149 protein-coding genes, 1 tRNA gene, 4 pseudogenes and 1 CRISPR repeat array are annotated in these 213,655 nt (G+C 44.5%); of the genes and pseudogenes, 66 read left to right on the top strand and 88 right to left on the bottom strand.

Features of this window, described 5'->3' with window-relative positions:
* The first annotated feature begins 250 nt into the window (after window positions 1-250).
* The 5 genes from NG821_RS00770 (at window position 251) to NG821_RS00750 (ending at window position 9,161) form a co-directional block, all read left to right on the top strand.
* Complete coding sequence (locus NG821_RS00770) at window positions 251-2,989, top strand: outer membrane beta-barrel protein (RefSeq protein ID WP_252759742.1); 2,739 nt, start codon at window positions 251-253, stop codon at window positions 2,987-2,989.
* Window positions 2,990-3,856: 867 nt separating this feature from the next.
* Window positions 3,857-5,209, top strand: a complete 1,353-nt coding sequence (locus tag NG821_RS00765) for an IS4 family transposase (RefSeq protein WP_252759741.1) — start codon at window positions 3,857-3,859, stop codon at window positions 5,207-5,209.
* Between the two features lie 100 nt (window positions 5,210-5,309).
* Window positions 5,310-5,561 carry a hypothetical protein gene (locus NG821_RS00760; protein WP_252759740.1) on the top strand — a complete coding sequence of 84 codons (252 nt, stop codon included), beginning with the start codon at window positions 5,310-5,312 and terminating at the stop codon, window positions 5,559-5,561.
* Entirely contained in the window at window positions 5,558-5,860 is a 303-nt protein-coding gene (locus NG821_RS00755) for a type II toxin-antitoxin system RelE family toxin (protein ID WP_252759739.1), read from the top strand. Before NG821_RS00760 ends, NG821_RS00755 begins: the two co-directional genes overlap by 4 nt.
* Window positions 5,861-7,103: 1,243 nt before the next feature.
* Complete coding sequence (locus tag NG821_RS00750) at window positions 7,104-9,161, top strand: TonB-dependent receptor (RefSeq protein ID WP_252759738.1); 2,058 nt, start codon at window positions 7,104-7,106, stop codon at window positions 9,159-9,161.
* A 298-nt stretch (window positions 9,162-9,459) separates the two neighbouring features.
* Here the strand turns inward: NG821_RS00750 and NG821_RS00745 are convergent, their stop codons facing one another.
* From NG821_RS00745 to NG821_RS00685, 13 genes are all read right to left on the bottom strand, one after another.
* Window positions 9,460-10,542, bottom strand: coding sequence for an acyltransferase (locus tag NG821_RS00745; protein ID WP_252759737.1), 1,083 nt, complete (start codon window positions 10,540-10,542; stop codon window positions 9,460-9,462).
* Window positions 10,543-10,676: 134 nt separating this feature from the next.
* Window positions 10,677-11,624: a tRNA epoxyqueuosine(34) reductase QueG gene (gene queG, locus NG821_RS00740; RefSeq protein ID WP_252759736.1), complete on the bottom strand. Its 948-nt coding sequence runs from the start codon at window positions 11,622-11,624 to the stop codon at window positions 10,677-10,679.
* Between the two features lie 91 nt (window positions 11,625-11,715).
* Complete coding sequence (locus NG821_RS00735; protein WP_252759735.1) at window positions 11,716-12,327, bottom strand: polysaccharide deacetylase family protein; 612 nt, start codon at window positions 12,325-12,327, stop codon at window positions 11,716-11,718.
* A gap of 17 nt (window positions 12,328-12,344) precedes the next feature.
* Window positions 12,345-15,695, bottom strand: coding sequence for a protein O-mannosyl-transferase family (locus NG821_RS00730; protein WP_252759734.1), 3,351 nt, complete (start codon window positions 15,693-15,695; stop codon window positions 12,345-12,347).
* Window positions 15,696-16,079: 384 nt separating this feature from the next.
* Window positions 16,080-16,784 carry a metal ABC transporter ATP-binding protein gene (locus NG821_RS00725; RefSeq protein WP_252759754.1) on the bottom strand — a complete coding sequence of 235 codons (705 nt, stop codon included), beginning with the start codon at window positions 16,782-16,784 and terminating at the stop codon, window positions 16,080-16,082.
* A gap of 27 nt (window positions 16,785-16,811) precedes the next feature.
* On the bottom strand, window positions 16,812-17,651 hold the full coding sequence (locus tag NG821_RS00720; protein WP_252759733.1) for a metal ABC transporter solute-binding protein, Zn/Mn family: 840 nt from the start codon (window positions 17,649-17,651) through the stop codon (window positions 16,812-16,814).
* Between the two features lie 79 nt (window positions 17,652-17,730).
* On the bottom strand, window positions 17,731-18,189 hold the full coding sequence (locus NG821_RS00715; protein WP_252759732.1) for a YqaA family protein: 459 nt from the start codon (window positions 18,187-18,189) through the stop codon (window positions 17,731-17,733).
* Complete coding sequence (locus tag NG821_RS00710; RefSeq protein ID WP_252759731.1) at window positions 18,165-19,109, bottom strand: hypothetical protein; 945 nt, start codon at window positions 19,107-19,109, stop codon at window positions 18,165-18,167. Before NG821_RS00710 ends, NG821_RS00715 begins: the two co-directional genes overlap by 25 nt.
* Before the next feature lie 64 nt (window positions 19,110-19,173).
* Complete coding sequence (gene purD / locus NG821_RS00705) at window positions 19,174-20,442, bottom strand: phosphoribosylamine--glycine ligase (protein ID WP_252759730.1); 1,269 nt, start codon at window positions 20,440-20,442, stop codon at window positions 19,174-19,176.
* A gap of 49 nt (window positions 20,443-20,491) precedes the next feature.
* A complete protein-coding gene (locus NG821_RS00700; RefSeq protein WP_394802041.1) occupies window positions 20,492-22,726 on the bottom strand; it encodes a S9 family peptidase in 2,235 nt (744 codons plus the stop codon).
* A complete protein-coding gene (locus NG821_RS00695) occupies window positions 22,713-24,329 on the bottom strand; it encodes a THUMP domain-containing class I SAM-dependent RNA methyltransferase (RefSeq protein ID WP_252759729.1) in 1,617 nt (538 codons plus the stop codon). Before NG821_RS00695 ends, NG821_RS00700 begins: the two co-directional genes overlap by 14 nt.
* On the bottom strand, window positions 24,313-25,269 hold the full coding sequence (locus tag NG821_RS00690) for a serine O-acetyltransferase (protein WP_252759728.1): 957 nt from the start codon (window positions 25,267-25,269) through the stop codon (window positions 24,313-24,315). Before NG821_RS00690 ends, NG821_RS00695 begins: the two co-directional genes overlap by 17 nt.
* A gap of 101 nt (window positions 25,270-25,370) precedes the next feature.
* The gene (locus NG821_RS00685) at window positions 25,371-29,669 is read right to left on the bottom strand and encodes an acyl-CoA dehydratase activase-related protein (protein WP_252759727.1); all 4,299 of its coding nucleotides are present in this window, start codon (window positions 29,667-29,669) and stop codon (window positions 25,371-25,373) included.
* Window positions 29,670-30,340: 671 nt separating this feature from the next.
* Between NG821_RS00685 and NG821_RS00680 the strand changes: the two genes are divergently transcribed.
* From NG821_RS00680 to NG821_RS00670, 3 genes are all read left to right on the top strand, one after another.
* A complete protein-coding gene (locus tag NG821_RS00680) occupies window positions 30,341-31,651 on the top strand; it encodes an inositol-3-phosphate synthase (RefSeq protein ID WP_252759726.1) in 1,311 nt (436 codons plus the stop codon).
* A gap of 128 nt (window positions 31,652-31,779) precedes the next feature.
* Complete coding sequence (locus NG821_RS00675; protein WP_252759725.1) at window positions 31,780-32,538, top strand: GIN domain-containing protein; 759 nt, start codon at window positions 31,780-31,782, stop codon at window positions 32,536-32,538.
* 8 nt (window positions 32,539-32,546) lie between these two features.
* Window positions 32,547-33,314 carry a GIN domain-containing protein gene (locus NG821_RS00670; protein ID WP_252759724.1) on the top strand — a complete coding sequence of 256 codons (768 nt, stop codon included), beginning with the start codon at window positions 32,547-32,549 and terminating at the stop codon, window positions 33,312-33,314.
* Between the two features lie 270 nt (window positions 33,315-33,584).
* Here NG821_RS00670 and NG821_RS00665 read toward each other — a convergent pair whose 3' ends face one another.
* The 4 genes from NG821_RS00665 to NG821_RS00650 are packed head-to-tail and all read right to left on the bottom strand — an operon-like array spanning window position 33,585 to window position 36,407.
* Window positions 33,585-34,469: a phosphatase PAP2 family protein gene (locus NG821_RS00665; RefSeq protein ID WP_252759723.1), complete on the bottom strand. Its 885-nt coding sequence runs from the start codon at window positions 34,467-34,469 to the stop codon at window positions 33,585-33,587.
* Window positions 34,470-34,477: 8 nt separating this feature from the next.
* The gene (locus NG821_RS00660) at window positions 34,478-35,278 is read right to left on the bottom strand and encodes a CDP-alcohol phosphatidyltransferase family protein (protein WP_252759722.1); all 801 of its coding nucleotides are present in this window, start codon (window positions 35,276-35,278) and stop codon (window positions 34,478-34,480) included.
* 32 nt (window positions 35,279-35,310) lie between these two features.
* Window positions 35,311-35,856 (bottom strand): GtrA family protein, encoded by a 546-nt coding sequence (locus NG821_RS00655; protein WP_252759721.1) that lies wholly within the window; start codon window positions 35,854-35,856, stop codon window positions 35,311-35,313.
* Window positions 35,844-36,407: a phosphatidylglycerophosphatase A family protein gene (locus NG821_RS00650; RefSeq protein WP_252759720.1), complete on the bottom strand. Its 564-nt coding sequence runs from the start codon at window positions 36,405-36,407 to the stop codon at window positions 35,844-35,846. Before NG821_RS00650 ends, NG821_RS00655 begins: the two co-directional genes overlap by 13 nt.
* Window positions 36,408-36,582: 175 nt before the next feature.
* Between NG821_RS00650 and NG821_RS00645 the strand changes: the two genes are divergently transcribed.
* From NG821_RS00645 to NG821_RS00625, 5 genes are all read left to right on the top strand, one after another.
* Entirely contained in the window at window positions 36,583-39,126 is a 2,544-nt protein-coding gene (locus NG821_RS00645) for a DUF5686 and carboxypeptidase-like regulatory domain-containing protein (protein WP_252759719.1), read from the top strand.
* 103 nt (window positions 39,127-39,229) lie between these two features.
* Window positions 39,230-39,868, top strand: coding sequence for a response regulator transcription factor (locus NG821_RS00640; RefSeq protein WP_252759718.1), 639 nt, complete (start codon window positions 39,230-39,232; stop codon window positions 39,866-39,868).
* 319 nt (window positions 39,869-40,187) lie between these two features.
* Window positions 40,188-41,201: a LacI family DNA-binding transcriptional regulator gene (locus NG821_RS00635; protein WP_252759717.1), complete on the top strand. Its 1,014-nt coding sequence runs from the start codon at window positions 40,188-40,190 to the stop codon at window positions 41,199-41,201.
* Between the two features lie 128 nt (window positions 41,202-41,329).
* Window positions 41,330-44,272, top strand: coding sequence for a TIM-barrel domain-containing protein (locus NG821_RS00630; RefSeq protein ID WP_394802044.1), 2,943 nt, complete (start codon window positions 41,330-41,332; stop codon window positions 44,270-44,272).
* A gap of 83 nt (window positions 44,273-44,355) precedes the next feature.
* Window positions 44,356-46,815: a glycoside hydrolase family 2 TIM barrel-domain containing protein gene (locus NG821_RS00625; RefSeq protein WP_317233065.1), complete on the top strand. Its 2,460-nt coding sequence runs from the start codon at window positions 44,356-44,358 to the stop codon at window positions 46,813-46,815.
* 15 nt (window positions 46,816-46,830) lie between these two features.
* On the opposite strand, the gene NG821_RS00620 is transcribed toward NG821_RS00625, so the two are convergent.
* Together NG821_RS00620 and NG821_RS00615 are read right to left on the bottom strand one after the other, a co-directional pair.
* Window positions 46,831-47,463 carry a DUF4230 domain-containing protein gene (locus NG821_RS00620; RefSeq protein ID WP_252759716.1) on the bottom strand — a complete coding sequence of 211 codons (633 nt, stop codon included), beginning with the start codon at window positions 47,461-47,463 and terminating at the stop codon, window positions 46,831-46,833.
* Window positions 47,450-48,124 carry a DUF4230 domain-containing protein gene (locus tag NG821_RS00615; RefSeq protein ID WP_252759715.1) on the bottom strand — a complete coding sequence of 225 codons (675 nt, stop codon included), beginning with the start codon at window positions 48,122-48,124 and terminating at the stop codon, window positions 47,450-47,452. Before NG821_RS00615 ends, NG821_RS00620 begins: the two co-directional genes overlap by 14 nt.
* 951 nt (window positions 48,125-49,075) lie before the next feature.
* Between NG821_RS00615 and NG821_RS00610 the strand changes: the two genes are divergently transcribed.
* Window positions 49,076-49,648: a DUF4738 domain-containing protein gene (locus NG821_RS00610; RefSeq protein WP_252759714.1), complete on the top strand. Its 573-nt coding sequence runs from the start codon at window positions 49,076-49,078 to the stop codon at window positions 49,646-49,648.
* Window positions 49,649-49,711: 63 nt separating this feature from the next.
* Here the strand turns inward: NG821_RS00610 and ribH are convergent, their stop codons facing one another.
* Together ribH and NG821_RS00600 are read right to left on the bottom strand one after the other, a co-directional pair.
* Window positions 49,712-50,188 carry a 6,7-dimethyl-8-ribityllumazine synthase gene (gene ribH, locus NG821_RS00605; RefSeq protein ID WP_252759713.1) on the bottom strand — a complete coding sequence of 159 codons (477 nt, stop codon included), beginning with the start codon at window positions 50,186-50,188 and terminating at the stop codon, window positions 49,712-49,714.
* Window positions 50,188-50,892, bottom strand: a complete 705-nt coding sequence (locus NG821_RS00600) for a tetratricopeptide repeat protein (protein ID WP_252759712.1) — start codon at window positions 50,890-50,892, stop codon at window positions 50,188-50,190. Before NG821_RS00600 ends, ribH begins: the two co-directional genes overlap by 1 nt.
* 270 nt (window positions 50,893-51,162) lie before the next feature.
* Between NG821_RS00600 and recF the strand changes: the two genes are divergently transcribed.
* Window positions 51,163-52,329: a DNA replication/repair protein RecF gene (gene recF / locus NG821_RS00595; protein WP_252759711.1), complete on the top strand. Its 1,167-nt coding sequence runs from the start codon at window positions 51,163-51,165 to the stop codon at window positions 52,327-52,329.
* Window positions 52,330-52,340: 11 nt separating this feature from the next.
* Window positions 52,341-52,631 carry a DciA family protein gene (locus NG821_RS00590; RefSeq protein ID WP_252759710.1) on the top strand — a complete coding sequence of 97 codons (291 nt, stop codon included), beginning with the start codon at window positions 52,341-52,343 and terminating at the stop codon, window positions 52,629-52,631.
* 32 nt (window positions 52,632-52,663) lie between these two features.
* Here NG821_RS00590 and NG821_RS00585 read toward each other — a convergent pair whose 3' ends face one another.
* The 11 genes from NG821_RS00585 to NG821_RS00535 all read right to left on the bottom strand — a co-directional run bounded on the left by NG821_RS00585 (window position 52,664) and on the right by NG821_RS00535 (window position 68,085).
* Window positions 52,664-53,212 carry a 5-formyltetrahydrofolate cyclo-ligase gene (locus NG821_RS00585; protein WP_252759709.1) on the bottom strand — a complete coding sequence of 183 codons (549 nt, stop codon included), beginning with the start codon at window positions 53,210-53,212 and terminating at the stop codon, window positions 52,664-52,666.
* The gene (locus tag NG821_RS00580) at window positions 53,205-54,977 is read right to left on the bottom strand and encodes a S41 family peptidase (protein WP_252759750.1); all 1,773 of its coding nucleotides are present in this window, start codon (window positions 54,975-54,977) and stop codon (window positions 53,205-53,207) included. Before NG821_RS00580 ends, NG821_RS00585 begins: the two co-directional genes overlap by 8 nt.
* A complete protein-coding gene (locus tag NG821_RS00575; RefSeq protein WP_252759708.1) occupies window positions 54,964-55,467 on the bottom strand; it encodes a dCMP deaminase family protein in 504 nt (167 codons plus the stop codon). Before NG821_RS00575 ends, NG821_RS00580 begins: the two co-directional genes overlap by 14 nt.
* Window positions 55,448-57,562 (bottom strand): M3 family metallopeptidase, encoded by a 2,115-nt coding sequence (locus NG821_RS00570; RefSeq protein WP_252759707.1) that lies wholly within the window; start codon window positions 57,560-57,562, stop codon window positions 55,448-55,450. Before NG821_RS00570 ends, NG821_RS00575 begins: the two co-directional genes overlap by 20 nt.
* A 161-nt stretch (window positions 57,563-57,723) precedes the next feature.
* Window positions 57,724-58,476 (bottom strand): Crp/Fnr family transcriptional regulator, encoded by a 753-nt coding sequence (locus tag NG821_RS00565; RefSeq protein ID WP_252759706.1) that lies wholly within the window; start codon window positions 58,474-58,476, stop codon window positions 57,724-57,726.
* A 10-nt stretch (window positions 58,477-58,486) separates the two neighbouring features.
* The gene (locus NG821_RS00560) at window positions 58,487-59,209 is read right to left on the bottom strand and encodes a DUF6048 family protein (RefSeq protein WP_317233064.1); all 723 of its coding nucleotides are present in this window, start codon (window positions 59,207-59,209) and stop codon (window positions 58,487-58,489) included.
* Window positions 59,160-59,687 (bottom strand): DUF6452 family protein, encoded by a 528-nt coding sequence (locus tag NG821_RS00555; protein WP_252759705.1) that lies wholly within the window; start codon window positions 59,685-59,687, stop codon window positions 59,160-59,162. The genes NG821_RS00560 and NG821_RS00555 overlap by 50 nt, the downstream gene beginning before the upstream one ends.
* Before the next feature lie 87 nt (window positions 59,688-59,774).
* Entirely contained in the window at window positions 59,775-60,743 is a 969-nt protein-coding gene (locus NG821_RS00550; protein WP_252759704.1) for a glycosyltransferase family 2 protein, read from the bottom strand.
* Between the two features lie 19 nt (window positions 60,744-60,762).
* A complete protein-coding gene (locus NG821_RS00545) occupies window positions 60,763-61,326 on the bottom strand; it encodes a DUF4199 domain-containing protein (protein WP_252759703.1) in 564 nt (187 codons plus the stop codon).
* 728 nt (window positions 61,327-62,054) lie between these two features.
* Window positions 62,055-64,631, bottom strand: coding sequence for an endonuclease MutS2 (locus tag NG821_RS00540; protein ID WP_252759702.1), 2,577 nt, complete (start codon window positions 64,629-64,631; stop codon window positions 62,055-62,057).
* Window positions 64,632-64,683: 52 nt separating this feature from the next.
* On the bottom strand, window positions 64,684-68,085 hold the full coding sequence (locus NG821_RS00535; protein ID WP_252759701.1) for a polysaccharide deacetylase family protein: 3,402 nt from the start codon (window positions 68,083-68,085) through the stop codon (window positions 64,684-64,686).
* Between the two features lie 602 nt (window positions 68,086-68,687).
* On the opposite strand from NG821_RS00535, the pseudogene NG821_RS00530 reads away from it, so the two are divergent.
* The 11 genes and pseudogenes from NG821_RS00530 to cas2 all read left to right on the top strand — a co-directional run.
* A pseudogene (locus NG821_RS00530) lies at window positions 68,688-68,798 on the top strand (DNA adenine methylase); the annotation flags it as partial.
* A gap of 47 nt (window positions 68,799-68,845) precedes the next feature.
* Entirely contained in the window at window positions 68,846-69,616 is a 771-nt protein-coding gene (locus tag NG821_RS00525; RefSeq protein WP_252759700.1) for a DpnI domain-containing protein, read from the top strand.
* Between the two features lie 162 nt (window positions 69,617-69,778).
* The gene (locus NG821_RS00520; protein ID WP_252759699.1) at window positions 69,779-70,828 is read left to right on the top strand and encodes a DNA methyltransferase; all 1,050 of its coding nucleotides are present in this window, start codon (window positions 69,779-69,781) and stop codon (window positions 70,826-70,828) included.
* A gap of 445 nt (window positions 70,829-71,273) precedes the next feature.
* Window positions 71,274-72,068 carry a CRISPR-associated endoribonuclease Cas6 gene (gene cas6 / locus NG821_RS00515; RefSeq protein ID WP_252759698.1) on the top strand — a complete coding sequence of 265 codons (795 nt, stop codon included), beginning with the start codon at window positions 71,274-71,276 and terminating at the stop codon, window positions 72,066-72,068.
* 53 nt (window positions 72,069-72,121) lie between these two features.
* Complete coding sequence (gene cas8a1, locus NG821_RS00510) at window positions 72,122-73,513, top strand: type I-B CRISPR-associated protein Cas8b1/Cst1 (protein ID WP_252759697.1); 1,392 nt, start codon at window positions 72,122-72,124, stop codon at window positions 73,511-73,513.
* 15 nt (window positions 73,514-73,528) lie between these two features.
* Window positions 73,529-74,584, top strand: a complete 1,056-nt coding sequence (cas7i, locus tag NG821_RS00505) for a type I-B CRISPR-associated protein Cas7/Cst2/DevR (RefSeq protein ID WP_252759696.1) — start codon at window positions 73,529-73,531, stop codon at window positions 74,582-74,584.
* Window positions 74,581-75,258: a type I-B CRISPR-associated protein Cas5b gene (cas5b, locus tag NG821_RS00500; RefSeq protein ID WP_252759695.1), complete on the top strand. Its 678-nt coding sequence runs from the start codon at window positions 74,581-74,583 to the stop codon at window positions 75,256-75,258. The genes cas7i and cas5b overlap by 4 nt, the downstream gene beginning before the upstream one ends.
* Window positions 75,242-77,509, top strand: a complete 2,268-nt coding sequence (cas3, locus tag NG821_RS00495; protein ID WP_252759694.1) for a CRISPR-associated helicase Cas3' — start codon at window positions 75,242-75,244, stop codon at window positions 77,507-77,509. The genes cas5b and cas3 overlap by 17 nt, the downstream gene beginning before the upstream one ends.
* The gene (gene cas4 / locus NG821_RS00490) at window positions 77,506-78,021 is read left to right on the top strand and encodes a CRISPR-associated protein Cas4 (protein ID WP_252759693.1); all 516 of its coding nucleotides are present in this window, start codon (window positions 77,506-77,508) and stop codon (window positions 78,019-78,021) included. Before cas3 ends, cas4 begins: the two co-directional genes overlap by 4 nt.
* Window positions 78,018-79,031, top strand: coding sequence for a type I-B CRISPR-associated endonuclease Cas1b (gene cas1b, locus NG821_RS00485; protein WP_252759692.1), 1,014 nt, complete (start codon window positions 78,018-78,020; stop codon window positions 79,029-79,031). The genes cas4 and cas1b overlap by 4 nt, the downstream gene beginning before the upstream one ends.
* Window position 79,032: 1 nt before the next feature.
* Complete coding sequence (cas2, locus tag NG821_RS00480; protein ID WP_252759691.1) at window positions 79,033-79,296, top strand: CRISPR-associated endonuclease Cas2; 264 nt, start codon at window positions 79,033-79,035, stop codon at window positions 79,294-79,296.
* A gap of 808 nt (window positions 79,297-80,104) precedes the next feature.
* Window positions 80,105-89,109: direct repeats of the CRISPR family, unit length 30 nt; unit sequence GTTTTACTCGTACCTTTATGGAATTGAAAC.
* A gap of 120 nt (window positions 89,110-89,229) precedes the next feature.
* On the opposite strand, the pseudogene NG821_RS00475 reads toward cas2, so the two are convergent.
* The 5 genes and pseudogenes from NG821_RS00475 to NG821_RS00455 all read right to left on the bottom strand — a co-directional run.
* Window positions 89,230-89,703, bottom strand: a pseudogene (locus NG821_RS00475) (transposase); the annotation flags it as partial.
* Between the two features lie 474 nt (window positions 89,704-90,177).
* The gene (dnaK, locus tag NG821_RS00470; RefSeq protein WP_252759690.1) at window positions 90,178-92,130 is read right to left on the bottom strand and encodes a molecular chaperone DnaK; all 1,953 of its coding nucleotides are present in this window, start codon (window positions 92,128-92,130) and stop codon (window positions 90,178-90,180) included.
* Window positions 92,131-92,416: 286 nt separating this feature from the next.
* Entirely contained in the window at window positions 92,417-93,415 is a 999-nt protein-coding gene (recA, locus tag NG821_RS00465; RefSeq protein WP_252759748.1) for a recombinase RecA, read from the bottom strand.
* 195 nt (window positions 93,416-93,610) lie between these two features.
* A complete protein-coding gene (locus NG821_RS00460) occupies window positions 93,611-94,804 on the bottom strand; it encodes a saccharopine dehydrogenase family protein (protein ID WP_252759689.1) in 1,194 nt (397 codons plus the stop codon).
* A 112-nt stretch (window positions 94,805-94,916) separates the two neighbouring features.
* A complete protein-coding gene (locus NG821_RS00455; RefSeq protein ID WP_252759688.1) occupies window positions 94,917-95,522 on the bottom strand; it encodes a DUF6621 family protein in 606 nt (201 codons plus the stop codon).
* 260 nt (window positions 95,523-95,782) lie between these two features.
* Here NG821_RS00455 and rhaD point away from each other — a divergent pair, with 260 nt between their 5' ends.
* The gene (rhaD, locus tag NG821_RS00450) at window positions 95,783-96,601 is read left to right on the top strand and encodes a rhamnulose-1-phosphate aldolase (protein WP_252759687.1); all 819 of its coding nucleotides are present in this window, start codon (window positions 95,783-95,785) and stop codon (window positions 96,599-96,601) included.
* Window positions 96,602-96,910: 309 nt separating this feature from the next.
* Here rhaD and rhaT read toward each other — a convergent pair whose 3' ends face one another.
* From rhaT to NG821_RS00430, 4 genes are all read right to left on the bottom strand, one after another.
* Window positions 96,911-97,921 (bottom strand): L-rhamnose/proton symporter RhaT, encoded by a 1,011-nt coding sequence (gene rhaT / locus NG821_RS00445; RefSeq protein WP_252759686.1) that lies wholly within the window; start codon window positions 97,919-97,921, stop codon window positions 96,911-96,913.
* Complete coding sequence (locus tag NG821_RS00440; RefSeq protein ID WP_252759685.1) at window positions 97,921-99,174, bottom strand: L-rhamnose isomerase; 1,254 nt, start codon at window positions 99,172-99,174, stop codon at window positions 97,921-97,923. Before NG821_RS00440 ends, rhaT begins: the two co-directional genes overlap by 1 nt.
* 135 nt (window positions 99,175-99,309) lie before the next feature.
* Complete coding sequence (locus tag NG821_RS00435) at window positions 99,310-100,785, bottom strand: rhamnulokinase (protein ID WP_394802043.1); 1,476 nt, start codon at window positions 100,783-100,785, stop codon at window positions 99,310-99,312.
* 241 nt (window positions 100,786-101,026) lie between these two features.
* Window positions 101,027-101,905, bottom strand: coding sequence for an AraC family transcriptional regulator (locus NG821_RS00430; RefSeq protein WP_252759747.1), 879 nt, complete (start codon window positions 101,903-101,905; stop codon window positions 101,027-101,029).
* 220 nt (window positions 101,906-102,125) lie between these two features.
* Between NG821_RS00430 and nhaD the strand changes: the two genes are divergently transcribed.
* Window positions 102,126-103,490, top strand: coding sequence for a sodium:proton antiporter NhaD (gene nhaD, locus NG821_RS00425; RefSeq protein ID WP_252759683.1), 1,365 nt, complete (start codon window positions 102,126-102,128; stop codon window positions 103,488-103,490).
* A 19-nt stretch (window positions 103,491-103,509) separates the two neighbouring features.
* Window positions 103,510-104,925: a DNA recombination protein RmuC gene (rmuC, locus tag NG821_RS00420; protein ID WP_252759682.1), complete on the top strand. Its 1,416-nt coding sequence runs from the start codon at window positions 103,510-103,512 to the stop codon at window positions 104,923-104,925.
* A 267-nt stretch (window positions 104,926-105,192) separates the two neighbouring features.
* Here the strand turns inward: rmuC and cysK are convergent, their stop codons facing one another.
* The 3 genes from cysK to NG821_RS00405 form a co-directional block, all read right to left on the bottom strand.
* Entirely contained in the window at window positions 105,193-106,140 is a 948-nt protein-coding gene (gene cysK, locus NG821_RS00415) for a cysteine synthase A (protein ID WP_252759681.1), read from the bottom strand.
* Between the two features lie 96 nt (window positions 106,141-106,236).
* Entirely contained in the window at window positions 106,237-107,532 is a 1,296-nt protein-coding gene (locus NG821_RS00410) for an O-acetylhomoserine aminocarboxypropyltransferase/cysteine synthase family protein (protein WP_252759680.1), read from the bottom strand.
* 206 nt (window positions 107,533-107,738) lie between these two features.
* The gene (locus tag NG821_RS00405; RefSeq protein WP_252759679.1) at window positions 107,739-108,683 is read right to left on the bottom strand and encodes a DMT family transporter; all 945 of its coding nucleotides are present in this window, start codon (window positions 108,681-108,683) and stop codon (window positions 107,739-107,741) included.
* A 294-nt stretch (window positions 108,684-108,977) separates the two neighbouring features.
* Between NG821_RS00405 and NG821_RS00400 the strand changes: the two genes are divergently transcribed.
* The 3 genes from NG821_RS00400 (at window position 108,978) to NG821_RS00390 (ending at window position 111,653) form a co-directional block, all read left to right on the top strand.
* Window positions 108,978-109,826, top strand: a complete 849-nt coding sequence (locus NG821_RS00400) for an AAA family ATPase (protein WP_252759678.1) — start codon at window positions 108,978-108,980, stop codon at window positions 109,824-109,826.
* Between the two features lie 11 nt (window positions 109,827-109,837).
* Window positions 109,838-110,887: a DUF4435 domain-containing protein gene (locus NG821_RS00395; RefSeq protein WP_252759677.1), complete on the top strand. Its 1,050-nt coding sequence runs from the start codon at window positions 109,838-109,840 to the stop codon at window positions 110,885-110,887.
* Window positions 110,888-111,182: 295 nt separating this feature from the next.
* A complete protein-coding gene (locus NG821_RS00390) occupies window positions 111,183-111,653 on the top strand; it encodes a hypothetical protein (RefSeq protein ID WP_252759676.1) in 471 nt (156 codons plus the stop codon).
* Between the two features lie 143 nt (window positions 111,654-111,796).
* Here the strand turns inward: NG821_RS00390 and NG821_RS00385 are convergent, their stop codons facing one another.
* The 4 genes from NG821_RS00385 to dxs all read right to left on the bottom strand — a co-directional run bounded on the left by NG821_RS00385 (window position 111,797) and on the right by dxs (window position 117,842).
* Window positions 111,797-112,759, bottom strand: coding sequence for a type I phosphomannose isomerase catalytic subunit (locus tag NG821_RS00385; protein ID WP_252759675.1), 963 nt, complete (start codon window positions 112,757-112,759; stop codon window positions 111,797-111,799).
* A gap of 255 nt (window positions 112,760-113,014) precedes the next feature.
* Window positions 113,015-114,472 (bottom strand): TrkH family potassium uptake protein, encoded by a 1,458-nt coding sequence (locus NG821_RS00380; RefSeq protein ID WP_252759674.1) that lies wholly within the window; start codon window positions 114,470-114,472, stop codon window positions 113,015-113,017.
* Window positions 114,473-114,532: 60 nt separating this feature from the next.
* Window positions 114,533-115,873 (bottom strand): Trk system potassium transporter TrkA, encoded by a 1,341-nt coding sequence (gene trkA / locus NG821_RS00375; RefSeq protein ID WP_252759673.1) that lies wholly within the window; start codon window positions 115,871-115,873, stop codon window positions 114,533-114,535.
* A gap of 43 nt (window positions 115,874-115,916) precedes the next feature.
* Window positions 115,917-117,842 (bottom strand): 1-deoxy-D-xylulose-5-phosphate synthase, encoded by a 1,926-nt coding sequence (dxs, locus tag NG821_RS00370; protein ID WP_252759672.1) that lies wholly within the window; start codon window positions 117,840-117,842, stop codon window positions 115,917-115,919.
* Between the two features lie 182 nt (window positions 117,843-118,024).
* Between dxs and ruvA the strand changes: the two genes are divergently transcribed.
* From ruvA to NG821_RS00350, 4 genes are all read left to right on the top strand, one after another.
* Window positions 118,025-118,645: a Holliday junction branch migration protein RuvA gene (ruvA, locus tag NG821_RS00365; protein WP_252759671.1), complete on the top strand. Its 621-nt coding sequence runs from the start codon at window positions 118,025-118,027 to the stop codon at window positions 118,643-118,645.
* A 353-nt stretch (window positions 118,646-118,998) separates the two neighbouring features.
* A complete protein-coding gene (locus NG821_RS00360) occupies window positions 118,999-119,427 on the top strand; it encodes a PH domain-containing protein (RefSeq protein WP_252759670.1) in 429 nt (142 codons plus the stop codon).
* 59 nt (window positions 119,428-119,486) lie between these two features.
* A complete protein-coding gene (gene dacB / locus NG821_RS00355; protein WP_252759746.1) occupies window positions 119,487-120,755 on the top strand; it encodes a D-alanyl-D-alanine carboxypeptidase/D-alanyl-D-alanine endopeptidase in 1,269 nt (422 codons plus the stop codon).
* A gap of 81 nt (window positions 120,756-120,836) precedes the next feature.
* Entirely contained in the window at window positions 120,837-121,952 is a 1,116-nt protein-coding gene (locus tag NG821_RS00350) for a mechanosensitive ion channel family protein (protein ID WP_252759745.1), read from the top strand.
* A gap of 61 nt (window positions 121,953-122,013) precedes the next feature.
* On the opposite strand, the gene NG821_RS00345 is transcribed toward NG821_RS00350, so the two are convergent.
* The 4 genes from NG821_RS00345 to NG821_RS00330 form a co-directional block, all read right to left on the bottom strand.
* Window positions 122,014-122,715: an SDR family NAD(P)-dependent oxidoreductase gene (locus NG821_RS00345; RefSeq protein WP_252759669.1), complete on the bottom strand. Its 702-nt coding sequence runs from the start codon at window positions 122,713-122,715 to the stop codon at window positions 122,014-122,016.
* 721 nt (window positions 122,716-123,436) lie between these two features.
* Entirely contained in the window at window positions 123,437-125,173 is a 1,737-nt protein-coding gene (locus tag NG821_RS00340; protein ID WP_252759668.1) for an acyl-CoA dehydrogenase family protein, read from the bottom strand.
* A 3-nt stretch (window positions 125,174-125,176) separates the two neighbouring features.
* Window positions 125,177-126,199 carry an electron transfer flavoprotein subunit alpha/FixB family protein gene (locus NG821_RS00335; protein ID WP_252759667.1) on the bottom strand — a complete coding sequence of 341 codons (1,023 nt, stop codon included), beginning with the start codon at window positions 126,197-126,199 and terminating at the stop codon, window positions 125,177-125,179.
* Window positions 126,200-126,219: 20 nt separating this feature from the next.
* Window positions 126,220-127,089: an electron transfer flavoprotein subunit beta/FixA family protein gene (locus tag NG821_RS00330; RefSeq protein WP_252759666.1), complete on the bottom strand. Its 870-nt coding sequence runs from the start codon at window positions 127,087-127,089 to the stop codon at window positions 126,220-126,222.
* Window positions 127,090-127,460: 371 nt separating this feature from the next.
* Between NG821_RS00330 and dnaG the strand changes: the two genes are divergently transcribed.
* The 3 genes from dnaG to cls all read left to right on the top strand — a co-directional run bounded on the left by dnaG (window position 127,461) and on the right by cls (window position 132,689).
* The gene (dnaG, locus tag NG821_RS00325) at window positions 127,461-129,401 is read left to right on the top strand and encodes a DNA primase (RefSeq protein WP_252759665.1); all 1,941 of its coding nucleotides are present in this window, start codon (window positions 127,461-127,463) and stop codon (window positions 129,399-129,401) included.
* A 48-nt stretch (window positions 129,402-129,449) separates the two neighbouring features.
* Window positions 129,450-131,162, top strand: coding sequence for a hypothetical protein (locus NG821_RS00320; protein WP_252759664.1), 1,713 nt, complete (start codon window positions 129,450-129,452; stop codon window positions 131,160-131,162).
* A 99-nt stretch (window positions 131,163-131,261) separates the two neighbouring features.
* Complete coding sequence (cls, locus tag NG821_RS00315; RefSeq protein WP_252759663.1) at window positions 131,262-132,689, top strand: cardiolipin synthase; 1,428 nt, start codon at window positions 131,262-131,264, stop codon at window positions 132,687-132,689.
* A 374-nt stretch (window positions 132,690-133,063) separates the two neighbouring features.
* Here the strand turns inward: cls and NG821_RS00310 are convergent, their stop codons facing one another.
* Both NG821_RS00310 and NG821_RS00305 read right to left on the bottom strand, forming a co-directional pair.
* Window positions 133,064-133,594, bottom strand: a complete 531-nt coding sequence (locus NG821_RS00310) for an RsmD family RNA methyltransferase (protein WP_252759662.1) — start codon at window positions 133,592-133,594, stop codon at window positions 133,064-133,066.
* Entirely contained in the window at window positions 133,591-134,412 is an 822-nt protein-coding gene (locus tag NG821_RS00305) for a DUF3822 family protein (RefSeq protein ID WP_252759661.1), read from the bottom strand. The genes NG821_RS00310 and NG821_RS00305 overlap by 4 nt, the downstream gene beginning before the upstream one ends.
* A 146-nt stretch (window positions 134,413-134,558) precedes the next feature.
* On the opposite strand from NG821_RS00305, the gene NG821_RS00300 reads away from it, so the two are divergent.
* Both NG821_RS00300 and NG821_RS00295 read left to right on the top strand, forming a co-directional pair.
* Window positions 134,559-136,127, top strand: coding sequence for an ATP-dependent DNA helicase (locus NG821_RS00300; protein ID WP_252759660.1), 1,569 nt, complete (start codon window positions 134,559-134,561; stop codon window positions 136,125-136,127).
* Between the two features lie 128 nt (window positions 136,128-136,255).
* Complete coding sequence (locus NG821_RS00295) at window positions 136,256-136,930, top strand: SprT-like domain-containing protein (protein WP_252759659.1); 675 nt, start codon at window positions 136,256-136,258, stop codon at window positions 136,928-136,930.
* A gap of 284 nt (window positions 136,931-137,214) precedes the next feature.
* Here NG821_RS00295 and alaS read toward each other — a convergent pair whose 3' ends face one another.
* On the bottom strand, window positions 137,215-139,878 hold the full coding sequence (alaS, locus tag NG821_RS00290) for an alanine--tRNA ligase (RefSeq protein ID WP_252759658.1): 2,664 nt from the start codon (window positions 139,876-139,878) through the stop codon (window positions 137,215-137,217).
* A 109-nt stretch (window positions 139,879-139,987) separates the two neighbouring features.
* Between alaS and NG821_RS00285 the strand changes: the two genes are divergently transcribed.
* Entirely contained in the window at window positions 139,988-140,335 is a 348-nt protein-coding gene (locus tag NG821_RS00285; RefSeq protein ID WP_252759657.1) for a MerR family transcriptional regulator, read from the top strand.
* Between the two features lie 482 nt (window positions 140,336-140,817).
* Here NG821_RS00285 and NG821_RS00280 read toward each other — a convergent pair whose 3' ends face one another.
* The 9 genes and pseudogenes from NG821_RS00280 to NG821_RS00240 form a co-directional block, all read right to left on the bottom strand.
* Window positions 140,818-142,644 (bottom strand): RagB/SusD family nutrient uptake outer membrane protein, encoded by a 1,827-nt coding sequence (locus tag NG821_RS00280; RefSeq protein WP_252759656.1) that lies wholly within the window; start codon window positions 142,642-142,644, stop codon window positions 140,818-140,820.
* A gap of 19 nt (window positions 142,645-142,663) precedes the next feature.
* Window positions 142,664-145,975, bottom strand: a complete 3,312-nt coding sequence (locus tag NG821_RS00275) for a SusC/RagA family TonB-linked outer membrane protein (protein WP_252759655.1) — start codon at window positions 145,973-145,975, stop codon at window positions 142,664-142,666.
* A gap of 478 nt (window positions 145,976-146,453) precedes the next feature.
* Window positions 146,454-147,857: pseudogene (locus tag NG821_RS00270) on the bottom strand (cation:proton antiporter); the annotation flags it as partial.
* A 275-nt stretch (window positions 147,858-148,132) separates the two neighbouring features.
* On the bottom strand, window positions 148,133-149,110 hold the full coding sequence (locus tag NG821_RS00265; RefSeq protein WP_252759654.1) for a pectinesterase family protein: 978 nt from the start codon (window positions 149,108-149,110) through the stop codon (window positions 148,133-148,135).
* 209 nt (window positions 149,111-149,319) lie between these two features.
* Window positions 149,320-151,599, bottom strand: a complete 2,280-nt coding sequence (locus NG821_RS00260; RefSeq protein ID WP_252759653.1) for a RelA/SpoT family protein — start codon at window positions 151,597-151,599, stop codon at window positions 149,320-149,322.
* A gap of 16 nt (window positions 151,600-151,615) precedes the next feature.
* Window positions 151,616-153,052 carry a lytic transglycosylase domain-containing protein gene (locus NG821_RS00255; protein WP_252759652.1) on the bottom strand — a complete coding sequence of 479 codons (1,437 nt, stop codon included), beginning with the start codon at window positions 153,050-153,052 and terminating at the stop codon, window positions 151,616-151,618.
* A 105-nt stretch (window positions 153,053-153,157) separates the two neighbouring features.
* Window positions 153,158-153,784: a DUF5683 domain-containing protein gene (locus tag NG821_RS00250; protein ID WP_262921845.1), complete on the bottom strand. Its 627-nt coding sequence runs from the start codon at window positions 153,782-153,784 to the stop codon at window positions 153,158-153,160.
* 140 nt (window positions 153,785-153,924) lie between these two features.
* Window positions 153,925-154,848, bottom strand: a complete 924-nt coding sequence (locus NG821_RS00245) for a ParB/RepB/Spo0J family partition protein (RefSeq protein WP_252759650.1) — start codon at window positions 154,846-154,848, stop codon at window positions 153,925-153,927.
* A gap of 34 nt (window positions 154,849-154,882) precedes the next feature.
* Window positions 154,883-155,647 carry a ParA family protein gene (locus NG821_RS00240; protein WP_252759649.1) on the bottom strand — a complete coding sequence of 255 codons (765 nt, stop codon included), beginning with the start codon at window positions 155,645-155,647 and terminating at the stop codon, window positions 154,883-154,885.
* Window positions 155,648-155,762: 115 nt separating this feature from the next.
* On the opposite strand from NG821_RS00240, the gene surE reads away from it, so the two are divergent.
* Together surE and lpxB are read left to right on the top strand one after the other, a co-directional pair.
* On the top strand, window positions 155,763-156,533 hold the full coding sequence (gene surE / locus NG821_RS00235) for a 5'/3'-nucleotidase SurE (RefSeq protein ID WP_252759648.1): 771 nt from the start codon (window positions 155,763-155,765) through the stop codon (window positions 156,531-156,533).
* Between the two features lie 20 nt (window positions 156,534-156,553).
* Window positions 156,554-157,684: pseudogene (gene lpxB, locus NG821_RS00230) on the top strand (lipid-A-disaccharide synthase); the annotation flags it as partial.
* 476 nt (window positions 157,685-158,160) lie between these two features.
* Here lpxB and NG821_RS00225 read toward each other — a convergent pair.
* The 3 genes from NG821_RS00225 to rsfS form a co-directional block, all read right to left on the bottom strand.
* Window positions 158,161-159,030, bottom strand: coding sequence for a phosphatidate cytidylyltransferase (locus NG821_RS00225; RefSeq protein ID WP_252759647.1), 870 nt, complete (start codon window positions 159,028-159,030; stop codon window positions 158,161-158,163).
* Window positions 159,031-159,116: 86 nt separating this feature from the next.
* A complete protein-coding gene (gene ftsH / locus NG821_RS00220) occupies window positions 159,117-161,315 on the bottom strand; it encodes an ATP-dependent zinc metalloprotease FtsH (protein WP_252759646.1) in 2,199 nt (732 codons plus the stop codon).
* Window positions 161,316-161,354: 39 nt separating this feature from the next.
* Complete coding sequence (gene rsfS / locus NG821_RS00215) at window positions 161,355-161,735, bottom strand: ribosome silencing factor (RefSeq protein WP_252759645.1); 381 nt, start codon at window positions 161,733-161,735, stop codon at window positions 161,355-161,357.
* Between the two features lie 185 nt (window positions 161,736-161,920).
* On the opposite strand from rsfS, the gene NG821_RS00210 reads away from it, so the two are divergent.
* Window positions 161,921-161,991, top strand: a tRNA-Gln gene (locus NG821_RS00210).
* Window positions 161,992-162,613: 622 nt separating this feature from the next.
* Window positions 162,614-163,465, top strand: a complete 852-nt coding sequence (locus tag NG821_RS00205; RefSeq protein ID WP_252759644.1) for a hypothetical protein — start codon at window positions 162,614-162,616, stop codon at window positions 163,463-163,465.
* A gap of 490 nt (window positions 163,466-163,955) precedes the next feature.
* Here the strand turns inward: NG821_RS00205 and NG821_RS00200 are convergent, their stop codons facing one another.
* Together NG821_RS00200 and NG821_RS00195 are read right to left on the bottom strand one after the other, a co-directional pair.
* The gene (locus NG821_RS00200) at window positions 163,956-164,264 is read right to left on the bottom strand and encodes a helix-turn-helix domain-containing protein (protein WP_252759643.1); all 309 of its coding nucleotides are present in this window, start codon (window positions 164,262-164,264) and stop codon (window positions 163,956-163,958) included.
* Between the two features lie 20 nt (window positions 164,265-164,284).
* The gene (locus NG821_RS00195; protein ID WP_252759642.1) at window positions 164,285-164,833 is read right to left on the bottom strand and encodes a hypothetical protein; all 549 of its coding nucleotides are present in this window, start codon (window positions 164,831-164,833) and stop codon (window positions 164,285-164,287) included.
* A 326-nt stretch (window positions 164,834-165,159) separates the two neighbouring features.
* Between NG821_RS00195 and NG821_RS00190 the strand changes: the two genes are divergently transcribed.
* The 8 genes from NG821_RS00190 to NG821_RS00155 all read left to right on the top strand — a co-directional run bounded on the left by NG821_RS00190 (window position 165,160) and on the right by NG821_RS00155 (window position 172,785).
* Window positions 165,160-165,885, top strand: coding sequence for a hypothetical protein (locus NG821_RS00190; protein WP_252759641.1), 726 nt, complete (start codon window positions 165,160-165,162; stop codon window positions 165,883-165,885).
* A gap of 321 nt (window positions 165,886-166,206) precedes the next feature.
* A complete protein-coding gene (locus tag NG821_RS00185; RefSeq protein WP_252759640.1) occupies window positions 166,207-166,773 on the top strand; it encodes a 4Fe-4S dicluster domain-containing protein in 567 nt (188 codons plus the stop codon).
* Window positions 166,774-166,780: 7 nt separating this feature from the next.
* The gene (locus NG821_RS00180) at window positions 166,781-167,629 is read left to right on the top strand and encodes a CoB--CoM heterodisulfide reductase iron-sulfur subunit B family protein (RefSeq protein WP_252759639.1); all 849 of its coding nucleotides are present in this window, start codon (window positions 166,781-166,783) and stop codon (window positions 167,627-167,629) included.
* Between the two features lie 11 nt (window positions 167,630-167,640).
* Window positions 167,641-169,644 carry a CoB--CoM heterodisulfide reductase iron-sulfur subunit A family protein gene (locus NG821_RS00175; protein WP_252759638.1) on the top strand — a complete coding sequence of 668 codons (2,004 nt, stop codon included), beginning with the start codon at window positions 167,641-167,643 and terminating at the stop codon, window positions 169,642-169,644.
* A 44-nt stretch (window positions 169,645-169,688) separates the two neighbouring features.
* Window positions 169,689-170,150, top strand: a complete 462-nt coding sequence (locus NG821_RS00170) for a hydrogenase iron-sulfur subunit (protein ID WP_252759637.1) — start codon at window positions 169,689-169,691, stop codon at window positions 170,148-170,150.
* Window positions 170,143-170,928, top strand: a complete 786-nt coding sequence (locus NG821_RS00165; protein ID WP_252759636.1) for a 4Fe-4S binding protein — start codon at window positions 170,143-170,145, stop codon at window positions 170,926-170,928. The genes NG821_RS00170 and NG821_RS00165 overlap by 8 nt, the downstream gene beginning before the upstream one ends.
* A 5-nt stretch (window positions 170,929-170,933) precedes the next feature.
* Window positions 170,934-171,959, top strand: coding sequence for a 4Fe-4S dicluster domain-containing protein (locus tag NG821_RS00160; protein ID WP_252759635.1), 1,026 nt, complete (start codon window positions 170,934-170,936; stop codon window positions 171,957-171,959).
* Entirely contained in the window at window positions 171,949-172,785 is an 837-nt protein-coding gene (locus NG821_RS00155; RefSeq protein ID WP_252759634.1) for an FAD/NAD(P)-binding protein, read from the top strand. The genes NG821_RS00160 and NG821_RS00155 overlap by 11 nt, the downstream gene beginning before the upstream one ends.
* A 520-nt stretch (window positions 172,786-173,305) precedes the next feature.
* On the opposite strand, the gene NG821_RS00150 is transcribed toward NG821_RS00155, so the two are convergent.
* The 8 genes from NG821_RS00150 to NG821_RS00115 all read right to left on the bottom strand — a co-directional run bounded on the left by NG821_RS00150 (window position 173,306) and on the right by NG821_RS00115 (window position 185,387).
* Complete coding sequence (locus NG821_RS00150; RefSeq protein ID WP_252759633.1) at window positions 173,306-175,801, bottom strand: TonB-dependent receptor domain-containing protein; 2,496 nt, start codon at window positions 175,799-175,801, stop codon at window positions 173,306-173,308.
* Window positions 175,802-176,240: 439 nt separating this feature from the next.
* Window positions 176,241-177,401, bottom strand: coding sequence for a galactokinase (galK, locus tag NG821_RS00145; RefSeq protein ID WP_252759632.1), 1,161 nt, complete (start codon window positions 177,399-177,401; stop codon window positions 176,241-176,243).
* Between the two features lie 82 nt (window positions 177,402-177,483).
* Entirely contained in the window at window positions 177,484-178,791 is a 1,308-nt protein-coding gene (locus NG821_RS00140) for an MFS transporter (protein ID WP_252759631.1), read from the bottom strand.
* A gap of 43 nt (window positions 178,792-178,834) precedes the next feature.
* Window positions 178,835-179,929, bottom strand: coding sequence for an aldose epimerase family protein (locus NG821_RS00135; protein ID WP_262921844.1), 1,095 nt, complete (start codon window positions 179,927-179,929; stop codon window positions 178,835-178,837).
* Window positions 179,930-180,235: 306 nt separating this feature from the next.
* Complete coding sequence (locus NG821_RS00130; protein ID WP_252759630.1) at window positions 180,236-181,522, bottom strand: bifunctional folylpolyglutamate synthase/dihydrofolate synthase; 1,287 nt, start codon at window positions 181,520-181,522, stop codon at window positions 180,236-180,238.
* Between the two features lie 182 nt (window positions 181,523-181,704).
* A complete protein-coding gene (dnaJ, locus tag NG821_RS00125; protein WP_252759629.1) occupies window positions 181,705-182,868 on the bottom strand; it encodes a molecular chaperone DnaJ in 1,164 nt (387 codons plus the stop codon).
* A gap of 184 nt (window positions 182,869-183,052) precedes the next feature.
* A complete protein-coding gene (locus NG821_RS00120; protein WP_252759628.1) occupies window positions 183,053-183,682 on the bottom strand; it encodes a nucleotide exchange factor GrpE in 630 nt (209 codons plus the stop codon).
* 91 nt (window positions 183,683-183,773) lie between these two features.
* On the bottom strand, window positions 183,774-185,387 hold the full coding sequence (locus NG821_RS00115) for an ABC-F family ATP-binding cassette domain-containing protein (protein WP_252759627.1): 1,614 nt from the start codon (window positions 185,385-185,387) through the stop codon (window positions 183,774-183,776).
* Between the two features lie 220 nt (window positions 185,388-185,607).
* Between NG821_RS00115 and NG821_RS00110 the strand changes: the two genes are divergently transcribed.
* Together NG821_RS00110 and NG821_RS00105 are read left to right on the top strand one after the other, a co-directional pair.
* Complete coding sequence (locus tag NG821_RS00110; RefSeq protein WP_252759626.1) at window positions 185,608-186,270, top strand: HAD family hydrolase; 663 nt, start codon at window positions 185,608-185,610, stop codon at window positions 186,268-186,270.
* Window positions 186,260-187,192, top strand: a complete 933-nt coding sequence (locus tag NG821_RS00105; RefSeq protein WP_394802042.1) for an RluA family pseudouridine synthase — start codon at window positions 186,260-186,262, stop codon at window positions 187,190-187,192. The genes NG821_RS00110 and NG821_RS00105 overlap by 11 nt, the downstream gene beginning before the upstream one ends.
* 19 nt (window positions 187,193-187,211) lie before the next feature.
* Here the strand turns inward: NG821_RS00105 and NG821_RS00100 are convergent, their stop codons facing one another.
* From NG821_RS00100 to NG821_RS00080, 5 genes are all read right to left on the bottom strand, one after another.
* Complete coding sequence (locus tag NG821_RS00100) at window positions 187,212-187,400, bottom strand: hypothetical protein (protein ID WP_252759624.1); 189 nt, start codon at window positions 187,398-187,400, stop codon at window positions 187,212-187,214.
* Window positions 187,401-187,867: 467 nt separating this feature from the next.
* A complete protein-coding gene (thrC, locus tag NG821_RS00095) occupies window positions 187,868-189,193 on the bottom strand; it encodes a threonine synthase (RefSeq protein WP_252759623.1) in 1,326 nt (441 codons plus the stop codon).
* A gap of 59 nt (window positions 189,194-189,252) precedes the next feature.
* Window positions 189,253-190,515, bottom strand: coding sequence for a cofactor-independent phosphoglycerate mutase (locus NG821_RS00090; protein WP_252759622.1), 1,263 nt, complete (start codon window positions 190,513-190,515; stop codon window positions 189,253-189,255).
* Between the two features lie 23 nt (window positions 190,516-190,538).
* Window positions 190,539-192,974: a bifunctional aspartate kinase/homoserine dehydrogenase I gene (gene thrA / locus NG821_RS00085; protein WP_252759621.1), complete on the bottom strand. Its 2,436-nt coding sequence runs from the start codon at window positions 192,972-192,974 to the stop codon at window positions 190,539-190,541.
* A gap of 260 nt (window positions 192,975-193,234) precedes the next feature.
* Window positions 193,235-193,483, bottom strand: coding sequence for a hypothetical protein (locus tag NG821_RS00080; protein ID WP_252759620.1), 249 nt, complete (start codon window positions 193,481-193,483; stop codon window positions 193,235-193,237).
* A gap of 393 nt (window positions 193,484-193,876) precedes the next feature.
* Between NG821_RS00080 and NG821_RS00075 the strand changes: the two genes are divergently transcribed.
* The 5 genes from NG821_RS00075 (at window position 193,877) to NG821_RS00055 (ending at window position 200,045) form a co-directional block, all read left to right on the top strand.
* Window positions 193,877-195,490 (top strand): NAD(P)/FAD-dependent oxidoreductase, encoded by a 1,614-nt coding sequence (locus NG821_RS00075; protein WP_252759619.1) that lies wholly within the window; start codon window positions 193,877-193,879, stop codon window positions 195,488-195,490.
* Window positions 195,491-195,651: 161 nt separating this feature from the next.
* Window positions 195,652-196,290, top strand: coding sequence for a cytidylate kinase-like family protein (locus tag NG821_RS00070; protein ID WP_252759618.1), 639 nt, complete (start codon window positions 195,652-195,654; stop codon window positions 196,288-196,290).
* Between the two features lie 235 nt (window positions 196,291-196,525).
* The gene (pheT, locus tag NG821_RS00065; protein WP_252759617.1) at window positions 196,526-198,994 is read left to right on the top strand and encodes a phenylalanine--tRNA ligase subunit beta; all 2,469 of its coding nucleotides are present in this window, start codon (window positions 196,526-196,528) and stop codon (window positions 198,992-198,994) included.
* Window positions 198,995-199,047: 53 nt separating this feature from the next.
* The gene (locus tag NG821_RS00060) at window positions 199,048-199,794 is read left to right on the top strand and encodes a YebC/PmpR family DNA-binding transcriptional regulator (protein ID WP_252759616.1); all 747 of its coding nucleotides are present in this window, start codon (window positions 199,048-199,050) and stop codon (window positions 199,792-199,794) included.
* Window positions 199,794-200,045 (top strand): TIGR03905 family TSCPD domain-containing protein, encoded by a 252-nt coding sequence (locus NG821_RS00055; RefSeq protein ID WP_252759615.1) that lies wholly within the window; start codon window positions 199,794-199,796, stop codon window positions 200,043-200,045. The genes NG821_RS00060 and NG821_RS00055 overlap by 1 nt, the downstream gene beginning before the upstream one ends.
* A gap of 282 nt (window positions 200,046-200,327) precedes the next feature.
* Here the strand turns inward: NG821_RS00055 and NG821_RS00050 are convergent, their stop codons facing one another.
* A complete protein-coding gene (locus tag NG821_RS00050) occupies window positions 200,328-200,792 on the bottom strand; it encodes a hypothetical protein (RefSeq protein WP_252759614.1) in 465 nt (154 codons plus the stop codon).
* A gap of 86 nt (window positions 200,793-200,878) precedes the next feature.
* Here NG821_RS00050 and lepA point away from each other — a divergent pair, with 86 nt between their 5' ends.
* Window positions 200,879-202,675, top strand: coding sequence for a translation elongation factor 4 (gene lepA, locus NG821_RS00045; protein ID WP_252759613.1), 1,797 nt, complete (start codon window positions 200,879-200,881; stop codon window positions 202,673-202,675).
* 93 nt (window positions 202,676-202,768) lie between these two features.
* Window positions 202,769-203,368 carry a Crp/Fnr family transcriptional regulator gene (locus NG821_RS00040; RefSeq protein ID WP_252759612.1) on the top strand — a complete coding sequence of 200 codons (600 nt, stop codon included), beginning with the start codon at window positions 202,769-202,771 and terminating at the stop codon, window positions 203,366-203,368.
* Window positions 203,369-203,539: 171 nt separating this feature from the next.
* On the opposite strand, the gene NG821_RS00035 is transcribed toward NG821_RS00040, so the two are convergent.
* From NG821_RS00035 to NG821_RS00020, 4 genes are all read right to left on the bottom strand, one after another.
* Entirely contained in the window at window positions 203,540-205,207 is a 1,668-nt protein-coding gene (locus NG821_RS00035; protein WP_252759611.1) for an AMP-binding protein, read from the bottom strand.
* A gap of 51 nt (window positions 205,208-205,258) precedes the next feature.
* A complete protein-coding gene (locus NG821_RS00030; protein WP_252759610.1) occupies window positions 205,259-206,923 on the bottom strand; it encodes an AMP-binding protein in 1,665 nt (554 codons plus the stop codon).
* A 226-nt stretch (window positions 206,924-207,149) separates the two neighbouring features.
* A complete protein-coding gene (locus NG821_RS00025; RefSeq protein WP_252759609.1) occupies window positions 207,150-208,397 on the bottom strand; it encodes an ABC transporter permease in 1,248 nt (415 codons plus the stop codon).
* Between the two features lies 1 nt (window position 208,398).
* On the bottom strand, window positions 208,399-209,610 hold the full coding sequence (locus NG821_RS00020) for a pyridoxal phosphate-dependent aminotransferase (RefSeq protein ID WP_252759608.1): 1,212 nt from the start codon (window positions 209,608-209,610) through the stop codon (window positions 208,399-208,401).
* A 113-nt stretch (window positions 209,611-209,723) separates the two neighbouring features.
* Here NG821_RS00020 and NG821_RS00015 point away from each other — a divergent pair, with 113 nt between their 5' ends.
* Both NG821_RS00015 and NG821_RS00010 read left to right on the top strand, forming a co-directional pair.
* Entirely contained in the window at window positions 209,724-210,266 is a 543-nt protein-coding gene (locus tag NG821_RS00015) for a DUF4494 domain-containing protein (protein ID WP_252759607.1), read from the top strand.
* A 76-nt stretch (window positions 210,267-210,342) separates the two neighbouring features.
* Window positions 210,343-211,014, top strand: coding sequence for a YggS family pyridoxal phosphate-dependent enzyme (locus tag NG821_RS00010; RefSeq protein WP_252759743.1), 672 nt, complete (start codon window positions 210,343-210,345; stop codon window positions 211,012-211,014).
* 425 nt (window positions 211,015-211,439) lie between these two features.
* On the opposite strand, the gene NG821_RS00005 is transcribed toward NG821_RS00010, so the two are convergent.
* On the bottom strand, window positions 211,440-212,825 hold the full coding sequence (locus NG821_RS00005) for a glycoside hydrolase family 27 protein (RefSeq protein ID WP_252759606.1): 1,386 nt from the start codon (window positions 212,823-212,825) through the stop codon (window positions 211,440-211,442).
* Window positions 212,826-213,655: the final 830 nt, after the last annotated feature.

Genomic DNA, 213,655 nt, shown 5'->3' with positions numbered 1-213,655 from the left:
CGGATTTGATGACGGAATCATGTACAAAATTATCTACAAGGCTGATAAGATGAACCGGTTTGTAAACTTCTACGAAAAAATCGCAGTATAGCAGGTTGTTGATAATTCTTACTTCCGAAACTTGAGTTCTATATCTAATTGATTTTGTTTTTCACACTTCAACTTTCGTCCTACTTTTCAGCAGAGAATAATCAGATATGAATATATTCTTGATTTCATTGAACTAAACGTTATGACGTCACACTCCCTAATGAAATATAGAGATATTGGGATAGTCGTATTCCTGATCTTTACCGGTTGTAGTCTTGGATTTGCATCCAATCCTAATCAGTTGGAAAAGAAAAAGAGGACCGTCTTGTTGCTAGGAAATGTCTTTGATGGGTTCATCAAGAACTTGCCGATCAAAGCGAAGGTCACATTGATGTCTGAGGATTCTGCTGTCATCGATACTACGACTTGTCAAATGGAACAGATATTCTCCAGATATTACTTTCATGTGCCGGCTGTTGAGAAAAAATATATAGTAAAATGTTCCAGCCCGGGTTATGAGGATGACTATTTTTCCTTCACTTTAAAACCCCGAAAGTGGGAAGATGAGCATTATGTCACGTCCCATCACATGAAAAAGAGTTTCAGGAAGAATGTCGATCTTGATGAGGTCGTTGTAAAAGCCACTAGAGTTCAGGTGACTTATCGCGGGGATACAATCGTTTATGACGCCTCGGCCTTCAATCTCCCTGAAGGCTCTATGCTTGACGCCTTGGTCAGACAGTTGCCCGGAGCCCGCATCAATGACAAAGGTGAGATTTTTGTTCACGGAGAGAAAATTGACTATCTCACGTTGAATGGAAATGACTTTTTCAAAGGCAAGAATAAAATCGTCTTGGATAATCTTCCTTATTTCACGATCAAGGATCTTAAGGTCTATCATAGGGAAAAGCCTTTGGCCGACCAGAAGGATATGCTGGACAGGAAGGACTATGTGATGGATGTCCGACTTAAAAAGGCGTACATCAACAGTTCTCTACTTAATGGCGAAGCGGGTATGGGAACCAAGAACAGATGGAGTGCCAGACTTTTTGGCCTGATGATGGGTAATGAGACACATGTCGCTGCCTTTAGTAGTCTCAACAACGTCAACGAGGATCGGCGTCCGGGAATGGATGGAGACTGGAATCCGGCATCTTCCCATAAAGGTGTCGAAACGACGCGTCAGGTTGGGGCTACGCTGGAGAGAAATACGGATGAATACAGTAATCGTGAGTATCTTGACGTGCTGGCGAAATGGGATGATGACGATGTCAGGGGGACCGAACGCAAAGAGTCTTTCTCTTCAGACGGTAATCTTCTGAATCATACCACGTCCAATAGCCGTGATAAGAACTTGAGTTTATCATTAACTCAAAGTTACAGTCACCAGGGGGACATTAATTTCAGTACGGAATTTTTCCTTAACTATAATCATAAGAAAGAAAACACTCTGCGTACGGATTCGCTTTTCGAGAACCGCTTGGTTAATATGGAGGACTATCTTGCAAGTAATAAGCATCAGATGTTTGATACCCGGCTTCATCTGAACGTCGGCTTTTATTTACCCTGGCACCATTATCTCAGTTTGGATCTCAATGGCGGTTATACGAACAATAAACCAAGTGAAACGACATCAACCCAGTCTGTTTATTATGTGGAAAATAACAAATACGATAATCTGGGATTTCTTAATGACAACTCCAATCATCAGTACTCTTATTCGACGGAATTGAAATATAATATTAAACTCCGTAAGGGTTGGTCTTTCGGTCCGTCTTTTTCTTTTGGCCAAAGTCAAAATTGTAATGACAATGAATATTTCCCTCAAGACTCTTCAGAACATACGATAGCCCCTAATAGTTACAACTTCCGTTCTACAGTACGGAAATATCAGGCAGCATTGAATGTTGGGATGAGCACTGCTCATGCCATGCTCTTTTTGAAAATACCTATAGAAAGGGACAAGGAGCAGATGTATTATCATCAAACAGTTGTTGATACACTTGCCAGACGCTCCAAAGTGTTGTTCAATCCCGTTTTGTGGTATAGTCATTTTGGAAAGAACAAGTACACTTTCAACTACAATATGAACGTGAAGCAGCCGTCGTTCGCCCTTCTCATGCCTTATACCAACAGTATCAATCCCTTGGCATTAGTCGTCAACAATCCCAATCTGAAAAGTAGGATAACCCACGACTTTCAAGCGAGTACGATTGTCCGTAATGATTCCATCGACTTGACTTGGTGGATAAAAACCGGTGCAACCTACACTCTCCACGAATGGGGTAACCGTATCAATTACGATACACGGACAGGAACTTACACGTATAGAATGGATAATGTCTCGAAGCACAACTGGCGAGGTAGTTTAGAAGCTGGATTGGAGAAATCTCTTGATCAAAAGAAGCGGCTCAGCCTTGACCTTGACGGAAGTCTGACTTATGATCATAATGTCGATTTTGATATCGCGTACGATGATGCCAATACAAATCTGAGTTTGGTAAAAACTTTAGGTGCAGCTCTGAATACTAAATTGACGTATCACGACAGGACGATCTCTGCGGGGATAATCGGGAAAGTTTCAGGGAGGTTTTCGAGAAGTGATCGAACTGGTTTTGCTGCCATCAACGCCTGTGATTATCAATATGGGGGAAACTTCATGTATACGATTCCTCTCGTCAATCTCACTTTGGCGACGGATGTTACGATGTACAGTCGACGGGGATATGATGCCCGACAGATGAATACCAATGATTTCGTGTGGAATGCCCAGTTAACCTATCCTTTTGTTAAAGGCAGGATTGTGGCTAAACTTCAGGCTTTTGACCTCCTTCATCAGTTGAAGACGACCAACTATACCGTTAATGCTCAAGGAAGAACTGAAACATGGTATAATAGTATCCCTCGCTATTTGATGTTCTCGCTATCCTTTAACCTTATAAAAGGTAAGAATAAATAAGATGTTATCATCGTCCCTCTCAACATCAAAGTAGTTCTTGACGACCTCTTCCTTGATTTATTTATCACTATAGGGGTTATGCCGGGTTATCGTGATGTCTGAGGATTGGGGCAATTCTACTACTGATATTGAAAATGATTTTATTTTGTTCTGACAGAGTATGACATTTTTCGTTTCTGTCGGTGCACGTCTTTGCTTCTGAAGCTGCACGTCCATTCATGGTGTTGTCACTTATCCATTCATCGTGTTGCTGTACAACTAGACGTCCTGTTCACCGTTCCATGAGGTTTTATTGATGGGTTTTATGAGATTCTGTTCACGTGCTTTATGAGGTTCTGTTTACGTACGTCCTTACACTGTCAAGACGTACGACATGAGACCCTAATGACGTACGTCCTTGCACCCTAATAACGCACGTCGACAGATTGCCCCAACCGTTTTGTCAACCAAAAGCCCAAATAGGGAACGGGGAGGGAACGTACAGGGAACGAGAAGGGAACGGGAGGGAACGGATTTGTTTTCAACTTGTCCTTGATCTGTCTCTGCGACAGAAAAGCTGAGGAGCTGGTAGTGATTACGTGACTTTACCTGCAAGTGGCAGTATACTACGACTCTCTTCGGAATATTTAATGTCTTGTTTTTTATATTTATTTAAGTTTCGCAAGTGAAGAACCAGTTGCATAAGTTAACGTAAATTTGGAATAAAAGAGGTTTCAAAATTTGTATAACTCATTGGAAATGAGTAACTTTATAATCGCAAAAGAATAAAGCACAAACTTTGAAGCCGTGAACAAAGATACTACAATTCTATCAGATTTGAGAAGTTTTTTCTCAGAAAGTGACAACAATCGTGCAATAAACAGTATAATGAGTGTAAGGGAACATATAAACATACGTCCCGGACAAATAGGAGCAGGAAAGAAAGAAAACTGCCGGTTTACCAGCCTACAGGTGCTCAGCCTGCTCATGTTGTTCCCGTTCTTCGCGGTGAAGAATGCATTCAGGTATTCCTGTTCCTCACTGGGCAGGATGTTTCTGTGTGAGAAGGACATGTTCTATCGTTTTATAAATGATGACAATGTCAAGTGGCGCAGCCTGCTTTATTCGATGAATCTTCAGCTGCTCAGGAAAATCAGCAGGAATACCGTGTCGCCCCATGATAAGCCGGTCTGTCTAATAATAGATGATACTGATCTCCCGAAGACTGGCAGGAAATCCGAGCTAATCGGTCGGATATACTCTCACGGCCGTCATGGGAGTATCCTTGGCTACAAGTGCCTTACCCTGTTGCTCTCTGACGGCATGGGCCGGCTGATGCTCGATTTCTCCCTCCATGGAGAGAACGGAAAGAACCCGGACAGGAAGCAGGGGCTCACCAAAAAGGAGCGTGATGCCCGTTTTAGCGAGAATCATGACGGGCGGGAAGTGACACGGCGCATTATGGAATACAGTATGAAAAAGACAGACAAGGCCATCGAGATGGTGAAGTACGCCATTAGGAGGGGAATCCGGTTCGATTATCTGCTGATGGACAGCTGGTTTACCAATGCCGGTTTCGTCCGTCTGATTACTTCCCGTCATATCAAATGTAACCTTCTGGGCATGGTCAAACTGGGCAAGACCCGTTATCAAACCGAATACGGACTTCTTACGGCCAAGGAAATCATACGAAAGTTCCACGGCAGGAAGCTCTGCAAGTATAATGCTACGCTCAAATGCACTTATCTGACGATCGACGTGAAGTTTGCCCGGACTACGGTCCGCCTGTTCTTCTGTAAGAGAGGACGCAACGGACAATGGAACGGACTGTTGACTACAGACCTGAGTCTCAGTTTCCTAAGGGCATACAGGATTTACTCCATGAGATGGGCCACGGAAGTAGCCTATCACGATGAAAAGTCCCTGTTCGGATTTGGAAAATGCCAGTCCGTTCACTTCTCAGCACAGATAGCCGGTATTACACTGGCCATGATGCAGTACAATATACTGTGTACGGTCAAACGGTTTGAATCGTATGAAACGCTCGGTGAACTCTTTAATGAGACTACCGGGAACACTCTGGAATTGTCCGTAACGGACAAAATATGGGAACTTATCCTGGATGCCGTTCTTGAAGTGGCAGAAATCGTGTCCGCTGATGCCGGTGAACTGCTCTCAGCCTTGATTGAAGAAAATCCCAAGTTCCATAAACTTTTGAATATTTATAAAGTCGCTTCGTAAGTTATTCACTTGCGAAAGTTGAGTAAAATAAAAAATATCTTCTAATATTTGTATATATTGTATATATACTATATATTTGTAACGAATAAAACTTTTTATTATGGAATCATCGATTATAAAAAACAGACGTAAAGTTATTGATATCAAGGGAGATACGTTTCGATCTCTATCAGTCATGGCAGCTAGTAGGGGAACTAATCTCAAGAAGTTTATTGAAAGTATTCTTGATCATGTGGCTGAAACTAATGATGATAACAAACTCTATACCTGGCTCATTAAGAATGTTCCGGAAGGTAAAAAGATGGCTAGTAAAAAGGAGCAGGAAGACTTTGAAAAGTGGCTTGGAGTATGAAAGTAGCCTATTCTAAGCCATTTATCAAAGTCTCTAAAAAGTTATCTGGAAAGATGTTGGAGAGTTTAAAAAACACGATTACAGAAGTCAAGAATGCCCAGAATATAGAGAAAATAACTGATTGTATCAGACTTTCTGACTATAAGAACGTCTATCGTATCAGAATTGGTAGTTATAGGGCTTTTTTCATTTTCCATATAGAGATTGTGGACGATATTGTATTCTTTCAATATCTGATACCTCGGGGACAAGCCTATTCCAAGGGAGTCCTAAAAAATCTCAGAGATAAGGATATATAAAAACAGTTGGCGGAATTAATCCGGAGCGCATTTAACTCTCCCAATCGGTTGGCGATTAATAGAATTGCAAATGCTTTGATTCTTGCAACAATCATGGAAAACAGTTCTGTAGTTAGTTTTGCATCATTACGGAAAATGATTTTATTTTGTTCTGACAGAGTATGACATTTTTCGTTTCTGTCGGTGCACGTCTTTGCTTCTGAAGCTGCACGTCCATTCATGGTGTTGTCACTTATCCATTCATTGTGTTGCTGTATAACTAGACGTTCTGTTCACCGTTCCATGAGGTTTTATTGATGGGTTTTATGAGATTCTGTTGATAAGTTTTATGAGGTTCTGTTCACGTGCTTTATGAGGTTCTGATCACGTACGTCCTTGCACCCTAATAACGCACGTCGACAGATTGCCCCAACCGTTTTGTCAACCAAAAGCCCAAATAGGGAACGAAGAGGGAACGAGGAGGGAACGGAAGGGAACGGATTTGTTTTCAACTTGTTCTTGATCTGTCTCTGCGACAGAAAAGCTGAGGAGCTGGTAGTGATTACGTGACTTTACCTGCAAGTGGCTGTATACTACGACTCTCTTCAGAATATTTAATGTCTTGTTTTTTACATTTATATCTAAAGCATACAAAATTGTCACAAAGAAGTTGTGTATAGGCTGCCACACGGTGAACTGTACGTGGAGGTTTTATCACAATTAGGTTGTTAACAGCCAATGATCTGTGCAACGTCTTATATCACTCTTTCCGTCATTTAATGTTGACAGCGTGGCTTGATATGTGAAAAAATAGTGGGAACCTCTATATGTTTTTCTCTCTGGTATATCTAAATGCTCTTTACAAAATGTGCCAAAAGTTAATTGGAGTTTCAAAACATAGTAAATAGTTATAAAATTAGGAGATAAATTCTAGATGACGTAACTTTGCAGGCACTAAGGCTAAAACTGCGATAGGAGATCGTATCATTCGTATGTGATTGCTATGAATGATAGAAAAGGACTTCTATAACGTTTATTTGATTATATCTGACCGTTCTGAACTGCATACAGTTAACAAAAGTCAGATGTCTGACGTGGTTCCGGACTGTTTTATCGTAAATTAACTCTACAAAACGTTGCAATTGGCAACTCCCATGGGAGAAGTGGTTCTTGTGCCCGTGTTCTTTATCAATAGGGAGACTTTGGTTCTAAACGATCTGTAAGAGAATTGTTGGAATTTGTTGTCTGGACAAAAAGCTAAAATATGAAAATACAGATTTTTGTACTCTTTCTTATAACTAATGTAGCTACGGCGTATGCCCAAAAAGACAGTACGATAACAAAATCGTTACAAGATGTTGTCGTTAAAGGCAAAGGTCAGATAGAAACAGCAGGGAAAGTCATTTATTCTCCTACAACTCGGGAGAAAAAACATGCTGCCAATGGCTTCGATTTAATTAATGTAATGCAGATGGCGGAATTGGATGTGTCACCGCGGACAAAAAGTATTACTACAAAAAGTGGTGGAGAAGTTGTACTTTGCATTAATGGGATGGCGGCTCTTCCTGAAGATGTCGCGACCCTTCGTGCCAACAATATCCTGAGCATTGAATATATACGTACCCCGACTGGAAAATATGCAGGTAAAGCTGGACTTATCAATTTTATTACCAAGCAACTAAAATATGGTGGAAATGTCTATTTATCTGCCAATGAAGGATTCGCTTACAAGAATGGGGATTATCTGGGCTTTACAGATTTTACGATTAATAAACTTACTCTATCTGTGACTGCATCAGGTGATTGGAACCATGACCATAGTTATACAGATGGGCAAGATGTGTTCCAATTTGCGAACAACACAACATTAACACATAATTTTACCAATGAATATTCTCTACATAAAAGCAACCATCAAACCGGTAGAGTCAAACTGACTGCAACCGGAACTAAATACCGATTTGTCTCTTACCTTAATATAACCCGACAAGGAGAACCTTACGTTGGTCTAATGATGAACAATCAATATACGGGACGGTATACTTTCTTGACAAAACGCCAGGTCACGACAAATAGCCAAAATCTTGCTCCGTCATTATATGCAGCCTACACTGTCTGGCTGCCCCACAACCAGAGTCTGGATCTTACTGGCTCTTTCTTATTCGGTCATAATAAATACCATAGCAATTACAATGAAACAGGGCAGTCTGCTATGTCGTCAATGGTAACTGAGAATAATGATGCGTTCAAAGGGATAGCCCAATATTCCAAATCCTGGAAAAGTGGCGTGACCCTGTCCGGCTATCTGACCAATGACCATAACCGTTTTAAAGATATTTATGCCGGATCATCAACCGGTACTCAACGGCTGACAACTGATGTGACAAGGGGGCTAGTGAAAATCAGCGGTTCTAATGAGAAATATTACTATTATGTCACAGCGGGAGTATCTAATTCAGCTATATCTCTGAATGGCACACATTATAATTATTTTGTGCCTGTGGCATTCTATGGCTTCAACTATGCTTTAAATAGAAATCAAGCGTTTTCATTAGACGGATTGTTCACCCATACGTTATTTGATCCGTCGACCAAAAATTCGATGACTGTTCCGACATCGTTTTTTGAGGCGGTACGGGGGAATCCCAATATGACTCCTATAAAAATTTTGGGTAATACGCTTGTTTATAACGGACAATTCGGCAAATCTAAAATTTCTATTTCGTATGACAATAGCATCTATTTTAAAAACGTCGTTCATCAATATACTGCCAGTAATGACACGATCTATAATGCACGGATTAACGATGGAAACTTTTATGGTAATATGCTTACTTCCACCTATACTTATAGCGCTTTTCATGACAAACTCCTTCTCAGTACGACAGTTCTCGACGAGAACAATGTTATAAGGGGGAAAATCTATAAAAAATCAAAGAATGATGTTCGGCTTATTGCATCGGTTACTTATTTGGAGGGTGATTGGATGATGAAGTTCGATTATCATTCTTCCTATACGTCATTGGATATTCGTGAGCCTTATCTGATACGTTGCTGTCCCTGTTATGAATTGACTGTCAGTTGGAATCACAAGGCGTGGGCAGTTGAGGCCTTCATCAATAATCCTTTTTCCAAATATGATGACCGGCATATTACGATGGATTATGGTTGTTACCAGCGGGATACCTGGAGCTACAATGAACCTGATGGATGCAATCTTAATCTCAAATTAACCTATAGTATCGGTTATGGGAAGAAAGAAAAGCGTGATGATCTGGATATCAATAAGAGCATCAATAGCGCAATAATGAGAAATCTCTAGTCTTGAATAGGTAAAGGTGACCTTCATATCTTATGATAGCATAAGATCGGGCTACCAGACAAGAAGTCCTGAAGAAACATACATGGAGGAGAAACCGACATTCAGTTTTTTATAGACAGTTCCTGTTTCCAATACTTTAAAGAACAGTATCTTTCAGATTTTAGATCTTCAGATACAGATGCCTTCTTTTGCGTCATGCGAAATTGACGATGACTGTTCTCCAAATCAGTACTCATTTGCTATTTCGATTCACGTAACTTTTAATTCTAATTTTGAGTCAGTCTTTTTACAAGATCATTCAGCCTATCCAATAATGACTCTTCGGCAAGAATGACAGGAGTGAGATGATGATATAGATGGTAATGAAGGTGCAGAGAGCCAGCATCGGGATTTCTACCCATAAGGAAAGGGACATGCCAGTAAAGAGGTCATGGTAGAAATTCAGTATCATGATATGTGCCAGAAACATCCCATAGGTTTTATTGGAGAGATCTGCTAGGAATGGATGGGTATTCCATCTTTTCTTCCGGGTAATGGACTGGATGAAGGAGAATACGCCGGCCGTCATCATCACTACATTAATGGAACAGAAAGACCAACTTAGTTCCAGGTCTGCCACGTTGACAACTTTATCCGCTCTCAGGCAGAAAATGCTTGCTGTGAACAGGTATCCGATTATGGTCATCGCCAATGAACTGGCGGTGGAAAAGGATCCGTATTTCTTGAAGTAATAACCTAAAATCAAGTATCCTGCAAAACCTGTAAAGTAATACAGCAATGGCGTGGGATTCCAATAACATTCTCCCAAGATTTGAGGAAAAATCAGATGAAAATAGGGGAGGAATGTGGTCAGGAGCCAGATGACTAAATATCCCTGGAGCTCTTTTTTAGAGCATCTTTCCAACCAGGGTGACAGTATCGGGATCAGTAGATACAGTCCCAGTATCATATAGATGTACCATAAGTGCCCTACGTCTGTACCAAAATTGACGGGTATGCTGAAGATGTGCTCCATCATCAGTGTGATGGAATCTCCTCTATAGAACACGTAATAGACGGCATAACCTATGCACCAGAATAGAAAAGGTCCGGCTACACGTATGATGTGCTTCTTGAGAAATGCTGAGGTATGCACTTTCATAGGCAGGAGCAGATACCCTGAAAGCATGACAAACAGTGGTACACAGATCCGGTCCAGACTGGAGAGGATGCCTACATTGAAGGCAATACCGGCATCGGCAACCTTTCCTCCGGCACCAATATAGAAAAATTCACTGGAATGTTGGAACATAACCAAAAAACATGCTAATATGCGCAGTATGTCAAGGGATAACAGACGCTTGTGGGCGACTGAAGTGTTTGTGGTGTTGATCGTATCCATTATTTTTGTTTTGGATGGTTATGATATATACGAAAACTGGATTTTTCATTAATGACCCGGTTTCCTTGTGACGGTATTTTCCAAGATATTATTTCCTATCGTCCGTGGGTATCAACTTTCGGGACTTAGGCTGTCTATTTGTCTTTCTTCTTTTTAGATGAATTTTGGGCAGCCCTGATATTACGCATCAGCCCGGTATATTTTGCCCTTTGGACAGCACTGCCCTTAAAGAGTTTTCGGTATTCCTCGATGGTCAGGTTTTCCCAGTCTTTATTTGTCATTTTCAGGAGTGATTCACGTGGTTGCAGTTCCGGAACCTGATTGGGTGTGGCAAATTGATTCCAAGGGCAAGCTAACTGGCATCGGTCACAACCATAGATGACATTGCCCATTTTATCTCTGGCTTGTTCTGACAGTTCACCGCGGTTTTCAATGAGTTGATAACTCAGGCAGAGTTTGGCATCTATTTCTTGCCCCTGACGCAAAGCATGAGTCGGACAGGCATCTATACACCGATGGCAATTGCCGCAATGGTTTTTCATCGGCTGATCATAGGCGAGTTCCTGATCCAAAAAGAGTTCGCCTAAGAAAAACATACTGCCGGCATGTGGGATGATGAGTTGGTGGTTTCTTCCGGTCCATCCCAAACCCGCTCTCTCTGCCCAGTAACGTTCTAGAACTGGGGCGGAATCACAGAAGGCACGGTAGTGCTCGAAATGGAGACGCTCGGCGAGGCGTCTTAATTTCCCCTTGACAATGTCATGGTAATCTTCTCCCAAGGCATACGCAGACAACTGGAACTGTCCTTTTGGGAGGGCCTTTGCCGGGGTGTAATTGAGGGCTACACTCACAATGCTTTTCAGTCCGTCCATGAGCAATGTCGGGTTGAGGCGTTTGTCGGTATAGTTTCCCATATAGTCCATGTCTGCATTGCCGTGAGTTGCCAGCCAATGCCTGATATGTACAGAGGTATCAGGATCCACCGGTCTTGCTTCGGCTATGCCACAGGCAAAAAAGCCGAGGTCTCTTGCCCCGGCTTTTATCTCCCTGCTCAGGGAAACTGCTTTATCGTGATCTTTCAAATATTCCGGACTATCTTTCAACGCTGCTCAATGGTTTAAAGATCTTTTGTTCCTTCAATAAAGAATCAGATGACGAAGGGAATTTTCCTTTTTATTCGAAAGTCTTGAATTCATAACCTTGCGCCTTCAGCCATTCCAAAGCCTTGGGCAGGGCATAATGAAGTTTGTCAATGCTCTTGAGTGAATCATGGAAAGTGATGATACTGCCGTTCCGCGCATACCTTCTCACATTGTTGAAGATGTCCTGAGCGGTCATCCATTTAGAATAATCACGCGTCAGGAGATCCCACATGACAATCCGGTACTTCCTCCCAATCCACCAATAGACACTCGGTCTCATCCACCCGTAAGGGGGGCGGAATAGGTGGGCATGGATCAGGTCATTGGCCTTTTGGGCATTCTCTCCAAAACTGAGGGCCATGTGCCGGAGCGACCCGATATGGTTGAAAGTGTGGTTGCCCACTTGATGTCCTTCCTCCACGATCTGGTTGTACAGGTCGTGATAGCGGAGGACATTTTCTCCTACCATGAAGAAAGTCGCCTTGGCACCGTATTCGGCAAGTGTCTTCAGAATGAAAGGCGTACTCTCCGGTATCGGGCCATCGTCAAAAGTAAGGTAAACAGCGTGTACATGCTTGTCCATTCTCCAGGTTGCACTGGGATAGATCCAGCGCAACCATTTTGCTGGCTGCTCTATGATCATGCTACTTTCTCTTCACTTTACTGTTGTTGCTCTGCACCTTCCTGTTGGGGAATTCTTCCGCCACGTCCGTGGTAGTAAGTGTAGTACGCATTAACTTTCTGAGACATCTGTCTAGACAAATTCTTGTCTACTATACCTGCAATCTCGGCTGTCTGCTCCATGATCATCAACTGCTGCATGCAGTCTTCCTGACTTTGCAGGAACCGGTCATTGCCCAGCGACAGGTAATAGGTCATATATTGAGAAGCTGTATTGAACACTTTGTTCGCATAACTTCTGGCTTTGGCTTTCTGTCCGCAGAGAGCAAATGCCTGAGCGAAATCGAGTCCGCCGCTGAGATAGTTGATCGGAACATTGTATTCAGGAATCTGCTTTTCTGCATACAGCAGTGCTTTCAGAGCCTTTCCCTTTTCACCTTTCTCAATTAGATGGAGGGCGAGTTGTCCAAACAGTCTTCTGTTCGTATCACACATCCTCATCGTCGTTTCGTCAATGTAGAGTCCCGGGTGAATCAGATTTCCGAACTTGAACCTTGTCATCACATTGTGATAGGTTTTGTCTGCATCAAAGTTGGTTACGCCCTTGCCTTTAGTCGTCAGGAATGGTGTGATGCGGTTTGCCAGACCTTCCTGCATAAAGTTGTCTCCCAAGTTCATGTAATTTTCCTGACCTACCGTGAGGGCGACGTAGACAGGACGAGTCCAATTGCACTGGGAAATGATTTCCAGCATCATCAGGTCGCTCTTGTACAATGCGCTCTTGCCAGTCAGAGAGATCACCATCTTGTCAGGGATGTTCTTGGTAGGCATCAGCATTCCACTCTTTCTCACGGCATTCTTGTCTATGGTGACAAAGACGGTGTCCGTAGGAATGACATGCATATTCGGATTCTTGGAACGAACCCAATACTTCATGATATTCTTGACTTCAAACGGGTTGTCTCCGAACTGGGCCTTTGCTGCTGCAGGGTTCTCCTTATAGAACTTGAGGACCTGTTGTTTCAGTGAAGGTTCTACTTGCACGTATTCATTCGTTCCCGAACAATAGTCAAGTCGGGGCCATTTGATAGGTACTGACGGTGAATCGTATGCAGGACGTTTCATCTGGTCGATATACCAGTCGGTCTGCAGATAACTCAGATTGCAAACTCTCGCATTGGTTCCTACACCTTCTACTTCCTGATTGTACCAGAGTGGGAAGGTGTCATTATCTCCATTTGTGAAGATGATCGGTTTAGTACCTTCCTGCAAGGACATGAGGTAATTCAGTCCGAAATCACGGCAGGTATAACGGTTGCTCCGGTCATGGTCATCCCAGGTCTGACTGACCATCTGGATAGGTACCAGAAGACAGAGTACCGCGACGACTGCCGATACAATGGTGCCGCTGAGATGCAGATGTTTCTTCAATAGTTCTGATATTGCCGCGACACCCATTCCGCACCAGATCGCATAGGCATAGAACGATCCCGCGTATGCGTAATCCCGTTCTCGAGGTTGCATCGGCGTCTGATTCAGATAGACGACAATGGCCAGACCTGTCATGAAGAACAGGAAGAAGACGACCCAGAATTGACGGATGCCCTTCTTGCCTCTATAGGCTTGCCAGAAGAGTCCTACAAGTCCAAGGATCAGAGGCAGGCAATAGAAGACATTGTGCCCTTTGTTGGCCTTGAGCTCATCCGGGAGTTTGCTTTGATTCCCCAGTCGGGCATTATCCAGGAACTGGATACCTGTGATCCAGTTGCCGTGCTCAGGTTCTCCATTTCCCTGAATGTCGTTCTGACGGCCGGCAAAATTCCACATGAAGTATCTCCAGTACATGAAATTGCACTGGTAAGAGAGGAAGAACCTCATGTTTTCCCACATCGTAGGAACTTTCACCATGACGTTCTCACCACATCTGTCATAAGGTACTTGTGTGCCGTCTACACCACCCATCCAGTCTTCGTATGCCTGGGCATGTGCCTGGTCATACATACGAGGGAAGAGCATGTTCTGGGCATAGACGTAAGAGGACTTGCGGCTGACAATGAAGTAACGGTCTTTTTCGGCCTTGGATTTCTTTTCTACACGTTGGTATACAGGTGCACCGGATTTCATGACCGGTGAACACATGTTGCCGTCATTCTTGAGTTTGACCTGTGAGGTATATGCCGGTCCATAGAATAGGGGACGGTCACCATATTGGTCACGACTCAGATAACTGCCTAATGTGAAGATGTCCTCCGGAGAGTTCTCGTCCATTGGCGGATTGGCCATACTGCGGATAGGAATCAAGGCATAACTTGAATAGCCGATCAGCAGCATCAGCATACACAGCAATCCTGTATTCTTGATCCTGGCCGACACCAGGGGTGTGTTCTCTTTTCCCTTTTTGCGGTAGTTGAGGACATACCAGAGTACGATCAAGACGATGATTCCAATGAGTACAGCACTCCAGCCATAACCATAGAAAGGAATACCCAGCATGGCTACGGCAATTACGGCTGCAAGATTCTGACGCTTGAAACTCTTATTGGTATAGGTCTCGTAGATCGCCCAGATCATGGCTGCGATCAGGAGTACGATATAGACGATTTCACCGGTGTTGAACGGACAGCCTAAGACATTGACGAAGAACAGTTCAAACCATCCACCTACGGTGATGATTCCCGGTACGACGCCATAGAGTACAGCTGCTATAAGTATAAAACCGACAAGCAAGGCGATCAAAGAGCCTTTCAGATTGGCATTCTTGAATTTCCGGTAATAGAAGACCAATACAATTGCCGGCAGACACAACAGGTTCAACAGGTGGACACCGATTGAGAGACCTGTCATATAGGTGATCAGTACCAGCCATCTGTCACTGTGAGGTTCGTCGGCATGGTCTTCCCATTTCAGGATCAACCAGAATACAATAGCCGTAAACGCACTCGAAAAGGCATACACCTCTCCTTCGACGGCACTGAACCAGAAAGTATCACTCCACGTATAGATCAATGCACCGACCACACCGGATGCTTCGATGGCAATCCATTTCGGAAGAGTGAGGTCATCCCAACTCTTCAGAATCAGTTTGCGCACCAGATGCGTAATGGTCCAGAAAAGGAACAGAATACAGACAGCACTCAAGAGAGCACTCATCGTATTCACCATTTTTGCGACATGGGAAGTGTCTGAAGCAAGTTGTGTGAACAAATTGGCAACCAATCCAAAGAAAGGTGCCCCAGGTGGGTGACCGATTTCCTGTTTAAAAGCAGTTGCAATAAACTCGGGGCAATCCCAGAAACTGGCTGTTGGTTCAATGGTGGAACAATACGTAAAGGCTGCGATAACAAAAATAACCCAGCCGAGTATGTTGTCCACTAATTTGTACTTTTTCATTAATATAAAAAACGTGTTACTTCAAAATATGCATGCAAAGATAATAAAAAGTAAAGAGAAAAAGTCTTTATAGAAGTTTTTTTAACCATATTATCCTTTTCTGAGCATATCCGTTAACTTGTATCCGATGGATGCCGTCTGATTCAGGTGTGATGAAAAGGGCTTTTGGTCTGCAAGAACAATAAATTGATACGGAAACTCTATCTAAACTTTCTGATTGTACGAGACTTATGAATTCGCATCTCTTGATCCTGAGAAAGACCTAAAGGTGTTGGAGAGGTCAATCTTTTGTTATGGAAGAATTTGGAGAGCGACTTTGGCTGTCTCTCGGATTTCCAGAGAGGCTTTATGGGAAGGTGGTCTTTTTGCAGTTAGAATTTCATCTCAGATATTCAGGAAATGTTCTTCCAGCGTTTCCTTGGGGATATCCGGACTCTCATGATAATGGAGTTTGCGGTTGACGCAGGCCACATGCTTGACATTAGCCAGAGTTTCTGCAATGTCATGGCTGACGATGACGATGGCGCTCTCTTTGTTCAGGTCGGCCAGCATTTGATACATCTGTTCCTGAAAACGCTTGTCGATATACGTATTCGGTTCATCCAGCATGATAACGTCTGGTCTCGAGACCACTGCCCTTGCCAGGAGTACCCGCTGTAATTGCCCGCCACTTAGTGCACCTATCGGCCGTTTCTCGAGTCCTGTCAGTTCCATTCGGTCTATGGTTTCAGCAACTTGCTGCCGCTGCTGTTTCGTATAAGGTCTCAGAAAACGCTTCTGTCGGCTGAGGCCGGAGAGGATAACTTCATCAACGGAGATAGGGAAAGCCTGGTCGATGGAATTGTATTGGGGCAGATACCCCATCATGATTTCCTTGACCTGATGACCGTCCTTGAAATACTCGACAGTTCCGGACATCGGCTTTTTCAATCCCAAAATAACCCGCATCAGCGTTGTCTTGCCACCACCATTGGGGCCTATGATTCCGAGATAGTCGTGGTCGTAGATTGTGAAACTTGCATGTTCCAAAGCGATCTTTTCACCATAACCGGCTGTGATGTCGTGTACTTTTATGAGTGGTTGTTCCATCATACTGTCTTTTATCAAATTCGCATTTTACCGGAATAAACGGGCGATGAGCAGCATCTCCTGATTCCAGTTATAGTTCAGTGGTTCTATGTTTTCCGGTTGCCCTTTTGTCACGAAGGCAATGGCCATGGCGTCCCGGGGACTGAATTGCTGCTGGATGTAAATGGTTTTTACATGGAGTTGTTTGGCTCTCAGGATCAGTTCCTGCATTTCCTTCGTACTCGGCTCTCTTCCCTCTTGTTCCATCGGGAGTTGGATGAGATGGTATTCGTTGGCAAAATAGGTGAGGACAGGATGATAGATGACGAAAGCCTTGGACTTCTTTTCTGAGTTGTGGGCTAAGATCTGTCTTACAGCCTTGTCGGTCTGCCCGATGGTCTTCAATAATTTCTTTAGATTCTTTTGGAATAGTGCCTTGTCCCGAGGGGCTTCCCTGACCAGAGCCTGATAAATGTTCAGGGCTATGATCCTGGCATTCTTACAACTCATCCACGTGTGCGGGTCAGGTATTCCGGGGGCTGAATAAATGCGTCTGATCCCTTTCGAGGTATCGATGATTTTCAACTGCGGTGCTGTTTTCTTGAGCCGGTTCATCCAAGTTTGTTCAAAACCGATATAACCTACCTTTATATATAATAAGGTGTGAGAAAGTTCGACCATTTGCTTGGGTGTCGGTTCATAGTCTTCAGGACTATAACCGGGACGGACCATGGTCTCGACCTTGAATTTGTTCCCGGCAATCTGTTCGGTGAAATAGCGCAGCGGTTCTATCGTCACCATAATCATGCGTTTCCCGCTGATTGCAGGTCCTTTGCAGGAGGCGAGGGATAACAAACCCAAGATTATGAGTGATACGATCTTTTTCATAAGGCTTTCTTTTAGAATAGAGGAGATGACGATCCCTTTGCCAAAGGCTGAGTGAATACCTAAGTGAGACTTTCTCTTTTCAATGCGGAAAGAGCAAGGTGGCCCCTAATATGACGATGCCATAACGTAGGACTTTCCCGATGGTCATGCTGGTGACAGAAACCGCGACATTCGCCCGCATATAACCTAACAGGACGGTGATGGCTGCACCGATGACCGGGAGAAAGGAGAAGAAGCCGATCCACGCCCCATGACCGGACATGAATTTTTGGGCTTTGGTGATATTCTGGGGTTTCATGTGCATGTATTTTGTCGCCCATTCTATTTTGCCTAATCGCCCTATATAGTAGTTGAGCATGGAACCGCCCAGATTTCCCACTGATGCCCAGATCAGGAGTTCCCAAGGTTTGAGCCCGGCGGCAAGGAATGCTATCAGTAGTGTCGTACTGCTGAAAGGGAGAAGACTGCCTGACAGGAACGCTGTCAGGAACATGCCCCAATATCCCCAATTGTTCAGAATGTCAATGATGGTCCCCATAAATTGTAGATGGTAAGTGCGATGGCAATGACCGATATGACACAGAACGTAATATTGGTCGCCTTGGTATGGCTCAGTGCGATAAAGTGTGCAATCAGAGGTGCTGTGTTCACGATGTAGATCGGCAGCAACTGGTCGTACAGGCGTGGCAGGAGGATAATGAACAGCATTGTCAGTATCTCCATCGTGCTGAAGACCTCATAGAGCATACGTGTACGGATCTTGTCCTTATAGGTGCTCCTGGCAAAATGTACGATGCCCAGGATGCCTAACAGGGTGATGAAAATAAAGGTCAGAACCTGATAACTGGACAGCAGTCTCACCTCCAGTAATCCGGAGAAGTTGCCCAATTCCGCAAAGTGCGTGATGAGTTGTCCAAAGGAACCGATATAGAAATAATAGCCCCCATAAAACCAGTAAGGCACGATCAATCCGATTATGGATGCCCAGAATGTCCGCCAACTCAACCCCATGATCTTACTGCCAAAGAGGATCCAGAGGACTGGGATAAAGTAGAGGATCTGTATGAAAAACAGTGAGGCGATGCCTAGGACGAGGAACGAATAGAAAGTCCATCTGCTGGCGCCTTTGTCCTGATATGCATTGAAAAGCAACAGATAGGAGAGGACAGAGCAAATGCCGATGGCCCATACTGCGGGCTGGTCAAATACAAAACTTGCCATGACGGCTAGAGCGAGGAACGAACAGGAGACCATTCTGCTATAGATACGCATCAGGGCATTCCTGTTGTTGAGTTCCATCATGAGATAGGTGTTGATGACCATTAATACAAAGGAAAGCCACAACTGCCGGCTGATCAGTCCGCCGGCGAGCCATATGATGATACCGTAAACAGAGGCTACAGGTAAAGCATAGCGGCTCTCTGCAATTCTGTTTTGTAATCTCTTTCTGTAATACATAATCCTTGAAGTGTTGCCTTTGCAATCCTTTATCTATGAGCAGATATCCTGATAAGTGTGGAAACTATAAGTCCTGACCTATATCCTTGCGATAATACTGGTCCTTCCAATGTATCTTCTGCACTTCTGCGTAAGTCTTCCGCAGCGCTTCATTCTTGTCCTTTCCCAAACTTACTACCGACAGGACTCGTCCTCCGGCAGTGATGACCTTGCCGTCCTTGGCTGTTGTACCGCTGTGGAAGACGATACTGCCTTCGACTTGGCCCAGTCCTGTGATGTGATAACCTTTGGTGTAATCTTGAGGATAGCCTCCGCTGACGAGCATGACACAGGCAGCGCTGCGGGGATCTTGCTCGATATGGTAGGCATCGAGATTTCCATGTGCGACACCTTCAAAGAGATCGACAATGTCCGTTTTCAGACGGAGCATGACGCTTTGTGTCTCCGGGTCTCCCATACGACAGTTGTATTCGATGACCATCGGTTCACCTTCGACATTGATCAGTCCAAAGAAGATGAACCCCTTGTAGTCCAGTTTCTCTTCCTGCAGCCCTTGTATAGTAGGGCGGATGATACGATCTTCGACCTTTTTCATCCATGTCTTATCTGCAAAAGGAACGGGAGAGATACTTCCCATTCCGCCGGTGTTCAGACCGGTATCGTGTTCACCGATGCGCTTATAGTCTTTTGCTTCCGGAAGGATCTGATAGTGAAGGCCGTCAGTCAGGACGAAAACGGAACATTCAATGCCCTTCAAAAATTCTTCTATGACAACCGATGCACTGGCGTTGCCGAATAGGCCATGCAGCATTTCCTGAAATTCTTTCTGAGCCTCTTTCAGGTCATTGACAATGAGGACGCCCTTTCCTGCTGCCAGTCCGTCAGCTTTCAGGACATAAGGGGGACGGATGGTTTCCAGAAAGTGGAGACCTTCCTGAATGTGAGCACCGTCAAAAGTCTGGTATCTGGCTGTAGGAATATGATGTCTGATCATAAAACCTTTGGCAAAGTTCTTGGAACCTTCGAGTTTGGCTCCTGCTGCAGATGGGCCTATGAACATGATATTGCGGGTCTTCGGATCTTTCTTGAACGCGTCAGCGATGCCGTTCACCAAAGGGACTTCAGGACCTACTACAACCATATCGACAGATTTCTCCAAGGCAAAAGTCTTGATGCTGTCAAAGTCGTTTTCATCCAATGCAACATTTTCCCCTAAAGATGCCGTACCTGCATTACCGGGAGCAATATAGAGTTTGCAGGTTTTCTTACTCTGTGAAATCTTCCACGCCAAAGCGTGTTCTCTGCCCCCTCCTCCTAACAATAGTATTTTCATAACTCATCCGTTTTTATGATAGACAATCTTTGTTTTATGGGTATGCCATTCAAGGTTTTACAGTCGGTTTCTGACTATATTCCGGATCAGAGGGAAGGTAATCGAAGAAGTACTGGCTGATTCTTTCGTGCAGGTGTGTGCTTTGGTGCCCACGCATATTATGAGGCTCTCCCGGATAGACGAAGAAATCGGGTTGTGTGCCGGCTGCAATACAGGCTTTCAGGAATGAGAGTTCGTTCTGCGGCAGCACTACAGGGTCATTCGTCCCCATGATGATCTCCAGTTTGCCTTTCAGGTCTTTGGCTTTGTACAGCAAACTTGTTTGTTTATAACCTTCCGGGTTGGTCTGGGGCGTATCCATATAGCGTTCCCCATACATGACCTCATAGAATTTCCAGTCGATCACAGGACCGCCGGCGACTCCAACTTTGAAGACGTCCGGATAATTGGTCATCAGTGAAACGGTCATGAATCCGCCGAAACTCCAGCCGTGGACACCTAATCTGTCAGCGTCTACATAAGGCAGACTCTTCAGAAAGTCCACGCCTTTCATCTGATCTTTCATCTCTTCTTGGCCCAGATGCCGGAACGTCACTTGCTCGAAGGCTTTGCCTCTGTTCTCACTGCCCCGATTGTCGAGGATGAAGAGCAGGTAGCCGTGTTCTGCCATATAGGTCTCCCAACCTCTAGAACAGTAGTGCCACCTAGCGTCAACATTATGAGCGTGAGGTCCGCCATAGACGTAAATGATGGTCGGATATTTCTTTTTCGGATCAAAATGGATCGGTTTGACCATACGGTAGTAGAGATCTGTCACCCCGTCTGCCGCTTTGATCGTGCCACATTCATACGTTGGTACTGTATATCCCTTCCAGGGATCTGCTGCTGTATAATAAGGTGTCTTGTGTCCGTTCTCTGTATCTACAATGGCAATTTTTCTTGGGATAGTAGGGGTGGAGTAGTTGTCGTAGATATATTTTCCACCCGTACTGGCAGAACCGTCATGCCATCCTTTGCCGTCAGCATCCATCAACGTGCGTTTGCCATTGTCAATATTGACCATGAAGATGTTTTTCTGAATGGGATTGCACTCGTTGGATTCTATGATGATAGCGTGTTCTTTCGTATTGAAACCTAGAAAGTTCAGCACTTCCCATTTCCCTGAGGTGACCTGCTTGAGTTGTTTGCCTTGTGTATTGAAGAGGTAGAAATGATTGTAGCCGTCTTTCCTGCTTTGGATGAGGAATTCCTCAGGATTCCAAGGCAGAAACGTGACAGGGTGGAGGGGTTCTACATATTTGTCATCCGTCTCTCTGTAGAGTTCGGCTATCTTATCTCCGGTCTGGGCATTATAACTCACCAGTCTGCAGTCATTCTGGTCACGGTTCAGTTCGAATATATAGATGACTGTGCCTGCAGGATTCCAGGCGATATTTGTGAAATAGCGGTCTGTCGGATCACCGGCTTTCAGATAGACGATGTGTCCGGTCTTGAGGTCATAGACTCCTACAGTGACCTTATGGGAAGTTTCTCCTGCCATAGGGTATTTCTCCGGAGCCAGTGTCGCCATCCTGCTTTGACCCTTCTCGGGAGTCCAGTCCAGTTCAGGGATATTCACCAGAGGATAGTCAGTGACCATGCTCTGGTCCATTCTGTAGAATGCCAGTTTTTGTCCGTCAGGACTCCAGTATGTACCTTTGGATATGCCAAACTCGTCCCGATGTACGCTTTGACCATAGACAATATCTCGGGAGCCGTCCGTCGTCAACTGGTTCACCTTGCCTTTGGCATCAGCGACAAAGAGTTGATTATCCTTGACAAAGGCAACGGCTTTGGATGCCGGGCACCATTCCTGATGAGTTTCACCTGAACTATTCTGGCGCCATGATACTTTACCTGACTTGAAGTTGACCAGGATCCGCTCCTTAGGTGTTTGTACCAGTGCCAGACTTTTATCGGCATAGGGGAACGAGACATAATAGAGGGAGTGCACCTTATTAGAATCGGACGCGCCTATCCAGCGGTTCAGATTTTCCAAAGTAAAGAGTACTTTCTCTTTCCCCGTAGTCGGGTTGACCAAATAGCAGGCTTCCATGTCCTGCCGGACAAGTTGGTCGCCCCACCATGTGGTCCACCGGTTCTTCGGAGTCATGCGAGCATAGTTGTTGCCTCCGAAGTTGAGGTCTTCCAGTGTCAAGGTCTTAAGTGAACCTGAATTTGTTTGTGCGGATGCAGTCAATGCAGTCATGAGAAACACGAACAGAAAAAAACTATTCTTTATCATCTTCTTTCTTGAAATTGTGTGGTGTTCTAAATTTCTTTTCACCATCCTGATCGCCTCTTGCTGAGTCACGTCGGTTGCTCCCGAAGCGTGAAGGTCTTTTATGATCGCCGTAATGGTCGTCACTGAACCTGGATTTGAAGTGACGCTCTCCATAACTTTCCCTGGTGTCTTTATGATCGTCTCCAAAGCCCCTTCTGTCATCCCTACCGTATCTGCGCTCACCGTGTTCGCTATCTCTGCCGAATCTCCGGTCGTCATGATCACGAGACTTCCTGCGTTCCTCGTCCTGGCGCTTTTTCTCGTCAATGATGGAACGGAACTGGAAAGAACGGATATCACCTTCTTCATTCTCTTCCTGGGTGACGTCGATGCCCTGTTTGAATTCCCGGTGAGCCTTGAAGTGCCTTTCAGACATTTCTTCTCTTTCCTGGTCTGTCTTGACGACACCGCCTTCAGATCTGAACTCCTTCATCCTTCCTTCAAAGATACTGTACTTCCGGAATTCACATTCCAAACTTCCGTTGTACAGAGGGATTTTGAGAGAAGGTTTCAGACCGATTTGTTCGAAACACTCCTCGCGGTAACTGACGATCCATGCGTCATTGCCCTGAAAAGCATGTTTGAGTCGCTCTCCGATCATCTTGTAGGTCCCCAACAGATTCGGCGTGGAGATACGCTCACCATAAGGAGGGTTCATGACGATGATGCTCTTTTCGGCAGGGTGCGTGAAATCCTTGAAGTCAGCTTGCTCTACCGTGATGTCCTTGCTCAGGCCTGCGGCACGGATATTGATCTTTGCTGTATTGACAGCTTTCATATCAATATCATACCCGTAGATATGGTGGTTGAATTCTTTTTCCTTGCTGTCGTCGTTGTAGATCTTGTCGAAAAGGTCCTGGTCATAGTCCGGCCATTTCTCGAAGGCATAGCCTTTACGGAAAATTCCGGGTGACATATTATGTGCGATAAGGTCAGCTTCAATGAGGAAGGTACCGGAGCCACACATCGGGTCAATGAAATCGCAGTCTCCCCGCCATCCGGTCATCAGTATCATCCCTGCAGCCAGCACCTCATTGATAGGGGCTTCCACACTCTCTTGGCGATAGCCGCGGCGATGCAGGCTTTCCCCACTAGAGTCCAGAGACAGGGTGGCATCCTCGTCGGATATATGGATATTGAACCGGATGTCAGGATTGCTGACACTGATATTCGGGCGTGATTCCGTCTTCTCTCTGAACCAGTCAGTGATCGCATCCTTGACCCGGTAAGTGACAAAGAGAGAATTGCGGAAATTCTCAGAATAGACGACAGAGTCTATGGCGAAAGTCTTGTGGTTATCCAGATATTGATCCCACTGGATCTTCTTTACTTCATCGTAGACTTCATCGGCGGAATGGGCCTTGAAGTGCTTGATGGGCTTCAGTATACGAATGGCTGTATGCAACTGAAAATTAGCACGGTACATCATCTCCTTGTCACCGGTGAAAGATACCATTCGTCTACCTTGTTGTACATTGTGGGCACCCAGCCCTGTGAGCTCCTGAGCCAAAACCGGTTCAAGTCCCATAAAAGTCTTGGCTATGAGTTCAAATTCCTGTTCCATTATTAAATTCTAAGTCTAAATTGAGATTTTCTTTCTTGTCTTTCCTGTATTTCTTCGTATGGGGAGCCATGTCTTTGGTAACCCATACGTTGGCTCCGATGACACACCCTTTGCCAACGGTGATCCTGCCGAGGAGCGTCGCATTGGCATAGATGATGACGTCATCTTCAATAATCGGATGGCGGGGGATGCCTTTGATCGGATTTCCTTTGGCGTCAAGGGGAAAACTCTTGGCTCCCAAAGTTACACCCTGATAGAGTTTGACATTATTGCCGATCTTACAGGTGGCGCCAATGACAACACCTGTTCCATGGTCAATCGTGAAATAATTTCCTATTGTAGCGGCAGGATGGATATCTATTCCTGTTTCGGAATGTGCCATTTCCGTCATCATGCGAGGGATAAGCGGCACATGCAGCAATACCAGTTGATGGGCTATCCTGTAATTGGTCAACGCCTTGATGACAGGATAGCAGGAGATGACTTCCTCAAAACTGCCTGCTGCGGGGTCTCCGTTGTAGGCTGCTACGATGTCTGTAGCCAGAACCTTTCTGATTTCCGGGAGTTTGGAAATTAAACCGATCGTTATCTCTTCCGCCTTTTCGTGTTTTTCAGAAAGATTCCTAAATGATCTTTCGTCATCCTCCTCTTCCGGCTGCATGAAGCAAAGTCCGGCAAGTATCTGTTCAGACAACAGGTGATGCAGTCTTTCCACATCTACCCCCGTCTGATATCTGATAGTCCTGAAATTCACTTGTGATTTCCCGTAATAACCGGGAAAGAGGATTGAACGTGACAAGGATATAATTTCCTCAAGTGCTCTGCTTGAAGGCAGCGGATTCCCCGTACGCTGCTGATGAAAGAGTCCTTTTAAGGCTTCGGGCTTGGAAAGGGCCTCTATCGTATCCGTTAGTTTATGAGTCCAATCGTTTCTACTCATTAAAGTGGTGTATCAATAATTTCCTGCAAAGGTACAAAAAAATCAATACAACTCATCAAGGGAAACTATAAAAAAGTAACGGGTATTTTACGACTCATCCATCATACAGCTATGGAATCCAGGAAAAGCAGCAAACGGTTGATGACATTGACTGTACTGACTCCGGGATCGAAGTCAAGAGAGACCAAATTGAGATCAGGATAAAGTTTGTGCAGTTTTTTCTCAATTCCCTTGGATACCACCTGATTGGCAATACACCCGAAAGGCTGGAGACTGATGACATTCTTGATGCCGTCACGGATATAACTGACGATGTCTGCAGGCAGGAGCCATCCTTCTCCGAATTGGGCAGCCAAAGAGACGATGCCTTTCACTTGTCTGGCATCATCATAGATATTGCTGAACGGACGGAAATAGCGGAACTTGGAAGCGACCTTATTAAACTTGTTGATATGCTTGCCGATCAGTGCCTGGTAGATGCCGTTGATGACAAAATCCGGTGTGCGGGAGCACGTCAGACGGAGATGCTTTCTGACTTCCACGTTGACAAATTCCTGTAGGAAGAACGGTGTCAGCAGCGGGGGGACAACCTCGATACCTTTGGAAATGATATGTTTCTCGATAAACTCATGTGAGAAAGGATTGAACTTCAGGAAGATTTCCCCGACTATTCCCACTTTCGGCACCTCTTTGGTAACGGCATGACTGTCGAATTCTTCGGCGGCCTTTGCCAGCAGTCTGACAATTCCCTTAGGGTCATTGCTCTCAACGTATTTTCCTGCCGAAGCCATGTATTTCTCCCTTAGTTTCATGGAAATACCAGGTTGGTCTTCACGGACAATGGTAGCGTTGTACATTTCAGAGATCGCATCTCCGAAGAGCAGGCAGTTGACGATGATGGCGGCATATTTGGCCCAATGGATTTCGAATCCTTCTTGCTCGTTTTCTTCCCCTCCGTCTTCATGTGCAGTCACACCGAGTGTAACGAGAGGCACGTCTTTGAACCCATTGGCAATCATAGCCCGCTTGATGAGACCGGCATAGTTGGTCGCCCTGCATTGCCCTCCGGTCTGGCTCATGGCTACTGCTGTATTCCTCAAATCATACTTTCCGCTTTTCAATGCCTTGATGATGTCACCCACGATCAGCGTAGCCGGATAACAGATCTCATTATTGGCATATTTCAACCCGAGGTCAGCACTCTCCTGATTGGACATCGGCAGTACTTCTACATCATAGCCCATGAGTTTCAGTACAGGACGGAGGATAGGGGTGAGGTATTCCGTGAAGTAAGGGGCGAGGATCTTTCTTCGGGCATCTGGTTTTCTGAAAACCCGTGTCGTGACAAACGGTTCATTGTTGGGGCGTTCCACATGGAAGCGGAGACTTTCCACAAGAGATCTGACACGCAACTTCAGACTTCCGATGTTGCTGACATCATCGATCTTCAACAGAGTGTAGGGTTTGCCATGCCTTCTCAGAATATCGCGTATCTCGTCTTGGATGAAGGCATCCGGACCACACCCGAAAGAAGTCATTTGGACGAAGTGGACACGGTCCCCCTGCTCGGCAGCCCATTGACCGCTCTTGATGATGCGGTTCATATAAGCCCATTGCTTCACCAGATAGGTCTCCCCACTGTTGATCTTGTCATTGCCCCTGACGATATCGTCACTGATCACGTCTACACCCAGTGATGCGACCATTTCCGATAGTTTGTGCTGGATGAGAGGGTCTGTATGGTAAGGGCGGCCTGCAAGGACGATAGTCAGATGACCGGCTTGCTGACTTCGGTCAAGAATGTCTTTAACCTCTTGAGTGAGGGCAGTCGTATATTCTTTTTCAGCAGCCAAGGCTGCAGTGAAAGCGCTCTTTGCTCTGCTCTTGGAGACACCCAGCGTCTTGAGGTAAGCAATGATCTCCCTCTCCAGGAGTTTGATGTCTGAAAAATTGATGACCGGGGAGTCTATAGGTATTTGGGGCTCCATAGCTGCGCGGATGACGTCAGAGTAGCCTGAGACAATGGGGCAGTTGTAGGAATTGATCGTCCGTTTGTCATCATTATGCTCATAGACGACATAAGGCATAAATATGCGTTCAAGGCTTTTGTTTCCCTCCAGTTCCGCAATGTGAGAATGGACGAGTTTTGCAGGAAAACAGATGTTGTCTGCCATGACGGTATTCAGGGCTCCTTCATAATGGTAGAAGGTAGAAGGCGACGACAACACAACGGTGAATCCGGCGTTTCTGAGCAAAGCATTCCAGAAAGGATAGTCTTCATACATGTTGAGGATCCGGGGGATGCCTATCTTTCTAGGCGCTGTGCCTGTTGTTTCAGGTACAGGTTCTGTAGGCCGGTCAAAGAGTTGATGATATTTGAAGATGTAGATGTTTTCTCCCTTCTCTTTGCTCTTGCCATGATTGTTGAAAATACGTTCACATTTATTGCCGCTATAGAATTTGTTGCCGCCTTTGAACGTATACATGCTCACGTAGCATTGATTCTCGCAGCCGTGGCAACGCAGTTGACGCGTCTCGTAAGACGATCTTTCTACCAGTTCCGCTATGGCCCTACCCTGTGTCTCCTGTACATTCCGGATTCCCGAAAGGGCATGCAGGGCACACCCGAAAGCTCCCATCAGTTCAGGCATATTGCTGCGGGAAACATTTGCGCCTGTAAGCAACTCGAAAGCCCGGACGACGGCATCATTCCTCATGGTGCCTCCCTGGACGACGATCTCGCCTTCAGGTTTTTCGTTGCCGTGGAGTTTTAATACTTTATAGAGACAGTTCTTCACTACAGAATAGGATATTCCGGCGGAGATGTCTGCGATAGATGCGCCTTCCCGAAGGACCTGTTTGACTTTCGAGTTCATGAATACCGTACAACGTGTGCCGAGGTCACAGGGCGCATCTGCCTGGCAAGCCAGTTGTGCGAAGTCTTGCACAGAATAACCGAGGCTGCTGGCGAAAGTCTGGATAAATGTGCCGCATCCTGAAGAACAGGACTCATTGAGTTCCATTCTGACAACGGCGCCTTTTTCTACGAATATGGCTTTCATGTCCTGACCGCCGATGTCGAGGATGAAAGATACGTCAGGCCTCATTTGCGCAGCAGCGCGATAGTGGGCCATCGTTTCAATGATACCGCTGTCTAGGTTGAATGCCGTCTTGATCAGTTCTTCGCCATATCCGGTAGAGCAACTGCCCATGATCTCGAGTTCCGCTCCGGCAGTCTCTGCCTTTTCCTGAAGGCTCTGCAGCCCTTCAGCTACAGCTTTGATCGGGTCTCCGAGGTTGGGGCGGTAGTCTGTGAACACGATTTCCAAATTCTTGGAGGAATCGGCTGCCTTATCGGAAGGGACTTTGACGGCAACGATCTTAGTTGTCGTAGAACCTGAATCTATGCCGATCACCACTTTCTGTTTGCCCTTGGATAAAGGTCTTATAGGGATGGCATAGCGTCTCTTGGAGTCGAGCCAGTCCTGATGCTCTTTCTCGTTTTTGAAAAGAGGTTGGAGCGTACTCTTCCATTTCGGCATGGTATGTGTATCCATCCTCAGGATCAGTTGGGCCAGCGTTGTCGTCTTGCCCTCGTCTTCTTTCGTATCAGCTTTGCCGGAACGGATGGCGCACCCCAATGCCGGTATGAGTTGTCCGTTTTCCGTAATGATGAAATCCTTTCGGACATCCATATGGAGGTAGTCGGCAAAGGCTTTTTGCAGTGCCGGCAAGAAAGACAAAGGACCGCCGCAAAGCAATATCGGGGAGTTGAAAGAGCACCCGTGTGACAGTGTGACGACAGTCTGTACGGCTACGGAATGGAATATACTTGCGGCAATATCAGTTTTGGGCAGGTCACGGCTCATGAGGTTCTGGATATCCGTCTTGGCGAACACACCGCAGCGGGCAGCCATCGGATAGATATGAGTAGCCTTCAATCCCAGATCACTCATGGTCTTGTTGTCAACGCCCATCAAGACAGACATCTGGTCAAGGAAAGCGCCAGTGCCGCCTGCGCAATTGCCGTTCATGCGCAGTTCCATATTTTTCCCGTTGAAGAAGACTACTTTCGCGTCTTCCCCACCGATGTCAATGAGGGCTTTGGCTTGAGGATAACGCTGTTTGGCAAAGACAGTTGCAGCTACTACTTCCTGAACGAAAGGGATCTGCAATTGCTCTGCTGTGGACATTCCTACAGAACCGGTCACGCAAAGTCTCAAAGGCTGATCGCCGATTTTTTTCTGCAAGTCGACGAAATAAGACCGGACACATTCCCCCACATGCGCGTTATGTCGTTCATAACGCGAATATACGAGTTTGTCATTCTGGTCTAAAACAGCTATCTTTGCAGTTGTTGAACCTACATCAAGGCCTATTCTGTAGAAGTCATTCTTCATATTTCCTGTCCTTATTCTATTGTCTTTTAAAATAAATTCTAGTTCAAAGCTTTTCTGCTTCAGACAGATTCGGTTATTGCCAAACGATATATTTCCCTTCGTTATCCTTTTACCTTCTGACACGGCATAGAGTTTTCTCAGCAAGTCATTCCTGTTTCAAATCAAAAACAAGACAAAACATGCAGGTGAAACTTGTGCGGTAGTCCTGAGAAATCTACCTTAGGAAGGATAGAAAGTCCTTTTGCACAATACCATTTGAATATTTTTACGAAAGGATTTCAGTGTGAACTCTTCTGTCCGGTCTCTTGTAGAAATCAGTTCCGGCAGCATGAAATCTGTCAACTGCAAAGTTAACCAATTTCGTCATATATGCAAAATTTCCAATCGACTTTTTGTAGATAATTTGAGTTCTGATCATGATCTTTGATCCTCTCCTTTTCAATACTTCATCTTCTTGTTTCTCATAGGTTTTATGGTGAGGGGTGATCAAATGACTTGTCCGGAATAGGGGAAATGAATTGAAAACGGATTTGATAGCCGTTTAAGGGATGTCAATTGTTCATTAATTCGCCAAAATACAAATAAAGCTTAAAAAGTTTTTCGAATCGAATTAATTCAATTACATTTGTTCAATTTTTTAATATTTAATAGACTTAATAAAAAGAAAAAACATGAAAAAAGTGACTAATCTGAAACCTGTGACAGGAAAATTAGGTATTTTAGTCGTCGGTTGTGGGGCAGTGTCCACAACCTTTATGACTGGAGTCTTGATGGTACGAAAGGGACTTGCCAAACCGATAGGTTCCATGACCCAGTATGACAAAATACGTGTTGGTAAGGGCCCTGATAAGAAATATCTTCACTATGGAGACATCGTTCCCTTGGTCCGTCTTGACGATATCGTCTTCGGAACATGGGACGTCTATCCTCAAAATGCGTATCAGGCAGCAGTCTACGCAGAAGTGTTGAAAGCAAAGGACATTGAGCCGGTCAGGGATGAATTGGAGAAAATCGTGCCAATGAAAGCTGCTTTCGACAAGAACTACGCCAAGCGTATAGACGGAGACAACGTGAAAGACTGTAAGAGCCGTTGGGAAATGGTGGAGGCTTTGAAGGCTGACATCCGGACGTTCAAGGAGAAAAACAACTGTTCCAGGATCGTGGTGATCTGGGCAGCCTCTACAGAGATCTATGTGCCTTATGACGAAGACGTGCATGGGTCATTGGAAAGTTTGGAACAGGCAATGAAAGCAGATGACCGCGAGCATGTCGCTCCTTCCATGTGCTATGCTTATGCTGCACTGACAGAGGGCGCTCCTTTCATTATGGGCGCTCCTAATACGACGGTGGACATACCAGCAATGTGGGAGTTGGCCGAAAAAGTGAAAATGCCTATCGCAGGCAAAGACTTCAAGACAGGGCAGACGTTGGTGAAATCAGGTTTTGCGCCTATCCTGAAGGTCAGAAATCTTGGGCTGAATGGCTGGTTCTCCACGAATATCCTGGGTAACAGGGACGGACTGGTCCTCGATGAACCTGCTAATTTCAGGACAAAGGAGGTCAGCAAACTTTCGACCTTGGAGACAATCCTGAAAAAGGATGACCAGCCTGACCTCTATGGGCATATCTATCATAAGGTCCGCATCAATTATTATCCGCCACGCAATGACAATAAGGAAGGGTGGGACAATATTGATATCTTCGGTTGGATGGGGTATCCCATGCAGATAAAGATCAACTTCCTGTGCCGGGATTCCATTCTTGCTGCTCCTTTACTTCTGGACCTCACATTGCTCATGGATCTTGCAGCACGTGACGGCCGTTATGGCATACAGCGGTTCCTGGGTTTCTTCTTCAAGAGTCCTATGCATGATTTTACAAAGGGCGAAGATGCTGTCAATAATCTCTTTGACCAGTACGTCATGCTGAAAAATGCCATTCGTGAGATGGGAGGTTATGACCCTGATGAGGAAATAGATTGACCGCTTTACCGCATTTTACGAAGAATATTTAGAGAAAAGACCACAAAAAAATTGTTTGTTGGTCTTTTCTGCAACTTTTGGTCAGGAAGCAGCGTCTAATAGGTAGAAAGTTAATTAACAAGATAAAGATGAAAAAGAATGTATTTTTAATGGCGCTGGCTGTGGTGATCATTGCACTCTGTTCCTGCCGGGGCGTACGAGTGAACGCCGGCAGATCCCAACAGTTCTCGAAGCAACTGTCTGTCAAGGGGTTCAATCGTATTCAGGTAGACGGTTCTATGGATGTGATCTACACCCAGGACAGCACCTGGTCTGTCAAGGTCGTAGGACCGAAAGAGAGTTTGCCACTCGTCAAGGCGGATGTGTCTGACGACGGTACGCTGGAGTTATCGGAAATAGAAGACCATCGTTTGAATATAGACTTTTTTTCCTATAATGAGGGCGTAAAGATTTATGTGTCTTCCCCCGACTTGTTGGGTGTGAGCCTTATTGGATCAGGCGATTTCTATTCGAAGGGAAATATTGATACCGACAACCTGGATGTCGACCTTGTAGGAAGTGGAGACATCCTGTTCGGAAAAGTAGTCTGTGACAGTTGTAAATCCGAACTCTCGGGAAGCGGTGACCTGAAGATGTCCAATCTGACCGCTTCATACCTTTCTGCTGAATGTGATGGCAGCGGGGATGCTATTTATCGGAATGTCCAATCTCTCAAGACTTTGGCATCTCTCTCAGGCAGCGGTGATGTCATACTGGATTTCCTCAAAGGGGATGAAGTTGAGGCCGATTTATCGGGCAGTGGAGACCTGAAGGTCAACGGGACTTTCAATCATCTGTCCCAGGATAAGTCGGGGTCTGGTGATCTGATTATTAATAGAACTAAATAAAACGAGCAATGATGAATATAAAATTTCTTTTATTATTGATCCCTTTGGCATTGGCTGTTACAGCTTGCCAGGGAACGAGGACATCGACATCTGATGACAACGGAACAGCATCGGACGATGAGCAGATAACCAAGAGTTTGAACTTAGGTGATTTCAACAGAATCAGCATTCAGGGTACTGCGGATGTGGTGTACACTACCGGTCAAACTCCTGCTGTGAAGGTCTCCGGCATTAAAAAGTCCGTGGACTTCGTCAAACTGAATGTCTCTAATGGAACTTTGGTCATTTCCGAGCGGAAACACGAAGTCTCATTTTTCAATTTGCGGAAGAGCAAAAGAGTTGTAGTCTATGTGACCTCTCCACAACTGAATGGGGTGGATATAGACGGTACCGGAGATTTTACTGCACGGAATGGAATTCAAGCCAAGAGTTTCCATGTGAGTATCAATGGTACCGGAGATGCCGATTTCAAGGAAGTGAAACTGCAAGGTGACGCTAATGTTGAGATTTCTGGGACAGGTGACGTGGAAGCTACAAAACTCTCGGCTAACCGACTGAAAGTTGAAACTGCCGGTACCGGTGATGTTACATTGAGACAGATTGTAGCGGCCTCTATCAGCGCAGAGACGTCCGGAACGGGTGATATCCTGTTGGATATTCAGAAAGGCGGAGACGTCAACCTCTTGTCCTCCGGTATGGGCAGCATCACGGTCAAAGGGAATTATAAGAATCTCAAGAAAGACCGTTCAGGACTTGGATCTATCCATGTCAAATAAACTCGGATACGGTAGAGATCCCTATCTTGTTGGCATACGTTAAGGGACGCTCAATTGCCTTATACGTGCAAGGGAGAAAAGGTGTCTCTGGCAAAGGTGCAGTGACTTTCCCTTCCCTCTAAGGATGGACCTTTACCATTGATCTGATGTCTCTCAAGGTGCGAGAAAGACACTTATCTTGAAACGAAGAATCGATGAACTTTTCTGTTATCACTGATCACCAGTGCATAATTCATGAAAAGTTCATCGATTCTTTTATGTTGATACTTCCTATTTCGATCTGCTTTGCAGGAATCTCCTGAGTGGGGGAATCCTGTAAATGCCGAGTTCTGTAATGAGCAGTCCCACAATGGCTGTCAGAATACCCAGAATGACATCGATGATATAGTGGTGTCCGGCATAGACTGCTGTGAACCATATACCCATGCAGATGATCGCAAACAGTGTTACGGTGTACCACGGTTTATGACTGCGAATGGCATAATAGGTCGTAATGAGCATATATGCTGCATGCAGACTGGGGACAGCTGCAAATACGTTGGCATTCTCTCCGTAGATCAGATGAAACAGAGGGAGGCCGGTCAGCGTATCCCAACGCCCCAGGCCACCGACATTTCCCGGCGTGTTGAGGAAGGCATGGAAACCATAGTTCATGACATACCAAGGTGGGGTAGCAGGGTGGATATAATATATGATAAATCCTAAAACATTGACGAATAGAAAAGACCACGAGAATTTCAGACACCATTGGTACTGTTTCCTGAAAAACAGATAGAAGGCAAAAGCCAAAGGAACGGGGACCCAACATAGATAGAATAAACCGGAAAGAAAATCCAGACATGCCGTGTGATGGATTGCAAAGTATTCTCCCGGGATAAGGACTCCACTGTCATAGATGGCTTCGGCAGAACCTTTGCAAACTTCTGCGGCTTTGTGGATTTCTTCCATGCCACTGGCAGCTATTCCGAAGAAGGACTTCTCCAGATCATAAAGGTGTCCGACGTCAATGGGACTCACTTTGTAATTCGGGCAGAGTCGCATCATGTCATAACTCACACCGAAGATCGCCCAAGGTAGAAAATAGAGAGCCAGTTTTCTGCTCTTTTTCCAGATGACCAGTGCGATATAGACAATAATGAGATAAATAGAAAGCATATTTGTTGTTATGACTTTTTCCTATGGTCTTTGTTCTTTGATTTCCGGTCCTCTGTATCTTTGTTTGCAGGCTCCGGCATTTGCCCCTCTTCCCGGAGTTCCTTTTCTTTCAGTGCCTTGTGGCTGTAGGCCACTCTCCAGAAAGCCGTAATGTTGGCGAGGAGCGCAATCAGAGCCATTCCTCCTGCTACCCACCAAAGACTCTCTGTGCAACCGGTCAGAATAGCGGTAATGGAAGTGATGACGACACGCTCGGGGCGTTGCAACAGTCCTACCTTGCACTCTATGCCCAAACCCTCAGCGCGGGCGCGGACATAACTGACCATGACTGAACCGACCATTGCGGCAAAGGTGATGACACCCCACCAAAACCCTTCAGAAGGTCCAATGGAAGAAGAAACTTCAAATTCGGAAGGATCAGGTTGGAAGCGGAGGAAAACCAGGCAAATGCCGAACAGAGAAACCAGTTCACTGTACCTGTCTAACGTGGAATCCCACATCGCACCGAAAGTACTTGACAGATGTCCTTTCCTTGCCAGTCTCCCGTCCATTAAGTCGAAAAGGCTCGAGAAGATAAGGACGCCGCCTCCCCAGCCGATCTCATGAAGTCCAATTATTACAGTGTTGGCATCCACAACGACTGCTCCCATGATATAGGCCGCATGTATGAATATCCCCGCTGCAACCAGATTGCCGATGAATCCTACTGTGGTGACCATGTTCGGGGTGATACCCAGTCTGAACATGCCGTTAATCAGAGGATCAATGATCTTATAGATCATTTTTTGAAGGAAATCTCTGTAATTCATATTTTTAATTTTAGATTTCTATTATTGTCCAATCATTGTCTCGTCTCCGTTGATTTCTGATCTGCCGATTCCAACCTCTCATAGGACTTCCCTTGTATGGCCCCTGACTGGGATTGCGCTTCTTCCGGTACAGATGCAGGATTGGCGGAAGCCTTGAGAGGATGCGGTTCTTTGTAAGAGAATACGAATTTCCTCTGTCCGGGATAGTTCCATAGTAAAGCTACGAATATGGAGATGATGCACTTGACGACGATGAAATAGTCCTTTCCGATCAGGTAAGTGACCAGATCTGTACCGCCACCGTTCAGAAACAGACTTCCACTCCATATCATAAAATATCTCAGGGCAATGCTTCTTTTGTTTCTTCTTGTATTCTTGAAAACATAACGGTAATTGATACAGCAGTTGGTAATGCCCCCGCTGATGACCCCAATGAGGTTAGCCCACATATAAGGCAGATATTCTGCCTCTGTGAGTCCGATAGACAGACCGAAGTCGATGATACTTGCAACAGAGGCGCTCATTTCAGCCTTGCTGATCAACCATATCTCGTGTCTGATTTGATTTAAATGACCCATCCGGGAATATTACCTACTATAATTAAGATGATCATAGAATAGATTCCTGCAAGCAGATCATCTGCCATTACCCAGAAAGCACCTACCTTCCGGTCCAGAATTCTTATTCCGAGGGGTTTGAAAATATCGAAGAAACGGAAAAGTATCAGTGCACCCAATGCCATCCATATCCGATTTTCGTATATAAAAGCCGGTGCCGCCAGCAAGGCTGTCCACTGTCCCACCATTTCGTCTACGACGACTCGCTTGGGGTCATTCCCCCAAGATGGCATCAACTTTGCCGTTGCCCATACCCCGGCTATCGTAAATACAATGATCAGGACGAACGTAAAGCATTCCAGTGCGACAGGAAAGGACTCTTTTGCAGGGAGAGGAATGAGTTCCCCTAAAAGAATCCATATCAATAGTGCCAGGACTGCTCCTGCTGTCCCCGGACATAGCGGGAAATAGCCGCTCCCGAATCCTGTACCTATGATCTTGGGTAAGGTGGAGACTGGCTTGAGGGGTCGTAAATGCCTGCTCTTTTCTTTGTCTATTTCTTTTTCTCCCATGAATAAGGGTACTATTCTTTTCTGGTTTGCAAAATTAATAAAAAAACGTAAATAACGAAAAATGTTTTATGTATTTCTCAAATAATACGTATCTTTGTGTGCTGTAATTATTGGTTCATTGGTTATTATTAAGGTAGTGGAGAGTGTTATAAAAAAATCAGTTTGCATCTTTTTTTTGCTGCTGTTGGTTGTTATTCAGGTCCATGCACAGGATCAGAAGGTTACCGGGAAAATTCTGGATGAGTCTGGCAATGCCATCGCTTTCGCCAGTGTTTCTTATAAGGGACACCATATCGCTGTGTCCAGTGACTCCGATGGTCAATTCCAGATAGATCGCCACGTAGGGTGGAATCTCACGATATCTTGTTTGGGATACAAATCTCAAACCGTGAAAGTGACGGCTGATAACAATCCTCTTTCTGTAACTCTGAAAGACGACAGCCGCAGCATTGGCGAAGTGGTGGTCAAGTCGAAAAGGGGGCGCTACCGTAGGAAAGACAATCCGGCTGTAGAACTGATGAGACGTGTCATCGCTGCAAAGAAGCGTACGGATCTGAGGAACCACGATTACTATACCTACGACAAGTATCAGAAGATCACCTTGGCTATCAATGACTTGAAACCGGAGACGCTGAAGAATAAATTCTTCAAGCGACGGAAATATTTGCAAGACCAGGTGGAAACTTCACCTTATAACAATAAACTTGTACTGCCGTTGTCTGTTGATGAAACGGTCAGCCAGCACATCTACCGGAAAAGCCCTCAAAAAGAAAAGGACATCATCAAAGGTCAACAGAGTACGGGTGTCGGCAAACTTTTGCAGACCGGTGCTATTCTGAATACGATGTTGAAGGAAATCTTCACGGATGTGGATATCTATGAAGACCATGTGCGGCTCCTTCAGTTTCCTTTCCCTTCACCTATCGGGAATACGGCTATTTCATTCTACCATTTTTATATAGACGATACAGTCTATGTAGACCGTGACAAGTGTATTCACTTGGATTTCATACCGGCTAATTCCCAGGATTTCGGTTTTCGAGGCGAATTATGGGTATTGGCCGACAGTACGCTGCATGTCAAGAAGTGCAATCTCTATATGCCTCATAATTCCGATATTGACTGGGTCGATGATATGAAGATCGAACAGGAATATACGCGTTTGAGTGACGGGGAATGGGTGCTGACGAAGGATGATATGATCGCGGAGATGCGCCTTACGGACTTTCTGTCCAAAGCGCTCGTCGTCAGGAATACGAGACTGAGCAATTATTCCTTTGATGAACTGCCGAGCCAACTCTTCAAGGGGAGGGCACTCGTCAAGCACGACGTCAACGAAATGAACCAGGGCGAGGATTTCTGGAAGCAATACCGGTCGGTACAGTTGACCAAGGGCGAATCGTCGATGAACACATTCATTGAGCGGATGACCCAGTCGCATGGATGGAAATACATCATTACGGGTGCCAGAATATTTGCTGAGAATTATCTGGAGACAGGCTCCAAGAAGACGCCCAGCAAATTTGATCTTGGACCTCTCAACACGTATGTCTCCAGTAATTATGTGGACGGACTTCGACTGCGCTTTGCAGGACGGACGACGGCTGCATTGAACCCTCATCTGTTTTTCGACGGCTATGGCGCTTATGGCACAAAGAGCGAAAAATGGTATTATGGAGGCAAAGTGTCGTATGCTTTCAATAAGAAGAAGCATTCTTCTTTTGAGTTCCCGCAACGGAACATTGAGTTTGAGACGACCTCTGATGTCATGTCTGATGCCGACCGCAACTTGGTCCACAATAAGGATAATATCTTTATGACCCTCCGTTCTTCCACAGAAGATCAGATGTTTGCCTATAACCGCCAGCGTCTGAGTTCTATCTATGAGACCGACTGGGGATTTAGTGTCAGCGGCGGCATTCAGACAGAGAGCAATCGGACTGCCGGGAACCTGCATTATTACTATATGCCGAAGTCTCCTCAATCGGTCATCGCAGGAGTAGATGCGGAAGCACGCAAAATACGGATGACAGATGCAGACCTGACGCTGCACTACAATCCGGGGGTTACTTTTGTCAATACGAAGCAGCAGCGATTCCCCGTCAATCTGGATTCGCCTGATTTCTATATTTCACAGACATTGGGCTTGAAGCATTTCCTTGGGGGACAGTTCAACAGTTCCATTACGGAAGCCGGTATCTATTATCGCTTCTGGCTGGGAAGTTGGGGAAATATTGACACGCATGCCACTGCTAAGGCACAATGGAAGAAAGTTCCGTTCCCAATGCTGGTGATGCCACCTTACAACATGAGTTATTTCATGCTTGAAAACACGTTCAGTATGATGCGTGACTGGGAATTCATCAATGACCGTCAACTCTTCTGGTCGGCTGCATGGGACATGAACGGAAAGATATTGAACCGCCTTCCGTTGATCAAGAAACTCCATTGGCGGGAATACTTTGCCATCAAAGGGATGATCGGTCATCTTACGGAAAAGAATAACCCGTTCTTAGAGCAAAATCAGGCAGATCCTGATATCTATCTCTTCCCGAAAAATTCTCACGTGATGTCTCACCAACCGTATTGGGAAGCTTCATTCGGTGTTCGCAATATCCTGAACTTCTTTACTGTTGAATTTGTACGGCGGTTGACTTACCTGAACAATCAGAATGTCCATAAATGGGGCGTGCGGTTTAGCTTCGATGCCAGTTTCTGATGGTGTCAAAAGACAATCAGCAATGTCATAATACTTACTTTTTGTCAAAAATACTTTTATTTCTCAATAGAAATTACTATATTTGCGACAAATTGTAATACTAATGAAGATATACCTCGCTGATAAACAAGATATCACTCGTGCAGGATTGATTTATGTCATTGATGGTATAACGGGCACAGAGTACAAGTATACTGAAGATAAAGATGAACTTCTGGAAGCTTTGAAAGTTCAGGAGAAGGCTGTGGTCATCCTTGACTATACGCTTTTTGATATTAATGACATCGAAGAACTTCTGATCCTTAATTCCCGTTTTCCAAAGGTCCATTGGTTGCTTTTCTCAGAAAACCTGAGTTTGGATTTCGTCCGCCGTATCCTTGCCAGCAATAATGATTTCAGTATCCTTCTGAAGGAATCTCCCATGTCTGAGATCCGGGAAGCGATAAGCTTTGCGATCCGTGGCAGGCGGTATATTTGCCAGATGGTCACGGAGATGCTGCTGAAACCGGAAAACAACGATGAGGAAACCGTAAAATTGACTAAGACAGAAACGGAGATCCTGAAAGATATTGCCTTGGGGATGACGACAAAAGAGATTGCTGCCAAACGCTTCTCCAGTTTCCATACCATCAATACCCACCGTAAGAATATCTTTCGTAAGTTGGGTGTCAACAATATCCATGAAGCGACGAGATATGCACTCCGTGCAGGACTTGTGGATTCAGCTGAGTATTATATCTGACTTGAAAAAGCGCAGCGTTTGTCTGTGTTCTTTTTCCAGACCAACCCTAAAGAATGATGAAGGCTTAAAAGTGTCTCCCGACAATTTTAAGCCTTTTTGTTTCCAACTAACTTATTATCTTCATTACACATTCACATGCTTTTCCTGCAAATATAGTATATTTAGACGATCTTTGTATTCAAAAAATGACAAAAACTTACGTAAACGTTAGCGCTTTTTCCATACTTTTGCTATCTTTGTGGAAAATATATGGTTCCGTAAATCCCTCATTATAAGTTGCGGGATTGCTGACGGAACAATACCATTAAAAATGTGATCAATGAAGCAGCATCGTACATCTTTGAAAGACTTGGCCGACAAACTTGGAGTAAGTATCGCTACCGTCTCCAGGGCATTGCGGGACAGTCATGAGGTGGGCGAGGCAATGACGGCGAGGGTCAAGGCTCTTGCCAAACAGATGAATTACCGCCCGAACCCTTTTGCCCAAAGCCTTCGGAAAGAGGCGCCCAAAGTGATAGGCGTGATTGTACCGAATCTTGTGACGCATTATTTCGCCGCTGTCTTGGATGGGGTCGAGGACTATGCTTCCAAAAAAGGTTATTCTGTCATTTCCGCCAACTCCCACGAAAGTCATCTGCGTGAAGACCGCGCTATAGACAATTTCCTGGATATGCACGTGGAGGGTATCATCGCCTGTCTGGCACAGGATACGGTAGATTACAGCCATTATGAGATGCTTCACAAGATGGGAGAACCTTTGGTCTTCTTCGGACGAACCTGTTTGGAGGACAAGTTTTCGACGGTCGTGGCCAATGGCGATGTCGCCGCACAGGAGGCCACACAGCATCTGATAGATAAAGGGTCGAGACGGATTGCTTTCATTGGCGGTCCGAACACGTTGAACATGGTCAGACGCCGTAAACACGGTTATCTGCAGGCTTTAAGGGAAAACAGAATACCCATAGACCGGTCGTTGGTGATCTGTGACAAGATCGATTTTGATATTGCCCGCAGCCATACGGTTGAACTCTTGAAGAGTGAGCATCGGCCTGATGCCATCTTGGCCTTTAACGATATCATCACTTATGCCGCTTTCGATGCCATCAAGAGTTGTGAGTTGCATATTCCTGAAGATGTAGCGATTATCGGTTTTACTGACGGTGATAGTGCCGCTTTTGTAACCCCGAAACTTTCGGCAATTATGGATCAGGCACATGAGACGGGGTGCAAAGCCTGCCAACTCCTCCTTGAGAATATTGCTGGAGAGTCGGGTGTGCGCCAGGAAGTTGTCCCGATGATCCTGAAAATCCGTGAAAGTTCTGAGAAACAATAAATATCTACTTAACAATATAGAGCATGTTCAGCAAATGTCATCATCTCATTCCTTTTTTAGCAACATTATGATCTATGATATTCGGAAAATTGTAGCTATCTTTGCAAAGTAACTATTACTTAATGAACATGAAGATCACTAAATGGATGCTCTCCGCCGTTTTCCTTTTATTTGCTGCCGCAGTTTCAGCAGCAGATTTCGTGCAGAACGGCAATCAAATTATTGTCCGTCTCCAATCTCCTGAACAAGATGGACCTCGATTGGTTTGTCTTCAGGTGGTAGGCGACCAAATCATACGTGTACGTGCTACCGCAGAGGACTCGTTTTCTGTCAAGCAGAGTCTGATTATCGTGCCTCAGACCGTCAGCCCTGATTTTCGGGTTGCCAGAGAGGGGGATATTGTCGTTGTCCGGACTTCCAAGATAAAGGCAGGGGTCAACTTGAAGACAGGCCGTGTCGCATTCTATCATCCTGATAACCGTCTTTACCTTCAGGAGACGGCTCATGGCGGCAAGATGATCCGACCCTATGTTGTGCCGACTCGTGATATAGGCGTGGGACATCTTACGGATGCGCAGCGAAAAGGCTGGTCTTATCGGATTCTCTTTGACAGTCCTTCTGATGAGGCTTTCTATGGGTTAGGACAGCATCAGGCAGGAGAACTGGATATGAAAGGACTCAATGAAGACCTTTTCCAGTATAATACCAAGGTGAGTGTCCCTTTTGTCGTGAGCAACCACAATTATGGGATCTTATGGGACAGTTATTCCTATTGCCGCTTTGGAAATCCCAATCCTTATCAGCAACTTAATCATGCATTCACTTTGTATGACAGGAACGGGAAGGCGGGAGCGTTGACGGGAGTCTATACGGATAAGGCGGGCAAGACTTTGGTCCGGCGGGAAGATTCCCTCTATTTTGAATATGCTTGTCCGCCCCAATCGAAGATAGCGAATGCTACTGACCATGGCGGGATACAGAACTTTCCCCAAGGTTTTTCCCTGAGTGGGGCGAAGGTCGTCTATGAAGGTTACCTGCAGGCACCTGTTGATAATAATTATCATTTTATCCTTTACTATGCCGGTTATATCAAAATGTATCTGGGAGGCAAATTGGTTGTCCCGGAGCGCTGGCGTGCAGCTTGGAATCCAAATGCCTGGAAATTCATTTTCCATTTGAAGAAGGGCCTGAAGGTACCTGTGCGCATAGAGTGGAGTCCTGACGGTGATGTCAGTTATTGTGGTCTGCGGGCTGCAACACCTGAGAGTGATGTCGAGCAGGGCAAACTGAGTATTTGGAGTGAGATGAGCCGGGATATAGATTACTGTTTTGTGGCAGGTGAGAATCTGGATGATGTCATATCCGGTTATCGTACGCTTACAGGAAAAGCACCGGTCTATCCAAAATGGACTTTAGGCTTCTGGCAGAGTCGGGAACGTTATCATAACAGTTTTGAAGTTGAGCAAACCATGGCGGAATTTCGCAAGCGGCATATCCCCGTTGACAATATCGTGCAGGACTGGAATTACTGGAAGATCGATTCATGGGGCGACCATACTTTCGAGGCGGCCCGTTATCCCAATCCCCAGGCCATGCTGGACAGCATCCATCAGTTGCACGGGCGTTTTATGATTTCTGTTTGGCCGAAATTCTATACCACTGTCAAGAACTACAAGGAACTTGATTCACACGGTTGGATCTATCATCAGGCTGTAGAAGATTCCATCAAGGACTGGTTGGGCTATACTGGCTCTTTCTATGATGCCTATGCTCCCGGAGCCCGGCAGATGTTCTGGAATCAATTGAATGACAGTTTGTACAGTAAATACCATTTTGGAATCGATGCCTGGTGGATGGATGCTTCAGAGCCGAATGTTCGGGATTGCACGCCGATGTGGTATCGTAAAGCCCTGTGTGGTCCTACCTATTTGGGTTCGAGTACGGAATATTTCAATGCCTATGCGCTCATGAACGCAGAGGCCATTTACAATGGGCAGCGTCAGGCGAATCCGGATCAGCGGGTCTTTCTTCTGACCCGAAGTGGCTTCGCCGGTCTGCAACGTTATGGTACAGCAACTTGGAGCGGAGATATTGGGACCCGTTGGGAAGACATGAGTGCTCAGATTACGGCCGGACTGAACTATTCCTTGTCCGGACTGCCCTTCTGGGGCATGGATATAGGAGGCTTCTCCGTGGAAAATAGGTATATGGCTGCCCAGGCTCTTTTTGACCGGACTGGGAACGAGAACAAGGATCTCAAGGAATGGCGGGAACTACAGACAAGATGGAACGAATTGGGTTGCTTTGTCCCCCTCTATCGTACACACGGACAATGGCCTTTACGGGAAGTCTGGAACATTGCTCCAGATAATCATCCTGCCTATCAGGCAATTGTTTCCACAGACCGTTTCCGCTATCGGATGATGCCTTATTTGTACAGTTTGGACGGGGCTGTCCACTTCCGGGACTATACCTTGATGAGAGCATTGGTGATGGATTTCAATGGGGATCCGAAAGTGTATGACATCAAGGATCAGTGGATGTTCGGTCCTGCTTTCATGGCTTGTCCTGTGACACGCTACCTGGCACGCTGCCGTCGTGTGTATCTGCCTAAACAACGGGGATGGTATGACCTATGGTCTGGGAAGCATTATGCCGGAGGACAGACGATTGTGGCTGCGGCCCCTTATAGCCGTATCCCTGTCTTTGTTCCGGAGGGGGCGATCATTCCTTTCGGACCTGCTGTAGAGTGGAGTGACGAGACGCCGGCAGAATTGATAGACTTGTATGTCTATCAGGGAACTGATGGAAAATTCATGCTCTATGAGGATGAGGGTGTCAATTATAATTATGAGAAAGGGGAGTATGCCGAGATCCCTCTTTCTTACAGTGAAGCGCATAAAACTTTGACGATCGGCAAGCGTAAGGGCTCTTTTAAAGGGATGTTGCGCAAGCGGCGTTTCCATGTTGTCTTCGTACGTCCCGGTCAGTCTCATCCTTTGGATCTGGAACATTCAGACGGAGTTATGATCGCTTACGACGGGCAGGAAGTGAGCGTCAGGCTTCAGTAAATTCGGGCTTTGCAACATGTGTTAGATGAATTGGAATGAAATCATTTAAGTCATATAATATCAACTTTAGAAACAAATAGACAATGAAAAAATGGGTAATGTCCGTATTTCTTTTATGGATCTGTTCGCTTGGAATTCAGGCAGGGGAGAAAAACTGTTTTGATAATGGATGGTTATTTTTCCTCGGCAATGATGCCCAAATGTCATCAGAGGGTTTTCAGGATGCTAACTGGAGAAAACTCGACCTGCCCCACGACTGGGCTATAGAGGGGGACTTCAGTGATTCCAATCCCAGTGGTGCGGGGGGCGGTGCCCTTCCCGGGGGGATAGGTTGGTATCGCAAGCATTTCACGGTATCCGATCTTCCTGGTCAAGGTAAGGCTGCACATTACTATATCGATTTCGATGGTGTTTATATGAACTCAACGGTTTATCTGAATGGTCATGAATTGGGTAACCGGCCTTATGGATACAGTTCCTTCCGCTATGAACTTACACCTTATTTAAATAAGACGGGTGAGAATGTCCTGGCTGTAAAGGTGGACAACAGTGACCAGCCTAATTCCCGCTGGTATAGTGGTTGCGGCATCTACAGGCATGTGTGGGTCGTGGGTACATCTGACCTCCATATTGCACACTGGGGAATGCACGTGATCTCTCAGGCGAATGGACGTATGAATGTGGATGTCGCTCTGGAAGGCAAAGTCGCCAATGGTCAGTCTCCTGTTTTTCGATATACCGTATTGGATCCTGCGGGACGTGTCGTTGCCAAGAAGGAGAGCAGCCGGCAATCAATACAACTGAAAGTCCGTGCGCCACAGTTATGGTCCATCAGCCATCCTTGTGTCTATCAGGTGACCGCTCAGGTTCTTCTGCACGGCCAAGTAGTCGATACGGAGTCGACGACAACAGGTTTCCGGGCTTTCCGCTTTGACCCTAAAACCGGTTTCTGGTTGAATGGAAAGAACATCAAACTCAATGGGGTTTGCGACCATCATGATTTCGGATGTCTCGGGGCTGCACTGAATGAGGATGCACTCCATCGCCAGTTGCAGATGTTGAAAGATATGGGATGCAACGCCATCCGCTGTTCCCATAATCCTCCAGCACCGGAACTCCTGAATATGTGCGATACCATGGGCTTCATTGTCATGGACGAGGCCTTTGATATGTGGCGGAGAAAGAAGACAAAGAATGACTATGCCCGCTTCTTCGACAAATGGCACGAAAGGGATCTGACCGATATGGTTATCCGGGACCGCAATCATCCTTCCATCTTGATGTGGAGTATCGGCAACGAGGTCCTGGAACAGTGGACGTCTAAAGGAAATGACGAGTTGACTTTGGAACAGGCAAACTTGCTGCTCAACGCCGGCCATGATGCTTCGACACTTGCTCAATCCAGCAAACTCTCCCCGAATTCTTTGCTCACCATTCACTTGGCAGATATTGTGAAGAAATACGACCGGACACGTCCTATTACGGCAGGTTGTAATGAACCTAATCCGAATAATCACCTTTTCAAAAGCGGGGCTTTGGATATCATTGGGTATAACTACCACCATCAGTGGATCAAGGATGTACCTAAGAATTTCCCGAATAAACCTTTCTTGATGACAGAAAGCGTGAGTGCGCTGATGACAAGGGGGTATTACCAGATGCCTTCGGATTCTATATTCGTTGTCCCCAACAGATGGGACCGTTCTTATACCGATCCTTCTATGATGTGCTCAGCTTATGACAATATGCATACGCCATGGAGTAGTACACATGAGGAAACTTGGGACGTCGTGAAACACACGCCTTATTGTTGCGGACAGTTTATCTGGACTGGTTGGGATTACATCGGGGAACCGACACCTTATAGTTTCCCTGCCCGAAGCAGTTATTTCGGTATCATCGACCTCGCAGGATTTCCCAAGGATGTATATTACATGTATCAGAGCGAATGGACCAACCGCGATGTCCTGCATTTGTTCCCACACTGGAACTGGCTGCCGGGTCAGACGATCGATATGTGGTGCTATTACAATCATGCCGATGAGGTGGAATTGTTCGTTAACGGTAAAAGTCAGGGCGTCCGCAAGAAAGCCAATGACCATCAGTATCACGTGATGTGGCGTGTGAAATTTGAACCGGGTACAGTAAAGGTTGTTGCGCGCCGGAATGGAAAAGTTGTCCGTGAACAGGAAATCCATACTGCAGGTGCTCCTGATCATATCCGACTGACGACAGACCGCATGAAACTCCTTGCCAATGGGAAGAGTTTGGCTTTTGTGACGGTTGAGGTCGTGGATAAAGATGGAAATCTCTGTCCTAATGCAGAAAACGAGATCTATTTTGATGTAGACGGTGCAGCTACGATTGCTGGCGTTGATAACGGAAGTGAATTTTCCATGGAACGTTTCAAGGACAATAAGCGGAAAGCTTTCTTCGGGAAATGTCTGGTCGTACTGGAATCTGCAAAGACCCCAGGTCAAGTGACGCTCACTGCCAAAGGTGTGGACTTGAAATCAGATGCCCTGCACCTCGTGTCAGAATAGGCAAGTTATTATTGGTTAGTTTTTCCTTTGACCCTGAGGGTCATCGGCAAATTTGATCTTGACGAACGGGATGCCCATCGACTTGAAGAGATTATAGAAGCGGTCACTTGCATTGAGTCTGGCACTTGCCAGGTTATCAGGTGTAAGACATTGTTTCTTCATGAGATGGACAGCCCGATTATAGAGCGCATCATGGTCGTCTGCATTCCAATGGCCGCTCTCGAAGAAGGTCTTGGTGCGCGCTTCGTCTATAAATTCATTATCCAGGAGTCGTATGGGAGGAAGCAGACAGGTCAGGGTATCATGATCCCTGCTGATCCAGTTCTTTTCCGTATCCTTCATGTCAATTCCCAGTCTGATGGTTCCATAGTAGATGTTCATAAGTTCGTCGTCACCGAAAAAGCCGTGTCGGATGGTGTCGACCAGTTCTTCGTCACTGACAGACAGAAATTCCCATTGACCGATATTCTTTATAGATTCTATTTGGGCAGGCGTGATAAGGGTATTGCCGTTTTGAGAGAAAGAGAAATGGTTGTCTTTGACGATCAGACGGACGACAAAGACTAGAACGATAATACCGATAATCAGCAAACTTATTTTCAGTAAGGTCCCTTTCAAGAAAGATGAAAGGATATTATTCTTTTTCATGTTCTATTCTGTTTGTGTTCAAAAGTTGTTGAATATCACCTGCGGTGAAATCTTTTCTGAAAGTAATCTTGATGTTTTCCTGTGAATACCCCATTGCCTCGGCTAACGGTATCAGTATCTTGGCTGCATTCTGACGTGCCGTTTCAATGATACCCATGTGAGGGATGTCTTCTAATATCGCATTTCTGCCCTGCTGTTCGTATGCTGACAGTTCATCCTCATTGAACCCGCTGCGCAGAAGCGGGACGCTTGAGCGTATCCCCTGGTGGTCAATCTTAGTGCTGGTAATTTCGATCTTGGGGTCAGGAAGAATAATCTCCAATTGACCTGAATGTTTCTTGATATTTCTCTTCGAAAAATCATTGAAATCAATATATGCTTTCAATGTGGCTGTCATGGGAATGGCGATCCTTCGTGTCCCAGCGGGGATATGGATGTCAAAGGACTGGTGCAATAAAGAACCTTTCAATTGCATTTGGTCCTTGTGAGTGACGATTTTCCGGACTTTATATTCTGCCGTATACAACCGTGAGCATTTTTTGATTTGCATCATCAGCATTGACAAAGAATCATAGGATTCATTGTTTTGTGCTGTATGGTTCTTTCCGCATGACATTAATGTCAGGATCAAAACGGATAAGAACAGGATGGATTTCTTCATATGGAGGTCTCTTGTTTTTACAAATATACTGAAAAAAGTTAAATTACTTGACTTTTTTATTATTTTTTGATGTTTGTGTCTTATCTGTCCGTTCTTTTTGCCTGTGGAAATGTGGGGATAGGTGAGTTGAATACCAAGAAATACGTTTATTTAGCGGGCCCCGGACGTCTTCTTATAAGGATCAGTAATTGGATTGACGAATGTTCTGTTGTCCCTCTGGCCGTCTCAATTTAAGATCACAGGAATCTCTTTTTCCCTTTCCGTGAAACTCCCTTTTTTGTCTTCAGTAAAACAAGCCCTTTTACCTTCAGTGAAACAGCGCTTTATGTTTCTCGAAAGTTAGCGCTTTGTTTCTCGAAAGAGACGCCCGCCTTTCGAGAAACTACCATTTCTGCTTTCAGGAAGGGTCAAACCGCTTTTTTCTATTACTGTGACTCAGCCTAAAAAGGGAGATGACTCAACCTGAAATTAGCAGATAATATTCTCTCTTTATAAGTGAGATGCGCAGATGTTTTAGAGTAAGATTCCCGATCCTTTCCTGTATGTCATCTTGGATAAATAGGCACGGCAATTCAAGGCATGCTGATTTCATAGACAAGTGTCCGATTCTGTTTTCCTTTCGAGTATGTGCTAAAGGCTATCAGTCCCTATTACCAAAAGACAATTCTTTTTAAGAAAGTTTTAATGCCCGCCTCATTTCTTCTCAACTCTCTTCGGAGAACGTGTTTCCTTCCTTGGATCATCCAGATCCGGTGGATTGAAAGCCTCTGACAGTCAACCGAAATATCCCTGGCAGAAAATGTAGCTTCTGCGACAGATCCGCCGCTTCTTTCCCTTCTGTATTCCACTCTATGGATAAGTCGGCTCCCACGAGTACCAAACAAATCAATGGGAGGGGAGAATATCTAACTTTTTTTTATTACCTTTGTAAAATACAAAGAGTAAACAATAATGAAAAAGATTGTATACGCAGCAGCAATGCTTGTTTTGTTTGACGGAGTATTTAGCTCCTGTTCCAACAAAAAGAAGAGCAATGACATCATTGTGCCGAAAAGCGTTGTAGCTCCTGCCAAGAAAAAGGCAACTCAGAGTATGAGTACTTCACATGACATCCGTACGACTTCTTGGATGGGGGAGACCTATACCATAGATGTACTCCGGAAGTCAGATACTTCATTGCCTCTGGCACAAGTCGATGAGAGTACGAAATACTATGATAACAGAATAACGGTGAAAGTGTTTCGTAAGGACGGAGGAGTCTTTTTCAACCGTTCGTTCACCAAGTCTGATTTTGCCAGTTATCTTGATGCCGATACAAAAAGCAATGGCGCCTTACTGGGAGTCGTATTCGTGAAAGTCGACGGCGATGCCCTGCAGTTTGCAGTAAGTGTGGGTTCTCCGGACGCTACGAGTGATGAATACATTCCTTTGGACCTGAAGATCTCACATTCAGGTTCGGTCAGCATCAGTGAAGACAGTAGTATGGATACCGGTTCTGATATGCAGTCAGAAGATGAAGATTAAAGAAATAACCCGTAGAAAGATATAAATAAAAAGGCTGGAATCCGATGGATTTCAGCCTTTTTATTAGAATTTTGCCATCTTGATAGCATCAATGGCACATTCATCTCCTTTATTTCCTAATTTGCCCCCACAGCGGTCAAGCGCCTGCTGATGGTCATTTGTCGTGAGAAGGCCGTAGATAATGGGAATTTCCTGAGTGGCATTCAGTCGGGCAATTCCGTTTGTCACGCCTTGGCAAATATAATCAAAGTGAGGTGTATCGCCTCTGATGACGCTTCCCAGGATGATAACAGCGTCATAGCCACCGTTCAATACCATTTGGTGAGCGCCGTAAATCAATTCAAAACTCCCGGGAACCTTCTTGATGTGAATATTTTCAGAAAGACAACCATGCTTTTCCAATGTCTTCACTGCTCCGTCTAGCATAGCGCCTGTAATATCATGATTCCATTCCGCCACTACAATACCGAAGCACATATTGCTGGCATCAGGAACACTGTTAAAATCGTAATCTGAAAGATGATGTAATGCTGTTGCCATTATTTCGTAGAAGCCCTTTCTATATATTTATCGATTTCATGGCTTTGGACGAGAGCAGAGTTGACATATTTCTTCTTGATGTCCTGATAGATCTTCAGGGCGTCGTCTTTCTTGCCTTGACTTTCCAGAATTTCTCCGGCTTTGATCAGGAAGGTAGGAGAGAGACTGTTGTTCCGATGATCCATCGCATGTCTGTCAGCCATTTCTGAAGCTTTCTTGAAGTTGTCAATAGCCTTGTCGAGTTGCCCGTTGTGAGCATAGGCATCGCCTAAAGCCCCTATAGCAGCCGGACTGACCATCTGATCGCCTTTAGCGTCATATTTCTTAAGATATTCCAAGGCATCAGCCCATTTGTTCAGATTGGCATAGCACAGACCTGCGTAAAGGTTAGCCAGATTGCCGGCATCCGTGCTGCCATAGTTGTCAGCAATAGCCAGAAAACCGTTATAGCCTGCTCCATCCCCATTGAGTGCCTTGTCGTACATCTCGTTATCAAAGTATTCCTGACCCCGGCCGAGTTCTGTACTGGCTTTGTTTTCATTAGGAACAGCAATGAGATTATGGTAAGCTATGATGCCGCCGATAATCACGATGATGGCTACGACAACCCATGTGAGGAGTTTTCTGTTTTTTATAAAGGTTGCTTCAGATCTATTGAGGGTATCATCCATGTCTATAGAACCCTGTTTCTTGTTTTTTGCCATTATTGTTAATTAATTTATTGTTTCATCATTGAACTGCAGGTCATCGTCTTTTCACTGTTTCGAGGATTTCATCCCTTGGCACGTGCTTGGCGGCTGCCGGTGAAGTGTTCACTCACAGGTTGTGGTGGCAGCTTATTATCCCACAGTTTTGTCGTGACAAAATTACTTATATTTTCCCAAATATTGAAATATATCGGGCACTTTTTTCGTTTTTCATGACTAAAAGAATTAACTTTGCAAGAAAGTAAAGCATCAGGAAGGTTTTAAGATATGACTCTCAATCGGATTTCCATCGTCAATTTCAAGAATATCGCTGCAGTGGATCTTGATCTGTCGCCGAAGATGAACTGTTTTATCGGCCTTAATGGCGCCGGCAAGACGAATTTTCTGGATGCAGTCTACTATTTGTCATTCTGCCATAGTATTTCCGGAACTCCTGATGTACAGTTGGTCGAGCACGACAAGGATTTCTTTATGATAGAAGGGAAATACGGTTCTGCCGATGACGCCCATGAGGTGATTTCCTGTTCTGTCAAAAAGGGTCATAAGAAGCATTTCAAGCGCAATGGTAAGGATTACAAGCGGTTATCCCAGCATATCGGTTTGATTCCTCTTATCCTGATCTCTCCATCTGATATCTCCTTCGTCATAGGCGGGGGAGAGGAACGGCGAAAATTTATGGATGTGGCAATCTCCCAATATGACCATATTTATCTGGATGCTTTGTTGCGCTATAATAAGGCTTTGCAGCAGCGCAATGCTTCGCTGAAAGGAGAGTCGGAGCCTGATGCCATGCTCATGGATATTCTGGAAGAGGAAATGGCTCAGCAAGGTAACATCCTTTTTGAGAAGCGTCAGGATTTTATCCAGGCGCTCATTCCTGTATTCCAAAGGATCTACTGTGATATTTCCAATCAACAGGAAGAAGTTTCTCTGCGTTATCTCTCGCACGCCAGTGAAGGCAATCTGTTGGAACTCCTTCGCTCCGGCAGAGACAAGGACCGTATCGTCGGTCATTCTCTTCACGGCATTCATCGGGATGACTTGGAGATGCTGATAGGAGGGTATCCCTTGAAGCGCGAGGGCAGCCAGGGACAATTGAAGTCTTTCGTGCTGTCCCTGAAATTGGCCCAGTTTGATTTTCTCAGGCACAGGACCAACGAGTCGATGCCCCTTCTGTTGTTGGATGACATTTTTGACAAGTTGGATGCCTTCCGTGTAAAGAAGATTGTGCAGTTGGTCTCAGGCAATCATTTTGGCCAGATCTTCATTACAGATACGAACAGGGATCATCTGGACAGTATCCTGCGACAAGTGGACGGCGACTATCGCATTTTCTCCGTAAAAGACGGAGAGATTTCCGAGCGTATGGGGAACAGTGTCATCTCTGACGAGAGCAATAGCCGCCCGGTTGTGGAAAATAAGTTGAATGAGTAAAGGGTTTTCAGATGTTCAGAAGGAAAGTGGAATCGGTAGAAGATGTGATTCGTCAGGCGCTCCGCAAGGACGGTCTGGAAACTCCCCTGCAGCAGCGAAGGCTCATCAATGAGTGGGGGAAGACGACCGGGCCCGTCATCGAAAAATATACGGCTCATCTGTTTATCCGAAATCAGGTGCTGTTTGTGAAATTACTCAGTCCGGCTCTATCCGCAGATTTATCAATGATGAAATCTGCACTGGTGGAAAAATTAAATGCGAAGATCGGCAGTAGGGTGATTACCGATATCCATTTTTATTGAAAATAAGACCCAATGTCCTTATCCTTATAGGATTAGGAAAGGGAATAAGTGATGACTTCATCCATCCTTACATCGTTGGGATCGATGGGAATCTGAGGACATTTTTGGAAATCGAAGCAAATGCCGATTTTATAACAGTTCGGCATTTGCCGGAGGAGTCGGTCATAATAGCCTCTGCCTCTACCCAGTCGATTGCCGGTATTGTCGAATGCCATTCCCGGAACAACAGCTGTGTCTATCTGTGCTAAATTCAGGAAAGCTTTTCCCACTGGTTCCTGGATATTGTAGGTACCTTCACGCATCTTTCCAATACCTTCGTACAGTCTCAGTTCGAGTTTGTCCGGACCAATGACGACAGGCAGGAGAACAGTTTTCCCCTCTTCTTCCAATTGGTCAAGGAGCATTTGGGTCTCGACTTCATCAGGCAAAGCCTTATAGAGCAGGATCACTTTTGCTGTTCTGACGTGGGGGTGATGGAGAACAGTTTGGGTAATGGCTTCAGACTGCCTCTCCCTTAGCAGAGGATCAGACAACTTTTTCTGTTCTCTGATCCATTGCCGGAGTTGTCGCTTGTCAAGCATGAGGTTGCTCTTTCCAGGTGTTCATATATTGCGGTCTCAGAATAAGGGGAGCCGAAGCGATCTTCCCCTTATGTCTTGGACGCGCTTGTTTAGCGTTTACTTTAACTTTGGACAAAGGTTTCTTAGCCCGTTTAGGACGAGCGACAGGCCGTTTGGGGAAAGCTGCGTGGTTACGGAACACCTCGAGAGCCTTTCGGATGACTGGGTCATCCTGGTTGATGTATTCATTCCAAGCCTCTTCATCTAGCATGTTGTAGATGATGCGGCTGTTGATGTAGCGCTGGAGGAGTTTGTGCGACTTTTGTATCAGTAAGTTGCGGCGCTTCAGACCGTTGGAGGCTGCATAAGAGGCAAACTTGTCTACCAGTTTTTGTCTATCCAGGTAGTCTGCAAGTTCCTGCATTTCCTTGAAATTATTGAGTTTCGGTCTGTTGTCGTCAGTATAGGTGAAAGCGTACTGCATGATGAGTCCGCTCATGGCAGCTTCTTTGAAATAAGAAGTCATTCCCGTCGTATCCTCAGGTACGAAGATGTCAGGCGTGATACTTCCGCCGCCGTAGACGACACGTCCGATCCTCGTGTGGTAAGCAGGGCCGTGATGCTTGATGCTGTCACGAGAGAAGAATTCGCCATGCTCGTAACGGTTGAGGAGGTCTTCTTCATAATCCTTGTCATCTCCCAAGGAGTAAGGTTTCTGTATGCAGCGTCCTGAAGGCGTATAATAGCGGGCGATTGTCAGTCGGATCATACTGCCGTCAGGGAAGGCAATCTGCTGTTGCACTAAGCCTTTGCCGAAAGTCCTTCTGCCGATGATCGTCGCACGGTCATTATCCTGCATGGCCCCCGAGAAGATCTCTGCTGCTGAAGCCGTGCCTTCGTTGACGAGGACAACCATAGGGATGTTCTGATAACTTCCGTTGCCGTTGCTTCGGTAGTCTTGTCTCGGACTTCTCCTGCCTTCAGTATAAACGATGAGCCTGTTTTTCGGCAGGAACTCATTGGCAATCTGAACGGCGCTTTCGAGGTATCCGCCAGTATTGTCACGCAGATCGATGACCAAGTTCTTGAATCCTTTCTGTGAGAGTTTGGCCAAGGCGATCAACGTCTCCGGATAGGTCGTTTCACCAAAGTCCTTGATGCGGATATAACCGGTCTCATCATTCAACATGTATGTTGTGGTGACACTCTTTTGTGGAATCTCGCCACGAGTGACTGTAAACTGATGGATCTTCTTGCTGCCGAAACGGATGACACCTATTTCAACTTTCGTATCTTTAGGACCCTTCAGGCGGTGCATGGCCTCCTCATTGGTAACGCCTTTTCCGGTGAAGTTCTTGTTGTTGACCTGCACGATCTTGTCTCCTGCGAGAATCCCCGCACGTTCAGCAGGGCCGTTCTTGATGACATTCTCTACGTGTATGGTATCATTCCGGATAGTAAATTCAATGCCGACTCCTGCGAAAGAACCTTTGAGGTCGTCGTTGGCTTCCTGGGCATCCTTGGCACTGATATAGACAGAGTGCGGATCCAATTGGGCAAGGATAGCAGGAATGGCTTTATCGACCAGAGAGTCGATGTTGACCGGATCGACATATTGATCATCAATGATATGGAGCAGGTTATTGAGTCTGTTACTCCCCGAATTGATGATACTGAGTCTGTTTCCTCCGAAGTGATTGGAGAAGAACGAGCCGATGACAATACCGATAATGACGCATACCGCCATAATAATCGGCATGAAACGTTTGGATTTATTTACATTCATCATGAGTAAACAGTTGCTTATTAGATTGTGGAGAGGATTGCTTTTCCTCATCCGGATTCAAGTATTCTACTTTGACGCCTGCACGAGTGAGCAGATTGATGCCATCGTTAAGGCGATATTTTTCAGCATAGACAACCCTTCTTATGCCGGCTTGTATGATCAGTTTGGCACATTCGATACAAGGTGATGCCGTGACATACAGGGTACTCCCGTCACTGTTGTTGGAACTCCTCGCCAGTTTGGTGATCGCATTGGCCTCAGCGTGGAGCACATAGGGTTTGGTCAGACCGTTCGAGTCCTCACAGACATTTTCGAATCCACTGGGAGTACCGTTGTAACCATCGCTGATGATCATCTTGTCCTTGACGACCAGCGCACCGACTTTACGTCTCTCGCAGTAGCTGTTTTCTGCCCAGATACGAGCCATCCGCAGGTACCTCAGGTCCAGGAGGTGTTGTTTCTTCTGATGTCTAATTTCTTCTTGTGTCATTGTCTTGATGCTTAGGACCCTCCTGACGCTTGATGCCATTACGTTCCAAGAGTGCATCAATAGTAGGCTCCTGACCTCTGAAACGTTTGTAGAGGGTCATCGGATGTTCTGTGCCTCCCTTTGACAGGATGCAGTCGCGGAAGCGTTGGGCCGTCGTACGGTCGAAGATCCCGTTTTTCTTGAACACACTGAAGGCGTCTGCATCGAGGACCTCAGCCCATTTATAACTGTAATAGCCGGCGGCATAACCTCCTGACATGATGTGGGAGAACTGTGTCGTCATGCAACCTTCAGGTAACAGGGGCAGAATCCGTGCCTGTTCCTGTGCTTTGTTCTCGAATGCGACGAAATCGCCTTCAAGCGGTTTATTCAGCGTGTAATAGGCCATGTCGAGGAGTCCGAAACTGACCTGTCTCATACAACTGTAAGCGGCCAGGAAGTTCCGGCTTTTTATAATGCGTTGGATGAGTTCGTCAGGGATAGGCTCTCCGGTCTTATAATGAAAGGCGAAAGTTTTCAGAAAATCCTTCTCTACGGCAAAGTTTTCCATGAACTGTGATGGGAGTTCGACGAAGTCCCACCATACATTTGTTCCTGAGAGACTGGAGAAACGGGTGTTGGCGAACATGCCGTGGAGGGCGTGCCCGAATTCATGGAGGAAGGTCTCCACTTCTCCCAACGTCAACAGGGCAGGTTTATCTCCCACAGGTTTTGTGAGGTTCATGACCAAACTGACCTGAGGACGGACATTTGTACCGTCCTTCTTGATCCATTGGCCTTGGAATTCTGTCATCCATGCACCTTCCTTCTTACCTTTCCGAGGGTGGAAGTCGGTATAGAGCACGGCGAGAAAACTGCCGTCCTTGTCGAATACCTCATAGGCTTTCACATCGGGATGGTAGATAGGAATAGCAGTATTTTGCTTGAAGGTAATGCCGTACAGGCGTGTGGCCAGTCCAAAGACGCCCTTTATGACCCTCGATAATTCGAAATAGGGGCGGAGCATCTCTGCATCCAGATTGTATCGCTCCATCTGAAGTTGATGGGAGTAGAAACTGAAATCCCAAGGTTCTAATTTGAAATCAGCGCCTTCTTTCTTGCGTGCGATAGATTCCACCTCCTCCACTTCTTTTAAAGCGGCAGGTTTGTAGGCGGAAATCAGGTCATCGAAAAGCCGATAAACTGTTTTAGTGTCCCCAGCCATACGCTCTTGGAGAACATAGTCAGCATAAGTCTTGTAACCCAGGAGACGGGCCGTCTCCAGTCTGAGATTGACGATTTGGCGGCATATCTCGATGTTGTTCTCCGGATTGTCGTGTGTGCAGACTGTATTCTTGGCGCGGTACATCTTCTCACGGAGTTCGCGGCGTGTCGAGTAAGTCATGAACGGGGAATAACTGGGATAGTCAAGAGTGAATGTCCAGACCTTTTTCCCGTTTTCCGTATGCTCTGCAGCATCCAAGGCAGACTGTGGCAGTCCGTCGAGGTCTTTCTTGTCAGTGATATTGAGGACAAAGGCCTTGTTTTCCTTCAACAGGTTTTTGGAAAATTGGAGGGTCAGGAGGTTGCATTGTTCCGTCAGTTCTCTCAACCGGGCTTTTCCTTTGTCGTCCAGCAAGGCACCGCTGCGTACAAAACCCTCATAACTCTTGTCCAGAAGTGTTTGTTCTTCAGTAGTGAGCGCTTTGTGGTGGTCGTAGACGTATTTTGTCCTTTCGAATAATTTCTGGTTCAGGCTGACGTCATTGGCATGCTTCGTCAATGCAGGACTGAGTTTTTGTGCGAGCGCTTCGAGATCGTCGTTCGTTTCAGCACTCAACATGCATGAAAAGACAGTAGACGCCCTGTCCAGAAGATCATAGTAATGGTCTCCCTTGCTCTTGTCATCCCAGTCGAGGGTATTTTCGAAAGTAGGTGGCTCTGGATTATTTATGATTTGATCGATTTCCTCATTTTCACGACGGATACCTTCTAAAATAGCTTCTTCATAATCTTTTGAAGAAATGAGATTAAAAGGAACGGTCTGATGCGGCGTATTATAAGGAGCGAAAAATGGATTCAGGTGTCTTTTCTTTTCTATATCATCATTCGTCATGCTCGTACTCTATTTTTGTTACAAAGATAGTGAAAATAGTTGCTTGACACGCATTAAATAGATGAATTTAACATCTATTTCATCCCAATTGTACATTCTGTGCGGGAAAATGAATAAACGAGATAAGTCGAAAGAAAAGTTGAATGAATTTGTTGTCAGGATCAGGTTTTGTTGTCGTGTACGGGCATTGGCGGAACAGACTGTCCGACAGGATAATGATGCACGTTGTTCCCCGGATTGTTCAAGGTCAGCAATCTTTCCAGTGCAGGTATAACTATTTTTCCGCGTCCTAGTTCGATGAGGCCCTCGGCATCCAGTTGATTGAGGGCGTGTGACACTTCCAGCCGATTCTCATTGAGTTCTTCCGCCAAGTCGATCATCCGGATATAAATGGTTTTAGGACCTGCCGGACGATTGCAGTGAGATTCGAAGAATCGGATGATGCGGTGTGTCAGGTCATGGGGCGCCTGCTTCCAAGGCCGTCTGGAGAGTTTCTGAGTTTGTGCGCTGATCATATTGAGGAGGTTGAGGCGGAAGATCTCGAATTCCTCAGAAAGTTTCATGACTTCACATTTGTCCAATGTCATCAAACTGACTTCTGTCTTGCTGATGAAGGCTTTCGTGAAGCGCTGGTGCAGTCCGAACAACCGTTCAGGTTGCAAGACATCCGAAGCTGACAGTTCTTCTATGAAGCGGTAGCTGTGATCATCGGCAGTAGTTTCAGTGTACAAACTGCCGTTTAATAAGAAATAGAGTTGGTCGCAGGCGTCATTTTCTTCTATTATCCTTTTTCCCTTATGGTATTTTACGAAGCCAAAAGGCGTATGGGAAATGATCTGCGAGAGGTCTTCACGGCCAAGCCCTAAGAAGAGGGGCAACTTCAGAAGTTGATTATATGCTCTTAGTTCGGCCATGGTATCATTTCTAAAACTGGAATATCAGATTAAAGGTGCCTCCCAATCTGCTGCCTCCCTGTCTCCCGTATCCCGGTACATACCATGTGTTCCCGATATCCCCGTCGTTATGAGTGAGGCGTCGCCTGCATCTGATGCTCCATCCTAAATGGATAGGTCCTGAGATCTTGACATCCACGCCTGCCACTGCCTCTAGCCATTGGTAATTGGCTTTGACATCCTTGGCTTCATAGGGTACGACATTTCCCCAGACCGGGTCCGTCACACCGGTACTTGTCACATCAAATTTGTAGGAAGTCATGCCATACCTGAACCCGCCGTACAACCGATAGATGTCGTGCTTGTTCTTGAGCATATTGAAATCCAGTCCTATGCGGACATACGGAGCACCTGTCTTGTAATGCAGGTTGGTCGAGACATCTTTGGCGTCAGCCTTTCCATAGCCAACTTCTATAATGGGAAAGTATTTGTCTTTGAGGTCCACCCTCACTGCTGCTTCATACTGACCGTAGTCACTGAGCCACATTTGAGCAGCCCCCAGAAGATCCACAGTTACTTCAAAACTTCTGAAGGTAGCTGTCGTGTCGTTTTTCAATCCCGCAGGTGTACGTGACGTGGTCTGCTTTTTAGGCTCCTGAGTCTTCCTCTGAGCATTCAGGGGACAACTGCAGAAGAGCAGCAGGTCAATCGTGATAGCGGAAATAAATATAGAAATGTGGTTGTGAAGCATCATAGTTCACTTGAGCGTTATGGATGACAATAGAGTCAATGGTGTGTTTAGTATAACTCACAGAGGTAAGTGTATGGAAATACGAGGGGTTGCAATCCACAGATTCGAAGTGAGTCTGATTCGTCTTTTTAACTTTTACAGTGTCGGTGAAGGTCTCGCCGTCTGCTCTCTTGATATGGAAGTGGAATTCATCTTGATCTCCCATATAACTGACGGGGAGTTCAAAACTGTCTACACCTATGGCTTGATTCAACAGTATGGTGTCGGAATCGTCGGTGAGGCGACTGGTCGTGACCGTGAGCGTGTCAGCAAGGGTCTTGACATCCCCTTCCAACTGGTATTTGGTGTACACCCTGTTCATGTATGGGCAATCCAAACTGGAGCAACCGGCAAGGACAATGCCTGCCAGTATCATGATCAGGGCAGCGGCTCTGAGCGTCTTCTCCTTGCTTGATTTGCCTTGTCTCTTTTTTGTTTTCATAAATTATTATTCCAAAAGAAAACGACCTTCGCACAATACATCGGCATGATGAACAACCCGGAATATTCTGTAGGATCTATTTCCCTTTTAGTTTTTTTCATTTAAATGAATTTCTTCCTCGATCTGGTAATCGTTCCTTCTCTCGTTTTGCCGGCTGATCAGGTCTCCCAGAAATCCAGCGAGAAAGAGTTGTGTACCCAGCACCATCGTCGTCAGGGCGATGAAGAAATAGGGTGACTCTGTAATCAGGTTCCCGTATATCCCATAGTGGAGGGCAACCAATTTGTCAGCTCCCAGGATAATGAGAGCTATAAAACCGATGAAGAAGACGATTGAACCCAGGAATCCGAAGACATGCATCGGCTTTTTCCCGAAATTGGTCAGGAACCATAGCGTGAGCAAATCGAGGTAACCGTTGAAGAACCTGTTGACCCCGAATTTGGATTTGCCGTATTTCCGTGCGTGATGATGTACGACCCTTTCTCCGATTTTATCAAATCCTGCATTCTTGGCCAGATAGGGGATATAGCGATGCATCTCACCGTACACTTCTATATTCTTGACGACAACTTTCTTATAAGCTTTCAGTCCGCAGTTGAAGTCGTGGAGATTGTGTATGCCACTGATCCACCGTGCCGTCGCATTGAAGAGTTTGGTAGGCAGGGTCTTCGAGAGCGGATCATACCGTTTCTTCTTGTAACCGGAGACCATGTCATAGTTGTCTTCAGTGATCATCTTGTACAGTCCGGGAATTTCGTCAGGAGAGTCCTGAAGATCCGCGTCCATCGTGATGACGACATCTCCCTGGGCAGCCTTGAATCCACAGTATAATGCTGCACTCTTCCCATAATTGCGGCGGAATTTGATCCCTTTCACCCTATCAGACTTCTCAGATAGATTTTGGATGATTTTCCAAGAGTCATCTGTAGATCCGTCATTGATAAAAATGATTTCATAGGTATAGTGATTGGCGTCCATGACCCGTACAATCCAGTTGTAAAGTTCCGGCAGGGATTCTGCTTCGTTGTAAAGAGGTATGATGACTGATATATTCATTTCTTATAAAAAGTAGATTTCAATTATTCTCTGAATTGTCTTTCTGATTCTGGATGTCCTTGCGGGGGATTCGCCGAGCCATGATTGCTGCCACGATAGGACTGACAATCACGGCACCGAACAGTTCAAGGATAAAGAACATCGATGCCCATGCCAGCGGACTCATCATGCCGACGGCATCCTTGAGTTGTTGTGCCTGCGTACCGCTGAGGTTGTAGACTTTTGCAACGACGGAATACGATTCATTCCACTGTTGCAGGAACCCGCTGATGTCTCCGAATCTGAAATAGAGGTATTGTACAACACCCAAGATGAGAGCTGCATGGAAGAATGTTTCTGCCGTATAGAGAAATCCTCTCCTGAAGGATATGACGCCGTCAAGGGCGGTGTCCCGGAATTTTTTCAATCTGAAAGCGACAAAGAATGGAGTAGCCAGGACTGCCAGATCTGCGATAGGGGCCAATATAGGCATCTGAGTCGTCAACATGGTGCAGAGAAAACCTGCGATCCACAACACAGAGAGAAAAACTCCATCTTGCCGTGCAAAAGCTCTTACTTGTGTGATATTTTGAGATGTTATCATGTTCGAATTTATATTCTCTTTTAAAGAGCGATGGAGGTTGGACTCCGCTATGGAAAAGATGTGACTTGCCTTTACAACGAAAAATAGATCTGTTGTTACAGTATCAATACCTCCATCAAAGCCCGTTTATCCTCTGCAAAAATACTTAAAATCCTTCATAAAAAAGAGGGATGAATGGAAAATTTACCTTTTTTGAATAAACACTAGGTTTCCCTCATCGTCCTCTCTGAAAAAGCGGAGAGAAGCATGACAGAAAATAAAAAAGGCAATCTTCCTATTTATCATAGTCTGACTGCCTTCTTCTATTGTGCCTTCTGTCGGAATCGGACCGACAAACCTCCAAGATAAATCTTGTGCTCTTCCTATGAGCTTCAGAAGGCGGGTGGGCAAGCGATTCTTAGCGCGCCGCTACAACCCAGTACCCTTGCTTCGTTCCCAACCTGGGGGATTCGAGGGGAGCTGGCCGTAAGAGACTTGCCCGTATGCTTTTGCAAGCGTCTGCAAAGATAAGAAATTTATTTCAAATGGAAAAGCATTCTGTCGGTTTTTCTCATTTTTAACACTATCACTATGGAATCCTCTTTTCTGTCCGTTTCCCTATAGAAAGGTGAGGGGGTAGGCAACGCCGGAACGCAGAATTTGCCGGTCATTCAATCAGAGATCTCACCGGTTTTCAGAACAGGAGGCCTATCGAAAATCTGAAGGGCAGAAAGTTGTCCGACCCACTTTCAAAGATCGACGACGGTGATACCTGCACCGCCAAACTGAACTTGTTCGTCGGCAAAATGTGTAACGTTCGGTAGGCTTGAAAGGTATTCCCTGATCAGATTTCTCAGAATACCGTTACCTTTTCCGTGGAGTATCCTTACCCGTGGAATATTCATCAGGATGGCATCGTCGATGAAACGTTGGACAGTTTGAAGGGCTTCATCTCCTCTCATGCCCCTGACATCCAAGTCTTGGCGGAATTGGCTTCTATGGGCATCGATCGTATCCTGAGTTGTCTTGCTTATTGCCGCACTCCGCAATCTGTCAACGATAGCGTTCTGTTTCGAGGTGCTTTCGCTTTCGGAAGATGTTGCTTTGACAGGTCCGGAGACCTGTTCGAGTTTGTCCTTGTTGATGCTCGTATGTATTTCCCCGAATATGACACGAGCAGATTTTCCGCTTAAACTTTCGATGCGGCCGACCTGGCTCATGCCTTTCATCCGGACATAGTCGCCGGCTGCCAATTCATGAGGACTTGCAGTTGAGGCTTTTGCTCCTTGGGCATTCGGCTGCCCTTGTACCTTTTCTGTCTTGCGTTTTTCACGACGTTCACGACGTCGTTTAATCTTCTCGATCTTCCGTGCAATCTCATTCTCGTCAGTTGCCGGTTTGGCCTCAATGTCCTGTTTGAAATCAGCCAAGTCTTGACGGGCTTTCTTCGTAATGTCTTTCTGAGCCTGACTCTCCCGGATCGTCTTGATGGCATTTTCTATCCGTTTGTTGCTGTCTGCCAAGAGAGATTTTGCTTCCTCTTTGGCCTTGTTCAGAATGTCCCGGCGTTGTTCCTCGACGTTCTGGAGACCTTCTTCATATTGGGCTGCCATCTTCTCGATTTCCTTTTCTCTTTGATGGATCTGTTGCCGCTTGCTTTCCCAGTAACGTTTGTCCCGGACAATATCCTGAAGGTATTTGTCACTCTGAATATAATCGTTGCCCACGATCTCAGAAGCATTCTTGATGACTTCTTCCGGGAGTCCGATCTTCCGGGCGATGTCGATAGCGAAAGAACTGCCGGGCTGACCTATTGCCAATTGGAAAAGAGGCTGCATCTGATGGCGGTCATACAGCATGGCACCGTTGACGACGTCCTGGTGCGAGTCGGCAAAGTGCTTGAGATTGGAGTAGTGGGTTGTGATGACACCCCACGCTCCCTTTTCCAGAAGTCGGTTGAGGACACATTCAGCTATGGCTCCTCCTATGCGAGGCTCCGTTCCGCTCCCGAATTCATCAATGAGAAAAAGTGTCTGACTGTTAGCTTGCTTCATCATGTTTTTCATATGAAGCAAATGTGACGAATAGGTGCTCAGGTCATTTTCCAGACTTTGCTCATCACCGATATCGATCATGATGTCGTGGAAGATGCCTGCATGGGAGTTTTCTGCAATCGGCACAGGTAGTCCGCATTGCAACATATATTGGAGGAGTCCGACAGTTTTCAGACAAACTGATTTTCCGCCTGCATTAGGACCTGAGATGATTAAGATCCTGGCGTCTTTTTTGAGTGTAATGTCAAGAGGGATCAGTCGATGAGTCCCGTCACCTTTTTTCTCCAAAGACTTTTTCAGAAGCGGATGCCTGGCCTGCACCCAGTCAATGGCGGGGCGGTCTTCCACCGTCGGCTCATTCGCCTGCATGGACTTTCCCAATGCCACTTTCGCATAGATCAAGTCGATGTCCCCCATGAACCGGCAAGCGTCAAGCAACTCACGCGCATAAGGGCGGATGAATTTGGCGACTTCTTTCAGGATGCGGATCTCTTCCTGCCGTTCTTTACCTTCCAGTTCCCTGACCTTATTATTGGCGTCTACCACCTCTTCAGGTTCGATGAAAACGGTTTTTCCGGTAGCTGACTCGTCGTGGACGATGCCCCGGATGCGGCGCTTCAAATTAGGCGCTACTGGGATGACGAGACTTCCATCACGCATGGTCGGTGCCGTATCCTTGTCTACGACACCTTCCTTTTGGGCTGACTTGAGGATGCCATAGAGCGTCTTGGTGATGCTTCCCCGAGCACGCTTCAGTGAACTGCGGATGGTCTGCAATTCGGGTGAGGCATTGTCCCGCAGATGCCCGTTCTCATCGAGGATCTGCTGTATCCTTTGGATCGTTTTCGGGAAATCGGCTACCCCGTCAGCCAATTCATAGAGGGCAGGGTAGAGGGTTTCTGCCTCATGATCCTGATCTTGTATCTTTTCTTCTTGACGGACTCTGACAAACTTTAGGATCTGGCTTTCGGTCTTCAGCATCTTTTCCAAAGCGAAGAGTTCTTCCTCTTCCAAATGGGTGTTCTGGATCCGTATCCTCTGTATTGCTGAACGTAGGTCCAGAAATCCGTCAAGAGGAAACTGGTCTTCTATTTCCAGTAATTGGCGGAGTTCACGAACCTGCTCTAGATTTTCATTGATGTCCTCTACTTGGGTGGAGAAAGAAATAGAACTGGCTTTTTCCTGACCTAACTGACTCAGACAGAGACCGGTTAATTGTTTCCTTATTTCGTCAAATCCGATTTTGGTTTCAAAATTCTTTGGATAAATCATTTCACAAAGATACAGTAAAAATGCAATTCAGCCAAATATTCATAATTTTTTGTCACTCCACTTGCACGTCACCAGTCCGCTTGAGGACGCCCCAAGACTGTAACTCTCCTTTTATCGCTCTGAGGTAGGTCTTGAAGAGTACGAAGTACATGATCCAGCGGTAGAAGAATCTCTGTGGGATAATCCAGAAAAGGGTTGACAACCGTTTATGCTCAAACATGAAAGCGAGGAAGGAGACGCTGCCGTCAATGAGCAGGAACAACAGGTAATAGACGAAGATCTGCCAGAAGTTTCCTGTGAATAGTCCGACGATCATCAGTATATCCGCAATCGGAGAGAATGTAGGGATGATGTACTGAAATATCAGCATGTTCGGCAGAGCCCAAAGTCCTAGACCTTTGTGCTTTGTGGAGAAAAGTTGTGACCGGTGTTTCCAAAAGGACTGTAATACACCGAAGCACCAACGTGTACGTTGCTTGACAAACTGCCGGATAGTCTCCGGAGCTTCGGTCAGCGCAATGGCTTTGTTCTCGTTCTCAATGATGTAGCCGGCGGCAAGGATACGCATCGTCAGATCACAGTCTTCAGCCAGCGTATCTGTGGTCAGTCCGCCTGCATCGATGATGGCCTGTCGCCTGAAGCAACCGATGGCTCCCGGTACAACCGTGATGGCGTTGACGCTGGAATAAGCCATTCTGTCGAAATTCTGGCTTGTCGTATATTCGATGGATTGCCATTTCGTCAGGATATTGCGGACATTGCCCGTCTTGACATTCCCCGCTACGGCACCCACTTTCTTGAGTTTGTCGGCGAGCATGTGCTTCATCATAATGCTGACGGCATCATGAAGGAGACGGGTATCAGCATCGATGCAGACTACATATTCGGCATTGGTGTGTCCGATGCCGTTGTTCAGGGCTGCAGCTTTTCCGGCATTCTCCTGATGCAGGATCAGTAACTTGCCATCATCTCCGAAATTTTCCCGGACACGCTGCAAGGTATGGTCTTTGCTGCCGTCATCGATGAAGACAACATTGAAGTTGGGATAATCTTGTTGCCTGAGATTGCTCAAAGTTGCTATAATGTTGACCTCTTCATTGTATGCAGGGACAATGATCGAGACCAAAGGAGCTGTCTGCGGGTCAATATCCGGAAAATGACGATGCCGTTCAATCCTCTTTTCCCTGATCATCAGGATATACATCACGACCAGTCGTAGAAGACCGAGAACAAGGAAGATGATCAGCAGTGCCGTCACAAAGTCACCTGCCTCATAAATAAGTGTGGCGAGGGCGAGGTTCGACTGCATAGCGTAGTAAGTCTCACCCTTCTTGATAGGCGGCATCAGTTGGTCGCGGGTCTTTCCGAGATATTGCTCGATGGAGATAAAGTGGTATCCCTCTTTCAAGAGTTCCCTGATGATTTGAGGCAGAGCCTGAATCGTATGCTTACGAGTGTCACCTCCAGCGTCGTGCAGCAGAATGATATGTCCGTTGCCCTGGTGGACACCCTTGATGACACGGTCGTAGACCTGTTGTGTCGTAATACCGGGTTGCCAGTCATCAGGATCTATGGATTCACCGACGAAAAGATAATTCTTTCGCGATGCCACGATGATCGGTTCGATCTCGTCACGGGTTGTAGGGTCAGCATCAGCATTGTAAGGCGCTCGGAACAAGATGGTACTTTGGCCAGTGATGCTTTCTATGAGCATACGGGTGAGTTTGAGTTCCGAATAGGCCCTCTGTGTAGAGTTGGTTGCGATGTCCAGGTGCGTGAAGGTGTGGTTGCCTATGGTATGTCCATCTTCATAGACCTTCTTTACCAATGGAAGGTTCTTTTCCATCTGCAATCCGACCATAAAGAAAGCCGCTTTGATGTGGTAGCGCTTAAGTATTCGGAGAATAGTCGGTGTCCACCTGTAATCAGGGCCGTCATCAAACGTCAGGAGGAGTTGTTTGCTCTTGGCATGTCCGATCTTGTCTATCTCGTAAGATTCCGGGATCTGCAGGTATTTTTCATTAGAGATGAGCATATCCTGCCGGTCTATATCCAGTTTTGCCTTTCCGGGTTGAGGCTCGGATTTGACGTTGAGGATTTCACCGGAACCCATATAATTGATGTCGAAAAGTCCGGGGATATTTTCAAGTTTGGAAAATTGGAATTTGGCAGTCTTTGCTTTCGTCATATTCTGGTCGTAGAACTTCCACATGCGCTGGTCCTCTGTTCCCAAACGCCAGAGACAGAAACCTGCTGTCGGATACTCACTGCCGAAGCGCATGAGGTTGAAGAGGGTAGCGGCATCTGTGAAATAGACTTGGTGCAATACGTTGTCATCGTCCTCATAAGAGTAATTCAGGTTGTATGTGTTCCCGTCATAGTTGATGTCAGAACCGGCATCGGAAGCACTGGCCATTGAAGCATTGTACGAAACAGTGGTACCGCCGTCCGCTTTTGTCCAGTCATAGCCATAACCTGCAAGACCCAGCACAATTTTGTCGTTGGGGATAGATCTGGCAGCCTGATCCATGGCATGTTCCACCCATGACTGTGAGCTGATCGCACCCGGAGTACTTTCAGAGTTGTGCTCGTCATAAGCCATGAGGAAGAGATAGTCTTCATATTTGGCGAGGTTCACGACATCATAGTCCTCATTATTGGGAGCAATATCCTGAGTCACAAAGAGATTGTTCTCATGAAATTTATCGGAAATTTCTTTGACGAAAAGGGTCAGATTCGTATTGTCTTTAAGTTGTAATTCCTCTAAGTCAAGATTGATACCTGAGAAATGGAATCTTTGACAAGTCTTGAGAAGGGTGTAAATGAATTGCTTACGGAGTTTGGGACTGTTGATGATTCTGCCAATAGGCTGGGCACGGAAACTCTCACCATAGTTGTTGGTCAGCATCGGCAATATAGGGATACCGGATTTACGGCATAACCGGAGGGCTTTCTTGTCGATCTGAACTTCCAGGGAACCGGTTTTAGGATTGATGAAAAACCATTCCGGAATGATCATATTCAAGTGCTTGAGGTTACGTTTGAGAGATTGGAAAGAGTGTGCATCCCAATTGACGTACCATGCAGCACGTATTCCCAATGCAGGATTGTCCCATTCCTGCAGATATTTGTCAGTAGCTTTATCTGCTTTTACATGAAACCGGTGTTGTTTCATTGCCTCAGCGGTATAGTCACTGTGCATGTTCTTTTCTTTGAAGAAATCGCGGAAAGTCTTATACTGTTTGGACATTTCATTAGATTTCATCAAGGGTTTTTCTGCAGTCAGAGCCCGGCGATATTCCCGAATCAGTGGCATGTGAGGAGAACCCTCCAGTGCGAACATGGTAATGAAGGTGATGACAAGTAAGACAATGATTACGGCTATTACTCTAAGTGTCCATAAAAATCTCGTCCAACGTGATTTGGATTCGGTCTGGAAAATCTGTTTACCCATAAGTTTCTTTTAAGAGCCCAACTTTTCTTTATTCACTTGATTTCTTATTTTGAGAATCTTTATGATTGTTTTTGTCCTCAGTTTGAAATTTGCCGCAAAAATACGCTTTTGTGGACAAAGTGAAGAAAGAATAAGATTAAAAGAACTAAATGAATTCTTAGAAATACTTAAACATCTTTAATAAAGGTATATCAGCCGATTAAGGCGATTGTGAAGTTCAATGCACTTTTCCAAAGTTACAAGAATATTGTCAGTGCATCTTATTGAGGTTATTCAAGCTAAAATACTGGAATATGCCTACTTTGGCATCGTGCGGATCTGTGTGAATGTCATTCATTTGGTCCAATTGCTTCCGGATCGTTATTGCGCTAATTCAATAATAGTGATGAAGATATTTTAACGATTCAAATGGTACTTTTGATAAACTCTGATATCCCTTTGCAGGTGTCATTACTGTTTTCATTGTTAGGAAGGACTTCAATATTGTTATTTGTCAGAACTAAGGCTTTGGATAGCCTTTTCTGCATTTTAAAATCACCATTCTTGAATAAAAATGTTATATTTGCGTTTTAAAGAAGAATATAGTTTTTGGAGGAATATTTATGATAAAGGCAAAACCATTCATCAAATGGGTTGGTGCAAAGGGACAACTCATTGAACAATTGGATGCTCTACCTCCGATTAACTTTGATGATTGGGAGACCGTGGTTTATAGTCGGATTTGCCATTATGAAATTTGAAGCCTATTTTACCTTTAAAAATGAATTTACATTTTGATTTATCATTTGCTGACGGTTATAAGAGCAAGTCACAGATTGCGAGAGTCTTAACTGAAAATTGGCTTGCCGCAAATATGTACTGTCCGATTTGTGGCGAAACTTCGATCAGGCATGCCGAACCGAACGCACCGGTGAAAGATTTCGTCTGTGATCATTGTAAATCACAGTATGAGTTGAAAAGCAAGCAATCTGATTCATCCAGATTTATCCATACGGTAGTAGATGGAGTTTATCAAACCATGATCAGCAGGATAACCTCCTTGGAGAATCCGAGTTTTTTCTTTTTGCACTATGACAGATATGAGGTAAACAATCTCGTGATTGTTCCTAAATGCTTCTTTGTACCTCAAATCATTGTGAGAAGAAGTCCATTACCTTCTACGGCAGAACGCACCGGATGGGTAGGTTGTAACATTCAGTTAAGTGAAATACCAGATGCTGCAAAGATACCGATTATTATTGATGGAACAATAAGAAATCCTCAGGAGGTCGTCTCAGACTACAAGAAGATTTATTCTCTCCAAACAAATAGTTTGGAAGGTAGGAGGTGGCTGGTAGATATTCTCTCTTGTGTCCAGCGCCTCGGACGTAATTTTACCTTACAAGATATTTATGCTTTTGCCGATGAATTAAAGTTAAAGCATCCCGACAATAATCATATCCATGATAAGATCAGACAGCAGTTGCAGTTTCTGAGGAACAAGGGGCTCTTAGAGTTTAAGAGAAGGGGAAATTACAGACGAATCCTATAATTTGAGATCATTTGTTAACATAGCTATTATCGCTATGATTTATCAATTCATTGATTTTCAATAGACTTGATGATTTTACCAATGATCTTCTTTGATCAGAAATGTCAAAGATTGATCATCATGGCTTTATTTGCCGTTTATTTCTGAACTTTGTCTTCAGAAATGAAGTTTGATGTCGAAATAGAAGAAAGGCTTGTACGTTCAGTACAGATTGAGGCAAAGTCTCAAACTGAGGCTTTGTCAGCAGTTCGGCATTCTTATCGTTCACAGCAGATTGTTCTTGATGCAGAGGATTATTTTACAACTGACTTTTCTGTTAAGGAGCACTTTCCTTTTTATATTTCTCCCAAACATGATTTCCTGCTAGCTCATGGCGATTCATTCAAGTTGCTAAAGCAATTTGATTTCAAGTTTGACATGATCTTCGCTGATCCACCATATTTCCTTTCCAATGGTGGAATGTCCTTGCAAAGCGGAAAGGTCGTCTGTGTGGATAAAGGCGCTTGGGATAAAGGTAAAAGCCTGGATGAAATGATGGATTTCAATGAGGAGTGGTTGCGCTTGTGCCGGGATAAATTGAAAGACAATGGAACAATATGGATAAGTGGAACATATCATAACATCTTCTCTGTAGCAAATTGTCTCAATGAACTAGGCTATAAGATTCTGAATGTTATTACGTGGCAGAAGACGAATCCTCCTGCAAATATATCCTGCCGTTTCTTCACCTATTCTACAGAATTTATTATTTGGGCCAGGAAATTTCCTAAAAAGCCACATAAGTTCCATTACCATCTTATGAAACATTTGAATGGGGATAAGCAGATGACAGATGTTTGGCGACTGCCAGCTATAGGTCGATGGGAGAAATCTCAAGGTAAGCATCCGACGCAAAAGCCGCTCAGTCTTCTTACTCGTCTTATTCTGGCTTCTACTGATTCGGGAGATTGGATATTGGATCCATTTAGCGGGAGCAGTACGACCGGTATTGCAGCTAATTTATGTGGCCGCCGATTTGCAGGAATAGAACAGGACGAGGAATTCTGTGACATGTCAAAAGCTAGGCGTGAAGAAATAGAAAATCAGGATGCGAGAAAGAACTTGATTAATCATATTGCTGATTTGAAAATGCTTAAAGCACATGAAGAATTTTGCGAGGAAGCCTCTGTAGTTGAAGGTCAATTACCTTTTGAAGATGGAATTTTAAGATAAACGTGTATATTTAATTAAAGTGTACTTGAAAATGCACGTCAAATTTCTCCTTATGGGGACTGTTCGCCTCCAAACTCCCCGATGTCTTCCAGTATAGATTATTCCGTCTTACCAACACCCAGAAATGGCACTTCTATATTGAACTTGCCGTAGTCTTAACAGATATTCTAATAATTAAAACTTTCAAATGAAAGCAAAAAAAAATAAATTTATTACTGCTTTCTGGGTACTATATTATATTTTTTTTATATTTGTAAGCAATGAAAAGCATTTTGGTAGGAGTATAACTCAGAGCTGTGAAAACAGAATGAATAATAAGTGGAATTCAGATTATCTGTTTAGACGGTTCGTCTTTGGATCTGATAAAATGCATAGTGAAAAGTGGCCGGTGTTGACTGACTAATAATCTGCAAAAAATAATCTATCTGCACTAATTGTAATCGTAATGAGATTTAAATTGACTCTGACCGTAGACCGTGGTCGATATGGTGATTGCTTGCCGATTAATTATCAGTATGAACAATCTGCTGTAATTTACAAACTTTTGGCTAGTGCTGATGAAAGGTATTCATCATGGTTGCATGATAATGGCTTTCAATTGGATAATGGCAAACGGTTTAAGTTGTTTTGCTATTCTCGTTTCGAATTTGAGAAATATCGGATTATCCCTAAGGCAGGATGCATTAATATCATCGGAGATCGGGTGGAATGGTTGATCAGTTTCTTACCAGAAAAGAGTACATCTGAATTTATTGAGGGTTTATTCGCACATCAGGAATTTGTTCTTGGCAATCAGGATTTTCAAGTGGCCTTTTCTGTCAGAAAGGTTGAGGCGCTGACACCTGTGACTTTTCAGAAGGAAATGAAGTTCCTGACCCTTTCACCAGTTTGTATCCGTGAGCGGGAAGGACTCCGGAGACAATATCTCGTGCCGGGAAGTGAGCATTATAATCAGGCTGTCTTGAAAGGTTTATTGTCCCGGTATAAGGCCTATTATCATCGGGATTTCCAAGGTGATCTCTCTGCTTTTTGTCTGGAAATTTTAAGCCAGCCTAAATCTGTGCTTGTCACCATCAAGTCTGGTACGGCTCAGCAGACGCGGGTGAGAGGGTTTATGTATCATTTTAAACTGACAGCTCCTGGAGAACTCCTGCATGTTGCTTTTGAAGGAGGAATAGGTGAAGAATGTTCACAGGGATTTGGATGTATTGGCTTAGAAGATTCGGGTTGTAAAGGTTAAAGTAAAAGATCCTGTTTTGAATGAGAGGAGTCTAAAATTAAATAGATTGAATCATGAAGCGCACTTATGACAAGATTGATGAACAATGGTTGACGAGGCCGACGGGTGACCCGTTTGTGGATGCTGGCGGGTATGCCTTAGAACAAGTCAGTGAATTGTACCCCGATGAGGATATTTTGGAACTGATCATGACGGTGACTGATATTTATGTTGAGCATTGGGGTGGCAAACTGAATTCGTTTTTTCTTGATTCTACCATCACTCAGCCTGCTTTTAAAGGCAATAGGAAAAAAGAAGAGACACGAAAGTACTATTCATCCTTGTTGAATGACCAAGATGGACGAATGGGCTTTTGCCAGATAACCGGACGCAGGACAATGGTGTTTCCGGGAGGACGGAACAATATGGTATTGACAGGTTCAAATACATTTGTCAATTTTCACCATAACTTTCAGAGAGGTATCATGCTTTCCAAGGAAGTTCTTATCAGGGCTTTTTTCTTGCCTTTAGCTTGTATGTCTCTTCAAGGAAAATTGGCTTTGATTTCAAGTAACATTCTGGAAGTTTCCAGATTTTTCAGCCAGAAGATTTGTAAACAAAATCTAATGGCTGTCGTGCAAAATAGTTCTGAGTCTGTGCTTCGTGCGAAGTCCAATGATCCCAGTACTGCACTTTTCCGATATGCCGATCAAGTGATTGAGCAAAAAAAACGGGAATTTGGTCAGGTTCTATGCAGTCTGACTTTATATCATTTCTCTAATTTTGGCGCAAGTCCTGAATTGACGGTTTACCAGTTGCCCTTCCAGATATTGAAATTTTATAGGTTTACTCAAGAAGGGGAAAATAAAGATTGCTGGGATACTTTCATATCACGATATTATAGGAGAAAAGGGGCCTCTTATGATGAACAGGAACATGGTTTTCAAGTAAAGGAGAATCGGAAGATTTCAGTGGCGACCAGTGAGGATTTTCAATATTGGCAGAACTCTATCTATCAGAATTTACTGAAAGGTCAATCCATTTTACCGGAGATGTGTCAGTTTGCCAAAGGACATGAGTTAATCTTCCGGATTGTTAGGGTCTATGTTTTAAATATCTTAAATATGAAAAAGGAGACAGTTGATAAAATTGTACAGATGGCGGATTTTATTATTTCTTCGAATGATGACCGTGGAATTGGTAAAGTCCTGAAAAAGCTGGATGGGGCTACGAACTCATATTTGCTGAGAAGGATTATCCTGAAGGATGTGGTCGCTAAAAATTATGAAGAGGGGAATGAGGATGCGATCGTCAGTGTCCGGGATTATGTGGATTACCTTTTTCCTGATATTGATTCCTGGAAAGAAACAAGGGACGTTTTAGAAATTGCACTCTATGAGAAGTTGCAGGAACAACATCGGAAAGTCGCTGTAGAATCAGTAGAAAATCAAATAATGGAAGAATGATTAAAAATGTAAAATATGGAAAACAATTTAAAGATTCAAGGATTTGTGTTGCTGGATGTGGATGTAGTGGCACTGAATAATGGTGGGGCTGACACTTCATCAAATTATGATAATGCTGTAAAGACGAAGTCGATTTATAAAAATGGAGAGAACTATGTTTATGTTTCCGGTCAAGCATGGAGATACTGGTGGCGGAATACGCTTCAGAAAGATCTCGGTTGGACACTCTCTCCTGTAACGAGGGATAAGAATATCGCTTTTACGAATGCCGATCCGATCCGTTATCCGGATGATGATATTTTTGGATATATGCGTGCTGCCACAGAAGAGTATGAAGAAAAAGGGAAGAAAAAGAGTCGTAATATCACGGTGACTAGGGTTTCTCCCTTGAAAAATTCAGCACTGGTTTCTGTTGCGTCGGTGCATCCTGCTGCCAACTGGTCCAGTATGTCAAGGCAAGACGGTGATTCTGTCCCTTATAAAAGGCAGGAATATAGCGCAGTGATGAAGGGTATGTTTTCTCTGGATGCAGATATGGCGGGTACTTTTTCTGACTATAATCGCAGTGGTTATAAGAATCTGTCAGAGAGTTTGAAAGAATTTGCTATGACAGAAGGGGGGAATGAGATTGTTGATCCGTTTGGAAGCGGAAAATTAATCCGCTTACCTTTGCAAGTAAGACAGCAACGTGTTTCAGATACTATTTTGGCTTTGAAGAATATTTCCGGTGGCGCTATGCAGACTAACAATTTGGGAGATGTCACTCCTAAATTGATTATTTTGGCCACTACTGTGACGGGAAATCATCCTTTTTCTCATATTGTAATGGGTTCGGGTGATCGCAATGAGAAAGCAGTGCTGAACGTAAAAGGGCTTAAAGAAGTAATAGATGATTATAGCTCAACATTCAGAGGAAAGATATTTATCGGAAAGCGAAGTGGCTTTTTTGATGAATATGATCAAGAATTGGCACAACTGGCTTCTGATCATAAGGATATGGTAGAATTGGGTCCGGTTAACCAATCCATTGAGCATTATGTGTTGCAGATTAAACAACAGATGGAATCATGAAAGTATACCGAATAGAAATCAGTTCCTGGACTGCAAGTTTCCGCTATCCTAATTTGATATCAGGTTACCAACCGACTCTTCATGTTCCCCCCTTAAGTACTGTATTGGGACTCATGAATGCCTGTGCGGGAAATTATATTGTCCATGATCATCTGGATATTGGCTATTACTTTGAGTATGGGGCTGAGTCTACGGATCTGGAAACTATCTATCAGGTGGGGCTTACTGGTAAAGGTACTCCGAACAATAAGACGAAATCTAATGTCTTGCAACGGAACTTTCTCTATGACTGTAGATTATTCATTTATTTGAAAGAGAATCAACTGGTAGATTACTTTCGAAAACCTCAGTTTCAGATTTTATTGGGAAGGAGCAATGATCTGGCCAGTGTGGATGGGATTGGGGAGTATGAACTTGAAGAAGTTGATAAAGCCCAAAAAATAAAGGGACAGATTGTCCCTTTTGAGGGGCATTATCTTCCCGGGATTGTTCAGGCCTTACCGGAATATTTTACTGATGAAATCCCAAGGAAGAATCTTGGAACACAGGCTTTTTCTGTGATCCCTTATCAGGCTGAAGACTTTTCTACTAACATCCCCGCATATGAGGATTCCATTGAAGGTCGGAAAATTGATATTTATTTTCATCATCTAAACTTTGGAAGAAGAGATTAAACAACAGAGAACTTTGGTCTTAGCCAAATCTGAACCGGAAATATCTTTAAGACAGCATATTGATGACTGTCTTCATATCATGGAGCAGCTAAAGAATTGTGTTCCCGATGTTCCAGGGGGGCATAAACAGGCTTTTTGGAAAATCCTTAGTGAAGCCATTGTCTTCCATGATATGGGGAAGGTTCATCCTGAGTTCCAAAAGTTGTTGCATAAGCAGCCTAATCATTGGTGTCATCAACGGCACGAGTTGTTCTCTCTCTATTTTATCCGGAATTCTGATTTGGAAGAGGAAGAAAAACAATGGGTGGAGTTCCCAGTTTTGGGACATCATAAACCGTTGGCGGATTTGTTCTGTTTTGTTGATCATAATTATGAACAGGATGACTATGATTTGGAGGGTGATGATAGAATGGATTTTTGCAAAGAATGTGAAAAAATGGACAGTCATTTTGTCTGGTCTTTGCTAAAGAATTATGGAATCCATGGAAATACATCCTTACCCTTCCAACCAGTTGACCTGATCCGTAAGGAATTGCGTAACAATAAAGATATAGAGGATTCTGAAACCTTTTTCCGCCTGTTGCTGACTGGTGCTCTCAAACAATGTGATCATCTGGCTTCCGCAGGGATAAAGCATCTTTTGAAACTTGACATGGAGGATTTTGAATTTTTATATCATTATCCATTTTACCATCATCAGAGAGAAGATGCGAATTGTGCGGGGAATGTCTTGCTTGTGGCTCCGACAGGTTCAGGGAAGACGGAGGCTGCCTTTGCTTGGTTGAAGCAGCAATTGCAAGTGAAAGGGCAGGGGAGAGTATACTATATCCTGCCTTATACTGCTTCCATTAATGCAATGTATGAACGGCTGAATGAGGAGATGCCCTCTCCAGAGAAGAAGGTGGGAATGATTCATGGAAAACTGGCTCAGTATATAGAGACTCGAATGGCGGACCAATCCTATTCCACGGAGGATCTACGTAAATTAGCGGAGGGTTTCAAGTCAATGGTTACCCCAGTTAAAATTGTGACCCCTTTTCAACTTTTGAAATCTTTATATGGTCTGAAAGGTTATGAAAAAGGGTTATTTGAATGGTGTGGAGGATATTTTATTATTGATGAGATCCATGCCTATGATGCAGCCTTATTTGCCCAAATAATCGTACTTCTTCAGTTTGCCGTAAAATTTATGAACGTGAGTGTACATCTCATGACAGCTACACTTCCTTCTTTTATGAAACGTGAGATAGAGATGGTTATCCGGCCTTTTCGGGAAATTAGAGCGGATCCTGAACTTTATCGGTCTTTTAGACGTCATCGGGTCAAGATACTGGAGGGTAAGCTTATGGATCATTTGGAACTGATACAGAAAGATATCAATATGGCTAAGAAGGTGCTGGTCGTATGTAATACGGTAGAAACTTCACAGTATGTTTTCGACCATTTGGATGCGCCTCAGAAAGTTTTGCTCCATGGAAAGTTTAACAGTGAAGACCGTTTTAACCATGAGTCTCTTTTGCAGAATGAACATGTGAGTCTTCTTGTAGGTACTCAAGCTATTGAAATTAGTTTGGATATTGATTTTGACGTACTTTATTCTGAACCTGCTCCAATAGATGCATTACTTCAGCGTTTTGGCCGGGTTAACAGAAAACGGAAAAAGGGGATCTGTACCTGTTATGTCTTTAAGGATAGAAATGAACAGGACCGATTTATTTATAAAGATTCTAAAGTCATTTCACGGACTTTGATTGCTTTACAGGAAATAGAAGAGGATTATGATGGGATTATACAAGAAAAACAATTGCAGAAAGTGATTGACGTGGTTTATCCTGATTGGGCCCCGCAGCAGAAAAAGGAATATGACTTAACCCGGAAAATTCTGATGAATTTCATTACACATGAATTAAGGCCGTTAGATGAGAGTGATAAAAGGGAAGCAGACTTTTACAAGCAGTTTGATGGCATAAAGATTTTACCAGTAGCTTTGTCAGCAGAATACCGGAAACGAGTTTCTGAATACCACTTGATTAAGGCTTCTGAACTCCTGGTTTCTGTCAGCACTGGCCAATTTCATGCATTGGAAGAAGATGGTGCCATTGGCCTACAGTCATTCCCTTACTTTTCAGATGCCCACTCTAAAATTTATACCTCTCGTGTTTATGTGGTGAATCGAAAATATACTCATGAACTTGGACTGCAGATGAATGCTGCAGATGCTCCCTCTGAATATAATGATAATTGTCTATGATGATAACAGGAACTCATTTTAATTATTTTTTAGTCTGTAAGCGGAAGCTATGGCTGTTTTCTCATGGAATCAATATGGAACAAAATTCAGGCTTGGTAGAAGAGGGAAAATTGATTCATGAGTATAGCTATTCGCAGCGTTCATCAAAGTATGAAGAAGTCGCAATTGATGGGATTAAGGTGGATTATTATGATGTTAGAAATAAGGTGATCCATGAAATTAAGAAATCCAATAAAATAGAAAAGGCTCATGAATGGCAATTGAAATATTATTTATATGTCTTTGAACGACATGGTATTGATGGTATTCGTGGAGTATTGGAATATCCTACGTTGCATAAGACTCGTGAGATAGACTTGAGTGATGCGGATAAAGTCAGAATCCAGAAAATGATGCAGTCAATCTCTGCCATTATGGGGCAAGAAACTTGCCCCGAAAAGTGTATCAGAGGAATCTGCAAAAACTGTAGCTATTATGAGTTTTGTTATACACAAGAGGAGGAGACACTATGAAGAGAAGTTTTTATCTTTTTAGCTCTGGAATTATGGAACGTAAGGATAACACCTTGAAGTTTACTCCTATAAGTGAACAAATCGGAGAAGAGCAACTTTTGCCCCCACGTTATCTTCCTGTGGAGGATATTTCAGAATTATATGTTTTTGGTAGTCTGAGGGCAAATAGTGCCCTCTATGGGTTCCTTGGACAAAAGGACATACCTGTTCACTTTTTTGATTATTATAAGAACTATACAGGTAGCTTTATGCCTCGTGACGGGCTGCTTTCCGGCCAGACTTTATTGGCCCAGTCAAAAACCTTTTTGAACAAGAAGAGAAGGGTGGAGATTGCCAGAAAGTTGATTCAGGGTGCAGCTTGGAATATGGTTATGAACTTGAATTACTATCAGCGCAGAGGAAAAGATCTGACGGAAACAATAAAGGATATTCGCCGTCTAAATGATGCTCTTCCTCGATCTGCTAGTGTAGAAGAAGTAATGGGTACGGAAGGAAATATTCGCAAACTCTATTATTCTGCCTTTGATATTATTTTGAATGATTTTACAATGGGACCTCGGACGAAGCGCCCTCCACAGAATGAGGTCAATGCCTTGATCTCATTTGGAAATATGATGTGCTATGTAGAAACTTTAAGGGCCATTCACCTAACCCAGTTGAATCCAACAATTAGTTTTCTCCATACACCCGGGGAAAGGAGATATTCATTGTGCCTGGATATTTCTGAAATTTTTAAACCTATTGTTGTTGATCGGGTAATCTTTAAAGTCTTGAATAAACATGCTTTGCAAGAACAACATTTTGATTTCCGATTAAACCGCTGTCTACTGAATGACAAAGGTTCTAAGATTTTTGTGAAGGCAATGGAAGAGAGGTATGAAGAAACCTTTAGACATCGTTCTTTGGGTCGGAATGTCAGTTATCGGCATCTGATAAAACTTGAATGTTATAAACTCTTAAAGGATATTCTTGGTATTGAAGAATATAAACCTTTTAAAATGTATTGGTAAGATGTATGTGATTTTGGTATATGATATCAGTATAAAAAGAGTTGCCAAGATGCTTAAACTTTGCAGACAGTACCTCTGTTGGATTCAGAATTCCGTATTTGAAGGAGAGATCACTGAAGCAAAATTGAAAGAGTTGATTTTCAGAATGGAATTGATTATTAACAAGAGAGAAGATAGTATCATTATTTTTAGTAATAAGATGGGCTATACAATGAATAAAAAGATACTTGGAAAGGAGAGAATGTCAACAGATAATTTTCTTTGATGGTTTACGGGCTTTCCGGATGCCATTCGGAGATGTTTCAACAGACGGATATCCGGCTTTGCGTCATATATCAGATATGCTACTCGGTAAAGTATGTAGTCAGCAAGTGACAGAAAGAGTTCCTCATGGATCTCAAGCTTGTCTATACGGCTCTGACTGGGAATTTGCCGAAGCGGATTTCGGCAATCCTGAAATGAGGAAAGCCGTATTCTGTCGCCATCAATTCTGGGCTCTACATGAGGGCTCATTCATTCGTTATTTTCAGTAAACCGCAGCCCTCTGGTATACCATTTATTATCATAGAAGGTTACCATCGCCAAATTTGAAAGACCACCAAGATAAAATAAGTATTTTTCAATGAAGTAGCCCTTGAAAAAACGGAGCTATTTGACCTACCAAAATATCAGAACGGATGATGTCATTGGCAAATTAGGGAAGAACAATTAATTCTAAAATTTGGTGAAAGGTTCCTGAATTTGTAACTTTGTGGTGTGGGGAACTGCTTCTCAGATAAGAAATGTGATTGGAAATCGCGCCCCCTGGGTAAAAGTGAGACCGACATTCTTTGGCATAATTCGGTTGGTGTTCCTTATTATTGTTGTCAATGTCCTTATTATTTCATTTCTGTGGTTCCTCTTATGATGCCTAAGTGTTCTTTGACATATTGATATACCTTATAAATAAAGGAGTTGTCGATGACAGGGATAAAATCAATTTTTAAGCATCGCCATTATTTTAAAAGATATTTTTGAATTTTTGTTTCATAAATCCTTTTATTTATCGTATATTTGCAGTCATCTATTTACCTGTTTTACTCGTACCTTTATGGAATTGAAACCCAGCAACGAACTGGTCAACACCTTTGTAGTGTTCGGTTTTACTCGTACCTTTATGGAATTGAAACGCTCCGAACAAAAACGCATAATCCTCTTCTTTTGCAAGTTTTACTCGTACCTTTATGGAATTGAAACACGAAGTCATTACCACGATATGTTTTGCCGCCCAAGGTTTTACTCGTACCTTTATGGAATTGAAACCGATATATTTCACCTCCTAACTTCAACGCACGTTTGGTTTTACTCGTACCTTTATGGAATTGAAACCGCGTTGAAAGATAGAAATGATGCTTCCCAATCATGTTTTACTCGTACCTTTATGGAATTGAAACTCGAATTATACAATCTGTTTAATTCAATAGCTGCCTGTTTTACTCGTACCTTTATGGAATTGAAACCTGGTATCGCTCCAGTCAACGTCTACACGTTCGGCGTTTTACTCGTACCTTTATGGAATTGAAACGAAGCGCAAATATTATGACTCTAAAACGTTAAACAGTTTTACTCGTACCTTTATGGAATTGAAACTCGCTTGCAATTCCGTCACTTGAATTGGCGTCAAGGTTTTACTCGTACCTTTATGGAATTGAAACACATCTGTCAACATCATTTAACAAAAAAGACTAAAAGTTTTACTCGTACCTTTATGGAATTGAAACTACGGGTTTTGAATATCATACGGATAATTACCGTGTTTTACTCGTACCTTTATGGAATTGAAACGAACTGCCTTCCGTTGTCACGCCTCAACCAGACGGTTTTACTCGTACCTTTATGGAATTGAAACTAAATAATGACAAAATCACCTTCTTTGAATTTTTCGGTTTTACTCGTACCTTTATGGAATTGAAACATGGGTCATCAGCCGGCACCGATGTGTCATATATGTTTTACTCGTACCTTTATGGAATTGAAACAAGCGTACTGTGTGCTGTGCGGATTGTGTTTATGGAGTTTTACTCGTACCTTTATGGAATTGAAACTTGAGTTATACAATCTGTTTAATTCAATAGCTGCCTGTTTTACTCGTACCTTTATGGAATTGAAACCGTACATCATTCTGTATTTGTCCCGAGGAGTCAACTGTTTTACTCGTACCTTTATGGAATTGAAACTCGAGTTGTATAACTTATTCAACTTGACAGCTGCTGTTTTACTCGTACCTTTATGGAATTGAAACGAAACGCGAATATCTTGATTCTCAAACGTTAAACATCGTTTTACTCGTACCTTTATGGAATTGAAACATTAGTAATGTGGTCCTGTTCAGTCAATCTCCGCAGTTTTACTCGTACCTTTATGGAATTGAAACTTATTTTTGTCGTTATTTGCCTACATTTGTCGTGTGTTTTACTCGTACCTTTATGGAATTGAAACCGAGGTCGTAGAATGAATAGGTCTTCCTTATCAAAGTTTTACTCGTACCTTTATGGAATTGAAACTGCTTTCGAATTTGAGATAGTATACAAATTAAGCTGTTTTACTCGTACCTTTATGGAATTGAAACATGTCTTTCGTGTGAACCGGTATACCGGAGATGATGTTTTACTCGTACCTTTATGGAATTGAAACTAAGGTCATCCATCGTTTTCAGCTCCGGATACAAGTTTTACTCGTACCTTTATGGAATTGAAACACTATACGACCAGTCCCCCGGACAAACCGCAAAGCGTTTTACTCGTACCTTTATGGAATTGAAACATGTGTCATATATTTGCTAACATCTGTTAACTATTAAGTTTTACTCGTACCTTTATGGAATTGAAACTGATCAATTTCTATATCTCCGAAAAAGAGGCCGAGTTTTACTCGTACCTTTATGGAATTGAAACGATGTCTTTTACATCGTCAACAAATATAGTCAACAGTTTTACTCGTACCTTTATGGAATTGAAACCGGACATTGTTTCTTCGCTTGATAGCGACTTTCTGGTTTTACTCGTACCTTTATGGAATTGAAACCGATAATATTTAGGGCGCCCAGAAAGCGCCTTGTGTTTTACTCGTACCTTTATGGAATTGAAACTCACTTTCGTCACAATCAGAAATTATCTGGTCAATAAGTTTTACTCGTACCTTTATGGAATTGAAACTACAATAATTTCATCCTAATATAAGATGACAATTGTTTTACTCGTACCTTTATGGAATTGAAACGTTAATGACTTAATTAATTGTGTCCCGTTATTGAGTTTTACTCGTACCTTTATGGAATTGAAACATGGGTCATCAGCCGGCACCGATGTGTCATATATGTTTTACTCGTACCTTTATGGAATTGAAACGAAATGGAGTAGTTGACTGTATCGAAAAGGCAGATACGTTTTACTCGTACCTTTATGGAATTGAAACATACTTGCGATATAAGCCCACAAAGGAGCTATACTGGTTTTACTCGTACCTTTATGGAATTGAAACTCGCTTGCAATTCCGTCACTTGAATTGGCGTCAAGGTTTTACTCGTACCTTTATGGAATTGAAACGTAGGAGTTTTCGTTTTTATAACTCTCCCGTCTTTCGTTTTACTCGTACCTTTATGGAATTGAAACGTCGTTGTTGAGTGTAATATATAGTGCACTCTCAGGTTTTACTCGTACCTTTATGGAATTGAAACTTGATTATCTTTCAGATATTCAAATTCAGGCAAAGGTTTTACTCGTACCTTTATGGAATTGAAACCCATGAAACCATCTGCGAGCAATCAAAAGCGCAAGTTTTACTCGTACCTTTATGGAATTGAAACCCATGAAACCATCTGCGAGCAATCAAAAGCGCAAATGTTTTACTCGTACCTTTATGGAATTGAAACAGGCAAAACAGTTAAGACGGCTTACATGAGATTTTGGTTTTACTCGTACCTTTATGGAATTGAAACCCTTGCGACCATCTGCGAGCAATCAAAAGCGCAAAGTTTTACTCGTACCTTTATGGAATTGAAACGTCCCAATCAGGAGATAATCGTTCTTTTAATTCAGGTTTTACTCGTACCTTTATGGAATTGAAACTGACCTATTGAAAAGGACTCGATTACTAATAGGTCGTTTTACTCGTACCTTTATGGAATTGAAACAAATTAAGGCTGCTCGCGCGCGCCTTTGCAAGTTCAGTTTTACTCGTACCTTTATGGAATTGAAACTTGATAGTTCGCGCACAAATATACCCGTGGCAGCTTGTTTTACTCGTACCTTTATGGAATTGAAACGGCAAAAAATGACATGTACGGGAATCCACGCGTAATAGTTTTACTCGTACCTTTATGGAATTGAAACGAGCGATACTGGCAGCGGAACAAATAACATTTAAAGTTTTACTCGTACCTTTATGGAATTGAAACGTGGATGTCCGTGTGATAACGGATGTCTTGACAAGAGTTTTACTCGTACCTTTATGGAATTGAAACCGGAATGGACTGACCCTCCGTATCAAGCAGATAAGGTTTTACTCGTACCTTTATGGAATTGAAACATCATTCCTTTGTCAACCGAATGAACCGGAACACCGTTTTACTCGTACCTTTATGGAATTGAAACGTGCTATTCTGAAAGACAATTAGTAGATAGAATTGTTTTACTCGTACCTTTATGGAATTGAAACCAGTCGAGAATGACATGGCCACCTTCGGTTGTAACGTTTTACTCGTACCTTTATGGAATTGAAACTTGCTTTTCATGACATCAAATAGCTTGTCTTGCTCTTGTTTTACTCGTACCTTTATGGAATTGAAACATTAAAATAGATTCTGAGAGCGGTTCAAAGGGTTTGAGTTTTACTCGTACCTTTATGGAATTGAAACTATTTTTATTAACTGGATAAGTTATCCACCTGATACGTTTTACTCGTACCTTTATGGAATTGAAACTCGTTGGTGACGGTGCAATGACATCAGACGGCGAATAGTTTTACTCGTACCTTTATGGAATTGAAACAAAGTACCAATATTCTGATTCTCAAACGTTAAACAGTTTTACTCGTACCTTTATGGAATTGAAACGAGATTTACACGCAAATAGGTTACTCGTGCGGTTGTTTTACTCGTACCTTTATGGAATTGAAACTTTCCAAACTGGACTACTCCGCGGTCGCCTGCGGAGTTTTACTCGTACCTTTATGGAATTGAAACCTGGTATATTTGTACGTGAACTTGCAAAGGCGCGCGCGAGTTTTACTCGTACCTTTATGGAATTGAAACAAGTCCTTATAAATGCAGATGAAAGTAAACAATAGTTTTACTCGTACCTTTATGGAATTGAAACCATAATCCCTATATTTCGCAATGTTGACGGCGAAAAGTTTTACTCGTACCTTTATGGAATTGAAACTTGCTTTTTGTGCTGCAAGACCTAAACCGCTTCGCCCTGTTTTACTCGTACCTTTATGGAATTGAAACATATGTGGGTCTGATGGATATTATATGCTTGATGGTTTTACTCGTACCTTTATGGAATTGAAACGAGGGAACAAACAAGAAGGAGACTATGTCAACTGGTTTTACTCGTACCTTTATGGAATTGAAACTGCATCTGTTGTATGTGTCCTGGGAGAGGTCATGCAGTTTTACTCGTACCTTTATGGAATTGAAACTGTCCATGATGAACTGAATAGGATTTCCGCCCCTGTTTTACTCGTACCTTTATGGAATTGAAACTTGAACTGACATTCCCTTCTTATCGGGCAGATGATAGTTTTACTCGTACCTTTATGGAATTGAAACTTCATAGATGGCTTCTGCAACAGCAGCTGCATTCAGTTTTACTCGTACCTTTATGGAATTGAAACTAGCCATGAAGATATTGTCGTTATAGGAATCTAACAGTTTTACTCGTACCTTTATGGAATTGAAACAACCAGCTTCGTGGGTGATTCTGTCGGGGCTACCACGTTTTACTCGTACCTTTATGGAATTGAAACTTGAGACACGTTCCTCGGTTTTTCTTCTTTGAGGATGTTTTACTCGTACCTTTATGGAATTGAAACGAACTCTGGTCAGGAGAATTTGAGAAAGACGGAAAGGTTTTACTCGTACCTTTATGGAATTGAAACGGAGCAATCCTCGGTTGCTGCGCACATAGATTGGTCGTTTTACTCGTACCTTTATGGAATTGAAACTTTATGATCTCCTCATCGGTATGACTGTCTTTTTCGTTTTACTCGTACCTTTATGGAATTGAAACGACTGTTGCCGGGAAGTTTAGTACGATGAAAGATTCGGTTTTACTCGTACCTTTATGGAATTGAAACATCAAGATGAGTGAGACAATGCTCAATCAGCTGTGGGTTTTACTCGTACCTTTATGGAATTGAAACGCAGACAGTGCAACACTCCATGACGCGGACTATCCCGTTTTACTCGTACCTTTATGGAATTGAAACGTCATAATCGGGCGAAAATGCCACGATGGCGATTGGTTTTACTCGTACCTTTATGGAATTGAAACTATTCCGAGCAAACGAAGTAACGAAACCTGCGGTGTTTTACTCGTACCTTTATGGAATTGAAACGGAGTACTCTCATGTAAGAAAGAGAGCACGTCTCTAGAGTTTTACTCGTACCTTTATGGAATTGAAACTTTGGGTACTCCTCCTTTTCAAGAGCAATATCTCGTTTTACTCGTACCTTTATGGAATTGAAACGGAGAAACCAACTGGAGATAGACATCACTATCCTGTTTTACTCGTACCTTTATGGAATTGAAACCAAGAGACTGTTTTTCGCGTAGGTCGTACCGAGCAGTTTTACTCGTACCTTTATGGAATTGAAACAGGCATAGCTTAATGATATAGTTCGAGACATCTCCGTGTTTTACTCGTACCTTTATGGAATTGAAACACTACTTTCTGCCTTTCTTCACTTGTCCGCAACATCGTTTTACTCGTACCTTTATGGAATTGAAACACATACTCCGGCTTAATTTTAGCTTTGCCCATTAGTTTTACTCGTACCTTTATGGAATTGAAACGGCACAGACAGGGGTGAACTACGAGAAGAAGGGGCTGTTTTACTCGTACCTTTATGGAATTGAAACAACGTTGCGGTACGATCCGGTGCAAATTCTTCCTGAGTTTTACTCGTACCTTTATGGAATTGAAACATCATCCGCAAAGTCGTATGCAGATACCACGTCTGGTTTTACTCGTACCTTTATGGAATTGAAACTGCATTTTTTGGAGTCAGGAAAATATATCTACAACAGTTTTACTCGTACCTTTATGGAATTGAAACTGCCATGACCTTGTACTTATCTACATACATGTAGTCGTTTTACTCGTACCTTTATGGAATTGAAACACACTTCCTAATCCAACTGCATTCATAAGAACATTGGTTTTACTCGTACCTTTATGGAATTGAAACTAATTGCATCCTTAATGTTAACGCTATGTCCATCTAAGTTTTACTCGTACCTTTATGGAATTGAAACGGTTGTAGCACCGTCAGTCAGAGCTGCCACGCCAAGTTTTACTCGTACCTTTATGGAATTGAAACGACCGACTCCATCATTAAGCCGGTTGGCAATTCGAGTTTTACTCGTACCTTTATGGAATTGAAACAAACGTCATGATGCTATTCATCCCACCCAAAAGCCCGTTTTACTCGTACCTTTATGGAATTGAAACCCTTGTTTGGAGGAGGCATTAATGCAGCGTCTCAGAGTTTTACTCGTACCTTTATGGAATTGAAACTTTGTGATAAGATTGAGCGCAATCGAATAATCAAGTTTTACTCGTACCTTTATGGAATTGAAACATAAATTGGGGGTGAGAGAAGACGAGGTAAAAAAGGTTTTACTCGTACCTTTATGGAATTGAAACCTAATATAGAGTTGTAATATTCAATTTGATTCCAGAGTTTTACTCGTACCTTTATGGAATTGAAACTATAATCATCGAATGATCCCTGTGGTCCGGACCAAGTTTTACTCGTACCTTTATGGAATTGAAACTTCGATACGCTCTTCATAATTCATCCGTTAATGTGTTTTACTCGTACCTTTATGGAATTGAAACTGATTCGGATCTTGTTGTACACCTCGTCGAGAGATAGTTTTACTCGTACCTTTATGGAATTGAAACATGTTTGCGGTTCGGGCAACAGGTGCAACGCCCTGGTTTTACTCGTACCTTTATGGAATTGAAACGTACTACTATCATGCAATTTATTGCACGTTTGGCTGTTTTACTCGTACCTTTATGGAATTGAAACCAAACGGTTTTGCGGTAGCAATTGATGCGACCATTAGTTTTACTCGTACCTTTATGGAATTGAACCCCGTCTGGTATTATTGGATGTACGTATATTGCCGTTGTTTTACTCGTACCTTTATGGAATTGAAACCAAGTGATGCGACAACAAAGGCAAACAACGCTCAGAGTTTTACTCGTACCTTTATGGAATTGAAACCGACATCACAGTCAACTTTCCGCGTGCGTACAAAGTTTTACTCGTACCTTTATGGAATTGAAACTGTACGGTTGTGCAATACTTACCTTCAGTTGTATCGTTTTACTCGTACCTTTATGGAATTGAAACTGACTACAAAAAAGAAAGTGATTCTGCTGGCCGTAAGTTTTACTCGTACCTTTATGGAATTGAAACATAAAAATTTACAACTATGAAAGAGTTCAACATTACAGTTTTACTCGTACCTTTATGGAATTGAAACTGATTGACGTGGAGCACCCGTTGCACAAAAATCTGCAGTTTTACTCGTACCTTTATGGAATTGAAACACGCAACATAATCAGCAGGGTAACCGAGTTTCGCACGTTTTACTCGTACCTTTATGGAATTGAAACTTGACTTCAACCTGGTAGATGTTCTGTGCTAACTTAGTTTTACTCGTACCTTTATGGAATTGAAACTTGTCCTTGATACCGTTGCGGAAGGCGCTCCTATCGTTTTACTCGTACCTTTATGGAATTGAAACACGGATCGGGCTTGGATAAAAACTTTTTGCAATAATGGTTTTACTCGTACCTTTATGGAATTGAAACCGATAATGGTAGGAATCAGTATCTTTGCCCTCCCAGTTTTACTCGTACCTTTATGGAATTGAAACATCAGGACGTATATACCATATAGCTTGGTTTGGCAGTTTTACTCGTACCTTTATGGAATTGAAACAGGTGAATTACTCTCCTAGTTCTATTCGAGTCAAAGTTTTACTCGTACCTTTATGGAATTGAAACTGAAATCATCAAGCAATTCAGGGATTTTCCGCTCGGTTTTACTCGTACCTTTATGGAATTGAAACTAATGAAAATGGGCGTAAGAGGTTTGTTGAAACTCGGTTTTACTCGTACCTTTATGGAATTGAAACCCTCGTAGTGGGCATTTGATCTCCTCGAAATTGAGGTTTTACTCGTACCTTTATGGAATTGAAACGACACGGGAATGCTTTCGTATGTGTCGCAAAAGACGTTTTACTCGTACCTTTATGGAATTGAAACGACTAAGATCGTCGCAAAGAGCACAGATTCGGATAAGTTTTACTCGTACCTTTATGGAATTGAAACGGCTGAACTTATAGTATGAATCAGGGCGGATCAAAGTTTTACTCGTACCTTTATGGAATTGAAACTTGACCTGTACGATGCCAAAGCGTATCGACATCTGGTTTTACTCGTACCTTTATGGAATTGAAACTCCGTTGCGGAGTGGATGATGGTATACGCCAACATGGTTTTACTCGTACCTTTATGGAATTGAAACTGTTATAGAAGGGTGCGAAGAGATAGACCCGTGGGCGGTTTTACTCGTACCTTTATGGAATTGAAACTGGAGTATTGCTTCGGAAAAGTATCCTCGTAAGGTAGTTTTACTCGTACCTTTATGGAATTGAAACATTTTTGCGTTGGCTTTTAATGGTTCTGATGTTACTGTTTTACTCGTACCTTTATGGAATTGAAACTTATGAGGATCTGGACGTCAATGACAAGTTTCTGCCGAGTTTTACTCGTACCTTTATGGAATTGAAACGCAAAAATCGGGATAGTCAGATGAACTGTGTCAAAGCCTTTTTGTTTAGTTGTTAACCTCATCAGAAAGGCACGATTTCCAATCGTGTTTTTCGGATGAGGGACATTACAGTCAGCAAAGTTACATAATCTTGAATCTGTCTCTAAATTTTATAGCCAATTGCTGAGCCGTGAGTCCCCAATTCGGTATCGGCATGGTCCCATTTCCTGCGGATATTGCGGTATGCCAGGTAGACGAGCTTGTAGAGGGCATCATCATTGGGGAACACCCCTTTGTTATTCGTTACCTTACGAACCTGACGGTGATAACCCTCAACGATATTGGTCGTATAGATAATTCTTCGGATATCTGTATTGTACTGGAAATATAGGTTGAGATTGTCCCATTTGTCACGCCATGATCTGAGGACAATCGGATAGATTTCTCCCCATTTTTGCTTCAGGGAGTCCAGCTCCATTTCAGCCTTTTCCTTTGTCGATGCTACATAGACAAGCTTCAGGTCCTTTAGAAAATCTTTCCGGTTCCTGCTGCCTACGTATTTCATGGAACTGCACATCTGATGATAATGCAAAGCTGGACATCCGTATCCGGGAAGCAATTAGAGAGAATCCGTACTTTCTCGAGACTAAGATTTGTGGTATTAGGAAGCTCTGATAATCCTTTTCATAGGCATCCCTTTGGGGTACAAAGGGCTTTTGCCAATGGTTGTTCCTGATATATTTGTCGTTTTCTACATCTTGGAGCACAAGTCTTTATTTTCTTATTGTCTATGAACGGTAATTTGAATTCTCCATCCATATCTGGGGTTATCTTTAAGATCAAAAAGAACTTCAGTGTTCTATGAGTTTATCTTGGATTCATACTGAGGTAAATATCAATATTGTATTGGCGGGTAGGGGAGAGCAAATTTGTTTCACATACCCGTGTGGGAATCAATGGATGTGACTCATCATACTGAGAAAAAGAAATTCAGTTTGCCTCAGTCCATAAGAGTCGTTAGATGTGCAGACACAAAAAAATCCGTGTGACTTTTTGAATCACACGGATTTTCTATACGTTTGTCGTGAATTACTTCACTTCCTCGAAGTCTGCATCCTGAATGTTGTCATCAGAATTCTTCCCACCATTGTTATTATTGTTGGTGTTGTCCTGAGACTGCTGGTTGTTGTTCTGAGTGCCTGCTCCTGCACCAGGACCGGCTTGCTGTTGTGCACCGCCTGCATTCTGATACATTTGTTGACTCATCGTCTGCATCACTGTATTCAGGTTTGCCATTGCCTTGTCGATGCCGGCAACATCCTGTGCCTTATGTGCATCTTTCAATTGCTGCAAAGCCTGTTCTACTTGTGACTTCTTGTCAGCCGGAACTTTATCGCCATTATCTTTCAGGAAACTTTCTGTTGAGAAGATCAAGGAGTCAGCCTGATTGAGCTTGTCTACTTTCTCACGTTGAGCCTTGTCTTGCTCTTCATTCTGTTTAGCTTCAGCCTTCATCTTGTCGATCTCATCCTTGCTCAGACCACTTGAAGCCTCGATGCGGATGCTCTGTTCCTTGCCAGTAGCCTTATCCTTTGCACTAACGTTCAGGATACCGTTGGCATCAATGTCGAAGGTAACTTCGATCTGTGGAACACCACGACGTGCTGGTGGAATACCCGTCAGATTGAACTGACCGATAGATTTGTTGTCTGCTGCCATCGGACGCTCACCTTGAAGAACGTGAATGGTCACTTCTGTCTGGTTATCTGCTGCAGTGGAGAATACCTCACTCTTCTTGCAAGGAATCGTGGTGTTGGCATCAATCAACTTGGTCATTACACCACCCATTGTCTCGATACCCAGAGTCAGCGGCGTTACATCCAACAGGACGATGTCGCCTACACCTTGCTCCTTGTTGAGGATGGCTCCCTGAATAGCTGCACCGACTGCGACGACCTCATCAGGGTTGACGCCCTTGGAAGGCTCTTTGCCGAAATAGTTCTTGACCAATGTCTGAACGGCTGGGATACGACTTGAACCTCCTACGAGGATGACCTGATCAATGTCAGATACCTGCAATTTTGCATCGCGGACAGCGCTTTGGCAAGGAACCAGACATTTCTGGATCAAGTCGTGGGCAAGTTGTTCAAACTGTGCTCTGGACAGTGTCTTTACCAAGTGCTTTGGCACACCACCTGTAGCAGTGATATAAGGTAAGTTGATTTCAGTACTCATAGAAGAACTCAATTCAATCTTAGCCTTTTCAGCTGCTTCCTTCAAGCGTTGCATAGCCATCGGGTCTTTGCTCAGATCAATTCCCTCGTCAGCTTGGAAGCCTTTGACCAACCAGTCTATGATCACTTGGTCGAAATCATCACCTCCTAAGTGGGTATCACCGTTAGTGGAGAGAACCTCGAATACGCCTCCACCGAATTCCAGAATGGAGATATCAAACGTACCACCACCTAAGTCGAATACGGCGATCTTCATCTCCTTGTTGGCCTTATCTACACCATAAGCCAAAGCGGCTGCAGTAGGTTCGTTGACGATACGACGAACTTTCAAACCTGCGATCTCACCGGCTTCCTTGGTAGCCTGGCGCTGAGAGTCAGAGAAATATGCCGGTACTGTGATCACAGCCTCTGTCACTTCCTGACCCAGATAATCCTCAGCAGTTTTCTTCATCTTCTGGAGAACCATTGCTGAAATCTCCTGAGGTGTATATTTGCGACCCTCGATCTCTACACGAGGATAACCGTTCTCGTTTACGACCTTATAAGGAACACGTGCAATCTCTTTAGCGCACTGATCATAGGTCTCACCCATGAAACGCTTGATAGAGTAGACTGTGTTCTGTGGATTGGTGATAGCCTGACGCTTTGCAGGGTCACCGATCTTGCGCTCACCGTCTTTTACAAAACCTATTACGGAAGGAGTTGTCCGTTTACCTTCGCTGTTAGCAATAACCACCGGCTCATTGCCTTCAAATACGGCAACGCAACTGTTAGTTGTTCCTAAGTCAATTCCAATTATCTTTCCCATAATTATCTATTTATTGTTTGTTATTATCTGCTTCATGGACATTGCTGTCCGCTAGGTAATATACAAACGATGTGCCAAGACGACCGCCAAGAGGAAAACTTGACAAATTGGCAGAAATGCGAGTTGTAGACGTCTCTTTTTCTCCAAGGCTTGTACGCCGAGCCTTTTTAAGGCGATATAATAAAAGGTTAAGGACGGACTTTCCGGACCGGAAACTCAGAATGAGGAGGTCATTTGGACGTGACCGATTACTGACAGATTGCCAAGACCGGAAATCCCATTCGTCCTATTCTTCTTTCTTGTTCTCTATTGCCTTTTTGATCAGCCCTTCGAGTTCGTCGCAAAGTTCAGGATTGTCTTGAAGCAGTTTCTTCGTTGCATCGCGGCCCTGTGCCAACTTGGCGCCATTATAACTGAACCAGCTGCCACTTTTCTGGACGATCCCGTACTCTACGCCCAGGTCAACGATCTCACCGACTTTGGAAATGCCCTGGCCGAAAGTGATCTCAAACTCTGCCTTACGGAAAGGAGGAGCCACCTTGTTCTTGACAACTTTGACACGTACCAGATTACCGACCACCTGGTCGCCATCCTTGATGGAACTGACGCGTCTGATGTCCAAACGGACAGAAGAATAGAACTTCAATGCATTGCCACCGGTAGTGGTTTCCGGATTGCCGAACATGACACCGATCTTCTCACGCAACTGATTGATGAAGATGCAGCAGGTATTGGTCTTGGAAATAGTGGCCGTGAGTTTGCGGAGCGCCTGACTCATCAGACGGGCCTGAAGTCCGACCTTGTTGTCTCCCATCTCTCCATCTATTTCAGCCTTGGGGGTAAGGGCTGCTACGGAGTCAATGACGAGGATGTCAATGGCTGAAGAACTGATCAACTGGTCAGCGATCTGAAGCGCCTGTTCACCGTTGTCGGGTTGTGAAATATAGAGGTTGTCGACATCTACGCCCAGATTGCTTGCATAAAAGCGGTCAAAGGCATGCTCGGCATCGATGAAGGCAGCAATACCGCCTTGCTTCTGTGCTTCGGCAATGGCATGAATGGCGAGAGTCGTCTTGCCGGAACTCTCCGGACCGTAGATCTCTACGACCCTGCCCCGAGGGTAGCCCCCCACACCCAAGGCAACATCGAGTCCGATACTGCCAGTGGGTATAACATCTACGTCCTGAATCTTTTCATCACCCATACGCATGATAGATCCCTTGCCGAAGTCTTTTTCTATCTTGGACATAGCCGACTGCAGCGCTTTGAGTTTGCCGTCTTTCATTGCCTGAATCTTGGCATTCTGGGCAGCCTGCTGTTTCTCAGTCTGGGCTGTTTTCTTTGAGTTGTCTGTATCTGTATTCTCAGCGTTTTCTTGTGTCATAGTTTTTTGTATCTATTATTATGGATGTATATAATGGGCTTTGCGAGTCCGTCGGAAAGTGATTAGGACTGATGCCAGTGGGGAAGACGGAGAAGATTACACTTCCAGGTCTTTATCTAAAATCTCGTGCCAAGGCAGTCCCTGCTTGTTCAGTTGTTCCATGAACGGATCCGGATCGAAATCCTCAACGTTCCAAACTCCCGGTTTCTTCCATAGGCCTTTGAGGTACATCATGGCTCCGATCATGGCGGGGACTCCGGTGGTATAACTGACACCTTGCATACCGGTCTCCTTGTAAGCCTCTTGGTGCTTGCAGTTGTTGTAAATATAGCATGTGTGCTCCTGATGGTTTTTCAATCCGCGGATACGACAGCCGATACTCGTCTCTCCGGTATAGTTGGATCCGAGTTTTTGCGGATCGGGGAGAACTGCCTTGAGGAACTGGAGCGGAACGATCATCTGACCATTGTAGTTGATTGGTTTGATACTAGCCATACCGATATCTTGGATCACACGGAGATGAGTCAGGTATTCCTGCCCGAAGGTCATCCAGAAGCGTGCGCGCTTGATCGTCGGATAGTTCTTCACGAGGCTCTCAAGTTCTTCGTGGTGCATCAGATAACTTTCTCGTGCGCCGATGTTGGGATAAGTCAGCGGTTTGTGGATCTCCAGTGGTTTGGTTTCTATCCATTTGCCGTTTTCGTAGTAAAGTCCTTTTTGGGTGATTTCCCTGATGTTGATCTCCGGATTGAAGTTGGTCGCGAAAGCTTTATGATGATTTCCGGCATTGCAGTCGACGATATCGAGATATTGGATTTCATCGAAGATATGTTTTGCAGCATAGGCAGTATAGACCCCAGAGACACCGGGATCAAAACCACATCCGAGAATTGCCGTCAGTCCGGCTTTTTCGAAGCGGTCTTTATAGGCCCACTGCCAACTGTATTCAAAATGAGCCTTGTCCTTCGGTTCATAGTTGGCCGTATCGAGATAGCTGCAGCCGCAGGCCAGGCAGGCATCCATGATCGTCAAGTCCTCATAAGGCAGTACCAGATTGATGACCAGATCAGGGCGGTAACTGTCAAAGAGTTTTTTCAGGGCTTCCACATCATCAGCGTCCACCTGAGCCGTCTTGATATTCGGATTGCCGATAGCCTTGACGAGTTTGTCACATTTCTCTTTATGGCGTGAAGCGATCATCAGGTCAGTGAACACTTCTGGATTCTTGTTGATCTTAAAGGCGCAGACAGTGGCTACACCACCGGCACCCAGTAATAGCACTCTACTCATGTCTTTATATGAATTAATTATTAGAATCTGTAAATGATCAATTGAGCCTTATCGGGAGAACTGTCCTGAGGTCTGAAGAACACCGGTTCCGTTTCTTTCAGTCGGAGACAGTCTATTGGAGTTCGTCAGCATGAATGCCTAAAGCATTCATCAAAGAATAGCCCAGAATTTCCTGCCTGAAATTGCCTCCGGGCACAGGCTCCATGGAAAAGACGGTAACATGCTTGGAGTCATCGTCAATATATTCAAATGTCCGACGGATCCTGTCATATTGGTCTCCGTCTTCAGCGTTTGGGATGATCATGATCCGCCTGACTGTTTTCTGAGACGCGATCTCCTTGACAATCTCCAGGAACAGGTCATTTTTGCTGATGATATTCTCTGTAGAAATCGAGGTCCAGATAAACTCCCCGAGTTTAGGGTCCTTGAAAGCCTTACCGTTCAATTCGCTGTCATAGACTGAAGGCTTGAAATTGTCAAGTTTGGAATGATCCCGATCATGAATGAGGATAATCTGGGTCTCATGGTCCCCTTCGCGCATTCCGCCATCAAGGGCAATGTCTACAGCCCATCGGCTGATGTCTGCCGGTGGAATCCTACGGTCGATCATCCTTTCAAAGTTGACGATGAGATTAAAGGCCACTTTATCAATGTAGTCAGCATCTGCGATGATGACATTTTCAGACCATTTGATGTTGCTTTTATTCAAGTCATTCATGTAGACAAAGGTACAACAATTTTGATAATATCCCAAATACTTTGGAATTTTATTCTCAAGCCCGTCACTGTGGTGCGAGACAGTTTGTCAGGCTTGTCCGGATGAGGCTTTCAGGGCTGCACAAAAGAAAATGACAAGAGGAGAATAGATGCGCCGGATAAATCTCAAAACTTTAAGATTAAAAATCAAATCCTTTAGTTGGAAATACTTAGAAGTTGGTATTTTTGCCAAAACAAATCAATAGAAACAATACAAAAATTATGAATTCGACAAAGAGCATTTTGGAAGGCAGACCGGCCTTGAAAGAAGAGATTGACAAGGTTGCCGAGATTGCGGGATACCTTTGGCAGAATGGCTGGGCAGAACGTAATGGAGGCAATATCACGATCAATATCACTCAATTGGTTGATGACGGAATCAGAAAACTGCCGGCTATTGATGAGGTGAAATCAATAGGGGAGACCCTTCCCCATTTGAAAGGGTGCTATTTCTTCTGCAAAGGCACCGGCAAACGGATGCGCGATCTGGCACGATGGCCTATGAAAAACGGGAGTGTCATCCGTATCCTCGATGACTGTGCCCACTATGAGATCATCGCTGACCAACCAGTGCTGCCTACCAGTGAACTTCCAAGTCATCTTGCCGTTCATAACCGTCTGGTGGGTGAAGGTTCTGCTTATAAGGCGACCATTCATACCCATCCTATAGAACTTGTAGCGCTGAGCCATCACAGACCTTTCTTGAAAAAGGACGTACTGACCCATCTGCTTTGGAGCATGATCCCTGAGACAAAGGCTTTCTGCCCGCTGGGGTTGGGAATCGTGCCTTATCAGTTGCCCGGCAGTGTAGAACTTGCCAAGGGAACAATGAAGGAACTTGAGGAGTACGATGTTGTCCTTTGGGAGAAGCACGGCGTATTTGCCAAGGGACTGGATGTGCTGGATGCTTTTGACCAGATAGACGTTCTTTCGAAGAGTGCCAAGATTTATCTGGAATGCAAGAGTATGGGTTTTGAGCCAGAAGGCATGTCGGATGCCCAAATGAAAGAAATGACCAAAGCTTTTAATTTGCCCAAATAAGAGCGAGTTTTGAAAGATACGATTGATAGAGGCGTTTGGAATGGCTGACATTCCAAACGCCTTTTTGTTTATACCGATTGGCAACAGGAGTTGAGAAACGGTCAATGCTGCGCAGGTGCTCCTGAAGGGATGTCCGGTATAAAGGTCTGTTCCGAAGACCTGCTGCCGAGACTTGTCGGAATACGACCGATTCTCAGCCTTTGTCCCAAATAGTGGTATCTAAGGAATATTACTCGGGTAGCGATATACAAAAAACTCCCGGTCAAGACAATGTCCTGGCCGGGAGTTGAAAGCTATTAACCTAATTCTTTATTTCAAAAGTTGAGGTACAAAGCAAGAGATGATCAGGATGACAATGCCGAGCACCAGGACCGTGATCGTCTTTCTGGAGCAGCCTTTCCATTCCTTCAAGATAATGCCCCAGACATTGGAGAATACCACGTTGAGAGACATCAGAATGCAGAAGGCGAAAGTCATGAGGGCCGGTGAACTTGTCAGGAAGCCTTTGCCCAAAGCCAGACCGAAGAACTGACTGTACCAGAGTGCACCTGCCAAGATGCAGAAGAGGAGGTTGTTGCCCCATACGGACTTCTTGCAGTAATCTCCCCAAGTCTTGTTTCTTGTGTTTTGGAAGAGACAATAAAGCGCATTGGTTACAAAACCGCCTAAAGTGACCAGGAAGGTAGCAGGCAGGGAGGCAACCATGGGATTGACCCCTTCAAATTGCAGGTCTTGACCTTGCGAGAGTCCGATATTGAAACAGGCACTCATAAAACCGGACAACAGTGCGACAACAATGCCTTTGGTAAAGTTGAAGTCTTTGACCGCACTTTTCTTCTCTTCGTCAGACAGGGAAGCACTCTTCATGTTCCCGGCAACGCCTATTACAGCGATTCCTGCGAGCGTCACGATGACTCCGATGATAATGGAAGATGTGATGTCACCGGCTTTCCCCGTAAAGACCGGACCGAGAATCGTTCCCAGACCTGCACACGTCCCCAAAGCGATGCTTTGTCCGAGGGCAACCCCCAGATAACGCATGGAGAGACCGAACGTCAGTCCTCCTATGCCCCAGAGCACGCCATAGAAGAAAGTCATGCCTACAGCTCTCGGGTCCATGGCAAAGAGTTCCCCTAAACTGTGTCCTGCGGGTATCGCAAGCATTGCTCCAAGCAAGGGAAGTATCAGCCACGCAAAGACACCTTGGACAATCCAGTAGGACTCCCAACTCCACTTCTTGATTTTATTGATTGGTACATAGCAGCTGGACTGGCAAAATGCGCCTGCTGCTATGATCAATAGACCGATAATGATCTCCATTACTTGCGCTTTGACAATACGTCTTTTTCATACTGCTCCACGTCAGAGATGTATTCTTCGGCTACAGGTTTGTTGTTCTTATAGTTGAAGTAGTCGTATACAGCTCCGACCGGCATGGTCTTTTCCTCTTCCATGAGAGCCAGACGTTCGAACCATTTGCCTTCGTCCTCGTATTTGCGGAGTGTAGGCAGCGGCTCCAGGAGAGCTTGCAGCAGTGCTTTCTGTGCAGCTCTGACACCGATGATATAAGCACCGATACGGTTGATGGAAGCATCGAAATAATCCAGCCCCAGATGTGTACGGTTAAGTGCGTTGGCACGGATCACCTCTGCGAACAGATCCCTGGTCTTGTCATCGAAGAGTGTGACGTGGTCGGAATCCCAGTGCATCGGGCGACTGACATGCAGCATCAATTCCGGAACGAAGAGCAGAAGAGAGGAGACGGCGTCAGCGACATTCTCTGTGGGCTCGTAGTGACCGGTATCCAATGTATAGATGACGTTGTTCTTGGAGCAATAGCCGGCGTAGAAATCATGCGAGCCTACAGTATAGGCCTCCATACCGATTCCGAAAAGTTTTGCCTCCAGGCAAGTCTTCATGTTCGGCAGTTTCTCGGAGAGAATGTCATCCAATGAGTTCTTCAGTATCTGACGGTAACGGGAGCGCTCCACAGTATAGTCCTTGGAACCGTCGTGTACCCAGATATTCATGATACAGGGATCACCCTGATATTTTCCCATCGCATCGGCGATACGGCGGCAGCGCTTTGTGTGCTCGATCCAGAAATCGCGGATTTCCTTATCAGGATTGGACAAAGAGAGGTAGCCGCTCTTCGGATGAGAGAAGGAGGTGGAGTTGAAATCGAGTTTTAGATTATTCTCTTTGGCCCACTGCATCCATCCTGTGAAATGCTTGGTTTCGCACTGGTCACGGTCAACGAATTTATCGCCGAACTCCCCGTAAGTCTCATGGAGGTTGAAGCGGAAAGTTCCACCTAAGAGTGAAACGACTTTTTCAATGTCTTGGCGGACTTCTGCGACATTGCGAGCCCGGCCTGGATAATTGCCTGTCGTCTGGATGCCTCCTGTGAGGGCGGTATTGCGCTCGAATCCCATCACATCATCGGCTTGCCAGCAGTGCAGGGAAATAGGGGCTTTCTGTAAGATTTCAAGTGCTTTATCCGTATTGACTCCTAATGCGGCATAACGCTCTTTTGCAACTTGGTAATTCTTCTCAATTGTTTCTGATTTCATAGTCTTTTTTCTTAGTTATTGATTTTACTTCTTGTATATTTTATACCTTTTAAGGTAGATTCCTTTTTTAGGATAGTGAGTGCCCGGATCTGCTGATGCCGGGACCGGGATGTGCAGATCAACGTGATCAGGCTGTCATTTGCAGATATTCAGGTATTTACGGTATGCTTCGTCCCAATGCTTTTTGTCCTGAGGTTCGTATCGCCTGAGATCGATGCTTTCTGCGATTATCTCACGCATTTCCCGAATCCCTTTGACTTCTCCTGAAGCTTTTGCCTGGAGCATGATGTTGCCGATGGCCGTACTCTCCTGTGGTCCTGCGAGTACAGGTACGCCACAGGAATTGGCAGTAAACTGGTTGAGCATGACATTCAGAGAACCTCCGCCGATAATGTGGAGTCTGCTGATGCCGAACGGCGCAAAACTTTCGAGCCAGTTGAATACTTGTCTGTATCTGAGAGCCAGACTGTCGAAAATGCATCTGCATATCTGGGGAGGAGTCTCGGGAACAGGTTCCTGATGTTCTTTACAATAGTTCTGTATGGCGAGGACCATGGACGAAGGATTCGCAAATACGGGGTCATCAGGGTTGATGAGACTTTGAAAGCCCTTTTCTGCAGCAGCTTCCTCCTGGAGTTTCCGATGTCCCAGACTCTTGAGTTCCGGCCATTCGGAGCGGAAACGCTCATAGATCCACATTCCGCAGATATTCTTCAGGAAACGGGTCGTGCCTTCTATTCCGCCTTCATTGGTGAAATTGAGTTGCAAACTCTTGTCCGTGATGATTGCATGCTTGTTTTCGATGCCCATCAAACTCCAGGTTCCTGAACTCAGATAGGCATATTTCTCATCTTGGGTAGGGATGGCCGCTACGGCACTGGCTGTATCGTGCCCTGCTACGGCAATGACAGGAATGGCAGGCAGACCTGTCTGTTTCTGTATTTCTTCCGTCAATGGACCTATGACTGTGCCCGGACTGGTCATCTTGCCGAATTGTTCCCGTTTCAGTCCTACACTGTGGATCAGTTCTTCGTCGAGATCACCGGTCTTGGGATTGAGGAGTTGGGAAGTAGAGGCAACCGTATATTCGCAGATTGTCTTTCCTGTCAGCATATAACTTAAAGCATCCGGAATGAAAAGTACTTGTTTGGCATGGCGCATGGCAGAATTTCCTGACACGTGCATCTGATAGAGTTGGAAGAGAGAGTTGAAATTCATGAATTGTATGCCCGTTTTCTCATACACCTTTTCTTTGGAAACGGCATCCTTGAAATACTCCTCCATTGTCCCCATTGTACAAGGGTCGCGGTAGGACATCGGATTACGCATCAATGCACCGTCGTCGCCGACGAATACGAAGTCGCATCCCCACGTGTCAATGCCTATGCTCTGTATAGGGATGTGGCGCTTGTGGGCAAGTTGCAAGCCGAGAATGATTTCATGGTACAGGGCATAGAAGTCCCAATAAAAATGACCACCTGTTTCTATGATGGGATTATCAAAGCGAGTCAGTTCTTCCAGTTCTATTTTCCCATTGTCCAGTGTACCAATGATCGTTCTTCCACTGGTTGCCCCTAGATCAATGGCAAAAAAATACTTCTTGTTTTCAATCATCGATTTTGATTTGGTTAAGTGTTGTTTAGTTTAATTCCACAAAGTTACCTTGAATCGATGTGATAAAACTCTAGTATTTGATTTTAAAGCATAAAAAATTGAGAAAGATTATTTCCGAGTTATTTAGGGGACAAAAGGGGGAAGCCTTTCTCTTGAAATGGGGTCTATTGAGGGTCGGGATTAAGTTTGGGAAAGGCGCTGTACCGTTTGGTTCTTTAAAAAGGTCAAAGTGGTCAGCCTATCTGGTTCTGTGTCGGAACTCACTGGGTTTGCAACCCGTTTTGATCTTGAATTTTGAAGAGAAGTAATCCGGCGTTTCAAATCGGAGACGGTAAGCGATCTCCTTGATGCTGGAGTTAGTCGTTGACAACAGTTCTTTAGCCCTTTGAAGGCGGAGTTCCTGTTGGTAGGTCGCCGGTGCAATGCCGGTGAATTCCTTGAACAGTTTCCTGAAATTGGAATAACTGACTCCCATAATGTTGGCAATCTGCTGGATGGACAAGTCTTTCTCGAGTGATTCCCTGATCATCTTCCTGGCATGGTTGATCATATCGACATAAGCCTGGTTTCGGTTGAGCGTGATGTTCCTGTCGAGAGAGTACATCAGTCCGATGAGGTGGTTAACGATGCCGGCAAGCATTTGCTGGGAGTAGGCGGCTTCTTTCAGGGCGGTCTGATAGGCCTCTTCGTAAAGACGGATGATGTCACTGCTGTAGCCGACATGATAGATCGGTTTTGAAGGAGACAGGAATCCCGCCTTTACTCGGTCGTCCATGTTCTTGCCTTTAAAACCTATCCAATAACTTTTCCACCCGCTGTCCTTGGAGGGATGATAGGTATGCCATTCACCGGGGAAGAGCAGGAAAATATCTCCCGACTTGATCTTGACAGGTCTTTTGGTGTGCGCGTTCTGGAAGATGCCTTCCCCCTCGGGTACGTAGAGAATCTGGTATTCGTTGAGGATCCTGCCTTTATCGATATTGAAATAATAGCCGTCAGCATGTCCATGTGTGGGATAGTCCTCATCAGGAAGAATGGTCTCCTGTCCTACAGTGTTGATAGTAAGTCCCCAAAGGGCATCTTTGGAATTGGCAACAAGGTATTTGCTGGTCTGCATGGTATGTCTTCTATTTCTTGACAAAAATACTAAAATTACATGAATAAATCAAATACTTAATATTTTTAATCCGATTTTTAGAAAGTATTACTATTATTTTCTTAATAATTAAGGAAAAGGCATAGGTCTTGAAAAAGTTATGTACCTTTGTAAACTATTAGAAAAGACGGGCGTTTTTCGCTTTTAAGAAATTGAACACATTTAAAATTCGTGAATCTTTATGCCGACTTTATCGATTATTATTATCATTGCATTTTGTTTAGGTTACCTTTTTATTGCACTTGAGAGTGTGACCAAAGTTAATAAAGCAGCTATAGCGCTCTTCATGTTTGTCGTGTGCTGGACATTGTATATGATCAGCCCGGAAAGTTATAATCCAGGTGTTCCTACGGCAGACCTGCCTTCTGTGGTCAGTGATGCGATTGAGCGGCATCTAGGAAGTACTTCTACGACGCTTTTCTTTCTGATGGGTGCGATGGCGATCGTGGAAATTGTTGATCAGAACGGCGGTTTCGATTGGGTGAGCAGGGTCATGAAGACAAGGAGCAAACGCGCCTTGTTGTGGAAAATCACCTTTATGACTTTCTTCCTTTCTGCCATACTGGACAATATGACTTCTTCCATCGTGATGATCATGATACTTCGCAAACTCACGAAGAATCATCAAGACCGCTTGATCTATTCGTCCATGATTATCCTGGCTGCCAATTCCGGTGGGGCCTTTTCTCCTATAGGGGATGTGACGACAATCATGCTCTGGAACAAGGGTCTGATTACCCCTCTCGGCGTCATTACCGAAATATTCATTCCTTCCGTCATTTCCATCGTCATACCTGCCCTGATTCTCCAAACCCAACTTTCCGGTCAACTGGAAACTTTGGGGACAGTTCAACTTTCTGGAAAAGAGGAGACGGCTGACTTGGATTTTTCTGAACGCCAACGTTTGGTGATCTTCTTTCTCGGAGTGGGGGGCTTGATCTTTGTGCCGATATTCAAGGCTTTGACTGATCTGCCTCCTTTTGTCGGTATCCTTCTTGTGCTGAGTGTCCTCTGGATCGTTACAGAAATCTTTTACCGGCGCTTGCACCGCTTTACCGGAAAAACTTCCTTTACCAGAAGAGTCGCTGACCTTCTGTCCCATATCGACTTGTCCACCATCCTTTTCTTCCTGGGGGTGCTCATGGCAGTCTCTTGCCTGGAAGAGATCGGGGCTTTGAAGATGCTGGGGCATGGCCTGAATACTACTTTTCAGGGAAACCACTATATGGTGACTGGGATCATAGGCGTGCTTTCCAGTGTGATTGATAATGTGCCTTTGGTGGCGGGTTGTATGGGAATGTATCCGCTGCAGGCTACCGGAGATATGGCTACTGACGGCATATTCTGGCAATTACTTGCCTATTGTGCAGGAACGGGAGGTTCAATCCTGATCATCGGGAGTGTTGCAGGTGTCGTCGTGATGGGACTTGAGAAAATTACTTTCGGCTGGTATATGAAACATGTGAGTTGGATTGCGTTTGCAGGATACCTCGTGGGCATCCTGTCTTATTGGCTGATTCGGGATTATGTTATTGTTTTACATTAAAGTTATTGCGTGAATTGAGATGATGGTGGTATTTATAGTTATCAGTGTTCTTTTCGGAATTGCAGTCGGCTATCTCATTGCCGGCAGATCGCGAACAGAAATGAAGTTGGATTTGGGTAAGGCTCGGACACAAGTCGAATTGCTGCAGCAACAGAGGACTGCAGATGCGGAGAGTGCCCGTAGTCAGAAAGAAGAACAGAAATCCATGTATGAGAAGCAACTCTCGGATCTGAGAGACCGACAGGCACAGCAACTGGCCGAACTGAAGATGCAGGAGGAAAGCAGGTTGAAACTCCAGCGTGAGGAGTTGGAAAGACAACTCGCACAGCAGCAGGAGCAGTTTTCTCTGCAGTTGAAATCGGCACAGCAGGAGATGGCGATCGCAGCCCGGAAAGTGATGGAAGAGAACACAAAAGCCTTGAAAGAAGCGAATGTAGAGCATGTCGGTCACATTACAACTCCCCTTCAGGAGGCAATTAACAGTATGCGGAAAGCCTTGGATGACAGTACGATGAAGACTGCAGAAGGACAGGCGAGCATTCGTGAGATTATTGAACAGATGCGGAAGAGCAGTCAGGAGATCGGGGAGAAAGCTGAATCTCTCGTCAATGTGCTGCGCCGTGACAATAAGGTGACCGGTAATTGGGGAGAGGTCATCCTGGGCGATCTCTTGAATAGCCAGGGACTGGTTGAAGGAAGAGAATACGATGTGCAGTCTCACCTTCGTGATGCCAATGGCAATGTTGTCCTGAATGACAGTACCGGTTCCCAGATGATCCCTGATGTTATTCTCCATTATCCCCAGGGGGATGACGTGATCATTGACTCGAAAGTCTCTTTGGTCGCTTTCGAGAGATATGTCAACGCTACAACTCAGGAAGAGAAAGACAAATACCTCAAGGAACATGTGGACAGTGTCCGCAAGCATATCTTGGAACTGGCTCGCAAGGATTACAGCAAGTATGTCAAGGCACCTCGTAAAGCAGTCGACTTTGTCATCATGTTCATGCCTGTGGAAGCTTCTCTGCAGTTGGCTTTGGTCACTGATCCCCAACTTTGGGATGAGGCTTTCCATAAGAAGGTTTTTATCACGAGCGAGCAGAATCTGACGGCTATCCTTCACATGATTAGGGTCGCATGGGTCCAGAATACGCAGGCGGAAAACCAACAGCGGGTTTTCGGATTGGCAGAGACACTGCTCGATCGACTCGGGGATTTCTTCCAGCGGTATAATAAATTGGGTGATCTGATGAAGCGGACTCAGGCAGCCTATGACCTGGCTGACAATAAGTTGATCTCCGGTCAGCAGAGTGTGGTGAAAAAGGCGAAAGAACTGGTTGAGTTAGGTGCGAAAGAGAACCCCAACAGGCCGATACCTGAACCGGTGGATGATCCGCAGGACAGTTTGATAGAGAAAAAGAAGTTGGACAAGTGAGTTGCAGCTTCATTTCTGATCAACCTTGAAGATGATCAGTAACGGTGGGAGTCGGTAATAAGGGTACCCTTATTACAGCCGTAGAAATAAAAAAGCCATGTCTCGTTCTCTATATAGATAGAGGTGAGATATGGCTTTTAGAGTATGATTGAAAACTTCTTCTCAGCAATTGAATAGACCCGTTTCCAATTTGGAATCCGAATTCCGGCATCAGTCTCTTTCTCGTTTTCTCAAAGATCGGAGACACCATGCCGGACCTTCGTCATTCTAAAGCGGGTATTCTTCAAATGCGTAGAGGACAGTAGACAAGTAACGCTCACCGGTGTCAGGGAGAAGCGTGACGATCGTCTTGTCAGCATTTCCCGGGCGTTTGGCTATTTCGGCGGCTGCAAATGCGGCTGCACCGGAAGAGATTCCAACCAAGAGGCCTTCCTTCTGAGCCAGTTGCCGTCCTGCCAGGATGGCTGCATCGTTGTCGATGTCGATGACCTCATCGATAAGAGAAGCATCATAAGTTTTAGGAATGAATCCTGCACCGATACCTTGTATCTTGTGCGGACCGCTCTTCCCGCCTTTGAGGACAGGTGAGGTAGCAGGTTCTACTGCGTAGACCTTGATCTTGGGGTTCTTTTCCTTCAAAGCCTTGGCTACGCCCGAAATGGTACCACCCGTGCCTACGCCGGCTACGAATATATCTACTTTCCCGTCAGTGTCATTCCATATCTCCTGTCCCGTTGTCTTGTAATGGATCAAAGGATTGGCAGGATTTTCAAACTGTTCCAGAATGATAGAGCCGGGGATGGTATCCCGAAGTTCATTTGCTGCTTTGATTGCACCCGGCATTCCGTCTTTGCCACTCGTCAGTTTGACTTGTGCGCCGTAAGCTTTTACGAGATTTCTGCGCTCGACACTCATCGTCTCAGGCATCGTCAGGATCAATTTATATCCTTTGACAGCTGATACGAGGGCAAGGCCTACACCTGTATTTCCACTTGTCGGCTCGATGATCGTAGCGCCGGGTTTCAGTTGCCCTTTTCGTTCGGCGTCTTCTATCATTGCCAGTGCAATGCGGTCCTTAACACTTCCTCCGGGGTTGAAGAATTCAACTTTTGCGATGATAGGTTTCTTCAGACCTAGAAAGGATGAATACTTGTTTAATTCCACTAGAGGAGTGTGACCGATTAAATCGGTTATTTGTTTGGCTATTTTTGACATATTTCTTTCTTTTAAATTATAATTAATGGAGGAGAACTGTATCTCCCCCCTCGTTATTCTATTGGTCTGTCATTCCTCTTTTGATAAGGATGATGTTCAGTTTTCATTTTTTACAGCTTCGAATGCCTGATCCAGGTCATCGATCAGATCCAGATAATGTTCTGTACCGATACTGAGTCTGATGGTATTCGGGTAGATCCCTTGGTCAGCAGCTTCTTCCTTGCTCAATTCCGAATGGGTGGTTGATGCAGGATGAATGACAAGGGATTTCACGTCTGCGACGTTTGCCAGTAAAGAGAAGATCTTCAAGTGGTCTATCCAGTCTGTCGCCTTCTTCTGGGAACCGTCTATTTCGAAAGTGAAGATACTGCCTGCTCCATTTGGGAAATACTTTTCATACAGATCATGATTGGGATGTTCGGGCAGTGAAGGATGGTTGATCTTCTTGACTTGGGGCTGGTTCTTCAAATACTCAATGATCTTTTTGGTATTGTAGACTTCACGCTCTATACGCAAACTCAGTGTTTCCAAACCTTGGAGCAAAATCCAGGCAGCGATAGGAGCGAGGGTTGCACCTTCATCACGAAGGATCAGGGCTCTTACCCTGGTCACGAACGGAGCAGGGAGTTCACCGAACTTCAGGCCATGATAGGATGGGTCTGGTTGGGTAAAACCTGGGAATTTCTTACTCTTCATCCAGTCGAAAGTACCGCCGTCAACGATGACTCCTCCTAACGTACTGCCGTGTCCGCCTATGAATTTGGTGGCAGAGTGTACGACGATGTCTGCGCCATGCTCGATAGGTCTGATCAGATAAGGCGTTCCGAAAGTGTTGTCGATGATCAAAGGAATGCCGTGACGATGAGCTATTGCAGCTGTACCTTCGATGTCAGAGATATTTGAATTCGGGTTACCCAAGGTCTCAATGTATACAAGTTTGGTATTTGGCTGAATCGCTTTATCGAAAGCATCCAAATCATCGGGATCAACGAATGTAGTAGAGATCCCATATCTTGAAAGAGTATGTTTCAACAAGTTGTATGACCCGCCATAGATGGTCTTGCTGGCTACGACATGATCACCTTCAAAGGCAAGATTGGTGATCGCGTAGGTTACGGCTGCGGCGCCTGAAGCAACTGCCAGACCTCCTACACCACCTTCGAGCGCAGATACACGGTCTTCAAATACACCTTGGGTAGAATTGGTCAGACGGCCATAGATATTGCCGGGATCACGCAGACCAAAACGGTCAGCTGCATGCTTGGAATTCTTGAAAACATAGGATGTCGTCTGATATATTGGGACAGCACGTGAATCTGTTGCCGGGTCAGCTTTCTCTTGTCCGACATGGACCTGCAGAGTCTCGAAATGTAGTTTCTTCTTGTTGCTCATAGTCTATTCCTTTCTTATTTATAATTTATGGTTGTTTCCAGTTTTATACCGATATGAGAGCCCTTGTCTTCAGATGGAAGAGTATCTCTTTATCTATGATACAAAATTACGGTAAATAAGTTGTTCTCACTATAGCACAGTTGCGTTATTCTGTATACCATAGTTGTGGTATTTTGTCTTTTTGACCGGGTTTTGAAGGTTTTCAGTCATGGTTTTCGGGTCACTTCGTGTTTCATGATATCGGTATCTCGCTTGGATTTAGAGTGTGTGACGAGCCAGACTCCTGAAAATACCAAGATGATGGCAAGTCCCTGGCTCCACTTGAAGATACCTATTCCTGTGAGCACACTGATGGTCACGGCAACAATAGGTTGGATGTAGTTGTAAATAGACACGACTGTCGGTCGGAGAACTTGTTGTGCGATCATCGTCAGGAGATAGCAGACATACGTTCCGATAAAGACGACATAACCTGCTTCCCACCAGGTAGATGCCGGGATATGTCCCCAGTTGACCGTCGTGGTCACATGGTATCCCGAGAAGGGAACAATGAGTATTGCCGCCCAGAGGAACATCCATTTGTTGGTCGTAATGACAGAGTATTTTCGGACCAGCGGATTGTACAGCGTCAGATAGAGGGCGAAGGAGCATTGTGCAATCAGGCAGAGTAAGTCCCCGCGAATATTTCCAACTTTGGCATTGCTTGCTGATACACTGGTCAGGATTAATATCAGCGCACCCATACAACCGATGAACACGCCGGAAAGTTTCTTGATCGTTATCGGTTCTTTCAGGATCAGGAAAGAAAAGATCATAGAGAAGATCGGCATGGTCGTGGTCATGATGCTCGCGTTGTTGGGAGACGTGATGCTCAACCCGATATTGTAGCAGAACTGATTGCAGATCAATCCTAGGACTGCTGCTCCGATAAACTTCAGTTTGTCTTTCACAGGGACGTGTTCTGTGGGAACGAATAGTGAACTGAGCCAGAATAAGAGAACACCTCCTATGACCCGGAAGGTGACGAGGTCGATGCCGTCGATACCATGAGTCATGGCACTTTTCCCTATTGGTGCCATCGATCCCCAGAATATCTCTGCACAGAAAATGCTCAGATGTGCCCGAAGTGGTTTACTGAAGTGTCTCTTCATATCAATTTGTTAGAATTTAGAACGGGTAAAGTTTTCAAACGAGTTATGTGCAGAGTCGTGGGGCCTTATTCCATGGTATCCATTTCCTCTTCCTCGTGTCATTCTAAATGAAGTCTTTGGCATCAATTGGTCCATTTATCCATCAAAATGGTAGATGTATCCTTTGCCCGCCCAAATCAGTCACAAAGTTAATAATAAATCCTGAACTCTTTTTGATTTTAGTTTCTTTTTCTTATATTTGTCACATAAAAGCCTTGCTCAGATGGGCATGAACAGATGAAAAATTTGTAGACTATGCAGAAATACGCAGATTACATCGAGAGGATTGAGATTGACTCCCTTTGGAGCGGAGTCAAACATATTATCTGGAATCTTGACCGAAAAGTCAATATCCTGAGTGGTATTAATGGAGTAGGTAAGACCACCATACTTAATAAGGTGGTCAAAGGGTTGTCTCAGGGTGGGGAGTTTCCCAGTCATCTTCTGAAAGGCGTTCACCTAAAGGTTCATCCTGAAGATGCAAAATGGATACGCTATGATGTCATCCGCTCTTTTGACCGCCCTCTGGTCAATTCTGAATTGGTCTCCCAATTGGATATTCCTCTGGGAACGGAATTGGATCTGCAACTCTATAATCTGCAGAGAAAATATCTGGATTATCAAGTGAACATCGGTAATCGTATCATTCAGGCTCTGCAGAGCGGCAAGGCTGACTCGGCTGAACAGGCCGAGAAATTGGCAGAGCCGAAAAAGTTGTTCCAGGACATCATTGACAACCTTTTTGCTTCTACAGGCAAGAAAATCATCCGTTCTGAAAATGAGATACGTTTCTCTCAACTGGGCGAGACTCTTGTGCCTTATATGTTGTCAAGTGGGGAAAAGCAAATGCTTTGCATATTGTTGACCGTTCTGGTGGAAGACCAGTTGCCTTATGTCCTCTTTATGGATGAACCGGAAGTGAGTCTGCATTTCGAATGGCAAAAACAGTTGATAGACCTGGTCTTGAAATTGAATCCTAATGTCCAGTTGATCATGACGACGCATAGTCCGGCAGTCATCATGAACGGTTGGATGAATGATGTCACGGAGGTCACTGATATCACGGTAGGGGCTCACCCTTCTGATAAAAAGACCGGTCATTAAATTTGTCGCTTATGTCTTCGAGTTTAAAAGACCATATTAATTCTCAATATTTTGAGGCTGCCAACCGACTTACCTCAAGGTATTCCCGCAGAAAGATCGTCGCCTATGTCGAGAGTTATGATGATGTGCTTTTCTGGCGTCAGGTGTTGGGGCGATTTGAGAACAGTACACGTTATTTCGAGATTATGCTTCCTGTCCGCGGTGATTATCTGGAGCGGGGAAAGAAGGCTGCCGTTGCCAATATGCTTACAGGAGTGGGGCGGGATATGATCGCCTGCGTGGATGCTGATTATGATTATCTGATGCAGGGTGCAACAGAAACATCCAAGTTGATCAATGAGAATCCGTATATCTTCCATACCTATGTTTATGCCATTGAGAATTATCAGTGCTATGCTCCCGGGTTGCATGACACCTGTGTCATGGTGACACTGAATGACCATAATATTTTCGATTTTGAAAAGTACCTCTATGATTTCTCCCAGGCTATATGGCCGTTGTTTGTCTGGAATATCTGGTTCTACAGAGGACCTTATTATAAAGATTTTACGATCACTGACTTCAACCGGATCATCGAACCCGGCTATGTGAAGATGAGCCATCCTGAAGATATGATAGCTTATATGCGTCGGAAGATCATCCGGAAATTGAATTATCTGGAGAAGAACTACCCTCAGTTTCGTGATCAAAAGGAAGCGCTGATCAAAGATTTGAACCGACTTGGCGTGAGATCTGACAATACTTATCTGTTTATCCAAGGGCATCATCTGTTTGACAAGATCGTTTATCCGATGGTCGAGAAAGTGTCTGAAAAACTCGAGGATGAGCGGGAGAATGAGATCCGTGAGCAATCGATCCATGCTATTCAGGAAGCGACGGAGATGTCGAACTACAAGCACAGCGTCGAAGATGTAACGCAGATGATGAAGAAGAATATGGTCTATCAGTATTCTGAACCTTTCCAGAAATTACTGAAAGATATCGATGTCTTTCTCAGTAGAGAGGAGGATATGAAAGAATGTCCAAAAGGAGTCAGAGAAAATGAGAATAAAGTCAACTGATCTGTTTTGAAAGAGATTGGCATACAGAAAATGGGGCTGTTTCATTATCCGTGTCACTGATGGACAACCTTTTTTCCTTCTATGACACAGATTAGTGTAGCCTTTTCCCTTTTCTTTCTGGAGGGTTGGCATTATTGTGGAAATGACCGTTGAAGTTCTGGGAGTTTCCACGTCTCAATACGTGTATAAGAGAGAGGATAAAAACTTCACATTATTTATTCTCATTAGCCTAAATGCCTGTAACTTTTGAGAACAGGCATTTGGGTTGAATCGGATTTTATGAAATAAGCATCAGATGAAAAAACTTATGATCGGTGTATTTATTGCACTGGCAGCCTCATGCAGAGGCGGGAGATTTTATAACCATCAGGAGGCCAATTCCTATTCGCCAGAATTGGACAGATTGGACGACAGTCTCCGTTACGCTTCGTTATTGAAGGAGATGGACTCTACAGAACTCGGTGATACAAAAAGTATTTATGGCTTGTGGTTCATCCCTCATGAGGCAGACATCTGTATTGTCTTACATAAAAACCATACATTCGAAGATTATACCTATCGGATCAATAAAGACTCCAGTATTACCGATGTGATCATTAAAGGTTCTTTTTATATGAAAGGAGATTCCTTGATAATGAAAGGAGAGAATGGGGGTGTGAAAAAATTAAGGCACTGGAAATCAGGGGATGATGATAATTATTATCTGACCAAAGGCAAGGGAACCGGTGTAGGAAACTGGTATGTCAAAGAAGATGACCCTTATTGAAATAGAACTGCAATTGGTCTTGCAGGATATACAGAAGGGATTCGGACTACAGAACTAGAGACGATAGAATTTCAGTAGGAACCAAAAATACGTGGATAGGTCAAAGTTGATTTATCCACGTATTGTCATGTCCGGTATGAAGATCAGACGTAGGATTCCAGGAATTTGATGTTCCCGTCTACATGTATTTCTTTTGTAGTCGCAGGAATGAGAATTGATTCTCCGGCTTGGAGTTCAAATTCATTACCTTCATTATCACTCATTTTTGCTTGTCCTTTCGTGCCGATCAAAATGACGAAACTGTCAAGTTCACTGTAGTCGATTGTCATCGGCTCGTTCAGGTCGTACACGGACGTATTGAAATAAGGGCATTTGACCAAACTGACACCCTGATTCTTCTGGGGCACATATTGCTGGCGGTAATTGCTCTTGACATGATAATCAATGCTCATAGCAGCTTCCTTCGTGTGCAGTTGGCGGTAATTGCCGTTCTTGTCTTTCCGTTTAAAGTCATAGATGCGGTAAGTGACATCGCTCGTCTGCTGGATTTCAGCCAGGAAACAACCTTTGCCAATACTGTGTATACGGCCTGCAGGAATGAAGAAGCAGTCGCCTTCCTTGACAGGGTAATGGGCCAAGGCATCAGTGATCGTATCATTGGCGACCATCTCTTTGTACTGGTCCGGTGTGATCTTTTCCTTCAAACCACACATTAAACTGGCATCTTTGTCGGAGGCCATGACATACCACATTTCAGTTTTACCTCTTTCTTTACCGAGTTTGTGAGCAATCTCGTCATTGGGATGGACTTGGATGGAGAGTTGTTGGCGGGCATCAATGAATTTGATGAGCAATGGGAATTCTTCACCAAAACGCTTATAGTTTTCGACACCGACAAGTGAGTCTTTCAGTTCGGATACGACATCTTGGAGGGTCTTCCCTTTATAAGGTCCTTCGGATACAATGCTCAGATTTCCCGGTACACCTGATATCTCCCAACTCTCACCTACATTTTCTTGGTGAATGTTCAGATGCTTAAACGGGATGATCTTGTCTCCTCCCCAAAGGGTGGATTTCAGTAATGGTTCAAATTTAATTGGTTTCATAGTCATTGAGTTTGTCCAACAAATGTAAGGAAAAGTTTTGATTTCTCCAAAAAATAGGATTGATTTGATGGTTTATCCTATAAAAATGATGATATTGGAAAACACGAATGAGGGTTTTCTGACTTGTTAAAGGTCAGATAAAGGACCATGCAGTGGAGGTACAGTTCAACGCAGGGATACCGTGAGAATACTTTTGTCTGCTTTCAAACCTATCTGTGCCCTTCCCGTTCTCTCTGCCTTTGATATGGATGGCAATCAGTTGTTTTTCCAGAAAGCAGGCGTGAAGATGATCAATACGGTGAAAACCTCCAGACGGCCGATAAGCATCATGAAAGAGCAGAGCCATTTTGCGGCAATAGGCAGCATGCTCCAGGACATGGTCGGTCCGATTTCTATACCAAGAGTCGGTCCGACATTTCCGAGGCTACTCAAAGTAATGGTAATGGCATTTGTGTTGTCTATCCCCATGGCGATGAGCGTGGAAGACATTAGAAGACAGAGAATGAGGTAGGTGGAGAGAAAAGCCAGGAGTGTCACCTGCTTCTGTCTGGAGACATTTACCCCATCCACCCTGATGGGCAGGACAGCATTAGGGTGCAGGATCTGGATGAATTCATTCTTGATGATTTTCAAGATCATGACACCTCGAATGCATTTCAGTCCACCGCTCGTACTCCCTGAGCAAGCTCCGAAGAACATGCCTATAGCCAGAATGACCCATGTGACATGAGGCCATGTTGCCGCATTTTCACTATAGAATCCCGTTGTCGTCATGAACGTGACTACTTGGAAAACCGCTTTCCGGAATGCATGTTCCAGATCATAATGATTGTTGGTAACGAGTTTTATGGTAATGAACAGAGAGAAGGCAAGTACTGCAAAGAGGTAAAATTTGAATTCCGAACTATGGAACAGTTTCTTCAGTTTTCCCTTGAAAACCGACGCATAAAGGAGGGCAAAATTGACTCCTGACAGAAATGTAAATACCGTGCAAGCGTATTCCAAAAATTTGGAGTGGAAGAACGCGAAACTGCCGTTCCTCGTTCCGAATCCACCTGTAGCCGTAGTAGACATGGAGAAGTTGATCGCATCAAACAGGTTCATTCCTCCGACATAGTAGCTGGCGGTACATCCTATAGTGAGAATCAGATAGACCATCCATATCCATTTCGTACTTGTAGAAAGGCGAGGGTGGAGTTTGGTCTTGATGGGTCCCGTCGCTTCGGCAGCGAAGATCCTGATGGATCCTCCACCTAAAGAAGGCAGCAAGGCCACCATAAAGAACACAATGCCGAGTCCTCCGATAAACTGTGTCAGGGAACGCCAGAACAACAAACCGTGGGGCAGTGACTCCACGTCATCGATGATCGTAGCTCCTGTCGTGGTAAACCCGGACATGGTCTCAAAATAAGCGTCTGTGAAATCGGGCACGTATCTGCTGATCATAAAGGGGAGTGTGCCGAAGAGACTGAAAATGATCCACGTCAAAGTGACGACAAGATAGGCATCTCTTCGGGATAGGGTATTCTTGGAGTGGCGACCTGTCGCGATTAAGGCGAAGGCGACTGCCAAGGTGATAATGATTGAGCTAAGAAAGGCAAAGACATCATCTTCATGGTAGAAGAGGCTTACTCCCAGGCACCAGCACAATAGAGAAGCCTCTATAAGGAGCAACTGACCGATGATTTTATTGATGAGTTTGAAATGCAGCATTGTGCCTTTTGGAGTCTAATAACAGTTCTTACAGTGGTATTTGAGTTGAACAGTGGTGTTTTAATTGAAAAATTTCTCAATCTTCTTTAGGTTGATATGATAGCAGAACACGATTACAGAGTCGCCGGGTTCGATTTGTGTGTTTCCAGATACGAGCATCCCTTCCTGTCCCCTTATCAGGCCACCTATAGTGACGCCTTTTGGAAGTTCGACGTCCTTGACGCGTTTCCGGGTGATCTTAGAGTTCTTTTTGGGGATAAACTCAGCGACATCGGCATTGGCATTCATCAGAAACCTGACATCCATCACGTCTGCATCCAGCAGCATCTGATAGATATGGCAGGCGGCAATGATCTGCTTATTGATGAGAGTACCGATGTCCAGGTTCTCCGCCATACCGATATAATCGATATTTTCAACCATTGCCACAGTTTTCCTCACCCCCAGTCTTTTGGCGGTCAAACAAGCCAAGATATTGGTTTCCGTATTCGGCGTGAGAGCGACAAAAGCTTGTGTGTTGTCTATTCCCTCTTCTTGCAGCAAGGAGATATCTCGGCCGTCACCGTGGATGACCAATGTCTTTTTGTTCAGAACTTCATTTAACTTTTCACAGCGTTCTTCATCGCTTTCGATAACTTTTGCCTTCATGTCTTCCGGCAGGGTGTTGAGGGCACTCAGAGCCGTCTCTCCACCACCCATGAACATGACATTCCTGACATCTTCGTAGCTCTCCTTTCCGACAATCTTCCGGATATAGGGGATATAGTTTTCAGTCGTCATGAAGTATGCGAGGTCATAATCCTCCAGTTTGTCATTGCCTCCAGGGATAATCGTCTGATCTTTTCGCCTGACGGCTACGATATGGTAAGGGTCGTCGGGACCACTGATGTCTTTTAGTGGTTGGTGGAGGATCTGGCAAGATTCCCGGAGTTTGATTCCAAGCATGACCAGTGCTCCCTCGTGAATATCCCAGCGCTGTCGCACCCAACTCATCTTCAAACTGTCGTTGATGTCTTGAGCTGCCAGTCTTTCAGGGAAAATGAGAGAGTCAATACCCAGTTTTCGGAAAAAATTCTGTGAGTCTTTATCGATGTATTCCGGATTGTCTACCTTTCCGACCGTCTTTTTTGCTCCAAGCGCTTTAGCCAGGATACAACTGTTCAGGTTGAGCGCTTCATCTTTCGTGACGGCGATATAGAGATCTGCGTCAGGTGCGCCGGCCTCTTTTAGCGTTTTTATGCTTCCGGGATTAGCTTCGAGGGTGAGCAGGTCATAATCTTCGCCAATCTCGGTCAGGCGTTCAGCGTCTTCGTCAATAAGCGTTATATCCTCGTTGTTGCGCGACAGTAATTTCGCCAGGTAAGTTCCTATGGCATAAGCACCGGCTATGATTATTCTCATGGTTTTCTAAATGATGTCGCCAGGTGAAAGTTCCGGAATATTCTTATAGGAGAGACAGTATGTTCTTTTTGATGCTTTCAATATCGATCCCCACGATCTGGTACAGTTGCTCGATCGTCCCATGCTCCACGAATTCGTCAGGGATCCCCATTCTGAGAATCTCTGGATGGAAGTTGTGGTCGTTCATCCATTCCAGTATAGCGCTCCCGAATCCGCCTGCCTTTATTCCGTCTTCGATAGTGATGATCTTTTTGAATTTCAAGGCAATCTCTTTCAGCAGACGAGAGTCGAGAGGTTTGAGGAAGCGCATGTCATAATGGGCAACCTTTCCCTTGACCGGTGACGCAATGGACGTCTCTTTGCCTTGTTCCAGTTCCTCAATGGCTTTTTCCACATCATTGCCGATGGGGCCGATGCTGAGGACTGCCATATCGCTACCGTCCCTGAGTTTGCGCCCCGTGCCTACTGGAATCTCTTCCAATGGGCACTGCCAATTCGTGAGAACACCCCTTCCGCGCGGATAGCGGATGACGAAGGTGCCTTTGTCCTTAAGTTGTGCCGTAAACATGAGTTTTCTCAATTCGTGTTCATTCATAGGAGAGGCTATCGTCAGATGAGGAATCGGCCGCAATGCCGCCATGTCGAAAACACCATGGTGGGTAGGACCGTCAGGACCTACGATTCCGGCTCTGTCCAAACAGAGTACGACGGGCAGGTTCAGTATGGCCATGTCGTGGATAATGTTATCGTATGCCCTTTGGGCGAAAGCGCTGTATATATTGCAGAAAGGTTGTAATCCGTCTTTTGCCATACCTCCAGAGAACGTCACGGCGTGCCCTTCGGCGATGCCGACATCGAATACTCTGTCGGGCATGATTTTCTGCATGATATCCATTGAGCATCCGGGAGCCATGGCAGGCGTCACACCGACGATCCTCGGGTTCTTGGTTGCCAACTCGAGGAGTGTCTTGCCGAATACTTCCTGAAATTTTGGAGGCTGGTTCGGTTTATCCTGAATAATTCTGTAGCCTGTCTTGACATCAAATTTTCCGGGAGCGTGCCAGATCGTAGCAGATTTCTCCGCAGGTTTGTAGCCCTTCCCTTTGATTGTATGCAGATGCAGCAACTTCGGTCCTTTCATGTCCTTCAACTGTTGGAAGGTGTGGACGAGCTCCTTGACGTTATGGCCGTCATAAGGACCGAAATACCTGATGTTCATTCCTTCGAAGATGTTCTGCTGGCGACTGATAGCCGATTTGATGGCATTGTTCAGTCTGATGATTCCCTTGCGTCGGTTTTCATTCAGATAGCCTTTTGAATACAGCCATTGGCTCGCCTTGAAACGAAGTCGGTTATAGGTTTCAGAGGTATCCAGTCTCAGAAGGTATTTTTCCATTCCACCCACTGCATGGTCTATGCTCATGTCATTATCATTCAAGACGATGAGCAGGTCATTAGGGGTGGATCCCACGTTGTTCAGACCTTCGAAAACGAGTCCCCCACTCATCGCTCCGTCACCGATGACAGCTATGATATGGCGGTCTTCATGACCAGTTTTCTTGGCTGCGACAGCCATTCCCAGTGCTGCCGAAATGGAATTGGAAGCATGACCGCAAGTAAAAGTGTCATAAGGGCTTTCCAAAGGAGACGGGAAAGGCCTTATGCCATGCAACTGCCGGTTCGTATAGAATAATTTTCTGCGACCGGTTAGTATCTTATGCCCATAAGCCTGATGACCCACATCCCAGACGATCCTGTCGTCAGGGGTGTTGAATACATAATGCAAGGCCACAGTGATTTCTACTGTACCAAGCGAAGAGGCAAGATGTCCCGGATTGATGGAGACTTCATCTAAGATGTCCTCTCTCAGTTCCTTGCATACTTCCGGCAATTGGTCTATGCTGAGTTTGCGCAGGTCTTCAGGGTAATTAATGTTGTCTAAGAGTCCGTATGTATGGTGATTCTGCATTTTTTCAGAACGAATATATCTTTGCAAAGATACACTAACTTATACAGAAAAACAAATTTATCCTAAAATTTTTCCAGATGTAGCCAACTCATGTAATCCTGCATTTTTCGGAGTGGAAATACAATATTCAAGAATGTGATTCGTTACGTAAGAAGTATAAGTTAGATTATCTAAATGAGATTATGATTGAATATGTTAAAGGGACACTTGCCGACCTTACTCCTGCTGAGGCAGTAGTAGAAGCAGGGGGAATAGGTTTTGCGCTGAATATCTCCATCAATACGTTTACGGCGATCCAGGATAAGAAAGGGAAGGAAGTCCGTCTTTTCGTCCATGAGTCATTGGTGACAGGCGGACGCGATGACTCCTATACCCTTTTCGGGTTCTATACGCATCAGGAGCGGGATCTATACCGCTTGCTGATCACCGTGTCTGGGGTAGGGGCAAACACTGCCCGGATGATCCTGTCTTCGACGACCCCCGGAGAACTTTGCAATATCATCGCTACGGGAAATGACAAGATGCTGAAAAGTGTCAAAGGTATCGGATTGAAGACGGCTCAGCGTATCATCGTGGATCTGAAAGACAAGATCGTGAGTTTGGGCATTACCGATGAGGTACCTGCTGGCAAATCCGGTACGAGTTCCATTAACATGAGCATCAAGGATGAGGCCGTGAGTGCCTTGACGATGCTGGGTTTCTCTCCTGCACCCTCTGACAAGGTGGTCAGGGCGATTATGTCTGAACATCCTGAATTACCTGTTGAGCAGGTCGTCAAAATGGCCCTTAAGCAGATCAAGTGAGTGGTCTTCAAATTTACGATAAGGCGTATTGAAGGCCCCCCCTCCATATTTTCAGCCTTTCTCTCTGCCGTCGTTATTGCGCAGGTACGCAATGAGGCGGGAGAGTGGAATCAGAACGATTTCCTGAGGAAACAGAAATGCCTTAATCCGATTCCTGAGATAACCTTAACGATGAACGATATCTTCGTCAACCGGTATAGCTCGTCGGCTGACTTTTTGTGGGTTGTAGTGAACAATTCGAGATGAAATGAGTCTTTGATAGATATTTTTTTGTACTTTTGCAAAGTAATTAAAGAATCGCTCAGTCTTATCGTCAATCCCACTCGTACGACAAGATAGAAAAGAAAAAGATAATGGATAGGACATTTCATCATCGTTTTACGGTAGGAGCTGTCTGTGGCATTGCTCTGTTTACAATTCTCATGTTTTATTTCTTCTGGGAAAGGCATGCGTTGGTAGGTACGCTCTTGATGATACTCGTTTTGTGCATGATAGAACGTGTTATCCATACGACTTATACATTTCATAAGACTAGTCCCGGTATTCCCGGAAAGGAACAGGAGACCCTGGTCATCAACAAGGGACGCTTTTCCATCAACAAGTCCATTCCCCTTGATAAAGTTTGTGAGGTGACCCGTATGAAGACGGCCTTTGGACTGAACCATTATCTCCTGCTTGTATATGGAAATGAGAAAAGGATGGAGGCAGTGATGCCTGTGAAAGAAGAAAACTTCCTCTTTGAATTGAAAAAGCGGCGGGCTCACCAGTCTGTAGAGATATGAGAATTGGTAGAAATCAATAGGTATGAAATAAAATTCGATAAATTGAATAACTGAGGATGATGAAAAATTTGAGATTCTTACTTTTGCTGGCGATGGTCGTGATGCTCATACCGACAAAAGCTCAGGTTGCGGATGAAAATATAGAAGACAACGAAGAACTGCAGGAGGATTCTGTTTGGGCTGATTCCATAGATGCCGATACGGTCTCGAATCTGCCTTGGCCTGAATCCGTCCAGGATAAGATAGGCAAACTCTTGGAGAATAGTATGTTCCAGACTTCTCAGGTGGGGATGATGGTCTGGGACCTGAACGCAGACTCTTGCATATTTAAGAAAAATGAGCGGCAGTTGATGCGCCCCGGCTCTTGCATGAAACTCCTGACAGCTATCACGGCTATCGACAAACTCGGGGGTTCTTATCAATTCAAGACTCAGATGAAGTACACGGGGAAAATAGAAGATCATACGCTCACAGGAGACGTCTATCTGGTAGGGGGCATGGACCCGCGCTTTAATTCGGATGATCTGTCGGCCTTTATTTCTGATTTGAAGCAGATGGGGGTAGACTCGATCCATGGGTCCATCTATGCCGACAAGTCTATGAAAGACGATGATCCCTATGGCGAGGGCTGGTGCTGGGATGATGACAATCCCGTCCTTTCCCCACTATTGATTTCCAGAAAAGACCGGTTCATGGACCGGTTTATCTCCAAACTGAAGGAAGCGGGAGTCGTGTTCTCGCCTTTTGCAACGGGAACTCGCCGTTGTCCTGATGACGCTTTCACGATTTCTACCCGTTACCACAGCCTTGACCAGATCCTGGTCAGGATGCTTAAAGAGAGCGATAATCTCTATGCCGAGTCCATGTACTATCAGATAGCGGCTTCTACCGGCAATCGTCCTGCCTCTGCAAAGAGTGCGAGATCCGTTGAACGGAAACTGATTGACAAGTTGGGCTTGGATTCTTCACGCTACAGACTGGCAGACGGGAGTGGACTTTCACTCTATAACTATGTCTCACCCGAACTGATCGTCAATCTTCTGAAATATGCTTATCAAAATGACAATATCTATATGCATTTGAATGCAGCTCTTCCTATCATGGGAGTTGACGGTACTCTGGAGAAACGGATGCATAATGCTTTCACGAGAGACAATGTGCATGCCAAGACGGGGACGTTGACAGGTGTGGTTTCCTTATCCGGTTACTGTACGGCTCCCAATGGCCATATCCTCTGTTTCTCAATACTGAATCAGGGTGTGATGCATGCGGTCAATGCCAGAGCCTTTCAAGACCGTGTATGCATGGCACTCTGCTCTCCACAATAAAACAGAAATAGAAATCAAATAACTTTATTTTTATATACTATGGAAATACAAGTACATAAGTTGGTGGATTCCCACATCTGGTTGGAAAAAGTCAGGATCTTCGTCGAGCAGATGATTTCCCTGACTGGTATTCATGGACCTGCAGTTCCGATCTTGCGCCATTTGCTCCTCGTTCTTGTCACGGTGATCCTGGCATGGCTGTTCTATACGATTTGCCGGAAACTCGTCCCTCTGATTCAGAAACTTACGAATAAAACGGCCGTTAAATGGGATAAGGTCCTATTCAACGAAGATGTGCTGATCAGTGCCTGCAAGATTGTACCTGCCATCATCGTGTGGAAGTTCCTGCCACTCGTATTCTATCAATTTCCTTCCGTACGGGTCATCCTGACACGTCTGACGGCTATCTATATCGTCATCATGACGACACGGACGGCTGTGGTCTTCATCGATTCCTTTAATCGGCTCGACATCGTCAATCGCCGGTCTTCGACAAGGCAATATCTGAAATCATTCTGTGGCGTACTGAAAATATTCATGGTCTTCATCGCTTTTGTCGTGACGATAGCCATACTCCTCAACAAGAGTCCGATGGCACTGCTTGCAGGACTGGGCGCCACTTCAGCCGTACTGATGTTGGTCTTTAAAGATACCATAGAAGGTCTGGTCTCGGGAATCCGCCTGACCAGTAATGATATGCTGCACGTGGGGGATTGGATCACCGTTCCTAATACGATTGTCAACGGTATTGTCAAAGAGATGTCTCTGTCGACGGTCAAAGTCCAAAACTTTGATAATACGATAGTGACGGTTTCCCCCCAATCTCTCATCAACGGGAGTTTCCAGAACTGGATCGGGATGCAGCAAAGTCCCGGACGCCGTGTGCAACGGGTGGTCTATTTTGACTTCAGGAGTGTGAAGTTTCTCGATCAGAATAAAAAGGAAACCAATATGGGACGCTTCCGCCGTGAGATGGAAACTTATCTGAACAATCGGGATGATGTGAACAGTGAGATGATGGTGATGGTACGTGAACTTGAGGCGACTCAGTGTGGTGTGCCTGTCGAGTTCTATTTCTTCCTGAAAATGAAGGAATGGAAACTTTATGAGGAACACCTTTCTGATATTCTGGAATATGTCTATTCCATTGCCGGTGAATATGGACTGACGATCTATCAGCAGTATCCCGAACAGTAACAGTTTTCATGCAGGTTTCCCTTTAAAACCTGCATGAAATTTTGACAACCGGAAGGTCTCATCAAGCAGAGACGATGGGGAATATCTCTATGAATTCTCCTTGATGGCGCTTTCCGTCTTTGAGGATCTCCATAAATTTCTTCGCGACGACATCCGGTTGATGGAAACCTTCTCCCGTCATGTTTCCATTCAAGTCTGTCGTTGTCGGTCCCGGATGAACGCAGAATATTTCGACGGGGATCTTATTTTTATCGAAATCGAATCCCATCGTCTCTGTCATGACGTTCTGTGCTGCCTTACTTGCCTTGTAAGCCAAGGGATTCCAGTAAGGATTGACGGTAGTAGGTACTGTGATGTTGACGATACGGCCCTTGTTCTTCGCGATAACGGGAACGAGACCTTTGGTCAAGGCATAGGTGCCAATATAATTGACATTCACCGTTTCTATGATGTCCTTCAGGTCTGACTCATAACTCGGGCATGCCATGTCTCCGGGTATCCCGGCGTTGTTGACCAGCATTTTAAGATCTGGATGATGAGTGGCAATCAACTCAATGGAGGCTTGAAGACTTTTCAGGTCAGAGAGATTGATATTGACCCATTCTGCTTCCTTGACCCCGAGTGACTTTAAGGTACTGACGGCCTTTTCTCCTCTTTCCTTGTTGCGTGCTCCTACAAGTACGTGCCATCCATTTAGACCTAATTCTTTGCTGATGGCAAATCCTATTCCTTTATTAGCTCCTGTAACGATTACTTTTGGCATTCTATTTATTTTAATGTTCGACAAAAGTTTGATCATTTAATAGGTGGTAAACTTTCGTATATGATAGATCATAAACGGATATTCAATAAAATCTGCAGTCGAGTTTACCGTGGGCAAAATTACAGAAAATTATTGTCTTGCAGTTGATTTCCGTAAATTATTTCATCTTAGAATAGTAAGTCTGTTCCTTTGCAGTCGTTCTGTTATAGAGGTATATCAAGAATAAACCTGATTCAAATCCGTTCCCTGCCGTTCCCTCTCCGTTCCCTCTCCATTCCCTACCGTTCCCTCCTCGTTCCCTATTTGGACTTTTGGTGGACAAAACAATTGTGGCAATCTGTTGAAGCGGTTGAACAGGGTGTAAAGAAGCTTTTATTAGGACCTCATAAAGCGTATCCGGACAATGTCAGGATACGTATGAACAGACCCTCATAAAGCGCTTCTTCAGGACCTTAAAAAACTTATCAACAGGACATCAAGAAGCACGTGAACAGGACTTCAAAAAACTCATCTTCAGCTCATCATGGAGCGATGAACAGAATGTATAGTCATGTGTCAACGAAATGCATGGATAAGTGTTAATATAATGAATGGACGTGCATCTTCAGGCGCGAAGACGTGCTCCAAGAGGAACGACAAATATCGGTCCTTTTCGCCTTATGGTATGGCATAATAAAAAAGGCGGTCGATTTCTCGGCCGCCTCTTAGGACTTAAACTTTTTTATTTTTTCAGTTCTTCCGAATCTTCTGTTTCTACACGGAAGTCTTTCAAATCTTCAGCTATAAAATTCTGAATGTAATCAGCGTGTCCCACTACTTTTTCGTTGGCAGCGAATATAAATACTTTTGCACTGCGTGCGAACAAGTCCTCGTTTCGTGTTGCGTCATCAAGCAATAACAACGATACCAGAATGTTGCCTGTCATGTCACAAAGGCGATAAGCCAGGAAATCATGCATCTCTTGGTTGTCGGCATCTTTGACGTATTCGACAGCTTGCTTGTAGATAGCAGTCATTTCTTTAACGCGTTCCTGAAGTGGTTTCAAGTCTTCTGCTACTTCATGCTGTAGCATTTCCTCAATCATCTTGAGGTAAGTGCCGTTGGTCACATAACGGATGGCAGCGACAACTTGCAACTGGGTTGTACCTTCATAAATAGAGAAGATGCGGGAATCCCTATAAAGCCTTTGAGCCTCATATTCCATGATAAATCCGGAACCACCATGAATGGAGATGGCATCATAGGCAGCCTGGTTGGCATATTCTGAATTCATCCCTTTGCAAAGGGGAGTGATCGCATCTGCCAGACGACTGTACTTCTTCATCTCCTGACGCTCTTCCGGTGTCAGTTTCCGACTTCTTGAGATATCCTCAAGAGTCTTGTAGATGTCTACATAGCGGGCCGTCTGATAGAGTAGAGACCGACCTCCATCCAATTTGGCTTTCATGCGTGAAAGCATGTCATAGACAGCCGGGAAGTGGATGATAGCCTTTCCAAATTGTTCCCGTTCCTTGGCGTAAGCGAGTCCCAAGTTGTAAGCTTCCTGTTGCAGGCCTACACTCTGAGCACCGATACCCAGACGGGCGCCGTTCATCAAGGCCATAACATATTTGATCAGTCCAAGTCTGGTACTGCCACAGAGTTCAGCCTTGGCATTCTTGAATACCAACTCGCAAGTTGGAGAGCCATGAATACCGAGTTTGTTCTCAATGTGTCTGACCGTGACGCCACCGTTATGCTTGTCATAGATGAACATGGACAATCCACGTCCGTCATGTGTGCCGGCTTCAGAACGGGCCAGGACGAGATGAATGTCAGAATCACCGTTGGTGATGAAGCGCTTGACACCATTCAGGCGCCAGCAATTCTCCTTTTCATCAAAGGTAGCCTTCAGCATGACCCGCTGCAGATCAGAACCTGCATCAGGTTCGGTAAGGTCCATACTCATGGTCTCACCATTGCAGACACGGGGAATGTATTTCGTCCGTTGCTCGTCAGAGGCGAATTCATACAGCGTATCGATACAACTCTGGAGGCTCCAGACATTCTGAAAACCTGCATCTGCTGCACCGACCACTTCAGACATCATGGAGAAAATCGTCAATGGGAAATTGAGACCACCGTATTGGCGAGGCATGGTGACACCCCAAAGACCGGCTTTGCGGGTAGCATCAAGATTCTCGTAGGTCTTACTGGCATATTTCATCCGCCCGTTTTCAAGATGAGGTCCTTCAAGGTCCACTGATTCGGAATTAGGCTGGATGATATTTGCGGAGATATCCCCCATGATCTCAAGTATGCGCTTGTAGTTTTCAATAGCATCCTCGTAGTTGACGGGAGCATCAGCATATTTATCTTTTTCAACGAAGTTGCGCTCTTTGAGCTCAACGATACGTTTCATCAGAGGATTTTCCAGTTGAAACTGGATCTCTGGATGATCACTATAAAAGTTTGCCATAGTTTACTTGGTATTCTGTTTGTAATGCTTGATGAGCTTCGGTACGACATCTTCGACTGTACCGACGATGACGTAGTCAGCAATTTTATTGATGGGCGCATTCGGGTCAGAGTTGACTGAGATGATGATCCCTGCATCCTGCATTCCCACGACATGCTGGATCTGACCTGAAATACCGCAGGCGATATAAACTTTCGGATGAACGGTGACGCCCGTCTGGCCGATTTGGCGAGAAGGGTCTACCCATCCTGAGTCGACTGCAGCACGAGAAGCACCCACTTCTGCGTGGAGTTCTTCTGCAAGTTGGTAAAGCATATTGAAGCCTTCTTTGCTGCCCATGCCATAGCCGCCTGATACAATGATCGGAGCGCTCTTCAGGTTACAGTTGGCGGCTTTCACTTCACGGTCAATGACCTTTACTACAAATTCCGTCTCAGGTACGTATTTGGCAACGTCAGGATAAGAAACCTCACCTTTTGCTTTGCCATCATACAGAGCTTTCTGCATGACGCCACTTCTGACTGTTGCCATTTGAGGACGGTGGTCAGGATTGACGATTGTGGCTACGATGTTACCCCCGAAAGCAGGACGCATCTGGAAAAGAAGGTTGTCATAGTGCTTTCCGGTTTTCCGGTCATCGTATGAGCCGATTTCCAATTGTGTGCAGTCAGCGGTAAGACCTGAAGTCAAAGAGGATGATACCCTCGGACCTAAGTCACGGCCGATGACGGTAGCGCCCATGAGAGCGATTTGAGGTTTTTCTTCCTGGAAAAGTTTTATGAGAATATCCGTGTGAGGAGCGGATGTATAGGGGAAAAGTCCTTCAGCGTCAAAAACGAATAAGTGATCGACACCATAGGGGAGGATCTGATCTTCCACTTTCCCTTTAATTCCTGTGCCGGCAACAACGGCTTCGAGTTCTACTCCCAACTGATTCGCCAGTTTGCGGCCTTTGGTGAGCAACTCTTGAGATACCTCGGCAACAGTAGTGCCTTCTACCTCGCAATATACAAAAATGTTATTCATAAATTTCTGGTACTACAGTCTTAACCGATAATTTTCTCTGAAATCAATTCTTTCATCAGATTGTCAATATCTTCATCAGAAGACGTCAAAGTCTTGCTTTCCTTTGCATGGAATACGATGTTCTGGACGGCCTTTACTTTCGTCGGAGAACCGCTTAAGCCACATTGCTTCGGATCACCGTCTACGTCCGCCACGCTCCATTGGTTCAAGGTCAGATAAGGGCGGCTCTTGTATAGTTCAGACCAAGGTTCGTCGCCTTTACGCTCCATAGGGCAGGAGGCATACTTGTATTTCATGACAAGTTTGGCGTTGCAAGGCCGGCATGGTGCAGCAGTGCCATTGACTGTTACCAGTAGAGGCAGTGGAGCTTCAACCGTCTCTACACCCCCATCGATATGACGGCGGATAGTGGCTTTGCCATTTTCAATCTTTAATATCTCTTCAGCGTAAGTTACTTGGTTTAACCCCAGTTTCTGAGCTACTTGAGGGCCCACCTGCGCTGTATCGCCATCAATAGCCTGACGACCTCCGATAACGATATCGACATCACCTATTTTTCGAATGCCCAAGGATAAGGCGTAAGATGTAGCCAATGTATCTGCACCGGCAAAGAGGCGGTCTGTCAGCAGCCATCCTGTATCGGCGCCTCGATAGAGTCCCTGTCGAATAATCTCGCCGGCACGGGGAGGACCCATGGTCAGGATGCCCACTGTAGAGCCCGGATTTTGGTCCTTGATGCGGAGAGCTTGCTCCAATGCATTCAAATCTTCTGGATTGAAGATGGCAGGCAGGGCTGCACGGTTGACAGTACCTTGTTCTGTCATTGCGTCCTTTCCCACATTTCTTGTGTCAGGTACTTGTTTGGCAAGTACAACGATTTTCAACTTCATAAACTGTTATATATAATAAATAAATTCCGAAATTCGGCGCAAAAGTACTAATTTTTTGGTAGTCAGGCAAATAAATACTTGAAATTTGCACGTTTTCATTTACAATGTGCACAAAACGGCCCGTTTGTGCAATAATTACTTCTTCTAAACTCATTTTATCTTAAAAAGCTTCAACTGACCCTTGAAAAAATATATACCTTATCTATCAATCTGAAAAAAGTTCGTATATTTGCATATCCGACTATGCAAGAAAACTTCTTGTAGGAGCAGTGACTCTTGTTTCGGAAAAATGTGCCTTGGACAACAAGTGTTTACGGAGGGGATGAGAGAAAACTATTTGGAGCATATTCGAAGGGAATTGTTGGAATAATATGATAGATAGAGTAACGATTGATAAGATTATGGCAGCCACGAACATCGTGGACGTGGTGTCTGAATTTGTGACACTTAAAAAGCGTGGGGTCAATTATGTCGGCCTTTGCCCTTTTCACAATGACACTCATCCTTCGTTCTCTGTTTCGCCCAGTAGAGGAATCTGCCATTGCTTTACCTGCGGGAAGGGCGGCAACGCTGTCAACTTCCTGATGGAATTGGAGCAGATGACTTATCCGGAAGCTTTGAAGTGGCTGGCCAAGAAATACAATATCGAAATCCACGAGAAGGAGTTGACTCCTGAAGAAAAGAAAGCCGAGAGTGAGCGTGAATCGATGTTGATCGTCAACGAATGGGCTTCCAAATATTTTCAGAGCATCTTGCATCAGAACGAAGAGGGTAAGGCTATAGGCTTGGCTTATTTCCGTGACCGCGGCTTCAGGGATGACATGATTCAGACTTTCCAGTTGGGCTTTGCCCTCCCCATGCAGAATGCAATGTCCTCAGAGGCAATCCGAGAGGGCTATAAGTCGGAGTTTCTCAAGAAAACCGGTTTATGCTATGAAAGGAATGACGGTAGCTTGGTCGACCGGTTTGCAGGCCGTGCCATCTTTCCCTGGCTCAGTGTCAGCGGTAAGGTGATCGCCTTCGGGGGGCGTGTCCTCGACAAACGGACGAAAGGTGTCAACCAGAAATACGTCAATTCTCCGGACAGTGAGATCTATCATAAGGAGAGAGAACTCTATGGCATCTTCCAGGCCAAGAAGGCAATAGCGAAAGAGAACTGTGTCTATATGGTCGAAGGTTATACGGATGTCATCAGCATGCATCAAAGTGGAATAGAGAATGTCGTTGCCAATTCAGGTACGGCGCTGAGTATCTATCAGATACGTCTCCTTCATCGCTTTACGAATAATATCGTCTTGCTCTATGACGGTGATGCTGCCGGTATTCATGCTGCTCTTCGGGGGACGGACATGCTGCTGAAGGAGGGAATGAACATCAAGGTGCTGCTTCTCCCTGACGGGAATGATCCTGACAGTTTTGCGAGGAGCCATACCTCATCTGACTTTAAACAGTATGTGCAGGATCATCAGGAAGATTTCATTGAGTTCAAGATCCGTGTCTTGCTCAATGGGGTCACTGACCCTATAAAACGGTCGGAAGCGATCAACTCAATCGTGGAGAGCGTGTCTGTCATTACTGACCAGATCGTCAGGGCTACTTATATCCATCTCTGCTCTGCCAGACTAGGACTGAATGAAGCGACGCTGATCAGACAGATGAACCAGTTTATCCGCAATGGCAAGAGTGAGCGTGAAAAGGCCGAAAGACGAGCTGCCGGACTTGACCAGCATACTACCGTACAAGGACAACAGCCTCAGATTGCGGAACCGGCGACGGAAGTCCAGAAAAAAGAGGTCGAGCAGTTACTGGTGCAGTTGATCATCCGTCATGGAAGTGATAAGATTACCGTCAAGGACCATGACGGAAATGATGTCGTACTGTCGGTGGCCGGATATATAGATGCTGATTTCGGTTCAGACCAACTGACTTTCTCCGCTGATCTCTACAACCAGATTCTCCATGAGTGTGTGTCGCATTTGAAGGACAATAATTTCATAAGTGAGAATTATTTTATCAATCACCCTGATCCGAAGATTAGCCAACTGGCAGCACAGATGTGCACGGATCGTTTTCATCTTTCCGAGAGTTTGAAAATCAAGGATGATCCGGTAAAACTCGCACACGATGTCCTCACATTGACGCTCAATTTCAGACTGGACTATGTCGAGCATCATCTGGAAAATTTGAAGCAGGAGATCATTACGTGCAGTGGTGATGAGGAGCGGATGAAACATTTGATCCAGGATTACCAGAACATGCAGACGATCCGCAATCAGATGGCAAAGATGCTGGGGAGCAATATAATAGTTTGACGGTGATGAGGCTGGTCGTATAGATTAAAGGATTTTAAACAGGTATCTATGAAAGAAGAGATGGCCATCATAGTAATTATATGGACGATAGTATTTATTGTTGCTTTCGTCATCATTCCTGCGTTGAGACGTCACATCGATTCAGGCCGGCCGCTTCATGACTATGATACCGCCTTCAATACCATGCTGGTCAAGATGGCATTGAAGAAATTCAATTGCAAATACAGGATAGAGGATGACAAGGAGCATGACAGCATATTGTACCATTATGACTATCAGACCGGACATTTCTGTATCAGGATAGAAAGGGGATCTCCTTATATCCGCTTGACTTATCCGTTCTTCTTCTCAGTATCTCTGGATCATATCGCATTGGTCCGGAGTTTGAGCAACCAGTGTTCTTTGAGCGCAGGGATGTGCCGGATCGTGTATACCTTGAATACGGATCAGAATCTGATAGACCTGCATATTGTGTCCGGTCTGCTTCTCACCGTCAAGAACGCCATAGAAATCCTAGAGCGGGAGATGCTGGATATGTTTCGCTGGCAGAACACTTTTGTCAAGCGTTTCAGCGAACTTAAGGACGAAATTCAGAAAACGGGATATACGGACCTTGAGAGAAGTTCCGCAGAGTGGGGCAGGGAATTATTCCTTCTTCATGAGCAGGAGATACTGCATCAGAAGTCAGGTCCTTCCTGGAGAGAGGGCGCCGGGGAAAAGATCACGGTAGACAAACTCCTGAACTCTTTGTTCGGAATCAGTCAGTTTGAACCGATCAGCCTGAAGGTATCTGCAGGTAAAACGGAGATACTTGAGGATTCCCAGACCATTCATGACTATGATGTCTGCGGTCTATTGATCAAAGACGGACAACTGGTACGTGACGAGGCATCAATGGAATTGCAGTATGTCGATCTTAGCGGTCCTTATAATCGTACGATGGTGTTTCATTTCAATTCCGAGGATAAAACAGACCGCACCATTTACTATCGTATCACAATGACTTTGATACCACTGTCTGTCAGTCGTCGTGTACCCTTGAGAAGCAAACTGGCAAAGTCGGAGGTCGTAAGTATTCTGGCTGCCTATGACCTTACGTCTCCTAAAGAACGGTTGGCGGAATTCCATTTGATGTGGGAGGATGCTTTGCAGAAACAAAAGAGAGGGCAGGAAAAGGAGATGACAGAAGAGCAGAAACTGATGTGTGAGAGCACTCAACCGAAGTTGGCTTATTTGTTGTTCCGTGGAAAGCGGCTGTTCTTGAATCATTGTTTCTATGAATCGCTGCAGTATCTTCTGGATGCGTTTAATTATGCGCAATCTATTTATGACAATTTGAAGTCCTCCGAGAAAGAGCATTTCTATGAGGTGTGTTATCTGATAGGGTTCTGCTATTGTGAACTCAATCTATACCGTCAGGCTTATTATTATCTGGACATCATCTTCCCGCTCCACAGGGTGACCTATACAGAGGAGTTTGTGAACAGTGTGGTGAATAGCCATGATTTCCGGGCTGTGAGTTTCATAGATACCCTCTTGGAAAATGCAGATAATATCATAGGAACTGACCGTCAAGGCAGTGGAGCAATGAGTTCGTTTGTTAATTTCCTGAAGCGCCGCAAGGCTTATGCCTATATTGACCTGCAACGTTACGATGAAGCCGAGGCGCTGCTGAAGAAAATGCTGGACGACCCTGACAATACTGATTTTGCCATAGGGGAGCTGGCTTATTTGCAGAAGATCAAGGAAGGCGGGAAGTGAGTGGAAACCGGACCTTCCAGATGCATTGTGCGAGGCATAATAGGAGGAAACTTGAGGGGATTGACGAAATAGTGTTATTTTAATCTTGCGTCAGCAGTTATGATATATGTGCATTGGATAGTTATTGTTATTTATATAGTCATCATTGTGGCCACAATGGTGACTGTACTGATGGATAACCGGCAACCGGCAAAGACTATGGCATGGCTTTTGGTGCTGATCTTTTTGCCGGTTATCGGTATTGTCCTGTATTTCTTTTTCGGCCGGAATATCCGGAAGCAACGGTTGATGAGCCAGAGGAGCCTTGATGAATTGTCCAAACGTTCAATGCTGGAATTTGCGGAACAGGAAAACCTGCATATTCCGGAAAGCCAGAAACCGCTGATGAGGCTTTTCGCCAAGCAGAATCTTGCCCTGCCTTTCAAAGACAATATGGTGGATATCTATACTTCCGGCTATGAATTCTTTCCGGCTCTCTTGAGGGAAATAGATAAAGCTCGGGAACATATACACATTGATTCCTTTATTTTCTGTGATGATGCTTTAGGTTATCTGATTGCTGACGCACTGATAGACAAGTCCCGAGAGGGTGTCGAAGTGCGTGTCATCTATGATGATGTAGGTTCCTGGAGTTCTCAAGACCAGTTCTTTGAGCGTATGCGTGATGCCGGCATTGATGTCCACGCTTTCATGCCTGTGAAATTTCCTGCCTTTACAAGTAAGGCGAATTATCGAAATCATAGGAAACTTATCGTCATTGACGGTCGTGTGGGATTCATCGGGGGCATGAACATTGCCTTGAGGTATGTGAAAGGGACGGGCAAGCAAGCTTGGCGGGATACTCATATCCGGATTGAAGGTGGTGGCGTATACGCCATCCAGCGCGATTTCCTAGTGGACTGGTATTTCGTAGACCGGACGCTGCTGACAGACCGGAAATATTATCCGCCCATCAATCCGGCCATTGACAATGACTGTCTCATGCAAGTCGTTTCTTCCAGCCCTACGGATGCGTGGCCAGGAATCATGCAGGGGTATGTGCGCATTATATTACAGGCACGGCGGTATGTGTATATGGAATCACCTTATTTCCTCCCCACAGAACCGGTCTTGTTCGCTATGCGCACTGCTGCATTGGCAGGTGTTAACATCCGTTTGATGATACCCTTCAAGGGGGATTCCAGACTCGTGGATCTGGCGAGCCGGTCTTATGTGGAAGAAGCCGTAGAGGCAGGCGCAAAGGTCTATCTCTATAAATCTGGATTCAACCATTCAAAACTGTTGGTCAGTGATGATTATATTTCTACAGTGGGCAGTACGAATATTGATTTCCGGAGTTTTGAAGATGATTTTGAGTCCAATGCCTTCTTTTACGATGAAGGAATGTCGCTGAGAATAAAAAAGGTGTATTTAGATGATGAAAAGCAATGTATACTTCTGGAGGACTATTATCGTTCCATGAAGCACAGACCTTTTCTCCACCGGTTATGTGAAAGTGTGTTCCGCTTGTTCTCGCCTTTGATGTGAAGGCTGCTCAATCTGTCTCAGAGGTCTTGGTATGCCCCTCAGGCCTCGAAAACAGTTTGGGGGCATGAAGTCTTTGTGACTTGACGTGTTGGGCCAGTCTTTTTAATCCTGAAAGATCTATGAATTGTTTTTGCAATAATAATTCCTTGAAATGTCTTAAACTGACAACCGTGTTGGGATGTGTTTTGGAATTCTTATAGTGTAACATATTAATGTAGCTTTCTACAGATGTGTCTCGGAATATAGTATTATCGTATAGTTATAATAGATATTGTCGTTTTCCTGAAGATCAGGCTCACTGATGCCATCGTAGCATAATCAGGACTTGCACCTTAGGTGTCCTGGGATTGGGACTAGCCTTGGAATGCCGGACTTCATTTGAAGATGGAAAAGTTGACGGCCCCATAGTTCCTATGTTCGATGAAATGTGGATGTTCTGAGAAATCTTGCTTTGCACCATGCTCCAAGATGAATATTCCGTTTTCGGACAACATCTTATTTTCAAAGATCAAGTCCGGAATGGTCGTCAGCTCCGGCAGCATATACGGTGGGTCTGCAAAGATGAAATCGAAAGTCTGGCGATTGCGCTTAATGAACCTGAAGACATCCCCACAGATGAGGATATCCTTGTCACAGCCGATCTTTTCAAAGCATTGTGCTATGAACTTCGCATGTTCGCGCTTGCCTTCCACACTTATTATTTTTTGGCAGCCGCGGCTTGCCAGTTCCAGAGATATGCTTCCTGTTCCGGAAAACAGATCCAGAGCAGTAGTACCATCCAACTCAAGGTAACCCCTGATGACATTGAAGATATTTTCTTTTGCCATATCTGTAGTGGGGCGGGCACTGAATGTCCGGGGAATGTCAAACCGCCGTCCTTTGTAGATTCCGGTAATAATTCTCATATCCGTTTGTTAATATAGTATGATAATAAATCGAATGGAAGTTCTTTTATCTGTGCCACAGGAGCTCTGTTGTAGACTGCTGAGGGATTGATGTGATACACCTTCCGCAGAAACCTTTTGAGTTCTTTGGTCATCTCCTCCCGTTCAGGAATGTTCCCTAGGATGTAGAGTTCGTCTCGTTGTGCATTCAGTTCCAGCTGATTCCAGACATAGAGGAGAAAATAGACGGCATCCTTGAAATGCTTGATGTCGTAGGAGTTATAAAACTTGAAGCGATTCTTATCATAACTGATGATCTCCAATTTCTTGTCATGGAAATAGCCGTAGAGTTTTTTGAATATCCCGGTGAAACTCTCTTCGTGGAGGTGGTTCCAGATCGATTGCATGACGGGTTGGAAGCGCACGTCTTTGTAATGATCATCTATGACAAGTTTCAAGTCCTTGTTGACGGAGAATGCTGCAACGCAGTTCAGGGAGGGCAGGACATTTGTCAGGATAACGTCGTTCTCGTGCCCTGTCAACGTATAGCGATAGAGAGTCTCAACCTCTTCGGCCTTGAATTCCTCTGTAGGGATCAGGAGGCACTGCGAGTCAATCAGGACCATTGCCCGGTCATAATCTCCCTGTAAGATTTCATTGTCCTTGAATGCCTCGCGTAAGTTAGCTGCTATGGAAATGCCGTTTTTCACCGTATAAGGTTCATAGCGAAGATGACTTTCGATAGTCAGGTCCACTACAGAAAATGAAAGGGAATCGTGACAGATGCGAAAGGTCAGTCTCGGTTTCCGTGTGATATGATGAATTTCGGTTTCCGGCATGTTTTGGTTGCGATGTGAAATACTTGAAGAATCCTCTTCTTTTTCCGACAGTATTTTGTACATTTGCACGTGCAAAGATAGCAAAAACTTTTTGTTTTCAGCTTGTTCTGAAAAAATAATCTATACTTTCGGGTATAAAATAGCTCATGATAACAGACGAACTTAAACGTCAAATCTTACTGCATTTCGGATTTACTCCTACTCCTGAGCAGGATAAGGCAATCTCTGTATTATCCCTATTCCTGACTGATCACGATCCCCGGAGTGTCATGATATTCCGGGGTAGTGCAGGAACCGGGAAAACAACGTTGGCAGGTGCTGTCGTGCAGACTCTGCTAGACTTGAATGCCGGTGTCGTACTGATGGCTCCTACAGGTCGTGCTGCGAAAGTTTTTTCTGTCAACAGCGGGCATGCTGCGTATACGGTCCACCGCTGTATCTATCGCGAACAGTCCTATCAGGGCATCTCAGGTACTTTCAATCTTGGATTCAATCGCTATCGGCATACGCTTTTTATGGTCGATGAGGCTTCGATGATCTATCGTCAGGCAGGTTTTTCTGGGACTCAGGTATCTGACAGTAATTTCGGAAGCGGGAGTCTGCTGGATGACCTGATACAGTATGTCTACTCCGCCGGTAGTCATGACCGGTTGATCCTGATCGGTGATCAGGCACAATTGGCGCCGATAGGGGAGGATGAGGCACCGGCATTGAGCGCCTCTGCCATTGAGGCTTATGGCTTGAAAGTTTATCAGTGTGATTTGAATGAGGTCTTGAGGCAGAAGCAAGGGAGTGGCATCCTACGCAATGCTTTGAACATAAGGAAGATGATTCTGGCTATGAGTCCTATGTCCGGAACTCTTGCAATGCCTAAAATCCTTTTTAAAGGTTTTGCGGACGTGTCCCGGATTTCAGGGGAAGATTTTGTGGAACAACTTTCCAGTAGTTATGCTGAGGTGGGGATTGACGAGACCATCGTGATTACAAGAAGTAACAAGAGGGCTAATGCCTATAATCAAGGCATCCGAAATCAGGTGCTGGGGATGGATGATGAACTTTGCAATGGGGATAGGATCATGATCGTGAAAAATAATTATTATTGGATGGCTCAGAAGAAAAAAAATGAGCCTCAGTCCCAAGAATTTCAGGATCAGAGCGCTGACGTCCCTCATGGCATCATGTCCCATCTCAAAAAAGATGAGCCCCAGGTGCAGGGAAATCAGTTGAACTTCTTAGCCAATGGTGATCGTGCGGAAGTAGAACGTGTGCGTCACTTCCGGGACTTGTATGGTTTCCATTTTGCTGATGTAGACCTGAAGTTTCCGGACTATGATGATCAGGACTTGTCGGCGACTGTCATCATGGACAGTCTGACCACAGAGACACCATCACTCGCCAGGGAGCAGTCTGATCAACTCTTTGAGGGTGTTATGGAAGATTATAGGGATGTACCCAGAAAGGCAGATCGGATGAATAAATTACGCGAAGATGCTTATTTCAATGCCCTGCAGGTCAAGTTCGCTTATGCCGTGACTTGTCACAAGGCGCAAGGTGGCCAATGGGACCATGTCTATCTGGACCAGGGGTACATGACTCAAGAGATGATCTCTCCGGCTTACCTTCATTGGCTCTATACGGCAATAACGCGTGCTAAAAAGAAACTTTATTTGATTAATTGGCCTGAATCCCAGACTGCGGATGCTGAAGACAGATAAGTAGTGTCATAAACTTGATTATTGCGGAAGCTGGTGATGAAACTGTATTCCCTTGCTGTTTTGACCGGGGGATGAATGTGGCTTCTGTGACTGTGACGTGAAAAGGCTTAATTACAAAACACAGGATTATGATCGTATCTATTGATTGGATGAGAATGAATTTCCGGTATTTTAACCAGAAGTATTTTGAAGGATTTCTGCCGGATCCTCATTTCGGAATATCACGCTCCAGAACACGTCTGGGTTCAATGACCCTTGCGAAGACCAGACTTGGGGGGAGAATCATTACACATGACTTTACGATAAAGGTGACAACCTATTATGATATGACGGAAAAACAGGCACAAAGTATTGTCCTCCATGAAATGATCCACTATGATATTGCGTATCGGGGACTTCGGGATACTTCGGCACATGGTGTTTTGTTCAGAAAGAAAATGAAAGAATTGAATATGTTGGGCAATTGGGGCATTGATGTAACATCTTCTATAAAGGACTGGAAAGTGGCAGACTGGGTGAAAATGCGCCAGAAAAAGCACCAACTTACGGCATTCGTAATACTCGTGATTCATTTGACTTCGGACAAACTCTTTATTTCTCGTGCAAACCCTAAGTTCGTGAAGTCTCTGGAAAGAAAACTGAATAGTGAGCCGTCAGTGATAGCACACGAATGGTATGTTTCAAATTTAAAAGAATTTGAACAATATCCTCAGGTCAGGAGTTTGCGCGGACGTCAACTTGCAAAGGCTGAACTTCAACGGCTCTTGCCAGGTATGAAGGCTCTTCAATTTGAAAATAAATGACCTTGGTGCATCATTTGTATATATAATAAGGTATCCTGCATAGTCCCTTTCTTTGCTTACAGGTTTTTTCAGAAAGTAATTCGTCTTTGACGTGTCGGCGATTTCCGATTATGCACTGGAAAATTTAAGGTGATCTATCGGAACTCATCGTCATTCAGAGATCATTGCTGTCTGACGATCTTTTTGCATTAAACTTCGGATTTGTTTCTGTAGAGAGGCAGAAAACAATAATCCGGGCACCATACTTATGATGTCCGGATTGTCAGTTCAAATAGGATCTGTCTTTATAGATTGGCGAGATCGATCATCTTGTCGACTGCAGCGGAAAGGCCGTTGGCATCCTTTCCACCTGCCTGAGCATAGTAAGCTTGTCCTCCACCACCACCTTTGATGAGTTTGGCGGCTTCGCGAATCATCTTGCCGGCATTCAGGTTGTGCTCTTTTACCATATCGTCACTGAAAATAGCACTGAGCAGAGGTTTGTCTTCCCTCGTACTGCCAATTACGCAAACGAGTTTTTGAGGCACTGCTGCTCTGATCTGGAATACCAGGTCCTTGGCTCCTTCAGGGCTGAGAGGAACAATTGAGCGAATGACGGTAACACCATTGATCTCTTCTGCAGATTTGATCAAGTCTTTCTTCAGGCGGTTGACGGACTGAGCATTCAACTGCTCAATCTCTTTCTTCATCTTCTCGTGTTCATCAATATACTTTCTCACGACGCTCTCCAGATCTTTTGCATTGTTGAACAGTGACCGGAGCGTGTTGTAATGGTCTTCCATTGAGTAGATGGCTTCTTCGCAAGCCTTGCCCGTAAGAGCTTCTATACGACGTACACCTGCTGCCACACTGCTCTCTGCGATGATCTTGAAGAATCCGATATGACCGGTACTCTTGACATGAATGCCGCCACAGAATTCACAACTGGGACCAAAACGGACAACGCGCACCTTGTCTCCATATTTCTCTCCGAAGAGAGCCACGGCACCGAGTTGCTGCGCTTCTGCGATTGGCGTGTCCCGATGTTCTTCCAATGGCAGATCCTGACGGATCATGTCGTTGACAATATGTTCAACCTTCCGGAGTTCTTCATCGGTGACTTTCTTGAAATGCGAGAAATCAAATCTCAGAGTCTTGTCATCGACATAGGAACCTTTCTGTTCTACGTGTGTTCCAAGTACCTGTTTCAGGGCATAGTCAAGAAGATGGGTGCAACTATGGTTGGCTGCTGAACCTTCACGCTTTTCCAGATCTACACATGCTGTGAAGTCTGCTCTCAAGTCCTTCGGCAGATTGTTGACAATATGAATACTCTGGTTGTTCTCACGCTTTGTATCCAATACTTTAATAGTCTCGGTATCTGAAACAAGCGTTCCGGATTCTCCGACCTGACCACCCATTTCTCCATAAAAAGGTGTGTAGTCGAGCATAAGCTCGTAAAATGTCTTTTTCTTTTGAGTTACTTTCCTGTAACGGGTAATGTGACATTCATATTCACTGTAGTCATAACCTACAAATTGCTGTTGGACGCCTTCTCTTAAAACTTCCCAGTCGCCATTTTCAACGGCAGCAGCATTTCGTGCTCTGGCTTTCTGCTTTTCCATCTCATTATCGAAGCCTTTGACGTCCACAGTATAACCGTTTTCCCTGCAGATCAACTCTGTCAGGTCAAGAGGGAAACCATAGGTATCGAACAGGCGGAAAGCACTTTCTCCGTCCAGTGTAGTCTTCTCGTGTGCTTTCAGTTCGTCCATGTCGCCGTCCAAGAGTTGAATACCTTTGTCAAGAGTGCGCAGGAACGAATCCTCTTCCTCTTTCATTACACGGGTGATCAATTCTTGTTGAGCAGGAAGTTCAGGATAAGCTTCGCCCATCTCCTGAATGAGGACGGGGACCAACTTATACATAAATGCATCCTTCTGATTCAGGAATGTGTAAGCATAGCGTACGGCGCGACGGAGAATACGGCGGATGACATATCCTGCCTTGGCATTCCCTGGTAACTGACCGTCAGCAATTGAAAAAGCGACTGCACGGACGTGGTCTGCGATCACACGGAAAGCAATGTCAACTCTTTCCTGTTCTGTAGCTCCTTCTCCATTTGCGCCTGAAGGAGAAGTAAATCCATATTTCTTGTGTGAAAGACTTTCTATTTCCTGAATGATGGGTTGGAAAATATCAGTATCATAGTTGGAGTGTTTGTCCTGCATGATCCTGACGAGTCGTTCAAAGCCCATACCCGTATCGATGACGTGCATAGGCAGCGGTTCAAGGCTACCGTCAGCTTTCCGGTTATATTGCATAAACACAATATTCCAGATCTCGATGACTTGTGGGTCGTCCTTATTGACCATATTCCTTCCGGGAACCTTGGCCTTTTCTTCTGCTGAACGTTCATCAATATGAATTTCAGAGCAAGGGCCACAAGGACCTGTGTCACCCATTTCCCAGAAATTATCATGCTTGTTGCCATTGATGATATGGTCGGCTGATACATGCTTGGACCAATAGCCCGCAGCCTCATCATCTCTGCTCAGGCCCTCTTTCTGATCACCTTCGAAGACGGTGACATAGAGGTCATCAGGATTCATATGAAGGACGCCTACAAGGTATTCCCAGGCGTAATCGATAGCGCCCTGTTTGAAATAATCACCAAAACTCCAATTGCCGAGCATTTCAAACATAGTGTGATGGTAGGTATCATGTCCTACTTCTTCAAGGTCATTATGCTTGCCACTAACACGAAGACATTTCTGAGAGTCACAACGGCGTCGTGGTTCCGGATCCTTCGTTCCTAAAATGATGTCCTTCCACTGGTTCATTCCGGCATTAGTGAACATTAGAGTGGGGTCATCCTTGATGACCATAGGAGCTGATGGTACGATAACGTGTCCCTTGGACTCGAAAAATTTTTTGAAGGAGTCACGGATCTCATTTGCTGTCATCATAGTTTTATTTCTTTTTAATTGATTCTTTTCGAAAAACACTTGCAAAGATACAAAGATTTAGCTAATTTTGCCATTAAAATCTGTTTTGTTTAATAAAAAGGCTGTTAATATGGCGCTAAATCCGAATAAAGATGTCAGGCTTTACTATTCCATCAAGGAGGTAGCGAAGGAAGTGGGAGTAAATGAATCTACCCTGCGTTTTTGGGAAAAAGAATTTCCTCATCTCCGGCCGAAGGTGACAGGGAACAAGGTGCGCCAATATACGGAGAAAGATATAGACCAGGTCAAGGTCATTTATAATCTGATTAAAGTCCGTGGCTTGAAAATCGCCGCTGCTCGGAAATACTTGAATGAAAACAGAAGTGGAGTCAATAAGCAGAATGAAGTTTTGGAAACGTTGATGTCAGTAAGAGAACAATTGATCTCTCTGAAAAAACAGTTGAATGGAATCGTTTAGTCAAAGTTTATTGCACTATATTTACTCCGATTAAAGTAAATATTTTTGGGCCAAAGCTTTTAGAGGGAAGTATTTAATTCATACTTTACATTTCATTCGGTATTGATGATTGTGAAAAAGCATCATAGCGTGTTTCATTAGTTGTTATCATAAACTTTGTCGTGAATTTAAGTATTAAAGTTTATCGTATCGGATTACCATGATTAGGTGATACATAAGTTGTGTCCTTATATAATGAAATTTTTCCTTTATGAACAGAAATATTTGGTAATCAACAGATGTATGCTGAAACTAATTGTAAACTTATATTCTGAGATAGTTATATTCTCAGTAATGTGGTTCTACATTAAGGACATTGTAAGCCTGCTGGTTCAAGTAGAGTAAAACGATCTAGTATTCGCCAGCAGGCATTTTTTTCAAATGAGTACTATTTTCCTTTAACTAATATGAGATTATGAAAAAGTAATGGCTCTATTCCTTTATCAATACCCTGGGTTTTGATCTTTTTCAGTGATGCCAGTATTGGAACTGATCTCATTCTCTGGAATAGGTCTATACCATTTGTATTCTCCTTCTTTATTTGCCATTTGACTTGCTGAACCAATGCTTGGATTGAATTCTACGTTATATCTAATGAGTTGTTTCGTACGGCGCAAATCTATCCAGCGTTTCCCTTCTGCATAAAGTTCACGTGCCCTTTCATCTAATATGACATCTAATGGTGTCAGATGAAAAGATGAACTAATAGAGTAAGATGGCTGGTAGGCTGTGAAAGAATTCAGAGTTGATAGACCTGCTCGTTCACGGACTTCGTTTACTTTATCAAGAGATTGAGTTGTCTGTCCTGCCATCAGATAGGCTTCTGCAGCAACAAGATACATGTCACTGACATGGAAGACAACAATGTCACGGTAATCATTATCTTTTGTCAATTGTGCAGAATTTGGATCATCGAATTTTTTCACACAGACTCCATTATTGACCTGATTGTTGTATGTCGTGAGATCTTGATAGACCTTTGAAGCTACAGAACCGTCTGCATTAAAAGTATAATGTACGATGTTTGGTAAAGAAAGTATGTCTGCTGAAACGGTATTGGCATCTACATCCTTTCTGAAACGGTATTGATTTTTATGAGTTTCAAATTCCTTTTCCGCCTCTGCTTCCGTAATATAATAAGGAAAATAACGGTGAGCAATTGTGAGCGTGTCTCGCTTAGTAGAATTATAATAGGCAAAATAGCCTTGTGTGCCCCAATTAGCTGTTTTTCCATTAGCCATCAATGTTGCATTGTACATAGTTGTCATGTATGTACCTTCATACCTTTTATCCCCGGGACTGAAAAGATACATGCTCTTTTCTGATTGGGCATCTACACTGCTACAGGTTTTCATCCCAAGTGTTGTACAATCGCCATAGTAGCCTCCGAAGTTATATTGCATATTGTGACCACCATCTGATACATCTCCAGGATAACTAGCTCTGTCGTATTGAACTGAAAAAATCTCTTCTGAATTACCTTCATTTTCGGGTGCCCATTTTTTATCAAAGTCCATCGTCAAGGAAATTCCATCGATTGCTTTTTCTGCCCAAGCTGCTGCTGATATAAAATCTTTAGTATCTTTTACGGTATAGGTACCCTCCTGTGCATCATTTAAAGTGGTATTGATGTCCCATCCATTTGCCAGATATGTTTTGGCTAAAAGGGCTGCTACTGCTTGTTTACTGGCATGGCCTAAGTGATTTTGTTCAGGGAGGGTAGAGTTATTGTAAAGGTCTGTTAGATCTTTGATCATTGAAGAGTAAATCGTACTTAACGATGTTTTGGGATAGTTTTTATTGGAACCTTCGTCAATGTATTTTGTTATATAAGGAACAGAGCCGAATTCTTGTGTTAAAAGATAGTAGCCGAAATTGCGTAGAAAACGGGCTTCACAACCTGTTTCAGATGTTGAATCTGTATAAGAGAGTACCCCATTGGCATAATTTATTGTCTGATAGACATCAGAGTAATAGCTGGAAACGGTATTATCTTCTGGTGTAAGAGTATATTCATTATACACACCGGCATCTTTACCTCTGGTATTTATATACAAATCAGTGCCTTCACAATATAGGCTAGGGTTATATACGATATTTTTCAAACTGTTATAGGTTGAAACGAGAAGATACGAAACATTCTTATTAAAATGATCGGATGCAGTCCCGCCCGCAGATTTGTTGTTTGCATCTAAGAAATCACTGCAGCTTGTTAGTGTCATAATAATTGCAAATATAGCAATTAGTGTTGTATATATATTCTTTTTCATTGTCTTATTCGTTTTTGGTTCAGAATCTGATACTTGCTCCAATTTGATATGTTACAGTGCTTGGACCATCATTTTTCATAGAAGTATTAGCCCATTCAGGATCAAATCCTTTGTAAGGCGTAATAATGAATGGATCGGTGACAGTAAAGTAGAGTCTCAAATAATTGCATCCGAATTTATTGATCCAGCTCTTGGGGAAGGTATATCCTAAAGTAATATTCTGTACTTTCCAATATGAAGCACTTGTGACACATTTGGCAACATCCCAGTAAGAAGACTCTAGTCCAACACCGCCATTCTTTCCCCCATTATTAGGGAATGGCAATGTTCCATAATGTGTAGAGGTCTGGAATATAGGATTGATATATTTTCCATCGGCATCGATACCGTCACAGTCAAGTAATGCACCGGCAGGAATATAAAAGTTCCCATTGATTTTCATGCGGCCACGGTCTTTCAAATTTAGATATTCACCTAAGAAATCAGAGAAAACGGTATAGTGCTCTTTTGCATAGATGGAAAAGTTGAAGTCCCAGTTTTTCCACTTGAGGTTTGAGGTCAGACTGGCAGTAAATGCAGGGTCCATGCTCCTTACAATACGGTCTTGATTATTGATCTTGCCATCCCCGTTTTCATCTATGACATAAGGCTGGCCTTCCGTTAAGCCGTATACTTTGTAATAATAATCATTTTGCTTCATGGTTGTCCCTGGTGTTAGCCCTGCTTTTGTAGCTGCAGTGTTGTCAGGAACTTTCATGTCTTTATCTGATACGATGCCACCGAATTGATAAGCATAGACATTGTCAACTGGTTTGCCTACAAATAGGCTTCCTGTTGTGATGTCAGAACTGATTGCCTCATCCCCTGTGCCGTTTATTTCCAACACCTTATTTTTGTTATGGGCGAAATTAAGGGTGGTTTCCCAATGCCAATCGTTATTCGCAACATTGACGGTGGTAAGGGATATTTCAACACCTTGGTTTCGGACAGATCCAATATTAGTTACCATTGTCCCCCCACCAGATTCAAGGGGTAATGAAACAGGATAGAGAAGATCTTTTGAAGTTTTACGATAGATATCTAAGGTTCCATAGATGCGATTGTTGAGAAAACCAAAGTCTAGGCCTAAATTGTATTCTGTTGATTTCTCCCATTTCAAATTTGGATTTACTATGCCTGAAGGGTAGAAACCAGGATAGTAAACACTTCCAAAAGGATAATAGATTGGACCTTCCAAAACTTGTTGAGTCGCATAGTCACCGATACCGTCGTTATTTCCTGTCATACCAAAGGCAAAACGTAACTTTAAGTTGCTCAGCCATTCTTTTGAACTTTTCATCCATGGCTCTTCTGTGATTCTCCAAGCAACTGCAGCAGAAGGAAAACATCCCCAGCGATTTCCTTTTGCAAACTTAGAGGAACCATCCCATCGAATAGTACCTGTAAAGAGATATCGGTCTTTATAACTATAATTTGCACGGAGAGCATATGAAATCATGCTATTCTCAGTGTAGGAATTATAGGAGTTCTTTGCATCGTATGTACCTGAATTGAGATTCCACCAATCCGTGTTTTCCATTACATCCGTTGCATCCCAATATTCTTTGGTCGTATTCCCGGACTGCATCGAAAATAATCCCATGAGGCTAAGTCTGTGAATGTCTCGAAATGTAGTTGTATAATTAATGACGTTATCCCAAGTCCATGAAAAGCTACGATACGTCTGTAAGTTTGCTTCATTGTCAACAAGACCATCTTGATTTGCATCTGCGTATGTGCCGTCATCATATGCCGTTCCAGTGACAGGGTTTATATTACCTCCAAAGAATCCTTCTCTATAATGAGTGTAATTCGGTGAGAAGGTCGTCTTGAATGTCAATCCTTTCAACAAATTTAAATTTAAGTATACATTACCAAGAAGACGCCATGTCTCACGTTTTTTGGTGGTGCTTTTCATTACATCAAGAGGATTTAACTGGTCTGTAAATTGATAGGAGTCTGTGCCCAGAGCTGCATAGTTTCCTGGTTTGTGATTAACATTTCCATTAGCGTCATATGGAACCATATACGGATTCATGCGGTAAGCGTATTGAATGGCATCATCATTAGCATAACCGTTGTTGATTTTTGCAAGATTAATGTTGAAACCTGCGCTTAGAACCTTATTGATGTGAGCATCCAGACTCCCCTTGAAATTGATCTGTTCCTGATGATCCTCTTTATAGATGCCATCTTCTTTATTATATCCTAATCCAAAATGATATTGCATATTATTGCTACCCCCATTTAATGCGAGGAAGTGATTTTGCTGGCTCCCATTTCTTGTTACAATGCCAGGCCAGTCGTAGGTGTTGCCATTACTTTTCATCTGTTTCATAATATATTCTCCAGATCCTGTACTCTGCCTAAGTAAAGCCCTTTCCAAATCTACACTACTCATCTGGTATGCAGGACTGGCTAAATTCTCCTGGTCTCCACTATAAGTGAGAAATTTTAGAAAACGATATTCGTAAAAATCTTCTCCTCCCATGAAATCCGGCATTCTTGCTACATGAGACCAACCGTAATAACCATCGTAGCTGATGCTAGGTTTTTGAACTTTTGAAACACTGGAACCACTTTTTGTGGTGACAATGATTACACCAGCTGTGGCACGTGATCCATAGATGGCAGTAGATGAGGCATCTTTTAGTACATCAATACGTTCTATGTCCTGAGGATTCAGAAAATTGATATCACTGCACATTACACCATCTACAACGTATAGAGGGCTCGTGGAAGAGTTGATGGAGGACTTTCCTCGTATTTCAATATTGAAATTATCACCGATTCTACTGGATGTCTGCGTGATATTTACACCGGGGTTAGCACCTTGCAGGTCACCCATAACATTGGATGCACCCTTGGAGTTTAACTGTGTGGTATTTACGGAAGAAATGGAGCCAGTCAAGTCACTTTTCTTCATCGTGCCATAGCCAACAACGACAACTTCATTTAAGGTCTTGTTGTTTTCAGACATTACAATGTTTAGATGAGATGAAGTTCCGATAATTGTAGAGTAGGTTTTGTAACCAATGTAACTTACCTTTAATTTTGAAGAGGGCTTGGCATTTGGTATGCTGAAATTGCCATCAATGTCAGAAATAGCTATAGCTTTTCCGTCTACTGATATACTTACGCCGATTAAAGGATCTCCATTGGAGTCTTTCACACTTCCTGTAAGGTTTTGTTGTGCTTTTGCAGCAAGACAAGCTAGACTTAGGCACAGAGTTAACATAATAACTCTTTTGACTTGCAGATAAATAAATGATTGTTTTAGTTGATGATTCATAGATTTTGTTTTTTGATATTAGAAAAGTTACAAAATAGTTTAAATAAGGTCATTAAGATTGCTTTCTCAGTTCTGAATCGAACTTATTGGTCTAAATGTGCGTTCACGATATTTTAGCAAAAATATGAAATATATCTTAAATGTTATGTGGAAAAAAGAATGTTTTATATAATATTAACCTATCGTATGCTTTGGGAAGTCTTAAAATGATACTGAATTAATTCCTGATAAATAGTTGTTTGCTTTCGTATAATGGATGAGAGTTACTCTCCCTGATTCCCTTCGATGGCTTTCCCTTGTTCGTTTAATTCAGAGTCATCCCTTTTCTATTTGAATTTAAGTTTACTGTTGAGTTTCCTGAATAATATGAGAGAACATGGGCGCAAGATGTTTTGTTCTCAAGGGGAAACTGAAAAAACAGAACGGTTGTGCTGGTGCAGAAGATAGATTACGACTCTTTCAAGTTGTGTGTTTTTTCTTTATTCTCTTCCTTGGTAAATAGTTTTGTAATTAAATGCAGGGAAGGTGTCGTCATGAAAGTGGTAAAAAGCGCCATGATAACCAAAATCGCAAAAAGAGGTTGGGACAGAATGCCCATTTCATAACCGATATTCAAAGCAACTAATTCCATGAGCCCTCTCGTGTTCATGAGTATACCTATCGTCAAACTGTCATGCCACGTTTCTCCTACTAATCTGGCTGATGTCGCACAACCTCCGAATTTCCCTATTATGGCAAGGATAATGAAAAGGATGCAGGTCAGAACCATCGACCAATTGTTGATGAGCAATATATTGGTGTTCAATCCGGTGTAGGCGAAGAATAAGGGCAGAAAGAATGCTAATGTGACATCTTCAACCTTATCCTTCATGATATGCCTGAATTGATGATCGGACGGCATGATTACTCCTGCTATAAAAGCTCCGAATAGGGCGTGGATGCCGATCATTTGGGTAAAGGTAGCTGATAATAAAAGACCTAATGAGGCCAAACTGATAAAGTACTTGTCTATGATGCCTTTTTTACTATAGTAAGTTCCTATCTTTTTGAGGAGCGGACGGGCAATAAAGAACATAAAGAGAATGTAAAGGATCGTGCAGGCTACGGCAAATAAAGAACTCGTAATGGTCCCTGCTTGTGCTATTGCAATCACGATGGCCAGAAGACACCATGCCGTCACATCGTCATTAGCTGCGGAAGCTATTGCCAATACCCCTAAGGGCGTATAATCCAGTTTCCGTTCCTGAATGATTCGTGCCAGTACCGGGAAGGCTGTGATACTCATGGAGATACCGATGAACAGTGCAAAAGGAATAAATGCCGTATGGGCTGGCGCATATTCTTTATAGGCAAAGATTGCAGCGAGAATACCTAACAGAAAGGGGGCAAAAATTCCTGCATGACTGATGACAAGTGTCTCGTTGATCTTTTTCTTTAAAATTTTGAAGTCGACTTCCAGTCCGATGACGAACATATACAAGATTAAGCCAATCTGACTGAGTAGTTGGATATTGACGAGAGAATCTTTAGTGAAAATGGTATGGAAAGCATTTGGGAAGAAATGGCCTAGGAACGAGGGACCGAGAATGATTCCAGCTACGATTTCTCCTATGACACTCGGTTGTCCGATCTTATTGAACAGAAAAGAGAATATTCGACTTGCAAAGAGGATGACGATGATCTGGATAAGTAATTTCATTACAGATGTCCCCAGATTCTCCTTCAATGTCAAAATAAAGGTTGCGAATGACGAGGTATTAGATCGGAGTGTTTCATTAGACGGGTGCAGAGATATGCCACTTTTTAATCCTATAAATATGAGGATCCCAAAGGCAAGTAACATAATGATATAAATCAAGAAATCTTTTTCGTTCTTTGTCATATATAGGAGTAGTAAAAGATAATCAACAACAAAGGTACTATTAAATTTTTAAAGAAAAGAAGCACCGAAAGTAAAATTATCAAAATTTCTTAAGTATGTTGGGGGATTGATTCTTAAAGTTCGTTGGTAAATGTGCTTGCTTGGAAGTTGATTATTGTCTATCTGATCAATATTGTTTATGATTGCCTGGAGATTGTGCAGCTTGTTTTAGAGGGCTAGAAAAGGCGGCTGAGGGGACGTGTCAGGATAGACCCGATGGTATTCTGCAGTTTTTCTTATTTTGTGGGGTTCCATGTCGAACTCAATGTGAAAATCTTCTGTGGCGTGATTTGTCTTGCTTCCTTTTGAGTAAGTTGATGGCTCCAGGATACCCTGTGGGTGATGTCTGCTCCAGTGCCGGTATTACCAAATTCGAAATATCTGGCAGTTTCTTCATTTGCAGCATTTCCCCAGTTCCACCAGCCTTCAGGTCTGATCTGAGGACCGAAATCACAATGGATGAACAGCGTATAGGCGTAGGGCCTCCAAGGGCGTCCCAGGTAGACCTTCGTAACTTCTGGTGCAGCAACGAGTTTACAATGGTTGAAAATATAGCCGTATGTTTGCGATCGTGGGGTAGATGCAGCAGTGATATAACTGTTGCTCTTGCAATAGAGCGTGCAACCTTCAAACCATGCAATACTTGGACCGAAGATGAAATCAGTCGTCCCTTCGATATAGCAGTCTTTGAAAAACAGACGTGTTCCTGCAGTTCCTGTATAGACTGTGTCCTGATTCCCCAAGAAACGGCAATGGACGAATTTCAGGCAATCCCCTTCCGTATGAAGACACACCGCCTGCCCAAGTCTTGCCGCATTATTTTCTATCGTGAGATTTTTCAATGTGATATGATTCCCCTCAATTTTCAGAGTATAGGTACGGAAAGTGCCAATAGGGCGATCAGTCCCAGGGAGTTTGATGTTTGCATGATCGTCCCAAGTAATGATGGTCTTGTCCCGGTCTTCCCCGCAGATCTCTATATTCTCCAGCCATGAAGGCAGAATGAGTTTTTCTTTATAGATACCCTTCTTGACATAGATAACTTTATGGTATTCCATGAATGCGCGGCAAACCTCGATAGCGTCATCAATAGCCCTGAACTCTCCGGTGCCGTCACGAGCGACAAATAAGGTGTCGGGATTATCATATTTGTTTTTTGCCTCGAAGGGGAGGGCAATAAGAAAAAGGCATAAAATAAGAATTGTTTTTTTCATGATGGTAGTTTGTTTTTCTTGGACTTCTGGCGACTTATCGGAAATGGGATTCATCCTGTCCGTCTAGAGAAATTGGGGGAGGACTTGAAATGTTTCAAGTCCATCATAGTGCTCTTATATCACTTACCATTTCAGGTTATTTCGGTGTATTCTTTCTCTTAAGGTTATCGGGCTCTGATCATGACCTGAATATTTCTTGAAGAATAACTTTACATGATCTGTTGGACTTCTTGAAGGTCAGGAATGGCTTTCAGATGATTCATGATAACCTTGACATCATCCCGATCATGGATACTGATCTCGATTCTCCCGTCGAAAATACCCTGATTACTGTTGATGGTCATTCGGTGTATACCTACATTGAGTTGTCCTGAGATCACTTTCGCGACATCCAGAAGCATTCCTTTGCGGTCGATGCCTTGTATTTCGATGGTAGCGTCAAAGAAGAGTTTCTTGTGCATGTCCCATTTGGCATCGACGATACGATTTCCGAAACTCGATTTGAGTTTGTTGGCCACCGGGCAGGCGCGCTTATGGATTTCGATATGGTTCATGTTGTCGATATATCCGAGGATATCGTCTCCGGGGATTGGGTGGCAACACGACTTGAAGAGAAACTGATTGATATTGTTTTCATCAATGATAACCGGTTTCTTCCTGTCAAACTTACTATCGACGACGAAATGCTTGACGTCTGTAGATGCAGCTTTGTCATTCTTGTCTTCTTTCCTATTGAGGAAAGGAACTAGTCTCCGCCATTTCTTGACTTTGGATTCCTTGACGTTTCTCCCATGCAGTTCGTCAGCATCTTTGTCTCCCAAGATGATGGTGTGATCGCCTATTGCCTGGAAGAAATCCTCAGGTTTTTGAATATCGTGGAACGCCCTGAGTTTGTCAATCGTGGAAGTTGTCATCTCAAGGTCGTTCTTCTGTAGCCAATCCTGCATGACCTTCTTGCCTTTATATTGTATTTCCCGGTTATCATGCCGGAGGATGGCCGTGATCTTGCTCTTTGCTTTAGCCGTACTGGCAAAGTTCATCCATGAAGGTTGCACGTGTTGAGCTTTGGATGTCAGAATTTCCACCTGGTCACCACTTTGGAGTTTTTGACTTAGCGGTACCAGTTTGTGGTTGACCTTTGCACCGATGCAATGACTTCCCAGAAAAGTATGTATCTCGAAAGCGAAGTCGAGGGCAGTACTGCCCGCAGGCATCGTCTTGATCTCCCCTTTAGGCGTAAAGACAAATATCTCAGACGCGAACAGATTGAGTTTGATGGAATCGAGGAAGTCCATTGCATCCGGTTGAGGGTCATCGAGGATTTCCTTAATAGTCCGGAGCCAGTCATTGAGTTCACCTTCATCCTCAGAGTATTCTCCACCTTCCTTGTATTTCCAATGGGCTGCGAATCCCTGTTCGGCAATTTCATCCATTCTGTCACTGCGGATCTGCACTTCGATCCATCGTCCCTGTTTACTCATGAGGGTGACGTGCAGGGCCTGATAGCCGTTAGCCTTAGGGTGGTTGACCCAATCACGCAATCTGTCGGGGTGGCTCTTGTAAATCTTGCAGATAGCCACGTAGATCTGGAAACATTCGTTGATTTCTTCTGCCCTGACCTTTGGCGTATAGATGATGCGGACAGCGAGGATATCATAGATTTCATCGAAGGTGACGTGCTTGTTCTGCATCTTGCACCAAATGGAGTAGGGACTCTTGACCCTTGCCTTGATGGTGTAGCTGATGCCCATCTTATCGAGCGAGGCTTTGATAGGGTCAGTAAATTTACTGAATAAGGTATCGCGCTGCTCTTGAGTGGAAGTCAGTTTGGATTCGATGTATTCATATTCTTCAGGATGTTCAAAGCGGAAACTGAGATCTTCCAGTTCGGTCTTGATCTTGTTCAATCCCAGTCTGTTGGCGAGAGGAGCATAGATATAGAGCGTCTCGCCTGCAATCTTGTAGCGTCTGTTGGCAGATTGAGAGGCGAGGGTACGCATATTGTGCAGCCTGTCGCAGATTTTGATAAGGATGACACGGATGTCATCGCTCATCGTCAGGAGGAGTTTCTTGAAATTCTCTGCCTGAGCAGAAGCATTATCTCCGAAGATACCCCCACTGATTTTAGTCAGTCCTTCGACGATCTGGGCGATTTTGTCACCGAATATATTCTGGATATCCTCAATCGTGTAGTCAGTATCTTCCACCACATCGTGGAGCAGGGCGGAACAGATACTGGTGGATCCCAGTCCCATATCCTCGCAGGCGATCTGTGCGACGGCAATAGGATGCATAATATAAGGTTCGCCCGAAAGCCGACGCACCCCTTTATGAGCCTGTCTGGAGAAGTTGAAGGCCTTGATGATGATATCTGTTTTCTTTCTATGGCGAGAGGCAAGATAGGTATCGAGGAGATGCTGGAAAGCATCAGTGATCATTTTATTATCAGCCTGTTCTCTTTCGATGTCTTTTACATTCTGGTCATCCATAAAATCCTCCTGTTCCTTATTTGATCTTAAGTTTTACACCTGCCAATAGATTGCTACCGTTTATACCGTTCAATTGTCTGATCTTTTTGACGGTAGTATGATTGTGCTTGGCAATTTCAGACAGCGTCTCGCCGCTTTTGACAGTGACTTCTTCCTCTTGGCTATCTGTCTGCCTCGTGCTGTTCCTCGCTATCCTATGCGTCCGATGTCTCCTTTTTCTATAGGACTTTTCCGGCGTTTCTGTTTCACTGGAGTCATTCTCACCGGTCATTGCCATATCATTCCGTCTGTCCAATGTTGAAAAGTATGGAACGTCATCTTTCTGGTGTTGTTGCTCGTCGGCAGGTTCATATCCGCTGACATTCGTTTCCTCTCGCTTGAGCAAGAGTTCACCTGATTTGTATTTGACGATAGAGTCTTTCTGATCGATAAAATTACCGATGAGAGAGGCAGGCAACCGGAGGGACATAGGTGCATTGTTTCCGTTGACCACGTCGTGGCGGTACTGCGGGTTCAGTTCCCGAAGCAGTTCTATATTGATATCCAAGGCATGTGCGATCTGCTGAAAATGAATGTCCTGGTCAACTGAGACCGTGTCTGTTTTAGCGGGAAGATCAGTGTTCATGGGACAGATGCCATGATCACAGTAGTAGTTCATGACGTAGTTGGTCGCGATAAAGGCAGGGACACAACTTCTTGCATAGGAGGTCAGATTAGGATAGATACTCCAGAAGTCGATAGCACCTTTAGTGCGGTGAATGGCCTTGTCGACGGTGGAAGGACTACTTTGGAAAGCGGTGATGACAAATTCCCAGTCATCGAAGATCTTGTATAGATCTTTGAGATATTGGGCTGCAGCATAGGAAGATTTGACAGGGTCACGGCGTTCATCCACGAGAGAGTTGATGACCAGACCATAGTGCTTCCCAGTACTGATGCTCAGTTGCCACAATCCGCTGTTGCCGTTTTTAGAGGCAAAAGGATCGAGTCCTGATTCTACGAAAGGAAGGTATTTCAGTTCTAGAGGAAGTCCATAAGCTTCCAAGGCTTTTTCAAATATGGGAATATAGAAATTAGCGGCACCGAGCATATAACTGACGCGGTCTCTCTGAGAACCGGTCAACTGATCAATAAAATTCCTGACGACGTCATTGTAAGGCATTTCGATGAGGGTCGGCAATTTCTTCAGGCGTTTGATATAGTCTTGTTTGGTAAACGAAGCACTGATATCGTTTCCATTGCAGGGTTTCTTTTTCAGGTAGATTTTAGAATAGTACAGGTTCAGCAGACTGTCTGTTTTTAATGTCATTCCCATGGGTAATGAGATGTTCTCATTGATACCGTGAGGGTCTTTTACGGTGATGACCTGATCGTCTGTAGTTGCGTTTTGAGCTTTTATCATACAGTTTCCCGAAAGCATCAGGAAAGCGAGTAATATGTATAGTTTCTTCATTCCTGTTTCATGATTTGTTAATGAATGTCAGTCAATTGTCGTCAATCATATTTCGTTTCTCCCTTTTGCCAAAAGAAGGCGGGCAATCATCTCTTGCCTGCCTGGTCAGAAAGCAAAACTGCAGTTTATTCCGATAGCGCTGTTCTTGAGAGGGGAGTAACCGTAGATCTGATTACCATTACTATTCCCCTGTATCACCGTAGGTTGGATATGCAAACTCAAGTCCCTGGAAATGTCGAAGTCTGACAGTGAAGCGTCCACATAGGCGTCGATTATGGAGAGTACGTACACCCCGATAAAAGAAAAGACGCTTAAATCGCGCCAGCGGCGGAAACGATCCTTCCTACTTTTGAACAACTCTTGATAGCGCTCTTTATTGGAGTCGTCAATCTTCGTACCCAGGTGCAGAAATTGATTGTAACTCTGTGTCGAGGGATCGTTGTCCATGATATCTATATATGCTTGTGCATAGTCGTGGTACATCTGATTATTCCATGTCATCGCATAGATACAACCCAGGAATCCTCCATAGATAATAGGCAGTTTCCAGTATTTCCGGTTATAGATCTGGCCGGCTCCGGGGAGAACGATAGAGAGCCATAGAGCTCTTTTTACATCAGGCTTCCACGTCGCCCAATCGCGCTTTGTTTTTTTGACACCAGTAGAGTCAGTGAAAGCTATTTTGGTCTTGTCTTGACTCACTTTTTCCTGAGGTTCAGACTGCTGGTGCAGTTGCTGCTGTGACCGGATGGTATCTTTTTCCGTTTCAGAGGCAACCGGATAAACCGTTGCGTTGATCTTCCCGAATGCAGTTGTAGTTGCTATACACAGCAATAGAACTGTCAAACTCCAGTGGTGTGAAAATTTGATATTCACTTTTCAGACGACTCTTTCAGTTTATCGAAAACGTTCATGATATGTTCCAAATCCGCTTCATTGGAAAAAGAGATACTGATTTTCCCTTTTCCTTTTGGAGAGCAGGTCATTTGGATTTTCGTATTGAAGAATTTCGATAAGCGTTGTTTTAGAATATTGAACTCCTCAGGCATTTGAGTTTTTGAGGCAATTTTCTTCTTGCCGGTTTCAATATCTTCACCTTGTTTCAGTTGTTGGACCAGGCTTTCTACTTTCCGCACAGAGTATCCGTTTTTCTGGATCTCCTTGAAAAGTTTGATTTGCAGTGAAGGACTGTCCAGTGCCAACAGGGCACGTGCGTGGCCCATGTCGATGTCCTTTTTCTGAAGAGCCATCTGGACCTGTGCCGGGAGCTTCAGCAATCTGAGGTAGTTGGCTATGGCAGCCCGGCTTTTGCCGACCCTTTCAGAAACTTTCTCCTGCGTCATGTCGGACTCTTCCAGCAGGTGTTCGTAGGCTAAAGCGATCTCTATGGGGTTCAGGTCTTCCCGCTGGATATTCTCCACGAGTGCCATCTCCATGATGTTCTCATCATCGATGGTGCGGATATAGGCCGGTATGGCTTTCAATCCGGCTATCTGGGAAGCCCTCCAGCGACGTTCACCCGCAATGATCTGGAATCTGTTCGCAGCCACCTGCCGTAAGGTGATGGGCTGAATGATGCCGATCTGACTGATGCTCTGGGCGAGGTCTTTTAATGCTTCAGGATTGAATTCCCGTCTGGGTTGATTGGGATTCGGCTCAATTTCATCGAGTGAAATCTCACTGATAGTACTGCTGCCCGATGTACTGATATTCTCTGTAGAGATCAGTGCATCAAGTCCCCGTCCTAAAGCATTTGTCTTGTAAGAGTGATTATTGTATTTCTTATGAACAGCCATATTGATTAGAAATTATAGAATTGGAAAAGGGAACTCAACTGTTTTTCTCAATGATTTCCTTTGCCAAAGCCAGATGGTTCTTTGCTCCGGTGGAGTCTGCATCATACAGTATGACAGGTAGACCATGACTTGGGCTCTCGCTCAGTTTGACATTCCTTTGAATGACGGTTTTGAACACCAGTTCCTGAAAATGGCGCTTGACTTCATCGTAGATTTGGTTGGCCAACCGAAGGCGACTGTCGTACATCGTCAGCAGAAATCCTTCTATTTCCAATTTCGGATTCAGTTTGCTCTTGATGATCTTTATCGTATTCAGCAGTTTGCTGATTCCCTCAAGTGCGAAGTATTCACACTGCACCGGGATGATGACGGAATCAGCTGCGGTGAGTGCATTGACGGTGATCAAGCCGAGTGAAGGAGAGCAGTCGATGAGGATGAAATCGTAATCGTTCCGGATAGGATCCAAGAGTTTTTTGATGACCTTCTCCCGATTGTCCAGGTTCAGCATTTCTATTTCCGCCCCTACGAGGTCAATATGACTGGGAATAATATCTAGTCCGTCGATGTCTGTGGTGTAGATAGCGTCGCGGACATCGGCGTGGTTCATGATGCATTCATACAGGGAGCAATCGACTTCTTTGATGTCTACGCCAAGCCCGCTGGAAGCATTAGCCTGAGGATCCGCATCGACCACCAGAACCTTCTTTTCGAGAGTGGCGAGAGATGCAGCCAGATTAATCGTGGTGGTGGTTTTTCCCACACCGCCTTTCTGATTAGCTAAAGCTATGATTTTTCCCATTTTGTTCGTTTCTTTACATCTGTTATAGTTGCAAAGTTAACGATTTTATGTGAGAATCTATTAACTTAAACGTTTTTTTATTACTTTTGTATCGAAATTAATAATTGAAGATAAGATGGAGAATAAGAAGCCATTTATACTCATTTCCAATGATGATGGATACCATTCAGGAGGCATTCATTATTTGGTGGAAATGCTTAAGGACAAGGCTGATCTGTTGATTTGTGCACCTGAAGCTGCACGGTCGGGTTTCTCATGTGCCTTTTCTGCTGAACTGCCCTTGAAATTGAAGCATCGTCATACTTTTGGCGAGGTTGAGGCCTGGTCTTGCAATGGGACACCTGTAGATTGCGTGAAACTGGCATTGGACCAGTTTTGCAGGGACCGCAAACCTGATCTGATCATAGGCGGCATCAATCACGGGGACAATTCTTCTGTCAACAGCCACTATTCGGGTACAATGGGCGTGGTCATGGAGGGATGTATGAAATATATCCCGTCTATCGCCTTTTCGAGTTGCAACTATGATATTCATGCTGATTTGTCTTATTTGAAAGAATATATTCTCCCCATTACCGAGAGAGTCCTTCGGGAGGGTCTTCCCAAAGGGACGTGCCTCAATGTGAACTTTCCGGAGAAACCGCCTTTCAAAGGGGTAAAAGTGTGCAGGATGGCTATGGGGAGTTGGCAGAATGAAGTAATCAAAGCACACCACCCACGCGGATATGACTATTTTTGGATGGTGGGGAATTATGTGGATGACGAGCCTGCTGCAGAAGGTACGGATAAGTGGGCGCTAAGACATGATTATGTGGCGATTACGCCGACGACGGTCGATGTTACGGCTTATCAGTTGATCGATGTTGTCAAAAGCTGGAACTTGTAATAGACTTTTACGGTAAGTTTATGAAATATTATTTTGTGGTTGGAGAAGCGAGTGGAGACCTGCATGCCTCCCGTCTGATGGCAGCGCTCGGCGAAGTGGATTCTGATGCGCAGTTCAGGTATTTCGGCGGGGATGACATGAAGGCTGTAGGGGGGACTTGTGTCAAGCATTACAAGGACCTCGCCTATATGGGTTTCGTGCCTGTGCTCCTTCATCTGGGGACCATTCTGAAAAATATGTCTTTTTGCAAGAAAGACATTGCCCGCTGGAAACCGGATGTTGTCATTCTGGTGGATTACCCTGGATTCAACCTCAATATAGCCAAATTTGTGCATGACAAGACCGGTATTCCCGTATATTATTATATCTCACCGAAAATATGGGCTTGGAAGGAATGGCGCATCAGAAATATCAAGCGTGACGTCAGAGAATTGTTTTCAATCCTCCCTTTCGAAGTGCCTTTCTATGAAATCAAGCACCATTACAAAATCCATTATGTGGGGAATCCCACAGTGCAGGAGGTAGCGGAATTCCGGGACAGTTATGACCAGAGTTACCAGTCTTTTTGTAAAGAACATCAACTGGATGCCTACAAGCCTATCATTGCTTTGCTTGCAGGAAGCAGAAAGCAGGAGATCAAGGATAATCTTCCGGCTATGATTGAGGCTGCCTCTCGCTTCGAAGACTATCAGATGGTATTAGCGGGTGCTCCTTCCATATCGGATTCTTTCTATAAGAAATGGATCGGAGGAACAGATGTCAAACTGGTGAAGAACCGGACTTATCCTCTGTTGGTGCACGCGAAAGTCGCTCTCGTCACGAGTGGAACGGCAACTTTGGAAACGGCTCTTTTTGACGTGCCTCAGGTGGTGTGCTACGAAACACCCATACCTCGCTTGATCCGTTTCGGTTTTAAGCATATCATTAAAGTTAAATATATCTCTCTGGTCAATCTGATCGCTGACAAGAAGGTCGTACCCGAGATGCTGGCTGATTTGTTCACCGTTGACGGTATTGCCTCTGAACTCCGAAAAATTCTTCCGGGACAACCTGGGCGCGATAAGATGCTTGCAGGGTACCAGGAGGTGCGCCGTCGACTTGGGAACAATGTCGCACCGGAACAGGCTGCTGCTCTTATGTATGACTTGTTGCAAACTTATAAATCTGATTCCGGTTTACCAATTCAACCTGCTGATAGCGCACGGGAACAAGAATCTGAAGATCAGTATGAGCCTTCTGCTCCTGCGGAGGAAAATTCTGGATATTCTGATGAGCCCGAAAGTCAGGACTTTGATTCCATTGATCCGGATGGTCAGGACGATCGTCCCACCTCTCCGGAAAATGATCCGCCTTCCCGTCCTGAGGAATAAGTTGATTCGATAATCGTCCCAAACTTCTTATTTGGAGGTTTGGGACGATTATCGTTTGTTTTGAGGAATTTGTTCGAATTGGTCAAGTGAGAAGCCTGCACTTCCTGTTTTTCAAAGCTTTGTCCTTTTAGAAAGAAACTTTGAAAATAGGCAAAGTGCTATTCATTTTTCTCACTTTTGAAAGTAGACCTTTTGAGAGGCGCAGTTTTCTCATTTGGAAAAAGACGGGAAAACGGTCGCGTTCAAATGCTCCAGGTTTAGAAGATTTCAATCGTATAGAAATAGACGATGGTTGCCGGAATAGCCAATATGGCGGAATCAAACCGGTCCAGAATACCGCCGTGTCCGGGGAGGACATTACCGCTGTCTTTGAGTTTCAATGTGCGTTTGAGAAGGCTTTCTACAAGATCGCCCCACGTGCCGAAGATGACCACCACCACACCTAATCCCAGCCACCCAAGGACTGAAAGTTGTGGTGTCGACGTACTCAGTTGATGTGACAGTGCACCGATGACACCGGCAATGATCACAGTGATGATACCTCCGCCGATGCTCCCTTCCCACGTCTTGCCCGGACTGATGGAAGGAAAGAGTTTATGCTTGCCTAAAAGTGAACCGCAGATATAGGCGCCACTGTCATTTATCCACAGGAGAATGAACATACTTAAAGGCAAAAGTGTATTGAAATGGACGAATCCGTCTATGGGGTCTTTTTCGAAAGCGAGGATATTCATGAGAGAAAAGGGGAATGCCAGATACATTTGCCCCAGCATTGTATATGCCCAGTCATTGAGCGCATCCTCATGCTTCGCATAGAGTTCCTGTATAAAAAGGTAGAGGATTACAAGGATGTAAGGGATGAAGACTACGAAATTATTGACGATACCTGTACGGAATCCGGCGAAAGCCAGAAAGAGATAGACGCCTGCTACGGTAGAGATGAGGCGGTTGATCTTTACGCCTTGTTTGGCATTGACGAGTCCGCTATATTCCCAGATTGAAAATCCTGTAATGAATGCGAAAAGGAAAATCATTGCGATCCAGTTGAGGAGGCCAATGACCATGATGGCGACAAAAAGTATGCCGGTGACAGTTCTGATAATAAGATTTCTTCGTTTTTCAGTCATGTTTTCTTCTTGTATTTTTCTTTTTAAAAGAAATCAGTCGGAAAAGTGAGAGTTTTTAAAGTACTCTGATTTTTCCGACTGTGGAATTAGACTTGTTTCGTAGAGTCCTCTTCAGGTTTCCCCTTTTCTGTATCAGGGGGATTCTGTGTGTTGTCTTCAGTCTTGTCTTGCAGTTGGGGCTGTTCCTGCTGTCCTTCTTGTTTCGGAGAGTCGTCTTTCTTCGTAGTGTCCTTGTCCTCTGTATCAGAAGTCCCGTCTCCTTCACCTTGCTGTTTTTCGTGTTCCGCGATGGCAGCTTGTACTTCCGGTATATTCTTCACGGCTTCATCGACATGAGGCTGCTGTGCATCCAGGATTTCCTGTGTACGACTCTTCCAAGGCCGCTTTCCGAAGATGTGCTCGACATCGTCAGCCATGATGACCTCTTTGTCAATTAACAACTGTGCCAGTTTGTTGTGTCCTTCTTTATGTTCGGTCAGGATTCTCTTGGCGCGGGCATACTGTTCATTGATGATCTTCAGAACTTCATCGTCAATGATCTTGGCAGTCGTTTCTGAGTAAGGTCGCTGGAACTGGTATTCGTTGGTATTGTAATAACTGATATTCGGAAGTTTGTCACCCATTCCGGCATATGCGATCATACCGTATGTTGCCTTTGTGGCGCGTTCAAGGTCGTTGATGGCACCAGTAGAGATATGCCCGGTGAACAACTCTTCTGCAGCGCGTCCGCCCAAGAGGGAGCACAACTCGTCGAGCATCTCTTCCTTGGTCGTAATCTGGCGCTCCTCAGGCAGATACCATGCGGCCCCCAAAGCTTGTCCCCGAGGAACAATACTGACTTTTACGAGCGGGTTGGCATACCGGCAGAACCAGGAGATCGTCGCATGACCAGCCTCGTGAAGGGCTATCGTACGCTTTTCTTCGACTGTCATCACTTTCGTCTTCTTCTCCAGTCCGCCGACGATGCGGTCAACGGCATCCAGAAAGTCCTTTTTGCCCACTGACTTCTCATTATGACGGGCTGCAATCAGTGCAGCTTCATTACAGACATTGGCAATGTCTGCACCTGAGAAACCAGGAGTTTGACGTGCCAAAAGATCGACGTCTACACTATCATTGATCTTCACAGGTCTCAAATGAACAAGGAAAATCTCCTTCCGCTCCTGAAGGTCAGGTAAGTCAACATGAATTTGACGATCGAAACGACCCGGTCGGAGTAGGGCGGGGTCAAGCATGTCTGCCCTGTTGGTGGCGGCCAGAATGATGACGCCGCTGTTTGTGCTGAAGCCATCCATCTCTGTCAGGAGGGCATTCAACGTATTTTCACGTTCGTCATTGCCTCCCATTGAAGGATTCTTGCTCCTGGCACGGCCGATGGCATCAATCTCATCAATGAAGATGATGCAAGGTGCTTTCTCTTTTGCTTGGCGGAAGAGGTCCCTTACACGACTGGCACCTACACCGACGAACATTTCCACAAAGTCTGAACCGCTCATTGAGAAGAAAGGAACTCCTGCTTCTCCGGCCACAGCCTTTGCCAATAATGTCTTACCCGTTCCCGGAGGACCTATCAGCAAAGCACCTTTAGGAATCTTGCCGCCCAGATTGATATATTTCTTTGGGTTTTTCAGAAATTCGACGATTTCCTCTACCTCTTGTTTCGCTCCTTCCTGACCGGCAACATCCTTGAACGTGATGCCGATACTGTTGCCCTTTTCGTACATCTTGGCTTTGGATTTGCCTACGTTGAAAACGCCGCCCATGCCACCGGCATTATTTCCGCTCATGCGCCTTCCCATCCACCAGATAAACCAGATGAAGAACAGGATAGGCAGCAGATTGATGAGTATGTTGACCAGATTGCTGCCTTTCTTGTTATTATAACTGAAGTCATTCAACTTTCCGGTCTTCTGTTCAGATGTCAGGTATCGTTCAAGTTCATCCACAGAGCCAAACTGGACCGTAACGTACGGATTAGGGCCTACCTGTTTGGCGCTCATGTGGAAGACATTTCTGATATCCTTAGGTTTGACGAACATCTTCAGTGAGTTGTCATTCTTATTGATGACGACACTTTCAGCATAACCTTTTTGAACGTATTCCTTGAATTTTGTATATGTAGCTTCTTGAGCAGAACTGCCTCCCAGGGCATCGCCTCCTCCAAACATGAAAACACCAATGATGGCGATAAGAACCAGAATATAGATCCAGTTCATATTAAACTTAGGCATCTTTGGCTGGTTATCGTTTTTATTGTTTTTTGGATTATTTCCACCTTGTTCCATTTTTCTAACTGTTTATGAGTTAAATAATTATTACAGGTATCAGATCACTGCGGATTGCAGATCTTCGTCACTTGGGATTTCAATAAGGGGAGCGTCATCCCATAGATCTTCGAGATTATAGAATTTGCGAGGCTCTGGTTGAAAGATGTGTACCATGACATCGACAAAATCCAATGCCACCCATTCATCGTTTCCCAATCCGGCAACGTTAAAAGGCTTCTCATGGAGTTTGTTGAGTGTGATATCACTGACTGATTCTGCGATGGCTTCCACTTGTGTGCTGGAATTACCTTGGCAGATGATAAAGTAATTTGCTATTGCTCCTTCAATATGAGTGAGATCTACCATTACAATCTCGGCACCTCTTTTATTTTGGATACCGGTTATAATGGTTTCAACCAATTGTTTCGTTTCTTCCATTCAATATTTAATGATGTAATGTTAATCTAAATGACCACAAAGATACACCTAAATCTTGAGAAAACGCTAAGAAAGCATGTTATTTTGATTTTTTTGAGGAAAAATCTCATTAAAACGTTTGCTGATTCAAAAAAAAAAGCGTACCTTTGCAACCGCAAATCCAAAAAGATTTGGCGCTAATTTATTGGGATATGGTGTAATGGTAACACTACAGATTCTGGTCCTGTCATTCCTGGTTCGAATCCGGGTATCCCAACAGTGAAATCAGGCTAACTTTGTGAGTAATAACAAGTTAGCCTGTTGTCGTTTAAATACACTTGGTGAAAAACCGGTGATCGTCGAAATAGTGAAAAGCAAATTCTGTCAGATATCTTTACGTTCTTAATGAGAGGAAAAAGCGAATTTTTAGAGTTGTTTTTTGTGCTTTTATGAAGGATGATATGGAGTTCTCGAGACGTTGTGTGGAATAACTTTGGGATGGAATTTCTGGTGGCCTTTTCTTATACGAACAGACTATTCATGTTTTTATAATGATGGCCAGAAAACGGATAAGGATAGTTGGTGTTAACCACAATTATCAGTTAATCTATGACAGATGAAACTTTTCTGAACCTTTAACTTTAATCTGGAATTGATGATATCGCACCTGTAAGAATGGTGAATTATGGGTGTATTGGAGCACCCTGTTCTGATCGGGAGATTGATGTGTCAGTCAGTTATCTTGTGACATAGGAGATCTTCAAATGTTGATTTCATGAAAGGTCAGAACTTACTATCATTGATGGATCATATCTCCCGGAATCGCGAGTTTTGGTGGTGAGGTATCCCATTTTTAAGTTTTAGAATAAAATTGAAAGTTATACTTATATTTATAAATTATGAAAATAAAAGATTACTTAGGTAAGAATCAAGAGATTCTTGACAAATGGCAAAAAGAGTTCGAATCAAGAGGCGGAATTTCCAGTAAGTTCTGTTGGGATGGACTCATGTTTAAAGGAGAACTTTACCGTGAAGAGGGGACAAATAATTGGATCCATGATGAAGGTAAAAACAGCATTGAAAATAAACTTTGGAATGAAGTTAAACCTAGAATCTTGTATCTGACAAAGGACCAAAACTTAAGGCCTGGAGACGACGAAGTCCCAGCTTGGGATGTAAGGATAGAATCTTATCATGATTCAAAAAGCAACGAACTTGCTACTGGCTCCAAGTTTAACAGAATGCTTGTTTATTCATTGTATGGGTTGGCTCATACGACACCTGAAAAAACGGTGGAATTTGATGATATTGATAATCACAAAGCCCTCAAATTCGTGGATAAGTTCCCGTTTGCTAGGATAAACTGCAAGAAAGAAGGTGGAGGCAATTCCTGTTCAAATCAGGTACTCAGAGATGCGATGGAAGAATACAGTACATTTCTGGAGGAGCAAATTAATAATCTTGATGCTGATATATTTGTATGTTGTGGCAGTACATTTTCAGGTTATCATATAGATAAGAATAACCCTACTTTGGATTTCCTTAATCATCATGGATATCATTTTGAATATGCTGGGGACAAGTCTATAGATATTTATTACGATAAAGAGAAAAATAAGGTAGCTATAGATTCTTATCACCTTAGTTATTTTACAGGTGAAACAGATAAAGCGATGTATGATGAAATAGTAAAATATTATTTTGAGTTTCTTAAAGCTCATCCGGATTTTCTGAAGTCCATAAAAAGATAAATAAAAAAGTGTAGATGCCATTGTTATTATGTCGTGTTTTGACACAATAAGAGTGGCATTTTACGTATCTGATAATTGATCAATTTTATCAACTGAAACAGTGTAAGAGCATGTCTGTTTCAATAATTATCGGTATAAATATTGTTTGTCATAAAATTGGGTGATGTATCTCATCATACGTTATAGGTCTTCAAACAAATTTTGGAAAGGTATATCTCGGTGATATGATATTCTTCTAAACTATAGATTGCCTGTTTCTTCCTTTTGAATCTGTAGAAAACCGGTTATTTCTTTATGAAAAGTCTGGGGTATGCAACGTTTTAGTTTAGGCTGAAGATAACTTTGCAAATAAATTGGCGGTTGGACGGGATAATTTTCTGCAATACAAATTCCTATAGTACGTTTGGACATGGACTTGATGAGATAATAATGCTTGTAATGTTACTGTGCCAACGCTTTTGAATAAATAGGAATAATGGTAAAGGCATGATTATACTTTCTCGACTTCTTCGGGTAATATAGCCAGGTCAAGGGCATCTTCGATTTTGCAAATCGTCTCTATTGAAAGGTTCTCCGTACCCTTAAGGACTTTTGAAACATATTGCTGGCTGCATCCCATGCGTGTGGCAAGGGCAGTCTGTGTCATACCAATTTGTTCCATCTTGTCATACATCATCATGGCAATCTGCTGTGAACGGCGAAGCCACTCTTTGTTGGCACGTCTATATTCAGCTTTCTCACGCCATTTTGACGGAGTGGGTGACTGATGTTCTCTTAATTTATCAATAATTTTTATCATATATGCCTCCTTTTTATGGTCTAATTGGCATTATAAAAATCTATAAAGCTTTCGTTATCAACTATCCCTTCTGCTAGAAGAAAGTTTCTGACACATTCCATCTTTTTCAACTCAGTTGCAGTATGAGTGCGTTCTTCCATAGTTGCTGTCAGTTTGATAGCACCACCAGTAATGATGTATGCTCCTTCGGAAAGTCGGATGGCATAAATTCTTAGCCATGAAGTGTGATGAATATATCTTTTCAGACGAGCTTTCTCTTTATCAAGGAGCATGGCTGAGGTCTGATAGTTATTGAGAGGACGAAACAGAGTATCCAGGTCTGCACTAGGTGAAAGGTCCATTATCATGCACTCTAACCTTCCGCTATCTTCGATGGTGTCGGCTATGGCCTCATTCACATCTGTAATATGGAAATACGATGTAAGATCATTCATATTGTTACGAAAGAAATTTCTTAACCAGTCAATATCATTCCATTGGTCGAACAGTTTATCCAATACATTATCTATGCATCCATCGTATCTTACCGCCCATAGTCTTCCGTCATTTGTTATATCATCGAATGTCATATGGTGTGCTATTTTCAGTACAAAGCTAGCGATTAATGAGAAGAATTACAACTATTGAGTTGTAAAACTGTGTTTTATTGGAGATATTTAACATATTTCATTAAAGAGACGCCTGGGGTATGCAACGTTTTGGCTCAGGCAGAAAATAATTTTGCAAATAAATTGGTGGTTGGAAGGGATAAGACCCTACCATGATTTCTTAATCCGCAACTAAGTGGAAAAATAGTATGGTTTTGAAGAGGATGAGAAGTCGACTTCAATTTTAAAAAGGAGCCGTTTTATAGAAAGGTGGGGAAAGTTCATAAATCAAAGAAAATAATATTGCTATGAAACAATTAAAAATGATGTGTATCAAAGGATTCGGCAATAATGGAATAAAATATGTCTTCCAGTTGCACAAAATAGGATTTAGTTGGAAAACATTGAGTAGTGAACATTGTCACACGCCAACTTTACCGAAATCCAAACTTATTTGGGAAACATCGTACGGAGAATATTGCCTATGTTCTGTTGTATTGGCTGATTTCAGTGAGAATGGGATTTGGGATGATTTGAAGACATACTTGGAGTCAGTAAAGTCTTTTCCTAATGTTCGGTCTATCTTAATTGACGTGACCCCTGGAGAACAATCACCTCATCTGATAAATCATTTTTTCTCTTGTCTGTATATTGATGAGACTGACAAATTCCAGACAGTCCGAGATTTCATTAAATTATACGCTGATGCCGTAGATCGGAATGGTATGTTGTGCATGGATATTAATGATTTCTTTTTGGTCGTTCGAGGTCGCAAGATACTGTCTGTTGATATGTTCCCTTTCGAAAATATGCTTAATGAAGCAATAGAAAAGGCAAGTTGTTTTTATATTCCTGAAAATGAATATGGTATTATTTATTTTCAAACTTCTAAAAAAGAAGAATCAATAGTAAAAGAAGAATTTAATGCATTTGCCAGCTTTATGAAAAAAAGTTCTCCGCGTGCTGAAATCAAATTAAACTACAGCTATAGAGAAGATCATTATCTGTGTATATTACAAACGACTCCTATCTGATAGTGTTTAGTTCTTGACGGAATTTCAAGAAATCTAAATTTTGAATAGCGTGCTGAATGACGCTTTTACATTTTGTCAACCATTTTCCATGGGTCCAAAGGTGTAAAAGCGCTTTTATATTAAGACATCTTCCAAGTTGTTCTTTTGTATCTTTCGATGACTTTATGAGGGAAGTCAATAGGTCATCGAATGGAATTTTTATATTATTTAACCTTGAAAAGTGTGAAAAAATTGATTTAAATCAAAAATAATCCCTATCTTTGGCAGTACTAATGTACTAAGGACAAAAACTAAACAATCGCGTATTAACGCTAAAGTGCCATGATGAAAACAAGGGAAACTACAGACATCCCTTCACGTTTGAAGAAGGAGACGGGGGTGGATGTCTATCAATGCTATCAATGCGGAAAGTGTACTGCCGGATGTGTATTGGCGGCGGATATGGATTATCCGCCGTCTTATATCTTGCGTCTTCTTCAGACGGGACAGGAGTCGGATTACCGTCAAGTCCTCTCTTCGAATACGATCTGGATATGCCTGAATTGTGAAAACTGTATCGGCCGTTGTCCTAAAGAGGTTGACATTCCTGAACTGATGGATTTCCTCAGGCAGGAATCCAGAAAAGAAGGTCGTGTTTCCCCCAAAGTTCATCAAGTTATTGCCTTTCACCGATCTTTCTTGGATAGCGTCAGACACACCGGGAGACTCTATGAGGCAGGACTGGTGGCCGACTATAAATTACGGACAAAGCATCACCTTTGGCAAGACGTCAATCTCGTCCCCGGTATGCTCAGGCGCGGAAAATTGGGCTTCCTTCCGGAAATGGTCAAGGATAGGAAGAATATTACCGGCATCTTCAATCATACTATTGACAAAAACATTAAATAATTCTGTTATGGACATAGGGTTTTATCCGGGGTGTTCCTTGAAAGGAACGTCACGGGAATATAATGAGTCCGTGCTGGCTTTGGCCCGGGCTTTGGATACAGACATCAAAGAGATTGAGGACTGGAACTGCTGTGGTGCCACTGCCGCTCATTCTATGGATCGGAATTTGGCCTTAGCTCTCCCTGCACGTGTTCTCGCACTTGCCGAACAGCAGGGATTCCAGGAGATCGTGGTCCCTTGTGCCTCCTGCTACAACCGTTTGTCGGTAACACAGTATAAACTGTCCCAAGACGACGATTTGCGGAAAACCATCTGTAAGGCTATCGGAATGCCTTATCAGGGGAAGGTGAAAATATTGAATGTCATCCAGTTTCTTGACTCTCATCTCAAGGATAAAATCAAGGATAAAATTGTCCGTCCTTTCAAATATGCCGTGGCTTGTTATTATGGCTGTCTTCTCGTCCGTCCTCATCAGATCCTCCAGTTTGACAGAACAGAAGATCCCCAGAGTATGGATGAACTGATGCGCATGATCGGTGCTGACGCCATAGATTGGGGCTATAAGACAGAATGTTGCGGTGCCGGTTTGTCTGTTTCACGTACGGACTTGGTCGCGAAACTTTCGGGAAATATTGTAAAGGATGCTGAGGACAGAGGGGCAAAAGCCATTATTGTGGCTTGCCCGATGTGCCATTCCAATCTAGATATGCGTCGCCCTCAGATTGACGAATACCTCAAAGAGAAGTCAACGGTCCCCGTCATTTATATCACTCAGGCTATCGGACTGGCTGTGGGACTATCGCCTGAAGAACTGGGACTGAAACGCCACTTCGTAAAAACAACTGCACTTTATTAAATCAGAAAGTTATGTCAAGAATCGGAGTTTTCATCTGTCATTGTGGCGAGAATATCGGAGCGACTGTCGACTGCTCGAGAGTTGCGGAAGAGGCCGGGAAGATAGAAGGTGTAGAATTCGCTACAGACTATAAATATATGTGTTCGGAGCCGGGACAGAACCTGATCAAGAACGCCATCAGGGAACATCATCTGGATGGTGTCGTGGTAGGCTCCTGCTCGCCAAGAATGCACGAACTCACTTTCCGGCGGGCCTGCAGTGAAGCGGGCCTGAACCCTTATCTGTGTGAGATAGCCAATCTGAGGGAGCACTGCTCATGGGTACATGAGAAAGGAGAGGCGACGACAAGAAAAGCGATCGAACTGGTTACGGGACTGGTGGAGAAAGTCAAGAGAAACAATCCTCTCGCTCCCATCAAAGTCCCGGTCACGAAAAAGGCATTGGTCATCGGCGGGGGTATAGCCGGTATTCAGGCTGCCCTTGATATTGCCAATTGCGGGCAAAAGGTCATACTCGTAGAGAAAAGTCCGTCAATCGGCGGGCATATGTCACAGTTGTCTGAGACTTTCCCTACATTGGACTGTTCTCAATGTATTCTCACGCCTCGTATGGTGGAAGTGGCACAGAATCCGAATATCACCCTTTATACTTATGCCGAACTCGAAAAACTTGAAGGGTCAATAGGCAATTTCACTGCCGTGATCAGACTGAAGGCAAAGAGTGTCGATTACACCAAATGTACGGGGTGTGGCTTTTGCACGACCAAATGCCCCAGTAAGAAAATTCCGAGTGAGTTTAATGAGAAACTCGGTAATCGGACTGCCATCTATATTCCTTTTCCTCAGGCTGTACCCAACAAACCCGTCATTGACCGGGCGCACTGCCTGTATTATCAGAAAGGTGTTTGCAAGAATTGCTCGCGGGTATGTCCTGTAGGCGCTATTGAATACGACAAACCTGATGAATTCGTGACTGTAAATATCGGTGCCATCGTAGTGACGACAGGTTTTGATGTATTGAAGACTGATTTCTTTCCTGAATATGGTTATGGAAAATATAAAGACGTCATCAACGGTCTACAGTTTGAGCGTCTTGCATCTGCTTCCGGTCCTACATTAGGCGAAATACGCCGCCCTTCAGATGGGAAAGTTCCACAGAATATCGTTTTTATCGCCTGTTGCGGCTCCCGAGATCCGGCAAAAGGCATCCCATACTGCTCCAAGATCTGCTGTATGTATACGGCAAAGCATGCAATGCTGTACAAACAGAAGGTGCCGGAAGGCAAAGCTTCTGTTTTCTATATGGACATACGTGCAGCCGGCAAAAACTATGAAGAATTTGTACGTCGTGCTATCGAAGAAGATCATGTCAATTACATCCGTGGTAGGGTGGCGAGGATCTATGAGAAAAACGGAAAACTCATCGTCAAAGGTTCGGATACACTCCTCTCTGCACGGCCTGTGGAGATCGAGGCAGATATGGTCGTGTTGGCAACGGCCGGAGTAGCCGGAAAAGGAGCGGAAGAACTCGCACAGAAAATGCATATCTCCTATGATCCCTACCATTTCTTTTCGGAAGCTCATCCCAAACTTCGGCCTGTCGAGACGAATACTGCCGGGATCTTCCTCGCCGGGGCCTGTCAGGCTCCCAAGGATATTCCCGAGACCGTGGCGACAGCATCAGGTGCAGCTGCTAAAGTTGTAGCCCTACTGTCGAAAGATGAACTGGTCCGGGAACCTGTCGTGGCTGTCGTCAATCGCTGTGCGCCGCCCTTGTTCAGTACCTGCGTGGGATGCTTCCTCTGTCAGACGGCTTGTCCGTATCAGGCGATCGAAAGAGAAGACATCAAGGACAGGCGGTCAGGGAAGGTCATTAAGACCGTTGCAAAAGTCAATCCCGGTTTATGCCAGGGGTGTGGTACCTGCGTATCTTTCTGCAGGTCCAAATCCATCGACCTGCAGGGATATACCAATGAAGAAATGTATTCAGAGGTCATGGCTCTGTTGAATGATTGACAGTAGGATGGACGCATTGATCACTTTTATGAAGAATGAAGGATATGGAAAATAAAGATAATCATTTTGAACCTCGCATTGTAGCCTTTGTCTGCAACTGGTGTACGTATGCCGGTGCCGACCTTGCAGGGACCAGTCGGACCAAATATGCTTCCAACGTGCGGATCGTACGCTTTCCCTGTACGGGCAGAATTGACTTTATGCTTCTGCTCAAGGCTTTCAGCGGGGGTGCTGACGGCATCATCGTTTCGGGTTGTCACCCCAGTGATTGCCACTATACGAGCGGCAACTTTCATGCCCGCCGCCGTTGGATCGTCTTCAGGAATCTGCTCGATTTCATGGGAATCGACGTCCGGCGTATCACCTTCTCGTGGGTGTCTGCTGCAGAGGGTGCCAAATGGGCGGACGTGGTCAATAAAACTGTAGATAAGATCAGAGAATTGGGACCTTACACTGAATACCGTCAGGCAAAAGACTATGCAGAGGAGGCTGTACACTATGAGTAATCTGAAAGAAACTGCACGTTCTCTCTTTGAAGAAAGGAAACTGAAATTGATCATCGGATACCAGGAAGGAACGAGACGTCCCAGACCTTTCTTCTGCACTTCCGTTGACGATGTTTCCCAACTGATACTGGACGACCGTTGTAAAAATAATATTGCCGTTTACCTGACTCGGAAAGAGGTGTTGGGGGATGGTCCTGTGGGTGTTGTCGCAACCCCGAAGGTTCTGAGAAGTGCACTCCAGTTGCTGAGCGAGAATCAGATCCGTGAAGGCGAGTTTCTCTTCATCGTGGGGAAAGACGCTTCTGGCGTTGAGGTCATGGCGGATAAAGCGGCAGTACAGGCTTATGCCGATACCCATCCCGATGCGCCCAATCCGAAAGTAGAACAGCGGTTGCATGAGATCGAGGCAATGCCTCGTGAAGAGCGCTGGAAATTCTGGGAAAGCGAATTGTCCAAATGCATCCGTTGCTATGCCTGCAGGGCTGCTTGCCCTCTGTGCTATTGCGAGCGCTGCATTGTAGAGGTCAACTGCCCGCAATGGATAGATCCATGGGCTGCTCCGTTGAGCAATATGGAATGGCAGATCAACCGGGTTATGCACATGGCAGGTCGGTGTATAGGTTGCGGTGCATGCTATGAGGCTTGTCCGCTGGACCTGCCGATCAATCTGCTGACCAAAGAACTGTCATCGGAGGTGGCATCGGATTTTGGACAGACGGCATCCGGAAATGTGTTGTCCACTTTCAGTCCTGCTGATAAGGAAAACTTTTTCAAGTAACAGATATGAAAAGATATATTTTCGATAACACAAAACTCAGTGACTGGTTGAAAGAGATCATCAGGGTGGCTGATCGTGTCCTGGCTCCTGTGAAAGACGGAGAGAAGGTCTATTTTCGACCCATCTCTTCGCCCCGTGAAACTGACTATGATTCTGTGACCAGTTCGGAATCTGCAAAAGAGTCTGTGTTCCCTCGCACTGAAACGCTCTTCCGATTCAAGAAAGCGGGGCGGGATACAATCCTGTCGGAAGTTCCGACTGATGACTATCTTCAAACTGTCTTGTGGCGAGCCCGACCTTGTGATGCGGTCGGACTCAAATCTTTGGATGCCATTTTCAATTGGGATTTCAAGGATAAGATCTATAATTGCCGGCGTGCAAACCTGACCATCGTCTCCTTCTCTTGTCAGAAGGCAGATGAGTACTGTTTCTGTACATCTGTCGGGGGAGGCCCCGGAAATACTGAAGGGACGGATATCCTCGTTACTGTACTTGACAAAAACAAGGCATTGGCTGAGGTCATGACGGAGAAAGGTGAAAAACTGATTGCACTGTGCCCGGACTTGTTCACACCTGCAACTACTGATGTGGATAAATCTTCTGCTTTGGCAGAAGTCCCTGCGCGGTTTACCAGGGAACAGATCCACGAGCACCTTCAGCATGCCTTTGAAAGTGAGGTATGGAAACAACAGTCAGCCCGTTGTATCGGTTGCGGTGCCTGTGCCTTCGTCTGCCCGACTTGTGCTTGTTTTGACATTCAGGATGCCAAGAGTGGGCGAGAGGGAAAGCGGGTCCGTTGTTGGGATTCCTGCGGTTTTTCCCTTTTCACCCGGCATACCTCAGGTTATAATCCCCGCCCGACACAAAGCACACGTTGGCGGCAGCGTCTTCTGCATAAGTTTTCTTATATGCCGGATCGTCTGAATGTCTTCGGCTGCACAGGTTGCGGGCGCTGTTCCAGAGCCTGTCCCGTGGATATGAACCTTGCTGAACATCTGTATTCAATAGCCAATATCAATTATGAAAGATAATATATACTTGCCATACGTCATGGTCATTGACCGGGTCATCAAAGAGGCCCCGGGTGTCAAGACCTTCCGCTTGAAATTCAAGAACAAGGAAGAGGGCGAGGCTTTTACGTTCAAGGCAGGACAATTTGCCGAATATTCTGCTTTCGGTGAAGGGGAGTGCACATTCTGTATCGCCTCTTCTCCTACCAGAAAAGATTATGTAGAATGTACTTTCCGGAAAGCCGGACGTGTCACCTCAGGACTGGAACGTCTGGAAGAGGGGGCAACGATGGGTTTTCGTGGTCCTCTTGGCAATTTCTTCCCGATAGATGAATGGAAAGGAAAGAACATTGTGTTTGTTGCCGGTGGTATTGCTTTGCCTCCGATGAGATGTGTCATCTGGAATATTCTTGACCGTAGGAGTGAGTTCGGAGACATTACCATTGTCTACGGCGCTAAGTCTGAAAAGGACCTGGTCTACAAGCGGGAATTGGAAGAGTGGGCCAAAAGGTCTGACGTTCATCTTGTCACAACTGTAGACCCCGGAGGGGAGACACCTTCATGGAAAGGTGAGGTAGGGTTCGTGCCGTCTGTGCTCGAAAAGACGGCTCCTTCAAGTGCCGGTTCTGTCGCTGTGGTATGCGGCCCTCCCGTAATGATCAAGTTCTCGTTTCCTGTTCTGGAAAAATTGGGATTTGCCGATGACTGTATCTACACAACTCTGGAAAACAGAATGAAATGCGGTGTTGGAAAATGCGGCCGTTGCAATGTCGGAAAATATTATGTCTGCAAGGATGGTCCTGTCTTTACCAAAAAGCAATTGAATGAGTTGCCTCCTGAATTTTAGGAGGCTTCATTCTTCTTTCAAGTATTACTATTGTAAGTCTTAGTGTTTTTCCCTTTAACCGATAGCATGTTTCTTTTGAGTGTGCTCCTTTTAGAAAAAGATGGGGACGTCATCAATGTTATCAGTATATTGGGGAAAAGTCTTGTGGAATACAATAGTAGCCATCATGGTCTTAAGTTGCAGCCTTTAATAGTTTGAAAAGTTTCTTTTATGAAATCTATAGAACTCTCCTTCAGTCTGTGGAGCTCGTTCTCTGGGCTTGGAAAGTATGTTCCCAAGACTTGGGAACATGATTCCCATCGACTTATGAAGGGCGTTCCCAAGTCTTGGAGATGAGGCTCCCAAAGGATATGAAAGAATGTTCCCATATCGTTCGAGTTATTTCTGAACGGTATGGGAACATTGTTTGAGTAGGTCATTGATAGAGGGGTGAACAGAGTGGAGACATTGTGTTTTCCGCAGAAGGCAACCGCTCTCTCATCTGACTGCCATTAAGTCGGATGATCCGAAGCCTTCGATATTACATTCCGGTCCCTGTTCCTGTTGTTGTTCCTGTTGTCCCGGTTCCCAATTGCTGGCCTACGGATTGCTGTTCCTTAAACTCGTTGTTGACGCGGCTCTGATGCTGCTGGAACTGTTTCTTCGTATTTCCGAAGTTCCAGGTGATGGTCAGACTGATGTCCTGAATAGGAACGGTAATCTTCATCTTCTGTTCGTATGCATTTGAGTGCGTATACTGGTTGATCTTGAATTTGCCGGTGAAAGGCACGTTATAGCGCAAACTGATATTCAGTTTGTCATCAAAAAATTTCTTGGTGAAAGCAGTTGTGAAGAAACTGATTCCGCCATTGTATCCCTGAAGATTATATTGCCGGCTCTGTCCGAATATACCTGTACTCCATTGCAGAGCCCAAGGTAAAGTTTGTTCCAGTCCCAGATAACCATTGAATTGCCAACCGTTGTTCTTCTGATCCAGTTTTTTTGAACGGATATCCCCATAGCTCATACCGCCACTGAACATGATTGTCGTATTCTTTCCGAACATCATGCGCATGAAACTGTTGATATTGGTCCAGCGGTTGCGGATGTCATTGCTGTAGGTCGTATTGAGCAAATCCTTATCATCAATGAAAGTATATTCCCCAATCTGATTGTTGCAGATGCTTTGGCTTGCAGTCAGATTGAACAGGAACATCGGGGTATAGACGTTGAATACAAATCCGATGTTGTGTGATTTCTCAACTTCCAGGTTCGGGTTGCCATAAGTGAGTGCAGTAGGATTCGACTTGTCGACATACGGGTTCAGATAAGTGATGCCCGGGCGGAGAATATGCAGGGAATAGTTGAGTCCGAAGTTGACCAGCGGATTGATATTGTAAGTCAAACTTGCAGAGGGCACCAGATTGCCATAGTTTTTCTTATAGTCAGATCCTTTGCCCAGTTCATAACTGATGCTTTCCCAAGTATGTTCATAGCGCAAGCCGTCGCGGGTGCTGAATTTCCCGAAGGTGCCACTGTATTCGGCATAAGCAGCGCCAATGGATTGCTTATCCTGATAGATCATACTGTTGTCGGCATTGTACGTTTCCACCCCGTTGAGGATGTCATAGAATTTAGAATTGGAGCGGTTGATGTGATAGATATATTTGCTGCCCACACTCAGAGTCTGGCCTTTTCCCAGTGGCGTGACATAATCCAGTTGTACGGTATGTTCCCTGCTGTGAGGGTGGTTATCCGTGAGACGGTCACTGATGTCGAAGGCAGTAATGTCGGAATAATTCTTGTCGTAATAACTGTAGTTCTTCTGACGTTGGGGTTGGGTGGAGAACTGGTATGTGAGGGCAATGCTGCTGGTCCGATCATGGTTGAGGAAACGGGTATAGTCAGCACTGGCATCCAGTGAGAAATTATCCATCGTCATCAGATTCTGATTACTGTAAGAGAAGCCTTTACCGTAAGCGCCGCCGGTGATGGTCGTCGTCGGATGCCCCTCGTTATGGAGATGGAATTTCATCAGGTTCAGGGAAGCGTGCATACTGCTCATGGAATCCAGTTGCAGTCCCAGACCGATATTTCCCATTGCAAAAGGTGTTCTGTTCATCCCTTTCTGGTAGTAGCGCATATTGGTGCCATCAGACTGAGAACGGTCAAACTCCACTTCGGTACCCTTCTGCTTCCCGTAGTTGTACATTCCCATGGCGTTATAACTGAATTTTCCCTGTTGACCGCTGATAGACGCGGATCCGCGGACGCCCCTAGTGCTGGCAGTAGCCCCGATGCTTCCATTATATCCGTCCATGTTGGCATCAGCTCCTCCGTTCGCCCCATTGTGGTTGAGGACAATATTCAGAATGCAGGAGGTACCCTCGGCGTCATATTTCGCTCCCGGATTGGTGATCACTTCAATGTTCTGGACCATCGATGCAGGCATTGCCTTGAAAATCTGGGAGGCATTGGAATTGAACATAGGATTCGGCTTGCCGTCTACATAGATCTTGTAATTCGAATTGCCGTTGACTGATATGTTATCTTGTCCGTCGACGGTGACCATAGGTACTTTCCTAAGCATATCGAGGACCGTCTGTGATTTGGAATCGACATCTTCCTGCACATTATAAGTCATTTTATCGGTTTCCATTTTGACGAGCGGTTTTTGTGCAACGATCTCTACGCCCTTGAGAGCTTTGGAATCGTCCATCGTGTAAACCGTCCCCAGGTTGATGCTAGGTTCTCCGTTGATGGTAAACTCTTTGCGGATTTCTTTCTTGCCGACAGAATTAAAGGTGATGACGTAGGTTCCCTTACCGGAAACAGCCTGTTTGATTTCCCCGTTGTCACCCGTTACAGACATCGCAACAGGTTTGGTCAGTTGATTTCCTTTATAAACCCTGACGGTGGCATAAGGTTCAGTTTGATTGAGGAGAGAATCTTTGAGAACACCGGTTACGATGGTCTTTTGTGCCATGGCAGTCATGGAAAACAAGACTGCGAGGAGAATTAGTTGAATGCGTTTCATCTCTTTATATATTATTGCTTGCAAAAATACATAAATTTTATCATTTCGCCCTATAATCTTCTGGTATATAAATAAATATACTTTCATTTATTGTCTGCGGACCTGATCTTTCTTCTTGTTTTCAGCTTCTTCACCTTTTTCTCCTTATTTAAAAAGGCGATGAATTCGGATGTCGTGGAGGAGTGAGGAATATTGCCTGACGGACCGGAAGTTTGTTCTCGAAATACACTTATTCTGTAAGAAACAGGAGCATAAAAAACGATGAGGAAACGGAAAAGATATTTGAGCGAGTTTCAGGTTACGGTTAAAATGGACTTAGGATATCTTTCTGCTGCGTCTTCCACCTTAAAAGGCAAGAAGAAAGTCTAAAAAAAGACGGACCCGCAAGAGTCCGTCTTCTGATATTTAGAGTATTATTCAGAGTAAATTGAGTGTTGTCTTAGCAAACCTTATGAGCACCGTCACTGATAACGACAGGGATGACTTCCGGTTCATGACCATATTTCTCATCAAACTTCTTCTTGGCATCAGCGATGAACTTGTCATAAAATTCATCCTTGACCAGATTGATGGTGCAACCACCGAATCCGCCACCCATGATACGACTTCCCGTCACTCCGTTAGCTTTAGCAATGTCATTGAGGAAATCAAGTTCTTCACAAGATACCTCATATTCCTTACTTAGTCCGGCATGGGTCTCGAACATTTTCTGTCCTACAGTCTCATAGTCGCCTTTGTTGAGGGCCTCACTGACAGCCAGAACACGGTCTTTTTCTCCGAGTACAAAGTGTGCGCGCTTGTAATCCTCTTCACCCACTTCAGAACGTACTTCCTCGAGTTCATCCCAAGAGCAGTCGCGGAGCGTCTCCTTTTTCTGTCCGGCATGTTTTGCGGCAATATGCTTGACCACATTCTCGCAACTGTTGCGGCGGTCATTATAAGGAGAACCTTTCAGCTCGTGCTTGACCTTAGAATTCAAAAGGACCAGTTTGTAACCTTTCGGGTCGAATGGGAGATAAGTGAACTCCCGGCTGCGGCAATCCAAGCGCATCAGTTGGCCTTTCTTTCCGAAGACAGAAGCAAACTGATCCATGATGCCACAGTTGACACCGATGTATTTATGTTCGGTAGCCTGACCTGCAAGCGCCATATCCCATTTGGAAACCTTGTTGTCCCCGAAGAGATCATTCAGAGCGCAGGCAAAACAACTTTCCAAGGCTGCGGAAGAAGACATTCCTGCCCCCAGAGGAACATCACCGTAGAAAGCGGCATTGAATCCTTTTACAGGAACACCTAAAGCCTGCATCTCACGGATGATGCCGTAGATGTATCTTGCCCAAGTCGCATGAGGACCTTCAGGGTCATCTAAATTGAATTCCACGCGATCCTTTAAGTCAATGGCGTAAAGGATGACCGTTTGCAGACCGTTGGGACGTACCTCTGCCATGATGCCTTTATCGACTGCACCCGGCATGACAAAGCCCCCATTGTAATCAGTGTGCTCTCCAATGAGGTTGATTCGTCCCGGTGCCATATAAATATTTCCTGTCTTACTGTCAAAATGCTTAATGAAGCGGCTTCTTACTTTTTCTATATCCATAATAAATGTGTGTTAAGATGATAAGATGTTTTAATAGAAAAGAGAAAGGCGCAGCCATAGCGGCCACGCCTCAATATAGAATTTAATCCACAGGAATGTCCTTGTTTACATTCTTGGAACCTATGAATGCATAGAAGCACAGATAGGCAAGGGCGATGAAAGGTACGATGTAGGAAACCATATAACTGACATGGTCAGCGATGGAATTCTGGATCAGGGGGAGTACGCCTCCGCCGACAACCATCATCATGAATATTCCGGATGCCTTTGCCGTGTATTTGCCCAATCCTTCAGTTGACAGATTGAATACACTCGGCCACATCACAGAGGTGCAGAGTCCGCAGAGTACCAGGAACAAGGCACAGATAGGAACGGTGACCATTTGGAAAGATGAACCCGTGAATACAGGCATGCTGATCGTTGAGGACTTGCCTAAAAGGATGGCAAGGAAAATGAATACCATTCCTAAGATAGAGGTGAATGCCAGCAACTGTCTGCTGGATACTTTGCTGGCTATAAAACTAGCCAGGAATCTGCCGACCAGCATCAGGAACCAGTAGGTGCCGGCGATGAACCCGCCGATAGCTGCAGCATTGAGGAGTCCGCTGCCACCACCCTTCAGTGAGGTATCACTGATATAGAAATTCAATGTGCCGGGAATACCAACTTCTACTCCGACATAAACAAAAATTCCCAGAATTCCGAGGTTAAAATGACGGAAGCTCCAAGGGCTATGCTCAAAGACGGTATTCGCACCGGTCTTTCCCATCTCAGGATCCATGATAGGGATGAAAAGGAGGATGATGAATGCTGCCAAGAAAACGGTCATGGCAATATACATGACGAGGTTGACGTCAACCATTCTCGTGTTGGCTGTTACGGTTCCGATAAGAGAACCTACCAGCATAGGTGTCAATGTCCCTGACAAAGAGTTCAGGGTACCACCAATCATGTTCAACTGGTTGCCGCGGTTTCCACCGCCACCCAGAAGATTCAGCATTGGGTTGACAACTGTGTTCAACAGACAGACACTGAAACCGGAAATGAAAGCTCCGGCCAGGTACACGCAAAAACCGGAAATGCCTGCATCGAATTCTCCACTGAGAAATTGAACGAGGACACCTAAGAATCCGAGGGCGATACCTACAAGAGCTGTCTTCTTGTAACCAATTTTGGTAAGCATGGCTCCTGCAGGAATTCCCATAAACAAGTAGGCCAGGAAATTCATTGCATTTCCCAGCATGCCAATCATGTTGCTTCCCTCAAAAACATTCTTCCAAATGACCCCAATTGGTGCTGCCAGATTCGTTACAAACGAGATCATGGCATAAAGGAACATCATCGTGATAATGGCGATGATGTTACCCTGTTGTTTATTCGTATTTTCCATTTATAATTTTATTGATAATTTTCGCCTTATGATTAGGATTAGTCTATGACTTGGTTTCTACGCCAAATTTATAGATGGTTTTTTGGTGATACTCTTCTCCCGGATTCAGTTCAACTGAAGGGAAGTAGGGGTGATTGGGGGTATCGGGAAAATGCTGAGCCTCAAAACTGATGGCTGAACGACGTGGGAATGTAGCTCCGTTTTGTCCGGCATAGCCGTCAGCCCAGTTGTCTGTGTAGAATTGTACGCCCGGCTCAGTGGTATAAACTTCCATCGTCCTTCCACTGACAGGTTCTGTGACTTTGGCTGCGAAACTTAATTCTCCTTCTTCTTTCTTGTTGAGTACAAAACAATGGTCGTACCCTGCGCCGTTCTTGAGTTGTTCGTTGTCTGCATTGATATCCTGCCCGATGGGCTTCGGCGTGCGGAAATCAAAAGGCGTCCCCTTTACAAATCTGATTTCGCCTGTAGGGATGGAGGTGTTGTCTATGGGGATGTAATAGTCTGCATTGATCTGGCAGATGATGTTTTCAACATTTGGAGTGGGGTTGGCAATGCCTGCGAGTGAATAAAAACCGTGGTGAGTCAGGTTGAGGATTGTCTTTTTGTTGGTCTTTGCCAAGTATTTGATAATAAGTTCGTTGTCATCAGAAAAAGTATAGGCGACCCAGACGTTCAACTCTCCTCTAAACCCCTCTTCGCCATAAGAACTTTTATATTTCAGGACCGCTGCCTGATCGTTGATCCGTTGGACATCCCATACTCTTGCGTGAAAACCTGTAGGTCCGCCATGTAAGGAATTGGGTTGATTGTTGATAGCCAACTGGTATTCCTTTCCTTGAAGAGTGAATTTCCCTTTGGCTATCCGATTGCCGTATCGGCCGATAAGCGTACTGAGGAAAGGTTCCGGTGAGTTGATTACGTCCTTTATGTTGTCATGTCCTTGGATGACATTACTGAGTTTGCCGTTTTTGTCAGGTACCATGATTGCTACAAGAGCACCCCCGTAATTTGTGAAAGCCACCTCATTTCCCTGTTTGTTCTGCAAGATAAAGAGGTCTGTCTTCTTGCCCTGGACCGTGGTTTGGAAATTCTCCTTTTTCAAGCCACAGATTTTTTCCGTTTCTGTTGTGCTCATAATATCATTAAGTTTTTAGTTACATATTATATATGCAAAGTAACTAAAAATTCACGGAAATGACAAATTAAATTGATTGAAAATACGAAGATCCTGCGTTAAAAGAATTTAACGATTACCCGCTCTGATCTTTTCCCCGGAAATCCCGGTACTGTAGCGGGATGCAAGTGTTATGGTATTTGGAATGATCCCCTTAACTTATGGATCTAATGAGCCACTAAATCGATGAAATCAAAAAGTATATGAGCGGAAAACCTGTTTTTGACGAAGACTTTCCGCTCATATAACAGTAAACTGTGATAGCGTTTATTCGAGACTTCTAAGAAGGTCAGCGACGACATAGCTGGACCCCCCTACAAAAATGAAATCTTCAGGATCCGCATCTTCAAGGGCTTGATGATAAGCTTCGGCGACTGTCGGGAACGTTCTCCCGGTAAGGTGATGCTTCTTGGCCGTATCAGCAATGGTCTTTACCGGAAAAGCACGTTCACAACTGGGTTGTGTCCAGTAGTATATGCCGTCTTCCGGGAGCATGCCCATCACCGTGTTGAGGTCTTTATCGTTGACCATTCCGAAGACAATACGGCGGTGCTTACAGTCTTGAGTGGCGATCTGCTTGCTGAGGTATTGCCATCCGCCGACGTTGTGCCCCGTATCACAGATGACGAGAGGCGCTTCCTTCAATCTCTCCCATCTGCCTCTCAGACCAGTCATCTCGCAGACGTGGGCAAAGCCCTGAGCGATGCTGTCCACGTTCCTGATGATGTTCCTGTTGACGAGTTGTATGGCAGCTGTCAGGATGGTATTCGTGTTTTTGTCCTGATAAATACCCCCGAGTTCGCTTTTGATCACTCCGAAATAGCGTGTCTTGTAGATCCTTCCGCCGTCAGGGCTTGCCTTGGACGACAGGATAGCCGGAATATCCTCGGCATAGACAGCCTGTGCCTGCATTTCCTCGGCTTTTGATTCGAAGACCACTCGTGTCTCCGGTACGGTTTCACCGATAACGACAGGCACGCCGTTCTTGATGATACCAGCCTTTTCTCCTGCGATTTTAGGCAAAGTGTGGCCAAGGAACTGCATATGGTCGAAACTGATGTTGGTGATGATCGAGAGGATGGGGGTGATGATATTGGTACAATCCAGTCTTCCTCCCAAACCTACTTCTATCACGGCAATGTCGACCTTCTGGTCTGCAAAATATTTGAAAGCCATGGCCGTAGTCAGTTCAAAAAATGAAGGGTGGAGAGGTTCGAAGAAACTTCGGTTCTGCTCTACGAAGTCGACGACATACTTTTCACTGACCGGTTTTCCATTGACACGTATTCTCTCCCGGAAGTCCACGAGATGCGGAGAGGTGTAGAGACCGACTTTATAACCGTCTGCCTGGAGAATGGCTGCCAAGGTATGGGAACAAGATCCCTTGCCGTTGGTGCCGGCTATATGAATAGTTAAATAATGGGTATGCGGATGACCGAAATGTTCATCCAGTGCCAATGAATTTTCCAAACCGGCCTTGTAGGCTGGTGCACCCACTTTTTCAAAGACAGGGGTACTTTTGAAAAGATATTGTACGGTTTCCTGATAGTTCATAGTGCAGTATGAGAACAGCCTAAATGCTGTTACATTTTATGATTCCGATCGAGTGGATTTCTTCTGCTTCCTGCCGGCAATAGAGTTATAAATGCCATTCCCCGCATCAGCAGACACATTTTCACTCATAGAAATGTAAAAACCGCGACTGCCGGTAATGGGGCGTCGCGGTTTCCGTATGATCAATTGAACAAGTTCTTAATATGATCGAAGAGGGATTTCTTATCCACATTAGAAGACTTGAAGTTGTCACTGTTCTTGAAAACTTCCACAGCTTGTTTTTCTTCTTTGCTCAATGTCTTGGGGATGTAGACACTGATATTGACAATGATGTCGCCTATGCCTCTGCCATAACCCTGGACAGCGGGAAGGCCTTTGCCTCTGAGTCGGACCTGTTTGCCAGGTTGAGTGCCCGGGTCTATTTTCAAAGCTATTTTAGCGCCGCTGACGGTAGGGATTTCTACATTCCCCCCCAGGATAGCCGTAGGCAGATCCAGAAGCAGGTTGTAATAGAGGTTCTGACCGTCACGTATGAATGTGTCGTTCTGTTCTTCCTTGATGATGACCTGGATGCTCCCGCTCACGCCATTGTGGCGGCCTGCATTTCCCTTGCCCGGTACATTGAGGATCATACCGTCAGCAACACCTGCAGGGATATGGATATCTACAACTTCCTCGCCGTAGACAACACCCTCGCCGTTACATTTCTTGCATTTGTCTTTGATGATGATACCGTCGCCATGGCAAGTCGGGCAGGCGGCCTGTGTCTGCATCATGCCGAAAACAGAACGGACGGTTTTCACCGTATACCCTGTGCCATGACATGTCGGGCAAGTCTCGGGTTGTGCCCCTCCTTCGCAGCCTGTGCCATGACAGTCTGGGCAGTTGACATATTTCCGGACCTTGAATTTCTTGGTTACGCCATTCGCAATTTCCTGAAGTGTGAGGTGAACGGTCAATCTGAGGTCTGAACCTTTGGATTGAGGTGTCTGACGTGTCCTGTTGCCACTGAAGCCCCCGCCGAAACCTCCGAAACCATGACCTCCGAAGATGTCTCCGAACATGGAGAAGATGTCATCCATATCCATGCCTCCACCGCTGAATCCTCCGAAGTCACTTTGAGGACCGTTGAATCCGAACTGATCATATTGGCGGCGCTTGTCAGGGTCGTGAAGAACGTCGTAAGCTTCCGCAGCTTCCTTGAATTTTTCCTCTGCCTCCTTGTTCCCCGGATTACGATCCGGGTGATATTTGATGGCTAGTTTCCTATATGCTATTTTGATCTCTTCCTCCGAAGCATTCTTGTCGACACCGAGTACCTCGTAGTAATCTCTTTTTTCTGCCATGATTTTATTCGATTATTTTTCAACTGCATGATAGCTTCTCTACGGACAGGTGTGCGGTTTCCACGCTTTTCCGTCCAGTTTGATGCAGCCGTTTGCTTCAATGATATCCGAAACGATTATCGTATCTGAAAGGTCTTCTATGTGCAGATACCGACTCGCAGTCAACTCTTACTGCGGGCTGCCTTTATTGGCCTACAGCCACTTTGGCGTGCCTGATGACCTTGTCATTCAACGTGTATCCGGCCTGCACACAATCGATGACCTTTCCCTTTTTCTTGTCTCCCATTCCGGGTACGAGAGCTACTGCTTCCATATAGGCGGTATCGAAATCTTTATCTTTCGTCTCGATTTTCTTTACGCCGAGTGCAGACAGAACTTTCTGAAACTTCTTGAAAATCAGTTTCATTCCATCCTGCATGGCTTTAGGTTCACTGTTCTCATTCGCCAGAGCGCGCTCAAAATCATCCATGACGGGAAGGATAGCGGTAATCGTTTTCTCACTGCCGTTCAGGATCAGTTCTGCCTTCTCCTTGAGAGTGCGCTTGCGATAGTTGTCAAATTCAGCCACAGAGCGCAAGTATTTGTCTTTCAACTGTGCGATCTGATCTTGGGCTTCCTTCAAAGGATCCTTTTTCTCTTCCTTGTTGTTTTTGCCCTTTTCCTCTTCTGCCTTTTCGTCAGTTCTTGTTGCCCTTTCGTCTTTGCGGAAATTCTTGGACTCTTTATGATCTCTTTCTGACTGGGCGTTTTCCCGACACCCAGAGGCGTTGTTCTGATTATTTATCTTCTCTTTTTCTTCGTTTCTTTCTGCCATAGTCTTTTATGTTTAAATGAGATTCTCATCAAAGGAACTGAAACTTCTTCCTCCTGATTCCTATGTCATATCAAGCAAAATTCATGCCAAATTAAGAATACATTTTCTCCTTCAGACTTTTGATGTCTTCGTCATGAATGTATTCGTTGTAAGGCATTTGCTTGTCTATCACACCCTTTGGTGTCAGTTCGATGATGCGGTTGGCGACAGTTTCGATGAACTCATGGTCATGACTGGAGAACAGGACGTTCCCTTTGAAGGTGATCAAATTATTGTTGAAAGCCTGGATGCTTTCCAGGTCGAGGTGATTGGTCGGAGTGTCCAGAATGAGACAATTGGCTTTCTGCAATTGCATTCGGGCAATCATACAGCGCATCTTCTCGCCACCGGAAAGGACATTGACGTGTTTGAGAATCTCTTCACCCGAGAAGAGCATTCTGCCCAGATAGGCTTTCATCTGTACCTCATTTCCGGGACCGTATTGGCTCAACCATTCCACCAGGTTTTTGTCGCTCTTGAAGAATGGGGTGTTGTCCAGAGGCAGATAAGCTGTGGTAATCGTCACTCCCCATTTATAAATTCCGGCATCAGCTTTCCTGTTGCCGTTGATGATTTCAAAGAGGGTGGTCATTGCTCTCGGATTATGAGACAGGAAGATCACTTTCTGGCCTTTTTCAATAGTGAACTTGACATTGTCAAAGAGGACGGTACCGTCTTCATCCAAAGCTTTCAGACCCTCGACTTCAAGTATCTGAGTTCCCGGCTCCCGTTCCATTTCGAAGATGATCCCGGGATACTTGCGACTTGAAGGCCGGATCTCATCAATGCTGATTTTCGCCAGCATCTTCTTCCGGGAGGTTGTCTGTTTGCTCTTGGAAGCATTGGCAGAAAACCTGCGTATGAATTCTTCCAGTTGTTTCTTTTTCTCTTCAGCTTTCATCCTCTGGTTCTGGGCTTGTCTCAAAGCCAACTGAGAACTTTCATACCAGAAGGAATAGTTGCCTGCGAACATGGTGATCTTACCATAGTCAATATCTACTGTTTGGGTAGAGACGGCATCCAGAAAATGCCGGTCATGGCTCACCACAAGAACCGTCTGTTCTACTTCCCCGAGATAGTCTTCGAGCCATTCGACCGTATCCAGATCCAAGTCATTGGTAGGTTCATCGAGAAGCAAGTTCTCCGGTTTCCCGAAGAGTGCTTTCGCCAGCATTACACGGACTTTCTGGTTATTGGAGAGGGCATCCATCTTCTCGTTATGGAATTTCTCAGGAATACCCAAGTTCTGCAATAACTGAGCGGCGTCAGATTCTGCAGACCACCCGTTCATCTCAGAAAACTTTTCCTCAAGTTCAGCGGCGCGGTTCCCGTCTTCTTCCGTCATTTCGGGTTTTGCATAGAGCGCTTCCCGCTCTTTCATGTTCTTCCATAGAGGCTGATGTCCCATCAGCACAGTATCCAGTACCCGAAATTCATCATATTTGAAGTGATCCTGCTCCAAAATGGAAAGTCGTTCGCCCGGTCCCATTTCTATAGTCCCCTTATTGGGCTCAAGGTCTCCACTGATAGCGCGGAGTAAAGTTGACTTACCGGCACCGTTGGCACCGATGATACCATAGATATTGCCATGAGTGAATTTAAGGTTGACGTCCTTGTAGAGTACTCTCTTTCCAAATTGGATGGCAAGATTTGTTACTATAATCATTTTCTAATACCTTATTGTATGATAATTTTGTGTACAAAGTTATAAAAAAGAATCGAGAAGCCCGTATGTTTAGGAATTCTTTTGTACTTTTGTAAAAGTTATAAAGCATTCCGGTGTTTTCTGACCGACAGATAGAAGAGTTATAAAAATTTCCTGTATCTCAAATTTGGGAGCAGGGGTGCTTCTTATTGCATCCGGCATGCAGAATTCGTGAAAAGATATGCAACTTTTGATTTTAGACTTTGATGGCACGATAGGGGATACCAGTGCTCTGATCACCAGCACAATGCAGAAGACCCTTAGGGAACTGCAGCTGCCGGTCTGTTCTGTAGAAGATTGTACCCGGACTATCGGACTCCCGTTGGAACAAAGTTTTATGGAAGTACTTCATTCCTCGGATCTGGTGGTGGGGAAGCAATGCGCAGAGGTTTATCGCCGCATCTTTTCTGCAAGCCACCAACCTGGAGTTGTACCGGTGTTTCCACACGTTTTGGAGAGTATCCGCTTTTTCTACAAGGAGGGGATTACCGTCACCTTGGCAAGCAGTAGAGGACATGCTTCCCTACAGGCGTTTGTCAAGGAGATGCATCTGGAATCGTATATCTCATACATCCTGGGGGCTGATGATGTCAGGAAATCCAAACCTGATCCTTATCCTGTTCAGAAAATCCTCCGCATCTTTTCTGTCAAACCTCAGAATGCCTTGGTGGTGGGGGATACCAAATTTGACATTCTCATGGGAAAGCGTGCCGGTGCAAAAACCTGTGGCGTGACTTATGGCAATGGGCTTCGGAAAGAACTTGAACAGGCGGGGGCTGATGCAATAGTTGATGATTTCGGACAAATCCCCGTACTTTTGGATGATAGAACAGATTATGAATAAGAATTTCAATGATGAAAGCCATTATACCTTTTATCAAGTGAGTCGTCCTGCCCGACTGCTCGAATGGCTTTTGGAGAATATAAAAGGGCAGAGTAAAACAAAGATCAAGGAAACGCTCAGGGGCAGCGGCATTACTGTCGATGGATTTCCTGTCACCCGTTTTGATTATCCCCTTCAACCGGGAATGAAAGTAGGGGTGTCTAAATCCAAACAAGTGAGGACACCACAGAACCCGTATGTCGATGTTGTCTATGAAGATCGGGATTTGATTGTCGTTGAGAAAAATGCGGGAATACTCTCTATGGCTGCAGGTCATTCTTCGCTGAATGTCAAATCAGTGCTGGATCAATATTTCAGGAATACGAAGCAATTGTGCCATGCACATGTCGTGCACCGCCTTGACAGGGATACGAGTGGCCTGATGATCTATGCCAAGAATATGCAGATTGCCTTGCAGTTGGAGAAGGACTGGCATCATACGGTCTATGACCGCCGTTACGTGGCTGTGCTGAGCGGTGTGGTGGAGCAGGATACCGGAACGATAAAGAGTTGGCTGACTGAAGATGCGGCTTATACCATAGTCTCCTCTGAAACTGATAATGGGGGAAAGTATGCTGTGACTCATTATCATGTACTCAGTCGGACAGACCGTTACTCACTGGTAGAATTCCGTCTTGAGACTGGGCGGAAAAACCAGATACGTGTCCATGCCGCTGACATGGGACATCCGGTATGCGGGGATCCTAAATATGGCAATGGAGATAATCCTTGTCACCGTCTGTGTCTCCATGCCTATATCTTATGTTTCTATCATCCAGTGACCGGCGAACGTATGGAGTTCAAAGCTCCCATTCCACATAGTTTCCAACGCCTGTTCGAAACGGTAGAGGATATTCCGAAGAAAGACAATTTTAAGAGATAGTTATTTCCCGCTCATCTAATCACTCATTCGAAACGATTTTAATACACCAATTATGCACCAGTTTGTTTACTACATTTTTGCCCTTATTGTACTTATCGTTGCCTTTCTGATATTGAAGAAAGTCGCCAGTTGTCTGATCAAGTCTGTCGTGATGGTTGCTTTGGTCGCCCTTCTCGTATTTCTCTATTTTGCCTATATTAAATGACATGAACTGAAATACTTTCTGGTGCTTATGTCCTGAAAGGGCATAGGATAGACAGGTATTTAGGCCTTAACTTTCACCAGTTGTCATACAACTGGAACGACTGTTTTATCTTATTATAACCTATTGACAGCATTAATTGCACGTTCCTGACAAACCCGACCTCAGGGAGTAGTTTTATCTTATTATAACCTATTGATAGAATTAATATCTAAAAGATTCAAGTTTAAAGGTTGCACCTATCATGGTTCTTTTGTAACATAATGGTGATAGACTGAGCAATAGACAGAAATACCAGAAGAGTTCGTTGTGTAGGTCCGTCATATGAATTCACGCCCTTATATATAATAAGGTGGATGTGAGAGGTGAATGTACTCTAGTCATTTTTATTTCACCAACGGGTCTACTCTATATACCGGAAGCGCCGCTGGAAATTACTCCAGCGGCGCTTCTGTGATGTGTTTAAAGGAATCCTATCTTTTCAATAGAAATGACTTGAATGTCTGGAAATCCTTTTCCATAGGGATACTGAGTTTCTTGCCACTCATAAACTTGGCCAGTCTTGTGGGAATGGTTATATCCCCACCGATGATCTTATCTACCTTTTCTTTGAATTTAGCTGGGTTGGCAGTTTCTAGGAAGAGTCCTGTCTCTCCAGGTTTCAAACTCTCTTTCAGGGCGCGGTAGCCACAACTGCCATGGGGGTCCAGAATATAGTTGTTTGCCTTATAGCAAGATCGGATCGTCTCGCGTATCTGAGCATCGGAGTAGGATGCACCGCTAATATCTTGGGTGACGGCAGCATGGGAGTGGTCGTAAAGGTCCATGATCCTAGCAAAGTTGCTGGGATCACCTACATCCATGGCATTAGCCAAAGTTTGTTTGGAAGGTTTGGGCTCATATTTCCCCTTCTGGAGGTATTTATAGAAAATATCGTTGGCATTATTGGCTGCGATAAAGCGTTTTATTGGCAGTCCCATACGTTTGCTGAACAGACCTGCCGTGATGTTGCCGAAATTACCTGATGGGACGCAGACAACCAAATTGGAGTTGATCTTTCCTCCTTGTTTAGTGAGTTGGATAAGTTTTTTCCTCTTCAACTGTGCATATCCGAGGAAATAGTAAAAAGCTTGGGGCAGGAACCGGGCGACGTTGATGCTGTTGGCGGAAGTGAGTTTCATGCGCTCATTGAGTTCCTTATCCATGAAAGCCGCCTTGACCAATGCCTGGCAATCATCAAAGGTCCCGTTGACTTCCAAGGCAGTGATGTTTTCTCCGAGAGTCGTAAACTGGCTTTCCTGAATCTTACTGACTTTTCCTTTAGGATAGAGGACATAGACATGTATTCCCTTTACCCCCAGAAAACCATTGGCTACTGCAGAACCAGTATCTCCAGAGGTGGCTACAAGAACATTGACATCCCCTTCTTGGCGGACAAAGTATTCCAATAGTCTTGCCATGAAGCGTGCCCCGACATCTTTGAAAGCCAGTGTGGGGCCATGGAAAAGTTCCAGGGCGTATATATGGTCTTCCACTTTCACTGCAGGGATCTGAAAAGATAAGGTGTCCTCGACGATCTTCTCAAGAGATTCTGAATTGACATCTTCCCCGAAAAAAGCATTGGCCACCGTGAGAGCGATTTCATAAAAGGACATCTTTTCCATATTCTCGAAGAAGTCGTCTACCAGATGCTTGATCTTTTCAGGCATATAGAGTCCCCCGTCTGGGGCGAGGCCTTTGATGACAGCCTCACGAAGAGCAACTGCCGGCGCCTTTTTGTTTGTACTATAATATTTCATGTTGATTCTCTTATCCGTTTTTGATTGATTTAACAAATTCCTGAAAGGTGGGTGAAGGACTATTTATAGGACATGAAAGTATTCATGAATTCATCGAGTCGGAGTAATCCGTATCCGCCGTTGACACAACTTACTTCATCGTATTGGCTAACCTGATCGGGTTCGATGCCCGGGTACCAGATCAAGAAGGGCACAGCCTCTTTCACATGGGTGCGGATTTCTACAGGTGTCGGGTGGTCCGGCAGCACCGCAATGCACACCGGTTCTGTCCATGTCGAAACTTCTTTGTATATGGGTTCGACAATACGGTGATCCAGGAATTGTATGGCTTTGATCTTCAGGTCGAGATTCCCATCATGTCCGGCTTCGTCTGTGGCTTCCAGATGCAGATAGACAAAATCCTGTTTTTTCAATGCATCGATGGCGGCCTGAGCCTTGCCCTCATAATTGGTGTTTGCAAGTCCTGTAGCGCCAGGTACTTTGATGATATCCAGTCCTGCATAATGGCCGATGCCGCGTATCAAGTCGACGGCAGAGATCACACTTCCGGTTTTTATCTCGGGATAAAGTTGCATGAGTGTCTTCATCTTGGGATGATACCCGCCTCCCCAAGGCCAGATCGAATTTGCCTGACGTTCATTGGCCGCTTTACGTTTGAGGTTATAGGGATGTTCGGCCAGGAGTTTTTGGCTTTTCAGGATAAGGTCATTCAGCAGATCAGCGGTCTCTTTTGCCGACATCCTGGTTTTATCAGTCCCCTTTATAGGTTCATGAACATTCTCCCAACCCTTTTCGGGTTGGATGAGCAGCGGTCTCCATGCCTCGTCGGGGTGATCATGAGGAGGAGCGCACACCAGATGCTTACTGCCGTATTTGATGACCAAGAGATGGCGGTACTGCGTACCGGTCATGAAGAGAACATGGTCATTTCCGAGTTTTTGATTCAGGTATTTGATGAGCACATCACCGTCCTTTGTCTGCAGGTTTCCCCCGTTATGGGTGATGATCTTGCCGTTGTCGATATAGATGAAATTGCACCGCATTGCCATGTCTTCAGGTTTCATGTCATACCCGATGCTGGCAGCTTCGAGCGGACCGCGGCCTTCATAGACCTGATTCAGATCGTATCCCATGATAGCTGTATTGGCAACTTCAGAACCGGGGTAGAATCCATCGGGGACTGTGATCAGCCGGCCCGTCTTTCCCTTTTTTGCCAAGAGGTCCATATAAGGCGTTTGTGCATACTGCAATAAAGTTTTGTTTCCCAGTCTTTTCACCGGATGATCGGCCATTCCGTCACCTAATATAATAATGTGTTTCATTGATAATCTGCTTTAAAATCGGTTTAGATATTGGCAATACTCATGACGTTAGCGAAAACGCCTGCGGCTGTTACACTTGCTCCTGCGCCATAGCCTTGGATGAGCATCGGATATTCCTTGTAGCGCTCTGTGGTGAGGAGAACGATATTGTTACTTCCCTCTAAATTATAGAAAGGATGATTCTTGCTGATAGACTTTAACCCTACGCTGGTCTTGCCCCCCACCATTGACGCGACGAAACGCCATCGCTTGCCTTCCTTCTCCAGGAGTTCGCGTTTCTTCTCGAACCCGGCATCCAAGTCAGGCAACTTCTTCCAGAAATCTTCCAGACTTCCGTTGAAATAGTCCTGTGGGATGAAAAAGTGTTTCTCTACATCTGCCTGTTCGACGCGATAACCAGCCTCTCTGGCCAGGATCACCAATTTCCTGATGACGTCCACACCGCTGAGGTCAACTCGCGGATCAGGTTCAGAATATCCCTCCTCCTTCGCTTTTTTAACCGTTTCTGAAAAAGGCATCTTTTCGGAGATCTCATTGAAAATGAAGTTCAACGTCCCACTGAGTACTGCCTCTATCTTGAGTATCTTGTCTCCTGAATTGCGGAGGTCATTGATCGTACCGATAATCGGCAGGCCGGCCCCCACATTCGTCTCGAAGCGGAATTTGACACCTTTGGTCAAAGCCGTCTCCTTGAGTTTGATGTATTTGTCATATTGGTCGGAGGCCGCAATCTTATTGGCAGCGACGACGGAGATATTGTGTTCGAGAAATGTCTGGTAGAGATCGGCGATTTCCTTACTGGCAGTACAGTCTACGAAGACGGCATTGAAGATGTTCATACCGATGATCTTGTCACGCAACTTCTCAGGATCACTGGGGAGTGACGCTTTCAATTGTTCCCTGAAATTGCTCAGGTCCACACCGTCACGATTGAATATGGCATTGTGTGAACTGGCAATCCCTACGACGGTCAGTTTGAGTCTGCTGTGTTCTTTGAGTGCATCGTACTGGTCCTTGATCTGCTCGATCAGTTTTCCGCCTACAGTTCCAACACCGCATATAAACAGGTTGAGTTCTTTATATTCTGAAAGGAAGAAGGAATCATGCAATACGTTCAAACTCTTTCTGAGATATTCTCCTTTTACGACAAAAGAAATATTGGTTTCTGAAGCACCTTGTGCACAAGCGATGACAGAGATTCCGGAGCGACCTAATGTGCCGAACAGTTTCCCTGCGATGCCTGGCGTATGCTTCATGTTCTCTCCTACGATAGCAATGGTGGCGAGTCCGCATTCTGCGTGCATCTGGAACATCCTTCCGTCTGAGATTTCTGCATAAAACTCTTTATTGAGTACTTCTACAGCCTCAGGTGCGTCCTCTTCTCTGACACCGATGGAAGTGGAGTTCTCGGAAGAGGCCTGACTGACCATGAATACGGAAATACCCCTATTCGCAAGGGCTGTGAATATTCGGCGGTTCACCCCGATGACACCTACCATACTCAGTCCGCTCACTGTAATCAAGGCCGTGCCACTGATCGAAGAAATACCCTTGATGGGTTTGTTGTCGTCCTCGATCTTACTTTTGATGATCGTGCCGGGGTTATTCGGATTAAAGGTGTTCTTGACCTTGATTGGAATATTCTTGATGCATACCGGATAGATTGTAGGAGGGTAGATCACCTTGGCACCGAAATTACACAGTTCCATGGCTTCTACATAATTCAATTCGTTGATGGTATAAGCAGTCTTGATGACTTTCGGATCTGCTGTCATGAAACCGTTGACATCTGTCCAGATCTCCAAAACCTCTGCATTGAGCGCACCGGCGATAATGGCAGCGGTATAGTCACTTCCGCCCCGGCCTAAATTGGTTGTCTCATCTGTGTCTCGGTCTTTGCTGATGAATCCGGGGACCAGAGAGATCCGAGGCAGGTCTTTGAACGTCTCGAGGATCAGGTGTGTCGTCAACTGTTGGTCGATCATGCTCTTGTCGTTCCTGCGGACGGTCTTGATGAATTTCCGGGAATCGAACCATTTCGCTCCCCTGATGAGTGTTGCAACGATTTGACTGGAAAGGCGTTCCCCATAGGAGACGATGGCGTTCCTCGTTTTTGCACTGAGGTCGTGGATAAGGTAAACGCCGAAATAGATGCTCTTCAATTGTTCGAAAAGGGCATCTACAGTATTGAATAAATCTTCTCTGTTTTGGGGATCTGTGATAATCGTGTCAATCAGGGTATGGTGGCGGTCAACCATCGCACTGTATTCCCTTCTCCACAAATTATCATGCTTTAAAGCTAATTGTGCCGTAGAGAGCAATTTGTCGGTAATGCCTCCCAAGGCACTGACTACGACGATAACAGGCTGACGTTTCGCCTCTTTCTCTACGATCTTTTTTAAACTCAGAATACTTTTTACGGAACCTACAGATGTCCCGCCGAATTTTAGAACTTTCATTGGCTTGAACAATTATATTAAAATGTTCTGTCATCCTCAAAACCAGTGAGGCCATGATAAAACTTGGTTACAAAAATACGAAGAATTATTAAATCTCCAAACAATTTGGATGATAAATTTGTGATTCGTGTGTGTTTCTGACTCTATGTCGGATGATAAGATTGACAGTTGTTCAAGTTACCTTGTTCTCTTTAGGTAGAGATCATGATTCCCTGAAAGATGAGTCGGACCACACTTTCACTTTGTTGTCCCGTGCCGGATTAGTATAGAAATTCCATGATGTTCAAAAGCAGTAATGCTGCCACGCAAATACCTAATACGATTAATGCCCATTTCTGCCTGTAGCGGTTGAACTTGCATTTCCTGATCAAAAGAGCCATGACGGTCAAGAAGATGAGAGGTACGGCGATGATCATCACTTTAAACCATAACTGACCATGATAATGGACATAGGCGTATTTTTCCTGGAATCCTATATAGACTACCATGAGAAGACAAATTATTTTCATCAGATTTTTCACCATATCAGGATTCCGTTATAAAATTTGTGAGTTATCAACTGGATTGCCTTATTCTATTGCAAATATAGGAAATATTCGTTTTGCAACCAAAGTTTTTGTCAGGTATTGCGTGTTTCTTGCTTTCCGTCTCGAGAATTGAGACGAATTCCATAATATCCTGAACTTCAGCCTAAGATAACGGACAAGTAGGAATCGAAGATAGTGGATAAGTAAGAATCGAAGATAGCAGGCAAGTAGGAATCGAAGATGATGGATAAGTAGGTTGTTGGTCTTTCCTGTATTTCTGGTAGTTTGTAGCACCGGCAGAACTGATCGTTGCCGGTGGCAGAAACTTTATGGATATAATTTGTTATATTGTGGAAAACTTCTTATTTTTGCATTATGATACAAGAATATCAAATCAGGGTCTTGCCGAAGGTTGCCTATACCGAGGAGAGCATTGCAGACTATCTTGTCAAAGAGAAAGGACTCGATGCCGGTAAGTTGACCCATGTCCGGATTTTACGCCGTAGTATTGATGCGCGTCAACGGACAATTTACGTGAATCTTAAAGTCCGTGCTTATATAGACGAAAAACCTCAGGATGACGAATTCGTTCATACTGATTATCCTGATGTGAGCGACGGCGCTGCAGTTGTCGTAGTAGGAGAAGGCCCCGGGGGACTGTTCGCAGCTTTGCGACTGATCGAAAAGGGTCTGAAACCGGTGGTCCTCGAAAGAGGGAAGGATGTCCATACGAGAAAGGTCGACATGGCTTTGATTTCCCGTACTCAAAAAGTCAATCCTGAGAGCAACTACAGTTTCGGAGAAGGCGGTGCCGGGGCTTATTCTGACGGTAAACTCTATACCCGAAGTAAGAAACGGGGTTCTGTGGAGAAAATATTGAATGTGTTCTGCCAGCATGGGGCACCATTGTCTATTCTAGCCGACGCACATCCCCATATAGGTACTGATAAACTCCCCCGGGTCATTGAGAATATGCGGAATACGATCTTGAAGAGTGGTGGAGAAGTGCATTTCCAAACCAAGATGACTGGTTTACTGCTTGAGCATGATCGTGTTGTCGGCGTTGAGGCTGTCGATCTGAAAACTGGCAATGAAGAGACTTTCAAGGGTCCTGTCATCCTGGCAACGGGACACTCCGCCCGAGATGTTTACAGGTATCTCCATCAGGCAGGTATAGAGATAGAAGCTAAAGGAATCGCTTTGGGCGTGCGTCTGGAACATCCGGCTAAATTGATCGATCAGATCCAATACCATAATAAAGAAGGAAGAGGCAAATATCTGCCGGCAGCTGAATATACTTTCGTGACACAAGTGGAAGGCAGAGGCGTATACAGTTTCTGTATGTGTCCCGGTGGTTTTGTTATCCCTGCTGCTACGGGCCCTGAACAGATCGTCGTCAACGGCATGAGTCCTTCCAATAGAGGTACGGCTTGGTCGAATTCCGGGATGGTGGTGGAAATCGAACCTGAAGATATCGGAAGAGAAGGACTGAAACTGAGCTCTGAAGGTGAGACTGGTGAGCCATGTGAAGCTTTGAAAGTGATGTACCTTCAGGAACAGTTGGAGAAAATGTGCTGGATACAAGGAAATAGGAAACAGACTGCACCAGCCCAGCGAATGGCTGATTTCGTCGATCATCATCTCTCTTATGACTTGCCCCGGTCGAGTTATTCCCCAGGTCTGATCTCCAGTCCGTTGCATTTCTGGTTGCCCCCGTTTATAGGGAACAGACTGCAGGAAGGTTTCAAAGCCTTCGGGAAGCGTGCCCATGGCTTTCTGACAAATGATGCCATTTTGATCGCACTCGAGACGAGGACTTCTGCCCCGGTGCGGATCATTCGGGATCGTGAGACCTTGCAGCATGTCCGTATAGCAGGACTTTTCCCTTGTGGAGAGGGTGCTGGCTATGCCGGAGGTATCGTGAGTGCAGGAATGGATGGAGAGCGCTGTGCCGACAGTTGTGCAGACTATACAAAAGCGCTGGAATAAAATAGAATTCGATAGGTTTTGATGCAGGCAGATTCTGCCTGCATTTTTTTAGAAAGAAATCGGTTAAAGTATTGGGATAATTGATTTTTTCGTATCTTTGTATTGTATTCGGAAAGCTCAGAAACCCGTCTATCGGGAAAGTTCATTTTAACTTTACTACCATGAAAAATCCAGATCATTTTATTATTACCATTAACCGAGAATTCGGTTCAGGTGGACATGAAATCGGGCGCCAACTTGCACGTCAACTTCATGTGAAATTGATAGACAATCAAATTCTGAAAGCTGTTGCAGAAAGGTACAACCTGACTAGGGCGCAAACGGAAAAACTGGAATTCGAACACCCTTCTTGGTGGGAGGACTTTGCCAAATTCTATCAGGATTATACGAGCCGTCACGACTATTCGGCTAGTAGCGGAGAAATGACTTCGCGTCAGCTCTTCTTCGTGCAGGTACAGACAATGAAAGAGATTGCCCATAAAGAAAGTTGTATAGTCGTGGGACGCTGCGGCTTTCATGTCTTCAAGGACTATCCCCGGACATTGAAGGTGTTTGTCTATGCGCCTTTGGAAGACCGTATCAAATCAGTGGAGCAGCGGTATAACGTCAGGGAAGAGGAGGCACGCCGGATGATCAGGGACAATGACTATACCCGTCAACTCTATACCCGGACTTTTTCCGGGCGGGAGTGGTACGATACCCGCAATTATGACCTGACACTTAACGTAGGGGTGCTTGGCGTGACCGGGGCTGTGGATTTCCTGAAAGATGCTTTAGAGAAAGTTTGGTGTAAGAGATGAGAAAGGCCCTCACGGAAACGACTCCGCCGTTTGCCCCGGATTTGTCATTCTGGACGCATTGCCCTCCTGAAGTATGATTATCAATTCATTGTGAAATGAAGAGGAAGTTGGATGAGACGGTTAAAATATAAGGATTTCAGACTAAGAAATTGAGAGCAAGTTCCTGAAAAATTTGCTTATATACTGATTTTTTCGTACTTTTGCAACGTTTCAGAGAATATATAAAATCATTATAATGAATATTTCTTATAAATGGCTAAAAGAATATGTGGATTTCGACCTGACACCTCAGGCGACAGCGGACGCGCTGACATCCACAGGTCTTGAGGTTGATGCACTAACAGAGGTCCAGTCTGTCAAGGGTGGACTGAAAGGGCTGTACGTCGGAAAGGTTCTGACTTGTGAGCCTCATCCTAATTCAGATCACATGCACATCACGACAGTAGACCTTGGAAAAGGTACACCGAGTCAGATCGTTTGCGGTGCTCCGAATGTCGCTGCAGGTGAGAAAGTGATCGTTGCAGATCTGGGTTGTGTGCTTTATGATGGGGATCATGAAGTGCTCATCAAAAAGGCAAAGTTGCGTGGCGTGGAAAGTTATGGTATGCTCTGTGCCGAAGACGAGATTGGTGTCGGCACTGACCATTCCGGCATCATTGTCCTTCCTGACGATGTGAAAGTAGGGACGCCCGCTGCTGAATATTATCATTTGGAAAGTGATTGGGTGATAGAGATCGACATTACTGCCAATCGTGGGGATGCCCTCAGCCATTACGGCGTCGCAAGAGACCTGTATGCATGGCTGAAGAGAAACGGCTACAAGACCAGTTTGCATCGGCCTGACTGTCAGTCTTTCAAAGTTGACAATAATGATTTCCCCATTGATGTCGAGATAGAGAATACGGAAGCCTGCAAGCGCTATGCCTGTGTCAGCATTACGGATTGCGATGTGAAAGAAAGTCCGAAATGGCTGCAGGATAAGTTGCGGGTGATCGGTTTGAGGCCGATTAACAACATCGTAGATATTACGAATTATATCATGATGGCCTACGGGCAGCCGATGCATTGCTTTGATGCAGATATGGTGAAAGGTCGTAAGATCGTTGTCCGTACTCAACCCGAAGGAACGAAATTCGTCACTTTGGATGGTGTGGAGCATACGCTGGGCACCCATGACCTGAGTATTTGCAATGCAGAAGAGCCGATGTGCATAGCCGGGATTTTCGGAGGAAAAGGTTCCGGAACGTATGAGTCTACCCGTAATGTGGTTTTGGAGAGTGCCTATTTCCATCCGACATGGATTCGAAAGAGCGCCCGCCGTCATGGCTTGAGTACAGATGCCAGTTATAGATTTGAGCGTGGGATAGATCCCAATGGCATCATCTATGCCTTGAAGCAAGCTGCAATTCTCTGTAAGGAATTGGCAGGCGGAAAGGTGAGTATGCAGATAAAGGATGTATACCCTGAACCTCTCAAAGATTTTGACGTCCGCTTGAATTACGAATACTGTGACCGTTTGATCGGTAAGAAACTTGAGCGGGAGACCCTCAAAGAGATTGTGACAAGTCTTGAGATGAAGATCAAGACTGAGGATGCCGAGGGACTCGATCTCGTTGTTCCTGCTTATCGGGTAGATGTTCAGCGCCCCTGTGATGTGGTCGAAGATATCCTGCGCATTTACGGATATAATAATGTGGAAATTCCTTTGACTTTGAAGAGTTCCTTGAATATCCAGGGCGAAGAGGACCGGAAAGCAGATTTGGAAAACCATTTATCAGAATTGCTTGTCGGTTGCGGTTTCTTTGAAATCATGAATAATTCTTTGACAAAGACCACCTATTATCAAGATAATCAACTCAACAAATATCCTTGGGAGACAGCGGTGAAAATCATGAATCCTTTGAGTTCTGATCTAGGCGTAATGCGCCAGACTCTGCTTTTCGGCGGTTTGGAGAGTATTGTCAGGAATGTCCATCGGAAGAATCCGAATCTGAAATTCTTCGAGATCGGCAACTGCTATCATTATGATGCAGCAAAGAGAACACCTGAACATCCTATCAATGCTTATCAGCAGTCTCATCATCTCGGACTTTGGGTGACTGGAAAGCGTGCAGAAGGTTCTTGGACTCATCCTGATGAAGACAGCAGTTTCTTTGAATTGAAAGCCTACGTAGAGAATATCTTCCACGTCTGTGGTCTGAATGCCGACACACTGGTAGTCAAACGCAGTGAGGATAATATCTATTCCAGAGGTTTGAGATACGAGACCCATCAAGGTGCCGTATTGGCAGAAGCCGGTGTGGTAGACCTGAAGATCAAGAAAGCATTTGCCTTAGAGCAAGATGTGTTCTTTGCTGATTTCGACCTCACGGCTTTGGCTCGGGCCATACACAGAATCAAGTTTGAGTTCAAGGAGGTCAGTAAATATCCGGTAGTTAGCCGAGATCTGGCCTTGTTGATAGACAAGAACATCGAGTTCAGTCAGATCGAGCAGATCGCCCATAAGACAGAGAAGAAACTCCTGAAAAGGGTGGAACTCTTCGATGTCTACGAAGGCAAAAACCTGCCTGCGGGAAAGAAGAGTTATGCCATTAACTTTATCCTTCAGGATGATACGAAGACCTTGACGGATAAGGCTATAGATTCAGTAATGAAAAAACTGATCCATCAGTTGACGACTCAACTGAATGCCGAATTGAGATAATTCATTCATATATTCATTCATAATAAAGTTTTTTAGACAAAAATATTACTCCAATGGGAAGAGCATTTGAATATCGTAAAGCTACGAAATTGAAAAGATGGGGTCACATGGCCCGTACGTTTACGAAATTAGGTAAGCAAATAACGATTGCCGTTAAAGAAGGAGGAGCAGATCCAGAGAATAATCCTAATCTTCGTGCAATCATCGCTACCTGCAAACGGGAGAACATGCCGAAGGACAATATCGCCCGTGCCATCAAAAACGCCCAAGGCAAAGACCAAAGTGAATATAAAGAAGTTTCTTATGAAGGTTATGGCCCTCATGGAATAGCAGTCTTTGTGGATACACTGACAGACAACACGACACGTACGGTGGCAGATGTCCGTTCTGTTTTCAATAAGTTCAATGGTAACTTAGGCAAACAGGGTTCATTGAGTTTCCTCTTCGACCATAAATGCGTATTCTCTTTCAAGAAGAAAAAGGATATGGATATGGATAATCTGATTCTTGATCTGATTGACTATGGTGTCGATGATGATTATGATGACGATGAAGAGAACGATGAAATTACCATCTACGGTGACCCGAAGTGTTTCGCGGATATTCAGAAATATCTGGAAGACAATGGTTACGAAATCACTGCAGCAGAGTTTACCCGTATCCCTAAAGATCAGCAGGAAGTCACTCCTGAGCAGCGTGCGACCATCAACGAGATGGAAGAGAAGTTGGAGGAATTCGATGACGTCCAGAATGTATATACGAATATGAAACCCGAAGAAGATACGGAAGGAGAAGCCTGATGGCTCATTTAAGATATAAGACACAAGGCACATGCAGCTTTTGGATAGATGTGGACGTCAACGATGATGGAAACATCGGAGACGTACGCTTTACCGGGGGCTGTGACGGAAACACGAAAGGTATTTGTTCTTTGGTCAGGGGAATGAAAGCTTCAGAAGTCAAGAAGCGGTTGAAAGGTATCCTCTGTGGAAAGAAATCCACCAGTTGTCCGGATCAGTTGGCTCATGCCTTAGAGAAGATGGGTTATTGAGGAGTTTTCACCTTATTATATTATTATCATCCCAGAGAACCTGAGTAGGTTTTCCATTTGAAAAAGGATGCAAGGACAGAGTTATGCAGGTCAGTCCTTGCATCCTTTTTTAATGGATCAGAGTCTGTTAAATGTGAGTGAGACAGCCCCTTTGCGATATGGCAATAAGGGAAGGTTAGTGATTCCAAATAAGAGTGCCCGACTTCTTGAGAAAATGGCTATTATGAAAAGAAGCGCCTTGCCCCACGGAAGCCCGAGCATTTTCATCAAACTACCCCGTGCTTATTTGCCGGCATGAGAGGCTTTATAGTTCTTAGGCGTGTAAGTGACTTCGAACAAGGTCTTGCCCTTGTGACTGGCTGAGCGATAGAGAAAGTGGAAATTGAAACCTGCGTCTTTATAGGCTTTAGAACTGGGATCATCGATCAAGGCTTTCAACAAGACACTTCTTAATTTCGAGGCATTGAACTGGATGACTTTAGGATTATCCGCTTTTCCTGAAAGAGTCCGGTAATAGTTCATGGTGAGTGAGGCTTTGTCGAAAGACATACTGTCAGTCCGTTCATCATTGATAACCGGCGTAGGACAGAATTTTTCAGTATATTCCTTGCTTTCCCGCGCTGCACGGTCAGGCAGACTCTCATGGCATGCAGACAGGACAAAACTGAGGAGGCAGGCTATTCCCACAGCCGATATACCGGCTGAGTAATGACCGGTAGAATGAGAATGAAATCTAAGTATTTTCATTGGTGATTTTAATTTTTTATTTCTGCAAATATACAAAGAAATAACAAAAACTTTGTATCTTTGTGTTCGAAAAAGTGAGATAAAGCATGGATAATATCAGTAGAATCAGAAACTTTTGCATCATTGCCCACATCGATCATGGTAAATCTACCTTAGCTGACAGGCTTTTGGAAAAGACACACACCATCAAAATCACTGAAGGGCAGATGCTGGATGATATGGATCTGGAGCGAGAACGTGGTATTACCATCAAGAGTCACGCCATTCAGATGGAGTATACGGCTCAGGACCATAACAGTTATATCCTCAATCTGATCGATACTCCGGGACATGTGGACTTCTCCTATGAAGTTTCCCGTAGCATTGCTGCCTGTGAGGGCGCGCTGCTGGTCGTCGATGCTACTCAGGGTGTCCAGGCACAGACCATTTCCAATCTGTATATGGCTGTAGACCATAATCTTGATATTATCCCTGTAATCAATAAGATAGATATGCCGAATGCCATGCCCGATGAAGTGGAGGATGAGATCGTTGACTTGATCGGTTGTGACCATAAAGATATTTTGAGAGCATCTGCCAAGACCGGTGAAGGGGTAGACGCCATTCTGGAGGCTATAGTCCAGCGTATCTCTCATCCTGTAGGAGAGCGTCATTCTGCTACCCAGGCTTTGATATTTGATTCTCTGTATAATCCTTTCCGCGGTATCATCATCCTTTGCAAAGTCGACAACGGCTTCATCAAGAAGGGCGAGAAAGTGGAACTCTTCAATACGGGCATGCAATATGTGGCCGAGGAAGTCGGTGTCCTGAAAATGGACTTGGTGCCTCGTGACGTCCTTTCTACTGGAGAGGTAGGTTATATCATTACAGGCATCAAGGATCCAACGGAGGTGAAGGTGGGGGATACTGTCACTTCGACGGCACGCCCCTGTGAAAAAGCAATCGAAGGATTCCAAGAAGTCAAGCCGATGGTCTTTGCGGGTGTCTATCCTATAGACCCCAATGATTATGAAAACCTGCGCACTTCTCTGGAGAAACTCCAGTTGAATGATGCTTCCCTGACCTTTGCTCCGGAAAGTTCCATAGCCTTAGGTTTCGGATTCCGCTGTGGCTTTCTGGGACTGCTGCATATGGAGATTGTCCAGGAGCGTCTGGACCGTGAGTTCAATATGGATGTCATCACGACTGTTCCCAATGTCAGTTATAAGGTCTTTGACAAGCAAGGCAATATGACGGAGGTCCACAATCCTGCCGGACTGCCGGACCCTACGCTGATCGAGCATGTGGAGGAACCTTTTATTAGGGCCAGTATCATCACGTCGACCAAGTTTATCGGTCCCATTATGAAATTGTGCCTGGATAAACGGGGAGAACTGATCAATCAGGAATATGTCAGTGGCGACCGTGTAGAACTTCATTTCCTGATGCCTCTGGGAGAGATTGTCATTGACTTCTATGATAAATTGAAGAGTATATCAAAAGGTTATGCCTCCTTCGATTATCATTTGGACTCTTACAGGCCTTCCAAATTGGTGAAACTGGATATCCTGCTGAACGGTGAGCCTGTGGATGCACTGTCAACGCTCACCCATGAAAGCAATTCTGTCACTTTCGGACGGAAGATCTGTGAGCGATTAAAGGATCTGATTCCTCGTCAGCAATTTGATATCGCCATACAAGCTGCCATTGGCGGCAAGATCATAGCCAGGGAGACCGTAAAACAGGTACGCAAAGACGTGACTGCCAAATGCTATGGCGGTGACGTGAGCCGAAAGAGAAAACTGCTGGAAAAGCAGAAACGCGGTAAGAAACGTATGAAGCAGATCGGTAATGTCAAAGTTCCTCAAAAGGCATTCCTGGCAGTGCTTAAACTGGATGACTGAGCAATTGATGAACAGGAATAGAAATCTTTAAACCTGAATTTGCATTAGTATAAATAAGAGAGATATAAGTGTAATTTTTGATAAGGAGGAAGTATGAAAGAATTAGCTGTAACTACACGGGACATAGCTCGAGAGCTTGCACGAAAGTACAGTACAATGACCCATGACGAACTGACGACCTTGGAAGGAATTCTAGTTCCTATGAAGTTTGCCAAAGGGGACATGATCATCCATGAAAAAGAAGTTTGCAAATGCATCTATTATATTTGGCATGGGTTGATCCGCCAGTTCTATTTCAAGAACGGTAAAGAAGTGACTGAGCATCTGGGAGTGGACAGGTCGATCTTCATGTGTATAGAAAGTCTCTTCAAAGAAGAACCTTCCAAGTTGCAAGTGGAGGCATTGGAACCTTCGCTGATCTATGCTTTGCCTAAAAAGCGACTGGAAGAGGAGGCTATCCACAATGTCAATATCCAGATGCTCTATCGTAAAATACTCGAAGAGAGTTTGATCATTTCCCAGGTGCATGCTGATCTCGTCCGTTTTGAGACAGCCCAGGCGCGTTATAAGAAGATCTGCCAATTGAATCCTCAGGTCGTGTTGCGTGCTCCCTTAAATTATATAGCCAACTATCTGCAGATGACGCCTGAGACGCTAAGTCGTGTCCGCACGGCAACGCTCAATGAGGGTTAGGCCACACACTGAATTTTAAATTTCCGAAGTCTTACAACTTCCCCGGAAGTTCTTCTAAGGACAATGAAAAACGCTTGCTGCAGGAAACCTTTTGGTTCTTGCAGGAACAATTGGATTTTATGCTCTTTTCTGAAGTGAAATCAGATCACTTGAAGTACTTTCCACAGTATTCTATTTCTCGTAGAGATACCTTTTGATACTCTTTTTAGGTGTCTTCTGAAATTCCTCTTTTTGTATTCTGATTTCAGCTATCTTACTGTATATAGGCATTTGCGTGTTCAACTCCTGACGGTCTTGTTCCAAGATGCTTTTCAAGTCATCACCGGACAGTCCAAGTGATTTCACCGTTTCATAGTCCGGATAGACCAGTCCTATGAGTTTTTGGTCATCTTGGATCACCAGACATTCACTGACAAGAGAAAGTGAGTCCAATTTGTCCTCAATCTCTTCAGGGTAGATGTTCTGTCCGTTAGAGCCGAGCAGCATGGTCTTTGATCTGCCCTTGATAAACAGGTTTCCCTCTGCATCCATTGTTCCCAGGTCACCGGTGTGATACCAGCCATCCTTGTCAATGGTCTTCTTCGTCGTTTCGGGATCTTTATAATAACCCAGCATGACATTCAATCCTTTTGCCAGAATTTCTCCAGGTATGTGCTCCGGATCAGGGCTGACGATACGCAGTTGCATGTGTACGACAGGTCTGCCGCAAGAGCCTTGTACAAAAGTTTGCCAGTCGGAATAGCACATGATCGGTGCTGTTTCGGTAGCACCGTAGCCTACAGTATAAGGGAAATTGATCTGGTGAAGAAAAGACTCCACTTCTTGGTTCAGTGCAGCTCCGCCAATGATGATCTCATAAAAGTTGCCTCCAAAAGATTTTTCGACCTGTTCTTTGATCTTTTCCCTGACCTTTTTGCCGACAACAGGCATATTCAGGAGAAGGCGGATCTTGCTGTTTTGTATCTTTGGGAAGACCTGTCTGCGGATAATTTTCTCGATGATCAGGGGAACGGATAAAATCAGAGAAGGCTGTATCTCCGTAAAGGCGTGGGCAATGATAGTAGGACTCGGCAGGCGAGTCAGGAAATAAATATGGACGCCACGGAGGATTTCGAACAGAAATTCGAATGCCATCCCATACATGTGAGCCATGGGGAGGATACAGATGGTCTTGCATCCCTGTTTTATACGGTCTCCTAAAACCTGCATGGCGAAGTCGTAATTGCTCCACAGTGCCCGATAGGGTATCATGACGCCCTTGGAAAACCCGGTCGTCCCGCTGGTGTAGTTGATCAATGCCATCTCCTCAGGACTTTGTTCATGGTAATAGTGCACATGTTCTTGTCTGAAATATTTCGGGAATCTCTGCCCGAAGATCTCATTCAGATGCTCTCTGGCATAAGTCAGTTTGTCCGTATGGCTGAGCACCAATGAATAGTCGGGGATGTAGATGATCCCTTCCAGGTTCGGCATTTTTGTCGCATCTATTTCTGTAGCGACGATGTCACCCACAAAGAGGAGTTTGGCGTCAGAATGGTTGACGATATTCTCAATTTGATCCGGTGTAAATTCATGGAGGATAGGCACTGCTACACAGCCATAGGTCAGGGTAGCTAAGAAGGCGACGGCCCAGCAGGCGCTGTTGCGTCCGCAAAGTGCAATCTTATCACCTCTTTTTACTCCGGAATATTCAAATAAGATATGGAGTTTCTCTATTTTTCTGGCTACATCATTAAATTGGAGCGTCTTTCCTTTATAGTCAGTCAAGGCATCAAGATTCCAATGCTCAATGATACTTTTTTCGATTAACGCGTTTAAACTAGGAATATTTTCGTTCATTTGTTTCTATTCTATGGCTTTTCACTTTCTGGGATTCAATATGCCGGAAAGTTAAAGTGCATCTTTGTAAAGATAGCGTTTGATACTTTTCTTAGGTGTCTTTTCAAATTCTTCGTCATGGAGTTGTATGCTGGAGATTTTGCAGAAGGAGGGGAGTCCCGCATTTAATTTCTTGCGGTATTCTTCCATGATTCTTGCCAGGTCTTCTTTTGAAAATCCTAACGACTGTACTTCTTCTTTATTGGGATTGACGAGTCCGACGAGTTTGTCGCCCTTTTGAATGACAAGGCTCTCATTGACCATAGCCATGGAATTGAGTTTGTCTTCGATCTCTTCCGGGTAGATGTTCTGTCCGTCAGCACCTAAGAGCATATTTTTGATTCTGCCTCTGATAAAGACATTTCCCTCTTTGTCCATCGTGGCCAAGTCACCGGTATGAAACCAACCGTCTACAAGCGCTTTTTTTGTCGCTGCTTCGTTCTTATAATAGCCTTTCATGACATTGAGACCGCGGGTGATGATTTCGCCCGGGATATTCTCCGGGTCCGGGCTCAAGATCTTGACTTCCATGTGTGCTACGGGTTTCCCACAAGAACCGGGAGCAAAATCTTCCCAATTCGTGAAGGTGATCAGTGGGGCCGTCTCTGTGGTACCGTAACCTACTGTGATAGGGAAATGAATGCTGGTAAAGAAATTTTCAACTTCTTTGTTGAGTCCGGCGCCCCCAATGATGATCTCATAAAGATTACCGCCGAAGAGTTCCTTGATCTTTTCGCAGATGCTCTCCTTGATTTTCTTGTTGATGACAGGCATATTGAGCAATACCTTCATCTTGTTGTTCTGGATAACCGGGAATATCTTTTTGCGTACGATCTTTTCTATAATCAGGGGAACGGCGATGATGATGCTCGGTTTGATGTCATAAAAGGCTTGTGCAATAATGGAAGGACTGGGAAGTCTTGTCAGAAAATGAATATGGTTTCCCAAGCAGAATTCAAACAGGAATTCGACCATTAGACCATACATGTGGGCCATAGGGAGGATGTTGAGTACCGAACTGCCTTTCTTCAGATGGGGCCCTAAAGCATTCAGGATGAAGTCCAGATTGCTCCAGAGAGCCTGATAAGAGAGCATGACACCTTTGGAAAAGCCTGTTGTCCCACTCGTATAGTTGATCAGTGCAAGTTCATCGGGTTGGTCTTCGTGGTAGTGGATATGCTCTTTTCCAAAATATTTGGGATATTTCTTACCGAATATCTCATTGAGATGCTCTACCGTGTGCGAGAATTGTTCGTTGCGTGACAGGATGATCGATCTGTAGGGGAGATAGATGATGCTCTCGAGGTTTGGCATCTTGGCTGGGTCTATCTGCGTGGCCACGACATCCCCTACAAAAAGGATTTTAGCATCAGAATGATTGACGATATTGTGAATTTGATCAGCTGTAAATTCATGTAGGATGGGAACAGCTACTGCTCCGTAAGTCAGGGTGGCAAGGAAGGCAACTGCCCAGTTGGCACTATTGCGTCCACAGATAGCAATCTTGTCACCTTTTTGTATATTGCAACTCTCAAACAGGATATGGAGTTTTTCTATCTTGCGTGCGACATCGTGGTATTGGAGGGTCGTTCCCTTATAGTCTGTAAGTGAATCTTTGTCCCAATTGTCCTTAATGCTCTTCTCAATATATGAGTTAAAACTTGTATTCGTTTCCATTGCACAAAACCAAAAATTTTGTGCAAAGATAACCAGATTTCTGCACATCAAAAAACTTTCTGTGCAATATTTTAATTAAATCTATTAGAATTTTGATTTTGGTAAGAAAAAGGACAGATTTTCTTCGTTTTTAATGATATGGACGGATATATTGAGCGATCTTTTTCTCAAAATATCCGGCTCTAATCTTTTTTATTTATCTGTCTCCACCTTTCAGTAAATCGTGTCATTCATACCGCATACTTTGGGCAGGATGAATATGGGAGATCAGATAACTTGGTGTGACTAGCATCACCATGCTGATGAGCATTGTCGCAACGTTGAGAGCCACGATAAGTCCCCAATTGAACTCTATAGGGACCGTATTGACATAATAGGTCTGTGGGTCGAGCCTGATTAGTCCTGTGTATTTCTGTATAGCCAGAAGGCCGATACCTATGACGTCCCCGATCAACAGTCCCTTGCCTACAATGAAGGCTGCAAACCACAGGAAAGTATGCCTGATGGTCTTGTTCCTTGCTCCCAAAGCCTTCAACACACCGATCATACTGGTCCGCTCGAGGATGATGATCAATAATCCTGAAATCATGGTAACGACTGCAACAGCCGTCATCAAACCGAGGATGACCCAGACATTCAAGTCCAGCAGATCCAACCACGCAAAGATTTGAGGGTTGATGTCCTGTATCGTTGCGCTTGAATAGGTCTCTCCGAAACGGTCAACAGTCCTGTTGACCTTGTTCGTAAAGTAAGCTTCTGTTTCGTTGATCTTGTTGAAATCGTTTACAGTGATTGCCGCTCCACTAGCCTGGTCACTGTCCCAACCATTGAGTTTGACAGCCGTATAGAGGTCAGTATAACAGGTGACCTCATCATATTTCTTCAGATTGGTTTCGTAGATACCCTGGATGGTGAACCGGCGTATCCTTACCCCATTATGGTCTATAAAATAAGCAAATATGCGTTGTCCGACATTGAGATGGAGTTTGTCGGCCATGAGTTTGGAGACCAATATGTGATTTTTACTTGACTGGTCGCTGAATTTCGGGATGCTCCCGGCTACCATGTTCTGATGGATGAAGGTAGAATCCCATTCAGGCCCTACGCCCTTGAAGGCTACGCCCAAGAAATCCGAGTCTGTTTTCAGGATTCCTTCTTTTACAGCGAAGCGCTCGACATGCTTGACTCCCGGAATATGCTTGAGAACATTCATCATGGAATCATTGAGGACGACCGGATAATTGCCGTTGGACTGGAGTGTAAGGAAGTCTGCTACTTCTATCTGTCCGCCAAAGCCGATGACCTTGTCACGGATCGTATGTTTGAATCCCAATATAATGCACACAGAAATAATCATGACGGCGAGACCAATAGCAACACCGACCGTTGCTATACGTATGGCAGGCCGTGACACTCTTTGCTTGTCACTGGCATCGGAGGAAATTTTCTTAGCTATATATAGAGGGAAATTCATTTTAGATATCGTCAGTCATTTTTCGGCCCGGATAGGTTTCCAAAGCCTTACGCAAAATCAAAAGGGCTCTTTTCAGATCAGGTCTTTTCAGGACATAAGCCAAGCGGACCTGGTCGATTCCTGCCCCAGGGGTGGTATAGAAACCGGCTGCCGGTGCTAGCATCACGGTCTCTCCTTCGTAGTTGAAGTCTGTCAAAAGCCAGTGGCAGAATTTCTCTGCATTGTCCACGGGGAGTTTCGCTACGGTGTAGAATGCGCCCATAGGAATAGGGGAGTAGGCTCCCGGAATACGGTTCAGTCCGTCTACAAGGCACTTCCGCCGAAGTTCGTATTCATCGTATACATTGCTGTAATAACTCTGAGGTGCATCCAGAGAGGCTTCGGCAACGATTTGTCCGAGGAGAGGAGGACTTAACCTGCATTGGCAGAATTTCATGACGGCCTTCCGTACTTCCTCGTTCTTTGTAATCAACGCGCCGATACGGATTCCACATTCCGAATAGCGTTTTGAAACCGAGTCGATGAGGATCGTATTTTGCTCGATCCCTTTCAGGTGCATGGCACTGATATAGGGTGAACCGGTATAGATATACTCCCGATAAACTTCATCAGAGAAGAGGAACAGGTCGTATTTCTTGCACAGGTCGCGGATTTGGTTCATCTCCCTTCGCGTATACAGGTAACCTGTAGGATTGTTTGGATTGCAGATCATGATAGCGCGGGTATGACTGTTGATCAACTCTTCGAATTTCTCAACTTTTGGTAGGGAAAAACCTTCGTCGATCGTCGTGGCAATGGTCTGTATCTTGGCTCCTGCAGAAATGGCAAAGGCCATATAGTTCGCATATCCCGGTTCTGGCATGATGATCTCGTCGCCCGGATTGAGACAACTCATGAAGGCAAACATGACCGCTTCACTGCCTCCTGTGGTGATGATGATGTCATCAGGGGTGACGTTGATGTCGTATTTCTTGTAGTAATCAACTAACTTGGTCCGAAAACTCAGATAGCCCTGACTCGGAGAATACTCCAGAACCTTACGGTCAACGTGCTTCAAGGCATCCAACCCGCATTGTGGGGATGGCATGTCGGGTTGACCGATATTCAGGTGATAAACTTTTATACCCCGATCTTTCGCTGATGCCGCTAATGGGGCTAACTTGCGAATAGGTGACTCGGGCATGTTTAATCCACGTACTGATATTTCCGGCATTGGTAAGAATAATTAATTATCAAACTGCAAAGATAAGGAAATTTTTATTATCTTTGCATGATGATTGAGAAAAATTAAGAATAAACCAATTTACAAAAATATCACCTATTATTATGAGATCCAGAACGAGTACTTGGTTTGAAACCAAAATCAGATATGAAAAGATGATGGAGGATGGCATGCAGAAAAAAGTCACCGAACAGTATGTCGTGGATGCCTTGAGTTTTACTGAGGCTGAAAGTGCCATCATTGAGGAGATGTCTTCTTATATCAGTGGAGAAATGAAGATTACGGATATCAAACCGGCTTCTTACGGCGAGGTCTTTTTCAGTGATGTCGATTCTGATGACAAATGGTACAAAGCTAAATTGCAGTTTATTACCATTGATGAGAAAACGGAAAAGGAAAAGCGCTCCAACGTTTACTATCTGGTTCAGGCCGCTTCTCTTCCCGGTGCCGTGAAGCACGTCGATGAGGTGATGGGCAGCACGATGATTGATTATGTGATTGCTTCAATCGTCGAGACACAGATTATGGACGTCTACGAACACCATGCACCTAATCAGAAAAAAGAGGGTGAGAAAAATGATGTCCCTGAATATGAAGAGACTCCGGCCAGTCAGCAAACTGACAAAGGCTCTGTTGCAGGTGCTTGAGACTCGATAGGTCCTTTCCGCATTCGGGCTACTAGAGCAATGGTCGTAGTGATTAAATACTTTTGAAAATATGGAAATGGTTGATGTCGCAAAAAAATTACACGAAGTGCTGGACAGCCTGCCTGAAGGAGTAAGATTGGTTGCCATCAGCAAATTTCATCCTGAAGAATACATTGAGGCTGCCTACAAAGAAGGTCAGCGTGTATTCGGGGAGAGCCATGAACAGGAACTTAACCGCAAAGTCGAGAAACTGCCCAAAGATATCGAATGGCATTTTATCGGTCATCTTCAGACGAACAAGGTCAAGTACATTGCACCTTATATTACGATGGTGGAATCCTGCGACAGTTTGAAACTGATGAAGGAAATTGATAAACAGGCTGCAAAGTGCCAGAAGACGATCAATGTCCTTTTGGAACTGCACATCGCCGAGGAGGCTACGAAATATGGCTTTACCCTTGATGCCTGCAGGGCGTTTTTGGATTCGGGAGTTTGGAAAGATATGAAGCACGTCAAGATTTGTGGCTTGATGATGATGGCGTCTAACGTGGATGATCAGGATCAGATTGCGCACGAGTTCGATACTGCTAATGAATTTTTCAAAGAAGTGAAGTCCAAATATTTTGCCGATGATCCTGATTTCAAGGAACGTTCTTGGGGAATGAGCCATGATTATCATATTGCAGTAAAGCATGGGTCTACAATGGTCCGTGTGGGTACGGCCATCTTCGGTCCCAGGGTTTATTGAACGGATGTTCAGACTTCTATGAAGAAATGTTCAGACCTCTATGAGATAGGATGTCTGAACATTCTTTCTAGCCTGAGAGAAAATGCCCCAAGGCTTTCAGCGCTTTAGAACTCGTTCTTCTGTGGAGGAACATCGACCGTCAAACAGACAATAAAGTGAAGCGGAATCTACGGAGCGTTCTATACCTATAGAACGCCCTTTCATATACCTTTGGGAACGACTTTCACATACCTTTGGAACTTACATTCCCATACCTTTATGAAAGGTCTTCCCATACGTATAGAACTCATATCCTTATACCTTGGGAATTCGCCTTCTTATACCTTTAGATTTACGGTATTTAGAAAAATAAATGCCACACTTTCTCTTAAGTTTGAAACTTAGAAAGGTGTGGCATCTGTTTTATGGCCCTATTCATAGAGGGGTCATTTTAGAAATTCGACCAAGATGGACGCATGAGGCCGTAAGGTAACGGCATATTGGTTGTTAACTTTTCCCAATGATTTGCCAGACCAGAGATCCCTGACTTTCCGACTGCCGGATAGTCCTAAATCCTTCAGGTTAACTTTGATGTTGCGTGTACTGTCATCGGAAAGGTTGAAGACAGCGAGATAAGTACCGGTATGGGGATCGGTGGAGGTGATAGCCAATTTGTCTTGATCTTGGAAGACCAAGCGTACATTCTGACTTTCTTTATGCATTCGCAGAACGTCCTGATTGGTAAGTAGGGAGAGTGTAAACGGATCAATTGACGGCAGGTCTCCTCCAAAAATAAGGGGAGAGCGGAAGATGGTAAAGAATGTCATCAATGAATATTGTTCATCCTTAGTGAGTTTTGTCATTCGGTCATTTCCACGTTCACCCTTGATAGCCAGATGCCCCAACGGGATCATGTCACAGTCGGGCCATGTACCTGGCGCAATGTAAGGATACCATTGGCGGGCTACCTGCATCAGGTGGGTCAAGTCACTCCAATTATCCCAAACATCGTTGACCATTCTCCACATATTGGCATGCTTGCGGACATGGTCAGCTTTCTCTATGGGCGTCTCTCCTGGAGAAGTACTCAGGACGATGGGACGTCCACACTGGTCAATGGCTTTGCGGACCATCTCTATCTCCCCCTGATGGTAGGGGCTGGATAAATCATCTTCTTTAATATAATCTACTCCCCATGATGCATATAAGTCAAGGATGGAATTGTAATAATCCTGTGCACCTTTCCTGTCAGCGAGGATGGTATAATTGTCAGCGAGCCATTTGCATTGTTCTTCAGGAGAATAGATCTGATCTGCAGTGATGCCATTTCCTCCCTTGATTGGCAATTTCCGTTGAACTGCTATCTTTGGGATACCCCGCATGATATGGATTCCAAATTTTAAACCTTTTGAATGGATATAGTCGGCCAGAGCTTTGAAACCTTTTCCTCCTGCAGCTGACGGAAACCGGTTTATGGCAGGTAGATAGCGTCCGTAATTGTCAATGACGTAGATCGGATCTTTTATGTTATATTGTCCTGTTGTCTGGTTTTCCACATACCATCGGATGTCTACAATGACATAGTTCCATCCGTAAGATTTAAGGTGATTAGCCATAAAGTCTGCATTCGCCTTAATTTCCTGCTCCGTTACAGAAGGACCATAGCAGTCCCAACTGTCCCATCCCATAGGCGGAGTCTGAGCCCATTGTCTGAAAGCATATTTATCCGGCAATGCAGCTAAAGCTGTTGCAGACTGAGATAGTAGTATTACCAGTAATCCCAATAAAGTATTTCTCTTGTTCAAGATTGTTCGTATGCGTAAATGTTTCATTTGATATGATATTATGATGTTTCTTTCAATAATTTTTATGATATAAAAGTTTCTCTTTGGGGATTTAAAAGGGATTATATGCAGTGTCTTCTAGGACTGACCAATATCATCACCTTTTCACGTTACCAAGAAATGTGTGTCTATAGATGACTTCTTGACCTCTATTCTCATGGTTTTCTCGTTGTTGTTTTCTGTTATAAATAGGTGTTAAAGGAGAAATTTTCCTTTCTATTGCATGACAAAGATACAGATATAATCTTAAAATAAGCACATCAGACCGAATTTTCTAGAGTAAGGGAATGCTATTTTTCCTATAGAAACATTGTTAGAATGGTCTAGACATAAAGAGATGCTGAGTTTATTAATTATCATTTGTGAATTCAAAAATCTATATTTTAGCTTAACGATCTTTTGATTCGTCTGTAAACTCTGAATTCCATGAATAAGTTCATGAAAATTCCGTAACGTTTTCAGAAAGGATTAGGAGTCTTATCAACTTATAAACGATTATCCGTTTTTTATGATCTTATAATGATACAACTTCTAATTTGATGTTTGTTCTCAAAAACCTTTTGAAACAGTCTCTGATCAGGATATACCCTCTTTTTTATCATTATTGGATCTTTGAACTTTTTCACAGAAGGGAGGTAATAAGTAAGATAGTATATAAGTTAGATAAAAAAGTATCATACATTTTCAAAATTTTCATTCGAAAATGTTTTTATTGCGAACAGCCAGTAAATCGGCTATTCAGGTTTAACTTATTTGTTTTGACACAATAAAAGAATAAGCAGGCTGCGGTATGCTGTCTGCGGCTATTGGCTTAGGCA

The sequence above is a fragment of the Segatella cerevisiae genome (genome assembly GCF_024054555.1).
Lineage (GTDB): Bacteria > Bacteroidota > Bacteroidia > Bacteroidales > Bacteroidaceae > Prevotella > Prevotella cerevisiae.
Note: the sequence above shows the minus strand (reverse complement) of the source record. Positions and strands in the feature narration are given on the sequence as shown.

What these genes read in the sequence shown, in the direction of transcription:
- NG821_RS00035 (WP_252759611.1), bottom strand. Translation starts at nt 205,207, where the DNA reads ATGAACGAAAATATTCCTAGTTTAAACGCGTTAATCGAAAAAAGTATC.
- NG821_RS00525 (WP_252759700.1), top strand. Translation starts at nt 68,846, where the DNA reads ATGAATTTACATTTTGATTTATCATTTGCTGACGGTTATAAGAGCAAG.
- NG821_RS00280 (WP_252759656.1), bottom strand. Translation starts at nt 142,644, where the DNA reads ATGAAAAAGAATATATATACAACACTAATTGCTATATTTGCAATTATT.
- NG821_RS00150 (WP_252759633.1), bottom strand. Translation starts at nt 175,801, where the DNA reads ATGAAACGCATTCAACTAATTCTCCTCGCAGTCTTGTTTTCCATGACT.
- NG821_RS00005 (WP_252759606.1), bottom strand. Translation starts at nt 212,825, where the DNA reads ATGAAACATTTACGCATACGAACAATCTTGAACAAGAGAAATACTTTA.
- NG821_RS00680 (WP_252759726.1), top strand. Translation starts at nt 30,341, where the DNA reads ATGAAAAAAGTGACTAATCTGAAACCTGTGACAGGAAAATTAGGTATT.
- NG821_RS00565 (WP_252759706.1), bottom strand. Translation starts at nt 58,476, where the DNA reads ATGGCCGAACTAAGAGCATATAATCAACTTCTGAAGTTGCCCCTCTTC.
- NG821_RS00265 (WP_252759654.1), bottom strand. Translation starts at nt 149,110, where the DNA reads ATGAAAAAAACAATTCTTATTTTATGCCTTTTTCTTATTGCCCTCCCC.
- NG821_RS00320 (WP_252759664.1), top strand. Translation starts at nt 129,450, where the DNA reads ATGAAAGAAGAGATGGCCATCATAGTAATTATATGGACGATAGTATTT.
- NG821_RS00535 (WP_252759701.1), bottom strand. Translation starts at nt 68,085, where the DNA reads ATGGGTAAACAGATTTTCCAGACCGAATCCAAATCACGTTGGACGAGA.
- NG821_RS00285 (WP_252759657.1), top strand. Translation starts at nt 139,988, where the DNA reads ATGGCGCTAAATCCGAATAAAGATGTCAGGCTTTACTATTCCATCAAG.
- cas1b (WP_252759692.1), top strand. Translation starts at nt 78,018, where the DNA reads ATGAAGAGAAGTTTTTATCTTTTTAGCTCTGGAATTATGGAACGTAAG.
- NG821_RS00090 (WP_252759622.1), bottom strand. Translation starts at nt 190,515, where the DNA reads ATGAAACACATTATTATATTAGGTGACGGAATGGCCGATCATCCGGTG.
- NG821_RS00050 (WP_252759614.1), bottom strand. Translation starts at nt 200,792, where the DNA reads ATGAAAATACTTAGATTTCATTCTCATTCTACCGGTCATTACTCAGCC.
- NG821_RS00685 (WP_252759727.1), bottom strand. Translation starts at nt 29,669, where the DNA reads ATGAAGAATGACTTCTACAGAATAGGCCTTGATGTAGGTTCAACAACT.
- NG821_RS00305 (WP_252759661.1), bottom strand. Translation starts at nt 134,412, where the DNA reads ATGCCGGAAACCGAAATTCATCATATCACACGGAAACCGAGACTGACC.
- NG821_RS00625 (WP_317233065.1), top strand. Translation starts at nt 44,356, where the DNA reads ATGAAAAAATGGGTAATGTCCGTATTTCTTTTATGGATCTGTTCGCTT.
- NG821_RS00040 (WP_252759612.1), top strand. Translation starts at nt 202,769, where the DNA reads ATGAAAGAATTAGCTGTAACTACACGGGACATAGCTCGAGAGCTTGCA.
- dacB (WP_252759746.1), top strand. Translation starts at nt 119,487, where the DNA reads ATGAAAAATTTGAGATTCTTACTTTTGCTGGCGATGGTCGTGATGCTC.
- NG821_RS00020 (WP_252759608.1), bottom strand. Translation starts at nt 209,610, where the DNA reads ATGCCGGAAATATCAGTACGTGGATTAAACATGCCCGAGTCACCTATT.
- NG821_RS00610 (WP_252759714.1), top strand. Translation starts at nt 49,076, where the DNA reads ATGAAAAAGATTGTATACGCAGCAGCAATGCTTGTTTTGTTTGACGGA.
- NG821_RS00660 (WP_252759722.1), bottom strand. Translation starts at nt 35,278, where the DNA reads ATGAATTACAGAGATTTCCTTCAAAAAATGATCTATAAGATCATTGAT.
- NG821_RS00440 (WP_252759685.1), bottom strand. Translation starts at nt 99,174, where the DNA reads ATGAAATCAGAAACAATTGAGAAGAATTACCAAGTTGCAAAAGAGCGT.
- NG821_RS00765 (WP_252759741.1), top strand. Translation starts at nt 3,857, where the DNA reads ATGAGTGTAAGGGAACATATAAACATACGTCCCGGACAAATAGGAGCA.
- NG821_RS00460 (WP_252759689.1), bottom strand. Translation starts at nt 94,804, where the DNA reads ATGAGTAGAGTGCTATTACTGGGTGCCGGTGGTGTAGCCACTGTCTGC.
- NG821_RS00600 (WP_252759712.1), bottom strand. Translation starts at nt 50,892, where the DNA reads ATGGCAAAAAACAAGAAACAGGGTTCTATAGACATGGATGATACCCTC.
- dnaK (WP_252759690.1), bottom strand. Translation starts at nt 92,130, where the DNA reads ATGGGAAAGATAATTGGAATTGACTTAGGAACAACTAACAGTTGCGTT.
- NG821_RS00295 (WP_252759659.1), top strand. Translation starts at nt 136,256, where the DNA reads ATGATCGTATCTATTGATTGGATGAGAATGAATTTCCGGTATTTTAAC.
- NG821_RS00240 (WP_252759649.1), bottom strand. Translation starts at nt 155,647, where the DNA reads ATGGGAAAAATCATAGCTTTAGCTAATCAGAAAGGCGGTGTGGGAAAA.
- NG821_RS00275 (WP_252759655.1), bottom strand. Translation starts at nt 145,975, where the DNA reads ATGAATCATCAACTAAAACAATCATTTATTTATCTGCAAGTCAAAAGA.
- NG821_RS00180 (WP_252759639.1), top strand. Translation starts at nt 166,781, where the DNA reads ATGGACATAGGGTTTTATCCGGGGTGTTCCTTGAAAGGAACGTCACGG.
- rsfS (WP_252759645.1), bottom strand. Translation starts at nt 161,735, where the DNA reads ATGGAAGAAACGAAACAATTGGTTGAAACCATTATAACCGGTATCCAA.
- cas7i (WP_252759696.1), top strand. Translation starts at nt 73,529, where the DNA reads ATGGAAAACAATTTAAAGATTCAAGGATTTGTGTTGCTGGATGTGGAT.
- NG821_RS00335 (WP_252759667.1), bottom strand. Translation starts at nt 126,199, where the DNA reads ATGAATAACATTTTTGTATATTGCGAGGTAGAAGGCACTACTGTTGCC.
- dnaG (WP_252759665.1), top strand. Translation starts at nt 127,461, where the DNA reads ATGATAGATAGAGTAACGATTGATAAGATTATGGCAGCCACGAACATC.
- NG821_RS00395 (WP_252759677.1), top strand. Translation starts at nt 109,838, where the DNA reads ATGTCTTCGAGTTTAAAAGACCATATTAATTCTCAATATTTTGAGGCT.
- NG821_RS00770 (WP_252759742.1), top strand. Translation starts at nt 251, where the DNA reads ATGAAATATAGAGATATTGGGATAGTCGTATTCCTGATCTTTACCGGT.
- NG821_RS00725 (WP_252759754.1), bottom strand. Translation starts at nt 16,784, where the DNA reads ATGGAACAACCACTCATAAAAGTACACGACATCACAGCCGGTTATGGT.
- NG821_RS00520 (WP_252759699.1), top strand. Translation starts at nt 69,779, where the DNA reads ATGAAGTTTGATGTCGAAATAGAAGAAAGGCTTGTACGTTCAGTACAG.
- cas4 (WP_252759693.1), top strand. Translation starts at nt 77,506, where the DNA reads ATGATGATAACAGGAACTCATTTTAATTATTTTTTAGTCTGTAAGCGG.
- ftsH (WP_252759646.1), bottom strand. Translation starts at nt 161,315, where the DNA reads ATGGAACAAGGTGGAAATAATCCAAAAAACAATAAAAACGATAACCAG.
- NG821_RS00110 (WP_252759626.1), top strand. Translation starts at nt 185,608, where the DNA reads ATGCAACTTTTGATTTTAGACTTTGATGGCACGATAGGGGATACCAGT.
- NG821_RS00755 (WP_252759739.1), top strand. Translation starts at nt 5,558, where the DNA reads ATGAAAGTAGCCTATTCTAAGCCATTTATCAAAGTCTCTAAAAAGTTA.
- NG821_RS00170 (WP_252759637.1), top strand. Translation starts at nt 169,689, where the DNA reads ATGGAAAATAAAGATAATCATTTTGAACCTCGCATTGTAGCCTTTGTC.
- rhaD (WP_252759687.1), top strand. Translation starts at nt 95,783, where the DNA reads ATGAATTCGACAAAGAGCATTTTGGAAGGCAGACCGGCCTTGAAAGAA.
- NG821_RS00165 (WP_252759636.1), top strand. Translation starts at nt 170,143, where the DNA reads ATGAGTAATCTGAAAGAAACTGCACGTTCTCTCTTTGAAGAAAGGAAA.
- NG821_RS00455 (WP_252759688.1), bottom strand. Translation starts at nt 95,522, where the DNA reads ATGAATGACTTGAATAAAAGCAACATCAAATGGTCTGAAAATGTCATC.
- NG821_RS00590 (WP_252759710.1), top strand. Translation starts at nt 52,341, where the DNA reads ATGTTCAGAAGGAAAGTGGAATCGGTAGAAGATGTGATTCGTCAGGCG.
- NG821_RS00720 (WP_252759733.1), bottom strand. Translation starts at nt 17,651, where the DNA reads ATGAAAAAGATCGTATCACTCATAATCTTGGGTTTGTTATCCCTCGCC.
- NG821_RS00070 (WP_252759618.1), top strand. Translation starts at nt 195,652, where the DNA reads ATGAAAAATCCAGATCATTTTATTATTACCATTAACCGAGAATTCGGT.
- galK (WP_252759632.1), bottom strand. Translation starts at nt 177,401, where the DNA reads ATGGATATAGAAAAAGTAAGAAGCCGCTTCATTAAGCATTTTGACAGT.
- NG821_RS00560 (WP_317233064.1), bottom strand. Translation starts at nt 59,209, where the DNA reads ATGATGCTTCACAACCACATTTCTATATTTATTTCCGCTATCACGATT.
- NG821_RS00330 (WP_252759666.1), bottom strand. Translation starts at nt 127,089, where the DNA reads ATGAAGTTGAAAATCGTTGTACTTGCCAAACAAGTACCTGACACAAGA.
- dnaJ (WP_252759629.1), bottom strand. Translation starts at nt 182,868, where the DNA reads ATGGCAGAAAAAAGAGATTACTACGAGGTACTCGGTGTCGACAAGAAT.
- rmuC (WP_252759682.1), top strand. Translation starts at nt 103,510, where the DNA reads ATGATGGTGGTATTTATAGTTATCAGTGTTCTTTTCGGAATTGCAGTC.
- NG821_RS00430 (WP_252759747.1), bottom strand. Translation starts at nt 101,905, where the DNA reads ATGCAGACCAGCAAATACCTTGTTGCCAATTCCAAAGATGCCCTTTGG.
- NG821_RS00665 (WP_252759723.1), bottom strand. Translation starts at nt 34,469, where the DNA reads ATGCTTTCTATTTATCTCATTATTGTCTATATCGCACTGGTCATCTGG.
- NG821_RS00760 (WP_252759740.1), top strand. Translation starts at nt 5,310, where the DNA reads ATGGAATCATCGATTATAAAAAACAGACGTAAAGTTATTGATATCAAG.
- trkA (WP_252759673.1), bottom strand. Translation starts at nt 115,873, where the DNA reads ATGAGAATAATCATAGCCGGTGCTTATGCCATAGGAACTTACCTGGCG.
- NG821_RS00155 (WP_252759634.1), top strand. Translation starts at nt 171,949, where the DNA reads ATGAAAGATAATATATACTTGCCATACGTCATGGTCATTGACCGGGTC.
- NG821_RS00640 (WP_252759718.1), top strand. Translation starts at nt 39,230, where the DNA reads ATGAAGATATACCTCGCTGATAAACAAGATATCACTCGTGCAGGATTG.
- NG821_RS00540 (WP_252759702.1), bottom strand. Translation starts at nt 64,631, where the DNA reads ATGATTTATCCAAAGAATTTTGAAACCAAAATCGGATTTGACGAAATA.
- NG821_RS00580 (WP_252759750.1), bottom strand. Translation starts at nt 54,977, where the DNA reads ATGAATGTAAATAAATCCAAACGTTTCATGCCGATTATTATGGCGGTA.
- NG821_RS00635 (WP_252759717.1), top strand. Translation starts at nt 40,188, where the DNA reads ATGAAGCAGCATCGTACATCTTTGAAAGACTTGGCCGACAAACTTGGA.
- surE (WP_252759648.1), top strand. Translation starts at nt 155,763, where the DNA reads ATGGAGAATAAGAAGCCATTTATACTCATTTCCAATGATGATGGATAC.
- thrC (WP_252759623.1), bottom strand. Translation starts at nt 189,193, where the DNA reads ATGAAATATTATAGTACAAACAAAAAGGCGCCGGCAGTTGCTCTTCGT.
- NG821_RS00120 (WP_252759628.1), bottom strand. Translation starts at nt 183,682, where the DNA reads ATGGCAGAAAGAAACGAAGAAAAAGAGAAGATAAATAATCAGAACAAC.
- NG821_RS00010 (WP_252759743.1), top strand. Translation starts at nt 210,343, where the DNA reads ATGGTTGATGTCGCAAAAAAATTACACGAAGTGCTGGACAGCCTGCCT.
- dxs (WP_252759672.1), bottom strand. Translation starts at nt 117,842, where the DNA reads ATGCAGAATCACCATACATACGGACTCTTAGACAACATTAATTACCCT.
- rhaT (WP_252759686.1), bottom strand. Translation starts at nt 97,921, where the DNA reads ATGGAGATCATTATCGGTCTATTGATCATAGCAGCAGGCGCATTTTGC.
- NG821_RS00080 (WP_252759620.1), bottom strand. Translation starts at nt 193,483, where the DNA reads ATGAAAATAATTTGTCTTCTCATGGTAGTCTATATAGGATTCCAGGAA.
- NG821_RS00060 (WP_252759616.1), top strand. Translation starts at nt 199,048, where the DNA reads ATGGGAAGAGCATTTGAATATCGTAAAGCTACGAAATTGAAAAGATGG.
- NG821_RS00340 (WP_252759668.1), bottom strand. Translation starts at nt 125,173, where the DNA reads ATGGCAAACTTTTATAGTGATCATCCAGAGATCCAGTTTCAACTGGAA.
- purD (WP_252759730.1), bottom strand. Translation starts at nt 20,442, where the DNA reads ATGAAAATACTATTGTTAGGAGGAGGGGGCAGAGAACACGCTTTGGCG.
- NG821_RS00730 (WP_252759734.1), bottom strand. Translation starts at nt 15,695, where the DNA reads ATGAAAAAGTACAAATTAGTGGACAACATACTCGGCTGGGTTATTTTT.
- ribH (WP_252759713.1), bottom strand. Translation starts at nt 50,188, where the DNA reads ATGGCAACAGCATTACATCATCTTTCAGATTACGATTTTAACAGTGTT.
- NG821_RS00695 (WP_252759729.1), bottom strand. Translation starts at nt 24,329, where the DNA reads ATGGAACAGGAATTTGAACTCATAGCCAAGACTTTTATGGGACTTGAA.
- NG821_RS00620 (WP_252759716.1), bottom strand. Translation starts at nt 47,463, where the DNA reads ATGAAAAAGAATAATATCCTTTCATCTTTCTTGAAAGGGACCTTACTG.
- ruvA (WP_252759671.1), top strand. Translation starts at nt 118,025, where the DNA reads ATGATTGAATATGTTAAAGGGACACTTGCCGACCTTACTCCTGCTGAG.
- NG821_RS00555 (WP_252759705.1), bottom strand. Translation starts at nt 59,687, where the DNA reads ATGAAAACAAAAAAGAGACAAGGCAAATCAAGCAAGGAGAAGACGCTC.
- NG821_RS00650 (WP_252759720.1), bottom strand. Translation starts at nt 36,407, where the DNA reads ATGGGAGAAAAAGAAATAGACAAAGAAAAGAGCAGGCATTTACGACCC.
- NG821_RS00690 (WP_252759728.1), bottom strand. Translation starts at nt 25,269, where the DNA reads ATGAGTAGAAACGATTGGACTCATAAACTAACGGATACGATAGAGGCC.
- NG821_RS00185 (WP_252759640.1), top strand. Translation starts at nt 166,207, where the DNA reads ATGATGAAAACAAGGGAAACTACAGACATCCCTTCACGTTTGAAGAAG.
- cas6 (WP_252759698.1), top strand. Translation starts at nt 71,274, where the DNA reads ATGAGATTTAAATTGACTCTGACCGTAGACCGTGGTCGATATGGTGAT.
- NG821_RS00115 (WP_252759627.1), bottom strand. Translation starts at nt 185,387, where the DNA reads ATGATTATAGTAACAAATCTTGCCATCCAATTTGGAAAGAGAGTACTC.
- NG821_RS00075 (WP_252759619.1), top strand. Translation starts at nt 193,877, where the DNA reads ATGATACAAGAATATCAAATCAGGGTCTTGCCGAAGGTTGCCTATACC.
- NG821_RS00735 (WP_252759735.1), bottom strand. Translation starts at nt 12,327, where the DNA reads ATGATCATAGAGCAGCCAGCAAAATGGTTGCGCTGGATCTATCCCAGT.
- NG821_RS00015 (WP_252759607.1), top strand. Translation starts at nt 209,724, where the DNA reads ATGAGATCCAGAACGAGTACTTGGTTTGAAACCAAAATCAGATATGAA.
- NG821_RS00135 (WP_262921844.1), bottom strand. Translation starts at nt 179,929, where the DNA reads ATGAGCACAACAGAAACGGAAAAAATCTGTGGCTTGAAAAAGGAGAAT.
- NG821_RS00255 (WP_252759652.1), bottom strand. Translation starts at nt 153,052, where the DNA reads ATGAAGAAACTATACATATTACTCGCTTTCCTGATGCTTTCGGGAAAC.
- NG821_RS00310 (WP_252759662.1), bottom strand. Translation starts at nt 133,594, where the DNA reads ATGAGAATTATTACCGGAATCTACAAAGGACGGCGGTTTGACATTCCC.
- NG821_RS00750 (WP_252759738.1), top strand. Translation starts at nt 7,104, where the DNA reads ATGAAAATACAGATTTTTGTACTCTTTCTTATAACTAATGTAGCTACG.
- thrA (WP_252759621.1), bottom strand. Translation starts at nt 192,974, where the DNA reads ATGAAAGTTCTAAAATTCGGCGGGACATCTGTAGGTTCCGTAAAAAGT.
- recA (WP_252759748.1), bottom strand. Translation starts at nt 93,415, where the DNA reads ATGAAAGACGGCAAACTCAAAGCGCTGCAGTCGGCTATGTCCAAGATA.
- NG821_RS00575 (WP_252759708.1), bottom strand. Translation starts at nt 55,467, where the DNA reads ATGACACAAGAAGAAATTAGACATCAGAAGAAACAACACCTCCTGGAC.
- NG821_RS00615 (WP_252759715.1), bottom strand. Translation starts at nt 48,124, where the DNA reads ATGAAGAAATCCATCCTGTTCTTATCCGTTTTGATCCTGACATTAATG.
- NG821_RS00400 (WP_252759678.1), top strand. Translation starts at nt 108,978, where the DNA reads ATGCAGAAATACGCAGATTACATCGAGAGGATTGAGATTGACTCCCTT.
- NG821_RS00410 (WP_252759680.1), bottom strand. Translation starts at nt 107,532, where the DNA reads ATGAGCAACAAGAAGAAACTACATTTCGAGACTCTGCAGGTCCATGTC.
- NG821_RS00025 (WP_252759609.1), bottom strand. Translation starts at nt 208,397, where the DNA reads ATGAATTTCCCTCTATATATAGCTAAGAAAATTTCCTCCGATGCCAGT.
- NG821_RS00710 (WP_252759731.1), bottom strand. Translation starts at nt 19,109, where the DNA reads ATGTATTACAGAAAGAGATTACAAAACAGAATTGCAGAGAGCCGCTAT.
- NG821_RS00630 (WP_394802044.1), top strand. Translation starts at nt 41,330, where the DNA reads ATGAAGATCACTAAATGGATGCTCTCCGCCGTTTTCCTTTTATTTGCT.
- cls (WP_252759663.1), top strand. Translation starts at nt 131,262, where the DNA reads ATGATATATGTGCATTGGATAGTTATTGTTATTTATATAGTCATCATT.
- NG821_RS00175 (WP_252759638.1), top strand. Translation starts at nt 167,641, where the DNA reads ATGTCAAGAATCGGAGTTTTCATCTGTCATTGTGGCGAGAATATCGGA.
- NG821_RS00055 (WP_252759615.1), top strand. Translation starts at nt 199,794, where the DNA reads ATGGCTCATTTAAGATATAAGACACAAGGCACATGCAGCTTTTGGATA.
- NG821_RS00195 (WP_252759642.1), bottom strand. Translation starts at nt 164,833, where the DNA reads ATGACATTCGATGATATAACAAATGACGGAAGACTATGGGCGGTAAGA.
- NG821_RS00245 (WP_252759650.1), bottom strand. Translation starts at nt 154,848, where the DNA reads ATGGCTGTTCATAAGAAATACAATAATCACTCTTACAAGACAAATGCT.
- NG821_RS00405 (WP_252759679.1), bottom strand. Translation starts at nt 108,683, where the DNA reads ATGAAGAGACACTTCAGTAAACCACTTCGGGCACATCTGAGCATTTTC.
- NG821_RS00385 (WP_252759675.1), bottom strand. Translation starts at nt 112,759, where the DNA reads ATGAAACCAATTAAATTTGAACCATTACTGAAATCCACCCTTTGGGGA.
- NG821_RS00700 (WP_394802041.1), bottom strand. Translation starts at nt 22,726, where the DNA reads ATGATAAAGAATAGTTTTTTTCTGTTCGTGTTTCTCATGACTGCATTG.
- NG821_RS00140 (WP_252759631.1), bottom strand. Translation starts at nt 178,791, where the DNA reads ATGGAAAATACGAATAAACAACAGGGTAACATCATCGCCATTATCACG.
- NG821_RS00745 (WP_252759737.1), bottom strand. Translation starts at nt 10,542, where the DNA reads ATGGATACGATCAACACCACAAACACTTCAGTCGCCCACAAGCGTCTG.
- NG821_RS00715 (WP_252759732.1), bottom strand. Translation starts at nt 18,189, where the DNA reads ATGGGGACCATCATTGACATTCTGAACAATTGGGGATATTGGGGCATG.
- cas8a1 (WP_252759697.1), top strand. Translation starts at nt 72,122, where the DNA reads ATGAAGCGCACTTATGACAAGATTGATGAACAATGGTTGACGAGGCCG.
- NG821_RS00200 (WP_252759643.1), bottom strand. Translation starts at nt 164,264, where the DNA reads ATGATAAAAATTATTGATAAATTAAGAGAACATCAGTCACCCACTCCG.
- NG821_RS00380 (WP_252759674.1), bottom strand. Translation starts at nt 114,472, where the DNA reads ATGCTGCATTTCAAACTCATCAATAAAATCATCGGTCAGTTGCTCCTT.
- nhaD (WP_252759683.1), top strand. Translation starts at nt 102,126, where the DNA reads ATGCCGACTTTATCGATTATTATTATCATTGCATTTTGTTTAGGTTAC.
- lepA (WP_252759613.1), top strand. Translation starts at nt 200,879, where the DNA reads ATGGATAATATCAGTAGAATCAGAAACTTTTGCATCATTGCCCACATC.
- NG821_RS00030 (WP_252759610.1), bottom strand. Translation starts at nt 206,923, where the DNA reads ATGGAAACGAATACAAGTTTTAACTCATATATTGAGAAGAGCATTAAG.
- pheT (WP_252759617.1), top strand. Translation starts at nt 196,526, where the DNA reads ATGAATATTTCTTATAAATGGCTAAAAGAATATGTGGATTTCGACCTG.
- NG821_RS00570 (WP_252759707.1), bottom strand. Translation starts at nt 57,562, where the DNA reads ATGACGAATGATGATATAGAAAAGAAAAGACACCTGAATCCATTTTTC.
- NG821_RS00300 (WP_252759660.1), top strand. Translation starts at nt 134,559, where the DNA reads ATGATAACAGACGAACTTAAACGTCAAATCTTACTGCATTTCGGATTT.
- cas2 (WP_252759691.1), top strand. Translation starts at nt 79,033, where the DNA reads ATGTATGTGATTTTGGTATATGATATCAGTATAAAAAGAGTTGCCAAG.
- NG821_RS00655 (WP_252759721.1), bottom strand. Translation starts at nt 35,856, where the DNA reads ATGGGTCATTTAAATCAAATCAGACACGAGATATGGTTGATCAGCAAG.
- cysK (WP_252759681.1), bottom strand. Translation starts at nt 106,140, where the DNA reads ATGTCAAAAATAGCCAAACAAATAACCGATTTAATCGGTCACACTCCT.
- NG821_RS00360 (WP_252759670.1), top strand. Translation starts at nt 118,999, where the DNA reads ATGGATAGGACATTTCATCATCGTTTTACGGTAGGAGCTGTCTGTGGC.
- NG821_RS00545 (WP_252759703.1), bottom strand. Translation starts at nt 61,326, where the DNA reads ATGATAACATCTCAAAATATCACACAAGTAAGAGCTTTTGCACGGCAA.
- NG821_RS00390 (WP_252759676.1), top strand. Translation starts at nt 111,183, where the DNA reads ATGAAAAAACTTATGATCGGTGTATTTATTGCACTGGCAGCCTCATGC.
- NG821_RS00670 (WP_252759724.1), top strand. Translation starts at nt 32,547, where the DNA reads ATGATGAATATAAAATTTCTTTTATTATTGATCCCTTTGGCATTGGCT.
- NG821_RS00260 (WP_252759653.1), bottom strand. Translation starts at nt 151,599, where the DNA reads ATGGATGACCAGAATGTAAAAGACATCGAAAGAGAACAGGCTGATAAT.
- alaS (WP_252759658.1), bottom strand. Translation starts at nt 139,878, where the DNA reads ATGATGACAGCAAATGAGATCCGTGACTCCTTCAAAAAATTTTTCGAG.
- recF (WP_252759711.1), top strand. Translation starts at nt 51,163, where the DNA reads ATGACTCTCAATCGGATTTCCATCGTCAATTTCAAGAATATCGCTGCA.
- NG821_RS00100 (WP_252759624.1), bottom strand. Translation starts at nt 187,400, where the DNA reads ATGTCATTTAATATAGGCAAAATAGAGAAATACGAGAAGGGCGACCAA.
- NG821_RS00160 (WP_252759635.1), top strand. Translation starts at nt 170,934, where the DNA reads ATGAAAAGATATATTTTCGATAACACAAAACTCAGTGACTGGTTGAAA.
- NG821_RS00205 (WP_252759644.1), top strand. Translation starts at nt 162,614, where the DNA reads ATGAAAATAAAAGATTACTTAGGTAAGAATCAAGAGATTCTTGACAAA.
- NG821_RS00190 (WP_252759641.1), top strand. Translation starts at nt 165,160, where the DNA reads ATGAAACAATTAAAAATGATGTGTATCAAAGGATTCGGCAATAATGGA.
- cas5b (WP_252759695.1), top strand. Translation starts at nt 74,581, where the DNA reads ATGAAAGTATACCGAATAGAAATCAGTTCCTGGACTGCAAGTTTCCGC.
- NG821_RS00550 (WP_252759704.1), bottom strand. Translation starts at nt 60,743, where the DNA reads ATGAATATATCAGTCATCATACCTCTTTACAACGAAGCAGAATCCCTG.
- NG821_RS00130 (WP_252759630.1), bottom strand. Translation starts at nt 181,522, where the DNA reads ATGAACTATCAGGAAACCGTACAATATCTTTTCAAAAGTACCCCTGTC.
- NG821_RS00345 (WP_252759669.1), bottom strand. Translation starts at nt 122,715, where the DNA reads ATGCCAAAAGTAATCGTTACAGGAGCTAATAAAGGAATAGGATTTGCC.
- NG821_RS00225 (WP_252759647.1), bottom strand. Translation starts at nt 159,030, where the DNA reads ATGACTGAAAAACGAAGAAATCTTATTATCAGAACTGTCACCGGCATA.
- NG821_RS00675 (WP_252759725.1), top strand. Translation starts at nt 31,780, where the DNA reads ATGAAAAAGAATGTATTTTTAATGGCGCTGGCTGTGGTGATCATTGCA.
- NG821_RS00585 (WP_252759709.1), bottom strand. Translation starts at nt 53,212, where the DNA reads ATGCTTGACAAGCGACAACTCCGGCAATGGATCAGAGAACAGAAAAAG.